General features: G+C 72.7%; 177 protein-coding genes, 2 tRNA genes and 13 pseudogenes (2 of these 192 running past the window's edge). 109 read left to right on the top strand and 83 right to left on the bottom strand.

The genetic code is table 11. From position 1 onward, the window contains the following. The 9 genes and pseudogenes from OV079_RS17510 to OV079_RS17475 form a co-directional block, all read left to right on the top strand. Positions 1–10 carry the 3' end of a TonB-dependent receptor domain-containing protein gene (locus tag OV079_RS17510; RefSeq protein WP_267769928.1) on the top strand. Its footprint begins 1,115 nt before the window's first position, so 10 of the gene's 1,125 nt are visible here — the last part of the coding sequence; its start codon lies off the left edge, out of view; the stop codon is at positions 8–10. 40 nt (positions 11–50) lie between these two features. After that, positions 51–533 carry a PepSY-associated TM helix domain-containing protein gene (locus OV079_RS17505; protein WP_267769927.1) on the top strand — a complete coding sequence of 161 codons (483 nt, stop codon included), beginning with the start codon at positions 51–53 and terminating at the stop codon, positions 531–533. 18 nt (positions 534–551) lie between these two features. Beyond that, a pseudogene (locus OV079_RS58085) lies at positions 552–890 on the top strand (spermine/spermidine synthase domain-containing protein); the annotation flags it as partial. 23 nt (positions 891–913) lie between these two features. Then, complete coding sequence (locus OV079_RS55995) at positions 914–1,471, top strand: spermine/spermidine synthase domain-containing protein (RefSeq protein ID WP_267769925.1); 558 nt, start codon at positions 914–916, stop codon at positions 1,469–1,471. A 263-nt stretch (positions 1,472–1,734) separates the two neighbouring features. Further along, positions 1,735–2,640: a hypothetical protein gene (locus OV079_RS17495; protein ID WP_267769924.1), complete on the top strand. Its 906-nt coding sequence runs from the start codon at positions 1,735–1,737 to the stop codon at positions 2,638–2,640. Between the two features lie 22 nt (positions 2,641–2,662). Further along, positions 2,663–3,499 carry a hypothetical protein gene (locus OV079_RS17490; protein WP_267769922.1) on the top strand — a complete coding sequence of 279 codons (837 nt, stop codon included), beginning with the start codon at positions 2,663–2,665 and terminating at the stop codon, positions 3,497–3,499. A 321-nt stretch (positions 3,500–3,820) separates the two neighbouring features. Then, entirely contained in the window at positions 3,821–4,432 is a 612-nt protein-coding gene (locus OV079_RS17485) for a hypothetical protein (RefSeq protein ID WP_267769921.1), read from the top strand. 645 nt (positions 4,433–5,077) lie between these two features. Continuing rightward, entirely contained in the window at positions 5,078–5,791 is a 714-nt protein-coding gene (locus OV079_RS17480) for an aminotransferase class V-fold PLP-dependent enzyme (RefSeq protein ID WP_267769919.1), read from the top strand. Beyond that, on the top strand, positions 5,731–6,132 hold the full coding sequence (locus tag OV079_RS17475; protein WP_267778882.1) for a hypothetical protein: 402 nt from the start codon (positions 5,731–5,733) through the stop codon (positions 6,130–6,132). Before OV079_RS17480 ends, OV079_RS17475 begins: the two co-directional genes overlap by 61 nt. A 91-nt stretch (positions 6,133–6,223) precedes the next feature. Here the strand turns inward: OV079_RS17475 and OV079_RS17470 are convergent, their stop codons facing one another. Both OV079_RS17470 and OV079_RS17465 read right to left on the bottom strand, forming a co-directional pair. After that, entirely contained in the window at positions 6,224–6,817 is a 594-nt protein-coding gene (locus OV079_RS17470) for a hypothetical protein (RefSeq protein ID WP_267769917.1), read from the bottom strand. An 83-nt stretch (positions 6,818–6,900) separates the two neighbouring features. After that, positions 6,901–7,266, bottom strand: coding sequence for a Spx/MgsR family RNA polymerase-binding regulatory protein (locus OV079_RS17465; protein WP_267769916.1), 366 nt, complete (start codon positions 7,264–7,266; stop codon positions 6,901–6,903). A 205-nt stretch (positions 7,267–7,471) separates the two neighbouring features. Between OV079_RS17465 and OV079_RS17460 the strand changes: the two genes are divergently transcribed. The 7 genes from OV079_RS17460 (at position 7,472) to OV079_RS58080 (ending at position 13,586) form a co-directional block, all read left to right on the top strand. After that, on the top strand, positions 7,472–7,984 hold the full coding sequence (locus OV079_RS17460) for a hypothetical protein (protein WP_267769915.1): 513 nt from the start codon (positions 7,472–7,474) through the stop codon (positions 7,982–7,984). Then, a complete protein-coding gene (locus OV079_RS17455; protein WP_267769914.1) occupies positions 7,918–8,934 on the top strand; it encodes an OmpA family protein in 1,017 nt (338 codons plus the stop codon). Before OV079_RS17460 ends, OV079_RS17455 begins: the two co-directional genes overlap by 67 nt. Positions 8,935–9,013: 79 nt before the next feature. Then, entirely contained in the window at positions 9,014–9,397 is a 384-nt protein-coding gene (locus tag OV079_RS17450; protein ID WP_267769913.1) for an acyl carrier protein, read from the top strand. A gap of 20 nt (positions 9,398–9,417) precedes the next feature. Then, on the top strand, positions 9,418–11,286 hold the full coding sequence (locus OV079_RS17445) for a fatty acyl-AMP ligase (protein ID WP_267769912.1): 1,869 nt from the start codon (positions 9,418–9,420) through the stop codon (positions 11,284–11,286). Next, complete coding sequence (locus OV079_RS17440; protein ID WP_267769910.1) at positions 11,268–11,903, top strand: lysophospholipid acyltransferase family protein; 636 nt, start codon at positions 11,268–11,270, stop codon at positions 11,901–11,903. Before OV079_RS17445 ends, OV079_RS17440 begins: the two co-directional genes overlap by 19 nt. A 547-nt stretch (positions 11,904–12,450) precedes the next feature. Next, complete coding sequence (locus tag OV079_RS17435) at positions 12,451–13,329, top strand: pirin family protein (RefSeq protein WP_267769909.1); 879 nt, start codon at positions 12,451–12,453, stop codon at positions 13,327–13,329. Then, positions 13,275–13,586: a hypothetical protein gene (locus OV079_RS58080; RefSeq protein WP_420829526.1), complete on the top strand. Its 312-nt coding sequence runs from the start codon at positions 13,275–13,277 to the stop codon at positions 13,584–13,586. The genes OV079_RS17435 and OV079_RS58080 overlap by 55 nt, the downstream gene beginning before the upstream one ends. Here OV079_RS58080 and OV079_RS17430 read toward each other — a convergent pair. From OV079_RS17430 to OV079_RS58075, 3 genes and pseudogenes are all read right to left on the bottom strand, one after another. After that, positions 13,475–15,430, bottom strand: coding sequence for an ATP-binding protein (locus OV079_RS17430; RefSeq protein WP_267769908.1), 1,956 nt, complete (start codon positions 15,428–15,430; stop codon positions 13,475–13,477). The genes OV079_RS58080 and OV079_RS17430 overlap by 112 nt on opposite strands. Positions 15,431–15,556: 126 nt before the next feature. Beyond that, positions 15,557–16,084, bottom strand: a complete 528-nt coding sequence (locus OV079_RS17425; protein ID WP_267778567.1) for a protein kinase domain-containing protein — start codon at positions 16,082–16,084, stop codon at positions 15,557–15,559. A gap of 76 nt (positions 16,085–16,160) precedes the next feature. Beyond that, a pseudogene (locus tag OV079_RS58075) lies at positions 16,161–16,346 on the bottom strand (serine/threonine-protein kinase); the annotation flags it as partial. A 503-nt stretch (positions 16,347–16,849) separates the two neighbouring features. On the opposite strand from OV079_RS58075, the gene OV079_RS17415 reads away from it, so the two are divergent. Together OV079_RS17415 and OV079_RS17410 are read left to right on the top strand one after the other, a co-directional pair. Continuing rightward, positions 16,850–19,519 carry a serine/threonine-protein kinase gene (locus OV079_RS17415; protein ID WP_267769906.1) on the top strand — a complete coding sequence of 890 codons (2,670 nt, stop codon included), beginning with the start codon at positions 16,850–16,852 and terminating at the stop codon, positions 19,517–19,519. Between the two features lie 872 nt (positions 19,520–20,391). Next, the gene (locus OV079_RS17410) at positions 20,392–20,628 is read left to right on the top strand and encodes a hypothetical protein (protein ID WP_267769905.1); all 237 of its coding nucleotides are present in this window, start codon (positions 20,392–20,394) and stop codon (positions 20,626–20,628) included. A gap of 362 nt (positions 20,629–20,990) precedes the next feature. On the opposite strand, the gene OV079_RS17405 is transcribed toward OV079_RS17410, so the two are convergent. Further along, positions 20,991–21,064: transfer RNA gene (locus OV079_RS17405), tRNA-Met, on the bottom strand. A 271-nt stretch (positions 21,065–21,335) separates the two neighbouring features. Here OV079_RS17405 and OV079_RS17400 point away from each other — a divergent pair. The 6 genes and pseudogenes from OV079_RS17400 (at position 21,336) to OV079_RS17375 (ending at position 27,312) form a co-directional block, all read left to right on the top strand. Continuing rightward, positions 21,336–22,515, top strand: a pseudogene (locus OV079_RS17400) (thiolase family protein). Between the two features lie 38 nt (positions 22,516–22,553). After that, entirely contained in the window at positions 22,554–23,552 is a 999-nt protein-coding gene (locus OV079_RS17395) for a 3-hydroxybutyryl-CoA dehydrogenase (protein ID WP_267769904.1), read from the top strand. Next, positions 23,453–24,127 (top strand): annotated as a pseudogene (locus OV079_RS58070) (enoyl-CoA hydratase/isomerase family protein); the annotation flags it as partial. The gene OV079_RS17395 and the pseudogene OV079_RS58070, both read left to right, overlap by 100 nt. A 141-nt stretch (positions 24,128–24,268) precedes the next feature. Beyond that, positions 24,269–25,414: an acyl-CoA dehydrogenase gene (locus tag OV079_RS58065; RefSeq protein WP_267778566.1), complete on the top strand. Its 1,146-nt coding sequence runs from the start codon at positions 24,269–24,271 to the stop codon at positions 25,412–25,414. A 164-nt stretch (positions 25,415–25,578) separates the two neighbouring features. Beyond that, positions 25,579–26,049 (top strand): hypothetical protein, encoded by a 471-nt coding sequence (locus OV079_RS17380; RefSeq protein ID WP_267769903.1) that lies wholly within the window; start codon positions 25,579–25,581, stop codon positions 26,047–26,049. Between the two features lie 96 nt (positions 26,050–26,145). Beyond that, positions 26,146–27,312 (top strand): acyl-CoA dehydrogenase family protein, encoded by a 1,167-nt coding sequence (locus tag OV079_RS17375; protein WP_267778565.1) that lies wholly within the window; start codon positions 26,146–26,148, stop codon positions 27,310–27,312. Positions 27,313–27,317: 5 nt separating this feature from the next. Here the strand turns inward: OV079_RS17375 and OV079_RS17370 are convergent, their stop codons facing one another. After that, entirely contained in the window at positions 27,318–28,025 is a 708-nt protein-coding gene (locus OV079_RS17370; protein WP_267769901.1) for a hypothetical protein, read from the bottom strand. Between the two features lie 770 nt (positions 28,026–28,795). Here OV079_RS17370 and OV079_RS17365 point away from each other — a divergent pair. The 5 genes and pseudogenes from OV079_RS17365 to OV079_RS17345 all read left to right on the top strand — a co-directional run bounded on the left by OV079_RS17365 (position 28,796) and on the right by OV079_RS17345 (position 31,606). Further along, complete coding sequence (locus OV079_RS17365) at positions 28,796–29,371, top strand: RsmD family RNA methyltransferase (RefSeq protein WP_267769900.1); 576 nt, start codon at positions 28,796–28,798, stop codon at positions 29,369–29,371. 72 nt (positions 29,372–29,443) lie between these two features. Next, on the top strand, positions 29,444–29,866 hold the full coding sequence (locus OV079_RS17360; RefSeq protein ID WP_267769898.1) for a DNA polymerase III subunit delta: 423 nt from the start codon (positions 29,444–29,446) through the stop codon (positions 29,864–29,866). After that, positions 29,812–30,267, top strand: a pseudogene (gene holA / locus OV079_RS58060) (DNA polymerase III subunit delta); the annotation flags it as partial. The gene OV079_RS17360 and the pseudogene holA, both read left to right, overlap by 55 nt. 85 nt (positions 30,268–30,352) lie before the next feature. Beyond that, positions 30,353–30,559: a hypothetical protein gene (locus tag OV079_RS17350; protein WP_267769896.1), complete on the top strand. Its 207-nt coding sequence runs from the start codon at positions 30,353–30,355 to the stop codon at positions 30,557–30,559. 411 nt (positions 30,560–30,970) lie between these two features. Next, positions 30,971–31,606 (top strand): hypothetical protein, encoded by a 636-nt coding sequence (locus OV079_RS17345; protein ID WP_267769894.1) that lies wholly within the window; start codon positions 30,971–30,973, stop codon positions 31,604–31,606. A 388-nt stretch (positions 31,607–31,994) separates the two neighbouring features. On the opposite strand, the gene OV079_RS17340 is transcribed toward OV079_RS17345, so the two are convergent. Then, complete coding sequence (locus OV079_RS17340; protein ID WP_267769892.1) at positions 31,995–32,459, bottom strand: hypothetical protein; 465 nt, start codon at positions 32,457–32,459, stop codon at positions 31,995–31,997. 291 nt (positions 32,460–32,750) lie between these two features. Between OV079_RS17340 and OV079_RS17335 the strand changes: the two genes are divergently transcribed. The 6 genes from OV079_RS17335 (at position 32,751) to OV079_RS17310 (ending at position 39,132) form a co-directional block, all read left to right on the top strand. Then, positions 32,751–33,071, top strand: coding sequence for a PilZ domain-containing protein (locus tag OV079_RS17335; RefSeq protein WP_267769891.1), 321 nt, complete (start codon positions 32,751–32,753; stop codon positions 33,069–33,071). Between the two features lie 28 nt (positions 33,072–33,099). Continuing rightward, positions 33,100–33,831, top strand: coding sequence for a sigma-70 family RNA polymerase sigma factor (locus OV079_RS17330; protein WP_267769890.1), 732 nt, complete (start codon positions 33,100–33,102; stop codon positions 33,829–33,831). Positions 33,832–34,123: 292 nt separating this feature from the next. Then, positions 34,124–34,606, top strand: coding sequence for a hypothetical protein (locus OV079_RS17325; RefSeq protein WP_267769889.1), 483 nt, complete (start codon positions 34,124–34,126; stop codon positions 34,604–34,606). 25 nt (positions 34,607–34,631) lie between these two features. Then, complete coding sequence (locus OV079_RS17320; RefSeq protein WP_267769888.1) at positions 34,632–37,091, top strand: Hsp70 family protein; 2,460 nt, start codon at positions 34,632–34,634, stop codon at positions 37,089–37,091. Between the two features lie 38 nt (positions 37,092–37,129). Further along, complete coding sequence (locus OV079_RS17315) at positions 37,130–37,498, top strand: hypothetical protein (protein ID WP_267769887.1); 369 nt, start codon at positions 37,130–37,132, stop codon at positions 37,496–37,498. A 149-nt stretch (positions 37,499–37,647) separates the two neighbouring features. Then, positions 37,648–39,132 (top strand): hypothetical protein, encoded by a 1,485-nt coding sequence (locus OV079_RS17310; RefSeq protein ID WP_267769886.1) that lies wholly within the window; start codon positions 37,648–37,650, stop codon positions 39,130–39,132. A 325-nt stretch (positions 39,133–39,457) separates the two neighbouring features. On the opposite strand, the gene OV079_RS17305 is transcribed toward OV079_RS17310, so the two are convergent. The 3 genes from OV079_RS17305 to OV079_RS17295 form a co-directional block, all read right to left on the bottom strand. Next, a complete protein-coding gene (locus tag OV079_RS17305; RefSeq protein ID WP_267769884.1) occupies positions 39,458–40,087 on the bottom strand; it encodes a terpene synthase family protein in 630 nt (209 codons plus the stop codon). Between the two features lie 848 nt (positions 40,088–40,935). After that, positions 40,936–42,072, bottom strand: a complete 1,137-nt coding sequence (locus OV079_RS17300; protein ID WP_267769883.1) for a mechanosensitive ion channel family protein — start codon at positions 42,070–42,072, stop codon at positions 40,936–40,938. Beyond that, on the bottom strand, positions 42,069–43,034 hold the full coding sequence (locus OV079_RS17295) for a prepilin peptidase (RefSeq protein WP_267769882.1): 966 nt from the start codon (positions 43,032–43,034) through the stop codon (positions 42,069–42,071). Before OV079_RS17295 ends, OV079_RS17300 begins: the two co-directional genes overlap by 4 nt. Before the next feature lie 57 nt (positions 43,035–43,091). Here OV079_RS17295 and OV079_RS17290 point away from each other — a divergent pair, with 57 nt between their 5' ends. From OV079_RS17290 to OV079_RS17265, 6 genes are all read left to right on the top strand, one after another. Continuing rightward, positions 43,092–44,063, top strand: a complete 972-nt coding sequence (locus tag OV079_RS17290) for a hypothetical protein (protein ID WP_267769881.1) — start codon at positions 43,092–43,094, stop codon at positions 44,061–44,063. A 296-nt stretch (positions 44,064–44,359) separates the two neighbouring features. Further along, positions 44,360–45,076 (top strand): ribosome silencing factor, encoded by a 717-nt coding sequence (gene rsfS / locus OV079_RS17285; RefSeq protein WP_267769880.1) that lies wholly within the window; start codon positions 44,360–44,362, stop codon positions 45,074–45,076. 10 nt (positions 45,077–45,086) lie between these two features. After that, the gene (locus tag OV079_RS17280; RefSeq protein ID WP_267708466.1) at positions 45,087–45,512 is read left to right on the top strand and encodes a 23S rRNA (pseudouridine(1915)-N(3))-methyltransferase RlmH; all 426 of its coding nucleotides are present in this window, start codon (positions 45,087–45,089) and stop codon (positions 45,510–45,512) included. A 381-nt stretch (positions 45,513–45,893) separates the two neighbouring features. Continuing rightward, positions 45,894–46,817, top strand: coding sequence for an AraC family transcriptional regulator (locus OV079_RS17275; protein ID WP_267769879.1), 924 nt, complete (start codon positions 45,894–45,896; stop codon positions 46,815–46,817). A 359-nt stretch (positions 46,818–47,176) separates the two neighbouring features. Continuing rightward, positions 47,177–48,163 carry an aldo/keto reductase gene (locus OV079_RS17270; protein WP_267769877.1) on the top strand — a complete coding sequence of 329 codons (987 nt, stop codon included), beginning with the start codon at positions 47,177–47,179 and terminating at the stop codon, positions 48,161–48,163. A 568-nt stretch (positions 48,164–48,731) separates the two neighbouring features. Beyond that, the gene (locus tag OV079_RS17265) at positions 48,732–49,616 is read left to right on the top strand and encodes a nuclease A inhibitor family protein (RefSeq protein WP_267769875.1); all 885 of its coding nucleotides are present in this window, start codon (positions 48,732–48,734) and stop codon (positions 49,614–49,616) included. A 162-nt stretch (positions 49,617–49,778) separates the two neighbouring features. Here OV079_RS17265 and OV079_RS17260 read toward each other — a convergent pair whose 3' ends face one another. Together OV079_RS17260 and OV079_RS17255 are read right to left on the bottom strand one after the other, a co-directional pair. Continuing rightward, positions 49,779–50,219, bottom strand: a complete 441-nt coding sequence (locus OV079_RS17260) for a hypothetical protein (RefSeq protein ID WP_267743637.1) — start codon at positions 50,217–50,219, stop codon at positions 49,779–49,781. A 34-nt stretch (positions 50,220–50,253) separates the two neighbouring features. Then, entirely contained in the window at positions 50,254–50,730 is a 477-nt protein-coding gene (locus OV079_RS17255) for a hypothetical protein (RefSeq protein WP_267769873.1), read from the bottom strand. A 326-nt stretch (positions 50,731–51,056) separates the two neighbouring features. On the opposite strand from OV079_RS17255, the gene OV079_RS17250 reads away from it, so the two are divergent. After that, positions 51,057–51,416 (top strand): hypothetical protein, encoded by a 360-nt coding sequence (locus OV079_RS17250; RefSeq protein WP_267769872.1) that lies wholly within the window; start codon positions 51,057–51,059, stop codon positions 51,414–51,416. Positions 51,417–51,422: 6 nt separating this feature from the next. Here the strand turns inward: OV079_RS17250 and OV079_RS17245 are convergent, their stop codons facing one another. The 4 genes and pseudogenes from OV079_RS17245 to OV079_RS58055 all read right to left on the bottom strand — a co-directional run. Beyond that, positions 51,423–52,340 (bottom strand): hypothetical protein, encoded by a 918-nt coding sequence (locus tag OV079_RS17245; protein WP_267769871.1) that lies wholly within the window; start codon positions 52,338–52,340, stop codon positions 51,423–51,425. A 122-nt stretch (positions 52,341–52,462) separates the two neighbouring features. After that, positions 52,463–53,572, bottom strand: coding sequence for a hypothetical protein (locus OV079_RS17240; protein WP_267769870.1), 1,110 nt, complete (start codon positions 53,570–53,572; stop codon positions 52,463–52,465). Next, the gene (locus OV079_RS55990) at positions 53,559–53,894 is read right to left on the bottom strand and encodes an RNA polymerase sigma factor (protein ID WP_267769869.1); all 336 of its coding nucleotides are present in this window, start codon (positions 53,892–53,894) and stop codon (positions 53,559–53,561) included. The genes OV079_RS17240 and OV079_RS55990 overlap by 14 nt, the downstream gene beginning before the upstream one ends. A gap of 10 nt (positions 53,895–53,904) precedes the next feature. Further along, positions 53,905–54,360 (bottom strand): annotated as a pseudogene (locus OV079_RS58055) (RNA polymerase sigma factor); the annotation flags it as partial. Here OV079_RS58055 and OV079_RS17230 point away from each other — a divergent pair. After that, positions 54,359–55,141, top strand: coding sequence for a hypothetical protein (locus OV079_RS17230; protein WP_267769868.1), 783 nt, complete (start codon positions 54,359–54,361; stop codon positions 55,139–55,141). The pseudogene OV079_RS58055 and the gene OV079_RS17230 sit on opposite strands and share 2 nt — an antisense overlap. A gap of 289 nt (positions 55,142–55,430) precedes the next feature. Here OV079_RS17230 and OV079_RS17225 read toward each other — a convergent pair whose 3' ends face one another. Continuing rightward, positions 55,431–55,673 carry a hypothetical protein gene (locus OV079_RS17225; protein WP_267769867.1) on the bottom strand — a complete coding sequence of 81 codons (243 nt, stop codon included), beginning with the start codon at positions 55,671–55,673 and terminating at the stop codon, positions 55,431–55,433. 292 nt (positions 55,674–55,965) lie between these two features. Beyond that, a complete protein-coding gene (locus tag OV079_RS17220) occupies positions 55,966–56,493 on the bottom strand; it encodes an MBOAT family protein (RefSeq protein ID WP_267769866.1) in 528 nt (175 codons plus the stop codon). Between the two features lie 107 nt (positions 56,494–56,600). On the opposite strand from OV079_RS17220, the gene OV079_RS17215 reads away from it, so the two are divergent. Next, complete coding sequence (locus OV079_RS17215) at positions 56,601–57,113, top strand: hypothetical protein (protein ID WP_267769863.1); 513 nt, start codon at positions 56,601–56,603, stop codon at positions 57,111–57,113. Between the two features lie 133 nt (positions 57,114–57,246). Here the strand turns inward: OV079_RS17215 and OV079_RS55985 are convergent, their stop codons facing one another. After that, complete coding sequence (locus tag OV079_RS55985; RefSeq protein ID WP_267769862.1) at positions 57,247–59,049, bottom strand: M23 family metallopeptidase; 1,803 nt, start codon at positions 59,047–59,049, stop codon at positions 57,247–57,249. A 75-nt stretch (positions 59,050–59,124) separates the two neighbouring features. On the opposite strand from OV079_RS55985, the gene OV079_RS17205 reads away from it, so the two are divergent. The 4 genes from OV079_RS17205 (at position 59,125) to OV079_RS58050 (ending at position 64,399) form a co-directional block, all read left to right on the top strand. Continuing rightward, positions 59,125–60,021, top strand: coding sequence for a choice-of-anchor L domain-containing protein (locus OV079_RS17205; RefSeq protein WP_267769861.1), 897 nt, complete (start codon positions 59,125–59,127; stop codon positions 60,019–60,021). Between the two features lie 445 nt (positions 60,022–60,466). Then, entirely contained in the window at positions 60,467–62,011 is a 1,545-nt protein-coding gene (locus OV079_RS17200; protein ID WP_267769859.1) for an eCIS core domain-containing protein, read from the top strand. Positions 62,012–62,233: 222 nt separating this feature from the next. Next, positions 62,234–62,608 (top strand): hypothetical protein, encoded by a 375-nt coding sequence (locus tag OV079_RS17195; RefSeq protein WP_267769857.1) that lies wholly within the window; start codon positions 62,234–62,236, stop codon positions 62,606–62,608. Between the two features lie 375 nt (positions 62,609–62,983). Then, positions 62,984–64,399 (top strand): thrombospondin type 3 repeat-containing protein, encoded by a 1,416-nt coding sequence (locus OV079_RS58050; RefSeq protein ID WP_267769856.1) that lies wholly within the window; start codon positions 62,984–62,986, stop codon positions 64,397–64,399. On the opposite strand, the gene OV079_RS17185 is transcribed toward OV079_RS58050, so the two are convergent. The 10 genes and pseudogenes from OV079_RS17185 to OV079_RS17135 form a co-directional block, all read right to left on the bottom strand. Further along, positions 64,356–64,694, bottom strand: coding sequence for an MYXO-CTERM sorting domain-containing protein (locus OV079_RS17185; RefSeq protein WP_267769855.1), 339 nt, complete (start codon positions 64,692–64,694; stop codon positions 64,356–64,358). The genes OV079_RS58050 and OV079_RS17185 overlap by 44 nt on opposite strands. Positions 64,695–65,101: 407 nt before the next feature. Then, the gene (locus OV079_RS17180; RefSeq protein WP_267769854.1) at positions 65,102–66,046 is read right to left on the bottom strand and encodes a hypothetical protein; all 945 of its coding nucleotides are present in this window, start codon (positions 66,044–66,046) and stop codon (positions 65,102–65,104) included. A gap of 275 nt (positions 66,047–66,321) precedes the next feature. Continuing rightward, positions 66,322–67,244, bottom strand: a pseudogene (locus OV079_RS17175) (DUF1684 domain-containing protein). 140 nt (positions 67,245–67,384) lie between these two features. Further along, positions 67,385–71,512 (bottom strand): BamA/TamA family outer membrane protein, encoded by a 4,128-nt coding sequence (locus OV079_RS17170; protein ID WP_267769852.1) that lies wholly within the window; start codon positions 71,510–71,512, stop codon positions 67,385–67,387. Positions 71,513–72,841: 1,329 nt separating this feature from the next. Continuing rightward, positions 72,842–77,323 carry a translocation/assembly module TamB domain-containing protein gene (locus OV079_RS55980; protein WP_267769851.1) on the bottom strand — a complete coding sequence of 1,494 codons (4,482 nt, stop codon included), beginning with the start codon at positions 77,321–77,323 and terminating at the stop codon, positions 72,842–72,844. A gap of 69 nt (positions 77,324–77,392) precedes the next feature. After that, entirely contained in the window at positions 77,393–77,788 is a 396-nt protein-coding gene (locus tag OV079_RS55975; RefSeq protein ID WP_267769850.1) for a 2Fe-2S iron-sulfur cluster binding domain-containing protein, read from the bottom strand. A 264-nt stretch (positions 77,789–78,052) separates the two neighbouring features. Then, a tRNA-Met gene (locus tag OV079_RS17150) sits at positions 78,053–78,126 on the bottom strand. Positions 78,127–78,269: 143 nt separating this feature from the next. Further along, on the bottom strand, positions 78,270–78,833 hold the full coding sequence (locus OV079_RS17145) for a YkgJ family cysteine cluster protein (protein WP_267769848.1): 564 nt from the start codon (positions 78,831–78,833) through the stop codon (positions 78,270–78,272). A gap of 30 nt (positions 78,834–78,863) precedes the next feature. Beyond that, the gene (locus OV079_RS17140) at positions 78,864–79,868 is read right to left on the bottom strand and encodes a DHH family phosphoesterase (protein ID WP_267769847.1); all 1,005 of its coding nucleotides are present in this window, start codon (positions 79,866–79,868) and stop codon (positions 78,864–78,866) included. Positions 79,869–79,915: 47 nt separating this feature from the next. Then, entirely contained in the window at positions 79,916–80,788 is an 873-nt protein-coding gene (locus OV079_RS17135; RefSeq protein WP_267769845.1) for a hypothetical protein, read from the bottom strand. Positions 80,789–81,375: 587 nt separating this feature from the next. Here OV079_RS17135 and OV079_RS17130 point away from each other — a divergent pair. The 7 genes and pseudogenes from OV079_RS17130 to OV079_RS17100 all read left to right on the top strand — a co-directional run. After that, positions 81,376–81,879: pseudogene (locus OV079_RS17130) on the top strand (helix-turn-helix domain-containing protein); the annotation flags it as partial. 226 nt (positions 81,880–82,105) lie between these two features. Then, on the top strand, positions 82,106–83,437 hold the full coding sequence (gene mgtE / locus OV079_RS17125) for a magnesium transporter (protein WP_338089086.1): 1,332 nt from the start codon (positions 82,106–82,108) through the stop codon (positions 83,435–83,437). 32 nt (positions 83,438–83,469) lie between these two features. Then, positions 83,470–83,730, top strand: a complete 261-nt coding sequence (gene recO, locus OV079_RS17120) for a DNA repair protein RecO (RefSeq protein ID WP_267769844.1) — start codon at positions 83,470–83,472, stop codon at positions 83,728–83,730. Between the two features lie 14 nt (positions 83,731–83,744). Beyond that, the gene (gene recO / locus OV079_RS17115) at positions 83,745–84,248 is read left to right on the top strand and encodes a DNA repair protein RecO (protein WP_267769843.1); all 504 of its coding nucleotides are present in this window, start codon (positions 83,745–83,747) and stop codon (positions 84,246–84,248) included. Positions 84,249–84,258: 10 nt separating this feature from the next. After that, positions 84,259–86,232 carry a YncE family protein gene (locus OV079_RS17110; protein ID WP_267769841.1) on the top strand — a complete coding sequence of 658 codons (1,974 nt, stop codon included), beginning with the start codon at positions 84,259–84,261 and terminating at the stop codon, positions 86,230–86,232. Between the two features lie 4 nt (positions 86,233–86,236). Next, complete coding sequence (locus OV079_RS17105; RefSeq protein ID WP_267769840.1) at positions 86,237–89,479, top strand: hypothetical protein; 3,243 nt, start codon at positions 86,237–86,239, stop codon at positions 89,477–89,479. A 436-nt stretch (positions 89,480–89,915) separates the two neighbouring features. Then, positions 89,916–90,722, top strand: a complete 807-nt coding sequence (locus OV079_RS17100) for an FHA domain-containing protein (protein ID WP_338088909.1) — start codon at positions 89,916–89,918, stop codon at positions 90,720–90,722. A gap of 829 nt (positions 90,723–91,551) precedes the next feature. Here OV079_RS17100 and OV079_RS17095 read toward each other — a convergent pair. Continuing rightward, the gene (locus tag OV079_RS17095) at positions 91,552–92,010 is read right to left on the bottom strand and encodes a metallopeptidase family protein (RefSeq protein ID WP_267769838.1); all 459 of its coding nucleotides are present in this window, start codon (positions 92,008–92,010) and stop codon (positions 91,552–91,554) included. After that, the gene (locus OV079_RS17090; RefSeq protein ID WP_267769836.1) at positions 91,995–93,047 is read right to left on the bottom strand and encodes a tetratricopeptide repeat protein; all 1,053 of its coding nucleotides are present in this window, start codon (positions 93,045–93,047) and stop codon (positions 91,995–91,997) included. Before OV079_RS17090 ends, OV079_RS17095 begins: the two co-directional genes overlap by 16 nt. An 801-nt stretch (positions 93,048–93,848) precedes the next feature. On the opposite strand from OV079_RS17090, the gene OV079_RS17085 reads away from it, so the two are divergent. The 8 genes and pseudogenes from OV079_RS17085 to OV079_RS17050 all read left to right on the top strand — a co-directional run bounded on the left by OV079_RS17085 (position 93,849) and on the right by OV079_RS17050 (position 114,372). Beyond that, entirely contained in the window at positions 93,849–94,985 is a 1,137-nt protein-coding gene (locus tag OV079_RS17085; protein WP_267769835.1) for an ABC transporter substrate-binding protein, read from the top strand. A 267-nt stretch (positions 94,986–95,252) separates the two neighbouring features. After that, positions 95,253–95,989, top strand: a pseudogene (gene rlmB / locus OV079_RS17080) (23S rRNA (guanosine(2251)-2'-O)-methyltransferase RlmB). Between the two features lie 150 nt (positions 95,990–96,139). Next, complete coding sequence (locus OV079_RS17075; protein WP_267769831.1) at positions 96,140–99,289, top strand: tetratricopeptide repeat protein; 3,150 nt, start codon at positions 96,140–96,142, stop codon at positions 99,287–99,289. A gap of 116 nt (positions 99,290–99,405) precedes the next feature. Next, positions 99,406–106,830 carry a tetratricopeptide repeat protein gene (locus OV079_RS17070; protein ID WP_267769830.1) on the top strand — a complete coding sequence of 2,475 codons (7,425 nt, stop codon included), beginning with the start codon at positions 99,406–99,408 and terminating at the stop codon, positions 106,828–106,830. 91 nt (positions 106,831–106,921) lie between these two features. Further along, a pseudogene (locus tag OV079_RS17065) lies at positions 106,922–108,357 on the top strand (YcaO-like family protein). Between the two features lie 402 nt (positions 108,358–108,759). Then, a complete protein-coding gene (locus OV079_RS17060) occupies positions 108,760–109,392 on the top strand; it encodes an RNA polymerase sigma factor (protein ID WP_267769829.1) in 633 nt (210 codons plus the stop codon). 61 nt (positions 109,393–109,453) lie between these two features. Then, positions 109,454–113,023 carry a serine/threonine-protein kinase gene (locus OV079_RS17055; protein WP_267769828.1) on the top strand — a complete coding sequence of 1,190 codons (3,570 nt, stop codon included), beginning with the start codon at positions 109,454–109,456 and terminating at the stop codon, positions 113,021–113,023. A 47-nt stretch (positions 113,024–113,070) separates the two neighbouring features. After that, positions 113,071–114,372, top strand: a complete 1,302-nt coding sequence (locus OV079_RS17050; RefSeq protein WP_267769827.1) for a TfuA-like protein — start codon at positions 113,071–113,073, stop codon at positions 114,370–114,372. 155 nt (positions 114,373–114,527) lie between these two features. Here OV079_RS17050 and OV079_RS17045 read toward each other — a convergent pair whose 3' ends face one another. From OV079_RS17045 to OV079_RS17035, 3 genes are all read right to left on the bottom strand, one after another. Further along, complete coding sequence (locus OV079_RS17045) at positions 114,528–114,986, bottom strand: GatB/YqeY domain-containing protein (protein WP_267769826.1); 459 nt, start codon at positions 114,984–114,986, stop codon at positions 114,528–114,530. 39 nt (positions 114,987–115,025) lie between these two features. Then, the gene (locus OV079_RS17040) at positions 115,026–115,811 is read right to left on the bottom strand and encodes an enoyl-CoA hydratase/isomerase family protein (RefSeq protein ID WP_267769825.1); all 786 of its coding nucleotides are present in this window, start codon (positions 115,809–115,811) and stop codon (positions 115,026–115,028) included. Positions 115,812–116,300: 489 nt separating this feature from the next. Further along, positions 116,301–116,759 carry a hypothetical protein gene (locus OV079_RS17035; protein ID WP_267769824.1) on the bottom strand — a complete coding sequence of 153 codons (459 nt, stop codon included), beginning with the start codon at positions 116,757–116,759 and terminating at the stop codon, positions 116,301–116,303. 307 nt (positions 116,760–117,066) lie between these two features. Here OV079_RS17035 and OV079_RS17030 point away from each other — a divergent pair, with 307 nt between their 5' ends. Genes OV079_RS17030 through OV079_RS17020 form a run of 3 tightly spaced genes read left to right on the top strand, consistent with a single transcriptional unit; the run spans position 117,067 to position 120,045 of the window. Then, entirely contained in the window at positions 117,067–118,032 is a 966-nt protein-coding gene (locus tag OV079_RS17030) for an ABC transporter ATP-binding protein (protein WP_267769823.1), read from the top strand. 13 nt (positions 118,033–118,045) lie between these two features. After that, positions 118,046–118,798 (top strand): hypothetical protein, encoded by a 753-nt coding sequence (locus OV079_RS17025; RefSeq protein WP_267769822.1) that lies wholly within the window; start codon positions 118,046–118,048, stop codon positions 118,796–118,798. Continuing rightward, a complete protein-coding gene (locus OV079_RS17020) occupies positions 118,699–120,045 on the top strand; it encodes a hypothetical protein (protein ID WP_267769821.1) in 1,347 nt (448 codons plus the stop codon). Before OV079_RS17025 ends, OV079_RS17020 begins: the two co-directional genes overlap by 100 nt. Here the strand turns inward: OV079_RS17020 and OV079_RS17015 are convergent. After that, the gene (locus tag OV079_RS17015) at positions 120,011–120,760 is read right to left on the bottom strand and encodes a ferredoxin reductase domain-containing protein (RefSeq protein ID WP_267769820.1); all 750 of its coding nucleotides are present in this window, start codon (positions 120,758–120,760) and stop codon (positions 120,011–120,013) included. The two genes, OV079_RS17020 and OV079_RS17015, sit on opposite strands and share 35 nt — an antisense overlap. Further along, a complete protein-coding gene (locus OV079_RS17010) occupies positions 120,673–122,499 on the bottom strand; it encodes a DUF4215 domain-containing protein (protein WP_267769818.1) in 1,827 nt (608 codons plus the stop codon). The genes OV079_RS17015 and OV079_RS17010 overlap by 88 nt, the downstream gene beginning before the upstream one ends. Before the next feature lie 369 nt (positions 122,500–122,868). On the opposite strand from OV079_RS17010, the gene OV079_RS55965 reads away from it, so the two are divergent. Then, complete coding sequence (locus OV079_RS55965; RefSeq protein ID WP_267769817.1) at positions 122,869–124,995, top strand: OmpA family protein; 2,127 nt, start codon at positions 122,869–122,871, stop codon at positions 124,993–124,995. A gap of 497 nt (positions 124,996–125,492) precedes the next feature. Here the strand turns inward: OV079_RS55965 and OV079_RS17000 are convergent, their stop codons facing one another. From OV079_RS17000 to OV079_RS16955, 10 genes are all read right to left on the bottom strand, one after another. Next, complete coding sequence (locus OV079_RS17000; protein ID WP_267769816.1) at positions 125,493–125,957, bottom strand: hypothetical protein; 465 nt, start codon at positions 125,955–125,957, stop codon at positions 125,493–125,495. Between the two features lie 233 nt (positions 125,958–126,190). Beyond that, on the bottom strand, positions 126,191–126,721 hold the full coding sequence (locus OV079_RS16995; protein ID WP_267769814.1) for a hypothetical protein: 531 nt from the start codon (positions 126,719–126,721) through the stop codon (positions 126,191–126,193). Between the two features lie 55 nt (positions 126,722–126,776). Beyond that, the gene (locus OV079_RS16990) at positions 126,777–127,310 is read right to left on the bottom strand and encodes an HPP family protein (RefSeq protein WP_420829415.1); all 534 of its coding nucleotides are present in this window, start codon (positions 127,308–127,310) and stop codon (positions 126,777–126,779) included. A 255-nt stretch (positions 127,311–127,565) separates the two neighbouring features. After that, entirely contained in the window at positions 127,566–128,384 is an 819-nt protein-coding gene (locus OV079_RS16985) for a hypothetical protein (RefSeq protein WP_267769812.1), read from the bottom strand. Between the two features lie 58 nt (positions 128,385–128,442). Beyond that, entirely contained in the window at positions 128,443–129,009 is a 567-nt protein-coding gene (locus OV079_RS16980; protein ID WP_267769811.1) for a winged helix-turn-helix transcriptional regulator, read from the bottom strand. 223 nt (positions 129,010–129,232) lie between these two features. Continuing rightward, positions 129,233–129,964 (bottom strand): hypothetical protein, encoded by a 732-nt coding sequence (locus tag OV079_RS16975; RefSeq protein ID WP_267769810.1) that lies wholly within the window; start codon positions 129,962–129,964, stop codon positions 129,233–129,235. A 120-nt stretch (positions 129,965–130,084) separates the two neighbouring features. After that, positions 130,085–131,296: an HTTM domain-containing protein gene (locus tag OV079_RS16970; protein WP_420829414.1), complete on the bottom strand. Its 1,212-nt coding sequence runs from the start codon at positions 131,294–131,296 to the stop codon at positions 130,085–130,087. Between the two features lie 597 nt (positions 131,297–131,893). After that, positions 131,894–132,796 carry an imelysin family protein gene (locus OV079_RS16965; protein WP_267769809.1) on the bottom strand — a complete coding sequence of 301 codons (903 nt, stop codon included), beginning with the start codon at positions 132,794–132,796 and terminating at the stop codon, positions 131,894–131,896. A gap of 482 nt (positions 132,797–133,278) precedes the next feature. Beyond that, positions 133,279–134,655 (bottom strand): di-heme oxidoreductase family protein, encoded by a 1,377-nt coding sequence (locus OV079_RS16960; protein ID WP_267769808.1) that lies wholly within the window; start codon positions 134,653–134,655, stop codon positions 133,279–133,281. 8 nt (positions 134,656–134,663) lie between these two features. Next, a complete protein-coding gene (locus OV079_RS16955) occupies positions 134,664–135,827 on the bottom strand; it encodes an imelysin family protein (RefSeq protein ID WP_267769807.1) in 1,164 nt (387 codons plus the stop codon). Between the two features lie 139 nt (positions 135,828–135,966). On the opposite strand from OV079_RS16955, the gene OV079_RS16950 reads away from it, so the two are divergent. Continuing rightward, the gene (locus OV079_RS16950) at positions 135,967–136,692 is read left to right on the top strand and encodes a class I SAM-dependent methyltransferase (protein WP_267769806.1); all 726 of its coding nucleotides are present in this window, start codon (positions 135,967–135,969) and stop codon (positions 136,690–136,692) included. On the opposite strand, the gene OV079_RS16945 is transcribed toward OV079_RS16950, so the two are convergent. Beyond that, complete coding sequence (locus OV079_RS16945; protein WP_267769805.1) at positions 136,665–137,219, bottom strand: hypothetical protein; 555 nt, start codon at positions 137,217–137,219, stop codon at positions 136,665–136,667. The two genes, OV079_RS16950 and OV079_RS16945, sit on opposite strands and share 28 nt — an antisense overlap. On the opposite strand from OV079_RS16945, the gene OV079_RS16940 reads away from it, so the two are divergent. Next, a complete protein-coding gene (locus OV079_RS16940) occupies positions 137,188–137,775 on the top strand; it encodes a glycosyltransferase (protein ID WP_267769804.1) in 588 nt (195 codons plus the stop codon). The two genes, OV079_RS16945 and OV079_RS16940, sit on opposite strands and share 32 nt — an antisense overlap. Positions 137,776–137,923: 148 nt before the next feature. Continuing rightward, positions 137,924–139,027 carry a DUF3089 domain-containing protein gene (locus tag OV079_RS16935; protein WP_267769803.1) on the top strand — a complete coding sequence of 368 codons (1,104 nt, stop codon included), beginning with the start codon at positions 137,924–137,926 and terminating at the stop codon, positions 139,025–139,027. 262 nt (positions 139,028–139,289) lie between these two features. Here the strand turns inward: OV079_RS16935 and lspA are convergent, their stop codons facing one another. Further along, the gene (lspA, locus tag OV079_RS16930; RefSeq protein ID WP_267769802.1) at positions 139,290–139,817 is read right to left on the bottom strand and encodes a signal peptidase II; all 528 of its coding nucleotides are present in this window, start codon (positions 139,815–139,817) and stop codon (positions 139,290–139,292) included. A 24-nt stretch (positions 139,818–139,841) separates the two neighbouring features. Between lspA and OV079_RS16925 the strand changes: the two genes are divergently transcribed. The 3 genes from OV079_RS16925 (at position 139,842) to OV079_RS16915 (ending at position 142,108) form a co-directional block, all read left to right on the top strand. Continuing rightward, positions 139,842–140,237, top strand: coding sequence for a BlaI/MecI/CopY family transcriptional regulator (locus tag OV079_RS16925; RefSeq protein ID WP_267769801.1), 396 nt, complete (start codon positions 139,842–139,844; stop codon positions 140,235–140,237). 371 nt (positions 140,238–140,608) lie between these two features. Then, entirely contained in the window at positions 140,609–141,214 is a 606-nt protein-coding gene (locus OV079_RS16920) for a M56 family metallopeptidase (protein WP_267769799.1), read from the top strand. A 306-nt stretch (positions 141,215–141,520) separates the two neighbouring features. Further along, entirely contained in the window at positions 141,521–142,108 is a 588-nt protein-coding gene (locus OV079_RS16915; protein ID WP_267769798.1) for a hypothetical protein, read from the top strand. A 265-nt stretch (positions 142,109–142,373) separates the two neighbouring features. Here OV079_RS16915 and OV079_RS16910 read toward each other — a convergent pair whose 3' ends face one another. Then, positions 142,374–143,375, bottom strand: a complete 1,002-nt coding sequence (locus OV079_RS16910) for a WD40 repeat domain-containing protein (protein WP_267769797.1) — start codon at positions 143,373–143,375, stop codon at positions 142,374–142,376. 799 nt (positions 143,376–144,174) lie between these two features. Between OV079_RS16910 and OV079_RS16905 the strand changes: the two genes are divergently transcribed. Then, a complete protein-coding gene (locus tag OV079_RS16905; protein ID WP_267769796.1) occupies positions 144,175–144,735 on the top strand; it encodes a hypothetical protein in 561 nt (186 codons plus the stop codon). Positions 144,736–145,032: 297 nt separating this feature from the next. Here the strand turns inward: OV079_RS16905 and OV079_RS16900 are convergent, their stop codons facing one another. From OV079_RS16900 to OV079_RS16875, 6 genes are all read right to left on the bottom strand, one after another. Beyond that, on the bottom strand, positions 145,033–145,476 hold the full coding sequence (locus OV079_RS16900; protein WP_267769795.1) for a zinc-binding dehydrogenase: 444 nt from the start codon (positions 145,474–145,476) through the stop codon (positions 145,033–145,035). Then, positions 145,473–146,009, bottom strand: a complete 537-nt coding sequence (locus OV079_RS16895) for an alcohol dehydrogenase catalytic domain-containing protein (protein ID WP_267769794.1) — start codon at positions 146,007–146,009, stop codon at positions 145,473–145,475. Before OV079_RS16895 ends, OV079_RS16900 begins: the two co-directional genes overlap by 4 nt. Positions 146,010–146,620: 611 nt before the next feature. After that, positions 146,621–147,520 (bottom strand): hypothetical protein, encoded by a 900-nt coding sequence (locus tag OV079_RS16890; RefSeq protein WP_267769793.1) that lies wholly within the window; start codon positions 147,518–147,520, stop codon positions 146,621–146,623. A 205-nt stretch (positions 147,521–147,725) separates the two neighbouring features. Continuing rightward, entirely contained in the window at positions 147,726–148,952 is a 1,227-nt protein-coding gene (locus OV079_RS16885; protein WP_267769792.1) for an aminotransferase family protein, read from the bottom strand. Then, positions 148,949–150,106 (bottom strand): C45 family autoproteolytic acyltransferase/hydrolase, encoded by a 1,158-nt coding sequence (locus tag OV079_RS16880; protein WP_267769791.1) that lies wholly within the window; start codon positions 150,104–150,106, stop codon positions 148,949–148,951. The genes OV079_RS16885 and OV079_RS16880 overlap by 4 nt, the downstream gene beginning before the upstream one ends. Further along, positions 150,103–153,123: an aminotransferase class III-fold pyridoxal phosphate-dependent enzyme gene (locus tag OV079_RS16875; protein WP_267769789.1), complete on the bottom strand. Its 3,021-nt coding sequence runs from the start codon at positions 153,121–153,123 to the stop codon at positions 150,103–150,105. The genes OV079_RS16880 and OV079_RS16875 overlap by 4 nt, the downstream gene beginning before the upstream one ends. A 155-nt stretch (positions 153,124–153,278) precedes the next feature. On the opposite strand from OV079_RS16875, the gene OV079_RS16870 reads away from it, so the two are divergent. Both OV079_RS16870 and OV079_RS16865 read left to right on the top strand, forming a co-directional pair. Beyond that, positions 153,279–154,100: an AraC family transcriptional regulator gene (locus OV079_RS16870; protein ID WP_267769788.1), complete on the top strand. Its 822-nt coding sequence runs from the start codon at positions 153,279–153,281 to the stop codon at positions 154,098–154,100. Between the two features lie 204 nt (positions 154,101–154,304). Next, positions 154,305–155,384 (top strand): hypothetical protein, encoded by a 1,080-nt coding sequence (locus OV079_RS16865; RefSeq protein WP_267769787.1) that lies wholly within the window; start codon positions 154,305–154,307, stop codon positions 155,382–155,384. A gap of 511 nt (positions 155,385–155,895) precedes the next feature. On the opposite strand, the gene OV079_RS16860 is transcribed toward OV079_RS16865, so the two are convergent. The 5 genes from OV079_RS16860 to OV079_RS16840 all read right to left on the bottom strand — a co-directional run bounded on the left by OV079_RS16860 (position 155,896) and on the right by OV079_RS16840 (position 165,865). Beyond that, complete coding sequence (locus OV079_RS16860; RefSeq protein WP_267769786.1) at positions 155,896–157,239, bottom strand: hypothetical protein; 1,344 nt, start codon at positions 157,237–157,239, stop codon at positions 155,896–155,898. After that, positions 157,236–158,261, bottom strand: coding sequence for a multiheme c-type cytochrome (locus OV079_RS16855; RefSeq protein WP_267769785.1), 1,026 nt, complete (start codon positions 158,259–158,261; stop codon positions 157,236–157,238). Before OV079_RS16855 ends, OV079_RS16860 begins: the two co-directional genes overlap by 4 nt. 478 nt (positions 158,262–158,739) lie before the next feature. Next, positions 158,740–159,126 (bottom strand): sensor histidine kinase, encoded by a 387-nt coding sequence (locus OV079_RS16850; protein WP_267769784.1) that lies wholly within the window; start codon positions 159,124–159,126, stop codon positions 158,740–158,742. Next, a complete protein-coding gene (locus tag OV079_RS16845; protein WP_267769782.1) occupies positions 159,066–164,645 on the bottom strand; it encodes an AAA family ATPase in 5,580 nt (1,859 codons plus the stop codon). The genes OV079_RS16850 and OV079_RS16845 overlap by 61 nt, the downstream gene beginning before the upstream one ends. Before the next feature lie 230 nt (positions 164,646–164,875). Beyond that, the gene (locus OV079_RS16840) at positions 164,876–165,865 is read right to left on the bottom strand and encodes a CE1 family esterase (RefSeq protein WP_267769781.1); all 990 of its coding nucleotides are present in this window, start codon (positions 165,863–165,865) and stop codon (positions 164,876–164,878) included. A gap of 524 nt (positions 165,866–166,389) precedes the next feature. Here OV079_RS16840 and OV079_RS16835 point away from each other — a divergent pair. From OV079_RS16835 to OV079_RS58045, 4 genes and pseudogenes are all read left to right on the top strand, one after another. Continuing rightward, positions 166,390–166,722 (top strand): hypothetical protein, encoded by a 333-nt coding sequence (locus tag OV079_RS16835; protein ID WP_267769780.1) that lies wholly within the window; start codon positions 166,390–166,392, stop codon positions 166,720–166,722. 340 nt (positions 166,723–167,062) lie between these two features. Next, positions 167,063–167,776: a siderophore-interacting protein gene (locus OV079_RS16830; protein WP_267769779.1), complete on the top strand. Its 714-nt coding sequence runs from the start codon at positions 167,063–167,065 to the stop codon at positions 167,774–167,776. A gap of 31 nt (positions 167,777–167,807) precedes the next feature. Continuing rightward, positions 167,808–169,047: pseudogene (locus OV079_RS16825) on the top strand (cytochrome P450 family protein). Between the two features lie 140 nt (positions 169,048–169,187). Next, positions 169,188–169,400, top strand: coding sequence for an amphi-Trp domain-containing protein (locus OV079_RS58045; protein WP_420829413.1), 213 nt, complete (start codon positions 169,188–169,190; stop codon positions 169,398–169,400). Between the two features lie 85 nt (positions 169,401–169,485). Here OV079_RS58045 and OV079_RS16820 read toward each other — a convergent pair whose 3' ends face one another. The 3 genes from OV079_RS16820 to OV079_RS16810 form a co-directional block, all read right to left on the bottom strand. Further along, positions 169,486–170,217 (bottom strand): TylF/MycF/NovP-related O-methyltransferase, encoded by a 732-nt coding sequence (locus OV079_RS16820; protein WP_267769777.1) that lies wholly within the window; start codon positions 170,215–170,217, stop codon positions 169,486–169,488. A 185-nt stretch (positions 170,218–170,402) separates the two neighbouring features. After that, complete coding sequence (locus tag OV079_RS16815) at positions 170,403–170,816, bottom strand: hypothetical protein (protein ID WP_267708383.1); 414 nt, start codon at positions 170,814–170,816, stop codon at positions 170,403–170,405. A gap of 85 nt (positions 170,817–170,901) precedes the next feature. Continuing rightward, positions 170,902–171,741, bottom strand: coding sequence for a metallophosphoesterase family protein (locus OV079_RS16810; protein ID WP_267769776.1), 840 nt, complete (start codon positions 171,739–171,741; stop codon positions 170,902–170,904). Positions 171,742–171,883: 142 nt separating this feature from the next. Here OV079_RS16810 and OV079_RS16805 point away from each other — a divergent pair, with 142 nt between their 5' ends. The 4 genes from OV079_RS16805 (at position 171,884) to OV079_RS16790 (ending at position 175,482) form a co-directional block, all read left to right on the top strand. Then, complete coding sequence (locus OV079_RS16805) at positions 171,884–172,990, top strand: IS630 family transposase (protein WP_267769327.1); 1,107 nt, start codon at positions 171,884–171,886, stop codon at positions 172,988–172,990. Further along, a complete protein-coding gene (locus OV079_RS16800) occupies positions 172,987–173,310 on the top strand; it encodes a hypothetical protein (RefSeq protein WP_267768255.1) in 324 nt (107 codons plus the stop codon). The genes OV079_RS16805 and OV079_RS16800 overlap by 4 nt, the downstream gene beginning before the upstream one ends. 214 nt (positions 173,311–173,524) lie before the next feature. After that, entirely contained in the window at positions 173,525–175,192 is a 1,668-nt protein-coding gene (locus OV079_RS16795) for an FAD-dependent oxidoreductase (RefSeq protein ID WP_267769775.1), read from the top strand. 20 nt (positions 175,193–175,212) lie between these two features. Continuing rightward, positions 175,213–175,482 carry a UBP-type zinc finger domain-containing protein gene (locus OV079_RS16790; RefSeq protein WP_267769774.1) on the top strand — a complete coding sequence of 90 codons (270 nt, stop codon included), beginning with the start codon at positions 175,213–175,215 and terminating at the stop codon, positions 175,480–175,482. An 89-nt stretch (positions 175,483–175,571) separates the two neighbouring features. On the opposite strand, the gene OV079_RS16785 is transcribed toward OV079_RS16790, so the two are convergent. From OV079_RS16785 to OV079_RS16770, 4 genes are all read right to left on the bottom strand, one after another. Beyond that, on the bottom strand, positions 175,572–175,898 hold the full coding sequence (locus OV079_RS16785) for a hypothetical protein (RefSeq protein WP_267769772.1): 327 nt from the start codon (positions 175,896–175,898) through the stop codon (positions 175,572–175,574). A gap of 589 nt (positions 175,899–176,487) precedes the next feature. Continuing rightward, positions 176,488–177,117 carry a DUF6250 domain-containing protein gene (locus OV079_RS16780; RefSeq protein ID WP_267769771.1) on the bottom strand — a complete coding sequence of 210 codons (630 nt, stop codon included), beginning with the start codon at positions 177,115–177,117 and terminating at the stop codon, positions 176,488–176,490. Positions 177,118–177,174: 57 nt separating this feature from the next. Further along, a complete protein-coding gene (locus OV079_RS16775) occupies positions 177,175–178,521 on the bottom strand; it encodes a serine/threonine-protein kinase (protein WP_267769770.1) in 1,347 nt (448 codons plus the stop codon). Between the two features lie 233 nt (positions 178,522–178,754). Next, the gene (locus OV079_RS16770) at positions 178,755–180,077 is read right to left on the bottom strand and encodes an FHA domain-containing protein (protein ID WP_267769769.1); all 1,323 of its coding nucleotides are present in this window, start codon (positions 180,075–180,077) and stop codon (positions 178,755–178,757) included. Positions 180,078–180,661: 584 nt separating this feature from the next. Between OV079_RS16770 and OV079_RS16765 the strand changes: the two genes are divergently transcribed. From OV079_RS16765 to OV079_RS16750, 4 genes are read left to right on the top strand one after another with little or no spacing between them, the layout of a single operon-like run. Next, on the top strand, positions 180,662–182,269 hold the full coding sequence (locus tag OV079_RS16765) for a hypothetical protein (protein WP_267769767.1): 1,608 nt from the start codon (positions 180,662–180,664) through the stop codon (positions 182,267–182,269). Then, positions 182,266–183,462 carry a hypothetical protein gene (locus OV079_RS16760; protein WP_267769765.1) on the top strand — a complete coding sequence of 399 codons (1,197 nt, stop codon included), beginning with the start codon at positions 182,266–182,268 and terminating at the stop codon, positions 183,460–183,462. Before OV079_RS16765 ends, OV079_RS16760 begins: the two co-directional genes overlap by 4 nt. A 2-nt stretch (positions 183,463–183,464) precedes the next feature. Beyond that, the gene (locus tag OV079_RS16755) at positions 183,465–184,652 is read left to right on the top strand and encodes an AAA family ATPase (RefSeq protein ID WP_267769763.1); all 1,188 of its coding nucleotides are present in this window, start codon (positions 183,465–183,467) and stop codon (positions 184,650–184,652) included. A gap of 3 nt (positions 184,653–184,655) precedes the next feature. Then, positions 184,656–186,269: a hypothetical protein gene (locus OV079_RS16750; RefSeq protein ID WP_267769762.1), complete on the top strand. Its 1,614-nt coding sequence runs from the start codon at positions 184,656–184,658 to the stop codon at positions 186,267–186,269. 817 nt (positions 186,270–187,086) lie between these two features. Here OV079_RS16750 and OV079_RS16745 read toward each other — a convergent pair. Next, positions 187,087–187,287 (bottom strand): hypothetical protein, encoded by a 201-nt coding sequence (locus tag OV079_RS16745; protein WP_267769761.1) that lies wholly within the window; start codon positions 187,285–187,287, stop codon positions 187,087–187,089. A gap of 179 nt (positions 187,288–187,466) precedes the next feature. Here OV079_RS16745 and OV079_RS16740 point away from each other — a divergent pair, with 179 nt between their 5' ends. Together OV079_RS16740 and OV079_RS16735 are read left to right on the top strand one after the other, a co-directional pair. Further along, positions 187,467–188,096, top strand: a complete 630-nt coding sequence (locus OV079_RS16740) for a HEAT repeat domain-containing protein (RefSeq protein ID WP_267769760.1) — start codon at positions 187,467–187,469, stop codon at positions 188,094–188,096. A 381-nt stretch (positions 188,097–188,477) separates the two neighbouring features. Continuing rightward, positions 188,478–189,062, top strand: a complete 585-nt coding sequence (locus tag OV079_RS16735; protein ID WP_267769759.1) for a hypothetical protein — start codon at positions 188,478–188,480, stop codon at positions 189,060–189,062. A gap of 92 nt (positions 189,063–189,154) precedes the next feature. Here OV079_RS16735 and OV079_RS16730 read toward each other — a convergent pair whose 3' ends face one another. Together OV079_RS16730 and OV079_RS16725 are read right to left on the bottom strand one after the other, a co-directional pair. Continuing rightward, positions 189,155–191,257, bottom strand: coding sequence for a S9 family peptidase (locus OV079_RS16730; protein WP_267769757.1), 2,103 nt, complete (start codon positions 191,255–191,257; stop codon positions 189,155–189,157). Positions 191,258–191,402: 145 nt separating this feature from the next. Continuing rightward, positions 191,403–192,431, bottom strand: coding sequence for an alpha/beta hydrolase (locus OV079_RS16725; RefSeq protein ID WP_267769756.1), 1,029 nt, complete (start codon positions 192,429–192,431; stop codon positions 191,403–191,405). A 1,052-nt stretch (positions 192,432–193,483) separates the two neighbouring features. Here OV079_RS16725 and OV079_RS16720 point away from each other — a divergent pair. Beyond that, positions 193,484–194,209, top strand: a complete 726-nt coding sequence (locus OV079_RS16720; RefSeq protein WP_267769755.1) for a hypothetical protein — start codon at positions 193,484–193,486, stop codon at positions 194,207–194,209. A gap of 20 nt (positions 194,210–194,229) precedes the next feature. On the opposite strand, the gene OV079_RS16715 is transcribed toward OV079_RS16720, so the two are convergent. The 3 genes from OV079_RS16715 to OV079_RS16705 form a co-directional block, all read right to left on the bottom strand. Continuing rightward, positions 194,230–195,390, bottom strand: coding sequence for a tetratricopeptide repeat protein (locus tag OV079_RS16715; RefSeq protein ID WP_267769754.1), 1,161 nt, complete (start codon positions 195,388–195,390; stop codon positions 194,230–194,232). Continuing rightward, positions 195,348–196,283 (bottom strand): tetratricopeptide repeat protein, encoded by a 936-nt coding sequence (locus tag OV079_RS16710; RefSeq protein WP_267769753.1) that lies wholly within the window; start codon positions 196,281–196,283, stop codon positions 195,348–195,350. Before OV079_RS16710 ends, OV079_RS16715 begins: the two co-directional genes overlap by 43 nt. 83 nt (positions 196,284–196,366) lie before the next feature. Further along, positions 196,367–198,292 carry a radical SAM protein gene (locus OV079_RS16705; RefSeq protein ID WP_267769752.1) on the bottom strand — a complete coding sequence of 642 codons (1,926 nt, stop codon included), beginning with the start codon at positions 198,290–198,292 and terminating at the stop codon, positions 196,367–196,369. 58 nt (positions 198,293–198,350) lie between these two features. On the opposite strand from OV079_RS16705, the gene OV079_RS16700 reads away from it, so the two are divergent. The 6 genes and pseudogenes from OV079_RS16700 to OV079_RS16675 all read left to right on the top strand — a co-directional run bounded on the left by OV079_RS16700 (position 198,351) and on the right by OV079_RS16675 (position 207,949). Further along, entirely contained in the window at positions 198,351–200,816 is a 2,466-nt protein-coding gene (locus tag OV079_RS16700) for a radical SAM protein (protein WP_267769751.1), read from the top strand. Beyond that, positions 200,813–201,013, top strand: a complete 201-nt coding sequence (locus OV079_RS16695) for a hypothetical protein (protein ID WP_267769750.1) — start codon at positions 200,813–200,815, stop codon at positions 201,011–201,013. Before OV079_RS16700 ends, OV079_RS16695 begins: the two co-directional genes overlap by 4 nt. A 1,451-nt stretch (positions 201,014–202,464) precedes the next feature. Further along, on the top strand, positions 202,465–203,709 hold the full coding sequence (locus tag OV079_RS16690; protein ID WP_267769749.1) for a hypothetical protein: 1,245 nt from the start codon (positions 202,465–202,467) through the stop codon (positions 203,707–203,709). A gap of 582 nt (positions 203,710–204,291) precedes the next feature. After that, positions 204,292–205,549: pseudogene (locus tag OV079_RS16685) on the top strand (hypothetical protein). A 345-nt stretch (positions 205,550–205,894) separates the two neighbouring features. Further along, positions 205,895–207,022 (top strand): hypothetical protein, encoded by a 1,128-nt coding sequence (locus tag OV079_RS16680; protein WP_267769748.1) that lies wholly within the window; start codon positions 205,895–205,897, stop codon positions 207,020–207,022. Between the two features lie 282 nt (positions 207,023–207,304). Further along, positions 207,305–207,949: a class I SAM-dependent methyltransferase gene (locus OV079_RS16675; protein WP_267769747.1), complete on the top strand. Its 645-nt coding sequence runs from the start codon at positions 207,305–207,307 to the stop codon at positions 207,947–207,949. A gap of 100 nt (positions 207,950–208,049) precedes the next feature. Here the strand turns inward: OV079_RS16675 and OV079_RS16670 are convergent, their stop codons facing one another. Beyond that, positions 208,050–208,670 (bottom strand): TetR/AcrR family transcriptional regulator, encoded by a 621-nt coding sequence (locus OV079_RS16670; RefSeq protein ID WP_267769746.1) that lies wholly within the window; start codon positions 208,668–208,670, stop codon positions 208,050–208,052. Positions 208,671–208,858: 188 nt separating this feature from the next. On the opposite strand from OV079_RS16670, the gene OV079_RS16665 reads away from it, so the two are divergent. Further along, positions 208,859–209,536 (top strand): Coq4 family protein, encoded by a 678-nt coding sequence (locus OV079_RS16665; protein ID WP_267769745.1) that lies wholly within the window; start codon positions 208,859–208,861, stop codon positions 209,534–209,536. 143 nt (positions 209,537–209,679) lie between these two features. On the opposite strand, the gene OV079_RS16660 is transcribed toward OV079_RS16665, so the two are convergent. Further along, the gene (locus OV079_RS16660; protein WP_267769744.1) at positions 209,680–210,357 is read right to left on the bottom strand and encodes a Dph6-related ATP pyrophosphatase; all 678 of its coding nucleotides are present in this window, start codon (positions 210,355–210,357) and stop codon (positions 209,680–209,682) included. Positions 210,358–210,535: 178 nt separating this feature from the next. Here OV079_RS16660 and OV079_RS16655 point away from each other — a divergent pair, with 178 nt between their 5' ends. From OV079_RS16655 to OV079_RS16645, 3 genes are all read left to right on the top strand, one after another. Then, entirely contained in the window at positions 210,536–211,522 is a 987-nt protein-coding gene (locus OV079_RS16655; RefSeq protein ID WP_267769742.1) for an RING finger family 4 domain-containing protein, read from the top strand. Beyond that, on the top strand, positions 211,414–213,144 hold the full coding sequence (locus tag OV079_RS16650; protein ID WP_267769741.1) for an MXAN_6230/SCO0854 family RING domain-containing protein: 1,731 nt from the start codon (positions 211,414–211,416) through the stop codon (positions 213,142–213,144). Before OV079_RS16655 ends, OV079_RS16650 begins: the two co-directional genes overlap by 109 nt. 75 nt (positions 213,145–213,219) lie before the next feature. After that, a complete protein-coding gene (locus tag OV079_RS16645) occupies positions 213,220–213,852 on the top strand; it encodes a hypothetical protein (protein WP_267769739.1) in 633 nt (210 codons plus the stop codon). A gap of 27 nt (positions 213,853–213,879) precedes the next feature. Here OV079_RS16645 and OV079_RS16640 read toward each other — a convergent pair whose 3' ends face one another. Both OV079_RS16640 and OV079_RS16635 read right to left on the bottom strand, forming a co-directional pair. Beyond that, on the bottom strand, positions 213,880–214,992 hold the full coding sequence (locus OV079_RS16640) for an NAD-dependent epimerase/dehydratase family protein (RefSeq protein WP_267769738.1): 1,113 nt from the start codon (positions 214,990–214,992) through the stop codon (positions 213,880–213,882). Positions 214,993–215,175: 183 nt separating this feature from the next. Then, positions 215,176–216,141: a hypothetical protein gene (locus OV079_RS16635; RefSeq protein ID WP_267769737.1), complete on the bottom strand. Its 966-nt coding sequence runs from the start codon at positions 216,139–216,141 to the stop codon at positions 215,176–215,178. Between the two features lie 159 nt (positions 216,142–216,300). Here OV079_RS16635 and OV079_RS16630 point away from each other — a divergent pair, with 159 nt between their 5' ends. After that, positions 216,301–217,023 (top strand): hypothetical protein, encoded by a 723-nt coding sequence (locus OV079_RS16630; protein WP_267769736.1) that lies wholly within the window; start codon positions 216,301–216,303, stop codon positions 217,021–217,023. An 80-nt stretch (positions 217,024–217,103) separates the two neighbouring features. Here OV079_RS16630 and OV079_RS16625 read toward each other — a convergent pair whose 3' ends face one another. Beyond that, positions 217,104–217,850: a glutathione S-transferase gene (locus tag OV079_RS16625; RefSeq protein ID WP_267769735.1), complete on the bottom strand. Its 747-nt coding sequence runs from the start codon at positions 217,848–217,850 to the stop codon at positions 217,104–217,106. A gap of 491 nt (positions 217,851–218,341) precedes the next feature. Here OV079_RS16625 and ltrA point away from each other — a divergent pair, with 491 nt between their 5' ends. Next, positions 218,342–219,769, top strand: a complete 1,428-nt coding sequence (gene ltrA / locus OV079_RS16620) for a group II intron reverse transcriptase/maturase (RefSeq protein WP_267769734.1) — start codon at positions 218,342–218,344, stop codon at positions 219,767–219,769. 110 nt (positions 219,770–219,879) lie between these two features. Here the strand turns inward: ltrA and OV079_RS16615 are convergent, their stop codons facing one another. Continuing rightward, positions 219,880–220,878: an LLM class flavin-dependent oxidoreductase gene (locus OV079_RS16615; RefSeq protein ID WP_267769733.1), complete on the bottom strand. Its 999-nt coding sequence runs from the start codon at positions 220,876–220,878 to the stop codon at positions 219,880–219,882. Positions 220,879–220,989: 111 nt separating this feature from the next. Between OV079_RS16615 and OV079_RS16610 the strand changes: the two genes are divergently transcribed. From OV079_RS16610 to OV079_RS16600, 3 genes are all read left to right on the top strand, one after another. After that, positions 220,990–222,033 (top strand): NAD(P)H-dependent flavin oxidoreductase, encoded by a 1,044-nt coding sequence (locus OV079_RS16610; RefSeq protein WP_267769732.1) that lies wholly within the window; start codon positions 220,990–220,992, stop codon positions 222,031–222,033. 531 nt (positions 222,034–222,564) lie between these two features. Further along, positions 222,565–223,083, top strand: coding sequence for a hypothetical protein (locus OV079_RS16605; RefSeq protein WP_267769731.1), 519 nt, complete (start codon positions 222,565–222,567; stop codon positions 223,081–223,083). A 13-nt stretch (positions 223,084–223,096) separates the two neighbouring features. Further along, on the top strand, positions 223,097–223,975 hold the full coding sequence (locus tag OV079_RS16600) for an STAS domain-containing protein (protein WP_267769730.1): 879 nt from the start codon (positions 223,097–223,099) through the stop codon (positions 223,973–223,975). Positions 223,976–224,018: 43 nt separating this feature from the next. On the opposite strand, the pseudogene OV079_RS58040 reads toward OV079_RS16600, so the two are convergent. The 3 genes and pseudogenes from OV079_RS58040 to OV079_RS16585 all read right to left on the bottom strand — a co-directional run bounded on the left by OV079_RS58040 (position 224,019) and on the right by OV079_RS16585 (position 226,781). Next, positions 224,019–225,297, bottom strand: a pseudogene (locus OV079_RS58040) (RNA polymerase sigma factor). Positions 225,298–225,432: 135 nt separating this feature from the next. Continuing rightward, a complete protein-coding gene (locus OV079_RS16590) occupies positions 225,433–226,362 on the bottom strand; it encodes a hypothetical protein (protein ID WP_267769729.1) in 930 nt (309 codons plus the stop codon). Between the two features lie 29 nt (positions 226,363–226,391). After that, positions 226,392–226,781, bottom strand: coding sequence for an alpha/beta hydrolase family protein (locus OV079_RS16585; protein ID WP_267769728.1), 390 nt, complete (start codon positions 226,779–226,781; stop codon positions 226,392–226,394). Positions 226,782–227,230: 449 nt separating this feature from the next. Between OV079_RS16585 and OV079_RS16580 the strand changes: the two genes are divergently transcribed. The 3 genes from OV079_RS16580 to OV079_RS16570 form a co-directional block, all read left to right on the top strand. After that, positions 227,231–227,494, top strand: coding sequence for a hypothetical protein (locus OV079_RS16580; RefSeq protein ID WP_267769727.1), 264 nt, complete (start codon positions 227,231–227,233; stop codon positions 227,492–227,494). Positions 227,495–227,776: 282 nt separating this feature from the next. Next, the gene (locus tag OV079_RS16575; protein WP_267769726.1) at positions 227,777–228,886 is read left to right on the top strand and encodes a M28 family metallopeptidase; all 1,110 of its coding nucleotides are present in this window, start codon (positions 227,777–227,779) and stop codon (positions 228,884–228,886) included. Positions 228,887–229,271: 385 nt separating this feature from the next. Continuing rightward, positions 229,272–230,686, top strand: the 5' portion of a protein-coding gene (locus OV079_RS16570; protein WP_267769723.1) for a hypothetical protein. The gene runs 91 nt beyond the window's last position; only the first 1,415 of its 1,506 coding nucleotides appear in the window; its start codon is at positions 229,272–229,274; its stop codon lies off the right edge, out of view.

The raw sequence follows: 230,686 nt of genomic DNA, 5'->3' as shown, positions 1-230,686 counted from the left end.
CTTGATGTGATGACATTGTTTAAAGAGCATGTCCGAAGGAGCATGTCCTCATGAGCATGCGACGCGGCCTGTTCAAGTGGCACCAGGCGATCGGCGCGACGCTGTCGGCGGTGTTCGCGGTGATCGCGTTGACGGGGGCGATCCTGGTGTTCCGCGGCTGCATGAAGACGCCGGCCCCGAGCGCGCCGGTGGTCGAGCAGCCGCTGCCGCTCATGGAGCTCCTGGCGCGCGCGCAGCGCGAGGCCGGCGACGAGGCGATCACCGACATCGGCCTGGCCACCGAGCCCGACGAGCCGTGGGTGTTCTGGGTCGACGACGACGACGAGACGGTGCTCTACTTCGCCGGCGACGGGGCGCTGATCGAGCGCCGGCGCACCGCTGGCGGCCTGACGCAGCTGCTCTTCAAGCTGCACACCGGCGAGATCGTCGGTCTGCCGGGGCAGGCCCTCGCGCTCGCCGCGGGCCTCGGGATGCTCGCGCTGGTCGCCACCGGCCTCGGTATGATCGTCAGCCGCCGCCGCCCGCGCGGCTGAGCGAAAGGACAGACGCGAATGCACCTGGTGCTGCAAGAGCCCGAGATCGAGGGCGTGTCGATCCTCTACAGCGTCGAGCGCCTGGTCGCGCACATCAAGACGCGGTACCAGGAGGCGATCGTCGCCGACACGAGCGCGTACGGGCGGATCCTGTTCCTCGACGGCCTGGTCCAGTCGGCCGAGGCCGACGAGGCGCTCTACCACGAGGCGCTGGTCCACCCGGCGCTGGTGCTGCACGGCCGGCCGCGGCGGGTGCTGGTCGGCGGGACCGGCGAGGGCGCGGCACTGCGGGAGATCCTCCGCCACCGCTCGGTCGAGACGATCGTTTCGGTCGACCTCGACGCGGAGGTGGTGGCGCTGTGCAAGGAGCACCTGCCGTCGTGGCACGCCGGCAGCCTCGACGACCCGCGGGTCGAGCGCGCACCGAGGACATCTTCGACACGCTGCGCCAGGCGGCGCCCGGCAGCTTCGACGTCATCGTCCTCGACGTCACCGACCCGACCGACGAGGGGCCGTCGGCGGCGCTGTTCTCGACCCGCTTCTTCGAGCTGGTCCTGCGCGCGCTGGCCGACGACGGGGTGTGCGTGCTGCAGGCCGGCGAGCTCGACCCGCTCGACCTCAAGCTGGCCCGCACGGTCCGCAGCACGCTGCAGGCGGTGTTCCCCCACGTCCGCTTCGCCCACGGCTTCGTGCCGTCGTTCCACTGCCTGTGGGGCTTCGCCTTGATGTCGCGCCGGCCGCTGGAGGCCGAGCCGGCCGACCTGGCCGCCCGGATCGCCGCGCTCGGCGAGCTGCAGTGGTACACGCCGGTCAGCCACCGCGCGGCGCTGGAGCTGCCGCCGATCCTGCGCCGCCGCATCGAGCAGCCCGGCGACGTGATCACCGGCGACGGCGAGCTGCTGTCCTATACGACAGGCTCCCGGGGACAGGGCGATTAGGCCAGGGCTGAAGGGACATGTCCGTATGGTCTGGAGCCGGACGAACCAGCTGATCGCGGCGGCGGCGGCGAGCCTCGGGGCCCGCGCCGAGCCGCTCGGGCGCGAGCACACCGATTACTTCATGCGCCTGTCGCTCGGGGAGCGGCAGGCGATCGTCAGCAAGACGCGCTCGCCGTTCCTGACGCAGGTGGCCCAGGGGCTGGCCAACAACAAGCACCTGAGCCGCGAGCTGCTGCGCGCGGGGGCTGCCGTGCGCCGAGGGGGTGCTGGTCGACGAGGCCGGCGACATCCACGGGCCCGCCGTGCGGGGGCTGCTGGCGCGCCACGGGCGGCTGGTGGTCAAGCCCAACTGGGGGAACCGCGGGGTCGGGGTGGCGACCGACGTGCGCGACCTGGCGACGCTGTCGCGCGCGCGCGACCGGGCCCGCGCGATCGACCTCGACGAGGAGGTGCTGATCGAGCCGTTCATCCCGGGGACCAACTTGCGGGTGGCGGTGATCGGCGGCCAGCCGATCGCGGCGGTCGAGGTGGTGCGGCCGAAGCTCGCGGCCGGCAGCAGCGCCGAGGCGCAGGTGGCGGCGCTGAACGGCGACGCGCGGCGCGGGACGTGGGCGGCGCCGAGCCTCTGTCCCATGGACCAGATCGAGATCGAGGAGGATCTCGAGGGCCACCTCGAGGTGTACGGCTTGGAGCTCGATGCGCCGATCCCCGCAGGGCGCGAGGTCGAGATCACGGGCGAGGAGCTGGCGGTGATCGATCGGACCGACGAGGTCGATCCGCAGTGGCTGGCGGTCGCGGCGTCGGCGTGCGATCTGCTGGGGGTCGACGTCGGCGGGGTCGATCTTCGCGGGCCCATGGCCGCGTTCACGCGCCCTCCGGCGGAGGCCGCGGGGGCGGCGCTGTTGCTCGAGGTCAACGTGGTGCCGGCGCTGCACCTGCACGCGCTGCCGACGGAGGGGCGCGCGCGGCCGGTGTTCGCGGCGTTCGTCGCCTACTGCCTGCAGCGCCGGGTGCGCCGCCGCCCTGCGCCGTGGTGCGCGTGTAGGGCCGAGCGGCGCGCTCTTGCGGCCCTGCGGCTGCAAAGACCCTGGTGCGGCCGCAAGCGGCGCGCCGCGTCGCTTGTCGGGTCTCGCGGGGTCGGCTATGCCCGCGACGAGGAGTGCTTCTAAAAATAAAAATATGATGACGTACATGCAACATGGATGGGCGCGTGCAGCGAGCTGTGCAGCGCTGTGGCTGGTGAGCGGCTGCGGTCAGAGCGGCGGCACGACCGAGGCCGGCGAGACCGGCGAGACGACCGCGAGCACGGCGGCGACCGCCGACACGAGCTCCGGCAGCGCGGCGACGACCGGGTCGGGCGGGCCGACGGAGGGCGGGAACACCGGCGGGGAGACGGAGGCGACGTCGACCGGCGGGGAGACGACGACGACGACCGGGGAGACGACGACGACCGGGACCACGACCACGGGCGAGACGACGACCACGAGCACGACGGGCGAGACGACGGCCGGGACGACCGCGGAGACGACCGGCGAGACGAGCACCGGCGGCAACGTGTGCGACGGCTTCGAGCCGCCGGGCTGTTTCGATAAGGGCTGTCCCGAAGGACAGGAGTGCAACACGGAGGTCGAGTGCGTGCCGTCGGCGTGCCTGTGCGACGAGGAGACGCAGCAGATCGTCTGCACCCCGGACTGCGGCGGCGGCACGTGCGTCGACGCGGCCCTGTGCGATCCGGTCGCCTGCGACCTGTTCTGCGAGTTCGGGTTCCAGAAGGACGAGATGGGCTGTGAGATCTGCGCCTGCAACCCGCCGCCGGGCTGCGGCTGCCAGGTCGACGCCGACTGCGTCAAGGCCAGCCCGGGCTGCTGCTCGTGCAACATGGGCGGCAGCGAGGTCGCGGTCGCCGCGGCCTGCCTCGATCAGCTCGAGCCGTGCCCGCTGCCCCCCGACCAGGTGGCGTGCCCGGCGGTCTACCTGTGCACCGACGCGCAGGCGGTGTGCCTGCAGGGGCAGTGCGTGCTGCAGTAGCGCGGCGAGCCGGGGCGGGCGTCCGCGGGGAGAGCTCCTGCCGCGGTTCGTCCCGGACGCGACGCCGATGCCCGAGGACATGTCCTTCGAGGAATGTTCTCGAGGACATGTCCTTTCGAGCATGGACTTCCGGATCGCAGGCTCGGGCCGCTGAGCGGGCGGACCGCCGCGGCAGAGGGGCCGCAGGCGAGCAGCGGGCCGAGCGGAGGCGTCGGGGCGGCGGGCCGGCGACGGGCGGCGGGCGGCTCGCGGGCTTGCGCGCGCGGAGGGCCGGGCCACGCTGCGTCGAAGGAGTCCGAAGATGCGATCTCGCCATGGTCGGTGGTCCTGTCGGCGGCGGCGCTGGCGTGCGACGTCCTGCCGTCCGGCGTGGTGGTGCAGGCGGCGGCGGAGGCGGTGCCGGTGGCGGCCCAGCCGACCGAGGTCGATACGGCGCCCGCCGGAGGGCCGTGCGAGGGGTTTCAGCAGCCGGGGTGCGTGCAGTCGGGGTGTCCTGAAGGACAGGTGTGTCAGAAGGGCCCGCAGTGCGTGCCGTCGCTGTGCGCCTGCGACCCGCAGACGGGCCAGACGACGTGCAGCCTCGACTGCGGCGGCGGGGTCTGCGTCGACGCGGCCGCGCAGTGCCAGCCGGTGCTGTGCAAGCTGCTGTGCCCGTTCGGGTTCGACACCGACGAGCGCGGCTGCGAGGTGTGCCAGTGCAAGCAACCGCCGCGCTGCGCCTGCGTCGACGACGGGGACTGCACCAAGGTGGTCGGAGGTTGCTGCCCGTGCGACCTGGGAGGCCGCGAGCTGGCGATCGCCACCGACTGCGTCGACCGGCTGGTGCAGTGCCCGGTGCCGCCCGACGAGGTGCCGTGCGTGGCGATCGACCAATGCACGGCCAAGGTCGCGCGCTGCGTCGCCGGCGAGTGCGTGCTGCAGAACTCGTTGTGAGGGGCGGCCGCAGGTGCGGTGAGGTTGTCCCGGGAGGGCGCTCGTGCGGAGGGAGGGCTGCTCGACGCTTCGGGGGCGCACGCGGGCGGCTGCGGGTACCGTGAGGCTCCGGGGGGCTCGCGGAGCGCCGTAGGTCGATGCGGTCGTGATGAATCGCGGCGCTCGACGAGCTGCGGCGTCGAGCGCCGGTCGACGCGAGGTTGGTGCCGTCGCGGAATCAGGGGGCCGTCGCATGGGGGCGGCGCGACCCGCTGCCGCGGACGGCCCGCGCCGCGGGGACGAGGCCGGTGTTCACCCGGCGAAGGCATATTGCCGAAAGGGCATGTTTGAAAGGACATGTCGTGAGGATCGGCTGCGGCGTCGCGGGTGCGCGCGGGCGCGCGTGATCGCGGACGCGCGGATCGGCGCGGTGAAACGAGCTCCCGCGAGCGCGCGGGGCGGTCTACTCTGGTGAGGTGGCGGAGGGCGTCCGGTGACGGAGGCGAGCGGGCGGCGGTCGGCCGGCGAGTCGGTGCTCGGCGCGCTGCGTGAGCGGCCCGAAGACCAGGACCTCTGGGACAGGTTGCGCGTGCGCCATTCCCCGGGGCGCGCATCAACCTCGATCCCGGCTCGATCGCCACCCCGGCGCAGGCCGTGCGGGCGGCGATGCAGGGCTTCTGGGACGACGAGCTGTTCGCCTATCCCGAAGGACAGGTGCAGCGCGGGCGGGCAGAGCATCGACGGGCCCGGGCGCTGGCGGCTGCGCTGTGGGGCGGCGATCCGCCGGCGCTGACGGCCGGGACCAGCGAGGCGCTGCGGACGATCGCGTATGCGTTGCGCGAGCGGCTGGGGGGCGGCGAGGCGCCGCTGGTGCTGATGAGCGAGCACGAGCACCCGTCGGCGACGGCGGCGTTCGAGCGAGGATTTCGCGCGGCGACCCTGCCGGACGCGGCGCTGCGCGACCCGACGGCCGCGGGGGCGATCGCGGCGGGGCAGCGGCCGGCGGTGCTGTTGCTGTCGCAAGTGACATGTACGATCGGCCAGGTCGTCCCGGCGCGGGAGATCGCGGCGGCGGTGCGCGCGGCGGCGCCGGAGATCTTTGTAATTGTCGACGCGGCGCAGGCGGTCGGCCTGGTGCCGCCGGCGCTGACGGGGGCCGACGTGGTGGTGGCGAGCGGGCACAAGTGGCTGTTCGGGCCGCCGGGCGTCGGCTTCGCGTGGACGTCCCCGCGAGCGCGCGCCGAGCTGCCGCTGCTGGCCGGCGACGGCGAAGAGGGGGAGCGACCGGGCTCGAGCGGCGTGGGGCGCACGACTTCTCGGTGTACGCAGGGCTGGCTGCGGCGCTCGATCTGCACGCGGCGCTCGGGCACGTCGCGCTGAGGCGGAGCCGCACTCTGGCGGCCTGGTCGGCGCGCGAGCTCCACGAGCGGCTACTCGCGGCCGGGGTGGCGCACCGATTCTTCGATGCGAACACCGGTGAGGAGCGCGAGGCGCCACCGACCGCCGAACAACTGCTGGCGACGGTGAGCGTGGCGCTGCCGGGGATCGACGTCGAGGCGGTGTGCATGGCGCTGCACCCGGCGGGGATCCACCTGCGCTGCGTGATCGATCGCCGGGCGGGCAAGCGAACGCCGCTGCTGCGGCTCGGCACCCCCTGCTACGAGAGCACGGCGCGGGTGCGGCGAGCGATCGAGGCACTGGTGACTCTCATGCGAACATGAGTGAGCGACCGAAGGCGAAGATGGCGGGACTTCGCGGAGCGTCGGCGCTCGGGGTCTCGGACGAACAGCAGAGGCCGGGGCGCGGCGGGCTTCAGCCGAACATGAACGAGAGGCCGAGGACGAAGATGCCGCGGCGGCGCTTGTCGGGGAGGATCCGGAGGTCGTAGTCGGCGCCGAGAGCGAGCGCGGCGCCGGGGCCCTTGCCCTTGTCCTTGCCGAGGCGGAAGGCGTAGCCGAGGCCGACCTGGCCGCCGTAGCCGGGGGTGCGCGTGGTGACCTCGCGGGCGATGGGGACGTGGCTGATCGCGCCGACGCCGGTGCGGAGATAGAAGCCGCGAGTGACGTTGACCTGGATCATCGCGTCGAGGCCGGCGCCGACCTTCTGATCCTTGTCGAAGTAGAGCGTCACGTGGGCCATGGTGCCGAGCACGACCGCGGGTGACAGGCGGGCGCCGAGGAGCATGTGCGTGCGCGCGGCCGGCATGGCGTCGTTGCGCAGGGGCACGAGGGCGGGGCGCCAGGCGAACTCGGCGAACGGGCCGCGCTTGAAGTCGGTCGCGACCTCGCCCTCACTGGCGCGCGCGGGCCGGGGCGTGATCACGGCGAGGGCGGCGAGGAGGGCGAGGAGGGCGAGCTTGACGGAGACCGGAAGGCGGACGGGGTGGGGATAGGCGAGGGCGGTCATGGCGAACCTGTGGACCGGCGCACCGCGGAGCGATGGTCGCAGTGCGTGCCGGCGGTCCCCCAACGACCGGCCCGCGCGGGCTCTTACAGGGCGCTCAGGCGAGCGCGCGCGTAGGCGTCCGCCGAGAAGCCGACCAGGGCGAGGGCGTCGCGCGTGAAGATCGGGCGCTTGACGAGCAGACCGTCGGCCGCCAGCGCGGCGATCATGGCGTCGTCGTCCATGGTCTTGAGCCGCTCGCCGAAGCCGCCGGCCCGGTAGGCCTGGCCGGAGGTGTTGAACAGCTTGCGCGCGGGCAGACCGGAGTTCTGCTGGATCGCGCGCAGCTCGGCGGAGGTCGGCGCGCGGACGGTGAGGTCGACGACGTCGTAGGCGACGTGGTGCGCGTCGAGCCAGCGCCGGGCGTTGCGGCAGGTGTCGCAGCGAGGATGGGCGAAGAGGACGGCCGTCATGGCGCGCGGGACCGTACCACATGGGCGCTGGCGCGCGCGGTGTGGAGAGGTCGTCTCGCCTGTCCGCAGGACCATGCGCGGCGGTCCGGGCGAGCTTCGCGGCGGGCGTCGGGGGCTGGCGCTGCCTAGGCAGCGCCGACGAACGCATGTACAAGAGTTTTTGCCGCGCGTCGCCGGCGCGGTGCCTCCTTCACGAGTCCGCGTCATGTCCAAGCTCTCGCTCCCCGTCGCTGCTGCTGTGGTCCTCTCGTCGCTCTCGCTGCCGGCGGCGGCGCAGGAGCCGGAGGGCGCGAAGGCGGAAGGGTCGATCTCGCTGTCGCCGGCCGGCGCCGAGGCCACGGGCGACGCCAAGGCCGGCAAAAAGAAGCGCGAGAAGAAGGCGAAGGATCGCAGCGGGGTGCCGTGGATCAAGCGCTACCGGCCGACGGCGATGTCGGGCGAGTTCGGGATCTTCGCCGGCATGATGTTCCCGGCCCGCGACCACGAGCTGTACCTGCCGCCGCTGCCGGGCGAGCCGCCCAACTGGCAGAAGTACGCGAAGATCGCGCCCGACGTCGGCCTGCGCGCGGGCTTCTATCCGCTGTCGTTCCTCGGGCTCGAGCTCGAGGGCGCGATCATGCCGACGAAGACGGAGAGCGACGGCAAGGGGCGGTGCTCGGCGGCTTCCGCGGCTACGCGCTGGCCCAGTTGCCGTACCGGATCTCGCCGTTCGTCTTGATCGGCGCGGGGCTCCTGGGCACGTCGGGGCTCGGCGGCGACGTCGACCCGGTGATCCACTTCGGCGGCGGTGTGAAGTTCTACATCAACAACTATCTCGCGCTGCGCCTCGACGTCCGCGACAACGCGACGGGCCAGTACGGGGTCGAGGGCGGCCGCACGCACCACCTCGAGGTGCTGCTCGGGCTGTCGTTCGTGCTGCGCAAGAAGCAGCCGGCCGCCAAGGACGATCCGGACAGCGACGGCGACGGCTTCAAGGACTCGGTCGACAAGTGCCCGTCGACCCCGGGCGTGGCGCCCGACGGCTGTCCGGTGGCGGTCGAGGGCGACGCCGACGGCGACGGCTTCCTCGACTCGGTCGACGCCTGCCCGCAAGAGCCGGGCATCGCGCCCGACGGCTGCCCGGAGAAGGACCGCGACGGCGACGGCTTCGTCGACAGCAAGGACAAGTGCCCCGACGACAAGGGCATCGCGCCCGACGGCTGCCCGCTGCCCGACAAGGACAAGGACGGGATCCCCGACCGCGACGACAAGTGCCCGGCGATCCCGGAGACCCGCAACAACTACCAGGACGACGACGGCTGCGCCGACGAGATCCCGCGCGCGGTCACCAAGTTCACCGGCGTCATCAAGGGCATCTTCTTCGACAGCGACAAGGACTCGATCAAGAAGACGTCGAAGTCGACGCTCGACAACGCGGTCAAGGTGCTGAAGGACTTCCCGTCGGTGAAGGTCGAGATCAGCGGCCACACCGACAGCTCCGGCGACCGCGACCACAACGTCGACCTGTCGAAGCGGCGCGCCGACGCGGTCAAGAAGTACCTGACCGACAAGGGGATCGACTCCGCGCGGATCACGACCCGCGGCGCCGGCCCCGACGAGCCGATCGCCGACAACAACACCAAGGCCGGCAAGGCCAAGAACCGCCGCATCGAGTTCAAGCTGCAGTGAGCCGCGGCCGCCCGCGCGTGCGCTTGGGCCCGCCGCGCGCGTGACTGCGCGGGGCCGCGGATCGGGTATCGTCCCCGGCATGGAAGGCACGCCCTCCGCCCCGGGCCCGATCGAGGAGGCCACGGTCCTCGCCGTCGTCGGCGAGCTCATCTCGGCCGTCGGCGACGGACGCGGCCTCGGCCACCTCAACCTCGACGCGTCGCTCGAGCGCGAGCTCGGCCTCGGCAGCCTCGAGCGCGTCGAGCTGCTCGGCCGCCTCGAGGCCCGCCTCGGCGTGGTGTTCCCCGAGGAGGCGCTCAGCGTCGCGGACACGCCGCGCCAGCTGGTGGCGCTGGCCCGCAAGGCGCGCGGAGATGGTGCTTCGGACATGCCCCAGAGCACAGGTCCGAAAGCGCATGTCCCCGAGGACCTGTCCTCCCGACCGACGCGCCGACGCCGGCGCCCGCGGCCGCGCAGACGCTGATCGAGGCGCTCGAGCACCACGTGGCGCACACGCCGGGACGGGTCCACGTGATGCTGCTGCGCGAGGACGGGCGCGAGGAGGCGATCACCTACGCGGCGCTGCGGCGCGACGCCGGGCGGGTGGCGGCGGCGCTGCGGCGGCGCGGGCTGCGGCCGGGCGGCAAGGTGGCGATCATGCTGCCGACGTCGCGCGGCTACTTCGCGGCGTTCATGGGCGCGCTGCTGGCCGGCGGGGTGCCGGTGCCGCTGTATCCGCCGTTCCGCCTCGACCGGATCGCCGAGTACATCCAGCGCGAGGCGAAGATCCTGGCCAACGCCGAGGCCGAGGTGCTGATCACGTTCGCCCGCGCGGCCAGGGTCGCCGAGCTGGTGCGCGACCAGGTGCCGGCGCTCGGGCAGGTGGTCGACGTCGACGAGGCGCTGGCCGACGCCAGCCTCGACACCGCGGTGGCGGCCGACCTGCGCGGCGAGGACACCGCGCTGCTGCAGTACACGTCGGGCAGCACCGGCGATCCCAAGGGCGTCGAGCTCACGCACGCGAACGTGCTCGCCAACATCCGCGCGGCGGCCGAGGGCTGCGCGCTGCGGGCCGGCGACGTGATGGTCAGCTGGCTGCCGCTCTACCACGACATGGGGCTGGTCGGCGGGTGGCTGATGAACCTGTACTTCGGGACACCCACGGTGATCCTGTCGCCGGTGACGTTCCTGGCCCGCCCGGAGCGGTGGCTGCAGGCGTTCTCGCACTACAAGGGCACGATCTCGTGCGCGCCCAACTTCGCGTTCGACCTGTGCGTCAAGCGCGTGGCGCCCGAGGCGATCGCGCCGCTGCAGCTGGGCCCGATCCGGGCGCTGCTCAACGGCTCCGAGCCGATCCTGGCGAGCACGCTCGACCGCTTCGCGGAGCACCTGGCCCCGGCGGGGTTTCGCCGCGAGGCGCTGTTCTGCGCCTACGGCCTGGCCGAGAACATGGTGGCGGTGACGTTCCCGCCGCCGGGCCGCGGACCGCGGGTCGACCGGGTCGAGCGCGCGACGTTCGAGTCCAGCGGCGAGGCGCGACCGGCCGACGAGGGCACGCCCGAGAGCGAGGTGCTGCACTTCGTCGGCTGCGGCTCGGCGGTGCCGAACCACGAGGTGCGGGTCGCCGACGAGGCCGGGGCGCCGCTGCCGGACCGCCGCCAGGGCCGGATCCTGTTCCGCGGGCCGTCGGCGTTCAAGGGCTACTACCGCAACCCGGAGGCGACCGCGAAGGTGAAGCTGGCGGATGGCTGGGTCGACTCGGGCGACCTCGGCTACCTCGTCGACGGGGAGCTGTTCATCTCCGGCCGCGTGAAGGACCTGATCATCAAGGGCGGCCGCAACTACTACCCGCACGAGCTCGAGGCCGCGGCCGGGGCGGTGCCGGGGGTGCGCCAGGGCTGCGTGGCGGCGTTCGCCGTGCGCGACGAGGGCAGCGGCACCGAGTCGATCGTGGTGGTCGCGGAGACGAAGGAGGAGCGGCCCACGGCCCGCGCGGCGCTGCAACAGAAGATCGGCGAGGCGATCGCTAGCACCGTGGGGATCCCGCCCGACCGTGTGGTGCTGACGGGGCCCGGAGCGGTGCCGAAGACGTCGAGCGGGAAGATCCGCCGCGGCGACACGCGTCGGCTCTACCTCGCCGGCGAGCTCGGCCGCGGTCACGGGTCGTTCGCTCGCCAGGCCGCGGGGCTGTACCTGCGCGGGTTGCCGCGCCGCGCGAAGGCGCTGGCCGGTCGCGCGGGCGAGGTCGCGTACGGGAGCTTCGCCCTCGGCACGTTCGGCGGGATGCTCGCGGCCTCGACCGCGGCCGGTCGGCTGATCCGTCGGGCGCGCCGCTGCGCAAGTTCTCGCGCAACGTGGCGCGCGCGACGCTGACGACCATCGGCCTGCGCCCGGAGGTGACTGGCCTCGAGAACATGCCCGAAGGGCCATGTGTCCTGGCGCCCAACCACTGCAGCTACCTCGATCCGTTCGTGCTGCTGGCCGCGCTGCCGGACACGATCCGCTTCGTGGTCAAGGGCGAGTGCCGCGACAACCGGGCCTTCGGGCCGCTGATCCGCCGGGCCGGTCACGTGCTGATCGAGCGCCTGCAGGCGGAGCGGGCGCTGGCGGGGCTCGAGGCGGTGGCGGAGGTGCTGCGCGCGGGGGCGCCGGTGGTGGTGTTCCCGGAGGGCACGTTCAGCCGCGAGGCGGGGCTGCGGCCGTTCAAGCTCGGGGCGTTCCGCCTGGCCGCCGAGCTCGGCGTGCCGGTGGTGCCGATCGCGCTGCGCGGCACTCGCAGCGCCCTGCACGATGGGACATGGCTCCCGCGACATGTCCCGATCGAGGTGCAGGTGCTGCCGGCCCTCACGCCCGAGGGCAAGACGCTGGTCGACATCGTCCGCCTGCGCGACCGCACCGCCGACGCGATCGCGGCTCACATCGACGAGCCGCGCCTGCACGCGGTGATGGTGGCGGGCATCCAGGGCCTCGACCCCAGCGAGCGCGGCTGAGGCGAGCGCCGACGAGGTCGCCGGGCCGGCTCGCCGGCTTGGATCCGCCGAGCTCCACGCGCGTCGAGCGAGCCGAGCGCTGCGCCTCCAGTCGAGGCGCGGCGACGGATGAGAGGGCCGCGCGGAGATCTCGAACGCTCCGCGAGGGGCAGCTCGGCGGCGCTGGATGAGGTGTCAAGGTCGGGCAGTGTCCGGGGAGGGCGCCGCGTCGCGTGAGTCAGGTTTTGCGCAAGCCGCTGCACGCGACGCGCGAGGTCTCGTGAGCGCCGCGGACAGGACCGCAAGGACGAGGACGCGGACCCGACTCGACAGGATGACGGTTGGTCAAAGTCGAAGAAGGTCGGTCACTGCAGCGATGACAGGAGGTGGCTCGTGTCTTGCTGTCGCTTCGCGCTGCATCATTCGGGCCGCGGGGCTGGTGCGTGGATCCATGGGGCCGCGTGTTCGGCGGACTCGCCGCCGCCGGACACATGACCGTTGGGCCACGTGACATGAAGCGCATCGTCGAGTTGTTGAAACGCTGTGCGCGCGGGCTTAGCGTGGGGGCGTGTCCATCACGACGCGCCGCTCGCTGTTGAAGGCCGCTCCTGCTCTGGTGTTCGCCGGCTGTACGCCCCCGGCCATCACCACGCCGCTGGTGAAGAAGAGCGCGACGGTGCGGGACGTGACTGCGGTGCACGAGTTTCAGCCGTCGCGCGACGGCGCCGGCGTCACGATCCGGCGCGCGCTCGGGCACCGCGGCTTGCCGGCGCTGGACCCGTTCCTGATGCTCGACGAGATCCGCAGCGATCGGCCCGACGAGTACCAGGCCGGCTTCCCCGAGCATCCGCACCGCGGCTTCGAGACGGTCTCGTACGTGCTCGCGGGGGCGTTCGAGCACCGCGACAGCGTCGGCAACCACGGGCGGATCGGGGCCGGGGCGGCGCAGTGGATGACCGCGGGCCGCGGGATCGTGCACGAGGAGATGCCGCGCCCGCAGGACGGCGGGCAGCTGTGGGCCTTTCAGCTATGGGTCAACTTGCCGGCGGCGGAGAAGATGACGAAGCCCCGCTACCAGGAGCTCGGGCCGGAGACGATCCCGTCGCTGACCGTCGACGACGCGCAGGTGCGGCTGGTCGCCGGCGAGCTGGCCGGCCAGCGCGGGCCGGTCGACGGCGTGACGGTGAAGCCGATGCTGATGGACGTGAGCCTCGCGGCCGGCGCGGCCATGCGTCAGCACATCGCCTGCGACCTGTGCTCGTCGTTCGCCTACGTGCTCGAGGGGGCGGCGCGGCTCGGCAGCGACGGCCGTGAACTGCGCAAGGGCCAGGTCGGCGTGCTCGGCCACGGCGACACGCTGGCGATCTCGAGCGACGCGGGGGCGCGCTCTTGGTGCTCGCCGGCCGGCCGCTGCGCGAGCCGATGGCCCGCCGCGGGCCGTTCGTGATGAACACCGACGAGGCTGCGGCAGGCGTTCGCCGACTACCGCTCCGGGCGCCTGCTCGGCTGAGCGCGAGGGTGGCCCGAGGGGCATGTCCGTCCGGGCATGTCTCGGCGCATGCCCAAGCGGGCATGTGCGAAGGGACAGGCGTTCACTCGGCGGCTTCGACGCCGTGGAAGGCGATCGGCAGGGTCACGGTGAAGGTCGAGCCCTGGCCGGGGGCGCTGCGGGCCTCGATGCCGCCGCGCATCATCTCGGCGTAGTGGCGGCTGATCGACAGGCCGAGGCCGGTGCCGCCGTACTTGCGGGTGGTCGACTCGTCGGCCTGGCGGAACGGCTGGAACAGCTCCTCGAGGCGGGCGGGGTCGATGCCGATGCCGGTGTCTTGCACGGCGACGACGAGCTGCTCGCCGCGCGGGCCGGCCTCGCGCGAGACCTCGAGGCCGACGACGCCGCGGTGGGTGAACTTGCAGGCGTTGCTGAGCAGGTTGATGATGATCTGCTTGACCTTGGTGCGGTCGAGGGCGACGGCGCCGAGGCCGGGGCGAGCGGCGATCTCGAGCCGGTTGTCGTTCTTGCGCGCGAGCGGCTCGATGGTGGCGACGACCTCCTGGATCAGCTCGCCGACCGCGAAGTCCTCGACGAACAGCTCCATCTTGCCGGCCTCGATCTTGGAGACGTCGAGGATGTCGTTGATGAGGTCGAGGAGGTGGCGGGCGGCGCCGCGGATCTTGCCGAGATCGCCGAGGTCGAGCGCGAGGCCGTCGCCGCTGCTCTCGTCCTCGAGCAGCTCGCTGTAGCCGATGATGGCGTTGAGCGGGGTCCGCAGCTCGTGGCTCATGTTGGCCAGAAAGGCGCTCTTGGCCCGGCTGGCGTCGATCGCCGAGTCGCGCGCCGAGACCAGCTGGCTGTTCAGGAGGTGCAGCTGCTGGTTCAACCGCTCGAGCTCGGCGGTGCGCTCGCGGACCCGCTGCTCGAGCTCGTCGTGGGCCTCGAGCAGCGCCAGCTGGGCCCGCTTCTGCTCGGTGATGTCGGTCAGGACGGCCAGCAGGTGGTCGCGGTTCTGCAGGCGGAAGCGGGCGCCCCGCAGCTCCACGACGTAGGACCGGCCGTCGCGGGCGGTGGCTGTCCCTTCGGACAGGAAGTGACCGTGGCCGTGGACGGCCGCGCGCATGCGGGCGAACAGGTCGGGGCCGCCCGAGGCCGCGACCAGGTCGGCGAAGCGGCGGCCGGCGAGGTCGTCGCGCGAGCAGCGGAACAGCCGCGAGGCGGCCGGGTTGGCCTGCACGACCACGCCGGTCGCGTCGTCGAGGATGAGCAGGGCGTTGGTGCCGGCCTCGAAGATCCCGCGGTACTGCTCCTCGCGGCTGCGCAGCTCGTCCTCCTGCTGCTTGCGCGAGAAGAAGCCGGGGATCTCGTAGCGCGTGATGCGACCGGCGAGGTGCGGCTGGCCGTGGAGGTAGGCGTCGATGCAGCCCTCGATCCGCGACGGATGGGCCATGATGAAGCGGCAGTGCTCGTCGCCCTTGGCCCGGCAGAGGATCTCCGTCGCCACCAGCGGCACGCCGAAGCTGGCCTCGCACCAGCCCGAGGAGTAACCCGCGTTCATCACGCACACCGGAAAGTCGGTGCGCTTGCCGGCGTCGATCCACGAGTCCGACTCGAACGAGTAGGGGTGGTCGTAAAGGAGGTAGAAGCTCTCGTCCGGGACCGGACGACTGTCGGGCGAGATGTCCACGAAGGCCCAGCCCGAGTGCGAGAAGTGGATCGGCCCCGCGGACAGCCGGGCGATCGGATCTTGCAAATGCATGCGGTCGGCGAAGTCGTTGGCGTCCGACAACCCCATGGCGTGAGCGATGTCGAACAAGAGGCTACGGGCGACCCCCAGGGCCTCGTCCTGTCCCTTGTCGCGGTACAACCGCTGGACCATCTCGAAGAACTCGACCGACATGGCCCGAGCCCGCACGAGCATGTAGCGCTGGCCGAAGACCTCGATCCGGCCCTTGTCGGGGATGTCGCTCCGCTCGGCGAAGATCCTCCCCACGAACTCCTGCGCCTGCTCGAACAGCGGCTCGAAGTGCGGCGGGACGCGAACGGTCTTGAGCACGCTGCGCGCGATCATACGCATCGGCGATCGACGTCGGCAAGCGAGGCTCCCAGGCCGCACCGGATCCACGATCGGGGGCAACTGGCCGCGAACCGGGGTCCGCCGGAGCCCCGACTCAATCGGTGTTCAGCGCGGCCTGCATCGCCCGCGCGCTCGGGTAGCGACGCGCGGGATCCTTCGCGCAGGCGCGGCTGAAGATCCAGTCGAGCCTGTCCGCAAGTTCAGGCGGCGTGCCGGGGGCAGGCGCGAGCTGGGCGGCGGCGGCGTCTGGTCGCGCTGGGCGATCAGGAGCTCGTGCAGCGGGGCGGTGGTCAGCTCCTCGAACGGGAGCACGCCGGTGGCCAGCTCGTAGAGGCTGACGCCGATGGCATAGATGTCCGTGCGCGGATCGATGACGCCGCCGTGCATGGTCTGCTCGAGGGCGATGTAGTTGGGGTCGCCACAGAGCGGCTCGGTCGGGCCAGGGCGCGGGCCGTCGAGGTCGTAGGCGATGCCGAGGTCGAGCAGCTTGGTCGTAAGGAAGCGCGTGTTCGGATCGCGGGTCACGAACATGTTGGCCGGCTTCACATCGCAGTGGACCACCCGGCAGTCGTGCAGGTACTGCAGCGCCATCAGCACCTGCGTCAGGCCGCGCACCAGCGCCGGCCACGGCAGCGCCTGCCGGCGCGCGGGTGGCGTCGAGCAGCTGCAGCATGTCGGTGCCGGGCAGGTACTCCATCGCCATCCACTCGGTCTGGCCGCGCGCGTCGACCCCCATGTCGTACACGCGCACGAGGCAGGGGTGCAGGAGGCGCGCGCCGAGGATCGCCTCGCGGCGGAACCGTCGCTGCTCGCGCGGCGGGATGTCGGCGTGCATGACCTTGAGCGCCACGTTGCGCTCGAGCAGCTTGTCGTAGGCCTGGTAGATCTTGCCCATCCCGCCGGCGCCGACCTGGCGCAGGACGGTGTAGCGCTCGAGGTGCTCGAGCGGGCTGTCGATCTCGATCGGCAGCTCGATCACCTCGCCGCCCGGCACGTGATCGCCGAGGTCGGACAGGGTCGGACGCTGCGCGGTTGCGAGTTCCACGGTGTGGGAGCGTAGACCGGCCGCGGAGGCGGACCAAAAAACCGACGAAAGCGCGCCGCGGGGTCACGTGGGGGCTTCACGACGCGGGTCCTCCGGCGAGCCCCGCTGCGACCGACGCGGGCTCGGGCGGAACCGCCCGGTGCGCGGCGCAGGTGGCAGGCGAGCGTCGTTCGCCACGCCTGAGGCCGCTGGCGCGGGCGGACGCGGCGGCGAACGCGGCTCCGCGGGGCCCAGCGGGCTGACTGCGGCGCGTACACCCCAGCATGCTTGACACCTCGCGCCCTGAGTCGTGATCCTGGGCCCGCTTGGTCGGGGGCAGCAGCACGAGATTTCTGTCGGAGGCCCAAAGTCGCGTGGGCCGGTGGCTGCGAAACAAGTGGCACCTCGACAACCTGATCGCCATCGGCGGGATGGCGTCGGTGTACGCGGCCACGCATCGCAACGGCAACCGCGCGGCGCTCAAGGTGCTGCACACGCTCTTCCTCCGCAACGAGCAGGCGCGCCGCCGCTTCCTGCGCGAAGGTTACGCGGCCAACAGCGTCGGCCATCGCAACGCGGTCCACGTCCTCGACGACGACATCACCGAAGAGGGCGACGTGTACCTGGTGATGGAGCTGCTCGAAGGCGAGTCGCTCGAAGGGCGCCTGGAGCGATTGGGCCAGCTCCCCCCGGTGGCGGTGCTCGAGATGACGGACGCGCTGCTCGAGGTGCTCGCGGCCGCCCACTCGAAGGGCATCCTCCACCGCGACATCAAGCCGGCCAACATCTTCCTGTGCCGCGACGGCAGCGTGAAGCTGCTGGACTTCGGGCTCGCCCGCGTGCGCGAGCTGTCGGCCGAGGCACTCGACCAGAGCGACGGCATCGTGTTCGGCACGGTCTCGTACATCGCGCCGGAGCAGGCCCGCGCCGACAACGACAACCTCGACGCGCGCAGCGACCTGTGGTCGATCGCGGCGACCATGTTCCGGGCGATGTCGGGCGAGACGGTCTTCCCGGCCATCGGTCCGGTGATCGAGCGCCTGCTCGCGGTGGCCCGCACGCCGGCGCGATCGCTGGCGACGCTGCGGCCCGACCTGCCGCGCCCGCTGATCGAGCTCATCGACCGGGCGCTGGCGTTCGAGCCGCAAGCGCGCTGGCCGAGCGCCAACGTGATGCGCGTGGTGGTCCAGGATGTCCTGAACCAGCTGTGCGAGGAGGACGACTGGGAGGAGCCGCAGCGGCCGCCGCAGCGCCCCTCGGCCGCGCCGACCCTCAGCGGCGCCGGGCCGCGGCCGAAGACCGACCCGATGGCCGGCTCGGTGCGGCCGCGCAGCCTGCCGGCCGCGCCGGCGCCCCAGAAGCCGCCGCCGCGGGTCAGCGGGCCGTTCGCCAACCTGTCCGATGGGCCAGCCGCTGAGGACTTCGAGATCAACGTCGACGAGACGCTGCGGACGAAGGCGCTCGCGGCGGGCAGCGGCGCCGGAGCGAGCGTCGGCGAGGGGCCCAAGGCGCGCTCGCGCACGCTGCTGACCCGCGAGGGCCGGGCCGAGCTGCGCCGCATCCTCGAGGAGCGGCGGGAGTCGCTCGGGATCCCGACGCGCGCCGACGGGCGGCCGGAGTCGAAGCCGGTCAAGGCCGCCGGGCCGAGCTCGCATTCCGTGGAGATCGCTGTCGAGGCCGACGAGCCGGCCGCGAGCCCGGCGGCGCCCGAAGCCGAGCTCGACGAGGCCGCGCAGGCCGACCACGACGCGACCGCGGCGGAGACGATCGCGGCGGCGGCGGCCGAGGAAGAGCCGCTGAACGAGAGCGGGACGTACGAGGGCCAGTACGGCGAGGGCCAGTACGGCGAGGGCCAGTACGGCGAGGGCGAGGCGGCCGAGAGCGACGGCGAGGCCGAGCAGGGCTACGCGGACGCGGGCGAGGAGGAGTTCGCCGAGGTCGACGCCGACGAGGTCGACGAGCTCGAGGACGGCGAGCCCGATCCCAACGAAGACACGGTCCAGATGATGATGCCGGCCGAGCTGCCGGTGCCGGAGAGCGTGCGGGCGGCCCAGGCGCAACAGACAGGTGCGTCGGGACAGGTCCCAGGGGGCATGTCGTCCGGGGCAGGTGCTTCGGGACCTGTCCCTTCGGGCATGCGCGCCGGGACAGGCGTCTCGGGGCCGACGCCGACCGCCGGCAAGCCGGCGGCGCAGACGGTCGTTGGGCCGGCGCCCACGCGGCCGTCGTCGCTCGGGACGCCGCCCGTGTTCGGGAGCCGGCCGACGCCCGTGATGGGGCAGCCCGCGGCGACGCCTCCGCCGGGGCTGGTGAGCCGGCCGACGCCCGTGATGGGGCAGCCCGCAGCGACGCCTCCGCCGGGGCTGGCGAGCCGGCCGACGCCCGTGATGGGGCAGCCCGCGGCGACGCCTCCGCTGGGGCTGGCGAGCCGGCCGACGCCCGTGATGGGGCAGCCCGCAGCGACGCCTCCGCCGGGGCTGGCGAGCCGGCCGACGCCCGTGATGGGGCAGCCCGCAGCGGGGCTCGGCAGCAAGCCCGCGGCGCCGGGTCCGGTGGCTTCGGGGGCTGCGCCCGCGAGCGGGCCGACGCAGGCGCCGCTCGGAGGGCTGCCGAGCAGGCCGGCGACGCCGGCGCACGGGCAACCGGCCGTGTCCTCGGGGCCAGGTACTTCGGGACCTGTCCCAATGAGCAGGCCGGCGACGCCGGCGCAGGGGCAGCCGGCAGTGTCCCCGGGGACAGGTGCGTCGGGTCCTGGACCGACGCGGCCGTTCGCGCCGGGTGGGACGCTGCCGACGCGGCCGGTCACGACCTCGGAGACGAACGTGGGCAAGCCGCCCGAGGCGCCGCGGTGGTCGACGCCGACGTCGGCGCGCCCGCCCGCGGGGTCGGTGCGACCGTTTCGGCCGCGGCGGGACGCGCGGGCTCCGGTCCGGCGCCGGCCGCGGCGAGCGAGCCGAACGCGGCGAGCGCCGGCGCGACGAAGACGACGGGCGTGGCCAGCGGACCGGCGAAGGCCGCCGAAGCGGGCGCGCTCGGGCCGGTGAAGGCGAGCGCTCCTGCCGAGCCGGTGAAGCCCGCGGCGACGAAGATCGGCGGGGCGAGCGGGCCGGTGAAGGCGGCGAGCAGCGCGCCGGCGAAGCCCGCGAGCACGGCGGGTGTGCAGCCGGCCGCAAGCGGCGCGACGCAAGCGACGACTCGGCCGGCGAGCGGGCCGGTGAAGGCGGCGAGCAGCACGGCCACGCCCGGAGCGAGCGGCCCCGCGAAGGCCGCGGGAGCGACGGGCGCGGGGCAGGGGACGAGTCGCCCCATGAGCGGGCCGACGAAGGCCGCGACGAGCAGCGCAGCAGCGCCAGGAGTGAGCGGGCCGGCGAAGGCGGCGACGAGCAGCGCAGCAGCGCCAGGAGCGAGCGGGCCGGCGAAGGCCGCGGGAGCGCCGGGCGCGGGGCAGGCGACGAGTCGGCCGGCGAGCGGACCGGTGAAGGCGGCGACGCCAGGCGTGAGCGGACCGGCGAAGGCCGCGGCGACGCCCGGACCGAGCGGACCGGCGAAGGCCGCGACCACGGCCGGACCGAGCGGAGCGGCCACGGCTGCGAGCGGTGCGAGCGGTGCGAAGCCGGGTGATGCTGCGTCGCTGTCGGCGGGGCCGGCCAAGACGAGCACGACGGCGGCCTCGAAGCCGCCGGGGGCGGCTGGTGGATCGGACAGGTCCTTCGGGACAGCCCCGGCGAAGACCGCGACGGACGCGGCCAAACCTGCTGGCGGGCCGTTCGCGGCGACGCCTGCGCCGAGCAGCGCGGGCGTGGCGAGCGGCGCCAGGCCGGGCGCTGCGGCCACCCCGGCGGGGGGTCTGTCTTCCGGGCCAGGTGCGAAGCCGACGGCTCAACCGGCGCGTCCGGGAGCGGCTGGCGCTCCGAACATGTCCGCGGGGGCAGGTCCGAAGCCCGCCGAGCCGGCTCCGACGCCCCCCGCGCAGGAGGCACCGGCGCCCGCGGAGCCGACGCCCGCTCCGAAGCCGTTCGAGCCGCTCGGCGCGGGCGGCCTGAGCAACTCGCGGTCGCAGGGCAAGTCGGGTCTGTTCGACATCCCGGGGCCGGGCGGCCTGGGCGGCTTGCTGCCGGGCGCGAAGCCCAACCCTCGCGACAAGAAGCCGTGAGCTCCCTCGGCCTGGCGCGGTCGCCGAGGCTCGCCGTCACGCAGGGCAGGGGCGCCGTGTCCCTGCACGGCTTGGCGGTGCGTCACTTGCGGTCTGCCTGAAGGCCGTCCGCGCGGCGCGTCTCCGGCGCTCCGGAGCACCTGTCCGAAAGGCCATCTTGCGCGCCACGCGAGCAGGAGGACGCTCGACGTGAGCGGCCACATGTCCCAAAGGCCACCCAGGCGCGCCTGCGACGACTGCCCGCACCTGCGGCCGCTGCCTCGGCGCAGCCCGCACCGAGGTCCGCGCCGCGCCTGTCCCTGGGGCCAGGTCATCCCGCGATCGATTAAAAAAACAAGCCCGCCGGGAGGGGCGGGCTTGGGTGCCGAAGGGCGGAATCGAACCGCCGACCTAGGGGTTATGAATCCCTCGCTCTAACCATCTGAGCTACCCCGGCATCGAGGGCGCACGTGGGTACCCGATTTGAACGGTCATCGTCAACCGCAAGCTTCGCCCTCGACGCTCCCGCGGAAATTTTCGCGGCACGCCGCAGATGCGCCAGCGCAGTGAGTCAGCGCAAAGGTCGCGTCGCGGGCCCTGCCGGCTCCAGGGCTTCAGATCTTGCGTCCCCGCGTGCTAAGCCGACCTGGCGAACCATCCGGCGCCGCGACGACGATTCCGCCGCCGCGCGCCCCGCCGGTTCGCAGGCTGCGCAAAGGAGTTTCGTGATGGCCCGGGAAGTCGTGATCGCCAGCGCTGCTCGCACCCCCATCGGCGCGTTTCAGGGGCGCTCGCGCCGCTCGCCGCCCACCAGCTCGGCAGTGTCGCCGTCCGCGCGGCGCTCCAGCGGGCCGGCGTCGACGGCAAGGACGTCGAGGACGTGATCCTCGGCTGCGTGCTGCCGGCCGGCCAGGGCCAGGCGCCCGCCCGCCAGGCCAGCCGCGGCGCCGGTGTGCCCGACCACGTCGGCTGCATCACCATCAACAAGGTCTGCGGCTCCGGCCTCAAGGCCGTCATGCTCGCGGCCCAGGCGATCCGCGCCGGCGACGCCGAGATCGTGGTCGCCGGCGGCATCGAGAGCATGTCCAACGTGCCGTACCTGCTGCCGCAGGCCCGCGCCGGCTACCGCCTCGGCAACGGCACCCTCGTCGACGGCATGATCCACGACGGCCTGTGGGACCCGTACAAGAACTTCCACATGGGCATGGCCGGCGAGCTGTGCGCCCGTGAGTGCGCGATCCCGCGGGAGCGCCAGGACAGCTACGCGGCGGAGAGCTCCGCCGGGCCCAGGCGGCCGTGAAGGCCGGCCTGTTCCGCGAGGAGATCGCGCCCGTCGAGGTGCCCGGCAAGAAGGGCGCCGTCACCGTCAGCGAGGACGAGCAGCCGTTCAAGGGCGACATCGAGAAGCTGCCCGGCCTGCGCCCCGCGTTCGACAAGAACGGCACGATCACGGCCGGCAACGCCTCGACCATCAACGACGGCGCGGCCGCCCTGGTCGTCATGTCGCGCGCCGAGGCCGACAAGCGCGGCATCACCCCGCTGGCCACCATCGTCGGCGACGCCGGCTTCGCCCAGGCGCCCGAGTGGTTCACCACGGCCCCGACCGGCGCGATCGAGCGGCTGCTGGCGAAGACCGGCAAGAAGGTCGAAGAGGTCGACCTGTGGGAGATCAACGAGGCCTTCGCGGTGGTCGCCCTGGCCAACGGCGACAAGCTCGGCATCCCGCACGAGCGCCTCAACGTCCGCGGCGGCGCCATCGCCCTCGGCCACCCGATCGGCTGCTCCGGCGCCCGCGTGCTCGTCACGCTGGTCCACGCGCTCAAGCAGGAGGGCAAGCGCCGCGGCGTCGCGTCGCTGTGCCTCGGCGGCGGCGAGGCCGTGGCGCTGATGGTCGAGCGGACCGCCTGAACTTTCGGACATGAAAGCAAGCACACCGGAGATCGGACATGACCCAAGGGACTAGCGCAGACGAGATCCTCGCGAGCGTCCGCACGATCGGCGTGCTGGGCGCAGGACAGATGGGGGCGGGCATCGCTCAGGTGGCGGCCCAGGCCGGCTACCGGGTGCTCCTGGCCGACGTCGACCAGGCCCGCGCCGACGCCGGCAAGGCCGGGATCGCAAAGCAGCTCGGCCGCCTGGTCGAGAAGGGCAAGCTGCAGGAGGCCGAGCGGGCCGCGATCGTCGAGCGGATCACCGCGGTGGTCGGCGCGGCGGGCCTGGCCCCGTCGGACTTCGCGGTCGAGGCGGCCACCGAGAACATCGAGCTCAAGAAGAAGCTGTTCCGCGAGCTCGACGCGGCCCTCGGCGACAACGCGGTGCTGGCGACCAACACCAGCTCGATCAGCATCACCCTGCTGGCGGCCCAGACCAAGCGGCCGGGCCGCGTGGTCGGCATGCACTTCATGAACCCGGTCCCGCTGATGAAGCTGGTCGAGATCATCCGCGGCCTGCAGACGTCCGACGCGATCTACGGCGCGACGGTCACGCTGGCGCAGAAGCTCGGCAAGACGACGATCACCAGCAAGGACTGCCCGGGCTTCCTCGTCAACCGCGTGCTGATCCCGCTGATCAACGAGGCCTGCTTCGCGCTGCAGGAGGGCCTCGGCACGCCCGAGGACATCGACACCGGCGCCAAGCTGGGCCTCAATCACCCGATGGGCCCGCTCGAGCTGGCCGACCTGATCGGCCTCGACACCTGCCTGGCGATCGCCGACGTGCTCCACCGCGAGCTCGGCGACGACAAGTACCGCGCGGCCAACATCCTGCGCATGCACGTGGCGGCCGGCTGGCACGGGCGCAAGACCGGGCGCGGCTTCTACGACTACTCGAGCAAGGAAGTAAGCCGATGCTCGGCACCGACACCCTGCTCGTCAGCGACGACGCCCGCGTCCGCGTCGTCACCATCAGCCGGCCCAAGGCGCTCAACGCCCTCAACCCCGAGGTGATCGCCGGGCTGGCGCAGGTGCTCGACGACACCGCCGCCGCGGCCCGCGCGGGCCAGGTGCGGGCGCTGGTGCTGACCGGCGCCGGCGAGAAGTCGTTCGTCGCCGGGGCCGACATCGCGGCCATGGCCGACATGTCCGAAGGGACAGCCCGCGAGTTCGCCCGCGCCGGCCACGGCGTCGGCGAGGCGCTGGCGGGCCTGCCGATCCCGACGATCGCGGCCGTGGGCGGCTTCGCGCTCGGCGGCGGCTGCGAGCTGGCGCTCGCCTGCGACTTCATCTACGCGGCCGAGAACGCCAAGTTCGGCCAGCCCGAGGTCAAGCTCGGCGTGATCCCCGGCTTCGGCGGGACCCAGCGGCTGGCGCGGCGCGTCGGCCTGGCCCGCGCGCTCGAGCTGTGCCTCACCGGCGACACCATCGACGCCGCCGAGGCGCTGCGGATCGGCCTCGCCAACCGCGTGCTGCCGGCCGCCAAGCTGCTGCCGGCGACGATCGCCACCGCCAGGAAGATCGCCGACATGGGCCCCGTGGCGGTCGCCGAGGCCAAGCGGGTGCTGCACGCCGGCGCCGGCCTGCCGCTCGCGCAGGCCAACGCGCTCGAGATCGAGGCGTTCGCCGGCCTGTTCGCCACCGCCGACCAAGGAGGGCATGGCGGCCTTCCTCGGCAAGCGCAAGCCCGAGTTCAAGGGCGAGTGAACGAGAAGGAATCGGAGACCGCGATGGACCTGTCGTTGACCGAAGACCAAGAAGCGCTGCAGAAGATGGTCCGCGAGTTCGCGGCCCGCGAGGTCAAGCCGCTGGCGGCCGAGCTCGACCGCGAGGCGCGGTTCCCCAAGGAGCTCGTGCGGCGGATGGCCGAGCTCGGGCTGCTCGGCATCGAGGTCCCGGAGGCCTACGGCGGCTCCGGGCTCGACCCGATCTCGTACGTGATCGCGATGGAGGAGGTCTCGGCCGCCTGCGCGTCGACCGGCGTGATCATGAGCGTCAACAACTCGCTCGTGTGCGACCCGCTGCTCAAGTTCGCGACCGACGCGCAGAAGCAGAAGTGGCTCACGCCGCTGGCCCGCGGCGAGAAGCTCGGCTGCTTCATGCTGTCCGAGCCCAACGCCGGCAGCGACGCCGCGGCGCAGAAGACCACCGCGGTGCGCGACGGCGACGGCTGGGTCATCAACGGCGTGAAGAACTGGATCACCAACGGCCCGCAGGCCGACACCGGGATCCTGTTCACCATGACCGACCCGGAGCGCGGCAACTCGGGCATCACCGCGTTCGTGGTCGACATGCACGGCGAGGGCGTGACGCGCGGGCCGAAGGACGACAAGCTCGGGATCCGGGCCAGCCACTCGTGCCAGATCTTCTTCACCGACCACCGCGTGTCGGACGACCAGATCCTGGGCCAGGTCGGCGGCGGGTTCAAAGTCGCGATGGCCACCCTCGACTGCGGGCGGATCGGCATCGCCGCCCAGGCCCTCGGGATCGCCCGCGGCGCCTTCGAGGCCGCGGCCGAGTACGCGCTCGACCGCAAGACCTTCGGCCGCCGGATCATCGACCACCAGGCGATCGCGTTCATGCTCGCGGACATGCAGGTCGGCATCGACGCCGCGCGCCTGCTGACCTATCGGGCGGCGAGCCTCAAGGCGCGGGGGCAGCGGCACTCGGTCGAGAGCTCGATGGCCAAGCTGTTCGCCTCCGAGACCGCCAACAAGGTCGCCAAGGACGCCATTCAGGTGTTCGGCGGCAACGGCTACGTGACCGAGTACCCGGTCGAGCGCCACTTCCGCGACGCCAAGATCACCGAGATTTACGAGGGGACGAGCGAGATCCAGCGCGTCGTCATCTCCGCCGGCCTGCTGCGCCGCAAGTGACGGTGACCGCCGGCCGCGGGCGCGCTATCATGCCCCGGATGCCCAGGCTGGCCGGGCGCAGCGCCGGCACGAGCCCTCCAGAGGAACCATCATGCGAACCACGACCGTGATCCTGCTCGCCGCCGCCGTCGCCGTCCGGGTGCGCCAAGCGCCACCTCAACAAGATGGACAACAACGAGGACGCCATGTACGCGGAGTACACCAAGACGGAGTACGACAAGGACATGGTGAAGTCCGAGGAGGGCCTCGACGAGTACGACCGCACCACGCAGGCGTCCGTCTCGCCGAAGACCCTGGCGTCGATCCAGGACACCATGGAGAGCGTGTACGAGCGCGACTTCGGCCGCTGCCTGCAGAAGGACATGGAGGCCTACGAGAACCGCTGGATCGCCGGCACCTTCTCGGCCGAGGTCACCATCGCCACCAGCGGCAAGGTCACCAAGGTCAACATCCCGACGATCGACATCAAGGAGCGCCGGCCGCCCAAGGGCGTGCCGAAGGACAAGTTCAAGCCGCGCGAGGCCAAGCTGTTCGCCCCCTGCGTCGAGGAGTCGGCCTTCAAGTGGGAGTTCGACCCGGCGCCCGAGGTCGAGTACGTCTACACGTACACCGGCAAGGTCGGCGAGGCCTACTGAGCGCGTCTGCCTGAAGGGGCAGGCCCGAAGGGACATGTACGTTCGGTAATGTCCCTTCAGCCATGCCCCTGGGGGCATGTTCTTCTCTGCGACACCATGTACGACTTCACCCCGACCGAGGATCAGGAGCTCATCGTCAGCACGGCGCGGCAGTTCGCGGCGCGCACGCTGGCGCCGCGGGCGGCCGAGCTCGACGTCGCCGGCGGGTTCCCGCGCGACAGCCTGGCCGAGGCGGCGTCGCTGGGCCTCCTCGGCATCAACGTGCCGGAGCGGCTGGGCGGGGTCGAGGCCGGGGCGGTGGCCTACGCGCTGGCGGTGATCAAGCTGGCCAAGGCGTGCGCCGGCACGACGGTGGCGATGACCGTCAGCAACATGGTCGCCGAGGTCGTCACCAAGTTCGGCACGCCCGAGCAGCAGCAGGAGCACGTGCCGCGGCTGTGCTCCGGCGAGTACGTGGTCGGCGGCTTCGCCCTGTCCGAGGCCGGCGCCGGCAGCGACCCGGCCGGGATGCGCACGCGCGCCGTGGCGAACGGCCGCGGCGGCTATGTCCTGAGCGGGCAGAAGCTGTGGATCACGAGCGGTACCGACGCCGGCCTGTTCGTGGTGTGGGCGCGCACCAGCGACGCCCCGGGCTCGCAGGGCATCTCGGCGTTCGTGGTCCGCGGCGACGCGCCGGGCCTGGTCCGCGGCAAGCCGGAGCACAAGACCGGCCAGCACGCGAGCACCACCACGCCGCTCGAGTTCAACGACGTCGAGCTCGGCCCCGAGGCGCTGCTCGGCGAGGAGGGCAAGGGCTTCCGCGTGGCGATGATGGCGCTCGACGGCGGGCGGATCGGCATCGCCGGGCTGGCGCTCGGCTGCGGCCTGGCCGCCACCGACTTCGCCCGCGGCTACGCGCTCGAGCGCCAGCAGTTCGGCCACCCGATCGCCGACTACCAGGCGATCCAGTGGATGCTCGCCGACAGCGCCACCGAGCTCGAGGCGGCCCGGCTCCTCACTTTGCGGGCCGCCTGGCTCAAAGAGCAGGGTCGGCCGTTCACGCAGGAGGCGTCGATGGCCAAGCTGGCGGCCAGCGAGCGCGGCTGGGCGGCGTGCGACCGGGCCGTGCAGGTGCTCGGCGGCTTCGGCTACACCCGCGAGTTCCCGGTCGAGCGCTACCTCCGCGACGTCCGCGTGACTCGCATCTTCGAGGGCACCAGCGAGATCCAGCGCATCGTCATCAGCCGTGAGATCGCTCGCCGCTTCGCTCGCACCGCCGGCTAGCGCTGCTACGCTGAGGACGCAGCCAGAAGGCCGCCGCAACCCGCCGCCGTAACCCGCTGCTGCAAACCGCTGCTGCACCCCCGCACACGACCATGGCTCAAGTCCCGCCCCAGATGCCCTTCGACCTCAGCAAGCTCCCGCCCGACGCGATGAGCCTGATGAAGAAGGAGATGCAGCGGCGCTTCTCGCTGTTCCTCGTCGGCGCGGTGGTCACCATCGTCGGCCTGTTCCTCAACGGCCCGCCGCCGTACCTGCCCACGCTGGTGATGGTGGGCGGCGGCGCGGTGGCGATCCTCGGCCTGTTCGGCCTGGCTCGCGGGGCCGGCTGCTTCGCCATCGTGCTGTTCTTCTTCTGGCTCGGCGCGGTGGCCTGCGGCGTGTCCCGCGGGTCCGACCCGACGGTCTACATCCTCGGCCTCGGGGCCCTCGGGTTCGCGCTGCTGGCCCAGTTCGCGCCCAAGCCCAAGGCGACCGGGCCGCTGGCCAACCTGCAGGCGGCGATGCAGGCGATGCAGCAGGCCCAGCAGGCGGCGCAGCAGCAGGGCCGCGGCGGTCCGGGCGGGCCTCCGGCAGGCGGCGGCAGCGGGCTTCGGCAGCTTCCCGTTCGCGCAGGTGGGCGACGGCAAGCAGCGTCCGGCCCGCGACCGCGTCATCGACGTCAACGCCGAAGAGACCAAAGAAGAAGTGATGAAGACGGAAGCGACCGAGGCCACGGAGGCCGCGGCCGGCGAGCGCGTCGAGGTCCGCGGGATCGCCCACGGCGGCGAGGGCGTGGGCCGGGCCGTCGGCGACGGCGCCGACACGCGCACATGGCTGGTCGAAGGGGCATTGCCCGGAGAACATGTCCTCGCGGTCAGGTCGGAGGAGCGCCGGCGGATGATCCGCGGGCGGACCTTGCAGGTGCTGACCGCCAGCCCCGACCGCGTGAGCCCGCCGTGCCCGGTCGAGGGCGTGTGCGGCGGCTGCGGCCTGCAGCACGCGCGGGCGGCCGCGCAGGCCGAGCTCAAGCGCCAGATCGCCGAGGGCGCGCTGCGCCGGCTCGGGATCGCGGTGCCGCACGCGCTGGCCAGCCCGCGCGCGCTCGGCTACCGCCGGCGGGCCCGCCTGCACGTCGAGCGGGTCGGCGACGAGCTGCGGCTCGGGCTGCACCGCCGGCACTCGCACGAGGTGCTGGCGCTGGCGCACTGCCCGGTGTTCGACGCCCCGCTGAACCACGCGCTGGCGCGGCTGTCCGCGCTGGCCGGCGGCGCCGGAGGTTTCGCGCAGGTGCTGCGGCAGCTGCGGCGCGGCGAGGTCCACCTGCTGTCCGACGGGGCCGCGGTGGTGGTCGGGATCCCCGGGCTCGCGCCGCGCGAGGGCGACGCCGACGAGGCCGGCCTGCGGGCGGCGCTCGCGGAGGCGCTCGACAACGTGATCGTCGGCGTGGTCGCGCGCGGCGGCCGGCGCGAGCTGGTGGTCGGGCGCGGGCGCCTGGCCCTGGCCGATGCTGGCCCCGAGGACATGGCCATTCCGACAGGTCCCTTCGAGTTCGCGCAGGCCCAGGCGGCCCAGAACCGGGCCCTGGTCGAGCGCGTGGTGGCGCTGGCCGACGCGCGCGGCGGCCAGGTGCTCGAGCTGTTCGCCGGCGGCGGCAACTTCACCCGCGCTGGCCCGCGAGGCGGCCGAGGTGGTGGCGGTCGAGGAGGACCGCGGCTCGGCGTCGGCGCTGCTGCGCCTGGCCAAGAAGGCCCTGGCGAGCCGGCAGGCGAAGGTCGAGGTGCGCCGGCTCGACGCGACGCGGGCGCTGAACCGCTACGCCGCCGAGGGCCGCAGCTTCGATCGGGTGGTGCTCGACCCGCCGCGCTCCGGCCTCGGCCTGCACGGGGCGCGGGCGCTGGCGCGGGTGGCCAGCGGGCGCACCGTGTTCGTCGCCTGCGACCCGGCGACCCTGGCCCGCGACCTCGAGCCGATGCTCGAGGCGGGCCACCGCGCCGCCTCGGCCCTGGCGATCGACATGATGCCGATGACCCCGGAGGTCGAGGTGATCGTCGCGCTGGACGCCCCGCGGGAGCGGTCGTGAACGAGCTGTCCGCAGGGACAGGTGGCGACGAGCGATGGCCGCGTCGCTGCGGGCTGTCCGGAGGGACAGGTCATGAGCGAGCCTCGGCAGAGTGGGCTGTCCGAAGGTCAGGCCATGAGCGACGAGGTCCGCGCGCTCGAGCGGGCGATCGCCGCCGGCAAGCTCGACCCGGTGTACGTGCTCTACGGCGACGAACCGGCGGCGATCCGCGCCGTCGTCACGGCGCTGCGCAAGGTCGTGGTCCCGCCCGACGATCCCACCGCGCAGGCGATGGCGGCCTTCAACCACGAGCGCTTCGACGGCGTCGACCTCACCGGGGCGGGGCCGGTGCTGTCGGCCTGCGCGCAGATCCCGATGATGAGCAAGTGGCGGCTGGTCGAGCTCGCCAACCCCGACGACCTCGGCAAGGGGCCCGAGGCCGAGGCACCAACGCGGCGGCCATGGACGCGCTCGCGGCCTACATCAAGGCGCCGAGCCCGAGCACCGTGCTGGTGATCAGCGGCGGCGGCATCGACGGCCGCTCGAAGCTCGTGACCGCCTGCAAGACGGGCGGCTGGGCCCACAAGTTCGAGGCCTACAAGCGCGACGACGACGCCGTCGGCTTCGTGATCGGCGAGGCGCAGGCGCAGGGCCGCAAGATCTCCCGCGACGCCGCCGCGGCGCTGGTCGCCAGCGTCGGCACCGGGCGCAGCGAATTGCTGGGCGCGCTCGACCAGGCGCTGATGCACGCGGGCGACGCCCCGGTCGGGCTCGCCGACGTCGAGGCGATCGTCGCCCACACCCGCGAGGCGAAGATCTTCGACCTCACCGACGCCGTCGGCCGCGGCGAGGCCGACACCGCGCTCGCAGTGCTGGCGCGCATGTTCGCCGCGGGCGAGAAGGACGCGGGCGTGTCGATGCAGGTGCTGGCGATGCTGACCCGGCAGATCCGCCTGATCTTCACGGCCAAGGTCAACCCGGGCCGCGTGGCCGAGGCGACCGATGCCGCCGTTCCTCGTGCGCGGGCTCGAGGCGCAGGCGCGCGGGTTCAGCGAGCCGCGCCTGCGCTCGGCCTACGCGGCGCTGGTGCGCCTCGACCAGGACCTCAAGGGCGGCTCGCACGTCGCCTACGCGTCGCCGTACCTGGCCCTGCAGCGGTGGATCCTCGACACCTGCCGCGCGCTGCCGGGCGTCGACGCGCGCACGTGAGGGCGTCGACGAGTTGCCGGCCCGGTGAGCGGCCGGAGACCGCGCCGAGCCGGTGGAAGTCACTCCGGCATGGCGACGGCGATTCGGGGCCGTTTGAGTCACACCGGAATCGCAACGGCTGCCCGACGGGCCGCACAGATGCGCGGGACCGCGGGGGTCGACGAGCATCGCGGTCGCACGGCGGCGGGGCCGGTGGACCACGGAGCTCGACGGGTACGTCGCGCAGAACTGCGTGGACGAGGCGTCGAGGCGGTGGATGTCCGGCGTCGATTTGGAGTGATCCCCGGTCGGTCCTGGCCGTGGAGGCCACGGTCGAACTCGCTGCGACGGCCTGTCCCGAGGGACAGGAAACCGCTTGCCCGCGAGCGCCGCGCCCGGCGTGGTAGGGTCGCGCTCACAGGAGTGCAAGTGATGCGCGCATATTCGTTTCTCGCCGCGATCGTGGCGGTGTCCGGGATGGGCTGCGATTCAGAGCCCGCCGCCGAGGCCGAGCAGAAGGCCGCCGCTCCGGCGACCGCAGCGCCGGCCACGACTGCAGCGCCCCCGGCCGTCGTGGACGTGAAGCATGGCGAGGTCGACATCAAGGCGGGTCCCATCGGCGTGGCCGTCAAGCCGGGCGAGGTCAGCGTCAGCGGCACCGAGGTCGGCGACGTCAAGGTCTCGGCCGCGGGCGTGAAGGCGGGCGAGGTCGAGGTCGGCGCCGACGGGACGATCAAGCTGCCGGGCGGCGGGGTGATCGTGGCCCCGACCAACCTCGACGACGACGCCGAGCCCGCGGCGGCCGGCGGCAAGGACTGCGACGACGGCGCCTGCCGCCAGACTTGCAGCACGGGCAACTGCGAGTACACCTGCGGCGGCGGCAACTGCACGCAGGTCTGCGAGAAGGGCGCGACCTGCAAGTTCACCTGCAGCGGGGCCAGCACGCAGACCTGCAAGGCCGGCTCCGACTGCGACCTGACATGCTCGGGCGGCGCGTGCACCCGCGGCTGCGAGGGCGACGCGAAGTGCAAGAAGAGCTGCTCGGGCGGCGGCTGCAGCGGCGGCTGACGTCGCGTCGAGTTCGCCGGGCTCGCAGCAGGGCGCCGGCTGCGAGCGGCGGAGGCGACGGCAGTGGCGGCTGACGACGCGCTGTCTCCTCGCCTGCGCGCTCGCAGCAGGGCGCCGGGTGAGTGCGAAGCGAAGGCCGAGAAGAGCCGGTGGGCAGTGGCCGCAGCGGGGCCGCTCCTCGCCTGCATGCTCGCAGCAGGACGCCGGGTGAGTGCGCAGCGAAGGCCGAGAAGAGCCGGTGGGCAGCGGCCGCAGCGGGGCCGCGCCGAGCGGCCGCTCGAGCGCCGAGTCGGCACCGGTCCTCGCGGCCATGTCCCACCGGACATGCCTCAGCGGACATGCGCGAACGGGCAGGTCCTCGGGGACCTGCCCGCGCGGACAGCCGGGCTCAGATGCCCTTCGTGATCAGCCAGGAGTCGCCCTCGCGGATCAGCTCGAACTTGGCGTAGTCCTGCTTGGGGACCACGCGCGGGGGGAAGCGGGGCATGCCGTCGTCGCCGAGGATCGGCTTGAGGCGGAAGGTCGCGTCGATCCACACGTTCACGGTGGCGCGGTCGCGGCGCATGTAGACGTCGAGGTACTCGATGGTGAAGCGGACCGACTCGAGCTGGGCGATCCGGCGGCGGAGGATCGGGCCGAGCTCCTCGTAGACGATGTCGTCGCTGGGGTCGTCGGTGCCGGACTCGTCGTAGTAGGTCGGGTGCGCGGTGGCGAGGATGCCGGCCGGGTCCTGACGGACGAAGCTGGTCCGGAAGCGTTCGATGACCTGCAGGATCTCGCGGTTGTCGGGGGTGTCCGGGATCTCGGTCCCGGGGATGATCGCGGTGTTCTTGCAGCCGGCGACGGTGGGCACGGCGAGCACGGCAGCGAGTGCGAGAGCGAGGGAACGTCCGAGCATGGGTCGAGCGAGGCGCATTGTGCAAGCACGCGGCCACGGGCGCCAGTTCGTAAAACTCGCTTCTGCGAACAAGGACTTAGCGCACGCGTCGGGAGCGCGGCCGGGGGGCCTTCCGTGCCAATTGGCACAGGGCGCGAGAGGGGCGTGCCAGCGCGTCGCATGCGAGTGACGGGCCGTCCGCGCCGCGCGTCGGCGTGTCGCGGCGGGCGACGAGGTCGCTCGCGCGCGCGCGGCTATCATCGCAGGGTGACGGACGCCCGCTTCCACCCCCGCCTGCGGATCCACGCCCACGCCGACATCATCGGCTCCGAGGTCGTGCTGGCCCGCCCCCTCGACGACCTCAGCCTCGGCGGCTGCAAGTTCGTCGGCCCGGCGTGGGAGGAGGCGGGGCAGCAGGTCGCGCTGGTGCTGAGTTTCCCGACGCTCTCGGCCAGCCTGCCGCTCACCGGCATGGTCGTGCGCGGCGGCGAGGAGGACATGGCGATCCGCTTCGTCCACATCACCGACGAGCAGAAGGGCGCGCTGCGCAAGCACATCCTCGACAGCCAGGAGGCCGCCGGCGCCTGAGCCGGCCCTGTCCGCGAAGACATGTCCCATGAACCAGCCTCACGACGAGGTCTCGAACGTCACGGACGACGACGGCGAGCCGGCCGCCCGCGAACCCGCGCGGGGGCCCGGCCTCAGCCCCGAGCAGCGGGCGCGGGTCGAGGCGTTCGCGCCGCGGGTGCCCGGCATCGCGCGCAGCCTGCGGCGCGTCGTCGGGATCGCGCCCGACGAGTGTGAGAGCGCCGGCTACGAGGCGCTGGCGCGCGCGGCGCTGCGCTACGACCCGGCCTCGGGCGTGCCGTTCGCGGCGTTCGCGTTCTACCGGGTCCGCGGGGCGATGATCGACGCCGCCCGCAACGCCTTCCCCGACCACAAGCGGGCGCGGCGGATCCTCAACACCCTCGAGGTGACGCAGGAGCTGTCGGAGATCCGCCTGCGCCCCGGCGACGATCCGCGGCGGATCGGCGAGCGCTTCGGCGACGCGGCCGAGCTGGTCCGCGAGGTCACCGCGGCGGCGGTGCTGTCGCGCCTGTTCGCCAGCGACGACGACGACGCGTTCGGCCCCGAGGTCCGGCTGACGCTGCGCGCGCTGGTCGAGCGCTGCGACCCCGACGAGCGGGCGCTGATCGACGCGGTCTACGTGCGCGGCCTGACGCTCACCGAGGTCGCGGCCGACCTCGCCACCAGCGTCAGCACGATCTCCCGCCGACACCAGCGGCTGCTGCGACGACTGGCCGATCTGCTGGCGGCCGAGGCGCGACCGCCGGAGGCGGGGCCGTGAGCGGACGGTGTGGGGCAGACGGGCGAAGGACGGCGCGCCGCGATGCGATGACGCGCCTCCAGGCGCGGCTCGCCGTTCGCGGCGATACGGACGATCGGATGCTGGTCCCGAGCGTGGCCCGCCGCTGCCGGTCCGGGGCGCGCTCGCGGAGTGCAGCCCAGGTGCGTGGGGGAACGCGCTTCGCGGGGGCCGGGCCGTGAGCGCTGCGCGGAGGATCGCCGCCTGGCGGAAAAGACATGGTCTCCTGGGCATGTTCGGAAGGACAGGTTCACGGAGACATGTCGTCTGGAGCATGTCCTTGTGGGCAGCTCTGTCCGCCTGCGAGCCGGCGCGGGCGCCCGAGGTCCGCGGGGTCCGCGGCAAGCGCGAGCTGTTCGGCGATCCGGCGCTGGTGCCCACGCGCGCGGGCGAGCGCGCGCGAGAGGAGCTGGCGCTGGCGGACGCGGTGGTCGCGGCCCTGCGGGCGCTCGGGGCCGAGGGGCTGGCGGTCGAGGTGCGCCTGCCGCGGGTCGACGATCCGGGCGCGGTGGTGGTGAGCGGGCAGGGACCGCCGGACTGGGACGAGGCCGCTGCGGCGGCGCTGGTCGGCGAGCTCTGCGGGGCGTGGAGCGCCGGGCGGGTGCGGGTCGCCTGGCGTGGCGCGGCCCCGAGCCCGCCTGCGGGGCGCCCCGGCGATCTGCCGCTGCTGTTCGCGCTGGTCGGGCTCGGCGCGGCCGGCGGGGTGACGGTCGACCGAGTTCTGCGCCGGCGCGCTCGCTCGCCGCTGCGAGGCTGAGAGCGCCCGGGTACACTTGCCCGCGATGACCAGCGCGCCCCTCTACGTCGGGATCGATCTCGGGACCACGAACTCCACCGCGGCCGTGTTCGACGGCGAGAAGGTGACGCTGGTCCGCAACGCCCAGGGCTCGCCGATCACCCCGTCGGTGGTCCGCATCGACGCCCGCGGCAACGTGACCGTCGGCGCGAAGGCGCGGCGCTTCCTCGACACCGACGCCGACAACACCCGCAGCGAGTTCAAGCGGCTGATGGGCACGGCGCAGGGCATCCGCTTCGGGGCGGCGGGCCTCGAGCGCCGGCCCGAGGAGCTGGCGGCCGAGGTGCTGCGCTCGCTGCGGGCCGACGTGCGCGACCAGATCGGCGTGCTGCCGGCGCGCGCGGTGATCTCGGTGCCGGCGCTGTTCGAGCTGCCGCAGACCAGCGCGACCTCGGAGGCCGCGCGCCTGGCCGGGTTCGAACGGGTCGAGCTGCTGCAGGAGCCGATCGCGTCGGCGCTGGCGGCCGGCTGGACGGTCGAGGACCAGGGCGGCGCGTGGCTGGTCTACGACCTCGGCGGCGGCACCTTCGACGTGTCGCTGCTCGAGACGCGCGACGGCCTCCTGCGCGTGGTCGGTCACGACGGCGACAACTTCCTCGGCGGCCGCGACTTCGACTGGGCGATCGTCGACTGGGCGATCGCCCAGGCCGCGCGCGACGGCGTCGTCATCCGCCGCGGCGACCCGACCCACGCGGCCGCGGTGCGCAAGATCAAGCTCGCGGCCGAGGAGGCGAAGATCGAGCTGTCGCGGGCCGAGTCGGCCAGCATCACGGTGCCCGGGCTCGACGTCGGCGGCGCCAGCCACGACCTCGACGTCACGCTCGACCGCGAGACGCTGGAGCGCCTGTGCGCGCCGGCGATCGACCGCTCGATCGCGGTGTGCCGGCGCCTGCTGCAGGCCCACGGCGTGGCAGAGGGCGGGCTGACGCGGGTGGTGCTGGTCGGCGGGCCGTCGGTGATGCCGGTGGTGCGGCGCCTGGTCAGCCAGCAGCTGGCGGTGCCGCCGGCGGAGGGCCTCGACCCGATGACGCTGGTCGCCCAGGGCGCGGCGATCTTCGCCGCGACGGCCGGGCTCGAGGCGCGCCCCAGCGCGATCGAGCAGGTCCGCGGGGCCAAGGTGTGGCTGCAGTACCCGGCGATGTCGTCGGACCTGACGCCGCACGTGGTCGGTCGCCTGGTCGAACGGACAGGTCCGGTCAACTCGATGCCGACCGAGATCCAGCTCGCCCGCGCGGATGGCCTGTGGGACAGCCCGTGGACGCCGCTCGACGAGGAGGGCGCGTTCGTCCTGCCGGTCTCGCTGGTGCCGCGCAAGCCCAACGTGTTCCGCCTGACCGGCAAGAACATCCAGGGCAACGCGGTGACGATCGACCCGCCGACGCTGACGATCGTCCAGGGCCTCACCATCAGCGACCCGCCGCTGTCGCGCACGATCGGGGTGGCGCTGGCGAGCAACGACGTCCGCGTCTACTTCGAGCGCGGCGCGCCGCTGCCGGCCCGGCGCACCTTCACGCTGCACACCGTCGACAGCGTGGCGCGCGGGGCCGAGAAGGCGGTGATCAAGATCCCGATCGTGCAGGGCGAGTACGAGCAGGCCCACCTGTGCCGCCTGGTCGGCGCGCTCGAGATCGGCGGCAAGGAGCTCAAGCAGACGCTGGCGTCCGGGGCCGAGGTCGAGCTGACGATCGAGCTCGACCGCGGCGGGCGGATGTCGGCGCGCGCTGATCCCCGCGATCGGCCAGGTGTTCGAGCACGTGGCGCACCTGCTGGTGCCGGAGGCCGACCCCGAGGTGCTCGCGTCGACGGTGACCGCCACGCGGGCCCGGCTCGGCGAGCTGCGCACCGACGCGTTCCGCCGCCAGGCCCGCGACTCGATCGAGCGCCTCGGTCAGGTCGAGAGCGCGCTCGACGACGTCGGCCGCGACATCGACGCGGCCCGCGGCGGCGACACCGACGCGGCGCAGAAGGCCCGACGCACGCTGATCGAGGTCGACGCGCAGATCGAGGCGGTCGAGCTCGACCGCCGCTGGCCGGAGCTCGACCGCGAGGCCCGCGAGGCGCTGATCTGGACCACCGGGTGGGTCCAGGACTACGGCCAGCCGCACGAGCAGACGCTGTACCAGGAGACCGCCAAGGCGGTCGACAAGGCCCGCCAGGCCCGCGACCCGCTCGAGCTGCAGCGCCAGCGGCTGCTCCGCCGCCTCGGCTCGTCGGCCTACGGGCGCCACCCCGAGGCGTGGAAGCACCGCTTCGAGGACGCGGCCGCCGACGCCGGCAACGCGACCGACGTCGCCCGCGCCCAGGCGCTGGTCAAGGAGGGCCGCGAGGCCCTGGCCAAGGGCGACAACGAGGCGCTGCGGCGGGTGACGCAGAAGCTGTGGCAGCTGCTGCCGAGCGCGGCCGAGGACCGGCGCAAGGGCCACGAGTCGGGCGTGCGCTGAGCTGACCTTTCGCTCATGTCTTGAAGGACCTGTCGAGAGCACCATGTCGCAAAAGCCAGACGACTTTCAGGCGTTGGCCGACAACCCGTTCTACGTGCTCGGCCTGCGGCCCGACTGCGGCCGGCTCGACGTCGAGCGCGAGGGCCAGAAGCTGCTCGGGATGCTCGGCCTCAAGCTCAAGTCGGCCGCCACGTACATGAGCCCGCTCGGGCCGCGCCCGCGCACCGAGGACAAGGTGCGCGCCGCCATGGCGGTCCTGCGCGACCACGAGAAGCGGCTGGCGCACGAGTTCTGGGCCAGCCTGCCGGCGCCCGCGGCCCCGCCGAAGCCGCCGCCGGCGCCCGAGACGAAGGGCCCCGGGCCGGCCCCGTTCGCCGAGGCGTTCGCCGCGCTCGGCTGGAGGCGGTCATGACGGAGCGCGTCACGAATGGGGGGAGCGCGCGGCGCGAGGCCGTGATGTTCGGGTGGCCGCGCGCGCGCGTGGGCGAGGGGCGTCGCGTCGCGTCGGGTCGCCGCGTCAGCCCTCGCCGGCGAGGGGCGCGTCGTCCCGGGCCGTGGCCGGTGTTCGCCCTGCTCGCGCTGGGGATCGTCGTCGGCGGCCCCGACTTCGTGGCCCAGTCGTACGCGATCGGCAGCGTGCTCGGCGGCCTCATCCTCCTCATCGCGCTCGGCAACTGGGTGATGGCGCTGCTCGACCTGGTCGGCGGGGTGATGTGGCCGGTCCTGCGGCACACCGTGATCGCGGCCGGACTCGTGCGCACCAGCTACTGGCTGGCGCTGCTGGCCCGCCCCGGCTGGGAGCGCGAGCGCGAGGGCGGGCAGGTCGTCGCGGCCGCGCTGGCGCTGCTGCACCGCTCGCACGACGTCGCGCTGGCGAGCTGGCTCGAGGGCAAGATCCAGGCGCGGGCCAAGTCCGGGCTCGGCGGCATCGTCGCGACCGGGCTGCTCGCGGCCAGCCGCGGCGACCGCGACGGGGCGCGCGACATCCTCCTCGGCGTCGACGGCTTCGACCCCGACTTCGCGCCGAAGGCTGCGCGGCGGGCCGCCAACGACTGGCTGGTGGCCGACGCCGCCGCGCGCGGCGACTGGATCACGGTCATGCGCCGCGGCGTGCAGCCGGGCCAGGCCACCGCGTACACCCGCTTCCTCGCCCGCGCGGCCGCGCGGATCCGCGGCGAGGCGCTGGCTGGCGAGCCCAACCCGACCGACTTCGGCCTGTGGGTCTCGTGGCTGCTCGCACCTGGCCGAAAGGCCATGCGACCGCTGCTCGACCAGGCCCGCGCGGCGCCGCGGGTGCTGCATCAGCGCAAGCCGCCGCCCCCCGCGCCGGCGCCGGCGACCGTGCCCTTGATCGATCCGTCGATCCACGCCGACGACCCGGTGGCCCACGCCCAGGCGCTGCACGCCACCTGGCTGGCGCTGCGGCCGAGGACCGCGGGGCAGCCGGCGACGGAGCTCGAGCAGCGGCTGTCGGCCACGCGCATGCAGGAGCTCTGTCGCGCGTGGGAGGCCGCGTGGGCGCCCGCGGAGCGGCGCATGCGTCAGCGGGCCGCGGCGCTGACCGCCCAGACGCGCGCCGAGGAGGCGCTGGCGGCGATCCGCCGCGTCGTCGCGCGCGAGCTGGCCGAGCTGGCGCGCGCGGCGAAGCTGCCGCTCGACAGCTTCGAGGTCGAGGTGCCCACGGCCGCGCTGGCGGCGGAGGAGCTGCGGGCCGAGCTGCTCGGCGGGGTCGAGACCGGCTCGGAGGAGCTGCGCGCGCGCACGGCCGCCGACCGCCGCCTGCCGCCGGCCGAGGAGTCGCGCGCGTGGAACCAGTTCCGCCGCCGCTACGAGGAGGCGGTCCTGCTCGGCGGGATGGCGCTGCGCTACCTGATGTTCCCGCAGGTCCACCGCGACGTGTGCGGCTACGCGGTGTGGCTGTGGAACGACCGCAAGGAGTACGGCCTGTCGGGGCCGATGTTCCAGTGGCTGCTGGCCGAGGCCGAGGCGGTCGGCGACCTCGAGGCGATCGAGCTCCAGCGCAAGAACGTCGGCGCGAAGCGGTGAGCCCGCCCGGCGGCTGTCTCTCGGGACAGCCGACCGGCCGAGGCGGTCGGCGACCTCGAGGCGATCGCGCTCCCCCGACGACGTGGCTGTCTCGGGGGCAGCCGCTCAGCCGAGGCGGAGCGGGCTCGGGCGCCCGGCTGCGGGCGCCGACGCCGGGGCTGTCTTTCGAGTCAGCCGGGGCTCGCAGGAGCCGGGCGCTCGCCGCCGGCCGAGCAGGCGCGGCGGTTCGAGGACGCGACGCGCTCCAGGACATGCCCCTCGATTCATGCTCGATCGGACATGCCCCCAAAAGCATGCCCGATCGGGCATGTCCGAACGCGCGGCCCTACACGTACTCGATCTCGATCGCCAGCCCCGGTCCGGACGGCAGGTGGGTAGTCCGGCGCTCGTGCGGGGTCATCGAGTGCCAGCGGGCGAAGCCGTGGCAGAGGGTCTGGACCGCGCGGAGCCAGCGGGTCACCGCCTCGACGCGCGGGAACTCGGCGCGCAACAATTGAGACGCGCCGGTGAGGCCGCACAGGCTCTCGTCGTGCAGCGCCTCGACCTCGGCGGCGGCCGCGGCAGGGCTCAGGCCCTCGTTGTGGAGCATGCAGCCGAGCAGGTTGGGGCGGTGCGAGGCGAGGTCTTCGGCCACGCCGACGAGGTCGTCCTGGACGGCGACCAGGCGGGCGGCGTAGCGGCGGACCGCGGCGTGGGCCGGGTGGCTGCGCACGGCCAGCGGCAGCGGACAGTCGCCCACGTACTCGAGGAAGTCGATCGCCGGGGCCACGCCGACGCTGGCGACCCGGATCGGCAGCAGGTCCTGGCGCGCGGGGTAGGGCGCGTCGGCCTCGATCTTGGCGCGCCAGTGCGCCTCGCAGCGGTTGGCGTCGAGCCAGTCGGCGAAGTCTTCGGCCAGGCGGCCGCACCAGGCCGGGCCCATCGCCGCGCGGCAGCGCGGGCCACGTCCCACCACGCGCGCAGGGCCGGCGGGATGTTGTCCGGCAGGCCGTCGCTGCCGCGCACGGCGGCCAGCAGCTCGGCCTCGGGGAAGCTGCCCTCCTCGCCGAGCAGCGCCCAGAAGGTCAGAAATCGCAGGGCCGTGGCGGCGCGCTGCGGGTCGACTGCGATCGTGGGCCAGCCGCCGAGGCGGGCCACTGCCAGCCCGCGAAAACCGACGCCCCCGAGCAGGCGCGGGCTCGGGCTCAGGACCTCTTGCAGGCCGAGGTCCCCAGGTGAGAACCAGGGCAGCGGATAACGCAGCGTCACCTCGATCGCCAGCTCGGCCGTCATCCGTGATCGATCGTCGCGTGGGAACTTCATGCGAGGAGGAGGGGAGGAGAGGTCCGCCCCGGGCGTCGGACCGGCGGTCTACGGCCCGACGCCCGAGACCGGTGACTCCGGGCCCGGAGCACCGGCGACTTGTCTACGGTTGGTCGATGGCCAGGAGGAGGTCGATCCCGTGTACGAGTCTGGGTCTCGACACGAGTCATCCTCCCGGTCGTCCAGTGAGCGGCGCCACTGGGTCGAACGGATCACGACGATCGTGCGCCCGTGACACGCAGGCGTGCACGAACAAATGTCGCTCGGAGACCCCGATTTCAGGTGCAGAGGGGCGTGCGTCCATTTTGACTCGAAGGGATCGCGAAGCAAGTCAGGCCGTCGCGCGCCGTGTTGCAGATCAGGTCCGCGACCGCCGTGCAGCGGATCGCAGCGCCGGCGCCGTCGCCGATGAGCAGGGCGCGCTGCCGACGGGTGCGAATTGGATCGCGTCGCGGCGGACGGCTGTCCTCTCGAGCAAGCGTAAAGACTGCGCCGCCGAGATCAGGGGCGCGACGTCGGGGACCCCGAGGACGTCACGGAGGTGTCGGCGCTCGCGGAGGGTACGTGGATCACCCGCTGCGGCAGCGGGATCACCAGGCCCTCGTGGCGCAGGCGGATCAGCAGGCGCTTCAGCATCGCCGTGGTCAGCGGGTTGCGGTCGACGAAGTTCTGGATCTGCACGAACACGCGGACCTCGAGCGACCACTCGCCGACCCGCATGCGAATGGCGGGCGGCGTCTCGCGGACCCCGGGCAAGGCCTCGCGGGCCCGCCGGACCTCGTCGACCAGGATCGCCTCGAGCGCCTCGGGGTCGACGTCGAGCCCGACGCGGATCGGGACCTCGATCCACATGGTCGGGTCGGGCCGGCTGAAGTTCGTCATGATCGCCTCGCCGAGGCGCTTGTTCGGGATGTAGATCAGGAGGTCGTCGAGCGTGCGCAGGGTGGTGGTGCGCCAGCCGATGTCGGTGACGAAGCCCTCGAGCTTGGTGTCGACGCTGACGAAGTCACCCACGCGGATCTGTCGCGACGCGCTGAGGTTGACGCCGGCGAACACGTTGGCCAGCGTGTCCTGGAAGGCCAGCGCGACCGCGAGGCCGCCGACGCCGAGGGCGGTCAGGGCCGGGAATACCGACACCCCGAACAGGCCGAGGATCGCGCCGACCCCGAGCAGCAGCAGCAGCCCGTTGATGATGTACTTGATGAGGGTCGTGCCGCCGCCGGCCGGCGATTGATTGCGGCCGACGATCTCCGACACGATCCGCATCAGCGTCAGCGTCACCGACAGCGCCAGCACCGCCGAGGCGATCTTGTCAGCGACGGCGATCGATCGCGCCTTCCACGGCAGGTCGGGCACCGCCGCGACCACGCCGGCGAGCATCGCCCAGAGCAGGGCCCGGTCGCGCAGGCGCGCGGCGATGATGTCGTCGATCACCCACTCGTTCCTGGCGCTGGCGCGGACCATCAGCGGGAACAGCACGAACCGCAGCAGGAGCCCGAGCAGCAGCGCGAACACCAGCTCGGCGGCGACGTCGGCGTAGCCGCGCGCGGCCTTGGGCAAGATCTCGAGCGCCAACCATTGCAGCTGCGGCAACGGAAAGACGGCGTCGTCCATCGGGGCTGACAAGAATTCGATCACGGCGAAACGAGCGCGGCCCACAGGGCCTCGATGTGCTCGCGGAGGAACATATACTCGAAGGCCGCGAGCGCCAGGAAGGGCCCGAACGGGACGCGCGCTCCCATCACGCCGGCGTCCGGATCTTCCTCACCGAGTTCGGGGTCCTCGCCGTGCACCTCTTCGAGCGCGGTGTTGGCGACGCGGCGGCCGAGGAGGAGCATCGGCACCGCGACGAGCAGGCCCTGGATCGCGCCGGCCGCGAGGGTCCACATCAGGCCGCGCGCGCCGGTGAAGGCGCCGATCATGCACAGCAGCTTGCCGTCGCCCAGGCCGAGCGCCTCGATGCCGCGGTAGCGCAGGTAGACCCAGCGCAGGCCCGCGATCAGTAAGTAGCCGCAGGCGGCCGCGAGCGCCGCCTCGATCACGCCGACGCCGAGAGTGGCCGGGCTGACCGCCGCGACGACCAGGCCGAGGCCGGCGATCGGCAACACCACCTCGTCGGGGATGAGCCAGAGGTCGAGGTCGGTGTACGTGGCGATGAGCAGGCCGAGGCCGAAGCAGAACCACAAGAGCCACTCGAGCAGGCCGGGCGGCCCGCCCTGGACCATCGGCCGCAGCACGTATTGCAGGTAGAGCGTGAAGCTCAGCACGCCGCCGAGCAGCTCGACGACGAGGTAGCGCAGGGCGAACGGCTCGCCGCAGCGGCGGCAGCGGCCGCGCAGCAGCAGGTACGAGAGGACCGGGATGTTGTCGTACCAGGCGATCGGCGTCTCGCACGCGGGGCAGGCCGAGCCCGGACGGACGACCGACAGCCCGCGCGGCAGGCGCCAGATCGCCACGTTGGCGAAGCTGCCCCACAGCGTGCCGAAGAAGAAGGCCATCCACGGGGCCCAGGGGGCCATCAGGGCCTTCACCAGGACCGGATTGGTCTCGACCAATTCGAGGGCTTCGGGGCCCTGGAGCGTCAGCAGCGGCTCGAGCATCGGGTCGCCGAGATCCTACGCGATCCGGCGCGCGCTTGTTCCTGTTATCCTCCGCGCGTGCCAGCGCCCTCGATCCGGCCGGTCTGCGGCCTCGCCCTCGCGCTCGTGCTCGCGGGCGGACCCGCCTGCGGCGGCGACGACGACGCCAACGTGCCGGTCGCCGAGGCCGCCAGCCTGCCGCCGCGCCCCGGGGCCGCGCGCCAGAGCCAGGAAGAGGTGGCGCGCGCCGGCGTCGACGCCCTGCTGGCGTCCCCCAGCCCCGCGACCCTGCTGGCGGTGCTCGGCCAGAGCCACCTCGTCGCCCGCGCGCTGCTCGGCCGCCACACCCTCAAGTACACCGCCGAGTTCAGCCTCGCGCCGGTCGAGCCGGTGCGGCCGGCGGTCGACACGCCGGTGCTCTTGACGCAGAAGGTCGTCGACGAGCTCGAGCTGCAGTGGGCCGCCGGTCCCGAAGAACCTGTCCGTTTCTACCTGTCCCAACATACCGATCAGCACCGCGGCCGCGAGGTCATGGTGCTCGACGAGAAGGCCTACACCCGGCTGCTGCACCGCGGCTGGCACGTGCGCCCGCTCGACGCCGACCTCCACCAGCGCTGGCTCGACGAGGCTCAGCGCAGCGTCCACGACGTGGTCGAGCTGGCCGCGCCGGCGCTGGCCGTGGCCGCGGCGGAGGAGGGCGACACGGTGCGCGTGACGCTGTCGCTGGCCGAGCCGGGCGCGCGCGTGCCGGTGCCGCAGGCCGCCGCGCCGGGACGGGAGTGGCGCGAGAAGGCCGAGATCACGGCCATCGAGGGCACGCTGACCCTGGAGCGCGCCACGGGCCTGTGGCAGACCGCGGAGGTCCGGGTCGGCTACGGCGTCCGCGACGAGCAAGAGCGATCGCTGGTCGGCGAGACCCACCTCACCGGTACTGCGGCGCGGACCCCCGAGCTCCAGATCCAGGCGCCGGAGCACGTGCTGCCGCTGCCCGAGCGGGTCCGCTACGAGAGCGAGCGGCGGCGCCTGCTGGACGGCCTCGCGGGCACCTGAGGCGATCGCGGCGTCGCTGTCGGCGGTGAGGCAGCGACGCCGGCGATCGTGGCCTCCGCTCACGAAGGTCGTGTCGGGTGGTGGCGAGGTCGGCCCGGCGAGCGAAGGCTCCGGCGTCGAACACGGCGAGGCGTCGGGCGAGGGAGCGAGCGAACTCAGGGGGTCCTGCAGGCGCGTGAGCGGGCGCCCCCTCCCGCGCGCCGGCGCGGCGAACGGGCGCCTCGGCGTGAGCTGACGCGCCGGGGCGGGGGCCGGGACCCTTTGCGGCGCCGCTCGCCCGCGCTAAAAGGCCACGCGTGACGAAGCCTGCCCTTACGCGCGCGGCCCTGCCGCCCGCCCTCCAGCGTGCCCTCGACCTCGCGGTCGACGCCAAGGCCGCTGCGCCCGTCGTCCTCCAGCTCACCGACGTGGCCGGTTACACCGACTGGGCCCTGGTCGTGTCGGGCCGCTCCGATCGCCACGTCGGCGGCATCACCGAGGCGATCATGGCGGGTCTGAAGGACATGCAGACCACGCCGATCGGCACCGACGGCCTCGGGGAGCACCTGTGGGACCTCCTCGATTACGACGACTTCCTGGTCCACGTGTTCTACCACCCGGTGCGCAAGCACTACGACCTCGAGTCGATGTGGCGCGACGCCCCGCGCGCGGAGCTCGGGCTGCCCGCCGAGGTCATGGACACCTCGACGCTCGAGGGCCTGACCCCGCCGGTCGACATGCCTCCGTTCCGCGGCGGCAGCTTCGGCGCGTTCCCGGGCGAGCTCGAGAACGAGGAGGAGCTCGCGGGGGCGCCGGGTGAGCTGCCCGAGGGCGAGGACGAGAGCGAGGACCTCGACGAGGGCGAGGAGGGCGACGTCGCCGAGTACGACGAGCCCGACGACTTCGCCGACGACGAAGAGGGCGACTACGCCTACGGCGACGAGGACGGCGAGGACGAAGAGGACCTCGCGGCCGACGACGGCGCCGAGGAAGCGGCCCCGGCCGAGGCGCCGCCGCCGTCGCGACGCAAGTGAGCGTGCGCCCGTGAAGGTCAGCGTCGTCGCCGCCGGCAAGCTCAAGGACACCGCGCTCGTCGCGTTGTGCGCCGACTATTTGCGGCGCGTGCAGCCGTTCGTCACCGTCGAGATGCTCGAGGTGCGCGACCTGGCGGCGATCCGCGCCCACTGGACCCGCTACGAGGGCGCCCGCGTGCTCCTCGACGAGCGCGGCGAGCAGATCGCCACCCGCGAGCTGGCGCAGTGGATCGACCGCTGGCGCCGCGACGCCCGCGACGTCGCGCTCTACATCGGCGACGCCGACGGCTTCACGGTCACCGACCGCACCCAGGCCGATCGCCTGCTGGCCGTGTCCCACCTGACCCTGCCGCACCGCCTGGTCCGCCTGATCCTGCTCGAGCAGCTCTACCGCGCCGGCAGCCTGCTCGCCGGGCATCCATACCACCACGGGTGAGGCTGTCCGGACGGGCATGCTCGTTGGAGCATGTTCGAACGGACATGTTCATTCGGGCCTGTCTGTTCGGGCATGTCTGTTTGTTCATATGGGAGCGGGCGGGGGCGAGGTTCATCTCGAAGACTCGCCGCCTGAGATCCATTCACGCCGTGGCGGGCGGGTTACTGCCTCCGGGAGGACCAGCCTCCGCCGCTGCGCGTCCGAGCGGAGAGGTTCGAACGAGCATGCCGGTGCTGGCCGTGCGTGGCCGCTGCTCCCGCCGCCGGCGGCCTCGCCATCCGTCGCCCTGCCGCTCCCGCCTCTCTTGCCCCTCGTCCGCGCGCGCGCGGACGACTCCGCCGCCCCGTCAGGAGCCGTCGCGGCTGGGTTATCCTCGGCCTCGTGGACGGGCTTCCGCGCGAACACGCCGACCTGCTCGCCCTCGTCGCCCGGCACGCGACGGGCGAGGGCCGGATCGACTCGTCATACCCGGGCGTGTGGTTCTGGCGCGCCGACCGGCCGGTGGCGAAGCGCAAGTCGCAGGCGTTGACCCTGTCGCTGGTCACGGTGGTGCAGGGGCGCAAGGAGGCGAGCTTCGGCGAGCACGCGCTGACCTACGACCCGGGCCGCTACCTCGTGCTGACCGGCGAGACCGAGTTCGACAGCAGCGTGCTCGAGGCCAGTCCGGAGCGGCCCTACCTCTCGGTGTGCGTCGCCATGCCGCCGGAGGTGGTCGCGCGCACTTTGATCGCGCTGGCCGACAGCGACCTGGGCCCGGTCGACGAGCCGGTGCCCGCGTTCGTCTCGCGCCTCGACCCGTCGGTCCTCGGCGCGCTGTGCCGGCTGCTCGCGGCGCTGGACGAACCGGCCGAGCGGGCCGTGCTGGCGCCGCTGATCGTCGAGGAGATCGTGTTCCGCCTGCTGCGCTCGGAGGCGGCCGCGGTGCTGCGCCGCGCGGTCCGCCGCGGCGACGAGACGCGGATCCAGGAGTCGATGGCGTTCATCCGCGCCCACGCGACGGATCGCCTGACGGTCGAGGGCCTGGCCCGCCGCGCCGCGATGAGCCCGTCGCACTTCGCCCACCGCTTCCGCGCGGTCGCCCGCGTCAGCCCGATGCGCTACGTCAAGCACGTCCGCCTGCACGAGGCCCGCACGCTGCTGCTCCGCGGCGCGCGAGCCAGCGAGGTCGCGGGTCAGGTCGGCTACGCCAGCGCGTCGCACTTCACCCGCGATTTCAAGAGCTACTTCGGCGTCCCGCCGGCCGAGTACGCGCGCCGCCTGCACGCCGCGGGGGACCGGCCCGTCGAGGCGCAGCAGACCGCCTGAGGCCGACCGCGACGGCCTCGCAGGAGCGGGCAAGCGAAGCGCGGCGGCCCGCCGGGGCGAGAGCGGAAGAGCAGCGCGGCGGCCCTGCGAGGCCGACCGCGACGGCCTCGCAGGAGCGGGCAAGCGAAGCGCAGCGGCCCGCCGGGGCGAGAGCGGCAGAGCAGCGCGGCGGCCCGCCGAGGCCGATAGCGACGGTCTCGCAGGATCGGGCAAGCGAAGCGCGGGGGCCCGCCGGGGCAAGAGCGGCAGAGCAGCGCAGCGGCCCGCCGAGGCTGACAGCGACGGTCTCGCAGGATCGGGCAAGAGAAGCGCAGCGGCCGGCGTGGCGGCCGGCGGGGCCCTCGCTTACAGATGGGGCCATGAAGACACGCAAGCTCGGTACCTCCGGCATCGACCTGTCCGCCATCGGCCTCGGCTGCATGGGCATGTCCGACTTCTACGGCCCCGCCGACGAGCAGCGCTCGCTCGCGGTCATTCACCGCGCGCTGGACGAGGGCGTCAACTTCCTCGACACCGCCGACATGTACGGCTCGGGTCGCAACGAGCAGCTGGTCGGCCGGGCGATCCAGGGCCGCCGCGACGCCGTCGTCCTCGCCACCAAGTTCGCCATCCGCCGCGGCCCGAACGGCGAGTTCCTCGGCGTGTCGGGCAAGCCCGAGTACGTCAAGGAGGCCTGCGACGCCAGCCTCAAGCGCCTCGGCGTCGACGTCATCGACCTCTATTACCAACACCGCGTCGATCCGGAGGTCCCGATCGAAGACACCGTCGGGGCGATGGCCGACCTGGTCAAGGCGGGCAAGGTGCGTCACCTCGGCCTCAGCGAGGCGGCGCCGGCGACGATCCGCCGCGCCTACAAGGTCCACCCGATCGCCGCGCTGCAGACCGAGTACTCGCTGTGGAGCCGCGACCCCGAGGACGAGCTGCTCGGCCTGTGCGCCGAGCTCGGCATCACGTTCGTCGCCTACAGCCCGCTCGGGCGCGGCTTCCTCACCGGCCAGATCAAGTCGATCGACGACCTCGCGGCCGACGACTTCCGCCGCCACTCGCCGCGCTTCCAGGGCGAGAACTTCCAGCGCAACCTCGACCTCGTCCGTCAGGTCGAGCGGCTCGCCGCGGCCCGCAAGGTCACCGCGGCCCAGCTCGCGCTCGCCTGGCTGCTGGCCCGCGCGCCCCACGTGGTCCCGATCCCCGGCACCCGCAGCGAGGCGCGCCTGGCCGAGAACATCGGCGCGGTCGACCTCGAGCTGACCGCCGAGGAGCTGCGAGCGATCGACGCCGTGGCGCCGCGCGGGGCCGCGGCCGGCGAGCGCTACCCCGCCGCGAGCATGCGCCAGGTCAACGGCTGAGCGGCCGGCGAACAGCGGCGGTCGAGCTCGTGCCGGCGACCGCGGAGCTGCAGACGAGAGGCCGTGGCGCGCGAACGCGGCCGGGGCGCGCGAACGCGGCCGTGGCGCGCGAGCGCGGCCGGCGAGCGCGGCTCGGAGGCGAATAGGCGCCGGTCGAGCGCCACGGCGAGAGGCGCCCGGCCGAGAACCTCGACGCGTGGTTCTCGGCCGGGCGCCCGAGAGCGTCGCCTTCGAGACATGTTTTTAAACACATGCGCGAAAGAGCATGTTCGATAAAACATGTCCCGAAGCGTCTCCGGCGCTCCGCGGGCCGGCGCTCCTGCAGATCCGGACGCCGCCCGTCGCGGCGCTCGCGCGACCGCGAGTGACGGCAGCGTCACCGCACCGTCGCTCGCGCGACGTCTGCGCGCGGCGCGTGGGCGCGAGTCTCGACGCGAGGCGGACGATGACGAGCGGAAGGGCGGACGCGACCGGCGCGTGATCGCGTGGGGCGCGGCGCGGGCGCGCGTGGCTGCAGCAAATGCGACGCGGCCTTTTCGGGCGCCGAAGGACGCGCTAGACGACCCGCATGTCCGCACGCCTTCGCCCCTCCACGCACCTCCTGCTGTCCTTCGCCGCGCTCCTCGCCTGCAGCCCGAGCGAGCCCGGCACCACCGACGGTACGACGGACGGCGCGAGCACCGGCGAGACCGACGCGACGACGTCGACCACCGCGAGCGAACCGACCACCGGCGACGCGCCCACCGGCAGCACGAGCGAGCCGACCACGGGCGAGGCGACCACCGAGGCGACCACGACGAGCAGCACGACCGAGGGGAGCACCTCGCCCGTCGACACGACGACGACGGGCGACGACACGACGACGACGACGACGGGCGACGACACGACGTCGACGACTGGCGACGACACGACGACGACGACGACCGGCGACGACACCAGCGACACGACGGACACGACCACCGGCTCGACCACCGACGAGACGACCGGCGGCGAGGGCCTCGGCCCCGACGCGCAGGCGGCGATCGACGCGCTCGAGCTGGTCGTCGACGGCGTGCTGTGGCCGAGCGAGTCGGACTACCCGTGGACTGTGTTCGGCCTGCCCGACGCGGCGCCGGTCACGGTCGACAACCTCAAGGAGCGGGTCGGCCCGCTGATCGTGGTCGACAACGGCGAGGCGCCGCTGGAGGAGCAGACGATCGAGGAGAAGCCGTGGGAGCAGATCTTCCTGCAGATGACGACGCCGCAGGACTGGTGGACGGACTACGAGATCATGCGCGCCGAGCAGTACGAGGCGATCCGCGACGTCCTCGACGCCCACCTGGTGAACCTGAAGATGTTCCGGATCGGCGAGCAGTCGGGCAACTGGCTGTCGGGCGCGATCGACATGTTCGTGATCGGCGAGACCGCCGACGGCGACCTGGTAGGGATCCAGACCGTCACCGTCGAGACCTGAAGGCCGAGCGCGGAGCCGGACGGGCCCGTCCGGCTCGCGGCCTGCCACGGACGGCGGGCCTCGCCGCGAGGACGATGAACATGCCCTTGAGAGCATGTTTTGACGGTCATGTCGAACGAGACATGTCGCCGAGGACATGCCCGAATCGACAGGTCGCGCGGCTCACTGCTTGTGGACCACGCCCTGGTCGTCGACCGTGAACGTCAGCTCCTCGCGCAGCAGCTGATTGCTGTCCTGCGAGCGCGACAGCATCACCGTGGCGGTGGCCTCTTCGAAGCCCTCGGCGACGGACAGCAGCACGCGGAAGGTCTGGGGCGTGCGGGGCGGGACGAAGCCGTCCCAGCGGGTCGTGCCGCCCTCGACGTTGAAGCCCTTGATGTAGACCTCGGCGACCAGCTTGTTGGTCTCGACGATGCCGGCGACCCGCATCTTGAGCACGAGCTCGACCTGGCGCGGGCCCTTGGGCTCGTAGGTGAGGTCGAGCTGGAGGTCGGCGGAGTCCTCCTTGACCGACTCGCTGCGCAGCGAGACCGGGCCGCCGGTGGGTTTGTGCGCGCAACCGAGGAGGACCGCCGCGAGGGCCACGGAGACGAGGGGGCGCATGGCACCGTCGGTTTACACCCGCGTCGCCGCGGCGTCAGCGGGGCTTCAGCCCGAACTGCAGCGCGAGCTCCAGGCCGAGGGACAGCTCCATGCCGCCGACGCGGAAGCGCGGGGTGCCGACCGCGTCGGCCAGGCCGACCACCTGGGCGCCGTCGTGGTCGTCGATCGCGAAGCTGCCGCCGAGCTCGATCCGCGGGCCGACGCGCAGGCCGAGGCGCGGCGACGGCTGGGCTCGCCAGCCGGGCGACAGCCGGAGGAAACCGCCCAGCAGCGGCGGACGGGCCAGGACGTCGTCGTCGCCGACGGCCAGCAGCGGCGCCCGCTCGCCCGCGCGCGTGATCCACCACGGCTCGATCGCCAGGCCGACCAGGATCGGCACCTCGAAGCTCTTGAGGCGCAGGGCGTAGCCGGCCGCGATCGCCACGCGCAGGCGGCCGAGGCCGGAGCCCGCCTCGGTCTGGCCGATCGCGCGGGCCTCGAGCGCGGCGGCGAAGCCCCGGGGGCTCCGCACCTCCAGGCCCAGCCCGCCGCCGCCGCCGGCCAGGGGCCCGCCGTACGCCGGCGGACCGACGCCGAGGACGGCCGCCGCGTGCAGGCCGAGGCCGAGCTCCCAGTGTGGCCTTTAAACATGTCTTCGGGGACAGGCTCTTTGGGACCTGTCGCTTCGGTCTGGACGGGCGGCGGCTCGGGCTCTGGCTCTGGCTCTGGCTCTGGCGCGGGCGGCTCGGGGGCGATCGCGGGCGGCGGGATCGCCACGTCCTCCGCGTCGGGGGCGACCGCGCCCTGCTCGACGGCGAAGATCAGGTTCGCCGCGGTGCTGGCGGCGACGCGGACTTCTTGCCCGATCTCGACGGCGAAGCTGCGCTCGTAGGCGCGGCCGTCCGAGGTGATCACGCGGATCGTCCCGCGCTCATCGGCGGCGCGGGTGAGCTGGAGATAGAGGTGCGGCGTCTCGGTCGGGGCCGCGCCGCCGTGGCGCTCGATCTGCAGCCGTGGCAGGCGCAGGCGCAGGGCCGCCAGCACCGCGGCCTCGTCGAAGCCGCGGATGTCGGCGCGCGCGGCCCGGAACTCCTGCGGCTCGCCGGCGGGGTCGCCTGTCTCCGGGGACATGCCCGATCCGGCAGCCGACCCGGCCGCGGGGGCGACCAGCAGGGCGACGAGCGTGCATGTCGGGGCGAGGAGCACGGGCCAGCCTAGCGCGTTTTAGCCGCAGCCGTTCTCGACGCACACCGCCGCGCCCAGGTAGGCGGAGTCGCAGCAGACGTCGAGGTCGCCGGTGCAGGCGGAGGGGCACGGGCAGGTGAGGCACTCGCCCGCGTACGTGTAGAGGCGGCAGTCGCCCGCGAGGCACACCTGGTCGCCGGGGCAGGGGCTGCCGCAGGCGTCGCAGTGCAGCGGATCCTCGCCGAGCACGACGCACGAACCGTCGCAGTCGGTGCGGCCGTCGCCGCAGCCCTCGAGGCACTTGCTGGCGTTGCACACCCCCTGATCGCCGCAGTCCTCGTCGCACTCGCCGCAGTGGTTCGGGTCGCTGCGGGTGTCGACGCAGACGCTGCCGCAGCGGACCAGGCCGTCGCGGCAGCGGCAGGTGCCGTCGTCGCAGCGCTCTCGCACCGGGTCGCAGGCGCCGTCGCAGCAGTTGCCCGCGGCGACGCAGTCGCTCCCGCACGGCTCCAGGCCTTCGGGGCAGCTCGGGTCTTCGCAGGCGGTGTCGCAGGTGGTGCCGCCGTCGCACCCTTCCTGTCCCTCGAGACACGTGGTACCGCCGTCGCACCCGGTCTGTCCTTCGGAGCAGGTCTCGGACTCGTGCGAGTCGTCGCTGTCCTCGCTGGCGTGGCTGGTGTCGTCGGTGGTGTGGCTGGTGTCGTCGGTCGAGCTCGCGCGGCCGATCGTGTACTCCTTGAGGCACGCGGAGGCGCTCGCCAGCGCCAGGACGGCGGCCAGGCCGAGGCGACGCGCGACCCTCGTGGCGGCGGGTGCGGCGAATTGCATGCGCGTCGCACCGGTCGCCGCGGGGTGCTCGGGGCTCGGGGTCCTCGGCGTGGCGCGCTTCGCCACGCGGGTCGGGGCGGTGCGCCCGGCGAGGCCCGGCTCGTCGATGCCGCTTGTCGCGAGCTCCACCGACGGAGAAGCGACCCGTGCCGGACCTCGCGCGGCAGCTTCGTCGCGCGGGGCGGCGAGGGCCGGGCTTGCCGGCGCTGCGAGCTGCGGGCGGCCAGAGGCGGCTCGGGTCACCGCGACGATCACGGCGCCTCCGCGCCGCCGGCGAGGGCGGCCTCGGCCTGCTTGCGGTGGGCGCCGGTCGGGTGGTGCTCGAGGTAGTCCTGCCAGCAGGCGGCGCGGGCGTCGGCCGGGCTGCGGCGGCACAGGCCCGCGCGCGCGTCGTCGGCGAAGCGGCCGCCGGGGAAGCGCCCCAGGTACTCGCGCCACACGGCGGCCTGACCGTCGCCGCCGCGGAGCTGGCGGGCCAGCGCGAACAGGTCGCCGTAGGCCAGCTCGGCGCGGGCACCCGCGCCGGGGAGGGCCAAGATCTCCCGGTACTTGCGCTCGGCGGCCGCGAGCTCGCCCTTCTGCCACAGCTGCTGCGCCTCGTCCTCGAGCGAGAGGCCGGCGGGCGCGGGTGCGGCGTCGTCGACCGGCTTGCGCCGGCGCGGGCCGTCCTTGGCGACCGCCTTGCGCGGTCGCGCCTCGGCCGGCTCCTCGGCCGCGGCAGAAGCTGCCCCTTCGAGCATGTCCTCGGGGACACTTGAAGATGTCGCTTCGGGCATGTCCTCGGGGACATCGGATCCTGGTGCTTCGGGCATGTCCTCACGGACAGCCGCGCGCCGCTCGCCGTCGACGTGGACCTCGGTGGTGCCGCCGACGCGCGTCTCGTCGTGGCGGCCGCCGGCGCCGTCGAGGGCCGCCGCGGTGCCGCGCTGGTCGGTCTGCCGGGCCACGAGGTCGGGGCCGACGACGGCCAGCAGGACGGCCGCGGCGAGGGCCGCGGCGACGCCGAGGATCACGCCGACGCGGCGGCGCCGGGGCACCTGCGGCGGCGGGATGCTGGCCAGGCGGCGCTCGGCGAGCTTGCCGTCGAGCTCGGCCTTGAGCGCGCGGGTGAACGGGGTCAGCGCCTCGGCGTCGTCCTTGCCGTCGCCGGGCGCGAGCGGAGCCACGGGCGGCAGGGCTTCGGCGCGCGCGACCGCGTCGGCCGGCACTGCGGCGGGGTCGAGCTCGCGGGCGCGAGCCAACATGGCCGCAAAGTCAGGTGTGGGCCGGGCCCTGGCGACCTGCCGATCGAGGTGGTCGGCGGCGTCGCGGGCGAACGGCGCGAGCTCGGGCGGGAGGCCGTCGTCCTCATGCGTCGCCATGGTCGCGCTCCTTGTCGTGAGAGTCTTCGGTGAGCCAGCCGAGGCGCACGAGCTCGCTGCGGATCCGGGCGCGGGCCCGGGTGGCACGCACGCGCAGGTTGCCGGGCGAGATGCCGAGCTCGGCCGCGGCCGCGGGCACCGGCATGTCCTGCAGGTCGCACAGCACGAACGCCTCGCGCAGCTGCGGCGGCAGGGTCTCGAGCACCGCCATCAGGACCTCGGCGCGGCGCTGCCGGAGGTGCGCGCTCTCCGGGGTCGGCGTCGGTGCCGGAGCTGCGCTGGGCGCTGACGACCTCGAGACGATCCATGGCCTGGTCGCCACGGTAGCGCGAGCGCCAATGCTTGCGCACGATGTTGACGGCGATCCCCCGCAGCCAGCCGGCGAACGAGCCCCGACCCTCGAACTGGGCCAGGCCGACGAAGGCCCGCGCGAAGGTCTCCTGGACCAGGTCCTCGGCCGCGGCGGTGTCGCCGGTGAGATAGGCGAGGTGGCGGAACACGCGGTCGAAGTGCTCTTGATAGAGGCGCGACCAGGCTTCGATGTCGCCGCCGCGGGCGCGTTGCAGGAGCTCGGCCTCGCGGTCCTCCGCTTCGGAGGCGCTCGGCGTCGAGCCCGGACGTAGAAGTTGTAGGAGCGAACCCACTCGACCCTCAGGTACCCGATCCCGCCGCGGTGTTACAGGCGAGCGCGTCGCGCGGAAACGCTCGCGCGGGGCGGTGAAAATCTTTCCCACACCCTGTAACAACCTCGCAGGTCCGGGGACTCGGAGGCGGAGACCCACACTCATGCGCATCTTCGGCACTTCGATCCTTTCCCTGTCCACGTTCTTCTTCCTGGTCGGCTGTGACATCGAGATCAACGGCAAGCTCGCGGACGACCAGGCCGACGACGACAAGGACGGCGAGGGCGACTCGCAGGGTGAGGGCGAGGGTGACTCGCAGGGTGACGGCGAGGGCGACGGCGAGGGTGAATCACAAGGCGATGGCGACGGCGAGTCGCAGGGCGACGGCGACGGCGACGGCGATGGCGACGGCGACGGCGATGGTGACACGCAAGGCGATTCGCAGGGCGAGGGCGACACGCAGGGCGACGGCGGCGAGGGCGACACGCAGGGCGACACGCAGGGCGACGGCGGCGAAGGCGACACGCAGGGCGATTCGCAGGGCGACGGCGGCGAGGGCGACACGCAGGGCGACTCGCAAGGCGACGGCGGCGAGGGCGACACGCAGGGCGATTCGCAGGGCGACGGCGGCGAGGGCGACACGCAGGGCGACGGCGGCGAAGGCGACACGCAGGGCGACGGCGGCGAAGGCGACACGCAGGGCGACGGCGGCGAGGGCGATTCGCAGGGCGACGGCGGCGAGGGCGACACGCAGGGCGACGGCGGCGAGGGCGATTCGCAGGGCGACGGCGGCGAAGGCGACACGCAGGGCGACGGCGGCGAGGGCGACACGCAGGGCGACGGCGGCGAAGGCGACACGCAGGGCGACGGCGGCGAGGGCGACACGCAGGGCGACGGCGAGGGCGACACGCAGGGCGAGGGCGAGAGCGAGGGCGACACGCTCTGATCGGGCCGCTCACTCACGACAGCGAGCCGATCTCGCTGCGGCTGCCTGCGCCTCGGGGCGCATGCAGCCGATTCGTCCGCGAGGGCGACGGCGTAAAAAATCGCGCGAACGTGTGGCCGAGGCGCTGCGCATTTCGAGCCGAGGTCGCGGCACCTGCGGGTGATCGGATCGCGTCGATCGAGCGAGAGTCGAGCGCGAGCCTCGGAGTGCGACGCCGATCGCGACGACGCGCCGGAGCCGACCACCATCGGTCGGCCCGGCGCGTTGCACCGTCACGCGACTGCAGGGCTCAACGATCCTGCTGGCCCTTGTCGTCGACGTCCGTGCGATCGCCCATGTCGGTGCGATTGCGGTTCGGGTAGTCCTGCTGCTGGACGTCGCGGTCGGTGCGCGGCGTGCTGGCCGGCGAGTCGGTCTGCTGGCGGCCGCCCTGCTGCGGGTTGCGCTGACGCTCGTCCTGGGTCTGGCCGGTGCCGCGATCCTGGCGGGTGCCCTGCTGCTGCTGCGGATTCTTCTGGTTCGGAGTGGTCATGGTCGTTTCTCCTGATCTGTCCTTCGGGCCAGGCGTTCGTTCGCCCGTCCGAGGCTCGGCGTCGGGAGCATGGTCGGCGCAGGGGATCGAGCAACTGGCGAATTCGAGCGGCAGCGCGGCGAAACGAGTCAGGTATGCGAGGAGGACGCGGTCCGGGGGCGCGACCGTCGTTTGACCGTGGCAGGGCCCGCTCTTCGATTCCTCGGCGAGGATCGACAACGCGCTCTCGAGGCCGCTGCGCCCTGGCTCGGTCGCGCGAGCTGCGTGGCGTGCTCGACTGCCGCGAGCGGGCTCAGGTCACCAGCTCGGCGAACATTCGCAGCATGGGCTCGGTGAACAGCGGCGACGGCAGAATGGTGCCGCCGAGCGCCCACGCCCGGGCCAGCGGCAGCGGCCAGCGGCGCACCCGCAGGGGGCCCTCGACCGCCAGCAACACACCCTGCAGCGAGAAGAACGCGGCTGTCCGCAAGACCATGTCGAGGTCGAGCGAGGCGGCGACGATCCACGTGTGAAGGGCGACGCTGACGGCGAACGCGAGCGCGAGGCCGGCGCCGGCGTGACCGCGGCGGGCCAGCGGGACGAAGCAGTGCTGGCGCAGCCAGCGGTTGACGACCAGGTTCCAGCGCTCGCCCCAGAAGTCGCGCAGGCTGCGGGCGAGGATCGGGTGGCGCTGGACCGGCGGCACGCGGGCGCCGAGCAGCCGGCCGATGCCCTCGAGCAGGCCGGCGGCGGTCTCGGCGAAGGCGTAGATGAAGGCGCACCCGGCCAGCCAGCGCAGCGGAGCCCGCCGTGGTGCGGCGCCAGGACCACGCCTGTCCACAAGGACATGTACATGAAGGCAGCCGCGATCGCGGTCCGCGACCACACCGCGAGGTCGAAGCGCGGAGGGGCCCACTCGCAGCGGCGGCTGTCGACGATCGCCAGCACGTGCACGACCCGGCGCACCGGCCCGAACTCGCGCGGCTCGCGGGCGAGGTCGATCAGGCGGGCGAAGCCCCAGAACGCCGCGGCGGCCAGGAGCGCGCGGAGGAACGGGGAGCCGGCGCCGAACGGGGCGAGGAAGGCCGGCAGGGCGACGAGCAGCCCGAGCGCGCGCCGCAGCGGAGAGCCGGCGGTGACGAGGGCGGCGAGGACGAGGAGCGCGAGCATCGTCGCGCGCAGTGTACCCGGCCGGCGCCGCGCTCGACCAGCTGGCTCGTGGGACAGGTCACAAGTCGGGCGCGCCGCCGCGCCGCGGCGACGATCCCGCGGCGCGCACGCGCGAGCGCACCCGGCGTGAGCCCGACAATGATCCGACGCGACCGGCACGTCGAGGGCGTGGACTCGCGGAGAGTCGCAGGTCGGTCCCGCCGAGTTGCTCGTCGCCGAGAGGTCGCGAGCGCGGATACCCGACAGAAGGGTCTCGCGGCGGTTCGCAGCGAAGCAGGCTGGGCCCGCTGAGCTGCTCGTCTCCGAGAGGGTCGAAAGCACGGACCGACGACAGGGCTCGCCCGAGGTTCGCAGCGAAGCAGGCTGGGCTCGCTGGGAGGCTCGTCGTGCGGGCACGCGAGCGCGGACACGCGAGGGGCGGCGCTCACGGGCAGAAGTCGCCGAGCGGGTTCTCCGAGCTGCAGGTGTTGAGGCTCGCGTTCTGGCCCTTGGGCACGCTGACGGTCTCGAGGTGGATGTGCGGGCCCGAAGAGCAGCCGGAGTTGCCGCTGTAGGCGACGAGCTGGCCCTGATCGACGTGGCTGCCGTTCTGGATCGCGGGCCCGAGGCCGTCGATGTGGAGGTAGTAGACGAACAGATCGTTGGCCGGGTTGTTCGGGTCGCCGCAGTCGGACTTCAGCTTGACGTAGTTGAAGGCGTTCCAGCACTGCATGCTGCAGCCGTTGTCGTAGCAGTTGGGCAGGCCGGTCTGCTGGCCGACCACGGTGCCGGCGATGCCGGCGTAGATCGGGGTGCCGAGCGCGACGCCGTAGTCGATGCCGTAGTGCGAGCCGCCGTTGCCGCAGGCCGAGAAGGCCTGCGTCACCACGCCGGGCGGGACCTGCAGGCAGCACTCGCCGCCGTTCGGCACCGCCTTGCACGCGTCGGCCACGCCCGGCGGATTCACCTGGCAGCCGTCGGGGCACACCGTCTTGCTCGCAGTCTGGCCGCCTGCACAATCGTACAGGTCGTTCGGGTCACCTTGGGGCAGGCTCTGGCCGCAGTAGAGGCCGTCGCCGCTCATCGCTCCCTGGCACGGATCGCCCTCGGGGTTGCAGGCGTCGGCGACTCCCGGCGGGTTGACCTTGCAGCCGGCGCTGCACGACGTCTGCCCCGCGGTCGCGCCGTTCTGACAATTGTAGAGGACCGTGGCGTCGCCGCCCATCAGCGTGCCGCCGCAGTAGAGGCCGTTGCCGCTCATCGCCGAGGCGCACGGATCTTGCGCGATCGGTTTGCACGCGCCGGCCTCGCAGCCGCCGGGGCAGGGGGTCGCCGACTGCGTCGAGCCGCCGGCGCACTGGTAGAGGCTGCTGTGATCGGCGAGACCGCCGAGCTCGCCGCCGCAGTGCGGACCGTCGCCGACGCCGTCACACGGATCCGCGGGCATGCTCGGATCGGTGGTGCTCGTGGTGAGCGGACCCTGCGTGGTGCCGTCGCCGGTGCTCGTGCCGGTGGACGGGTCGGGTGCGGTGGTCGTCGGACACAGCGTGAGCTGCTCGCACGGCACAGCGGTGCTCGCGCTGTCGCTGCCGGTGGGACCGCCGCTGCTGCCGGAATCGCTCGCGTCGGTGGTGGCGCCGGCGGTCACGGCGGACGCGCTCGTGATCGTCCCCGCCGACAACCCCGAAGGTCCTGCGGACTCGCCGCAACCGAGCGTGATCGTGACAGCGAGGACAGCCGACGTGAGCGGGTGCGAGCGAACCATCGCCTCCGACGATACTCGCGCGCTGCGCCGTGCGACAAGGCAGGGCTGGGCGAGCCGCGATGAATCGCGAAACTTGGCCATGCGCCTAACATTATCGCTCGCTCGCGTGTTCGCCGTGTCGCTCGTCGCCGCCGGATCGGGGGCGTGCGGCGACGACGAGAAGGGCGGTGCCTCGGGGTTCGCGACGGGGACCGGGTCGACGATGGCGACGACCGACGCCTCGACGACCGCGCCGACCACCAGCGAGCCGACGACCCACTCGACCTCGACATCGGCGACCTCGACCTCCACCACGGCGCCGACGACGACCGAGCCGGTGCTGCCGACCGAGGCCACGAGCACGAGCACGTCGACGAGCGAGGCGACCACCGACGAGACGACGTCCACGGCGACGACGACCACCGACGACAGCACGGGCACGACCGGCACCGAGGAGTGCGGGGCGCCCGGCATCTTGCTGGTGTGCGACAAGGACGACGACACCGATCCGTTCCACGCGATCGGGGTCGGCTGTCCGGGGCCGAGGAGAACACCATCCCGATCAGCGACCCGGTGTTCATGTCGCAGCCGATCGCGTGGCGGGCCGCGCGGGGCTTCGGCACCGCCGAAGATCCGAACGCGCCCGGCGAGCTGCTGTTCCGCCCGCGCGAGGGCGAGAAGTTCCTGGTCCTCAGTACAGGTCGCGTCGCCAACCTCGACGGCGACGGCGTCCTGGTCGAGACGATGTCGCAGTTCGACAACGACAACAACTTCAACCCCGACATGCCGAACGCCCTGCCGGCGCCGATGAGCCCGTTGATCGGGTCGAACGCCGGCCAGGGCGGGACGCCGTTCGCCGGGTGCGACGGGGTCAACGACTGCTCGGACAGCATCGAGCCCAACTGGACGCTCGGCAACGGCGACCCGAACGACCTGCTGTTCGGCTCGTTCACCGTCGAGGTCCCGCCCGGGGTCGACGGCTTCCTGTTCGACGCGGTGTTCTTCTCGTCGGAGTACCCCGACTTCGTCGGCGGCACCTATAACGACATGTTCATCGGCTGGTCGACCAGCGAGGCGTACACCGGCAACGTGACGTTCTTCGCCGGGCAGCCGTTCACGGTCACGTCGCTGGCCGAGGCGATGGTTAACGCCGGCTACGTCGACGACGCGCCCGAGCTGGCCGGCACCGGCTTCGAGTCGCACGGCACCACCGGCTGGGTGACGATCCAGGCCCAGGTGGTCCCGGGCGAGACGTTCACGTTCGCGTTCGCGATGATGGACATGGGCGACAGCAGCAAGGCCACGGTGACGGTGGTCGACCACTGGCGCTGGGACTGCAAGGGCTGCGTGCCGCTCGAGGTCGACCCGCTGTGCGGCACCGAGGGCCACCCGAAGTGCTGCGGCCTGTGCGTCGACCCGCTCGACGATCCGATGTGCGGGACCGAAGGTCACCCGGCCTGCTGCACGGCGGGGTGAGCCCGAGGCGGTGACGAGCGGCGCCGTGACGCGCGCGAGCGCGGCCTCGTGAGCGACCGGCCGACCGGATTGTGCCAGTCCGCGCGATTCGGCGACGGCGTCCTCTCGTCGTTGCCGCGTCCGCAGCCTTGAACTACGCTGCTCGACGATGGCCGATCATGCCCCGCTGCAACGGCGTGCTCCCGCTCCTGTGCCGCGAGGTCGCCATGGTGGCCGCATGTCCGATAGAACATGTGCATCGGACAATGTTCTTAAGGACACTCCGACGACCCTCCGCGTGGCTCGGCCGGAGCATCCGCACGAGATCGAGGCGGAGCGAGTCGTCCGTGACGATGAAGGATCGGCGAAGCGACGCCTGGTTCTGTCCCAAATCGGTCCGCGATCGGGGCAGGGGGAGCCGTCTTCCCGGTTCGGTGGAGGCGGGACAGAGCCCGTCGATCCGGAGGTGGCACGCTCGATCGCCGCGTTGCGCGAGGAGGTCGGTCTGCCGCTCGACCGCAGAGTCCGCGAGCGGATCGAGCCGCGATTCGGGCGCTCGCTCGGGCATGTCCGGGTCCACACGTCGACTGCGGGAGAAGCGGCCGCACGGGCGATGGGTGCGTCGGCGTTCACGCTGGGGCGCGACATCTTCCTCCCCCGCGCGAACGAGCGCGGGCGAGAGCGCCTGCTCGTGCACGAAGTGAGTCACACGCTCCAGCGGGGCGAGCCGCACACGATCTTTCGGAGCCCGGCCCGGTCCGTGAACGAGCCGACCGCCGCGCCGGACATGGAAAAGCGCGCGTGTTCCGAGGACGAACAGCGCGCGCTCCAGCGGTCGCTCGTGCGCTCACGAGAGCTGGTGCTCCGGGCCCGTCGCCGGCTGTTCACGCTCCGCGGCGGGCGGGCGCGCAAGGCGATGTTCGGCGACCGCTCGCTCGCCAACCTCGTCACGATGCACGCCCAGCTGACGCAGCTCGCGGACAGCCTGCGCGACGCGGCCATGGGCGAAGGGACAGCGAGCCCGTCGCGGCCGCGGCTGCTCTGCTCCGACGTGACCTCCGCCGCCGCTTACAACCAGGAGCACACCATCGTGTTCCGCAGTCCGCTCCCGACTGCCGAGCGAGCGCTCGACGAGATCGTGATCCACGAGTTCGCCCACAGCCTGCTCGGTCTGGTCGCTGTCGATATCTACACCCAGGATCAACTGTTCTACCGGCTGCGCGAGCTGCCCGCGTTCGCCCGCGGCGAGAGCATCCATCAGCGCAACGCCGAGAGCTACGCGGCCTTCGTCCTGTTCCTGGCCTCCGATGATCCCGATCTGGAAAAATACCTCGATCAGACGAGGCAAGAGGCCGGCGTGCAGTTCGCCGACGTGCGCTGGCAAGAGGGTCCCGGCGCGCCGGAGGAGGATGAGCGAGAGCGAGGGGAATCCTCGGTGCTGAACGCGCTGGCGATCGTGCAGTACGCGTTGCGGAGCATCGAGCGGTCCAGCACGCATCTGATGCACGCGCTCGGGAATCTCACCCCGGAGAGGGAGATGCAGCTCTACCATACGCATCCCTTCGCGGCCCATATCCCCTGGGGGAAGGGACGTCCTTCGGCCGATGAAGTCGGCCTTGTGGAGCGTCTGATAGCGAAAGCCAAGGTGTTGGCTGCGATCATGCAGAAGCTCGTCTTCGTCGAGATGATCGGGGCGCCCAACACCAGCGCGGAGCCCCGGCAGAGCCGTCAGATAGGCTGGATCGGCGACCGGGAGTCGCAGTCGGGTGAGGAGGTCCGATTTGACTTGCCCCGCAGAACGCTTCTGGTCACACGGCAATTCTTCACCAAGGCCCGAGCCAGTCAGATCCGGTGGATCGTCACGGCGCTGGTCGAGCGCGCGCTGGGGCCGGTCCCGCTCAACATCTCGCTCGGCGAGTCTCCGACCGCCGCGCAGAGCGAGTCTTTGCGTGAATGGGGGGCCGTCCAGAGCATGGTGGCGGGCTGGGGCAACACCTTGAGCGGTGGTTAGCCGCGAGGCTCGTCGTCTCTCGCCATTGTGAGTGACAGGGGGCAGCTTACGCAGGTAATCTCCTCGACGGGATCATGTCGAGCTCCGCGAGCACAGCGACGCGAGCCCTCGGGCGAGCGGGGGCGGGTTTGCTGCTGTGCTCGGCGCTCGGCGCTTGCCCGCGGCCGGCGCCGCCGCGTTCGATTCCGTCGGGGAGGAAATTCGCGGCCGAGGCCGCCGGACGTGTTCTACAACACCCGAGTGTGCTGTGCAGTCGCGCTGCCGAACACGGAGCGGACGATGGTTCATTTTTTCTGCAAGACCGCGGTGGCTCAGCCTCCCGTGGTCGGATTCTTCATTCCGTACCGCTTCGTGGACAGCGATTTCGACGGCTACGCCGATGACAGCGACTGCTGCCCTGACTTGCCCGAAGATTTCGATGGTCACGCGGACGAGGACGGCTGCCCGGATTGCGACAACGACGGTGATGGAATCCCGGAGATCGGGCTGCTCGCGGTCAGCCCGGCCAGCGTGAATACCGCTGGCTCGCGGGGCCCGGCTGCGAGGCGGACCCGTCGATCGCGGGCGAGATCGAGTTCCCGCCGCGGCGCTAGCTAGCAGCGGGGCCGTGGCGAGAGTCTTTCGGGCGTGCCCTTCTCGTCGTCCCACGAGCTGCTCGACCGGGACGCGGTGTTGGTCGCCCGACCCGTCGCTCGCAGGCGAGGTCGAGTCCCGCCGCGGTAGCCGGCTCGGCCGGGGCAAAGACGGTGGCTCGACCGGGCCCTTCTAGAAGACATGTCTTTCGGGACATGTCACCCGCTGCGGTCGTCCCGGGGACCGGCGCACGTGGGGCTGCGGACGCGGAGATCTACCCAGGCGCCGGGGCCCGTCCGGGGCTCGCGGCGGCGAGAGAGCGCGGACGCGCGGAGGTCTTCATGGTCGGCGTCGCCGGCGACAGTGGTTCTCACGTCGGCGATGGGATAGGGTGGCGCCATGGCTCTGCGCTCTGGCTTTCGTCATGTGTCCCTTGGTTCATGTTCCCTCGTAATCGCGCTGGCTGGCTGTTCGACGGCCGCGAGCGGCACCGGCGGGTCGACGGACAGCCTGTCCGACGGCCAGACGTCGGGGAACTCGACCGGCTCGCCCAGCTCCGACACCGAGGCCCCGCCGACGACCTCGAGCGCCTCGACCGACACCTTCCCGGGCACGTCGACCGACGACGGCACCACGCTGGCGACCGGCGAGGCGACCAACACGATGGGCGTGGACACGACCACCGGCGACGCGACCACCGGGCCGGCGACGACCACGAACGACTCTCTCGGGACCACCACCGGCATCGACAGCACGGGCACCGAGACCAGCGACGCGTCGACGGATGGGACTACCACCGAGGGGACGTCGACGACCGACCCGGTCGACGACGACGACGACGACGACGACATGGTGCCGGACGCGGACGACAACTGCCCGGCCGACGCCAACCCGATGCAGGAGGACACCGACGGCGACGGTCAGGGCGACGCCTGCGACGAGGACGACGACAACGACACGGTCCCCGACCCCATGGACAACTGCCCGCTGGTGCCCAACCAGGACCAGAAGAACACCGACGGCGACGTGTTCGGCGACGTCTGCGACGACGACCTCGACGGCGACGGGATCCCCAACGCCGAGGACCCGTTCGCCAACGACGGCAACCTGCCCGGCGTGACGACGCCGTTCAAGATCTACGCCCACTCGTCCGGCAACCTGTACACCGTCGACGTCACCGACCCCTACGCGGTGGCGATGGTCAGCAACTTCAAGTTCTCCAACGACGGCTGCGACCACTCGGTGACCGACGTGGCGATCGATCGCTGGGGCGTGCTCTACGCGGTCACGTTCGGCTGCGGCTACGTGGTCAACCCGCAGACGGCCCAGGCGTACAAGCTCGGCACGCTGCCGCAGAGCTTCAACGGCCTGACGATGATCCCGAAGGGCGTCCTCGACCCCAACAAGGACACGCTGGTCGGCATCGCCAACTCGGGCCAGTGGTACAAGCTGACGCTGCAGAACGGGATGTTCAACATCCAGCAGATCGGCCAGTACGGCGCGGGCTACACCTCGGCCGGCGACGCGTTCTCGATCGAGGGCGTCGGCACCTACGGCGCGGTCAACAAGCAGGGGGTCGGCGGCACGGTGATCGTCCAGGTCGACCCTGCCACCGGCGCGGTCCAGAGCGAACTGGCGACGCTGGCCCAGAACCCGGCGGTCTACGGCCTGGCCGGCTGGGAGGGGCTGATCCTGGCGTTCGACTCGAGCGGGCAGATGTTCCGCATCGACCCGCAGACGAAGGTGGTCACGCCGCTCGGCAACAAGGGCGTCAGCTGGTGGGGCGCCGGCGTCGGCACCGTGATCCCGCAGTGAGCAAGAGGGCGAGGGCGGCCCAGCCGCCGGCCTCGCCCCCGCTGCTGCAGCCGCACGCCTCGTAGACCGGCGGCATCGTGGCGGTGTCGCCGGTGGTGTCGCCGGCGGAGTCGCTCGCGGTGGCGCCGGTCGTGCCGGTGCCCGTGTCGTCGGTGGTGCTCGCTGCGGTGGTGTCGGTGACGGGTCCCATGGTCGGCGAGGTGCCCCAGGCCGGCTCGTCCTCGGCCTGGATGACCCCCGTGGTGGTGGCGGCGGGGGCGAAGAGGGCGAGAGCGAGGCCGAGTGCGTGGACCATGCCGGGAGGATAGGCGGGTCCGCGGCCGGCTGTCCACTCGCCGGCCGCGGGCGAGCAAGATGTCCTGAGGGACAGGCCGACCGGAGGTCACGCCGCGGCCGGCGAGCGACGCCCGACCTCGCAGGCGAGCCGAGGCGGGCCTGCGAGGCGCCGGGTCGGCAGGGACTTCTCAGGATGGCGACATGGACATGTCTGAAAGGTCATGTCCATGAGGGGCGCGGGTGCGACGCGCGACCTCGCCGGCGCGGGCAGGCCGGGACCGGCGAGCGAGGGGCGCGGGCCGGCGACATGGACATGTCTTAATGGTCATGTCCGTGAGACGGGCGCGCGAGCTCGCCGGTACGGGTGCGCCTCATGAGATGTCACATGGGACATGTCGAAAAGGAAATGTCCTGTGGGTCATGAACTCAGGCGGGCTTGCGGATCGCCCAGTGCACGTCGAGCGGGGCGTCGCACAGGCCGATGTGGTGCGACTCGAAGTTGATGGCGTTGCGCTGACCCAGCGGGGCGCTCTCGCCCTCGGTCAAGGTTACGTCGGCGCCGCCGAGCGTGAACTGCAGGTCCCACAGCTCCGCGGGCTGGCAGCAGCCCATGCAGTCGCAGGTCTCGACGCTGTGCGGCGTGACGGTGAGCTCGGCCGCGCCGGCCTGGGTGGGCGAGAGGCCGTGGCCGGCGTGGTAGACGGCGGGCTCGCCGGGGGCCTGGAGGTCCCACACGGAGATGGCGGCGAACTGACAGCCGCCAAAGCCCTCGACGCGGTCGACGACGATCCGCGGGCAGGCCGGCATGAGCGGCAACCAGGCGGCGGGGGCCGAGACGCTGAGGGTCCACGGGTCGGGGATCAGGCAGTTGTCGCCGCAGGCGCAGCCGTCGAGCTGCCACACGGGGCCTTTTTGCGGGCTGATACGGGTGCCCGTGAACTCGAGCGGGCCGCACGGGACGGGCTTGCCCGTCTGCGCCAGCTCGGCGCTGACGGTGTCGCCCTCGACGCCGCACACGCCGCCGCCGGTGGTGGTCTCGGGGTCGGTGGTGCTGACGGTCGCAGGCTCGGTGGTGCTCGGGGTGGTCGGATCGGTGGTGGTCGCGGTGGTCGGATCGGTGATGGTGCCCGGGTCCGTGGTGGTGGCGGGCTCGGTGGTGCTGGCAGTGGTGATCGTGGTGATCGTGCTCGCGCCGGTCGGCTCGGAGGTGGTCGTCTGCGCGTCGGTGGTGGTGGGGCCGGTGGTGGTGTCGGGCCCGGCCGTGGAGGTCGTGGTCGTGGCTTCGCTGCCGGAGGTCATCGCGGTGGTGTCGTCGGCGCAGGCCACCGCCACCACGGCGAACATGGATAGGGCGAGTTCAAGGCGAGGCATGCCCCAAGGGTAGCGAGTCCGGACGCAGCGCGCCCGTGACGTCCGCGGCCTGCCGGGGGCAGTGCTGCAGCGGGCTCGGCGAGGACGGTCGCAAGGCTCGCGCGAACGACGAGCTGCGCCGGGATGGCCAGCGGCCAGCGGTTCCGTCGCGCGGCCGCAGGAGCTTCGGCACGGATGCTGGAGGTTGCGCGGCCGACAGGGCGTGCGCGAGCGCGACGGGTGAGGTGCGAGCGCGAGGACGGAGGGACGCGCGAGCGCGGTGCGTGAGAGGTCGCCTAGGGCGTCTTTTCGCCGGCCGGGACGGGGAAGGGCAGGCGGTTCTCGGCCAGGGGGACGGGGCAGGTCGCGTAGGCCGTGAAGGCGCACGGGGGTTGTGCGCGCGGTTGAAGTCGAGCAGGACGGTGCCGTCCTGCGGCAGCTCGGCGAGCAGGAAGCGACCGCCGTGGTAGGTCTCGCGGCCGCTGGTGCGATCGCTGAAGACGAACAGGAGAGAGTCGCCGCCGGGGCCGTGCTCGAGGATCGGGGTCAGGCGGTGCTCCTGGCCGTCGACGGTGAAGACGGCGGTGCCGGGGACCTGAGCCGGCTGGACGGTGCCGAGCACGGTGGGATGCTCGATGGTCCGCGGGGTCGCGAGCGGCTCGAAGCGGGCGCGGATCAGCCACGCCGGGTCGAGGGCGAAGGTGGCGATGCCGGTGAACTCGCGCCGCTCCTCGGCCTGGTGGTCGTAGAGGCGCAGGCCCAGGCGATCGCCGCGGGCGATGACGAGGAAGGTGAAGCGGTCGCCGAGCTCGACGCGATCGGCGGGCTGGGCGGGATCGACGTCGGAGCGCAGGACGACGTCATGGATCGCTTCGCCGCGGATCGTGGCGTCGACGCCGGGCGCGAGGCGCAGGCGGACGCGCCCGTCGGCGAGCGCGAGGACGCCGACCTCGGCCGGCGCGCCGGCGGGGAAGACGATGTCGGCGCTCGGATCGGCGCCGAGGCGGTATTCGCCCGGCTGCAGCCAGTAGAGCCCGGCGAGGGCGAGCCAGCCCTGCGGGGCCCGCAGCGCCTCGATCCGCGCGGCGTGCCAGCGGGCGTGCTCGGCGGCGTAGGCCGGCTCGACGGCCGGGGGCGGCGGCGCCTGCGGATGGCAGGCGGGGAGAGTCACGGCGAGCAGGAGCGCGGCGCGCAGTCCCTCGGAGAGCAGGTGACGCATGGGTCGGGCGAGGCGGCGAGAAGGTGTCCCGGGGGACATGTCACGGGCGTGGGTCGAGATGTCCCGAGGGACATGTGATGTGGCTGTCCTTCAGGACATGGAGCGCGGTCTGAGATGTCCCGGAGGACATGTCGCAGCGCTCAGAAGGTGATGCCGACGTCGAAGATGAAGCGGCCGTTGCGGTCGTCGATCGGCTTGACGTTGCCGGGGGCGATCGAGTTGGGCAGCAAGATCGCGTAGCCGAGGGCGAGGGTGACCAGCTTGATGTCCCACTTGAGGAAGTTGATGCCGACGCTGCGGCGGAAGTCGCGGGCGAACTGCACCTGCGACCAGCGCTGGGTCAGGATCCCGAAGTCGAAGAACAGTGAGTGGTGGATCTTGCCGCCGAGGAAGTCGTTGAGCGAGGTGACCTGCAGGGCGATGCTGGCGAGGGCGCGGATGTGGCCGCCCTGGGCGGTGTAGTGCAGGCGCTTGAAGCCGTCGCCGGTGTCGATCTCCTCGATGTCGACGAGCATCGTCTCGGGGAAGATGCCGCGCAGACCGAGGTCGGCCGTGCCGCCGCCCCAGTAGCGCCAGATCTCCGGCACGCCCGCCGCGCCCGAGCCGCCCGGCAGGGTCGGCAGCGGGATGGCGTGGCCGTAGCGCAGGGCGTAGCGGAAGTTGAGGCGGCCCGCGGTGCGCGGGATCGGGATGAAGTGCTGGAAGGCGAGGTCGGTGCGGATGAACCAATCCTGGCCGCCGAAGTAGGGCGAGGCGAAGCGGAGGTCGCCCTGGACGATGATGCCCTTGTCGGGGTTCGAGGGGTTCTCGGTGTTGTTGTAGGTGAAGCCGGCCGTGAGCGCGCCGGTGCGGTCGGAGACGATGGCGTCGCGGCGGTTGACGACCGAGGGCAGGCCGAGCTCGGTCTCGGGGGTGAAGGCCGGCTTGGCGACGTCCTGCGAGATGTTGCTCTTCTGGATCAGGTAGCCGACGTAGAGCTGGAGCGAGCGGCTGCGGCTGTAGCTGAGGGTGATGTTGCCGACGGCGAGCTCGATCGGGCCGCGCGCCGGGGTGACGCGCCGCTGGTACTGGCCGTTGATCTCGAGCGTCAGCGGGGTGGCGAAGATCCGCGGGCGCGCCAGGCGGCCGCGGACGCTGCGCTCGTAGCAGGGCTGGCCGGCGCAGTCGCCGAGGAAGGGGACGTTGCTCGAGAACTGGCTGGTGTTGAAGCCGTAGTGGCCGAGGACGTCGAGGTCCCACGCGGTGCCGAACAGGTTGGGGAAGATCGGGTGGAGGAACACGTAGAACGGGTCGAGCGTGGCCAGGCCGACGCCGCCCTGCAGCTTGACCGAGACGTCCTTCGACTCGCGCATCTCGAGCACCTGGTGGACGGTGCAGCGCTCGCCCGGGGCGTCGTCGAGGTCGCAGCCGGTCGGGTAGGCGGTGAGCTCGGTGCTCTCGGCGACGTCGAGGCCGTCGACGTTGGCCCGCGACTCGTCGGCCCTGGCCCGCGAGTACACGCCGCCCGGCTTGTGGGCGAACTGCCGCCGCAAGATCCAGCTGCGCGTCTTGAAGTTGCCGCGGATGACGGTGTCGCCGAACACGCCGGGGCGGCCCTCGTAGACGCTGATCTCGCTGTCGACCTCGACCGCGCTGCCGCTGGCGTAGGCCTGGCACAGGCCGACCTCGGGGTCGACGAGGCGCCTGGCGTTCGGGACAGGTTTGACCTCTTTGGTCTTCGGGTCGGTGTAGAGCCAGCGCAGCTCGGCGTCGGCGACCGGGAAGCCGTCGTTGCGGTAGTTGTCGACGATGCCCTGCTCGACGTCGCGGTCGAGCGAGGTCGCCAGCGGGATGCCGCCGGGGCGGTCGTCGCCCTTGTGGCGCAGGGCGGTGCCGCGGAGCATGCGGGTCGCGCCCCACTCGCCGCGCTCGTGGTGCGGCTGGCCCTCGATCTCGCGGTCGCCGGGGACGGGGCCGTCGAGGTAGCGGACGACCTCGGGCTTGCGCGAGGTGAACACGCGCGGGCCCGGCTCGACGCTGACGCGCACGTAGAGCTCGGCCCGCGACTGCTTGCGCAGGGCGGCGAGGCCCTTCGGGTCGAGGTCGCGGGCGGCCCAGGCGGCGAAGGAGTCGCGGCGCAGGATGGTCTCGACGTCGACGTCGGCGTACTCGCCCTTCTTGTCGAGGCCGTCGGGCCAGAAGGCGACGCGCACGCCGGCCTGGGCGCACAGGTAGCCGGCGTCGGCGAACTTGGCGAGGAGGGCCGAGAGGTGGTCGACGACGGCGGCCTCGGTGAAGGTGCCGGGGGCCCGCAGCACGCGCTCGTCGGCGAAGTCGCGCTCGAGCCGCTCGCGCACGCCGCGGGGGACGCCGCGGCCGACCACGAGGTCGAGCTTCTTCATGCGCACGACCGGGCCCTCCTTGATCTGGAAGGTGAGGGCGCCGGGGGCGTTGCCGTAGTCGTCGAAGCGGCCTTCGACCTCGGCGAGGAGGAAGCCCTTGCTCTGGTAGAAGGAGCGCAGGTTGGCGGCCTCGCGCTGGGCCGTCTGCGCGCTCGGGGCCTCGCGGCGGGAGAACAGCTGCAGCTCGTTGCGCAGGCGCTGCTCGGAGTAGCTGCGGCGGCCGATGAAGGCGGTCTTGACGCCCGGGCCCAGGTCGACGTTGACGGTCAGCGGCAGCTTGCCGGTCTTCGGGATGTCCTCGGGCTTGAGGTCGTCGTAGCTGGTCTCGACGCGGACCTGCGGGTAGGGCAGGGCGAGCCGCGAGGTGGCGGTGCGGCGGATGAGGGCGTCGCGCGGCTCGGCGAACTGCCGCTCGACGCGCTCGCGGCTCTCCTCGACGCGCTCGCGGGTGATGCGGGCGGGGAACGGCGTGGCCTTGACGCGCGGCCAGAAGGCGCGCCGGATCCACCCCTTGTCGTCCTCGGAGACCTTGCCCACGACCTTCACCTGGCGGAGCGGGACGCGGTACGCGGGGCCCTTCTCGAGGAACACCCACAGGTCGACCTCGTCGCTGGCGCGCCCGCAGGTGAGGCCGAGCGAGGCATCGCCGCGCAAGTAGCCCTTGTCGTAGAGGTAGCGCTTGAGACGGTCGACCTCGTCGGCCTCCCACTTGGTGCAGGCGGCGTCGCCGGGCTCGCACACCTGCGGCCGCTCCTTGCGCAGCTTGCGGGGCGAGACGCACACGCCGCGAGACAGCGAGCCGGGCCGCGAGTTGATGCTGAGCTCGCGCTGGACCTCGGTCTTCGACAGCGGCAGGTGGCCGCGGATCCGCACGCGGCGGATGCTCTGGCCCGGCTCGACGCGGATCGTCAATTCGTTGGCGCCGGCGGGCTCGAACTGGGCGCGGTAGCCGAGCTGCTGCAGCTGGGCGGAGATGGCGGCGGGGATGAGGTAGCCGGTGCCGAGGTCGAGGATCTTGCGCAGGCGGACGCCGTCGTCGCCGGGCAAGAACTTGTCGCCGACGACGCGGGCGCGCTCGATGCGGGCGAACACGACGCCGGGGTCCTCGCCCTCGAGGACGGGGCGGACGCTGAGCTCGACCTCGCCGGCGCCCTTGGGCTCGAGGGCGATGACATAGGCGCCCTCCTCGGCGGTGAGGTCGAGCTGGTAGTAGAGGAGGGCGAAGTCCTTGCCGCTGAGGCTGACGACGCAGGCGGTGCCGCGCAGGGTGGTGCCGCGCTCGCGCGCGCCGACCTCGAAGCCGCCGCGGTCGCGCAGGCTGTCGAGCGCGCGGTCGATGAGGCCGAACGGGTCGGCGCCGGCGTCGACGCGGGCGCAGGTCGGGCCGCTGGTGACGACGCTCGGGGCCGGCATCTCGGGCCCCTCCTCGGTGGTGGTCGGCGCCGCCAGCTCGCTGCCCTCGCCCGGCGGCTCCTCGCTCGGCGGCTCGGCGGCCGCGCCGGGCACGTCGGTGATGCCGGCAGGCGCGGCCGGCGGGGCCGGCTGGTCGGGCTTGGCCGGCGGCTTGGTCGTCGGATCGGCGGGCTTGCCGGCCGGGGTCTGGGTGTCCTTGGGGGCAGGTCCTTCGGGACCTGGCGCTTCGGTACTGTCCTGAGGGGCAGGTCCTTTGGTACCTGTCTCTTTGTTTTCGCTCGTCGGGGCGGGCGTCGTGGTGATCGGCGCCTGCGAGCCGGGCGGCGGGCTCGTCGTCGGAGCGGCCCACGCTGGCGCCGCGGCCCCCGCAGCAGCAGCGCTCGTACACGCGAGCGCGACGACGGCGAGCAGTCGCGTCAGGGTCCGGCGCCGGGCGAGGCGGCGGTCAGCGCAGGCTGGGAAGCTGGTATTCAAGGCGCAGCTCGAGCGAACGCTGGCGGAGAGGGTCGAAGATGATGCGCTCGTTGAAGTAAGAGCGGCGGTTGTCGCGGAACTCGAGGACGGCGGAGTCGAGCAGGCGGAAGCGGACGCGCCAGTCGTAGCTGTTGCGCAGGAGCAGGCCGGGGTAGCCGCGGGTGTAGCCGGCGCCGATGGTCAGGTTGCCCCAGTCGGTGCGGAACCACGGGCGCGGGGTCTCGGCGTTGACCTCGACGCCGAGCTGGCCGAGCTGGGCGCCGACCTGCGGCAGGTACGGGGCGAGCCGCGGGACCGACTTCTCGACGTAGCGGTTGAGGTTGATCTCGGTGAGGTTGCCGACCAGGCCGAGCGGGCGCCCGAGCAGGCCGCCGGAGCCGTAGCGGCGCACGTTGGCGTCGGCGACCTCGCGGTTGCCGCTGCCGAGGATGGCGTAGTCGACGCACTCGCGCTGGGTCCGGCTGCGCGCCCGCGTGTCGCCGAGGACGCTGCAGCGGAAGGTGATGGCGTCGAGGGTGCCGCCGAGGATCAGCGACATCTGCCGCGGCTGGTTGTCGATGTAGACCGGCTCCTGCCGCTGGGCGCGGACGTCGACCTTGCTCGACGACAGGTTGTTCTCGAGCAAGACGCGGCCGAAGGTGATGTCGTAGGCGCCGTTGAGGATCGCGACGTCGAGCACGCCGGCGGTGACGTCGACGCGGCCCGACATCTCGAGGTCGGCGATCGTGCCGCCGATCGCCAGCGAGACCGAACCCTCGACGCCCTTCATGATGTTGTTGTCGACCCGGAAGGGCGTGGTCGTGCGGAGCCGGAGGTCGAGGTTCATGTCGCGCAAGATCTCGGGCGGCGGGGCGGACGGCGCGGAGGTCGGATCGGCGAAGGATAACACCTTGACGCCCTGCTGCGCGTCGCGCACCCAGCGGCCTCGGGCGACCTGCACGTCGCCGCGCAGGGTCTGGACGTCGCGCCCCTCGAGGACGATGCCCTTGCCCGAGATCGCGGCGTAGAGCTGCGGCCGGCCCGAGTTGTCGAACATCTTGTACTGCACGTCGTCGACGTCGACGCGCAGGCTGCTGCTCTCGAGGCGCGAGAAGTCGGGCGCGAGCACGACGTTGCCCCACGCCACGAGCGAGCCGCGGTCGCCGACGCGGGCCCGCAGGTGGCCCTCGGGCGCGGCGAGGTCGTCGATCGCGGCAGCGCGGCCGCCGACGAACACGCCGAAGCCGTCCTTGTTGGCCGGGCACGGGTCGGCCTCGCTGCAGCGCTGGATCTCGATGACGCCCTGGTCGACGTCGATCCCCTCGATGCCGAGGCCGTCGAGCTCGACCATCACGCCGCCGGGCGCCGGCGTGACGCGGGCGCGCACCGTCTTGAGGTCGAGGCTGTCGCCCATGCGGCCGGCGACGTGGGCGTCGGCGATCTGCAGGCCGCCGGAGCTGGCGGAGAAGGTGCTCGGCAGGAACTCGCGGAACAGTCGGCCGTCGAGGCGGCCGCGCGCGGCGGCGGAGAAGCTGCCGCCGCACTCGCCCCCGAGCACGTAGAAAGTGCGGTGGCCGTTGAGGTCGCCGAACTGGACGGTCTGGCCGCGCACCGACAGCTCGCCGGAGGCGAGGAGGGCGTCCTGGGCCCACTGCAGCGACAGCTTCGGCACGGCGAAGGTGGTGCCCGCGGCCTTGGCGGTGACGGGCTGGCGCGGGTCGGGGACGCTGAAGCTGCCGGTGATGATCGGGTCGGAGACGTGGCCGTCGAGCTCGACGTCGAGGCCGATCTTGCCGGCGATGCCGGACACCGCGGTGCCGGCGACGAAGGGGTGCAGGCCCGCGAGGTCGAGCTCGCCGGCGACGCGCGCGCTGGCGCCGGTGGCCGGGGCGTGCGCGCGGCGGTCGGCGGCTCGCTGCAGTCGCGCGTGGTGTCCTTGGCCTTGGCCTCGGGCGAGGCCGACAGCTCGACGTCGCCGGACACGGTGAGGGTCTTGCCGCTGGCGCTGCCGCCCGAGCGCAGCTCCCAGCCGTCGCGCAGGCTGAGGCGCGTGCCCTGCAAGGTCGCGACCAGGCGGTTGGCGGTGCACAGCGAGTCGGACTCGCGGCAGGGGTCGCCGGGCAGGTTGCTGCCGGCGCCGACGCCCGAGCTCGGCGGGCGGCCGGCGGCCCACAGACGATCGAGCTCGACGAGGATCTTGAGGTCGCGGTCGCCCTGGCCGTCGCGCCACAGGCAGGAGGTGATCATCGGCTGTCCCGGAGGACAGGTGCGCGCGCTGACGGTGAGGCCCTCGGCCTGGCCGTGCAGACCCTCGCCCGGCTCGATGCCGGCGGCGCCGAGCAGGTTGCGCAGCGGGAGGTTGGCGAAGTGGACCGCGAGGTCGGCGGCGTACGAGGGGCTCTTGCTGCCGCGCGGCTTCTCGCCGATGGCGATGACGGCGTCGACGTCCCACTCGTAGGGGGCGCGGCGCCGGCGGCCGCCGTCGTCGCCGAAGCGGCCCTTGACGACGATCTCGCGCCGCGCGGCCAGGCCGTCGCCGGCGGGGCGGTCGATGCTGTCGAGCTGCAGCTCGCCGGAGCCGAGCGGGATGCCGACGGCGTTGATGGCGGTCAGCTCGACGGTGCCGTGGACGCTCGGGCGCGCCAGAGTGCCGGTGATCTTGAGGTCGGTGCCGCGATCGATCTGGGCGCCGGCGGGCAGGTCGGTGAGGCCGGCGATCGCGGCGAAGGTGCTGATCGGCAGGCGACGGCCGGTGATCTGCAGGTCGAGCTGCGGGTCGCTGTCGAAGCTGACCGAGCCCTTGCCGCTGACGTCGCCAACCGGGACGGTGAGGTCGGGCGCGGCCGAGGGGCTGGGGCGGCGGTGCTGGCGGGCGACGAACTCGTCGATGCTGATGCCGTCGCGGGTGAGGCTGAAGCGGGCCTCGGTGTCGCGCAGCTGGCCGTGGGCGACCTTGAGCTCGGGCACCGAGACCGCGCCGCGGGCCTGGAACTTCGACAGCGGGACCGGGCGCTTGGCGTCGTCGCCGATGTCGAGGCGGATGTCGGCCTTGCCGCCGATGTTGTCGCCGCCGACGCGGTCGAGCTCGACGCCGGTGAGGTCGATGCTGGCGCGCAGCGTGGGATCGCTGCTGACGCCCTTGCCGTCGAACAGGCCGACGTCGACGTCGAGCGCCCCGGCGCCGCCGAGCACCGTGGCCCGCTGGCTCTTCAGGCTGAGCACGCCGTCGTGCAGGCCGAGCGAGACGTCGCGGATGTTCTGCACCGCGAACTGACCCTGGCCGACGTCCGACAGCTGCAGCGAGCCGTTGCGGCCGCTGGGGCGCCCGATCGGGCCGTAGACGGTGAGGCCGGCCTGCAGGCGCTCGACGAACGGGCTCTGGCCGATGCTGGCGAAGAAGGCCTTGCCGTCGCTGATCTTGAGCTTGATGTCGGTGGGCTTGAGGGTGGAGAACTTGGCGTCGAGGCCGCCGTCGACGCTGAGGGTGGCGCCGTCGACGGTGACGAGCAGGTCGGCGAGGTCGAGGCCGTCGTCGCGGTCGAGGACGACGCCGCCGTCGAGGCGGATCCGTCGCGGCAGGCCGTCGTTGCCGCGCCGTCGCTCGATCTTGAGGCCGCCGATCTCGAGCACGATGCGATCGAGCGGCGACTTCTCCTCGACCGGCGCGGCACCTTCGGCGGCGTTCGCCAGGGCGTCGGCGACCGGCTCGGCGGCCTCGCCCCGGGTCTTCGGCCGGGTCTTGCCGGTCTTCTTCGGCGGCGGGGACTCGGGCGCGAGCGCGTAGGTGACGTCGGCGGGGGTGGCAGCGGGGCCAGTTCCCTCCTCGCTGGTGGTCGGCGCGGGGGCGCCGAGGTCGAGGGCGAACTCGCGGACGTCGAGCTTGCCGGAGGCGGTGCCGGCGAGCATGGCCCGGGTGCCGCCGGCGGCCACGAGCTCGCCGGGGTCGATGTCCCGCAGCTCGGTCTGCGCGGCCAGCAGCATGCGCCGCTCGGGGCCGACGCCGAGGACGAGGTGGTTCCGGGCCTCGTGCTCGCGCAGGCTGAGGCTGCCCCCGAGGACATGTCCTTCGAAGCGGGCGATGTCGAGGATCCACCGCTCCTCGCCGGCCGGGATGTACTGCGTCCAGGTGTCGGGGACGGGGTCGCGGGCGAGGGTGGCGTCGATGGCGGCGTCCTTGATCGCCCAGTCGACGTTCGGGTCGGTGAAGAAATTGAGGCCGACGCCGGAGGCGGCGAGGCCGATCCGGATGTCGTCGAAGGGGCCGCGGAAGGCCAGCTGCGCGGGGGCGCCGAAGGCGTCGATCATCGGATCGGCGAGGCCGTGGACGCGGGTGATCAGGCGACCGATCGGGCCGGCGTCGGTGAACAGGGCGGTGACGTCGACGCTGCGCTTGCCGGCGGTGAAGATGTCGCGCAACCACCCGCGCAAGAGGCCGTGCGAGCCGCCGATGTTGCCCTCGGCGCGGATCCGGATGTCGCCCAGCGGGCCGTCGCCGCCGGACGCGAAGTGCTCGAGCTTGAGGTTCTCGATCGGGAGCTCGTAGCCCAGGGCGGTGATGCGGGCGATGCCGGTGGTGGCGAGCGCGTTGAGGTCGAACTGCAGCGGCTTCTTGAGCGGCGGCGGCTTCTTGGGGTGGAGGCCCTCGAACACGAGGAGGGCGCCGACGTCGACGAGCGCGAGCTGGGTCTGCCAGCCGGTCTGGCCGCGGAAGTCGAGGTCGAGCGCGAGCTCGGCGAGGTCGGTGTGGTCGATGCGGATGCTCAGTGCGCGCGTGCTGAGCTCGGGGTAGGGGCCGACGCCGGGCCCGAAGGCCTCGACGAGGTCGACGATCCAGGCCTCGGTGCCGTCGGCGTAGCGGGTCTTGACCTCGGACACGTCGAGCCGCATCGGCGCTTCTGTCCAGATGTCGGTGAAGTGCAGGACCCACGGGACCTCGAGCACCGCCGGCACGAGGAAGCGGTTCCACGGGATGATCTCGTGCAGGATGATCTCGGCGTCGACCGGGCCGTCGCACGCGGCGATCAGGCTGTCCGGCTCGGGCTTGTCCTGCTTCATGTAGCCGCCCCACAGCTTGATGCCGGTGACGGTGGCGTGGTGCGGCTGGCCGGTGATGAGGTCGATGATGAGGTCGGGCCGCCAGTGGACGCTGCCGAGCTCGAGGCGGCCGTTGATCTGCTTGTCGATGACGACGGTCAGGATCCGGCCGAGCGTGGCGTCGTTGACGAAGAAGTAGGCGACGACGTAGACGACGCTGAAGAGGCCGAGGAAGCCGAGGACGAACGAGATCGGCAGCTTGACGAGGAGGAACCGCAGCAGCGGGTTCTGGCGCCGGATCGGCTGCGGCGAGGCGGCAAAGCGCAGGACCTGCGGGTGCAGGGCGCCGATCTCGTCGGGGTTGGCGAGCGCGTGGAAGACCAGGGCCTCGCGCAGCTGACCGAAGCCGTGGTGCAGCCGCGGATCGACGTCGGCGCCGGGGACGTCGCCGTCGACCCGCCCGAGGACGTAATCGCGGACCCGCGGCTCGACGTCGTCGTCGACGGCCTCGAGCGCCTTGACGACGATCGGCGGCAGCTCGGCGCGGAACGGCCGCGGCCGGGCGAGGGGGATCCGGTAGGCGAGGCGCAGGGAGCGCTCGACGGCCTCTTCCCGCACGCGTCGCCGCAGTTGCTTGCGCAGGTAACGGCGCGCCCCGCGCAGGTCGGCGGGGGCGATCCGCCCGACCAGGCGCTGGCGCTGCAGGTCCTGGTAGGCGTCGAGGAGGAGGGCGAGGTTCGGCCCGCCGGGGAAGAGGTGGCGGAAGCGACGGCTGTTGCACAGCCGTTCGAGGCGCACCCGGCCGTCAGCGAGGAGATCGGCCTCCCGCTGCCATGCACTGCCCGTTCCGCCGCCGCTGGCCACGTTTCAGGGCTCTAGCCTATCATTTGCGGCCCCACCAGGGCCGGACGACGGCGCAGAAGTTGAACCCCCGGACGACGCGGGCGGACGGCCCCAGGCGGGATGATGGAGCCGGACGAGCTCGTGTGCCGCAGGAAGCGCGACCTGACACGCGAGCCGGCGCGGGCCGGTGAAGCCGAATCGCGCCTCGAGGGCGGTCGGCTGCGGGAGGGCCGCGAGCCCGAGCTCGACGTCGACGGCGCAGCTGCGACAGACCCCCTCGCCGCGGCAGCTCTGACCGATGGGCAACCGGGCCGCCCGAACCGCGTCGAGCAGGGTGGGCGGCAGCTCGTCGTCGTCGGCGACGATGTCCGCCACCTCGAGGACGATCCGCCGCGCCGCGGTGAGGAACTCGATCGCCACGCCCGATCGAGTGTGGCCGAACCTCGTGGCGCGAGCGCTGCGAATTCTACGGCCGCGAGCGCGCGAGCGAGGTGCGCCGCGTGCTGCGGAGCCGGTGAGGCGTGGCGCAGTTTCACGGTTGCGAGCGCCTGAGCGGGCTGTGCCGCGACGAGCCTTGTGGTCCGGGCTCGCAGACGTGGGCCGAGGGTCTGGCACGGGCCGCGACGCGTCGTTCTCGCGGCGCAAAAAAAGAAGGCCCGTTCTTGCGAACGGGCCCTTCTTGAGTAGCGGGGACGGGATTTGAACCCATGACCTCCGGGTTATGAGCCCGGCGAGCTACCTGGCTGCTCCACCCCGCAGCGAGGGACTGGGTTTTACTGCTCGCCGGGACGCAGGTCAACGATTTTTTAGAGGGCCGCGAACCATTGTTGTCGGGCGGCGGGGCAGAGACGAGGCGGCGCGCCGCCCGGCCGGACGGTAGAGCCGGGCTCCCGGCGCCGGATCAGCGGTTTTGGGGCGAATCGGGCTCGCGGGCGAGGTCGGCCAGGTCGACGCGGACGGGGGAGCGATCTCCTTCGCCGCCCGCGCGGTCCCACAGCGAGGCCAGGACGGCCAGCGGCTGGTTGACGGCGTCGAGGCGCAGCACGCTCTCGCGGGGCGGGGGCCCGGCGGTGAAATTCAGCGGGCAGTGATCGACGCGCGGCGTGGGGTCGGCGACGGCGACCGGCAGGCCGTGCGAGCGGCAGATCATCGGCCGCTCGGCGTAGACGGCGCAGGCGCCGTCGACGAGGAGGGCGCAGTGGTGCTGGTGCGCCGGATCGTCGGCTTGCTCTCGGATCCTGTTGCGAAGGACAGGTGTCCGGACGGACAGGTCGGCCAGGGCGCGGCGGATCGGCTCGGCCTCGGCGGCGTACACGCCGAAACGGTGGTGGCAGCAGCTGTCGCAGCCCGCCCGACAGGCGAAGGCCTCGGGCGTGCGCGCCTGGGCCGCGGCGAAGTGCGCGTCGACGCGGCCGCGGAGCTGGACGAGGATGGCCGCGAGGGCAGGTCGGTCAGGGTCGCTCACGCAGGCGACGGGATACCAGAGGCCGAAGGCTCAGGCGTCGGAATGCGTGCGACGGGCGGCGGAGGGTGCTGCAGCCCGGCCGCCGCGGAGGACGGCGGTGAGGGCGCGCTGGACGGCCACGGCGCGGTCCTCGTCCTCGGCGCCGAAGGTGCAACCGGCGACGTACGGGTGACCGCCGCCGCCGTGCGGCTCGAGCAGCGCGGCCATGCTGTGCTCGCGAGCGTCGCGCGGGAGCCAGGGGTTGTAGCCGGCGGTCAGCTTGATCCGACGGTCGGGCCCGCGGGTGAGCGCGACGACGTAGCGGATCTTGGGGTGGTGATAGTAGGGGATGAACTTGTTGTAAGCGCGGACCGGCTGGTCGAGCAGGCTGTAATGAAGGACGTCGCCGTCGACCACCGCGGTCTCGCCGATCAGGCGGATGTCGTGGCGGTTCTGCTCGAGCCGCGGCCGCAGGAGCCGCTGGACGTAGTCGGCGGCGGCCAGCTCGGCGAGCGAGCGGCCGAGGAGGTCGTGGATGAAGCGCTCGCCGAGCTCGCGGTCGTGGTTGTTCTCGACGAAGGTCATGAGGAGCAGCGCCGGTTCGCTGAGCTCGACCGGCATGCGCGGGTCGGGGAAGGCGGCGCTGTCGATGATCTCGGCCCAGCGGATCAGCTCCCCGTGGGCCGAGAGGTCGCAGGCGAAGCGGTCGCGCAGGATCCGGGCGAGGTAGCCGGCGCAGCTGCTGGCGGTCGGGTCGTGGAACTTCTGGCCGCTGCTGTCGGCGAGGAAATGTTCGCGGTCGCCGGGGAGCTGGAAGGCGCTGGCGTGGTGGTCGAAGTACCAGGCCAGCCGCGGGTCCTGGCTGTAGCGGAAGTCGACGCTGGCCACCTCGTCGGCCTCGAAGTCCTCGGGGTCGTAGGGGTCGCCGGGGCGGTGGTCCTTGGGGATCAGCCGGCACGGCCGGGCCCCGTGCCGCTGGCGGTCGAAGGCGGCGAACAGGGCGGCGGAGGCGGCCCCGTCGAAGCACCAGCCGTGATGGAGGATATGGACCGCCATGCGGACGCTCCTTATACCGGGGGCGTCCGGCGCCGTCTCCAAAGCGGCTATTCGTCGCGCTCGACCTGGCCGGGCTGGCGCGCGTGGAGCGTGAAGATCCCCTCGGGCAGGCGGCGCAGCTCGGCGCCTTCGGGGGCGGGCGGGAGATCCGCCGGGCCGTCGTCGTGGATCAGCAAGGAGGCCTGGATCCGCGACTCGGGGCCGTGGGCCATGGTCCGCCGCGAGCCGGACGGGGCAGGAGCGTCGGCCACGAGCAGGCGGCCGCCGCGGTGGATGACGCCCAGGGTCCGGCCGTCGCAGACGAACAGGTTGAGCCGGGCAGGGTGGCCGAGCAGCTCGTCGAGGCCGGCCAGGGCGCGGCGGATCTGCGGCGGGGCGACGTAGGGCTTGTTGAGGTCGCCGCCCGCGTGGAGGGCGGCGAGGAAGCCGAATACGACCAATTCGCGGTCGCCCGAGTGGCTGAGGGCCCGCTGCAGGAAGTCGGGCAGGCTGGCCTTGAGGCGCTCGCGGACGGCGTCGTCGCGGTCGTCCGCGGTCAGGGCGCCCTCGGCCCGCACGCCGAGCCAGCGCTGGAACCGGGCCAGGCCGAGGCGCGGCACGGGGATGTCGTCCGCGCCGTGCCCCGCAGGCGCGACGGCGTGGGCGGCGAGGGTGGTCTGGCTCGGCGCACGCAAGAAATCGGCGATGAAGTCGGCGCGTAGCTCGCGGACGACGGGACGCGACTGCACGAGGGTCTCGCTGCCCTGCACGCCGCCGACGCTCCACGCCCGCACGAGCGCCGAGTCGACCCGAGCCCCGTCGTCGGCCAAAAAGCCGTGGCCTTCGCAGCAGCGCGACAGCACTCCGGTCAGCCAATTCGCAGTGACGCCACGACCGTCCGGATTGCCGTGCACAAGCGCAAACAGGGCTACGTTATCCACGTTCTGATCATAGCGAGGGGGCGAGGAGGGACCAGTGCGACGGCGACGTGTCCGCGTCACAGCGGGACCACGAGCACATCGCCGGGCGCGGAGTTGAATCGGCGCAGAGGCCGATCGCGGGCGCACGGGCGATCGTGCGGGGGTTTGCAGAGGTCGCCGCGGGAGCTCTCGCAGCGTCGGCTCGGTCGCTGCCGGGGTGACGCACGCCAAGTGCGAGATCGCCTGTGTGGAGCAGGAAAAACACCCTGGAGGGCCGCGAGAATTGCCCGGAGCGGCCACGTACAGGCACGAATTCGCCTGTTGGGGCCGTTGGCGACGATTGCGCCGATCTCGCGTTGAGGTAGGTCTCGGTGTGAAAATGCTTGCCCGGGGGTTGCCGCCGAACGCGGCTTGATCTCAGAATGTGCGCGCATGCGAGTTCCCACGGGCCGCCTCCGGATCGTCAGCACCCAACCCACCGAGGGCGCCGAGGTGCATGAGGGACCGCCGTCGCCGGGCCGTTACATCCGGGAAGCGCGACAGCGCCGCGGGATAAGCGTCGAGCAGCTGGCGCTCGAGACCAAGATCCCCGCCCCAGCCTCGAGGCCCTCGAGGAAGATCAGTTCAGCGCGTTGCCCGGGCCAGTGTTCGTCCGCGGTTTCTTCCGCTGCTGCGCGCGCTCGCTGAGCCTCGATCCGGACACCGTCGCGGGGTTGCTCCACGACCACCTGAACGCCCAGAAGGCCGCCGCGCAGCGGCCGACGCGTCGTCCCCATGCGGCGGCGCAGGCCAGCTACCGGGCGGTCCAGGCCGTCGGCGGGCCGCGCAAGCCGGCTCGCGCCGAGGGTGCGAAGTCGAAGCCGGCCACCGAGTCCGTCAACCGTCCGGCGGCGCTGGCGGCTGCCCCGGCGGCGGCTGCGGAGCCTCTCCCCAACGCGGCGTTGGAGGCGGTCTATCGCGTCGGCGCCCAGTCGCTCGACATGCTGCGCGCGCTCAACCGGATCCCGCAGAGCCGCACTCTGATGTGGATCGCGGTGTGCCTGGTGATCGCCGTGATCGCGGTGACGGCCTTCGCGCTGTCCGGCGGACAGGTGACCCCGCCGCACTCCTGAAGCTCGCGGCTCGCGTCTCTCCTTCGGCGTCGTCGGCCTCCTGGCCTCCCTCCTTATTAAAGGAAAGGGAAGACGATCGCGGTTCGAGGGGGCACGCGAACTCCGGCGTAGGGCGGTGGAATCGATGCAATGGGCCGCGAAGCGCTGTTTGGGCACGGATTGGCGCCTGCTCGCGGTGGGGCGCGTATAGTGGCCCCCGCATGACGCCGGCGCTGAACCAAACGATCTGGCGCGGCTGGTCCACGCGGGCGATCCGCGGCGGGTCGCACGGGCGCTCGCGCGGCTCGATGCAGTGCACATCGCGGGGTACCTGGACAACTTCGAGCCGCACGAGCAGGACCTGGTGTTCCAGGCGTTGCCGGCGGAGCGGCGGCCGCATGTGCTGGCTGCGATGCGCTACGAGGTGGCGGCGGACCTCATCGGCCGGCGGGCGCCGGAAGAGGCGGCGGGGCTGCTCGGCGACCTTCAGGAGGATGACGCGGCCGACATCCTCGGGCGCGTCGACGAGGCCAGGTTGCGCGAGATCCTGGCGCACTACGACGTCGAGGACGCGCACGCGCTCGAGGAGCTGATGGCGTACGGCGAGCGCACCGCGGGCGGCATCATGTCGCCCGACGTCTTCTCGATCCACCACGACGTGACGATCGCGGAGGCCACCCGGATGGTGCAGACGGCGGACGACCTGCCGCAGCACGTCCACTACCTCTATGTCGTCGACGAGCACGACCGCCTGGTCGGGGTGATCGGGCTGCGACAGCTGGTGCGCAGCAAGCCGGACATGCCGATCCACGCGGTCATGACGACCGAGCTGGTGTCGGTGACGGCCGAGACAGATCAGGAGAAGGTCGCCGAGCTGGCGAGTCGCTACGACCTGGTCGGCATCCCGGTGGTCGACGATCAGCGGCGGCTGCTCGGGGTGGTCACCATCGACGACATCCTCGACGTCGTCCGCGAAGAGGCGACGGAGGACATCCTGAAGATGGCGGGCGCCGGACAGATGCTCGTCGAGACCCGCAACTTCAGCGCCAGCTTCCGCGCGCGCATGCCCTGGCTGCTGGCGGCGGCGGCGGGCGGTCTGCTGGTGGCGGCGTCGCTGCAGGGGTTCGAGGGGGCGCTGCAGGCGGTGCCGGCCCTGGCGCTGTTCATGCCGGTGGTCGCGGGGATGGGCGGCAACGTCGGCACGCAGAGCTCGACGATCGTCGTTCGCGGCCTGGCCGTCGGCTACGTCGAGACCAATCGCCTCGGTCGACTGGTGCTCCGCGAGGTGGCGCTCGGCGCGTCGCTCGGCGCGCTCTACGGCGTCGGGATCGCGGTCGCGGCGCCGTTCCTCGGCGCGACCAGCAGCGACCCCGTCCACCTCGGCGCGGTCATCACCCTCGGGATGATGGGCAGCATGATGATCGCCGCGGCGGTGGGCACCAGCGTGCCCCTGCTCATGAACCGGCTGAACATCGATCCGGCGGTGGCGACGGGGCCGTTCGTGACCACGTCCGTCGACATCCTGGGGCTCCTCTTCTACTTCTGGCTGGCGACGGTGCTGCTCGGAATCTCCGGCTGAGCGAAGCGGTAGTCACAGGTCCAACCGCGCGCATGCAGTCGCAGTCCACGCCCGCCGTCATCCTCCGCACGCGCCCGCTCGGCGAGGCGGACCTGATCGCGATCGTGCTGACGCCGGAGCAAGGAAAGCTCGAGACGGCGGCGGCGCGGGCCCGCAACTCGAAGAAGCGGTTCGCCGGCGGGCTGTCCCCGGGGATGCGCGGGGTGGCGGCGGTCGCCCGCGGGCGCGGGCGCTGCTGCGGCTGGAGAGCTTCGACGCGACCGCCGCGCACGCGCCGGTCGGCGCCGACCTGACGCGCTTCGCCTACGTGGCCTATCTGTGCGAGCTGACCGACGAATTGGTGCTCGCGCGGCACCCGGACCCGGAGCTGTTCGCGGCCCTGTGCCTCGCGCTCGAGCAGGTCATCGGCGGGGCGCCGCAGGCGCTGCACCTGCGCCAGTACGAGCTGGCGGTGCTGCGGTGCCTCGGGTTGTCGCCGGCCCTGACGAGCTGCTGCGTGTGCGGCTCGGAGATCGGGGGTGAGGACAGCGCGGCGTTCGACGGGCCGCGCGGCGGGGTGCTGTGCCTGGAGCACGAGCGCGGGGCGCCGCGGCTGCCGGCGGCCGCGCTCGCGGCGATCCAGCACCTCGAGGCCGGCGGCGATCCTGCGGCGCTGGCTTCGGCGCCGGCCGGGCTGCGCCGGGCGGTGCGCGACGCGATCCAGTCGATCGTCCGCTCACACTTGCGGCGTCCGCTGCACGCGCAGGCGTTCTTCGCGGCGCTGCCGCGTGACGCCGGCGCGGAGGGTGTAGGTGCCGCGCGGCTGTGTTAGGGTCCCGCCGATGTCGCGCCCCAAGTCTGCGTTCGCGTGTGCGCTGGCGGTGCTCGCCGCGCTGAGCGCTTGTGAGCGGCGCAATCAAGGTATCTCGGCCGAGGACGCCGGGATCTACTTCCCGGCGGCGCTGACGCTCGACCCGCGGGTCCCCGAAGACGAGACGTCGCGCTGGCTGTTCGTCGCCAACGCCAACAGCAACCTGGCCTACAACGCCGGCTCGCTGGTCGCCGTCGATCTCGACCGCTTCTTCCACGCGTGGATGAACTGCCCGCAGCTGTGCCTGCACAAGATCGACGACGGCACCTGCAGCGCCGCCGCCAAGATTGATCCTTGCGGGATCCGTGAGACCGTCCAGGACATCGGCGCGCCGATCGACGCCGAGACCCTGTGTCGCCACGCGGCCTTCCGCCCGCAGGTGATCGAGTGCGAGGACACGGAGGTCGTCGCCCGCATCGGCGACGAGGACGGCGACGGCGTGGCCGACCGGCCGCTGTCGGTGCGCATGGGCAGCTTCATCACGGCGCTCGCCGGGTGGAGCCGCAACGCCAAGGAGGCGCTGCTGCTGGCGACGGTGAAGGCCGACCCGAGCGTGACGTGGGTCGAGCTGTCGGGCGGCATGAAGCCGTTCGACCCGCAGCGACCGCTGGCGCCGACCGACCTGAAGTTCGAGTGCGGGCAGGGCACCACCGACCTGTTCGACGAGGGCCGCTGCGCCCGCTCGGGGCAGGACGCGCACGCGCTGCGCTACCCGTTCGACGACGGCGACAACCGTCGCATCGGCCCCGAGCCGTCGAACATCCTGGTGTCGAAGCTGCGCAACTGGGCGCTCGTGACGTTCGCGACCACGCCCGAGGTGGTGCTGATCGACCTGGCGTACCCGGTGGGCGGGCAGCTGCCGGCCAACCCGGACGACACCACCGGTGGCGAGCCCGACACGACGTCGAGCACGTCGGACGCGTCGAGCACGACGGACGCGTCGAGCACGACGGACGCGACGAGCACGACGGACGCGACGAGCACGACGGACGCGACGAGCACGACGGACGCGACGAGCACGACGGACGCGACGAGCACGACGACCGGCAGCGCGCCCGAGCCCGAGCCGGTGCCGCCGGGGACCAAGCCGATGATCGTCGACGCGCGGTCGGTGTTCTTGATCGGCGAGTCGCTCGGCGGCGGCGGGTGGGGGATGGCCGAAAGGCCATGTGTGCCCGGCAGCTCGCAGGTGCCGAACGTGACGAAGGTGCCGACCGACGCCGAGGGCGAGCCGGTCGACTGCGGGCGCCCGCTGATCTACAGCAGCTTCCGCACCGGCCTGTTCTTCGCCCGCTTGACCCCGGACGAGGCGCTGCCGACGGCGTCGCAGGTGTGCATCGGCGCGCCGCGGCTCGACGACGAGGGCTTCCCGATCGACCAGGAGGGCGAGCGGATCGACGCGCCCGAGCCGGTGCAGGCGGGCGAGCCGGGGGCGCTGCTGTGCACGCCGCAGATCTTCTCGGCCGGGTTCACGTCGGCGGTCGGCTTCACCGTGCCGCAAGGTTCGGGGCAGATGGGCGACATCGCCTTCTCGCGCGACGGCCGGCGCCTGTTCGCGGTGCAGAGCAGCCCGGGCGCGCTGCTGTTCGTCGACACCAGCGTCGACGAGCGCGGGGAGACGCGCGACGAGTCGGCCGGCCTGGTCGAGCTGTGCACCGGGCCGAGCCGCATGGCGCTGTTCGAGGACGGCGCCAACGAGTACGCGGCGGTGTCGTGCCCGACGCCCGGCGAGGTGTTCATCATCGACCTGTCCGGCTTCCGCGTGGTCGCCAACGTGGCCACCGGCGCCGGTCCGCACCCGATCGTGGTCGACCGGGCGCGCCAGCTGCTCTACGTCGGCAACACCCTCGACGCGACCGTCAGCGTCATCGACATCGCCCGCGACCGCCCGACGCGCTTCGCCGAGATCGCCCGCGTCGGCCTGCAAACGCCCTACAAGCGCTAGCCCGATGACCCGCCGCTTCGTCACCACGCGTCTACACCTCCCGGCCATCGCCACGCTCGTCGTGCTCGCCGCCGGCGGGACGAGCTGCGGCAACCGTCAGAACCAGGTCATCCCCAACCGCGTGCTCGACCGCCCGCTGGACGTCGCGCTCGCGTGCGTGCGCCAGGAGGCGAACGGCGACCTGACGCCGCAGTCGCTCGAGCTGTGCTCCGACGCGGTGTCCGAGTCGGTGTGCGGCGACCTGCGGCTGGTCGGCTTCGTCGCCAACTCGGAGCGCAACGACATCGCGATGTTCAGCCGCTGCGCCGGCTCGGTCATCGACATGAACATCGGCGCGCCCGGGCCCCAGCTCATCAGCGCGGGCGAGGTGCCGTCGAGCATGACGGTCACGACCGGCCTGCAGGCGGGCTGCTTCGCGGTGTCGGGCAACCTCGGGAGCTGCGACCTCAGCGTGCTCGACGTGAGCGGCCTGGCGTCGTACGCGTTCGAGGAGCCGCCCGAGGACGACCCGGCGGCGTACGTGTCGACGGTGGTGCCGCGCCGCGCCGACGGCACGCCGCTCGGCGCCCGACCCGGCCAGGTGCTGGCGGTGCCGCCGGATCTGAGCAACACCGGCGACCCGCGCCAGGGCTGCGACCCGGCCAACCCGGGCAGCGTGTACGTCACGTTCCCGTCGTGCCAGCTGATCGCGGAGGTCGACCTGCGGACGCAGCGGATCCTCCAGAGCCGTCAGTTCGTGCGCGACCCGAACAACGACGCGATCACCGTGGTCGACACCGGCGCCGATCCGGTGTGCCCGATCGACTGCGCCGAGCAGTTCGAAGATCCCGACTACGGCGGCGCGCTGGCCAGCGCGCCGCCGGGCGACCCCGACGGCATGTACCCGCTGGCGATGGCCCTCGTGACGCCGCCGGCCGATCCGACCGCCTGCGTCGACTTCGCCGACCTCGAGGTCCAGGACGTGTCGCTGTACGTCGGCGGCCTCGGGTCCGACAACATCTACGAGCTCCGCTACGACGGCAAGACGTGGACCGACGATCCGCTCGAGTTCGAGTTGACGGCGGCGCAGGGCATCTCGGCGATCCGCCCGACGCCGCCGATGTTGATGGCGAGCGGGCCCGATCCCGATCCGGAGCCGTACCAGTTCCTCTACGTGATCGCGGGCGACGGCTCGACCCGCGTGGTGCGGCGCGAGTTCAGCCCGAACCGCACGGAGCTCGGCAGCGAGTGCGACACGCAGGTCGATCCCACGGTGGTGACGGCCGCGGCCTGCCACCCGGCGGAGTTCCCGGGCGAGAACCCGCCGGACCGGCGACCGTTCGCGCGCGGGCCGGGCATCCGCGGGCCGAACGGCTCGCTCATCACCGACTGGACGTTCCAGAAGTGGTACAGCTCGGCCGAGGTCTCGGCCGCCGGCGGTAGCTACGATCGCTGCCCGTCGGCGACGGCCGACACGGCCGAGGCGTCGGCCGAGGGCCGCGCCATCTCGTCGCCATTCACCGGGCCCGGCGTGGTCGGCGTGGCGTCGACCAGCTTCGGTCGCCTGGTCTTCGGCGTGTTCGACCAGTTCCAGGACGATCGCCGGATCAGCACCGCGTACGACTACCTCGGGATCATGGACGCCCAGATCCCGCCGCACTCGCTGTGGCCGAACGTCGACCCGACGCTGGCGACCACGACGATCGAGGCGCTGCCGCGGATGGAGGACAAGGTCCCCGATCGCCTGCTGCCCAACGGGATCGCCGATCCGACGGTGACGCGCACGCTGTCGCCGAGCCTGCGGCGGATCGATCGCGCCTACGAGACGCGCGTCGCCTGCAACGACGACAACGACTGCGACGACGTCCGCTGCCTTTTGGGCGAGGGCGAGTCGACGGGCTACTGCGAGCAGATCGGGCCGGCTCTGTCGCCGCCGGTGTCGGAGCGCGAGCAAGACCGCCTGGCCAAGACCGAAGAGGACGACGACGTGATGGCGTCCGGCCTCTACGAGAACGACGTCGTCCGCGCCGTGGTGCGCGACTACTCGGCGTGGGCGAGCGGGACCTGGAACCTGTTCTGGGAGGGCGAGATCCCCGGCACCACCAGCACGAGCGGACAGCTCCTGTGCGACGAGCCAGGCTGGGCCGGCGGCACCTGCCTCAGCACCAGCGCGGGCGACACTCGCCTGGTCGACAAGACCGCGCAGTTCTGCGAGCGCGGCGTGCTCGGCGGCGACAAGCTGTTCATCCTCGGCTGCAACCAAGACCCCGACTGCGGCGCCGGGCAGTACTGCTTGCTCGACCCGCAGGCGCCCGCGGGCTCGCCCGGCCTGTGCGTGTCCGAGGTCGCTTACGGGGCCTCGCGCGAGGATCTGCTGCAGATGTGCCGGCCGTTCCTGCGCGACGACTGCGGCGCGGCGCGGCGCGAGTGGGCGATCACCCGCGCGTTCCAGCAGGAGCTGTGGCTGCAGGTGCTCGACCGGCCGGTCGACTCGTACGTGATGATGCGGCAGGAGAAGACGAGCGCGTCGACGCCGGTCACCGACGAGGAGCGCGAGGCGCTGTGCCGCGGCGACTTCGTCGTCGGTCGGACCATCGACGGCGAGCCGACCTGCGCCCGCAGCACTGACGAGCCGAACTGCGGCCAGGAGGGCGCGCTGCCGTGCTGCGCTTCGGACTACGGCTTCATCGGCGACCCCGGCTACATCGAGTGCGAGAGCCGGCTGTCGTGCGCGCCGGAGCAGCCCGACAACGGCTGCAACACGCACGCCGACTGCGCCGCGCAGGCGCCCGACTACCCGCTGTGCATCGACGGCGCGTGCAAGCGTCCGTGCGGGCCCGACGAGGACTGCGCCCTGACGCCGCTCCCCGGTCCGGAGTGCTTCCGTGAGCTCATCCGCTACCAGGTGCTCGCGCGCAACAGCTTCATCGTCCGCGGCCCGTACGACTTCCTGCCGCAGAAGGTGAAGGCCGACCCGGAGTCGAGCGAGTGCTACGAAGATCCCGAGGTCTCCAACCTGCTCACGAGCCGGATCCGCCTCGGCGAGGACGAGGCCGACACGCGGCAGAACGCGCTGTGGCCGATCCCCAGCTGCCCCGCGGGCGACGAGCGGCCTGACGGGGGGCGCCGAACCCCTGCTTCATCGACGTGGAGCGACCGGCGGCGCTGGACAGCAACACGCCCAACGCGATCTACCACTTCTTCAAGTACGGCCCGCCCGACGACGGCCAGCGCCCGGTCCCGGCGATCCGCTACAGCAACCCGATGATGAGCATCGTGCTCGACCTGACGAGCCTGCTCGACCTCGCCGCGCCGATCCCGGGCACCGAGGACGCGCTGTGGCCGGCCGAGTTCGCCGAGTTCAAGCGCTCGCGGATCCCCGGCCGGGCCCGCGAGGCGTTCGGGACCAAGGCGGGGTATGCGCCTTACGACGCGAACGTGGTCACGGCCAGCGTAACGCTGACCGGGCCGACGCGGATCGTAAACGCGCCCGAGCTGTCGACCGTGTTCGTGGTCGACAGCGCGGGTGGGACGACCCGCGGCCAGGTCGTCCGTGTGACCCTCGCGGGTGGCCAGGTGGAGCCCGACGTCCGCTTCTTGGTCCGCTAGGAACGCCGGCCTCGGCGGGTTCCGCGAGCAGGGCAGGGCGGGAGTCCCGCCATCCGGCCGGCGGGGTCTGGGGGCGCGGAGCAGCGCGGTGAGGCTTGGGGGCGCCCCGGCACTTGCGTTACCATGGGCGCCGCGGTGCCGCAGTTCAAGATCAAGTTCGGGGGCGCACCTTGTCCCTCCCCACTGGGTCCCACCTGGTCGGGCGCATGAGCGACTGCTTCTTCACGCTCGACGACGACCTGACCTCGCGCTACCACGCGCGCCTGCACGTGTCCGCCAGCGAGCTGCAAGTCGAGGATCTCGACAGCAGCAACGGCACGTTCCTCAACGGCCAGCGTCTGCCGGGCCGCGTCAAGACGCAGCTCGTCCACGGCGACAACCTGAAGATCGGTCGCGAGGTCATCGCCATCATCAGCGACGCCAGCCAGGCGCCCGTCGACGATCCGATGGACAGCCTGCGCAAGACCATCGGCCCCCACGAGGAGACCCAGTTCCCCTCGCTGATCAGCCAGCTGGTCCAGAAGAGCCTCAACATGGGCAAGATCAAGGAGGCCGAGCGTTACGCGCTCGCGCTGACCAATCAGCTCATGGGCTCGAGCGTGCCGGTCGATCACCCCACCGCGAAGTCGTGCGTGGTGTGCCTGATCGCCCTGGCCCAAAAGTCATCCTCGGGCGTGTGGCTCGACCGCGTGTTCCGCCTGCACGCCGTGCACGGCTGGCTGATGCCCGACGAGATCATCGAGCAGCTCCGCGGCGCGCTCGACCGCATCACGCGGATCCCCGGCACCGGCCTCGAAGACTACGAGCGAACGCTGCGAGAGATGGCCCGCGACGGCGTCGACGTGCCCCGCGGCCTGATGTCGACCATCGCCGAGTTCTCCGACGCGTTCGGCGGGCCCTGAGCCCGACGCTCGCGCGGTGAGCCGCCGCGACGGGTTGGACGTGTCCTCGAGGACAGGCGATCGCGGGCCGTCCGCCGTCATCGCAGCGGAGCGAGCGAGGTCTGCTCGCGGTCGTCGATGACCTCGTCATGTCGCCGGTCGCGATGTCGGATGTCGACGAGCGTCGGATGTCGACGAGCGCAGGCGGGGCGAATGCGGCGACGAGCCCGTGACTCTGACGAGCGCAGTCCGCGGAGAGCGACGCGCATGAGGGACGAGGGCGACGCCGAGATGGTGACGTCGAGCTGACGCGAGCGACGTCGATGTTGACGAGGGTCGATGAGCGCAGTCGGCCGGCCGAGGCGAAGGTCGACGCGGATGAGGGACGAGGGCGATGTCGAGGCGATGACGGCGAGGCGCCGCGGTCGACGTCGACGTCGACGAGGTGACGAGGGCGGTGTCGACGAGAAGCTGCGAGGCCGATGAGCGCAGTCGGCCGGCGAGGCGACGACGAGAGTCGAGAACGACGATGCTGCGACCTCGACGAGCGACGCAGCAGATCGCTAGCGACCTGGCCGGCGAGGCGGCGACGAGAGTCGAGAACGACGATGCTGCGACCTCGACGAGCGACGCAGCAGATCGCGAGCGACCTGGCCGGCGAGGCGGCGACGAGAGTCGAGAACGACGATGCTGCGACCTCGACGAGCGACTTGGCCGACGAGGCGACCTGGCCGATGCCGCCGCCGAGGCGGAGGCGAAGAGCGGCGGTGCAGTGGTCACCGGCTCGCCATGACGCGAGGCCGCGAGGTCGGAGCGTCCTCTTGCGCAGCCGAGTCTCGCGCTGCGCGCCTCAGGAGTGCATGCGCTTCTTCTTGCGGCGGCGGCGGCGAGGCGCCGCGGGCTCGTCTTCTTCGACGGCGGGCGGGGGCGGCGGGAGCGGCTCGTCGTCGACGTAGTCGAGGTCGGCGGCGAGCGGCGGCAGGCCGAGGCGTTCGCGGCGGGCGTCGCTGAGCTGGAAGAAGTTGGCCAGCTCCTCGAGCACGGCGAAGCGGAGCTCGTGGTCGAACTGCTCGGCCGAGCGGGCCAGGCGGACCAGGTTGCGGCGGTAGATCGCCAGGCCCGTGAGCTCGGGCGGTTCGTCGTCGGAGCCGCCGCGGGTCGCCAGGCTCAGCGCGCTGATCCGCGGATCGACGCCCTCCAGCACCAGCTCGAGCGAGGGGACCTCGTGGACCAGCAGCACCAGCGCGGCGCGGCGCTGGCCCAGCTCGCGCAGGGTCTCGTCGGGGCAGGCGCTCAAAATCTGCACCACCTTGCGGTGCAGCTGCGCGGGCTCGGCAACCACTTCGGCGGCGCGTGCTGCTGATCGAGCCGATACACGCGCAGGGCGGCGTGGCAGGCGGCGCGCGCGTCGCCGCGGGCGTACTCGGCCTCGCTCAGGAGGTGCCAGGCGTCACCGTTGTTGGGGAAGCGCTCGGCCGCGGCGCGCAGGGCCGGCAGCGCCGACTCGGGGGCGCCGAGGTCGAGCCACAGCCGGCACATGCGCAGGATGAACTGCAGCACGCGCTGGACCTGGGCGCTGCGCTCCTCCTCGTCGAGCGGCTCGCCGTCCTCGTCCTCGTCGAGCTCGGCCACCGCCGCTTCGGCGGCTTCGGCGGCCTCGGCGGCCTCGGCAGCCTCGGCCGCGTCCTCGGCGTCCTCGTCCTCGCCGTTCTGCTCCTCGACCTCCTCGCGGACGACCGGGCGGCGGCGACGTCGCTTGACCGAGCCGTCGAGCTCGAGGTCCGATTCCGATGAGGATGAACTCGAGGACATGTCCTCTTCGCCCTGCTCGGCGTCGGCGGCCTCGAACGAGGCGCGCAGGATCGCGGCGAACAGCGGGTGCTCGCGCAGGGCGTCGAGGCGGGCGCGGGCCTCCTCGTCGCGGCCGAGCGAGACGAGGCACTCGGTCCCGAGCAGCTCGAGGTCGAGGGCGTCGATGGCGCTGACCGCCTCGACGCCGAGGCCGTCGTCGCAGAACTGCAGGGCGCGCGCGGCGTCGCCGAGGTCGAACAGGGCGATCTGCGCGGCCGCGGCGTACGGCTCGAAGTAGTCGGGATCGAGCTCGATCGCCTGGTCGTACCAGCGCAGGCTCTCGACCGGATCGCCCTCCGCGAGGGCGATCGCGCCGAGCAGCACCGCGGCGTCCGGCGCGTCGGGGCGGATCCGCTGGGCCTGCAGCGCCGACTGCCGCGCCGACTCGTAGTCGGCGCGATCGAGCAGCGACCAGCCGCGATCGAGGTGGGCCGCGTAACGGCTGGTCTCGCCGAAGCCGGAGTCGTCGAGGTCTTCCCCGTCGCCGATCGACATGGTCCGCTTCGTATAGCACGGCGTGCGAGGGTTCGGACGGCGCTCGCGCGGACGAGGTCGCCGCGGACGCATGGCCGATTGCTTGGGCCCGTCGACGCGGCCGGCGTATGCTCGCCAGCCATGAGCCGTTTGCCCGCACGATTGCGACCGGGAGCGCCGGGCCCCACAAGTTGCTCGGAGGTCCGCTCGGACGAGCGCTCCTTCACACCGCGGTCATGGTCGCCGTGCTCGGCGCCTGTCGAGGATCGCAGGCCGTCGGTCCGGCGGGACAGGCGACGCGCACCGTCGATCCCGGTCGCGTCGACCCGGCCTTCCAGGGCGAGTGGGACGCGGTGCAGGCCGCTCACGAGAAGGACCCGACCGGCCCTGCGGTGGTCGAAGCCGCCGATCGTCTGCTCGCCCGCGATCCGCCGCTCAACCTCCGCCTGGCCGCGCATCAGTTGAAGGCCAACGCGAACCTCGAGCGCGGTGACTACGCGGCGGCGCTGGCGTCGGCGCGCGCCGGCCTCGACGACGCGGCCAAGGTCCGCGCGCAGGGGATCGATCTCGCCCCGCCGGAGCGCGAACTGACCGAGGACCTCGGCCGCACGCGTGCGCTCGCCGAAGCCGAGGTCGGGGATCCGCAAGCAGCCCTGCAGGCCATCGCCGCCGCGACCCGTGGCGACCGCGGTCCAGATCTCCTCGCCGCCACGGCGCGAGCGCGCGAGCGACTCGGCGATCGAGCGGGCGCGGCGCTGGCCTACGCGCAGTGGCGCGAGCTCGTGCCCGAGGGCAGCGCCGCGGCCGCTCGCCGAGGCTCGCATGCGCGAGCAGTGGCGCGGCCTCGACGCGACCGCGCTCGAGGACGCCGCGCGCAAGGCCGCCGGGACCGCCGCCGCGCAGTGCCTGCTGGTGCGCGCGGGTCGGAGCGCGCCCGCGGACGCGCCGGCGTGGGTCCGCGGGTGCCAGGTCGCGAGCACGGGCGGGCCGCCGCGGATCGGGCTGCTCTTGCCCCGCTCCGGCAAGTTCGCCGGGCTCGCCGACGTGCAACTGGCGGCCGCGACCGCGGCGGTGCGCGTGCTCGCCGGACCGGCCGGCAGCAACCTGCAGGTGGCCTGGGAAGACGCCGGCTCGAGCCCCGCCGAGGCCAAGCAGGCGGCGGCCACCCTGCTCGCGTCCGGGGCCTCGGTGCTGGTCGGGCCGGTCGGCCCCGGCAACGTCGAGGCCGCCGCCGAGGTCGCCGCCGCCAGCGGCGGCCGGGCCCGGCTGGTCGTCCCGGGCGAGGGCGCAGGCCAGGTCGTCGGGGTGGCGCCCACGCTCGAGGCCCGCGCCGCCGCGCTCGCCCAGGCGGTGGGCCGCGCGAACCGCACCACCGCGGTCATCCTCGCGCCCGACAACGCGTACGGCAAACGCGCCGTGGCCGCATTCGAGAAATCACTTCCGAAAATGGGTGTGAAGTCTCTGAAATCCATCTATTATCCGCCCAATACGACGAGCTTCAGCAAGGTCCTCGAACCGGTCCGCTCGAGCCTCAAGTCGGCGGCGGTGCTGATCCCCGACCAACTCGGGCGGGTGGAACTGGTGGTGCGGCAGATGGTCCGCGACGGCGTCGTCATCGATCGGCCCAAGCAGCCCGGCGTGCCGGTGCTGTCGACCGCCGAGGGTTGCTCGCCGGAGGCGATCGGGGCCGGTCACGAGGTGCTGGAGGGCGTCCTGGTCGCGCCGGTCGGCTGGGAAACTCCCGAGGCGGCCGGTTTCACCGAGGCGTACACGGCGATGGAAGGCTCGGGCCCGCCGGACCAGGCGTGGCTGGTCTACCGTGCGGTGGCCCAGGCGTGGGCCGGCGCCGAGGCAGCGCCCCCTCCCGCGGCGGCCGTGCTCAGGGTAGAAAGCGGTCGCTTTGTCGCGACCGAATCGGCCGTCTCGCTCAATCCCGCGGAGCGCCCCCAGGGCCGCTGACGCGTCGTCTTCAGGCCGCCACGGGTCCCCCGCGTCGGCGACTCTCGAGGCCGCCAGGGCGGTCCGGCCGAGCCCGGTCGAGACCGGCCTCGCACGACGCACGGCGGCGGTCCTCGTCCCGAAGGCGCCGGCGGGCGACCGGACAAGTCGGGCCCGCGACGGCCGCAGGGCGCTGGCCCCGGACCGCGAGCGGGCGAGGCTCCGGGCGCCGACCGGCGAGCGCCGCAGGTCGGGCGCGACGACTACCTCGTCCCCGGCGAGCGGGCGGTGGTCGAACTGCTGCGGGGTGCCCCGGGGCGGGTGCGACGGATCCTCGCGCTGCCGGGGCACGAGCTCGAGCTGCGGCGTCACGCTCCGCCCGGCGTGGCGATCGATGTCTGTACACCGGACGCGATCGCCGCGGTGATCTCGCCCGAGCTGGCGCGCGGGGTGGTGGCGATCGCCCGGCCGCCGCGCGACTGGGACCTCGAGGAACTACTTGAACTCGAGCCACCCAAAGATCGGAAACTTCTTCTGGTTGCGCTCGACGGCGTGCAGGATCCGCACAACCTCGGGGCGATCGTGCGGAGCGCCGAATTCTTCGGGGCGAGCGGGGTGTTCTGGGCGCGCGACCGGTCGGTGGCGGTGACGCCGACGGTGGTGCGCGCGTCGGCGGGGGCGACCGAGAGGTTGCCGCTGTGTCAGGTGACGAACCTGGCGCGCGCGCTGGCGCGGGCGAAGGAGGTCGGCTTCTGGGTGGTCGGCACGGTTGCCGAGGCCGGCGCGGACCTGCGCCGGCTCGCCGCGGACGGCATGCCGGACGCGCTGGTGCTGGTGCTCGGCAGCGAGGGTCAGGCCTGCGCCGGTTGACTCGCGACTCCTGTGATTTTCTTGCGACCATCCCGGGCGCGGGCGGAGTCGCGTCGCTCAACGTCTCCGCTGCGGCCGCGGTGGCGCTCGCGACCCTCTGCACGCCGGCTCCGGCCGAGTCCCCGACTGCCCCAAACGAGCGGGACGGCGGGTGAATCCGGGGGCGTCCGAGTCGCCCCGCGATTTCGCGGCCGGGCTGCATTAGGACCTAGCGGAGGCCGCAAATCTTCGCCACCCTATGGCAGCCTTCGCATGCCGCTCGCACGGCGGACGCCCCTTCGGGGCGTCGCCCCTTGAGGCTTTCTATGTCCGAACTCCGCTCCGTCCTGTTTCAGTTCCTGACCCAACCGTCTGACCCGGCACGGCGCAGTGAACTCGCTGCGTCGCTGGGATCGGTCGACCTGGCGGCGGCGCGCGCCGAGGCCAAGCAGGACCCCGGCTCCGGGGACGCCGCCGCGAAGGTCGTCGGCCGCATGCTCCTCGACGGCGCCAGCAACGAGGAGGTCGTCGAGTTCGCCAAGCTGGCGGCGCAGAAAGCCCCGCGCGAGGGCGCCGGCAACGACGTGGCCCTGCTCGCGGGCGTGGTGGTGTGGCGGCTGTCGGGCCAGTCGACCCAGGCCGAGCCCTACTTCCGCCGGGTCCGCCGCAACGAGCCCGCCAATCCTCAGATCCTCGCCTTTTATCGCGAGATGTTCTCGTCCGATGCGGACGCGAGCCAGCTCATGCAGGTGCTGGTGCAGGCGCGGCGCTCGCTGAAGAAGGAAGACACCGACCAGCGCTTCGCCCTCGCCCACGAGATGGCCGACCTCGCCGAGAAGAAGCTCGGCAGCATCGACCGCGCGATCGAGGTGTGGCGCTCGGTGCTGCGTGAGGACGGCTACGACCCGCGCGCCGCCAAGGCGCTCGAGCGGCTGTACCGCGAGGGGCAGAAGTGGACGGCGCTGGTCGAACTGCTCAAGGAAGAGTTCGACCGCGTGGCCGACCGGCCCGAGAACCGCGACGAGCGGATCGGGCGGCTGCTCGAGATCGCCGAGCTGTACCGCGACCATCTGCGCCTCGACGCGATGGCGCTGGCCACCTTGCAGCGGATCCTCGACATCAACCCGCGCCACGCCGCCACCATCAAGGCGCTGGCCGACACCTACGGCGCGTCGGGCCGCTGGAACGACCTGCTGACCGTCTACGGCCGCCTGCTGGACGCCGCGCGGACCGAGAAGGACGTCCCGCGCCAGGTCGACATGCTGCGCCGGATCTCCAGCATCTGGGTCGACCAGCTCGACAACACCAGCAAGGGAATGGAGCCGCTGCACGAGGCGCTGCGCCTCCAGCCCGACGACCGCGAGACCCGCGACGCGCTGGCCCGGATCCACGAGCTGCGCAAGGACTGGCGCGCCCTCATCGACCTGCGCAAGGACGAGCTGGCCAGCGCCAGCGGCGAGCGGGCCTGCGAGCTGCGGATCGCCCTGGCCCGGATCGCCGAGGAGAAGCTCAACGACCGCGCAGAGGCGATCACGGCCTGGCGCGAGGTGCTCGCGCAGCACGGCGACGTCGAGGAGGCCTTCGTCGCCCTGATCGACCTCTACGAGCGCGAGGGTCGGTGGGCCGAGGCGGTCGACGTCCTCCGCCGCCAGATCGACGCCGCCGCGGCGCCGGTGCGCAAGGTCGAGCTGCTCGGGCGTCTGGCTCACCTCCAGGCCGATCGGCTCGGCGAGCCGGGCGCTGCGATCGAGACCTGGGCAGCGGTCGCTCGCCTCGACCCGACCCATCACGAGGCCAGCCACGCCCTGCGCGAGGCCTACGTGACCGCCGGTCGCTGGGACGACCTGGTCGCCCTCTACGAGGCGCAAGGTCGCCTCGGCGAGGTGCTCGACGTGCTCTACGCCGCGGCCGAGCAGATGGCCGACGAGGACCAGCAGATCGCGCTGTACCAGCGGATCGCCGGCCTCGCGCGCGACCGCCTGAACGCGCCCGAGCGCGGGCTGACGGCGCTCGAGCGGGTGCTGGCGCTGCGCCCGACCGACCTCGCGGTGGCCCGCGAGCTGCTGCCGATCTACCGCGAGCAGGGCAACTGGACCCGCATGCTGGCGACCTACGAGGTGCTGCTGGCCGGCGCGGCCGACGACGACGACCGCCTCGAGCTGATCGCGGTCATGCGCGACATCGCCCTGCAGAAGCTGAACGACCCCAAGCAGGCGATGCTGTGGGCGGCGCGGGCCTACGAGCTGCGGCCGACCGACGGGGTGCTGCGCGCCGGGCTCGAGGCGGCGGCCGGGCGGGCCGACGGCTGGGCCGAGCTGAGCGCGATCTACGAGCGCCGGATCGCCGCGGCCGACTGTGACAACGGCGAGCGGCTCGAGCTGCTCGACAAGCTGGCGACGATCGCCCGCGAGCGGCTCGGCGAGCCGCTCGAGGCGCAGCGGTTCTTCCGCCAGATCCTCGACCTCGACCCGGCCAACAAGGTGGCCCACGCGGCGCTCGAGGAGATCTACACCGCCACGTCGCGCTGGGCCGACCTCGCCGGCGTGTTCCTCACGCGGCTGTCGGTCACCAAGGAGAACAACGTGCGCCTGCCGCTGCTGCGCCGCGTCGGCGCGCTGCAGGAGCACAAGGTCGGCGACCTCGACGCCGCCATCGAGACCTACCGCGAGATCCTCGGCCTCGCCCCCGGCGACCACGAGGCCCTCGACGCGCTGACCCGGCTCTACCGCGCCCGCGCCCGCTGGGCCGAGCTGGCCGAGGTGCTGCAGCGCCGGCTCGACAGCGGCGACCTCGGCAACGACCACATCCCGGCGTTGTTCGAGCTGTCGCAGCTGCACGCGACGCGCCTGCTCAACTCGCAGAAGGCGATCGCCGGCTTCCTGCAGATCCTCGACGTCGAGCCCGACCACCTGCCGACGATCGACGCGCTCGAGGTGCTGCGCCGCTTCGACCCGTCGAGCGCGCTCGCCATCATGCGCGGGCTGTTGCCGTACTACCGCAGCATCCACGACCACGGCCGCGAGGCCGAGGCGATGGAGGTCATCACCATGGCCGAGCCCGACGCCGCGACGCGCGCGAACGGCCTGGCCAGCCTGGCCGCGCTGTACAGCCAGATGGAGGGCCGCCGCGCCGACGCGCTCCGGGTCCGCCGCGAGCTGTTCGTGATGAACCCCGAGGACGCGGCGCTGCGCGGCGAGGTCGAGCGGACCGGCCGCGAGCTGCAGCGCATGGACCTGGTCGCGGGCGCCTACGGGCAGATCTTGCAGAACATGCGCCGCGCCGAGGAGGCCGCCGAGGCCGAGGGGCGGGCGGTGTCCAGGAGCAGCAGGCGCTCTACAAGGACCTGCTGCTGGCCCGCGCCGTCGCGCTGCGCGACGACCTCCAGCAGTACGACGAGGCCGAGGCCGCGTTCGCCGAGCTGCTCGACCGCGACGAGACCCACGAGGTCGCTTACCACGCGCTCGACGAGCTGCTGACCCGCCGCGGCGCCCACGAGGAGCTGCTCAAGATCTACCGCCGGCGCGCCGATATCGTCCTCGACGCCGGCGAGCAGAAGCGCCTGCTCGAGAAGATCATCGCCATCGCCCGCGACGTGCTGAACAACCGCGAGGTCGCGACCCGCACCGCCGAGGAGCTGCTCGACCTGGTGCCCGAGGACCTCGGCGCCATGGCCACGCTGGCCGGCATGTACGAGCACAGCGAGCGCCAGGACGACCACTACGCGCTCGAGGAGCTGCTCGGTCGCTGGGCCGAGCGGGTCGACAGCGACGCCGAGCGCCACGACCTGGCCAGCCGCCGCGCCGGCCTGCGCATGGACAAGCTGGGCGACGCCTACGGGGCCGTCGACCTGCTGCAGGGCATCATCGCCGCCGACCCGAACCACGAGCACGCGCGCAAGCTGCTCGAGCGGCTGCTCGACAACCGCGACGTCCAGCTGCAGGTCGCCAACCTGCTCGAGCCGATCTACCACGCGCTGCGCGACTTCGGCGCGCAGGTGAGGGTGCTGCGCGTGCGCCGGGCCCAGGCCGAGGCGCTCGGCTCGACCGACGCCGCGACCGCGCACCTCCTCGAGATCGCCCGCATCGAAGAGAACGAGCTCGGCGACGCCGAGGCCGCGTTCGCGGCGGTGCGCGAGGCCTACCTGCTCGACCCGCGCCGCGCCGACGCCCGCACCGAGCTGCAGCGCCTCGGCGTCGAGCTCGAGAAGCAGCGCGAGCTGGTCGAGGTGTGGCAGCAGGCGCTGGCCAAGCTCCCCGACAACAACTCGAAGATCGAGCTGCTGTCGCGGATCGCGGTCGTGCTCGACGCGCACCTCGACGACCGCGACGGCGCGCGCAAGGCCTACGCCGACCTGCTTGCGCTCGAGCCGTCGGACGTCGACCTGGCCAAGCGGGCGACCCTGGCGCTGACGCGGCTGCACCGCGCCGCCGGCGACGCGAAGGCGCTGGTCGAGGGGCTGCGCGGCCTGCTGCGCTACATCGACAAGGACGCCGAGCAGGTCCGGATCCTGCTCGAGATCGCCGAGCTGCACGCCGACAAGCTCGAGGACCTCAAGGGCGCCGCGGCGACCTACGTCGAGGTCCTCGACATCGACCCCGGCAACTTCCAGGCGCTCGACGCCCTCGAGCGGATCTACGTCGAGGGCGGCGAGTGGGAGGCCCTGTGTCGCGTGCTCCGCCAGCGGGTGATGAGCACCGACGACCCGTTCGAGCAGGCCCGCCTGTGGCGCAAGGTCGGCGAGATCCAGCGCGACCACCTGAGCGATCCGCACCAGGCGATCGAGGCGTTCCAGTGGATCGTCGACCTCGCCGTCGCGCCCAAGGAGACGCAGGCCGCGCTCGACGCGATCGTCCGCCTCAACATCGACCTCGAGCGCTGGCCCGACGCGGAGGAGGGCCTGCGCCGCCTGATCGCGCTCGCCACCGACGACGAGCGCAAGGCCGAGCTGCTCGGCCGCGCCGCCGAGGTCGTCGGCGACAAGCTCGGCCGCTACGCCGACGCGACCGAGCTGCTCGAGGAGGTGCTGCGCCTCGACCCGCGCGACCAGCGGGCCCGCGCCACCCTCACCGAGTACCTCTCGCGCGACGAGATCCGCGACCGCGTGATCGAGGTGCTGTATCCGCTCTACGAGTCGGAGCAGAACTGGCGCGCGCTGCTCGACCTCGAGGAGCGGCAGGCGCGGCACCAGGAGGCCGGGCGCAACCGCATGCTCGCGCTGCTGCAGGTCGCGCGCACCCACGAGGAGCGGCTCAGCGATCCGGGCCGCTCGTTCGAGGTGTTGGTCGACTCGCTGGCCGAGGCCGGTGAGCAGGAGGAGATCGTCGAGGTGCTCGATCGCATCGATCGCCTCGGCAACGAGCTCGGCCGCCACGAGGCGGTCCACGACGCCTACCTGGCCCACGTCGACAACGTCAGCAGCTCGACGGTCGCCCACCGCATGCTCGGCTCGATCGGCCGCATCGCGCGGGTGCTCGGCCGCAACGACTCGGCTCGCCGCGCCTACGAGCGCCTGTTCGAGGCCAGCCCCGCCGACATCGCCGCCGCCGAGGCGCTCGAGCAGGTGCTGGTCGAGGAGAACGACTACGCCGCGCTGGCCGAGCTGCTGGTCCGCCGGGCCCAGCGCAGCGACAGCGACCTGGTGCGCGACGCGTTCCTCATCCGCGCCGCCGAGCTTTACCGCACCAAGCTCGATCGCCTCGAGGACGCGATCGACCTGTACCAAAAGACATCCACGTCGGCGCAGCGCGGCGACGAGGTGCAGGCGGTGCTCGGGCCGCTGTACGAGAAGACCGAGCGCTGGGGCGACCTGGCCGAGTTCCTGCGCCGGCGGCTCGAGGGCCTGTCGGGGCGCGAGCTCGTCGACACCCACCTGCGCCTGGCGCAGCTGTACCGCGAGCAGCTCGGCGACCTCAGCGAGGGCCTGGGGCAGTTCGCCGAGGCGCTCAAGGCCGACCCCGAGTACGTGGCCGGCACCGACCTGCTGGAGCGCTACCTGACCGACGAGGATCTGCGGCCGCAGGTCATCGCTCAGCTCGAGCCCGTGTTCACGGCCGTCGGTGACTGGCCGCGCCTGGTCCACATCCAGGAGCTGCGCCTGCTCGAGGCCGGCGACGACGTGCGGGCCCGGATCCCGATCCTCCTGAAGATCGCGCGGATCCACGAGGACCAGATCGAGAACCTCGAGGGCGCCTTCACCACGGCGGTGCGCGCGTTCGCCGAGGACCCGACCGAGCCGAGCGTGCGCGAGCTGCTGAACCGCCTGGCCCACGCGCTCGGCCGCGTCGAAGACCTCGCGCAGCTGTACACCAAGTACGCCGAGGACAATCCGAGCGACGAGGGCGACGACACCCTGGCGATCGTGCGCGAGGCCGCGGAGCTGTGGTCGGTCGCGCTCGGCCAGCCGCGCCGCGCGGTGCCGCTGTACCAGCGGCTCATCGAGGCCCGCCCCGACGACCGCACGGTGTTCCCGGCGCTCGAGGTGGCGCTGACGCAGGCCGAGATGTACTCGGAGCTGGCGGCTGCGTACTGGCACGAGGCCGACACCTCGCTCGACGAGGAGCGGCAGCTCGAGGTGCTGCAGCGCCTGGCCGAGCTGTCGCTCGGGATCCTCGACGACCCCGACCAGGCGATCCGCGCCTACCGCCGCGTGCTCGAGGCGCAGCCCGATCACGAGGCGGCGCGCTCGCGGCTCGAGCGGGTCTACGCCCAGCGCGAGCGCTGGGACGACCTCATCGAGCTGCTGCGCGAGCGGCTGGTCCGCACCGAGTCGTTCGGCGAGCGCGAGGTGGTGCTGCTCAACATCGCCGACCTGCAAGAGGGGCGGCTCGGCAACGCCGACGCGGCGCTCGACACCGTCGAGCTGCTGCTCAGCGAGCAGCCGGGCAACGCCGGCGCGGTCGGGACGCTCGAGCGGATGGCCGAGGCCCACGAGGCCCAGCGCGTGCGGATCTTCGCGGTGCTGCGGCCGATCTACGAGGCCACCGGCAACACGATGCGCCTCATCGCGGTCGACGAGTGGCAGCTGACGCAGACCGAAGATCCGGCGCAGCGCCACCAGATCTACCGCGAGATCGCGGCCTACTACGCCGGCCTCGATCAAGGCCAGGCGTACGCGTTCCGCACGCTGGCCCGCGCGCTCGCGGAGCCCGGCCCGGCCGGGGTGCTCGAGTCGCTCGACGCCGAGATCCAGCAGATCGCCCGCACCCACGGCTGGCTCGACGAGCTGCGCCAGGCGCTGCTGATGGCGGCCGAGGCCGAGACGCTGCAGTCCGACGCCGACCGCCGGGTCGCGCTCGAGCTGCAGGCCGCGCAGATCGCCATCGACATCGGCGACAACGACGGCGCCGCCCGCGTGTTGCGACATGCCCTCGAGGTCATGCCCGATCAGCCAGAAGTGCTCGCGCTCCTCGACGAGGCGCTGGCCGGCCTGGCCGACTTCGAAGGCCTGCGCGGGGTGCTCGAGCGGCGGGTCGCCGTCGCCGAGGACGACGAGGACCGGATCGTCCTGCTGCGCCGCCTGGCCCGCCTGGTCGAGGAGGGCCTCGGCCAGCCGGAGGCCGCCGAGGGCGTGTGGCAGCGGATCCTCGACATCGAGCCCAACAGCACCGACGCGATGAACCGCCTGCGCCGGCTGTACGCCGCCCGCGGCGCGTACGACCTGCTGATCGAGGTCATCGGCCGGCAGATCGACGCCGCCGACGATCCGGCGGTCCGCACCGCGCTGCGCAAGGAGCTGGCCAAGATCCACCGCGAGGCCCGCTCCGACCGCGAGGCGGAGATCGAGACGCTGCGCCAGCTGCTGCTCGACGCGCCCGAGGACGACGAGGCGCTGGGGATGCTGGCCCAGGCCCTGCTGGCGCAGGACCGTCACCGCGAGGCCGGCGACGTGATGCTCGAGCGCGCCGCGATCGCGCCGAGCCGCGAGCGGCGGGTGAACCTGCTGCTCGAGGTGGCGCGGCTGAACATCGGCCCGCTCGGCGACGCCGTCGGGGCGATGGCGCACTACGAGTCGGTGTTCCAGGTGACGCCGGGCCACCCGGAGGCGATCGGCGATCTGATGCGGCTCGTCCGCGACAAGGCCAGCTCGGACGCGGCGGCGGCGCTGGTCATCCCGCAGCTCGAGCAGATCGGGCGCTGGGGCGACCTCGCCGAGGTCTACAAGGCCCGCGCCGAGCTGACCGAGGATCCGTCCGAGGCCGCCGAGGCGCTGCGCCAGCTGGCGCGGATCCGCTACGAGCGGCTCAACGATCCGCGCGGCAGCCTCGAGGCCTCGAACCGGCTGCTCGACCGCGTCGCCGCCGACGAGATGCGACCTGTCCTCGAGTACACGGCGCGCCTGTCTGTCCTTTTGGACAGGGCCGAGGAGCACGTCGAGTCGCTGGCGCGGCGGTCCGCGGTCGAGACGCTCGACCCGGCGGCGCGCCTGCTGATCGCCCAGTCGGCGGCCGGCATGGCCGAGGAGATCCTCGGCGACCGCGCCCGCGCGCTCGGGCTGCTGGCGGCGATGCTCGACGCCGGGATCGCCGACGAGGCGACCGCGCGGCACATCGAGCGTTTGGCCCGCGCCGGCGGCGAGAAGCGCCTGCTGGCCCGGGCCCTGCGCGAGTCGGCCAAGCTGGCGCTCGGCCAGTCCGGCCGCGCCGACATCCTGGTGCGGCTCGGCGACGCCGAGTTCGACACCGGCGAGCTGACCGGCGCGACCGAGGCCTACCGCGACGCGCTCGACGAGCGACCGGGCTTCGCCGGCGCGGTGGCCGGGCTCGAGCGGGTGCTCGACCGCCTGCAGAAGACCGGCGGCGAGGTCGGCCCGACGCTCATCGAGCCGCTCGAGAACTCGTACCACCTGGCCGGCAACCGGCCGGGCCTGGCCAAGCTGGCGCGGCTGCGCCTGCAGAGCGCGACCGGGGCCGACCGCGCCCCCGCGCTCGAGAACCTCGGCCGCCTGGTCGACGAGGGCGGCGGCTCGCCGGACGAGGCGCTCGAGGCGTGGGGCAACCTGCTGCAGCTCGACGCGGCGCACCCGCTGGCGATCGAGCGGGTGGTCGCGCTGTCCGGCAACAAGCAGCTGTTGATCAAGGCGGTGCAGTTCATGGCGGGGGCGATCGACGCCGCCCGCGAGGACCAGCGCTCGTGCAGCCAGCTGTGCATCGAGACGACGAAGATCCTGCTCCGCGATCTTCGCCAGTACAACGCGGCCCTGCGCGCGCTGGCGCCGGTGCTGGCCGAGAACCCCGACAACCTCGAGGCGCTCGAGCTGCAGATCATGGCCTCGCGCGCGGCCGGCGAGCTGCCGACGCTGCACGACTCGCTGGTCCGCTACGCGCGGCTGGCGAGCAACCCCGACCTGTCGATCCCGCTGCTGCAAGAGGCGGCGGTCGTCGCCGAGACGCAGGCCGAGCCGATCACCGCGATCGCCGACCTGCGGGCGCTGCTCGAGTTCGACCAGAGCCACGAGCAGGCGTGGACGCGGCTGCTGCAGCTGCTCGAGGCGACGCAGGACACCGACGGCCTGATCGCCGCCCTCGATCAGCGGATCACGATCACCGCCGACGAGAACGAGCGCCGCAACCTGCGGCTCAAGCTGGCCCACCTGCAGGTCGAGGTCGGCAAGGTCGACGACGCGATCACGATCTACAACGACATGCTCGGGGCCCGGCCCGACGACCTGCAGGCGATGCAGGAGCTCGAGAACCTGCAGCGCCGGCTCGGCAACTGGCGTGAGGTCCGCGACGTGCTCGAGCGCAAGCTCGACCTGCTGCAGGCCGGCCAGCGCGTGCCGGTGCTCGAGGAGATGGCGGTGCTGTCGGAGGAGAAGCTCGACGACGTCGACGAGGCGATCGAGCGTCACCGCCGGCTGCTCCTGGAGGCGCCGCGGCACACGCCGAGCCTGGTCGCGCTGTGGCGGCTCTACGAGGGCGCCGAGAAGTGGGAGGACCTCTCGGAGCTGCTCGAGCAGTTCCTCGCGGTCCTGCGCGAGGTCGGCGGCGTCGATCAGCGGCGCGAGGTCGGCCTGCGGCTGGCCGAGCTGTACTCGGAGCGCCTCGGCGAGGCCGAGAAGGCGCGCGAGCTGCTGAACGAGCTGCTGCAGACCGACCCGAACTCGGTGCCGGCGCTGATGGCCCTGGCGGCGGTCGAGGAGCAGCAGGGCAACGACGAGGCGATGCAGGAGCTGCTGCAGCGCGCCGCGGCGCTTCAGCCGCAAGGCACGGTCGGCGCCGACCTGCAGCTGCGCCTGGCGCGGCTGGCCGAGACGCCGGAGAAGACGCGCGAGCACCTCGAGATGGCGCTCCACCTCCACCCGGCCAACATCGAGGCGGCCCGCACGCTGCTCGAGCTCAGCCGCAAGGAGGGCTACTGGGAGCAGGTCGCCTACCTGCTGGCGCTGCTCGCCAGCTACGCCACCGGGGACGAGCAGCGCAAGCTGATCATCGAGCGCGTCGACCTCCTGGTCGAGAAGGTCGGCGACGTCGAGGAGGCCCTGCGCGCGCTGGCGCCGGTCTACGAGGTCGTCCAGGACGACGTCGAGATCAACCGCCGGATCGCCGACGCGCTGTTCGTCAGCGGCCGCTTCGAGGACGCCGGCGGCATGTACGCCTGGCTGGTGCAGGTCGCCTCGGCCCAGCCGAAGAAGACCAAGCTGCTCGCGCACTACCTGACGCGCATGGCCCGGATCGCGCTCGCCAGCGAGACGCCGGACATGAAGGCGGCCCTCGACAAGCTCAAGGACGCCTACAAGATCGACACCACCAACGCCGAGACGATGGTGCTCCTCACCGACGTCTACGCCCACCAGAACGCGTGGGACGACTCGCTCAAGCTGGCCCGCGCGATGCTGCTGCAGAACGTCGACCAGTCGGGCATGGTCCGCCGCGGCGACATCTACCTCCGCCTCGCCAACGCGCACCTGGGGCTGAAGGAGACGTCGAAGGCGCTGTCGATGCTGCGCCGGGGCCTCGAGGAGGACCCGGAGCACCCGGAGCTGGGCAACAAGATCCGGGAGATCCAGGCGTCCTCCTGAGCCGGTGCGGGCGACGGGCCGCGCGCCCGTCGCCCGTGTCCGTTCGGACAGGTCTCGAAGTACAGGGCGCGAGGGACAGGAACTCAGGGACATGCCCGTACGGATCGGCGACCGCGACCTCGCCGCGCCCAAGGGCCACACGGCCGGGACGCACCGCACGCGCAGCCCGGCCGCGACCCTGGCGGCCTTCCGCCCGCTGATGCCGCGCCTCGGCATCACCCGCCTCGCCGACGTCACCGGCCTCGACGTCGTCGGCGTGCCGGTGGTCCAGGCGGTGCGCCCGAACGCGCGCTCGGTCAGCGTGTCGCAGGGCAAGGGCGCGGACCGGGACGCCGCGGCCGCGTCGGCGCTGATGGAGGCGATCGAGGGCTGGCACGGCGAGCGCGTGGCGGCGCCGCTGCGGTGGGAGCGGGCGGCGGCGCTGCGGCGCGAGGGCGAGGCGGTGGTCGACCTGCACGGGCTGCCGCGCCGCGCCGATGCCGAGGTGCGCGAGGACCTGCCGCTGCTAGGTGCCTCGGCTGGGACCTGCTGGCGGCGCGGCCGACGTGGGTGCCGCACGCGTGCGTGAGCGTCGACTTCGTCCGCGATCCTCGCGAGCCGCTGCCGCCGTTCATCGAGAGCACCAGCGGGCTGGCCTCCGGCAATCATCTGCTCGAGGCGAGCGTGCACGCGCTGTGCGAGCTCATCGAGCGCGACGCGACCGCGCTGGCGCCGCTCGACGTCGCCGACGCGCAGCGGGTCGACCTCGCCGGCGTGACCGACCTGAGCTGCCGCGAGGTGCTCGCGCGCCTGCAGGCGGCGGAGATCGAGGTCGGCGTGGTCGACATCACCTCCGACCTCGGCGTGCCGACCTACGCGTGCCGGATCGTCGACCGCCCGGGAGCGCCGCGCTGGGCCGCCCGCGGGGCCTGCGGCGGCTACGGGGCCCACCTCGACCCGGCGGTCGCCCTGCTGCGCGCGCTGACCGAGGCGGTGCAGAGCCGGCTGACGCTGATCGCCGGCAGCCGCGACGACCTGTCCCCGAAGACATACGAGGCGTTCACCGATCCGCAGGCCGGCGCCGACGAGGCCGCGGCGCTGGCGAGCGCGCGGCCCCAGCGGGCGCTCGGCCCCAGCCTGGCGACCGACAGCTTCGACGGCGACCTCGAGCTGCTGCTGACGCGGGTGCGCGCGGCGGGGTGCAGCAGCGCGGTGGTGGTCGACCTCACCCGCGCGGACGTCGGCGTGCCGGTGGCGCGCATGGTCGTACCAGGCCTCGAGGGCAGGTTCGCCGGCATGGCCCCGGGCCGCGGGCGCGGGCGCGAGCGGCCGGGTGAGCCGCGACGCAGGTGCGGGTCCGGCGAGGCGTCGGGCGCGGGCTGGGTGAGATGTCCTGCAGGACATGTCCGTGCACGGCCGTGGGGCAGCCGGGGAGCACGTGAGATGTCCTTCAGGACATGTCCGTGGCCGTGGGGCAGTTGGGGAGCACGTGAGATGTCCTTCAGGACATGTCCGTGCACGGCCGTGGGGCATTTGGGGAGCACGTGAGATGTCCTTCAGGACATGTCCGTGCACGGCCGTGGGGCCGCTGGGGAGCACGTGAGATGTCCTGGAGGACATGTCCATGCACGACCGCGGACGCAGCTTTGGAGCACGTGAGATGTCCTGGAGGACATGTCCGTGCCCGGCCGCGGCGCAGCTGCGGAGCACGTGGGATGTCCGGGAGGACATGTCGAGACGCTTTGTCGGTGTGAGCCGCCCGCGGTCGCGTGACTTCTTGACATGTCCTTTGGGTCATATGGTCGCGATGCCGGCGACATCCCTGCGAAGGATCGTCCGCGGACGAAGGGTCGGGCGATGGTCAGGCCTGTGCCCGTCGCCGGCCGTCGAGCGGGCGTGGGGGTCGCTTCGGGCGTGCGCGCGGGCGGCGGAGCGGGTACCTTGTCGGTCGTGACCTCGACGCGCAGCGACGAGCAGCTGCTGGCGGCCTGGCGCGCGGGGGAGCGCCGGGCCGGGGAGCAGCTGTTCGAGCGCTACTACGAGCCGGTGGCGCGCTTCTTCTTCAACAAGACCGACGCCGGGGCGGAGCTGATCCAGCAGACGTTTTTGGCGTGCGTCGAGGCGGCCGGCAAGTTCCGCGGCGAGGGCAGCTTCCGCAGCTTCCTGTTCGCCATCGCCTATCGCCAGTTGTGCCGCCACTACCGCGATCGCAAGGGCGAGCGCATCGACCTCACCGAGGTCTCGGTCGCGGCGATGGAGCCGTCGCCGAGCCAGGTCATGGTCGAGGGCGAGGAGCTCAAGCTGCTGCTCGCCGGGTTGCGGCGGATCCCCGTCGACTGCCAGGTCGCGCTCGAGCTCCTTTATTGGGAGCAGCTGACCACCGCGGAGATGGCGGCGGCGCTCGAGATCCCCGAGGGCACGGTGAAGTCGCGCCTGCGCCGCGGGCGCGCGCTGCTGCGCGAGGCGATCGAGGCGCTGGCGCGCAGCCCCGAGCTGGCGACCAGCACGCTGATGGGGATCGAGACGTGGGCGGGCGCGCTGCGGGCCCGGGCAGGCCTCCCGGCGGGCTCGGGCGAGAAGTGACGATTTCAGTGATCCGGATCGGACCGGTTGGAACCACTGCGGGCAGGAGCGAGGCGCCCGCATGTCCCACGCGCAGATCCAGGAGTCCGTCATGAAGCTCGTCGACGTCGACGAGACCCACCCCGACCCGAGCCAGGCCGACCTGTCGCCCGACGCCGACACCCAGGCGACGCCGCGGCTGCGCCCGGAGGTGCTCGGCGACGCGGCGCAGCGGCGCACCAAGGCGATGGTCCACGCGTCGCTGTTCAAGGGCGCGAACGAGGCGCCGACGATCGGGCCGTACCAGGTGCTGAAGCTGCTCGGCGAGGGCGGGATGGGGGTCGTGTACGCGGCCTACGACGACAAGCTCGAGCGCAAGGTGGCGCTGAAGCTCATCCGCGGGGCGGCGCTGCAGCGGCCGCAGGGGCGAGCCCGGACGCTCCGCGAGGCGCGGGCGCTGGCCCGGCTGTCGCATCCCAACGTGGTCCACGTGTACCAGGTCGGCGAGGTCGACGACGAGGTGTTCGTGGCGATGGAGTTCCTCACCGGACCGACGCTGCGCGCGTGGTTGGCGGCGCAGCCACGCTCGTGGCGCGAGGTGCTGGCGGTGTTCCGTCAGGCGGGCGAGGGGCTGGCTGCGGCCCACCGCCAGGGGGTGGTGCATCGCGACTTCAAGCCGGCCAACGTGATCGTCGGCGACGACGGCCGCGTGCGCGTGGTCGACTTCGGCCTGGCCCACTTCGGCGACAGCGAGGCGCTGCCGGAGCTGCCGGCCGCGGGCGAGCCGACCGACGTGCTGCTGACGCAGACCGGCGCGGTGCTGGGGACGCCGGCGTACATGGCGGCCGAACAATTCGCGGGCGCGCGCGGCGACGCGAAGACGGATCAGTACAGCTTTTGCGCGGCGCTGTACGAGGCGCTGTACGGGCAGCGACCGTTCGTCGGCGCCGACGTGCAAGCGCTGGCGACGGCGGTGGCCGGGGGCCGGGTGCGGTCGCCGAAGTCGGGGCAGGAGGTGCCGGCGTGGCTGCATCGGGTGGTGCTGCGCGGCCTGCAGCCCGACCCCGCGGCGCGCTGGCCGTCGATGGACGCGCTGCTGCAGGCGCTGCAGGCGACGGACACGCAGACCCGCGCGCGGCGAGTCTTCGCCGCGATCGCCTCGGGGTTCGGGCTTCTGGCCGGCCTCGGTTACATGGCGTCGAGCGACGCGCCGCCCCCGGCCGCGCCGCAAGACGAGGTGGCCGCGGCGCGGGCCGAGCTGACGCGCACCCGGGACGCGAAGCTGCTGACGGAGGCGCGGGCCGCGTTGACGCGCGACCCGGTGGGGGCGATTCGCGCGCTGACGCAGCTGGCCGGCGAGGATCCGGGGCTGTGGAACGGGGCGCGCTTCTTCGCCGCGGCCGCGACGGCGCGCGGGCTGCCGGCGCAGGTGCTGCAGGCCCAGCGAGCGCTGGCCGAGGCGCTGCCGCTGGCCGACGGCGGCGTCGTCGGCCGCGACGAGCTCGGCGCGGTGTGGCGATGGAAGCTGTCCGATGGGACAGGCGAGCAGGTGCTCGATCCGGGCGCGGCGAAGCAGCTGCTGGTGGCCCGCGACGCGCCGGTGTGGGCGGTCGTCGGCGAGACGTCGGTGACCGTGTTCGGCGCGGGCGAGCCGCGCACGATCGACCTCCGCGAAGAGGCCGAGAGCGGCCACAGGATGTGGGCGCTGGCGGCCGACGGGCGGACCCTGACCGTTCAGACGTGGTCGCGCGCGAGCGGCCCGCAGGGCCCCGTCTCGCTGCGTCTGTGGGACCTGACGGCCCCCGAAGCGCCGCCGCGGTCGATCCCGCTGCCGCCCGGTGTGTGGCCCGCGGTCGCGGACGACGCGTCGAGGGTGGCCTTCGCCGACGGCGACGGGACACGGGTGGTCGGGCCGCGCGACGGCAGCGAGGCGAGGTTGAAGTATGTCGGGCGACCGTTCGCGCTGACGGGCGACGCGCGGTTCGCCATCGCCTCGCCGAACGACGACGACGACGGGTGGCTCGACGTCGTCGATCTCCAGACGGGCACGTCGCGCCGGGTCGAGGCCGGCTGGGGCACGCCTGTCGGAGAGGGCGACGCGCTGTTCATGCGGCCGGAGTACGGGCGTCAGGCGTTGTGGCGCGAGTCGCTGGCCACCGGAGCGGTGGTGTGGCGGATGCAGGTGCCCTCGCACGGCGGGCGGGTCGATCAGCGCGTGCTCGTCGAGCCCGCCGGCGATCACTTTGCGGTGGCGATCGGCGAGGACTGGGCCGTCGGCGACCTGCGGAGAGGAGGGCTGCGCTCGTTCGTGACTGTCCCGAAGGACAGGCTTCCGCAGTGGGGGCGCGAGGGGGCGCTGCTGGTGGTGCATCGCAACGAGGTGCGGATCCACCGGCCACAGGCGGCGGCGGTGACGGTGCACAAGCGCGGGCCCGGCTGCGCGCTGGCGCCGGGGGCTCGCTGGGCCGCGGCGACGCCGTGGGACCGGAGCCGCGGGGAGTTCACGCGGGTCGAGCTGGCGACCGGCGCGACGGCGACGTTCCGCTGCCCGAACCCGCCCGCCGCAGGGTCCGACATGGGCGCGATGTACGGTCTGAACGCGTTCGTCGACGACGCGGGGCAGGTCACCGTGATCGGCGAGGAGGGCTGGAACTGCTGGTGGGACGAGCAGCAGGGCGCCCGCGTCGGCGCGCAGCCGCTGACGGGCTGGGTCTTCGAGCTGCCGCGCGGGGTGGCGCGGGTGGTCGAGGCCGAGGTCGAGGTGTGGACCGGGCCGGATCAGCGGGCGCAGCGCTTCACCGCCGCGGCCAAGGTGGTCGACCTGCAGGCGAGCCCGTCGGGGCGACTGCTGGCGGTGCGCAGCGAGAAGGGCGTCGAGCTGCTGACGGTCGACAGCGGCGCGGTGACGCCGGTGGTCACGGAGACGAGCCCCCTGGGAGCCGGCGAGCTGACGGCGGGGGCGCTGGCGTGGAGCGCCGACAGCGCGCAGTTGGCGGTGCTGAAGCCGCTGGCGGGCTCGCTCGAGCTGACGCGCTGGGACGTGAGCGGGGCGCCGCGCGAGCTCGAGCGACGTGTCCTGAAGGACAGCCCGGGGCGGCCGCGCAACCGCGTGGCGTTCTCGCCGGCGGGCACGACGCTGGCGGTGACCCATCGCCACGAGTCATTGATGCTGGTCATACCGGGCGCGACGCTCGAGACGCCGACGCCCGAGCTCGCGGCGTTCACGATGCGCAGCGAGACCGAGGCGGTCGGGGTCGACTTCCAGGGCGGCCCCTTCATGATCGACGTCGCGGCGGGGGGTGTCGCCGCTGACGCCGAACCCGGACCTCGGCTCGTCGACGAACCCGCCGATCCGCCGCGCCGCCGACGGCACGGTGTGGGCCTGCGACGCGCTCGGGCCGGGGACGCTGCTGCGAGCGGCGCCGTTCGCCGCCGAGACGCCGGAGGCGGTGCGCGATCGGATCGCGGGGCTCGCGGCGCTGTGACGGCCGGCCGCCGGTCCGCGCGCCGCGGCGCCGGGCGTCCCGTTCCCGGCGGTTTTGCGGTAGCTTGCGCGCGTGACGGCGAGGACATGGTTCCCCCGGAGCTGTCTGTGGGCGCGGCTCGTCTCCGCGAGGCAGGCTGTCTTGAGTACTTCGAGACATGCTGCTAGGAACATGTCCAAAAGGACATGCAATCCGAGAAGAGCCGAGGTGCGGCATGAGTGACCTCGTGGTGTTCCTCGGGCCGACGCTGACGAGCGGGGAGGCGTCGCTGCACACGACGGCGAACATCCTGCCGCCGGCGCGGCTCGGCGACGTGTACGACGCGGTGACGCGACAGGGCGCGCGGGCGATCGGGCTGGTCGACGGGCTGTTCAACTCGGTGCCCGCGGTGTGGCACAAGGAGATCTTGTTCGCCCTGTCGCGCGGGGTGCGGGTGTTCGGGGCGGCCAGCATGGGGGCGCTGCGGGCCGCCGAGCTGCACCCGTTCGGCATGGAGGGCGTCGGCGCGGTGTTCGAGGCGTTCGCCCGCGGCGAGCTGACCGACGACGACGAGGTGACCGTGGCTCACGCGACGGCCGAGGCGGGCTATCGGCCGCTGTCGGAGGCGCTGGTCAACCTGCGCCACGGGCTCGACATGGCCGAAAAGGCAGGCTCGATCTCGGCGGCGACGGCCGGCCGCCTGCTCGCCCATGCCAAGGCGACCTTCTACGCCGACCGCTCGTGGCCGGCGCTGTTCCGGGCCGCGCCGGGGCTCGGCGTCGGCGAGGACGAGCTCGCGGGGCTGCGGGCGTTCGTCGGCCGGGTGCGGCCGAACCGCAAGCGCGACGACGCGATCGCGCTGCTGCGGGCGATGACCGACGCCGGCGGCGAGGCGATGCCGCCGCACGCGGCGAACTTCGAGTTCGAGGCGACGAGCTTCTGGGAGGCGATGATCGCCACGACCGCGCGCGCCGATGCGACCGCGCCGCGCGACGAGGCGCTGGCCTTGCACGCGCTCCTGTCGCCCGGCGGCGAGGAGCGCGGGCGCGGGGCGCTGCTGCTGGCGCTGGCGCTGGCCGAGGCCGAGCGGCGCGGGCTCGAGGTCGACGGGGCGGCGATGAGCGCGGCGGCCGAGCGGATCCGCCGCGCCCTCGGGCTGCGCGACAAGCTGGCCATGAGTACATGGCTCAAAGAACAGGGGCTCGATCTGGCGGGCTCGCAGGCGCTGCTGCGGGCGGAGGCGATCGTCGACGCGCTCGGGCGCGAGCACGCGCTGGCGGTGCGCAGCCTGGTGACGCTCGAGCTGCAGCGCCGCGGCGAGCTCGGACGGGCGCGCGAGCAGCTGGCGGCGGCCGGGGAAGTCGCGTGGTCGGAGGCGGGGCTGTCGCGCGAGGCGCTGCTGCAGTGGTACGAGCGCGAGGTGCGGTGGCTCGGGGCCGACCTGCCGGCGGCGCTGCGCACGTTGGGGCTGGGGACGCTCGATCAGCTGCTGACTGCGATCGCGCGGGTCAAGGCGACGATGCCGACGGCGCCTTGAGCTGCCGGGGGGACGCTCGATCGGCTGCTGACTGCGATCGCGCGGGTCAAGGCGACGATGCCGACGGCGTCTTGAGCTGCCGGGTCAGGCCCGGTCATCCGTACACGTGCTTCGGCGCGCGGGCTCGATCGACGGAGCCCGCGCTTCGGCCTGCATTACCCGCCCGCGAGCACGCGGGTGGCGACTTGCTTGAGCAGGTCGGAGTCGACCTGGTCCTTGTGCGTCTTCATCACCGCGCCGACGAGCTTGCCGACCTGCTTGGGGTCGGTGATGTTGTTGGCGGCCGCGGCCTCGCGGACGAGCGCCTCGGTGGCGGCCTCGTCGAGGCGGGTCGGCATGAACTGCTCGCAGAAGCGGAGCTCGAACTGGGACTCGGACAGCAGCTGCTGGCCGCGGTCGCCCAGCTTCTCGTACTCGCCGATCGTCTTCTTGAGCTGCTTGACGTACGACTTGATGGTGTCGAGCCACAGCGCGTCGTTGTCCTCGGCGCCGGAGCCCGACTTGAGCTCGAGCAAGACCTTGCTCTTGAGCATGCCGATGACGTTCTTGGTCGCCTCGTCGCGGGCGAGGCGGGCCTCGCGCAGCTTGGCTTCGATCTGGTCTTTGACGGACATGAGGCCGCGGAAGATAACAAACAATTGTCCCGGGGCGCGTCAGCCGCCGCGAAAGCGCGGAGAACGGCGCTCGCGCGCGGCCGCCCGGCCCTCGCGGAAGTCCTCGCTGGCGTAGGCGACGCGGCGGGCTTGCTCGTGCGCGGCGAGCTCTTCACCGGACGGACCGCCGCGGCCCACCGCGCGCAGCAGGTCGCGGTGGGCCCGGAGGCTCTGCGGGGCGCCCTGTCGCAGCCGCGTGGCGAACGCCTCGCTGGCTCGGTTCAGGTCGTCGGGCGCGTGCAGGCTGACCAGAGCGCCGGCGCGGTGGGCCTCGTCGGCGCCGATCGTCTCGGCCGCGAGCAAGAGGCGGGGCGCCAGCGCCGGGCCGAACACGCGGCGCAGCAGGGCCACGCCGGCCGCGTGATAGACGACGCCGAGGCGCGCGGCCGGGACGGTGAAGCGCGCGTCGTGGGCGGCGAGGCGCAGGTCGCAGGCCGCGATCAGCTCGACGCCGGCGCCGAACACCTCGTCGCGGACGACGGCGACGAGGAGGCCGTCGCAGGTCTGCAGCGCGGCGGAGGCGGCGATCAGCGGCGCGTCGGGGGCGCTGGCGGCCGGGGCGTCGACCTGTCCTTCGGGCAAGGCGTCGAGGTCGAAGCCGGCGCAGAAGCAGGGGCCGGGGGCCGCGTCGAGCAGCACGACCTCGCCGCGGAGCGCCCGCGCGCCGGCCTCGAGGGTCGCCAGCATGGCGGGGGTGAGGGCGTTGCGCTTGCGCGGGTGGCTGATGGTCCAGCGCAGCAGGCCCGGCGCCAGGACGGTCTCGATCACGCGGGCTTCGTCGCTCATCGGCGGCCTCCGACGGGACGAGCGGCCTGAAGGCGCGGGTCGGAGGCGAGGAGGCGAGCGGAGCGAGGCGAGCGATCGGTCATGTGTGGAGTCGGCTGGTCGAAGGGACAGGTGGGCGCCGGAGCAGCGGCGGGTCGAGGAGACAGTCGCGCGTTATGGCGGCGCTGGTCGAAGGGACAGTCGCGCGCCGTCGTGGAGGTCGAAGGGACCGCCGAGGTCGGGCGGAGCGGGGGCCTGGTCGAAGGGACAGCCGCGAGCCGTCGCGGCGCCCGAACGAAGAACCAGCCGCACCCTGACAGAGCGGGGGCCTGGTCGAAGGGACAGCCGCGAGCCGGGAAGAGTGGCACCTGGTCGAAGGGACAGTCGGGCTCGGCGAGCTCGGGCGCCGGCTCGGGGCGCGGCTCGCGGCGTACGCATATGGCCGAAAGGACAGGCGCGGGCGCCGTCCCGCGAGCGAAGGCGGAGGCCGCGGGTCGGCGCCGAGACGGCTCACGGCGCGGGTGCGGGCGCGGGCGCGGGGTTGCTGGGGCCGGGGGCGTGGAGCGTGAGGCCCTTGCCGGAGTCGGCGGACTTGGGCGGGAGCTCCGGCTTGACCACGCCGGCCTCGACGTCGCGGCGGAGCTTCTCGAGCTGCTGCGCCTGCGGGCTGTCGGGGTTCTGCAAGATCTTGCGGCGGAGCGCGTGGGCCCGCGCGCGGCGCTGCTCGGGCTCGAGGGTCTTCGGGTCGGCCTCGATCAGCGCGATCTCTTCGGGCGTGAGCGGCGGCTCCTTCGGTATCTCCAGCTTCTCGCCCTGCGCGGGGGTGGCGGCGGGCGCGGGCGCGGGCGGCGGGCTCGGCGGGGCGGCCTTGGCGGCCTCGGCAGGAGCGCTCTTGGCGACCTCGGTGGGCGCGGGGGCCGTGGGACCGCAGGCGGCGAAGAGGAGCGCGGCGATGAGCGGACGTCGCATGCGGCGCAGCATACCAGGCCGTCCGCGGACCGCAGCAGCGTGTGACGCAAGTCCGCGCAGCGGGCGGTCTGGCGGGCTGGGCCGGGCACGGGCGGGGACGCGGCCGCCGATCCGGCCTGACGCCGGCTCGCGCCTCGGGACGCGCCGGGGGCCCGAGGGCGGCGCGGGGGGAGGCGCCAGCCGCTCGGCCGCGGCCTGGAGGTAACATGGCCCGAAGGACAGGTTGCTGCGGTCGCGGGCGCTCGACGCCCGGGAGCGGATGCGGTGAAATATCCGCGGGCGTGGCGGCGTTCGTCGCGCGGACGGCATGCGGATCGACCTGCGGAACCTCGGCAAGACCTACGACGGCGACCGCTGGGCCATCCGCGGGCTCGACCTGACGGTCCCCAGCGGCTCGATCTGCGGGCTCATCGGCCCGAACGGCGCCGGCAAGTCGACGACGCTGCGGATGCTGGCCACGGTGATGCGGCCGACCGAGGGCGAGATCCGCTTCGACGGCCGGGAGCCGGAGATCGACGACGCCGAGCTGCGGCGCTCGATCGGTTTCCTCGGCGACGGCAACCCGCTCTACAAGCACATGAGCCCGAGCGAGTACCTGCGCTTCTTCGGCGAGTGCTTCCGGATCCCCGACAAGGAGCTGGGCGCGGCGGTCGAGGACATGCTGGTGACCTTCGACCTGGTCGACAAGCGCGACGCGCCGGCGGGCTCGCTGTCGAAGGGCATGCGTCAGCGGCTGCTCATCGCCCGCTGCCTGCTGCACCGGCCCAAGCTGCTGATCCTCGACGAGCCGGCCGACGGGCTCGATCCGCGCGGACGCAGCGACCTGCGGGCGATCCTGCAGCGCACGCGCGAGCGCGGGACGACGGTGCTGATCTCGTCGCACATCCTCCGCGAGCTCGACGACCTGTGCGATCAGCTGGCGATCCTGCAGCAGGGCAAGCTGGTGGTCGCGGGCGACGTCGCCGACATCATCGAGCGCTACGAGGTCCGCCGGTTCGTCTACGAGCTGCGGCTGCTGCCGCCGACGAGCGAGGGCGGGGCCGGCAGCGAGCGCGCGCGCGAGGTGCTGGTGCAGCACCGGGCGCTGGTCGAGGCCAGCGGGTTCGAAGACGGCTGCGAGACCATCACCGTCCAGATCCCCGGCGGCGAGGACCGCATGGCCGACGCCCTCGCCGCGCTGGTGGCCGCCGGGGTCCGCGTGGTCACCTGCAGCCGCGTCCGCAGCCGCCTCGAAGACGTTTACAACCGCCTGTCCGAAGATCGCGTCAACTAGCCAGGAGCCCGCCATGTCTCGCGTCCTCTCGATCCGCTCCGCCGCCCGGCCGTTCGTCGCCCGGGCCCTCCGCGGCCCTCGTGGCCGCCGCCTGCTCGGGCTGTCCGTGCTGCTCGCCGCGCTCTCGGCGGTGCTCGGCACCTGGCTGGCTCTCGGGACAGGTGCGTTCGAGCGCGATCTGCGGGTCGGCTTCGACCTCGAACAGAGCCGCCACGTGCAGGAGGAGCGCCGCTTCGCCCTGATCGCCGACTCGGCCGAGGAGGCGGCGGCGCTGCGGGCCGAGGTGGGGCGCCGGTTCGCCGGGCAACCGATGGCGTACGACGACGCCGGCTACCGGGTCACAGGCGCGCTCGAGGCCGCGGAGTCGCGGCTGCGCCGGGCCGCCTACGGCGAGGCGCCGCGGCCCCACCGCGCGCTCCAGCGCGACGCGATCCTGGCCTTTGAGGCATGGACGAAGGGACATGTCGATGCGGACAGCATCTACGGCGTGCCCGACTACAACTGGTACGACCCCGGCGAGGTCGCGGCGCTGCGGGCGGTGGTCGAGCGCACGATGTCGCCGCAGGTCGAGGCGTACGCCTCGCCGCTGTCGCCGGTCGACGCGCTGCGGATGACGGGGGTGCTGGCCGGCGGGCGCTGCTGCTGCTGCTGCTGCTGGCCGCGCCGGTGCTGGCGGGCACGCAGATGGCCCAGGAGACCCACGAGAACACGCTGCAACCGCTGGCCGGCAGCGCGCTGCGGGCCCAGGAGCTCGCGCTCGGGCTGACCGCCGGGCCGCTGGCGGTCATCGGCGTGCTGGCGGCGCCGCAGCTGCTCATCCTGCTGGCGGCGGCGGCGGTGGTCGGTCACCTCGGGGCCGCGCTGGCCCTGGTCGCGGTGGTGCTGGCCGGCGGGGCGTTCCTGGTCATGCTCGGGCAGCTGGCCGGCCTGGCGCTCGGCAAGGTCCGCTCGCCGGGGCTGGTCGGCGGCGGGCTCGCGGCGATCCTCGGGGTGCTCGGCGGGGTCGGGGTCGCGCTCGCGGCCGAGCTGTCTCATCGGACAGCCGGTACTCTGGCCCTGCTGCCGCAGGCGGCCGCCAGTCACTCGCTGGCGCAGGCGTTCGGCCTCGGCGACGCCGACCGGGGCTTCGGCGCCGAGCTCGACACGACGGTGCCGGTGGTGGTCGGCGCGGTCGGCATGCTGACGCTGGCGTACCTCGGGCTGCGGGCGCTGGCGCGTCGGGTCGGCAACACCTCGCTGGTGTCGCTGCGCCGCGGCGAGGCGCTGGTCGGCGCGGTCGTGGCGATGGTGCTCGTCACCACCGCCAACCCGCCGCACGAGTGGCGCGCCGAGGAGTTCTACCTGCTCAACCTCGGGCTGCTGTCGATCCCGCTGGCGATCCTGCTGATGATGCGGGCGCCGACCGGAGATGTCCCTCCGGCCATGCGGCGCACGCCGGTCGGCTCGCTCGTCGGCGAGTACGTCGGCTGGGCCGGCCTCTACCTGCTGCTGGCCGCGATGCTGATCGGCGAACCGACCATGTGGCTGTTCTGGAGCCCGCTGGCGCTGCTGTTCGCCGGCTGGTTCCTGGTGGTCGCCGCGCTCCTGGCCCTGCGCGTGGCCGTCGCGCCGATGACGTTCGCGTCGCGCCTGTGGGCCGGCGTGTCGGCGGCGATGCTGGCGATCGCGTTCGGCCAGATGGTCATGTGGGCCCACCCGGCCGAGGACCTGTTCTACAGCGACCCGCACCTGTTCGTGTTCTCCGCGCTGAGCCCGCTGCTCGGCCTGGTCCAGGCCGTCCTCACCGTCGCGGTCCCGTGGACGCTGCTGCGCGCTCCGGCGCCCGGCCTCGATCGCGCCCGTGACCGGCGAATAGCAGGTCGCGGCGAGGTTCATCCAATGGCCCGGAGGACATGTCCTTCGGGCCATTGGTGTATTCGCACGGCGCAAGAGAGCCCGAAGGAACCTGTCCTTCGGGCCATTGTCGGGACCGGCGCGATCAGCCGCGGCCGGCGCCGTGGAAGGTGGTCTTGAGCTCGGCGACGCGCGCGGTGTCGTTGAGGTCGATCGGCGGGACGGTGTCGTAGGCCTCGTAGAAGGTGTGCGCGACGACGTCCTCGGGGATCTCGAGGGCGCGGCGGATCTTGCGGTTGTCGGGCACGAAGCCGCGGTGTAGCAGGCGCTCGATGGTGGCGCCGATGGTGCCCTGGAGGCCGCAGATCAGGATGCCGACGCGGTCGGGGCGGAAGGTGTTGCGGTCGATGCCGAGGCTGTCCTCGAGGCCAGGCAGGCGGTCGGCCAGGAAGAAATCCTCGGCGCGGCCGACGTGGCCGCTCCAGTGGGCCTCCTCGCGCGGGCGGCTGACCGTCGGCAGGTAGCGCAGGCCGTGGTGCCTGGCCAGGTGCTCGAGCTCGTCGCGGTAGCCGAGGTCCTTGCTGTAGCTGGCGCCGTGGATGATGGCCCAGTCGTCGAGCCGCGTGCTCGGGTCGCGGTTGACCTTGCTGCGCACCATCGACAAAAACGGCGCCAGGCCGGTGCCGGCGGCCACGCACACCTTGATGCGCGCGTCGTGGCCCATGGTGTCCTCGACGGTGAACTTGCCGACCGGCTGCGAGCGCAAGAACATGCGGTCGCCGACGCGGGTCTTCCACAGCAGGTGGGTCAGCGGGTTGTCCGACTCCGGCTTGTCGACGAAGCGGATGTAGAACTCGACCAGGTCGCGCCGCTCGGGGGCCGAAGCGATCGACATCGGGCGTCGCACGCCGCCGAGTTCAGGCTTCTCGGTGTTGTTGAGGCCGATCGTGAGGTACTGCCCGGGCACGAACCACGAACCCTCACCGGGCAGCGCTTCGTCGGGGCGGATCCGGAACACCGCGAGGGCGGGGGTGAGGTCCTCGCGCTCGACGAGGGTGGCGTTGTACACGAGCTCTTTGGCCATGGTGTGACTTTACCCGGGTCGCGACCGGCGGAACAGGCGCCGGCGGGCCGGCCGGAATTCGGTCCGCCGGACGGGGCTGCCGAGATTATACGGCAGGCGACGGGGTCAGCCCGCCTTGAAGGCGCGCACCCAGATGTTGCCATCCTCGCCGAGGACCACCGACTGGCCGGAGAGGACCAGGAAATCCGGGCCCCAGGCCGCGTCGGCGCCCTCGTCGTAGAGGTCGATGTCGTCGTTGTTGTAGGTGTGCGTCCACTGCCGGGCGCCGTCGCCGGCGTAGAGGGCGCCGAATACGTCGTCGAACTTCGCCGGCGCGACGTGGAAGCCGGAGGCGAAGATCCGCTCGTCCGGGCCGACGGCGACGCCGTTGCCGGTGCCGTAGAGAATTCGTAGTCGTAGATGTCGGTCCACTGCTCCGCGAGGTCGGGGCCGACGCGCCGCACCGCGAAGTCGTAGCCGGTGACGCCCTCCGGCATCCGGCGACCGACGAGGGCGATGTCGCCGCCCGCGCCGATCGCCTCGGCATCGAACCAGGCGCCGCCGGGGTGCTCCTCGACCTCGGTGCTGACGATCGTGCCGGCGTCATCGACGACGACGAGCAGCGGCTGGCTCAGGTTCTGCTCGCCGAACACGGCGCCGGCCACCAAGAGGCCGTCCGCGGTCCGGGCGAGGCCGTAGCCGAGAGCGCGCGGGAAGTCGGCCTGCGTCACGGCCTGCCACGCGGCCTCGCCGGTGGCGGGGTCGTGGCGGCGCGCGACGAGCTGCGTCTCGTCCTCGTTGAGATCCTCGGAGCCGACCGAGTAGAGCGCGCCGTCGACGAGCAGGAGGCCCGAAATGTTGGCCCCGAGCATGTGGACGGACGGTTCGACGAAGGCCCAGCCCTCGTCGCCATCCGGGCTGAACGAGCGCACGACGGGCGTGGGTACGCCCTTCACCTGCTCCTCGGCGCCGCCGGCGTAGATGGTGCCGTCGTCGCCGAGCGCCAACGCGTTGAAGTAGTTGGGCAGCCCGTTCATGTCCGGGTAGGTCTTCTTCCACAGCTCGGTGCCGTCGGGGTTGAGGGCGATGAGCAGCATGTCGCTGTCGGCCGGCGTGATGCCCTCGCGGCCGGCGATGATGATCTTGCCGGTCGGGTCGACGGCGACGGCAGTGCCGGCGTCGAACTCGTCGGCGGCGCCGTTGTGGGTGTAGGTCCAGAGCACCGCGCCGGTCTTCTCGCAGTTCTTGTCGCAGCCGTCGTCGGGCTCGTCGTTGCCGTCGTCGCAGACTTCGCTGCCGGCGACGACGCCGTCGCCGCAGACCGCGGGGACAGGGCCGGTCGACGTCGACGTGGTCGCGTCGGTGGTCGGGTCCGTGGTGGTCGGGGTGCCCGTGGTCGTCGTGACGTCCGGTCCGCTCGTATCCGAGGTCGTGGTCGTCGAGGTCGGATCGGGGTCCGTGCTGGAATCGGTCGTCGCTGTCCCGTCCGAGGGGCAGGCGATCAGGAGCCAGGGTCCAAGAGACAGGGCCGTGAGCCGCGTTGCGCGGCCGGTGAGATAGGCGTTCGACATGACTGCATGATCGCACGCCGAGGGCACGCGGTCTGCGATCGCCGCATTTGTCGCGTTCCGTCGCAGTTTGGCGGGGTGGTCGAAAAATAGTTGGTGGTGCACCGGCCAAACTGCCGTGCTCGCGTCCGCACGCCCGGGGGCGGATCGCCACAAAGGTTTGACAGGTGTGCCGCGTTTGGAGGACGCTTCTCTCGTATGCGACGCGCCTCGCTGTTTGCGCTCTCGGGGATCTTCCTGGGCCTGCCCCTCCGCGCCGCCGCGGCGGAGCCGCCTCCGCTCCCCGCGGACGCGACGACGCCACCCGCCAGCGAGACAGCGCCGGCCACCGGTGACGCGCCGCCGACGTTGCCGAGCGGCGATCCAGGCGCCGTGGCACCGCCCGCAGGCGCCGAGGGGACCGCCGGCGGCGAGGTGAGCGGAGCTGTCTCCGGGGACCTGTCCGGAAGTACCAACACGACGACCGAGGCGCCGACGCCCGGGCCCGAGGTCGAGGTGCCGGCCCCGGCGCCGCCGAAGCCGAGAAGCGACAAGCAGCCGGGGATGGTCCAGGGGCGGCGCGAGCCGGCGATCAACAGCCTGCGCGGCGGCCTCGGCCTCTATCACACGACGCTGGCCGACGTCGGCGGGCGCCACACGGTCCGCGTCCGCCTGCACACCGACTTCTTCCGCAAGGAAGGGTTCATCTACAACAGCGACGAGCACGGGCCCGACCAGCAGGGCCGCGTGCGCGGCACGGTCAACATCGGCTACAGCCCGTTCAAGTGGGGCGAGTTGTTCCTGGCCGTGCACAGCCAGGCGTCGCGCAACGCTCGCGCGCAGCCGGGCCGCCAGGACCAGACCAACCAGTTCGCGCTCGGCGACCTCGACTTCGGCATCAAGGGCGCGCACCGGTTCGTCAAGGGCGGCGCGATCGGCCTCGGCGGTCAGCTCGGCATCGGCCTTTTGTCGGGCACGAGCCGCCTGCTCACCGACAAGGTCAACTTCAACATCGACTTCCTGTTCACTGTCGATGTCCGCTACCTGACGAAGAAGCAGGTGCCGGTGCGGTTCACGACCAACATCGGCTGGATCCTCGACAACTCGGGCAAGCTGATCGACTTCGAGAAGTTCACCGACCCGACCAGCCGCGAGGTGTCGCGCTTCGCCCTCGGCGTGGCGCCGAGCCGCGTGCGCATGCGCTACGGCCTCGACTTCCCGGTCCGCCTCGGCAAGGAGGGCAAGTTCGGCCTCGACCCGATCGTCGAGCTCGCGTGGGACGTCGCCACCGCCGAGATGCCGGCGTTCTTCCAGGCCGGCGCGTCGCCGTCGCCGCTGCCGCGCTCCTCCCTGTGGGGCACCGTCGGCCTGCGCGCCAACGTGATCGCGGGTCTGCACCTCGACGCCGCGGTCGACATCGGCATGGTGTCGCCCAACTTCGAGTACGGCCCGCCGGTGGCCCCGTGGCAGGTGATCCTCGGCCTCGGCTGGTCGATCGATCCCAACCCGGTGGTCAAGGAAGTGCCCGCTCCGGTGACGAGCGAGCCGCTGCCCGCGCCCGCGGTGGTCGAGGGTCGCGTGGTCGGCCAGGTGCTCGACAACACCGGCGCGCCGGTCGCGGGGGCCAAGGTGCGGTTCCCCGGCGCGGCGAGCAACGCGATCCTCACCGACGACCAGGGCAACTTCACCAGCTACCGGTTCCCCGAGGGCCAGGTGGCGATCCAGGTCGAGCTGGCCAACAAGGCGACCAAGGACGCGACGGCCGACATCAAGGCCGGCGAGGACACCCAGCTCACGATCACGATGGACGTGGCCAACACGCCGCCGGTCGGGATCCTCGACGGCGCGTTCACGGACGAGGCGGGGGCGCCGGTGCTGGTCACCCTGTCGGTGTCCGGCAACGGCGTCGACGAGCCGTTCACCAGCACCGAGGGCGGCCTCATCCGCCTCGAGCTGCCGGCCGGCGACTACTTCGGCATCGCCCGCGCGCCCGGCTTCGAGGACAAGTCGCTGCGCTTCACGGTGACGCCGGGCGAGCAGTTCACGACGGTCAAGGAGTCGCTGCGCCGGGCGACGCCGGTCGAGACGCCGCTCGTCAGCGGCAAGGGCAAGAAGCTGCGCCTCAAGAAGGCGATCCGGTACACCTCGGCCAACGGGGTCGACGACAAGAGCGCGGCGCTGGTCGAGCAGCTGGCCGCGTTCCTGAACACGCACCCCGAGTACGAGGAGATCGAGATCGGGGTCCACACCGACGACCGCGGCAACCCGAAGCAGCGCAGCAGCGAGCGCGCCGACGCGGTCCGCAGCGCGCTGCTGGCCAAGGGCGTGAGCCCCGATCGCGTGACCGCCAACGGCTACGGCGACAACAGCCCGGTCGCGGTCAACCTGACCGCCGCCGGCCGGGCCAAGAACAACCGCACCGTCATCAAGGTGACCCGCTACAAGGGCGAGACGACCGCCCCGGCCAAGGCCCCGAAGGCGGGCAAGAAGGCGGCGGAGCCGGCCGCGCCGTCGCCCTGATTCCGGGCGAGGGGAGGTGCGAAGGACATGTCGTTCGCGACATGTCCTTTTGCACATCCGAAGATACGACGGCATGGTTGCAGAGTTGGACATGTCCTCGCGGACATGCGGCCACACAGCGGCGCAGATGCGGGACCGGCCTGCCGGTGGGCGCGCAGGTCGGGACATGTCCTCGCGGACATGGGGTCACGCGGCGGCGCAGCGGGCCTCGCGGGTCGCTTGGCGCGCGGGTCGGACATGTCCTCGCGGACATGGGGGCACGCAGCGGCGCACTCATGCTCGCGGGTTGCTGGGCGCGCGGGCCGGGATATGTCCTCGCGGACATGGGGTCACGCGGCGGCGCAGCGGGCCTCGCGGGTCGCTGGACGCGCGGGACATGTCCTCGCGGACACGCGGTCACGAGCAGGCGCAGCTGCACTCGGGCGGGGCGTCGTCGCCGGCGCACAGCGACCAGCCCGCGGGCGTGCCGCACAGGCCCTCGCTCGGGCCGGCCATGATCAGCTCGACGGCGTCGTCGCAGCCGCGGCGGCCGAACACGCCGAGGCCGATCTGGTCGCACGAGGTCGGGACCGGGCACTGGGCCTCGTCGGGCACGAACACGCAGGTGCGGAACAGCGGGTGATGTCGCAGGTGCCGGGGTAGACCGGGACGACGTCGAGCCAGCGGCACACGCCGCCGCCGTGGACGACGCCGTCGCAGGCCGGCGCGGAGGTCAGGGCGGCGCAGAAGGCTTCGCCTTCGGACATGTCCTCGGGGACCTGTCCGGAAGTGCCGGTGGGATCGGCGCCGGTCGAGTCGGTGGCGCCGCCGGTGGTCCCGTCCGTGGTGCCCCCGCACTCGGGCGGGTCGCCGAATTCGGTCGGCGAGGTGTCCGAGACGACCACGAGGCCGCCCGTGTTGGCGCCCGTGGGCTCCTTGCAGGCGCACAAAACGAGGCCGAGGACGAGCGCGGCGCGGGTCATCGCTCCGAAGGTGTAGACAAGCCCGCGGCTGCGCGGCAAGCGACGAGGCGAGCGCTTGCGCACGCGCGCAGGAGCCAGGCTTCGGGCTCGGAGCCCCGAGGCGTCAGGGCCGCTGGCGCGCGTCGCAGCGCTCGCCGGCAGGGAGAGAGTTCTTCGGCCGCGGCTTCGCCGAGGTGAAGGCACGTCGACCGACGGTGAGGCCGCGCGCAGGCGAGATGCTGGCCGGCCCGTGCTCAGGGGGAGCAGCCCTGCGCGATCCACTGAGAGATGGTGTCGAGGTCGTCGGTGGACAGCGCGTCGGCGAAGGCCGGCGGCATGGAGACGCCGCTGCCGCCGGCTTCGATGTGCGTGCCGTTGACCTTGTGCCAGAGGTAACTGCCGTCGAGGTCGCCGGGCGCGACCCGCATCATCTGGGGGAGCTCGAGCGCCGGGCGCTCGACGAGCGAGGCGAAGGCGTTGTCCGAGAGGACCACCCAGGCGGCGCTGGTGCCGCCGGGCGTGTGGCAGCCGACGACGCAATGGGCGTCCCAGATCGGCTGGATGTGGGCGGCGTAGCCGAGCTCCGGCGGGTTCGGCCCGGGGATCGAGCCGGTGGGGGGCTCGTCGGTGGTGGACGGCGGCGTGGTGCCGTGGTCGGTGCTGGCGCCTGTCCCTTCGGACATGCTGGTGGCGTCGGTGACGGAGTCGGAGTCGAGCGGGTCGCGCTCGGCGCAGGCCGCGAGCGCGGCGAGGAGGACGAGGGGGCGAACGGGTAAGCCAGGCATAACCGCGTCAGTATGCGCAGGCGCGTCGGACTCCGACAAGCTGGCGCAAGATGACCTATGGGACATGTCCCGGAGGACGGGTCGGGGCCGGCGGCTGCTGGCCGAGGCCGAGGCGGCGCAGGGCCGCGCACACCAGCACGAGCACCAGCACTGCGGCCTCGACGAGGGCGAGGTCGCGCGGGTCGCGGATCAGGCCGAGGGCGACGATCAGGGTGGTGGCGCCCGCCGGGGCGTGCTCGGCGTCGAGGAGGACGGTGAGACCGCCGGTCGCGGCGAGGGCGAAGGTGACTGCGCCGAGGTGGGCGAGGTCGATGCGCGTGAGCTCGGCCGGGACGTCGGCGACGCCGAACAGGTGGACCGCCGCGGCGCCGCACAGGACGGCGACGCCGTGGCCGACGAGGACGCGGCGCGGATGGTTGGCCGGGGCCGCGGGGGCGACGAAGGCGAGGAAGGCGGTCGGGCCGAGCGAGGGGAACACCCACGGCAAGGCTGTCCAAAAGGCCATGGCCGAACAGACAGCGATGGCGAGGCCGGCGCCGAGGCTCACGTGGGCGGCGCGGACGAGGCGCGAGGAGAGCGGGTCGGGCACCGCGAGAGGATGGCGCGTCGGCGGCGGCGGCGGAAGTGGGAGGACACGGCGAGCGCGAGCTGCCCCGGGCGACTGGGGCTGCGCCGACGCATGGAAGACAGGTCAGAGCAGGACCCGGTGATACGCCTCCAGTCGCTTCGGTCGTGGCTGCCGTCAGCGCCGGGGAGCCCCGCGGCGCCGGCCCGCGACCGTGCGGGGCGTGAACCGTTTTTCATCCGCGGCGCTCACGGGCACGCGGCTTCGTCGGCCTCTTCGTCACGGGCACGCGGCTTCGTCGGTCTTGTCGGCGCAGTCGAGGTTGCCGTCGCAGACCCAGGTCTTGGGGATCTCGAGGCCCTCGTCGCACGAGAAGTAGCACAGGGCGATGGCCTCGTCGGACATGTCGTCGCAGTCGGGGGCGCCGTCGCACTTGTTGAAGGCGAGGATCTGCTGGCCGTCGGCGCACACGAAGGTGCAGAGCGCGGGGGCCTCGTCGGACATGTCCTTGCAGTCAGGTTCGCCGTCGCACACGTAGTGGGTCGAGATCGTGCCGCCGGCGCCGCAGGTGAACGCGGGGGTGCCGTCGCACAGGATCGACACGGCGCCGACGCTGGCCTTGGCGGGCTCGTCGCACGCGGCGACGGCGTCAGCGTAGGTGCCGTTGCAGGTGTAGAAGGCGTCCTCGTCGCTGCACATCAGCGGCGCGAGGCAGTCCTGGTACCGGACCGCGGCGTCGGCCAGGCAGGCGACGTAGGGCGCGTGGGCCGGGTCGGCCTCGAGGTCGCACAGGCACGGGTCGTTGGCGGCGGCCACGAAGTCGGCGATGCAGCCGTCGACGTCGGCGTAGTTCCCCTCCGTGACCTCGCACGGGCAGCGCAGGCCGGCGGTCGCCTGGGTCGCCAGAGCCTTCTTCTCGCAGGCGGTGAGAGTCGCGCTGCCCGAGGTGGTGGTCGCGCTGGTCGTCGGCACGTCGGGGACGTTCGCGTCGGTGGTGGTGGTCGCGTCGGTCGCCGAGACCGTCGCGCCCCCGCTCATCGGTTCGTTCGGACAGGCGCACAGCAGGAGCGCGCCCGCGAGGAGCGTACGAGGGGTCATCCCTCCAAGGTAGCGCCGGGGCTCGCGTGCTCGATCTGGAACACGGCGGCGAACGTGATCAGCAGCGCCGGGCCGCCGTGGATCCGGATCGCTCCGCCGGCAATCGCATCGGCGGGGGCCAGCTCACCGGCCAGCAGCGGGCGCGGGGCCCGATCTGTCTCGAGGACCAGGTCGGCGTCGGGGAGCGGGCCCGCGGCCGCAGCGAGCGAGCCGTCGTCGATGCGCGCGTGGACCACGAGCTCGCCGGCTCGCAGCGCGTAGCCGAAGTGGAGGCCGCGCGCGGCCTCGGGGTGGAAGTGGTGCGGCTCGCCGTCACCCGCGGATCGGCGGTGACGATCTCGTCGGCGCCGGGCTCGCCGAGGAGCGGCGCGCCCCGGGGGCCGAGAGCCAGCACCGCGGGCTCGAGCGCGCGGCCGCGCTCGGTGAGCTCGTAGACGATCGCGCCGCCGGGCCGCGGCAAGAGGCGCCGCCGCACCGCGTCGGCCTGCTCGAGCTCCTCGAGCCGGGGGGACAGGGCGTGGGTGGGGATCCGCGGGAGGCCGCGCAGGAGGTCGGTGAAGTTGTTGTTTGCAAGCCGCTTCGTGCGTTTCTGCGCGTCGGGCGTGCCGGGGCTCGCAGCGGGCACGAGCGCGCGGATTGCCGGATCGGCCGAGGGACCGGACGGCAATGCGCGGGCAGCGGCGGGGTCGTGGGGCGAGGCGCGGGAGCTGTCCTGGGAGACAGGTCGGGCGCCGGTCGGGAGCTGGCCTCGTCGCGCAAGCTGGCGGACGGCGGTTCGAGTGACCTTCAGGACATGAACGTCAGGGCATGTCCTCGGGGACATGTCGCCGCTGCGCTCGCCGGGCGGCTCACGGGGTCGGGGCGGTGGTGCAGCTGAGGGTGCGGTCGCGGAGGTCGACCGTGTTGACGATGGTCGGCTGGCCGCGGACGACGTCGACGATCACGCCCTCGAACTGGTTGGTGCACTGGGGGTGGCTGCGCTTGGTGATCACGCGGAAGCCGCCGTCGATGGTGCGCACGCTGTCGTCGCCGCACAGCGGCTGGACGCCGAGGGTGGCGGCGAGCAGGCGGGCCTCGCCGGGGGTGTCGATGGCGCCGAGCAGCGTGAGCAGCTGGGAGCGGGTGGCGACGGGGCGCACGTTGGCGCCGGACTGCAGGACGAGGTAGCGGACCGCGAGCGGGTTGTCGCCGGCGAACAGCGAGGTGCTGGCGACGGTGCTGGCCAGCAGGCGAGCGCACGCGGGCACGTCGGTGACGGTCTGGCAGGCGAGGCCGACGCTGGCCAGGGTCTGCGATTGCTGGGGGCGCACGCCGGTGTCGGTCTGCTTCAGCACCGTCTCGCGCAGCAGGGCGTGCTCGAAGCGGGTGTTGACGTGGGTCGGCTCGAGGCCGGCGAGGAGTTGGTCGTTGTTGCACAGCGGGGCGCTGTAGGCGGGGCTGCCGGGCGGTAGCGCGGGGTCGTCCGAGACGGGCGCGGGCTCGCCCGTGACCGGCGCAGTGGGCGGGGGGCGGTGACACGCGGACGCGGACCCGGCGGCGACGGCGACGGTGAGGACGGCGCGGAGACGAACGGCTGGCACGGCGGCGAGGATACTACGCGGGCCGAAGGCGGCGGAAGAAGAGCCCGAATCGCGGCGGTCGTCGTGGCGAGCGCCGTTCCGGGGTCGGTGATGGTGGGTGCGGGCGAGGCCGACTCGCGCTCACGGGCGCGGCGGTACAGGCAAGATCCACGGCTTCGGGCGCAGGCCGTCGCGTTCGCGCGCGAGATCGACGTCGGGGTCGACGAGGCGGGCCGCGGGGCGGCCGTTGAAAGTGACGAAGACGTCGGCCCGGACCTCGGCGCCGGGGCTCCGGGCCGCGAGGTGGTGCGCGTACTCGAGGATCATGTCGGGCTGGAAAGCCATCTGCTTGGCCTGCTGGGCGGTCAGCGCCGGCTCGGGGTCGACCAGGCGCTCGCGGCCGCCGCCGGGGTCGCGCACGCGGTAGACGACGCTGCCGACCTTCTCGACCAGCATGACCTGCCAGGCGAAGCGGAAGCCCTCCTCGGTCCAGGCGGTGTCGCCCGGGTAGGCGAAGCGGCGCAGGGGCAGCGCCAGCTGGACGGCGAAGTGGAGGGCGAGGGCGGCGAGCAGCAGCGGGCGGGCGGGAAATGACGTGTTCGAGAGGACAGGTGCCGGAGGGCATGTCCTCGGGGACAGGCGACGCCACAGCCGTCGCGGCCAGTCGGGCGGGAAGAACACCAGGGCGGCGGCGGCCATCAGCCACGGGAACATGCCGATCGCGGGGAACAGGGCGCCGGTGAGGCCGTGGAACACGAGCACGCCGGCGTAGGCGAGCGGGCGCGTGCGCGGGTGCAGCAGCAGGAACGGGACCGAGAGGTCGAACAAGGCGCCGCCCCAGCTCATGAGGTGCGCGGTCTCGGGCCGCCGCAAGAGGCCGCCGATCAGCGGGAAGTCGGCGCGCGCGGCCAGCCACAGCTTGAGCGGCTGCGCGTGCAGCAGCCAGTCGGGGCGCAGCTTGGCGAGGCCGGCGAAGAAGTAGACCAGCCCGACCTGCAAGCGCACGGCCCACAGGGCCCAGGTCGGGGCGACGGTGGTGCGGCGGTCCAGCGGTAGGGCGACCATCAGCAGGGCGACGACGCTGACGAAGTAGTAGTGGTTGAGGTAGGTCGCCTTGTCGAGCAGCTCGACGTAGGTGAAGAGGAGGAAGAACAGGGCGATCGCGGGCCGGTAGGCCACGCCCGCGGCGACCAGGAGGGCGAGCAGGCCCTGGGCGACGAATACCGCGATCATGCCGGCCTCGGGCAGCGGCGCCAGCCACTCGAAGCCCCAGTAGTGGAAGTGGAAGGTCGGGTCGACGTAGAGCTGGTGGATCCACCCGCGCGCGGCGAAGCGGAGCGTGCCGGCGAACATCAGCAGGCCGAAGCCGATCCGGAAGGCGTGCAGGCCGGCGGCGTCGACCGGGGCGAGGAGGGCGCGGAGGAGGGGGAAGACGGGGCGGGCGGGGTTGATGTCCCGGAGGACATGTCGCTCGCGGGCGTGGCGGGGCGCGGCGCGGGTGTCCCGGAGGACATGTCGCTCGCGGGCTCGGGCGCGGGCGAGGCGGGGGCGGGGGGCGCGGATGTCCCGGAGGACATGTCGCCCGGGGGCGTGGTGGCGGGGGCGTGCGGTGCGGATGTCTCGGAGGACGTGTCGCTCGCGGGCGCGGGCGAGGCGGGGGCGTGGGGCGCGGATGTCCCGGAGGACATGTCGCCCGGGGGCGTGGTGGCGGGGGCGTGCGGTGCGGATGTCTCGGAGGACATGTCGCCCGAGGGCTTGCCGGGGGCGTGTGGCGCGGATGTCCCGGAGGACATGGTGTTCGGAGCAGGTGGCTCGGGTTGCCCCAGGGCGACGAGCGAGCTGCCGGGTGCGCGAGCGGATGGCCCGGGGGACATGGCGTTCGGGACATGTGTTTGCGGCCCCGGGACCGGAGCGGGCGGGCTGCGGTCGGGGTCGGACATGGCCTTCGGGTCAGTCGCCGTCGTTGTCGCTGAGGGCGAGGGTGACGCCGAGGGTGCTGGCGACGTCGAGCTTGAGCAGGCGGCGCAAGGTGTCGAGCTCGTCGCGCGCGAGCTGGACGGCGGTGCGGTGGGCGAGGAGGGAGCTCGTCATCGGCTCGGGGACGGCGGCCAGGACCTCGCCCGCGCGGGCGTACTGGGCGCGCACGCGGTCGTCGAGCGCGGGGTCGAGCTCGCGGACCAGGACCGAGATGCCGGCCGCGGGGGCGCCGTCATCGGCGCCGTGATAGACGGCCCACACGCCCTCGAGGTTGGCCTGCAGGTCGGCGCGGGTGCGGCCGGAGAAGCGCGACTCCATCAGCGACGGGTCCTCGGCGGCGCCGGTGAGGTTGCCGAGCGGGTTGTCGAGCTTGCCCTTGACCATCGTCAGGCAGGCGTCGATCGACTTGTTGACGATCTCGTCGAGGCCGGCCTTGAGCGATGCGTAGGTGGTGCTGCCGCTGCCCGCGGTGGCGAGGGCGTCGGCGTACTCGCCGGACCAGGCGGTCGCCAGGGCGTCGGTGCGGGCGGCGATGTCTGCCGCCAGCAGCCTGGCGTAGCCGCAGCGGCGCGCGCCGTCCCCGGCCTGCAGGGCGACGAGGGCCGGGGCCTCTTCGGTGCCCCACAACAGGTACTCGAGCGCCGGCATGCCCTTGGCGCTGACGCCGAGGCCGCCGAGGTAAGCCGCGTCGGGCGCGTCGGGGGCGCCGGCGACCGCGTCCTCGACGGTGTCGACGCGCACGGGCCAGAAGTCGAGGGCGTTGAGCTCGGGCGGCAGCGGGCCGAAGCCGAACGGGAGCACGCGCGACCAGGCGTCGCGCTCGGCCGACCAGGCGTTCTGCGCGGTAGCGAGGGCGCCGGGATCGGGGCGGCGCACAGGAAGTCCATGGCCGCGACCATCTCCTCGGCCCGCTCGTGCAAGGCAGTGAAGGCCGGGACCGCGACCTCGCGAGCGACGTGCTCGAGCACGGCCGGGCGCGAGTCGTCGCCGCCGTCGCCGCAGGCGAAGCCGAGGAGCGCGCCGGCGCCTGCCCCGAAGAGCATGACCGAGAGGACATGGCGAGAGAGACCGGTGCGGATCATCGAGACCTCGAGAGGCGGGCGGCGAGGGGCGCGGCAGAGCCGGCCAGAGGACATGGCCCGGAGAGGCGGCGGGCGGCGAGGGCGGCCCGGGGACAGGAACGAGCGGCGGCCGCGTCGTCCGGGCGGCGGGCCGCGACGGAGACGCGCGAAGGGGGGCCGCGGTCGCGTCGGCCGGGCGGCGGACGGTAGTCCTTCGGGGCATGCCCTGAAGAACATGTCCTTTCGCACCGGGCGGGATGGACATGTCCGGAGGGGCAGGCTGCGCGCCCGCGGCGGTCACAGCGACTCCAGGAAGGCGACGAGGGCGGCGCGCTCCTCGCGGGGGAGGGCGCGGACGGCCTCGCGGGCGGCCTCGGCCTCGCCGCCGTGCCACAGCACGGCCTCCATCAGCGAGCGGGCGCGGCCGTCGTGGAGGAAGGTGGTGTGGCCGTTGACGGTCTCGACCAGGCCGATGCCCCACAGCGGCGGGGTGCGCCACTCGTTGCCGTCGGCGAGGTAGTCGCGGCGGCCGTCGCCGAGCGCGTCGCCCATGTCGTGCAGGAGCAGGTCGGTGTACGGCCAGATCGTCTGGCCGCGGACCTCCTCGATCGCCGCGTCGTCGGCGGTGCGGTGGCGCGGGACGTGGCAGTCGGCGCAGCCGGCGTCGAGGAACACCTGCTTGCCGCGCAGGACCTCGGGGGCGCCGGCGTCGCGGCGGGCCGGCACCGCGAGCGTGGCGCTGTAGAAGACGACGTCGTCGAGCAGGTCGGGCGCGACCTCGGGGGCGCCGCCGTGCGGGGCCTCGGCGCACTCGAGCTGGCCTTCGGGACAGTTCTCCAGCGGGAACATGTCGGTGGTCAGGCCCATGTCGCCGAGGAAGGCGCCGGCCGTCTGCTGGGCGACGGTCGGCTGGTTGGCCTTCCAGCCGAAGCGGCCGAGCGCCGCGGCGTCCGCCGCCAGATCCCACACGTAGTTGGCGCGGCCGGAGATGCCGTCGCCGTCGGCGTCGCCCGGGTCCTCGCGGGCGAGGATGTCGGCCGCCGGGATGGCCTCGAGCAGGCCCATGCCGATCATCACCGGGGCGACCCGCGGCGAGATCCGCAGGTCGGCGGGGAGCGGGCCGTAGGCCGGGTCCTCGAGGGTGTAGGTCGGGGCGCGCAGGCTGTACGGCTCGCCGTCGGCGAACGCGCCCGGCTGCAGGACCCACGTGACCTTCGGGACAGCCTCGCCGGCGACCCCCTCGATGCCGTTCGGCTGCAGCTGGTCGCCGTAGCCGGGGACGTCGCGCGGGCCGCCGTGCAGGCCCTCGCCGGGGACCGAGATGCGCAGCAGCATGCTGGCGAACGCCTCGTCGGCCTCGGGCGGGCGGCCGCGGCCGTCCTTGAAGTGGCAGGCCGAGCACGAGCGGGCGTTGAAGGTCGGGCCGAGGCCGTCGCGGCCGGTGGTCGAGGCCGGGGCGACGACCCAGTTCTTGTTGAAGAACGAGTTGCCGACCACGAACCGCTGGCGCCGCTCGAAGGTCATGTTGCGGGCGCTGTACGAGAACGCGTTGGGGCTCTCGTCGCGGATCGTGGTGTCGCCGCCGGCCAGCTCCTCGCCGGGCTCGAGCGCCGGCGCGGGGGCCTCGCAAGATGCCCCCAAGAACAGGACCCAAAGGACAGGCAGGCGGCGCACGACCCAGTCTACTCCAGGTTGAGCTCGATCTCGAGCGCGTCGGCGACCGCGACCAGCGCGTCGGTCGCCTCCTTGAGGCTGTCGATGGCGGCCTTGACGGCGGCGCGCTCCGGGCTGCCGTCGGCGGCCTGGATCGCGCTGTCGAACGGCGCCGGGATGGCCTTCACCGCGGCGACCGCGGCCTGCAGCTTGGCGGTCGCGACGGCGTCGACGTCGGCGTCGATGCGGGCGACCAGGCTCGACAGGCTCGGCCCGGCCTGGCCGTCGATGCGGCCGAGGTACACGTCCTCGATGCCCTGGATGTTGGCCAGCAGGTCCTTGTGGGTGTTGTCGCTGAAGCAGGAGTGCTCGTCCTCCTGCTCGCGCGTGTCGTAGGCCACGGTCATGCGCTCGCCGGCGAGCTCGGCGCCGCTGAGGCTGGCCATGCCGAGGAGGATCTTGGTGACCGCCTCCTTGGGGTCCTGGGCGACGAACTCGGCGCGGTAGTTGGCCTGGCCTTCGGACCAGGCGTCGGCGACGCGCGCGAGGTCGTCGAGCAGCAGCTCGCTCGCCAGCGTGAGGTACTGGCGCCGGCGATCCTGGTTGGCGGCGGTGCCGTCGGCGCCGTCGACGTAGTCGGTCCACGGGCGCGCGCCCGGGCCGTCGGCGCTCAGGTCCTGGCCCCACAGCAGGAACTCGATCGCGTGCCAGCCGGTCGAGATGCTGTCCTCGCCCTTGGCGCCGTTGCGCTCGATCAGCACGTCGCGCGTGAGCTCCGGGTAGCCGGCGAGGTCGTTGATGAGGCCGACGTCGGGCTCGCCCTCGACGTAGTCGATGTACGCCTCGTCCATCGGCCAGGCGTTGATGCGGCCCTCGAGCTCGTCCGGCGCGGCGTCGATAGGTCCGTTGTAGAAGCGGAACACCTCGGTGAGGCCGTAGTCGTCGCGCGCGCCGAGCCACGCGGTCTTGGTGGCCTCGAGCATGTCGGCCGACGGGGCGGCGACGAACGCCTGCAGCGCGCTGTCCATCTGCTCGGCGCCGCGGCTCGACTTCTCGTAGGCGGCGGAGACGAGCTCGGCGTAGCGGTCGACCACGCTCTGCGCCTCGGTGCGGAACGACTCGTCGTCCCAGCCCGTGGCGGAGGTGTTGGTGCAGGCGGGGAGGAGGCAGAGGGCGAGGAGCGAGCGGCGCATGCGTGGGCTTCCAGTCCGTGAGGCGCGCCAGCGCGAGGGGCGGTGGCGATTGGTTTTGGGATACTGAAAGTCGTTTTCAATGTCAACGTCGCCAGAGGGTGCCTGGACGCACGCCAGGGCCGCGGCTATGGTGCCGGCCATGGCGGCGACCGCCGATACTTCACAGAACCGTAACTATTACGATGCTTTCTCGGCCGGGTACGACGACGGCCGCGATCGCGGGTACCACAAGCTCATCGACGACCAGGCGGCGGCGATCGTCAGCCGCTACGCCGCCGGGAAGGACGCGCTCGAGGTCGGCTGCGGGACGGGGCTCATCCTTCAGCGGGTGGCCACGGTCGCTCGCAGCGCCAAGGGCGTCGACCTGTCGCCCGGGATGCTGGAGCACGCCCGCAGCCGCGGCCTCGACGTGCAGGAGGGCAGCGCGACCGAGCTGCCGTTCGCCGACGCGAGCTTCGACGTGACCTACTCCTTCAAGGTGCTGGCCCACGTGCCGGGCTGGGAGCGCGCTCTGCAGGAGATGACGCGGGTGACCCGGCCGGGCGGCCACATCATCTTCGACATCTACAACCGCAACTCGCTGCGCTACCTCATCAAGCGCCTGTGGGGCCCGCGGAAGACGTCGCACAGCTTCGACGAGGCGGCGATCTCGACCCGCTTCCTCAGCCCGGCCGAGGCCGCGGACGTGCTGCCGCCCGGCACCCGCGTGGTCGCTCGCGCCGGGATCCGCATCACCACGCCGCACCCGGTGGTCTGCCGCCTGCCCGTGATCGGGAAGGTGCACGACCGCGTGGAGTGGGCGCTGATGGAGAGCCCGCTGGCCGCGCTGGCCGGGTTCTACGTGTTCGTGGCGGAGAAGCTGTGAGGGTCCTGGTCGTCACGACGACCTTCCCGCAGTGGTCCGGCGACCCGCGCGGTCGCTTCATCCTCCGCCACTGGGAGGCGCGCGCGGCCGCCGGCGATACGGTGCGGTTCCTGGTCCCGCGGACCGCCTGGGTCCGCGGGGCGCTGCCGTCGCCGTGCGAGGTGGTCCGCTTCGCCTACGCGCCGACCGGCATGTCGTCGCTGACGGGGCAGTTCGGCATCCTCGAGAACATCCGCGACCGGCCGTGGCGCGCGCTGCTGGTGCTCCCGTTCATGGCCGCGCTGCAGCGGGCCCTGCAGCGCGAGATCCGGAAGTTTCGCCCCGACAAGATCGCCGCCCACATGCTGCTGCCGTGCGGCTGGCTGGCGGCCGAGGCGGCCCGCGCGGCCCGGGTGCCGTGCGAGCTGTACGGCCACGGGACCGACGTCGACCTGCTGTTGCGCCTGCCCGGGCCGCTGCGCGAGGCGGCCCTCGGCGCGCTGGCCCAGGCCGAGCGTGGCGCTGCCGTCGGCCGAGAAGCTGGCCAAGGTCGCCGCGGCCTGGCCTGGCCCGCCGCCGCTGCGGGTCGAGACGATGGTCGACAGCGTGGCCGATGGGCCAGGTCCGATCGAGCAGGTCGTATCGGACATGTCCGAGCGAGCAGGCGACGAGGTGCTGTTCCTCGGGCGCCTGATCAAGCAGAAGGGGGTCGACGACCTGCTGCGCGCGGCGGCGCTGATGCCCCGGCGGCCGCGCCTGGCGATCGCCGGCGACGGGCCGGAGCGGCGCCGCCTGCAAGGCCTGGCCGAGGGGCTGCGGCTCGACGCGCGCTTCCACGGGTTCGTCGAGGGCGCGGAGAAAGAGGCGCTGTACCGCCGGGCGGCGCTGCTGTGCGTGCCGTCGCGCGAGATCGGCGGGCTGTCCGAGGGGGCGCCGCTGGTGATCGCGGAGGCGAAGCGCTACGGGCTGCCGGTGGTGGCCACCGCGGTCGGCGGGATCCCGGAGATGATGCGCGACCTCTACCCGGAGACCGCGCTGGTGCGGCCCGGGGCGCCGATGGCGTTGGCGCAGGCGCTGTCGCAGGCGCTGGCGCAGGGGGCCTGAGTGGAGCGGTCGGCGCGGCGGCGCTGCGTCGTCGGGGAGCGCGAGCGGCCTGGGTCGTCCGCAAGTTCGAAGCGAGCGCGGATGAAATGGGTGGTGCATCGCGCCGTGGTGATGGGGCCGGGCTGATGGCGCGCGGGAGGCCGGGGCGGTGAAGTGGTTGCGGCGGGTGCTGGTGGGGCTGGCGGCGCTGCTGCTGCTGGTGCTGGTGATCGGCTGGGCGTACCTCGGCGACATCGTGCTGGCGGTGGCGGCCCCGGGGGTGCCGTTCGATCGCGCGAACACCCCGCCGCCGCCGGACTACGCGGCGCCAGCGACGTGGAGCGCGCGGCCGGAGACTGCGGACGCCGCGGACGCGGAGGTCGAGGGCGTGGCGATCGCCGCCGACCCCGCGGTCGACGTGTTCTATCTGCACCCGACGTCGTTCCTCGGCGACGCGTGGAACGCTCGCCTCGACGACGCGACGGTCAACGAGGCGACCGACGTCGGGTCGACGCGGATCCAGGCCAGCGCGTTCAACGGCTGCTGCCGGGTGTTCGCGCCGCGTTATCGCCAGGCCAACATGACGGCCTTCACGACGGCGAGCGCCGACGGGGCGGCGGCGATCGGGCTGGCCGGGGACGACGCGATCGCGGCGTTCCGCCACTACCTCGAGCACGACAACCACGGGCGGCCGTTCATCCTCGCGGCGCACAGTCAGGGGTCGTTCATCGGGCTCCGGCTGCTGCGCGAGGTGATCGCGCCCGGGCCGCTGCGGGCCCGGCTGGTGGCGGCGTACCTGATCGGCGGGCCGATCACGCACGAGGCGCTGGGCGAGCTGCCGGTGTGCGAATCGGCGGAGCAGACGGGCTGCGTGGTGGGCTTCAACGCGCGCGGGCCGGACTACGCCGGCGGCATCGAGTTCGTCGAGAACCCGCAGCCGCCGGCCGATGCGCCGCCGCGCCGGCGAGTGTGCGTCAATCCGCTGACGTGGCGGGCCGACGAGGCGCCGGCGCGCGGAGGGCTCGGGGCTGTCTTTTGGGACAGCAGCGGAGCGCGGCCCGAGCCGCGGCCCGGCTTCGTCAGCGCGCGCTGTGAGGCGGGAACGCTGCGGGTGGAGCTGTCCGGGACGGTGCCCCGCGACTTCATGAGCCGCCTGCTCGACCACGCGCTCGGGCCGGGCAACTACCACGCGATCGAGTACGGGCTGTTCTGGCTCGACCTGCGCGCGAACGCGGCGACGCGGGTGGCGGCGTTCTTGGCGGAGCAGGGCTGAGGAGAGCGGGGCTGGTCGAAGGGACAGCTTTGTGCCGAGTGCGACCGGCAGATGCGCGGGGCTGGTCGAAGGGACAGCTTCGTGCCTGGGCAGGTCGGGCGATCGGGGCTGGTCGAAGGGACAGCTTTATGCCCGGGCGCGGGGGTGGTCGAAGGGACAGCTTCGTGTCCGGGCAGGCCGGGCGAGCGAGGCTGGTCGAAGGGACAGCTTCTTGCCCGGGCAGGTCGAGGGCGAGCGGGGCTGGTCGAAGGGACAGCTGCGCTCAGGCTTCGGCGGGAGCCTTGCGGGTGCGCAGGTCCCAGACCAGCAGGACGACGCCGACCACCAGCGCGGCGTCGGCGACGTTGAAGCTCGGCCAGCTGCCGCCCCAGGGGTAGTTGAGCTTGATGAAGTCGACGACGCCGCTCTGGCCGAGGCCGTCGACGCGGAACAGGCGATCGTAGAGGTTGCCGAGCGCGCCGCCGGCGATGAGGCCGCCGGCGACGAAGCGCAGGCGGGTGCCGTGCGGGGCGCGAGCGGTGAGGACGATCCAGCCGATCATCAGCACGGTGACGGCGAGCAGGACGTAGGGGTAGTCGAGCCGGCGCACGAGGCCGAAGGCGCTGCCCTGGTTGTAGGCGAAGGCGAGCTCGAGCAGCGGATCGATGACGACGAGGGCCCGCCCGGTCGGCCGCAAGTGGTCCCACACCCACTGCTTGGTCCACAGGTCGAGCGCGAGGGCGCCGGCGCCGGAGAGGGCGAGCAGGGCCCATAGACGCGGGCTGGCAGGGACTTGCTGGTTTTTTAGCATCGTGCTAGAAAAACAGCACACGGGATGACGCGACGCAAGCCCGACCTCGATCCGCTGAGCCGGCGTGAGCGGCAGATCATGGACATCGTGTACCGCCGCGGGCAGGCGACCATCCGCGAGGTGCTCGACGAGCTGCCCGACCCGCCGACGTACTCCGCGGTGCGAGCGCTGGTGCGGGTGCTGGAGGAGAAAGGCCACCTGCAGCACACGCAGGACGGGCCGACGTACGTGTACGCGCCGACGCGCCCGCGCGACCGGGTGGCGACGTCGGCGCTGGCCCACGTGGTCGATACGTTCTTCGGCGGCTCGGCCAGCGACGCAGTGGCGGCCCTGCTGGACCTCGACGGCCGCGAGCTGTCGCGCGCGGAGCTCGACGAGCTCGGGGCGATGATCGAGCAGGCGCGCAAGGAGGGCCGCTGAGGTGGCGACGAGGGCGGCGCGAGGAGGGCGGCGGGCGTGACGGACGCGTCGGCGGCGGCGATGTGGCTCGGCTCGCTCGAGCTGGTGGGGGCGCTGGTGTTCGCGTCGGCTGGCCTTTTGGACATGTGCGCGCAGCGGCGCAGCGCGGCGGTGCGCCGGCAGATCTGGGCGCTGGCGATCGCGGTGGCGCTGGTGCTGCCGCTGCCGCGGCTGGCGCTGGCGGCGGCGGGGGGCCGGTTGCCGGATCCGCTGGCGGTCGGGCTGCTGGCGGCGTGGGCGTTCGGGGCGGCGTCGCTGCTGGTGCGGCTGGTCCGCGGACACGTGCTGGCGCGCCGGCAGGCGCTGCAGGGGGCGCCGATCGTGGCAGGTCCGTGGCACGAGACGGCGCAGGAGTTCACGGGGGGCCGCGGGTGGCGCTGCGGGCGTGCCGGTCGGCGCGCACGCCGATGGTGGTGGGGATCGTGCAGCCGATCGTGGTGGTGCCGACGGCGATGCTGGACGCGCCGCCGGCCGAGCGCCGGGCGCTGCTGGCCCACGAGCTGGCCCACGTGGCCCGCGGCGATTGTCTGCTGGCGCTGGCGGGCGGGCTGGCGCGTGCGATTTACTGGCCCGATCCGCTGGCCTGGTGGGCGCTGCGGCGGCTGCGAGCGCACGCGGAGGACGCGGCGGACGACGCGGCCCTGCACACGGGGATCCCGTCGTCGAGCTACGCGGCGCAGCTGCTGGCCGTGGCCCGCGCGCAGCTCGAGCGGGCCGGCCGGGTCGCCGCCGACGGCCTGCGGGCACGCGTGCGGGGCGTGCTCGATGTCCGCCGGATCCGCAGCCGCGAGCCCGACGGGGCGCGCTGGGGGGTGCCGCGGCTGATCGGGGCGGCGCTGGTCCTGGCGACGATGGTGACCGCCTGCGAGGCGCGCTCGTCCGAGGGGTCGGAGGTCGTGGGCAGCGCGCAGCAGGCGAGCGGCGCGCCGGGTGAATGAGCGGAGCTGGCTGAAGAGTCAGGTTCATTCGCCGGCGCCGTGGCTGGGCGATGGGTCGGCAAGCGGCCGGACGATGTCGCGAGCGACGCCGACGTTCGAGCTCGCCGATCTCTCGGGCGATTGCATCGAGCTGGCCGGAGGGACAGGCGGGAGGCGCGCCCGGGCGAACGCAGGGACGCGGGATGGTGCCGCGGGTCACAGCGTCTGCGCGGAGAACGGCGCGAAACCGGGCGCAGGGCCGGCGTTCGCGGCGCGGGCGAGGCCGGCCGGCTGCGGGCGCGGCGGATCGGGCAACTTCTCGCGCCCATGAACCGACGAGAATTCCGCCGCGCTGCGATGCCGCGCGCCCCACAATGGCTCCTGCTGCTCCTGGTGTCCGCCTGCTCCCGCGGGAGCTTCGGCGGCGAGGTGACGAACCCCGACACGGCCGCGCCCGAGAAGGGCGGCAAGACCACCGGCGCCGAGGCCGGGGCGGCGGCGCCGAAGATCAAACACGAGCGAGTGGTGTTCCACTGGACGTCCGGCGACGATTCGCTGTCGGGCCGGCTCAAGACGAAGCTGCCCGACGGCGAGTCGTTCGAGGGCCGCTACCACGAGATCACGAAGACGGCGTCGGTGGCCGAGTACGGCGATTTCTACAACGCGTGGTACGCCGACCCGTGGGTCGGGCCGACCTGGTACTGGGGCGGCGCCTGGCCGTACTACGACACGGTCGAGGAGTTCATCACGCGCAACACCGGCAAGGTGGTGGCGACGCTCGACGGCGACCGCGGCGACAAGATGCGCTGCCACTTCACGCTCGACGACCCGGACCGCGGGATCAAGGGCGGCGGCACCGGCGAGTGCCAGCTGTCGAACGGCGAGCGCATCACGTCGCGCTTCGAGCCGCAGTGAGCCGGCCGCGAGGCGCGGATGCGGCGAAACGGGCATGTCCGATCGGGCATGTCCGTCTCGCCAGGTTGAAATCGCGGCGAGCGGGCGAGCGCGTGGCGGGCGGTCGGAGACATGTTTTGAGGGACATGTCCGTTCCGCCAGGCTTGGCGCGGCCGCGAGTGGCTAGGAGCATCGCGCCAGGCGAGCGGGCGAGCGCGTGGCGGGCGGCCGGCGACATGTTTGAGGGACATGTCCGTTCCGCCAGGCTGGGCGCGGCCGCGAGCGGCTAGGAGCCGAAGCGGACGATCGCGTAGATGATGACGACGGCGACGGCGGCGAAGCCGAGGAGCGAGCCGAGCGAGGCCTTCGGCTTGGCGGCGGCCGGGGGCTCGGCGGCAGGCTGGGGCCGGGCGGGCGCGGCGGCGGGCTCGGGCGGGTGCACGGAGACCTGGACCATCCAGCGCCGGTGCTCGCGGCCGGGGTGGGTGTCGGTGCGGTTGAGGTTGCCGTTGCTGAGGTCGAACTTGTTGCCGTCGCCGCCGTCGAGGCCGACCGCCAGCCACGGCTCGGGCCCGAACTGCACGCCGTCGACGACGCGGTCGAGGTAGCGCAGCTGGCCGATGTTGTCGCGCCCCGGCCACGACAGGACGATGGTGAGGTTGTCGCCGAGGACCATGGCGATCGCGTCGCCGCCGAGCGAGCAGGCGACGGCGCGGATCGGGATGTCGGCCGGGCCGCCGGTGAGGTGGTGGACCGCGCCGCCCTCGATGCGCAGGAGCTTGCGGGCGGTGGCGACGACCCAGAAGCCGCGGGAGTTCCAGGTGGCCGCCACCGGCGGGGCGTCGAGCTGGTGCTCCTCCACGAGGCCGGCGGGGCCGAACACGCCGAGCTTGCCGTTCTCGTCGCCGACGAGGAGCCGGCCGCCGACGCCCCACGCGACCACGGTCGCGCCCGGCCAGTCGTGCCGCCGGCCCGGGCCGCTCGGCGTCAGCTCGACGGCGCCGTCGGAGGTGGCCACGAGGACATGTCCCGAAGGCGAGATGGCGGCGGCGCGCGCGAGGTCGCCGGCCTCGGCGGTGGCTCGCTGCTCGTCGCGCAGCGGGTCGTGCCACACGGCCTGGCCGTCCTCGTCGACGCTGATGACGGCGTCGGGAGTGGCCCCGACCGCGATCAGCGGGGACTTGCAGTCCCGGCGCCAGCGCGGGCCCTCGCTCGGACCGTCGTGGACGAGGAGCTCGGCATCGTCGGCGAGCACGAGGTTGCGACCGGTACTATCGAAGGCGATCATGCGCATGCCGCGTAACACGGCGCGCGACGGCGCGCAACGGGGATTCAGGGGGACCTGCGGCCGCTTCGGGAGGGCCCGGCGGGGTCGGGGCGGCGGCCTGGCTGGCGGAGCCGTCACGTCGGGTGCGAAGGGCGACGCGGGAGCGTAGTGAGTGGGGCGTGCAGGGCTTGGCGGGGCGCGTCGACCCGACCCATCGCTCGCAGGTCACCGCAGGGACGAGACGTGGCACGCTCCAATCATGGGACCCGGGGCAGTCGGCGCCGCGGCGTCGGCGAATCGTGCGAGGAGGGTCGATCGCGTTCGGGCGCTGGAATCTCGGCTTTCACGGCGCTCCGGACACGGGTCGGCTGCGGTCGTGGTTGCACCTTTCCTGGCAGTCGCACGGGAATGGCGAGAGAGCGAACCCTGCGAAGGATGAAAAGCAGCCGGGACGGTGGTGGGCCGGTGGCATCACCCATTTCTTGAAAGGCCGCGCGGCTCGACTTCGGCGCCTGGTCGCATGACAGTCCCACTCGAATAGCGACAGTGAACGCTCGCATGCTCGTAGGCGGTCATTGGAAAAGAGTGTCCGCGTGGTGTCGGGGACGAATGAGGCGAACGCGGGGCTCGCCGTGCTGCGGGCGGGCGCGAGGCTTCGCAAAGTCCGACGGGCGCGGGATCGAGAGCGTGTCGCAGCGCGCAGGCCCCGATGTCTCTTCGGACAGAGATTCGAGGCGCGGTGGCGAACGCGAGGGGCCGCTCGCGCGCCGCGGAGTTCGCGGCGCGAGCCAGGGCGGCACGGTCGTGGTATTCGGATCCGGTGAACCCCGCGAATCCGCCGACCTCGCCGCGCTCGTCCGCTCCTGCGCTCGCCATCGAGACGCTCACGGACATGAACTGGTCGCGCTTCGTACAGGTGTCGGCCGTGGGGATCTTGATTCCGGCGGCGATCCTGGCGCCGGTGCTGCTCTGGGCGCTCCACTTCCCCGAGATGACCCTGTGGCGCTCGTTCGTCGGGTTGGTGAAGATCTTCTTCGTCCTGGTGCCGATGGCGGTCGTCGTGCATGGCAGCCGGTCCGGGGTGGAGTATCTCAAGCGCACGATCTGCCGCATCGAGGTGTTCGAGCACGGCGTCGAGATCCGCGACGGCCAGGGCGTTCTCCTCGGCGAAACCGTGGATGGCTCCGCGCGGGTCTCAAGGGCCAACTTGAAGACGAATCGGGGGATGTATGGCGCGGTGGCCCTCGAGTACCGCGGCGGGAAGGTGCTGCTGACGCCCCCGCAGTTCGTGGGGGCCTACCCGGGCATGCCAGCCACCCACGGCACCTGGCGCCCGGTCCCCGAGGCGACGTATGAGCTGCTGCTGCGCTTCGCGGCCTGATGGCGCCCGGCGGGCGCGGCGAGCTCGCGGGCGCCGAGCGTGACGGGCGCTGAGAGATGACTTATCGGACATGTCGAATGGGGCATGTCCGATGAAGATGAGGATCAGGGGGCGGGCTCGCGGGCGCCCGAGCGTGACGGGCGCGGCGAGGCTGACTTATCGGACATGTCGAATGAGGCATGTCCGATGAAGCCTGAGGAGCAGGGCGGCGAGCTCGCGGGCGCCCGAGGGTGACGGCCGCAGCGAGGCTGACTCGTCGGACATGTCGAATGGGACATGTCCGAAGAGGCATGATGCTCAGGATTCGGCGACTAGCAGGACCTTGCCGCCGCGGGCCTGCTTCTCGGCGTGGCGCAGGGCGTCGCGCACCCGGGCGAGCGGGTAGGTGGCCTCGATCGGGGTGGTCAGCTCGCCGGCGGCGAGCAGGGCGATGAGCTCGCCGAAGGCCTTGGCGACGCCCTCGCGCGGGGTGTGCTGGAACCAGTTGACCAGCCAGAAGCCGCGCAGGACGACGCCGCGGAACACCAGGTCGACGCCGGAGATGTGGCACGCCTCGCCCGAGAGCAGGCCGTAGTTGACGACGACGCCGCCGGGGCTGACCGCGGCGCCGAGGCGGGCGGTGGCGCTGCCGCCGACGGCGTCGACGGCGTAGCGCAGGCTGCCGTCGCCGACGACCGCCTTGACCCGCTCGGCGAGGTCGGGGCCGTCGACGAGCACGACCTCGGCGCCCCAGCTCTTCAATGTGTCCTCGAGGCCAGGTCGGCGCACGACCGCGATCCGCGCGCGCCGGCCTTCTTGGCCAGCGTGAAGAAGGCCCGGCCGACGCCCGAGTTGGCGGCGTTCTTGATGACCCACTGGGCCGGCTGCAGCTGGGCGTCGTGGATCAGCGCGCGAGCGGTCAGCGGGTTGACGGTGAGCATGGCCAGCTGCTCGCTGGGCAGGCCGGGCGGCAGCGCGAACAGGCCGGCGGCCGAGAGGATCTGACGCTCGCGCCAGGTGCCGCCGCCGAGCAGGACGCGGTCGCCGACGCGGATGTGGTCGACGCCGGGGCCCACCGCGGTGACGAGCCCGACGCCCTCGAAGCCGGCGTTGGCCGGCAAGGCGGGGACGATGCCGTACTGGCCGCGCAGGTTGAGCAGGTCGGCCGGGTTGATCGGCGCGGCCAGGAAATCGACCGCGGCCTGCCCGGGCCCGGGCGGCGGCGGTGCGGGGAGGTCGACGACCTCGGCGACCTCGTCGGGGGCGCCGAAACGGGAGAACTGAACGGCTCGCATGACCGGGAACGTAGCACCACGGCCGGGCGGATCCTCGGCCGAACGGCGGGGGCAGGCCACCGCGATCGCGGCCGCGGGTCGACCACGACGTCCTCGCAATACGAGGTCGGATTGCCGCGCTCGCAAGCTCCCGTGAGGACGGGCGGCGGGACGAAGCTTTAAAAAGGGGGGCGCGAGCTGCAGGAGTCGAATTTGCGGGCAGTGCCGCTGCGAGGACGTGGGACCGGGAGGGTGCGACGAAGATCGGCAGCGTGAGCGAAGCTGGCGGGCGGCTGGAGCCGGCTCCGGACGCGAGGCGACGAGCAGCGGGGCGGGCTGCGAAGGGCGTCGGCATGTGCGAGCGGGCGACCGTCGGAGTGATTCGGGACCTCGAGGCGACGGGCGGGGCTCTCGGCGGTCGTCGGTACCTGCGAGCGGGCGACCGTCGGAGTGATTCGGAACTTCGAGGTGACGAAGAGCGGGGCTCTCGGCGGTCGTCGGGACCTGCGAGCGGGCGACCGTCGGAGTGATTCGGGACTTCGAGGTGACGACGCGCGGGCGGGCTGTCGTGATGGTCGGCGACGTATGCGGAGCGGGCGGCGCGGTGTTCGTCAGCCCGCTCGGCGGGTCGCTCAGAAGCGGCCGGAGAGGGTCAGGCCGGCATAATTGAAAGTCAGCGTCGGCTGCAGGCGGAGCTGGTTGTGGGTGATGTAGCGCATCAGCTTGAGGTTGCGGTTGTAGGCGGCGCCGTGGGTGAGCAGGCCGACGCCGACGACGCCCATGGCCTGGCCGATGCCGATGCCCGCGAGGTAGCCGCTCATGCGCCTTCCCATGCACTGGCGGAACTCGGGGACGTTGCCCTCGACGACCTCGGGGCCGCCGAGGTCACCGCCGGCCATGTCGACGATCGGGCTGCGCTCGTTGCAGGTGGAGAAGCCGAGGACGTCGGCGAACGAGGCGATCCGGACGCCGATGTAGGTGACGATGCCGGCGGTCATGATGCCGGCGCCGAGGCCGATCTGCAGGCCCGCGTTCTGCTGGCGCTCGCCCCCGAAGGCGGTGCGGTGGGCGGCCCAGCGGCCGCGCATCGAGCCGCCGCCGGCGGCGAAGGCGAAGGCGGCGGTGTTGGAGAGGAGGCCGATGGGGGCGAGGATCCCGAGCGCCGCGCTGCCGAAGGCGCACTGGTCGAAGCCGGAGACGCTCTGGGCCTCGTTGTCGTAGCTCAGGTTCTGGCACAGGCGGCTGGCGGCGATCACTCGCCCGAGGTTGGCGCCGAAGCCGATGCCGCCGAGGACGCCGGCGGTGGCGAGGAGGCCGGTGCCGCGCCAGCGCGGCTCGGGCGGGCGGGCGGAGGACGGGGCCGGGACGGAGGCGGTGTCGGCGGCGGGCGCAGGCGCGGGCCCCTCGGGCTGCGAAGCGGGCGCCGCGGGCTGGGCGGCGAGGAGGACGGAGAGGGCGAGGGAGACGGTGGCGGCCATGGGAGTGGTGACCTTTAAAAGATGTCCGAAGGGACATGTGTTGCGATTCGCCACGGCGAGGCGCGAACACGTCGCGGTGCGGCCGGGGGAGCTCGCGGGGCGGTCACCGCGGTGCGGGCGCGAGCTCGGCGCGCCGCGCGGTCCGTACGATGACCACGATCGGGTAGCGCCGATCCGGGGGGCGACGGATCAGTGCGACCGGATCGGCGAGCTCACCCGGTTTTGACGCTGTTTGCCGAAACCGGGCCCTGGACGGGGCTCAGGCGCGCGCAGAGCTGCTGTTTTCTGCAACAGCGTCGGCGATGAGGTCGGCGACGATGTGGGCCTGCTCCGCAGTGATGCACAGCGGCGGGCAGATGAATAAAAGGTCGTCGCGGTACGGGACGTAGGCGCCGCGCTCGAGCAGGCGGGCGGCGACGGGCGCGGCCGGGCGGTCGAGCTCGAGGCAGCGCATCAGGCCGAGGCCGCGGGCGTCGCGGACGGCGCCGTGAAGGTCTGGCCTTTGGGACATGTCCTGAAAGCGCTGGGCGAACACTGCGCCGACCTGGTCGGCGCGCTCGATCAGGCGCTCCTCGGCGTAGACCTCGAGGGCGCCGAGGGCCGCGGCGCAGCCGACCGGGTGGGCGTAGTGGGTGACGCCGCACCACAGCTTGTGGTCGTCGAAGTGGGCGGCGACGGCGGCCGAGACCATGACGGCCGACAGCGGGGCGTAGCCGCTGGTGAGGCCCTTGCCGAGGACCATCATGTCGGGCTTGACGCCCCAGTGCTCGCGCGCGAACCACCGGCCCGTGCGGCCGAAGCCGCTGAAGATCTCGTCGTCGACGAGGAGGATGCCGTGGCGGTCGCACACGGCCCGCACCGCCGGCCAGAAGTCGGGCGGCGGGTGCTGCATGCCGTTGGTGCCGGTGAAGCCCTCGAGCACGATCGCGGCGATGGTCTCGGGGCCCTCGCGCTCGACGACCTCGTGCAGGCTCTGGACCCACGCCGAGGGCTCGCCGGCGGGTACGGGGTAGGGGTCGTCGATGTGGATCGCGGGCGGCAGGTCGGCGGCGAACGGGGCGCGGCGCGGGTCGCCGCCGATGCCGAGGGTCGCCAGAGTGGCGCCGTGGTAGCTGCGGCGGCGGGTGACGATCTTGCTGCGGCCGGTGACGAGGCGGGCGATCTTGATCGCGTTCTCGACCGCCTCGGCGCCGCCGGAGGCGAGGAAGGCCCGCTCGAGGCCGGTGCGCTCGGCCAGGACCGCGGTGAGCTGCTCGCGGACGCCTATGCGCATGTTGGGGCCGGCGACCGGGAGCTCGCGGATCTGGGCGATCATCCGCTCCTGGATGTGCTTGTTCCCGTGGCCGGCGTTGACGTTGTAGGTCTGGCTCTCGAGGTCCCACAGCCAGCCGTGCTCGCGGGTGTGGAAGCGGGCGCCCTCGGCGGCGTCGACGGTGAGCGGGTGGGCGTGGCGCTGGGCGCTCCAGGTGTAGAAGATATGGCTCATGGGACAGGTCCTCCGCGCCAGCGGTCGAGCTTGACGACGGTGAACGGCTCGGTCTGGCCGCAGCCGCGGCCGACCAGGACCTCGCCGCGGGTGAGGTCGACGACCATGCGGCCGCAGGTCTTCGAGGCCGATGGGTCGCCGCCGGCGTCGTCGATGTGCGAGCAGACCGAGCGCGGCCAGCCGTCGTGGCTCGACAGCATGGTCCACAGGGCGCGCGCGTCCTGCGGGCGCTGCTGGACGTAGAGGGTGGTCGCCAGCTCCATGCGGCGGAACGAGGTGCTGGCCTTCGGGACAGCTTCGTGGCGGCGCAGGACCGGGTCGAAGCAGTGGTTGGTGTGCAGGTGGGCCGCGCGGGCGCCGGTCTGGGTGACGACCTTGAGCTTGCCGGAGGTCTCGACGCCGTAGAACTCGCGGCCGTCGGCGATCATGTAGTGGTGGCCGGACGACAGGCGGGTGCGCAGCAGCAGGTCGCGGGCCTCGCGGGCGCTGGCGCAGGCGAGCATGGCGCGCACGAGCGCGGGCCAGACGACGCCGACCTGGCCGTCGGTGCTCGTCAGGTTGTTGATGGTGACCGCGAGGCCGCGGGCGCTGACGCCGGTCATGCCGAGGCAGCCGGTGAGGGTGAAGCAGACGAACTCGTCGTCGCCGCTCCTCGGCTTGATGCGGATGGCCCGCACGTACGGCTCGGCGGTGCCGTGCATGTCCCAGGTCTGGCCGAGCACCGGGGCGTCACGGCCGGGCAGGTAGACGGCCGTGCAGCCGCCAGGGTCGTCGGCGTTGAGGTTGAGGGCGCGGAAGGTGTCCTCAGAGACAGGGTCTTCGGGACATGTCCCTTCGAGCACGCTCGGCGGGACGTCGCGCAGGTCGGTGTAGTGGTTGAGGATGATCACCGCCTCGGGGGCGAGGTCGGCGCCGCGGGCGATGCCCCGCAGCTCGGCGGACAGCGGCGCGGAGAAGTTGTCGAGCAGCGGCAGGTGCAGCCGGGCGACGGCGTCGAGCTGGGCGCGATCGGCGAACGAGCCCTTCTTGAGCGCGAGCGCGGCCCGGATCTCGGCGAGCTCGCGGATCTCGGCCCGCCACTGCTCGCCGTGGGCCTCGCCGCGCGAAGCCGGGTCGTCTTGATCGAACAGGAACGGTGCGAAGGAGTCGGTCACGCGGGGCTCCGGGCCTCGTCGATCGCGGCCAGCACGCGGCGGCGCAGGTCGCCGGTGATGGTCGCGGGCGAGATGGTGAGCGGCGGGGCGAACACGAGGGTGTCGGGCAGGCCGTTGCCGAGGTAGAGGCCGCGGTGGAGGCAAGCCTGGTCGACGGCCTCGGCCAGGGCGACGCTGGGGAAGGTGATGGTGCGGTAGAGGCCGACGCCGCCGAGCCGCGCGCCGGGGCAGGCGGGCAGGACGTCGCGCTGCAGCAGCTCGTCGAGGGCGGCGATGGCCTCGCCGAGGTCGAGCCGCCGGGCGGCCCGCAGGTGCTCGTGGGCGCGGACTGCCGACAGCTCGTCGCCGTCCCAGGTGGAGATGAGCACGAGCGGCTTCTTGATGAAGTAGCGGTCGCCGACGAAGATGTGGCCGATCTGGCCGCCGGGGTACCAGAGCACCATGTCGGGCACGACGTCGGCCGGCAAGGCGTCGACGCCCCACGCCGACGTGCCGCCGCGGTAGCAGCCGCTGGCGGTCTCGACGAGCACGAGCGGGATGTCGTGGGCCTTGCAAGCGGCAGCCAGCGCCCGCGCGGTCTCGCCGGCGAGGACCCGGCCCGAGCGCTCGCCGACGACCTCGACGAACAGGCCGAGGAGCTTGTCGGCGCCTTGCTTTTCGACCAGGTCCTTCAGGCCAGCTTCGAACCCGGCCAGGTCGGCCTCGGGGTGCGGCAGGCGCGGGAACTCGAACAGCGCCAGGCCGTCGCCGAAGCCGGCCGGGTCGGACAGGCTGCGCGCGGCGGCGGTGACGTGGCCGAGGTAGCCGCCCTCGAGGCCGACGGCGAGCTGGCCCTGCGGGCGGCTGAGGCGGAGGCAGCGGAGCGCCTTGTCGACGGTCTCGTCGCGCGAGGTGGTGAAGTACATGTGCCCGGTGCCGCGCGGGGCGACGAGGCGCAGGTGCTCGGTGTAATGGACGGTGTCGATGGTGGCGTAGTTGCTGAGGTTGATCTTGCTGGCGGTCGGGCCGACGAGCTCGTGGCTGGCCATGAACGCCGGCGCGGGCCCGAACGGCTGCTGCAGGCCGCTGGCGAGGTCGAGGATGCCCTCGTCGGGCGGGGTCTTCGGGGCCGGCGGCGGGACCAGCGGGATCCGGTAGTAGTCGGCGAGCGCGTTGCCCTCGTACTGGTGCGTCAGGCGGGCCACCGGGAAGGCGCCGTACGAGCGGTTGAGCGAGGCCATGGCGTCGGTGGTGCCGACGCGGTTGCGGCCGGACACGAAGGAGAAGCCGTGGACCTTGGCCCACTGGACCTGGGCGCGCTTGAGCAGGCGACCGACGCCGCGCGACCGCGCGGCCTCGGCGACGGTGACGTCGGCCGAGTAGAAGGTGTCGCCGAGGCCGAGGCGCTCGTCCTGGCTGGCCCCCGAGACGCCGCGGAAGCCCTCGAGCGGGCCGCCGAAGCAGAAGCCGAGGATGGCGCCGGTGGCGGTGTCGACGGCGCACAGGCCGAGGCCGGTGGTCGCGGCGCGGCGCAGGTAGGCCTCGCTGTCGCGCCGCGCGGGCTCGTAGCTGGCGTTCTCGATGACCATGATCTGCGGCCAGTCGCGCTCCTCGATCGGGCGCACGATCACCGCGGGGTCGCTGTCGGGCGACTGACCCTCGGGGGCCCAGTCCTTGGCTGTCTTGTCGGACAGGCGCGCGAGCGACTCGTGGATCCGCTTGAACAGGTCGTCGACGACGCGCTCGTCCCAGGCGGCGCTGAAGCGGAAGCGGATCGTGCGCTCGCCGGCCGGGTAGGTCATGAGGCCCCGCTGGTAGCGCTGGTCGATGAAGGCGGTCTGGGCGGCGCTGTCGGGCAGGTCGAAGGCGAGGGCGGTGCCGGCGAGGCGGACGTCGCCGACGAGGCCGGGGAAGGCCTCCGCGAGGGCCTCGGCGCGCGGGCGCAGCAGCTGCTCGAGGTAGGCCTGGTCGCGCGAGGTCTCGAGCTGGATGAGGCCGCGCAGCGCCGAGGCGACGTGGACCTGGTTGCTCTCGGGGTCGGGCCAGCGCGACAGGACGACGCCGAGGCAGGCCTTCTTGGCGCAGGTCAGGATGTCGGGCGCGGTGGCCTCGTCGCCGCCGAGGCCGAGCCGCGTCCACCAGAAGAACGGGCCGCCGGTGGCGAAGCCGGTCTGCACCTCGTCGACGACGAGCGGCAGCTTGCGCGCGCGGGCCAGCTGGCACAGTCCGAGCAAGAACTCGCGGCGCAGGTAGACGTCGCCGCCCTCGGCCTGCATCGGCTCGACGACGATGGCGTAGATCTCGTGGCCGCGCGCGTCGAGCAGGCGCTCGACCTCGCCGAGGTCGGCGCGGCTGAACACGGCCTCGTAGCCGGCGAACTCGAAGGGCGCGCGCTTCTCGGGGTTCCAGGTGGCGCCCAGGGTGGCGAGCGTGCGGCCGTGGAAGCCGTCGCGGAAGGCGAGCACGCGGCGGCGCGGGCCGTTCACCGGCGGCGGCGCGTGCAGGCGAGCGATCCGCAGCGCCTTCTCGTTGGCCTCGGCGCCCCCGGCGCAGACGAAGCTGACGTGGTCGAGCGCGGGCGGGGCCAGCCGCTCGAGCGCCTCCTCGTAGGCGGCGAGCTCGGGCACGTGGTGCACGGTGGTGTCCGGGTTGCTCCACAAGCAGTGCTCGAAGCGGCCGGTGTAGAGCGCCTTGACGATGCCCGGGTGATAAAAGCCGTGCGTCTGGGTGGCGATCTGTGAGCAGGCGTCGAGCAAGGTGAGCGGCCGGGCGTCGACCGAGACCATGTAGGGGCCGGAGCTGCGGCGGGTGTCGACGACCATCGGCTTCTTCTCGCGGACGGTGAAGCCGCCGCCGTAGAAGCGCTCGAGCAGCGCCGCCGACTCCGGCAGCTCGCCGCCCGGCGGGATCCGGACGCGCCTCGTCTCGCGTTCGAAGATCGCCCGCGGGCGCGGCGCCTCGGCCCGTTGGCTGGCCTCGAGCGCGTCGAGCCGGGCGTTGAGGTCGAGGTCACGGCCTGAATTCGGTTCAATAGACACGTCTCGAAGTGTATCGCCGAGGTCGCACGATCGCTGTGCTGTCCCTGCGGCGGGCGGTGAGGCCGCCCTCACGCGTGGGCCGATTCACGCGCGCGCGCCGGCCGGCGGAGCCCCGGGTGGTGGACCGCACGCGGCGGCGGGAGTAGGCTCGCGCCATGGCCCGGGCCGATCTTCACACGGCGTTTTTCGGCGGGCGGGGCTTCACGCTCTACCACGCCTCCGGCGCGCACGGCAGTCGCCCGCTCACGCCGCACTTCCACGACGAGTACCTGATCTGCGCCCAGCTGGCGGGCCACGAGGAGTGCCACGTGGCGGGTCGGCTGTTCAGCTTCGACCCGGGCGACGTGGTGCTGATGAACCCGCAGCAGGTCCACACCGGCAACGCCCGCGGCAGCAGCGACGTCGATTACATCACGCTCTACGTCGACCGCCGGCTGGCGCTCGGGCTGGTCGAAGACGCGGCAGGGCCCCGCTGCGCGCCCGAATTCACCAGCGTGCGCGTGACCGGCCGCGTCGAGCTGGTGTCGGCGATCACGGCGCTGCACGACCTGGTCCGCAGCGACAACGCGCCCGGGCGCACGCTCGAGGTCGAGGCCGCGCTGCAACACGTGGTCAGCCACGCGTTCACCGAGTTCTCCAACCTGCGCGAGCCGCTGCGCCGCTCGACCAACCGCATCGCCCACCGCAAGATCGCCCGCGTGGTCGATTACATCCGCAGCCTCGACCCGCGCATCGACCCGACCACGCTGTCGCTCGACGAGCTGGCGAGCGTCGCCGAGCTGTCGAAGTACCACTTCCTGCGCCAGTTCGCGCAGGTGGTCGGGATGACCCCCGGCGCCTATCTGCGCACGCTCCGGCTGTGCCAGGCGGCCCGCGAGCTGCGGACGTCGCGGCGCTCTATCCTCGAGATCGCGCTGGGCGCCGGCTTTGCCGACCACCCGAGCTTTCGCGGGCTTTCGCCCGCCATATGGGGATGACGCCGAGCCAGTACCAGGCGTTAGGTCCGCTTTAGCCGGCGGCTCGGGCCTGGCGTGGGCGGCCACCCGCTCGGCGTCGTCGTCGAGCAGGGCGGGGTCCATGTCGGCGTCCGGGTCGTCCTCGTCGTCGACCTCGTCGTCCTCGCTGTCGGCGGCGCGCGCCTTCAGCTCGGCCAGGGCCGGGCGCAGGGCGAGCAGGCCGAGGTGGCCGGGCACGACCGCGAGGCCGAGGGTGAGCTGCTCTTCGGCCGCGGCCGCGTCCTCGCGCTCCAGGGCGTCGCGCACGGCGGCCTCCTGGGCGGCGGCGAACATCGGGTTGGCGGCCAGGGCGGCGGCGGCCAGGGCGGCCCGCTCGGCGCCGGCCTTGGCCGCAGCGCCTGTCTTCTCGGACATGGCCTTGGCGCCATGCCCCGAAGGACCTGGCTTGTCGGGCATGTCCTCCGAGCCCTGCGCCGAAGCGCCTGGCTTTTCGGACATGCCCGCGAGCGCGAGGCAGGCCAGCGCCAGGCAGTGGGCGCGCAGGCCCGGCTCGGCGGCCAGCTCGGCGGCCTTGCGGAAGGCGGCGACCGCGTCGCCGGGCTTGCCGTCGCCGAGGCGGACGCGGCCGAGCTCGAGGTGGCCCCACACGAAGTCGGGGGCGCGGCGCAGCAGCTGGCGCAGCTCCTGGGCCGCGCCGCGCAGCTCGCCGGCGCGGCGCAGCGACTGGGCCAGGCGGAAGCGGGCCAGCGGGGCGTCGGGGTCGAGGTCGAGGTGGCGCCGCAGCATCCGGCGCTCGGCCGCGGGGCTGAGCTCGCCGTCGTCGCCGAACAGGTCGGCCTGGTACTCGCCGTCCTCGTCGAACAGGACCGAGAACTCGCCGAGGAGGGCCAGGACCATGCGGTCGACCGAGGAGGCGCACGGCAGGCGCTCGCCGTCCTCCTCGACGAGGACGACGTCGGCGCCCTCGGCGTGCGGGTCGGCGGCGAGGACGAGGAGGTCGCGCCCGCGCTCGCCGATGACGCGGTCACCCGGGTGCAGCCGGCCGTCGGCGGCGGCGGCCTCGGTGGCCCCGGCGTGCTCGGCCAGCGGGTAGACCCGCGCCTCGCCGCCGCCGAGGTCGATGCCGTCGTAGGTGGCCCACAGCAGGGCGATGTCGGGCGCGAGGCCGGAGGCGGCGAGGGCCCGCGCGTCGGCCGGTCCTCCGGCGTCGTGAAGGCCCTCGGGGGCGTCGCGCAGGCGGTCCTCGATGCGGTCGAGGTTGTTCAGGACGCGCCGGCGCTCCTCGCTCATGGCGGGGCCTCCTAGCACGGCGGGCGGGCGCGCGCCAGATGGGGCCAGGGACGGCGCAGACGGCGGTGCAGGGCGCCCGGCGAGGGCGTGAGGGCCGACACGGAGGGCGGTGGTGCGAGCACCGGCGTGCAAGCGCTGGTGCGATGTCGGCGCCGGCGGTGCGAGGTCCTCGCGGACATCGCTGAAGCGCAGGTCATGACTCGGCGGCGCGGAGGGCGGGGATGGGTACGCGGATCGATCGAGGCGACCACGAGGGACCGCGCGGGGGTCGAACGGGAATCGGGGTCCTGTCATTCGTGCGCCGGGCCAATCGAGGAGGGACGGTCCGCGGGAAATCGGGTGCGGTGAGCGAGGCGGTGCCAGGTCGCGCGTCGAGGACCTGGAAGAGCCTCGTCCTCGTATTGTCGGAGGTTCTCATCGGTCGCGCCGGCGGAGTGTCCCGTGACCACGCCGCGGTTCGCATCCGTGTGCGTGCATGGAATCCAGGCTGTCGAGCGGCGACCTCGACGAGCGCGCGTGCCCGCGATCAGCCGGCGGCCTGCGCCTTGGCGGCGGTGGCGAGCACGACCTGGCCGCCGTCGCGGGCGCCGACGATCACGAGCTCGCCGAGGTTGCCGGTCATGGCCGCGAACACCGGGCCGCTGGGCTGGAAGCCGGCGGGGAGAGCGACGCTGCGCCACGCGCCGGCGGGATCGCGGTGCAGCAGGCCGGTCTCGGTCTGGGCCCACATGCCGCCGTCGCTGGTCGGCCAGAGCGCGGCGAGGCGAGCGCCCGCAGGCAGGGCCTCGAGCTTCCAGCCGCCGGTCTCGTAGTGCAGGACGTGGTTGGTGACGTTGTGGGTGGCGTCGTGCAGGGCGATCGACACGCTGTGCTTCTGCCGCGGGATGGTGTGCTCCCATTCCCAGGCGCCCGGGGGCAGCGGGGTGCTGTTCGTCTGCACGCAGGTCTCGTCGGCGCAGGCGAGCTGGACGTAAGACGTGACGTCGTCGGTCGAGAGGACGTAGAGGTCGCCGGCCTTGCTCTCGACGAAGTCGCGGATCGATCCGCGCACCACCGGCATGGCGGGATCGGGGGCGCCGTTGCCGGCGATGCGCACGAGGCTGTCGCGGTGGACGGCGAGGAAGCCGACGTTCCAGCTCTTGCGCACGGGGCCGAGGTCGTCGGCCATGACCCATTGATCGACGCCGATCGCCTGCGGGACCCACCGGCTCTGGCCGCGCAATCGATGCAGTCGCAGCCGCGAGAGGACGGCGCGATCGTTGGTGTGGCCGATCTCGACGGCCCAGGCCTCGTCGGGCCAGTGGCCGCTGAGCCGGCCCGGCCTGGTCGAGACGGCGGCCGGGTTCCAGGCGCCGGTGGCGTCGAGGGTGAAGAAATTCGGGGGCTCGCCGGCGAGCACGCCGGTGGCGAAGTATTGAAACCCCTTGGGCACGGTGTCGGCGGCGAGGGTGACGACGTCGCGCCATTGGACGGTGTGCTCGGTGGAGGCGATCGAGGCGGCGACCAGGGCGATCGGGGCAGCCGGCGCGGCGGGGTCGGCGGCCGGATCGGCGGCGGGATCGGTCGCGGGGGCGTCCGAATCGGCGTCGGCGAGCGAGGGCAATGCGGGCGGGTCCGGCGGGGTCGGTGCATTGGCAGGAGCCGGCGGGGCGGCGGGCGCGGGCGGGGCCGCAGGCGCGGGCGGAGCCGCAGGCGCGGCCGCGACGGGGGCCGCGGGCGGGGCTTCGGGGGCAGCAGGGGCGGCGGGCGTCGGCGCGGCCTCGGCGGTCGGCTTGGCGTCGCGGGGCGGGGGATTGGCGGTACAGGCGGCGCCGAGGCAGACGGCGGCGATCGACGCGAAGAGGATGGTGGCACGATCGGTCGTCGTCATGGCGAGCTCGCAGGTGTGATTGGAGGCAGGCGCCCCTCGGCGAGGCGAATCGTATCAGCGATCGTCGAGGTTTCGGGGCGGTCGGGATCGCGCGCGTCGACGCGCTCGAGGTCGATCCGCCACACCAGCTCGGCGGCGCCGCCCGGGCCGGCGGGCCGCAGCTCGAGGCGGACCCGGGCGGCTCCGTGGATCCGATCGTCGGCGACGGGGAGGTCGGCGTCGTGGCGCAGGCGGCCGTCGGGATGGTGCCGGGGGACGAAGTGACGCGCGAGGTAGCGGACGTCGCGGGCGAGCTCGCGGCCGTCGGCGTCGACGAGGGCGGCGTGGACCGCGAGGCGGCGGAACAGGTCGCCGGTGGGGAAGGCGTGGCCGACGTCGCGCGTGCGCAGGTCGAGCGCGAGGGCGTCGCCGTCGCGCCGGGCGAGGACTTCGAGCGCGCGCTGCATGGCCGCGGGATCGCGCGTGGAGGCGAATCCGTGGTCGGCGCCCGGCATGTGACAGTCGGCGCAGCTGCGATCGGCGTGCGCCGAGGCGCGGTGCTCTCGCATGGTGGTCTGCATCATGGTGCCGGGGGCGCGACCGCTGCCCTCGGGGAAGTCGAACTCGTGGCAGCGGGCGCAGGTGTGCGTGGCGAACGAGGGATCGCGGCGCAGGCCGTGCGGGGCGTCGCTGCCGGTGCGCGCGGCCCCGGTGACGATCGTCGCGGGACCGCCGTGACAGGCGAGGCAGCCGACGCCGAGCGCGTCGGCCTCGCTCGCGGGCAAGCGCGCGTGCTCGGGGGCGTGACACTCGCGGCAGAACGGGGTCGGCTCGCGGGCGTAGGCGCGCTGGAAGTCGGCGTTGGTGAAGGCGGCGTGGTGCCGCGAGCGCGCCCAGGCGTCGGCGATCTCGCCGTGACAGGCGGCGCACTCGTCCTCGCGCGGGAGCCAGGTGGCGGCGGCCTCGCGCGCGCTCGGGGCACGGCGCTCGTCGCAGGCCGGCAACAGCGCGGCGAGCAGGACGAGGAGGCGGCGCGGGCCCACGGCGAGGACGATAGCGAAGCTGGCGGCGGGGTTTCAAGGCGTCCGCGGGGCGGCCCGGAGCGGCGCGAGGCGAGCACGCGCGCCGGCGCGAGCGAGGGCGCGACGGTCGTCGAGCGGGGCGCGGAACACCGCCATGGGGCCGTCGAGGTGGCGCTCCGGGTACGCGCGACCGAGGTCGAGGCGGGGCGGCGGGTCGCTGGCGCGTGCGCGGATGCACGAGACATCCGGGCGAGTCCGATTGGATGGAGAGGACAGGGTATCACCGTCGCGATTCGTCGCGGCGATCGTCGGAGCGCCGGCCTTTGCGGGTCCACGCGGCGCCGGTGTCCGCGACCGGTCGGGCGCGGCCGGGGCGAGTGCGATTCGATGGAGGAGCGTAGAGGCAGCGGATCGGTCACGATATTGTGATCGTGGACAGCGGCGGCAATCGTCAGAGTGGCGGCCGCTGCGGCCGCGGCGAATGCCTCGAGGAGGCGCGCTACGATTGGCCGGCCGTCGCGCTCGCGGGCGAGAGCGGCAGGTCGACGCAGAACGTCGAGCCCTGGCCGGCCTCGCTGACCAGGCGGATGCGCCCGCCGTGCGCCTCGACGATGGTGCGCGTGATGTAGAGGCCGAGGCCGAGGCCGCCGTAGTGCCGCGACGAGACGCCGCGGCGGAACCGCTCGAACAGCTGCGTCTGCACCTCGGCCGGGATGCCGATGCCGTGGTCCGTGACGCACAGCCGCGCGAACCCGTCCTCGGAGGTCACGGCGATCTCGATCGGCGCGTTCTCGCCGAACTTGATCGCGTTGGCGATCAGGTTGGTCACGACCTGCTCGAGGCGGTACGGGTCCCACTGGCCGACGACCGGCTGCTCCGCGTGCATCGTGAGGGTGCTGCCCGACTGCGCCGCTGGTCGTCGAACTGGGCGACGGTCTCGATGACCAGCGCGCGCAGGTCGACGGGCTCCCGGTTCAGCTCGAGCCGCCCGGCCTGGATCCGCGAGACGTCGAGGAGCATGTCGACGAGGTCGGCGAGGCGCTGGACCTGGCGGCTCGACACCGCGACCACCGAGCGCGCGCGCTCGACGTCGACGCCCCGCGCGAGCCGCTTCTCCAGCGACTGGACGGCGAGCTGCAGGCTGGTGAGCGGGGTGCGGAGCTCGTGCGAGGCGATCGAGATGAACTCGTCGCGCTGACGCACCGCCTCCTCCGCGGCGGCCCGCGCGTGCCGCTCGTCCATGAGGAGCCGGTCGCGCTGCCGCTCGGCGTGGACGCGCGCGGTGACGTCGCGGAAGCTCCAGACGCGCCCGACCACGCGCTCGCCGAGGCGCTGCGGCTGCGAGTAGCGCTCGAACACCCGCCCGTCGGCGAGCGTGATGATGGCGACCGCGCTGTCCTCGGGCGTGGCGTAGAGGGCGTCGATGCCGCGCAGGAACTCCTCGGGATCGGCGAGCTGGTCGCGGACGAACATCCGGAACGCGCGGTCGGACTCGGTGGCGAGGACGTGATCGGGGATCCGCCACATCTCGACGAACCTGCGGTTGTGACGCACGACGCGCTGCGCGGCGTCGACGACGAGGATGCCGTCGGCGGTCGACTCCAGGGTCGCCTCGAGCAAGGAGTGAGAGCGGCGCAGGACGTCCTCGGCCCGCTTGCGGGCGGTGACGTCGGTCGAGATGCCGCACACGCCGCCGGGCTTGCCGTCGGGATCGCGGAGCGGGAACTTGAGGGACAGGTAGGTGCGCGGGCCGTCGCGGCGCGGCGCGACCTCCTCGATCTCCATCAGCCGATCCTGCTCGACCACCAGGAGATCGTTGGCGCGGTAGACGTCGGCCTGGTCGCCCGGGAAGAGGTCGTGGTCGGTCTTGCCGATCACCTGGGTGCGGTTCAGGTGGAACAGCTCCTCGAAGCCGCGGTTGACGAGCATGTAGCGGCCCGCGTGATCCTTGGCGAACACGACGGCGGTGGTGTTGTCGACGATCGATTGCAGGAGCAGCTGGTTGTCGCGCAAGAACGCCTCGGCGCGCCGGCGCTCGGCGTTCTCCTGCTGCAGGTCGGCGTAGAGGCGGGCGTTCTCGATCGAGATGGCGGCCTGGGCCGACAGCAGGCGCAGCAGCTCGACGCGGTCGGGGGTGAAGGCGGAGCGGGTGAGGTCGTTCTCGAGGTAGAGGATGCCGGCCAGGCGGCCCTTGCAGACGATCGGAGCGGCGAGCGAGGAGTAGGGCGCGGCGCGGGCGAAGCAAGGGTCGCGGCCGAAGGGGCCGTCGAGCGCGCGGTCGTCGAGGAGGATGGTCTCGCGGGTGCGCGCCACGTAGGTGATGACGCTGTGCGGCAGGTCGGTGCGGCCCTCGAGCGGCGCCGCGCCGAGCACGTGGACCGCAGCGTCGCCGATCCGGTGCTCGGCCTCGACGACGAGCCGGCCGTCGCGCAGCAGCAGCAGCACCCCGCGCCGGGCCCCGGCGTTCTCGACGAGGATCCGCATGAGCGCGTCGAGCAGGCGGTCGAGGACGATCTCGCCGGAGATGGCCTGGGTGGCCTTGAGCACCGAGCCGATGTCGAGGGTGGCGCCGGCGGGCGCGGCGAGCAGCTCGCCGGGCACGAGGTCGGGGTACGCGCGTTCGAGGCGTCGCATCGCTGCGGTCGCGCCCCAGCGTCCGTAGGCGCGGTGGGCCTCGGCGAGGTAGGCGCGGGCGATGGTGGCCTTGCCGCGCGCGCGGAAGGCCAGGCCGGCGAGCTCGTTGGCGAGGGCCTCGTCGTGGAGGTAGCCGCCGCGCTGCGCGAGGGCGATGGCCTCGTCGTAGCGGTCGCCGGCGGCGCGTGCGTCCCCGCGGGCGCGCCTCAGCTCGGCGTCGAGGAGGACGCTGCGGTGGGCGAGGTTGTCGGGGCAGAGGGCCGTCCAGCGCGACAGCTTGGCGGCGAAGTCCTGCGCGCGGGCGAGGAAGCGGGCGCGCTCGTCGGGTTCGACGACCTCCGCCGCCTGCGTGAGGGCGATGCCGCCGTAGAAGTGGAACGCAGGGTTGCCGTGCCAGGCCGCCACGGCCGGGATCTCGAGGTTCAGCGCCAGGGCGATGCGGGCCGCGGCCTCGAACGCGCCCTGGAACACGTCGAGGAGCACGATGTAGAAGTGGGCGAAGAAGAGGGACGCCCGGTTGTCGATCCGGCGCGACGCGGCCACGACCTCGTCGATGTCGATCCACTCGCCCTTGAGTTTGGCCGGGTTCGCGGTCTCGACCGAGAGCTGGTGCGCGAGCTGGCCGACCGCGCCGACCATCCAGGTGATGGTGTCGAACTTGTCGAGCTTGCGGATCGGCTGGAGGCTCGCTGCCTCGGCGAGCAGGTCGGACAGCGGCAGGCCGCGCAGGAGGCTGTTGGTGATGAGGTTGACCGTGTTGTAGAACGACCAGATGTATTGACCGGTCTCGAGGCCGGTGCGCATGCCGACGAGCAGCGGCTCCCTGCAGGCGGCGTAGGGCTCCTTCCACGGCTGGATGAAGGCGCCCCACATGTTGCAGACGATCGACTCCGTCTTCTTGTCGGGGTCGCGCTCGGCGAGCGCCACGGCCGCGCGCCCGAGGCGGTAGCCGAGCTCGATGTCCCCGCGCGCGCACAGGAACATGGCGAACAACACGCAGCCGTAGGACGCGGTGGTCGACAGGCCGTGGCGGAAGGTGTTCTCGACGGCCTTGGCGACGGTGATGCCGAGGTTGTTGGTGGCGAGGAAATAGCAGGGGACGAACAGCTCCTGCAGGGTGTCCTGTAGGGCGCAGATCTCGGGGTCCCGCAGCGGCGGCAGGTCCGGCAGCGCCGCCAGCGTCTTCTCGCGGACGAGCGCCATGGTCGCGTCGATCTGGGCGTCGACCATGGCCTGATCGGGGAAGGGCGGCAGGTCGATGCCGAACGGACGCAAGGCGGCGAGCCCCTCCGCGAGCGCGGCGGGCAGGTCGTTCTTCAGCACCTGCACCTTCATCTTGAGCCGCAGCACCTCGCTGCGCTCGATCCGGCTCGCGGCGCGCTGCAGGCAGTCGGAGAGGAGCGCGAGGGCCTCGTCGTGCCGACCGCACAGCGAGAGCATGAGGGCGGTCTTCTTGGCGTACTCGGCCCGCAGCGCGTAGTGCGAGGTCCAGGCGTCGTCCGGGAGGCGCAGGACGCCCGAATGCAGGTAGCGCAGCGCGGCGCCGAAGGCCGCCGAGTCCTCGGCCCGGCGCGCGGCCTCGAGGCTCAGGCGGGCGAGGTTCAGCCGCTCGGCGGGGTCCGACACGAGGTCGCCGGCGCTGTTCAGGTGGCCGACGACGTCGAACAGGCTCTGGCTGTCCGTGAGGTCGAGCTTGGCCGCGAGCAGGCGACCGATCCGGAGGTGGAAGCCGGGCCGGTCCGCCTCCGGCACCATGGCGTAGGCGCCCTCCTGGACCTTGTCGTGGGCGAAGCGGTAGCCGTCGCGCCCGGCGATCACGAGCCCCTCGCTCACGGCGGGGTCGAGGCGGGCGTAGGCGTCCTCGGGCGAGCACTCGCTGACCGCGGCGAGGACGTCGAGGTCGAAGCGGTGGCCGATCGCGGCGGCGAGCTCGAGCGCCTGCACGGTGGCCGCGGGCAGGCGCGCGATGGTGCGGACCATGAGGTCGACGACGTTGTCGGTGTAGCCGAGCGCGTCGATGGCGGCGAGGTCCCAGCGCCAGCCCGAGCCCGCGGCGTAGGCGAGGACGCCGTGGTCGTGCAGCGAGCGGATGAACTCCTGCACGAAGAAAGGGTTGCCGCCGGTCTTGGTGAGCACGGCGTCGGCGAGCGGCCCGCAGTCGTGGCGTCGCAGGCTGTCGGAGAGCATCTCGATCAGGTGCGGGCGCGCGAGCGGAGTGAGGACGATGTCTCGCACGACGACGCCGGCGTCCGCGAGCATCAGGAGGAGCGGGTGCCCGGGCGCGACCTCGTTGTCGCGGTAGGCGCCGCAGAAGAACAGCGCCTCGAGCGAGTCGTCGGTGAGGAGGGCGCGCAGCAGCGAGAGGCTGGCGGCGTCGATCCACTGCAGGTCGTCGAGGAACACGACGAGCGGGTGGGCGCCGCGCGCGAGCACCGAGACGAAGCGCAAGAAGCACCACTTCAGCCGGTTCTGCGCCTCGATCGGGCCGAGCACCGGGACCGCCGGCTGAGGGCCCACCACGTGGGCGAGCGAGGGGATGACGTCGCAGACGACCTGCGCGCTCGGGCCGAGCGCCTCGAGGATGGCGCTCCGCCAGCGGAGGATGCGGGCCTCGCTCTCGGCGAGGAGCTGGCGCACGAGGTCGTCGAAGGCCTGGATCACCGCGCTGTAGGGCACGTCGCGGTGGTACTGGTCGTACTTGCCGCTGGTGAAGTAGCCGCTGCGGCGCGCCAGCGGCTTCAAGATCTCGTGGACCAATGAGGACTTGCCGATGCCCGAATAGCCGGAGACGAGGACGATCTCGCGGCTGCCCGCGCAGGCGCGCTCGAACGCGGCGGTGAGCGCCTCGATGTCGTGCTCGCGGCCGTAGAGCTTCTGGTGGATCCGGAACAGGTCCTGGCGATCGCGCTCGCCGAGGACGAACGGCTCGATCGCGCCGGTGCGGCGCAGGGCGTCGCGGCAGCGATCGAGGTCGGCGAGCAGGCCCTCGGCGCTCTGGTAGCGGTCCTCGGCGTTTTTGGCCAGCAGCTTGAGGACGATGGCGGAGACGGGCGCGGGGATCGTCGGATCGACGCGGTCGGGCGGGACGGGGGCGAGGGCGAGGTGGGCGTGGACGAGCTCCATCGGGTCCTGGGCCGTGAACGGGCGCAGTCCGGTGAGCGCCTGGTAGACGATGACGCCGAGCGCGTAGAAGTCGGTGCGGTAGTCGACGCCGCGGTTCATGCGGCCGGTCTGCTCGGGCGAGACGTAGGGCAGGACGTCGACGAGGACCGTCGCGGCGTAGGGCTGCTCGTGGGCGTGGGTGAGCTCGGCGTCGACGCCGAAGCCCTTGATCTTGATCGCGCCCGAGGCGCCGACGAGCACGTTGGGCGGGCGCAGGTCGCGGTGGATGAGCCCCGCCGCGTGCATGGCCGCGAGGCCCTCGGCGAGCGCGGCCGCGAGGTCGAGCGCCTCGGCCAGCGGCAAGCGGTGGGACGGGCGCGCGGCCAGGACCTGCGCGAGGTCGTGGCCCGGGAAGTCCTCGAGCACGACGATCAAGGCGCCGGCGAACTCCTCGACGCCGTGCACCGCGACGAGGCGCGGCGAGGCGAGGCGAGCGATGCGCTCGTACTGGTGCTTGAAGCGCGCGACCTCGGCGCCAGTGGATCCCTCGGCGCGCAAGATCTTCAGCAAGACCGGGGCGCCGTCGGCCTCGCGGCGCGCGCGGTGGATGCTGAAGTCGGCGGTTTCCTCGATCTTCTCGCGGAGCGCGTAGCCTCGCACGGCGATCATCGAAGACCCTGCTCGCTCGCCCGTGATCATGCCTCCGGGGGAGGAGGCTCGGCCCGCAGCTCCCGCCGTCCGCTGGAGATGGCCCCTTCCCAGCCCACCTAGCGTAGGCAGGCCGCCGCGCCTGGCAGCTCAAGATCTAGACAATTTGCGCGGCGCACCGCGACGCGCGGGAGACGACGAGGCGATGGAGGCCCGTCGTCGCAGCGCGCGGCGGCGATGCGGCAGGGACGTCACAGCGCGGCGAAGAAGCTCCAGATCGCGGGGCCGGCCCACGCGGGCCAGCCGTGGCCGCCGAGGTCGGGCTCGTCGTGCTGGCACCAATGCACGGGGAAGCCGGACTCGCAATCGTCATAGGCGACGCACGGGGCCGGGTCGACCGCGGCGGTCGTGTCGCCGCACGAATTGGCGGACAGCCAGTGGTCGCGCGCGCCCTCGCCTTGCGAGAGCGGGACGGTGGTGTCACCGGTGCCGTGCGCGAGCCAGGCGGCGACCTGGCCGGTGCAGGCGCTGAACGGGCCGCCGCCGGCGACGGGGGCGATCGCGCGGACGATGCCGCCGCGGGCGCAGCCGAGGGTGTTGGACATGTAGCCGCCGAAGCTGTGGCCGGTGCTGAAGACGCGGCCGGCGTCGATGCACAGGCGCGCGCCGACGTCGGCGAGGATGGCGTCGAAGAGGGCGACGTCTTCGTTGGCGGGGTCGAGGTCCCAGCCGGTCTGGTTGTCCATGTCGGCGAGCGGGAGGCCGTCGGGGTAGATGAAGATCGCCTGGCCCGCCGCGGCCTCCTCGACCTTGAAGTACAGGCGCGCGAGCTCGCCGTTGCCGCCGCGGCCGTGCCAGGCGAACACGAGCGGGTAGGCGTGGTCGGGGTCGTAGTCGGCGGGGATGACGAGGTCGTAGTCGCGCTCGATGCCGGCCGCCTCGATCTTCTGGGCCATGACGCCGGTGAACGGCGGGGGCTGACCGCAGGGCCCGGCGGGCGGGCTGGTGGTGACGGGCGGCTCGTCGGTGGTGGTGCCGGGCGTGAGGCCGGTGGTGACGGGCGGCTCGTCGCCGGTGGTCGGCGCGGTGGTCGGGACGGGGGCCGTCGGGTCTTCGGTTCCTGTCCCCTGGGACATGTTCCCGGAGACATCCGTGGCGGTGGGGTCGGTGAGGGCGCCGCCGTCGGCGGCGGTGGAGCAGGCGAGGAGGGGCAGGACGGCGAGCGCGAGGCGGTGGCGCATGGCGCACGGTAACGCGAGGGCCGAGGCGGGCGCCATGGGGCCGCGCAGGGCGCGAGCGCGGTCGCCGGACCGCAGGATGGGTGCCGCGAACCTGTCGCATGCGCGGCGCGGAGGAGAGAGTTCGCGCGAGCTGGCTGAAAGGTCAGGTGGGTCTCCAGGGGTGTGTCGCGCAGCTCGAGCGGGATCGCCCGACGGGACCCAGGGCGCCCGCCGCTCGCGCTTCGCCGAATTCACGCGGTCGCCAGCAACTCGATGTCGATTCGTACGTGACCCCCGACCTGGCGTTCATCCGTGACCTCGAATCGGAGGTGAAGCATGCCGGAGCTTCCGAGTGCAGCGCACCGTCGGACGCAAAACACCGGCCGAGCTCGCTCGCCCGGGACTTCGAGGCCCTCTGGCGCGCGAGCTCGGCGAGGCGCGCGTGATCGATCGGCGCGTCGGCGACCTTTACCCTCTCCCGATTGACACGCGAATGTCGATGAGGCCCCATCGTGCCGGGCGTATTACGCCCAGAACGAGGAGCCATGGGAATCATCGCGTTTTACGAGGGCAACAATGGCACGCAGAACCTCATCCAGACGGTCGAGGATACGCCGGGTCAAGACTTCCGGCCGGTCCAGAACGACGAGATCCGCTCGCTCAAGCTGTACGGTGTGCGAGCGGGAGCGGAGATCCGACTGTACGACGATCCGAACGGAGCGACGACCGACGATTTCTGCATCATCCAGGTGAAACAGGTGGTCCCCGAGTACACCGTCAATACGCTCGAGCGCTCGTACGAGGATGACACCGTGATGGTCGCCTTCATCCGGAATAACGGTCTGGACGGCAAGGTATCCAGGATCCGGATCAACTAGCGCGGTAAGAGAGGTCGCCGAGGGCATCACGTGCCGAGGGCAGACCTGTGCTCTCGGCCCGCCTCTCGGCCCACCTCGCGGCCTGCCTGCGAATCCCGGTCGGGGTCCGCCGGACCGAGATGCGTCGATGCACCCTCCGACGCGCTGCGGCGGTGCGCCCGGGTCGAGCAAGCGCCCGAGGGGCGTGCGGAAAGTTCGATTGCGTCGGCCGGGCCGGTCTTTCATATTGCAACTCGCCGTTGCGAGTTTGCTGTGATGTCGCCCTTCGCCACGAATCGCCGGAAGCTCCGCGCGAGGGCGGGTCGACGTCAGGCCGTCGCGGGCCGGGAGGACGTGAGTCATGGCGTCGGTGAAGGCGATGCTCGGCGACGCGGTCGCCAGGTTGTTCTTCCACGAATGGACGATCACCGCGGTGCGCGAGGTGTCGCCGCACTTCCGCCGCATCGAGCTGACCGGCGAGGACCTGCGCGAGGCCCACGGCGCGGGCGACAAGGTGCAGGTGATGATCCCCGGCACGGGGCCGCGCACGTACACGCCGTTCGCGGCGGACCGCGAGCGCGGGGCGGTGTCGCTGCTGGTGTATCTGCACGGCGAGGAGCCGGGGGCGCAGTGGGGCCGCGCGGCGCAGGCGGGCGAGCGCGTGCGCGTGTTCGGGCCGCGGGGGTCGCTGCCGTTCTCGACGCTGGCGCCGGCGGTGGTGCTGTTCGGCGACGAGACGTCGTTCGCCGCGGCGCGGGCGCTCCGGGAGCTGCGCGGGCCGGAGGCGCCGTTGTCGTTCGTGTTCGAGGTGACGCACGCGGACGAGGCGGAGGCGGTGCTGGCGGCGCTCGACGTCGGGCCGCGGACGCTGGTGCCGCGCGGGCCGGACCACTTGCTGGCGGTCGAGCGCGGGCTGCGGGCCGCGCTGGCTCGCCACGCCGGCGCCGATCTGGTGCTGTGCGGGAACGCCAAGTCGATCCAGACGTTGCGCGCGGCGCTCAAGGCGAGCCCCGCGCCGCACGCCCGGCAGAAGGTGAAGGCCTACTGGTCGCCGGGCAAGCGCGGGCTCGATTGATACGAGCGCGATTGCGAGGAGAGGAGCCGTCATGCGCCTGCCGTGGAGAGCGAAGCCGTCCGAGATCGAGGTCGACCTGAGGTCGCCGGAGATGCGCGCCGATCCGTATCCGACGTACGCGCGGCTGCGCCGCGAGCGGCCGCTGGCGCTGGCGGTCGACGGGTTCGGCGGCGAGGTGTGGGCGGTGTCGCGGTACGCGGACGTGCAGGAGGCGCTCCGCGACCCACGGCTGGGCTGCAATCAACGCAGCGCGACCGGCAAGTCGGACATGGATCGCTGGTACGTGCCGAAGATCATGCGCGCGTTCGGCGAGACGATGCTGAGCCAGGACGACGAGGGCCACCGCCGGCTGCGCGGGCTGGTCCACAAGGCGTTCACGCCGCGCATGATCGAGAACCTGACCCGCCGCGTCGAGGACCTGGTCGACGAGCTGCTGGCCCGCGCGGCGAGCCGCGGGCAGTTCGACCTGATCGCCGACTTCGCGCTGCCGCTGCCGCTGACGATCATCTCGGAGATGATGGGGGTGCCCGACGACCGCGATCGCCTGCGCTTCCACGGGTGGATCGCGGGGATCCTCGAGGGCGGGGACCCGTCGCCGATGAACGTGCTCAAGCAGCTGCCCGACATGGTCCAGCTGGCGCGCTTCTTCAGCAAGCTGGTGGCGGCGCACAAGCTGGCGCCGCGCGAGGACCTGACGTCGGCGCTGATCGAGGCGCGCGAGAAGGACGACAAGCTCAGCGACGCGGAGCTGACCGCGATGCTGTTCGTGCTGCTGCTGGCCGGCCACGAGACGACGGTGAACCTGATCGGCAACGGGACGCTGGCGCTGCTCGAGCACCCGGAGCAGCTGGCGCTGCTGCGCGCAGCCGGAGCTGGCGGCGGCGGCGGTCGAGGAGCTGCTGCGCTTCACCAACCCGGTGCAGATGCCGAGCCCGCGGTTCGCCCGCGAAGACATCACGCTGCACGGGCGGACGATCCCCCGCGGGGCCCGCGTGACCGCCCTGATCGGCTCGGCCAACCGCGACGAGGAGGCGTTCCCCCGCGCCGACGCGCTCGACCTGCAGCGCGCGCCCAACCGCCACGTGGCGTTCGGCCACGGGGTCCACTACTGCGTGGGGGCGCCGCTGGCCCGGCTGGAGGGGCGGATCGCGCTGGAGACGCTGGTCTCGCGGTTCCCGCGGCTGCGCCTGGCGGTGCCGCGCGAGCAGCTGCGGTGGCGCAAGACGACGGTGCTGCGCGGGCTCGAGGCGCTGCCGGTGCGCGTCGATTGACGGCGGACGAGGAGCGGGCGAGCGCGGCGGGTGGCGACGGCCGAGCAGAGAACGGTGAGCCGCGATTCGTCGGCCGGGGATCGCCAGGGTGTACGCGACTGCGGGGACCGCGGGCCGCGAGATGGTCTAGGGTGGCGGGGATGGCCGACCGCGACGTCGAACGCAACTGCAGCCCCGAGACCTTCGTCGAGACCCTGCGCCGCCTGGCCGACGCGATCGAGCGCGGCGAGGCGTTCCGGATCCAGGTCGCAGGGGCGCGCTTCAACGTGCCGCGCGACGCGGCGCTGTCGATCGAGCACGAGGTGGCCGGCGACGAGGAAGAGCTCGAGCTCCAGCTGCGCTGGCGGCGGTGACGGCGAGCGCTAGCTGGCCGAGAGGGCATGCCCGTGAGGACATGGCCTCCGCGGCATGTCTTCGGGGACATGCCCCGAGAGGCAGCTACGGCTTGACGGCGATCCGGCCGGTGTAGTCGATGCGGTGCAGCAGCGGGGCGCCGCCGTGCTCGGCGAAGTAGCCGTCGACGGCCTCGCGAGCGCCGCGCCAGTGGCCGTAGTCGTCGACGATGAGGACGCCGCCGCGGGCGAGGCGGGGGTAGAGGTGGACGAGCTCGTGGCGGGTGGACTCGTACCAGTCGGTGTCGAGGCGGAGGATGGCGATCGCGTGGGGCAGGGTGTTCGGGATGGTGTCCTCGACCTTGCCCATGACGAAGTGAACGTGCTCGCGCGGGTAGCCGGTGGTGCCGAGGCTGGCGGTGGCGTCGGCGAGGCTGTTGGCGCAGAAGACCTTGTGGTCGGTGCCCTTGATCTTGTCCCACTGGCCGAGCGGGGCCTGGTCCTTGAACGAGACGTCGCGCGCGGTCGGCTCGCTCATGCCCTCGTAGGTGTCGTAGAGGAAGAGGTCGCGGTCGCGGTCGCCGAGCTCCTGGAAGGTGAGGGCGGCGACCATGGCGCTGCCGCCCTTCCACACGCCGCACTCGACGAAGGCGCCGCCGATGCCGGCGCGGTGGACGTGACGCACGGCCTGGTACAGCGCGTACATCCGCTCGGTCGAGGTCATGGTGTACGGCCGGGCGCGGTCGTGGATGGCCCGAAAGCCAGGTTCGAAGTCGGGGTACTGCTGGCGCCAGCGGCGGTCGTCGCGGAGGCGGCGGAGGCGGTCGAAGAGCGTCACGGGTGGCGCCGAGGGTACCAGGACGAGCGGCGAGGCGCGCGAGGTCGCGGGCGGGCGCGAGGCGAAGAACACCCTCCCTGCTCGCGCGGCGCGAGCGGCCTCGGCGGGGCGCCGGGTCGGCGCGAGCGCTTCGTGGGCGGCAGCGTGGGGCGTGGTCGAGGGCGCCGTGCGCGGCGAGGGATGCGTTATGTCTCTTCGACCAGGCGCAGCCTCGGGCCGCGCTCCATCAGCTCGCAGAAGCGGCGGACCGCGCCCTGGAGGGCGGCGATGCAGCGCTCGAACACGAGGCGGAAGTCGCCCTCGGCGGCGAGGAACAGCTCGGTGGCGGCCTGCATGTCGTCGTGCTGCGGGTAGACCTTGACGACCTTGAACTCGGCGGTCACCTCGGCGGCGGCGATCCGCGCCCAGTGGCGCTCCGCCTCGCTCTCGAGGCCCCAGAAGTTGGGGAACACGAGGCGAAAGTACAGCGGGTCGTCGTCGTCGACGGTGACGCAGTAGTAGCGGCCCTCGCACTTGAACACGAGGTCGCCGGCGTCGTCGACGACGGGCCGGAAGCCCTCGGCGCGCAGGAACTCGGCGTAGACCTCCGCCTGGCTCATGCGCGCAGGATACCTCGCGCCGCGCGGCCGCGGCAACGCTCGCAGGGAAGCGAGAGGATGCGGGCGCTCATACGCGTGCGACGGTTCAGCGCTGCTCGGTAGTGCAAGCCGTCGGCTCGGGCAAGATCTGGCGCAGATAGGCGTCGGCGAGCATGCCGGGCCGTTGCTCGCGCGGATACCCGAGCGAGACCTCCTCGAAGCGCACGCCGTCGATCCAGTCGGTGCGCCGCGTGTGCAGGTGGCCGCTGACGACCACGCGCGCGCCGTAGCGGCGGTGCCAGTCGTCCGTCGCTCGCGTGCCGCACCACGGGCGGTACCGCGGCACGCGCGGGATGAAGATGAGGTCGTCGCGCAGCGGCCAGTGGTTGACGAGGACCGTCGGGTGCGCCCGCGCGAGCTCGAGGCGCGCCGCGGCGGTGCGCACGCGCTCGGCGGACCAGGCGACGATGTCGGCGAACGGGTGCGGATCGAGGCGCGCCTCGTCGGCGGCGAGGACGCCGTCGTCGGCGGCCCAGGCGATCGCGGCGGCCCGATCCATGCCGCGGGGGGCGAAGGTGTAGTCGTAGAGGAGGGCGAGCAGCGCGAGGGTGTGCGGGCCTCCGTCGCCGGGCCACACCGGCCACGGATCGTCGACGCTGACGACGCCGCGGCCGCGGCACAGCTCGCACATTGCGGCCAGCTTGTCGGCGCCGCCGAGGCGGACGCCCCGCTCCTCGGTGGTCCACAGCTCGTGGTTGCCGGGCACCCACAAGAGCCTGGCGAAGCGCGGCTGCAGCAGGTCGAAGGTCCACTGCATGTGATCGCCGGTCTCGCCGACGTCGCCGCCGACGATGAGCCAATCATCTGGCCGCGGGGACAGGTTCTCGAGGAGCTCGCGGTTGCGGCGGTGACCGACGTGGAGATCGCTGAGGGCCCAGAGCTTCATGCCGGCGTCGGCAGGCTAGTACAGCCGCTCCGAAGTTCTCCAGGGGTTTATCGACGGCGGCGGTTCATGGATCCACCTGGATCCATCGCTGAAGGGGCCGTAGGCCTTGAAATAGAGAGCGCGCGAAAACGATCTCATTGGTGTGCCGGGACCGAGAGCGCAGCGACTCCGCCTGGCGCCGTCCGTCCGCAAGGAGCTGGAGGCGCTGGCGCGGAGTCGTTGCATCGAGGCGCGCCTGGTTCAGCGAGCCAGGATCGTGCTGCTGGCGGCCCAAGGGCTCCCGAACGCCGAGATTGCTCGGCGAGTGGGCTGCCACGTCGACACCGTGAGGCAGTGGCGCCAGCGCTTCGCCGAGGACGGCCGGGTGAGCACGCTCGCAGATCTGCCGCGCAGCGGCCGTCCAGCGCGGGTCTCCGCGGCAACGCGGTGCGAGCTCATCAAGCTCGCATGCGACAAGCCGGAAAACCACGGTGTCAAGCACCAGACCACGTGGACCTACGGGGCCCTGGCGAAGGTGCTGCTGCGCGAGACGGGCGTGAAGCTCAGCGTGTCCGAGGTGGGCAGGATCCTCCGCAACGAGGACTTCAGACCTCACAAGATGAGGTTGTGGCTGCACAGCCCCGATCCTGAGTTCTGTCCCAAAGTACAGCATATCTGCGACCTCTATCATCACCCGCCGGACGAGGCTCATGTCATCTGCGTCGACGAGAAGACCGGCATGCAAGCACTCGGACGCCGGTTTCCGACCAAGCTTCCGGCCCCTGGACGGGCCGGTCGCTTCGAGTTCGAGTACATCCGACGTGGTACGTGGTGCCTGTTCGGCGCCTTCGATGTTCGCACCGGCGAGCTGTTCGGCGAGTGCAAGGCAGGGCGCGAAGCCAAGGACCTCGTCGCATTCATGGAGGGCCTGGCGCGCAAGTACCCGACCGGCGACGTGTACGTCGTCTGGGACAACCTCAACATCCACTACGATGGTCGAGAGGAGCGCTGGGCCCGCTTCAACAAGCGTCACGGCGGCCGGTTCCACTTCGTCTACACGCCGCTGCACGCGTCGTGGGTCAACCAGATCGAGATCTGGTTCTCGCTGCTCCAGCGTCGCGTCCTGCGCCACGCCGACTTCCCCGACGCCGACGCGTTGCTTCGCGCCGTGAGGGGCTTCATCCGGCACTGGAACCGCAAGGAGGCCCACCCGTTCAACTGGACCTTCCGCGGCCACTTCGTCCAGAATGAGCGGCGACTCGCCTCATGAGCCGCCCTCGAACCACCGCCCGCCGCGCCGTCCCCGACACGGACGACGACCTTCGCGCCGTCGAACAGTTCTTTCGCCGTCGTCCAAACCTCGCGCACATCCGCGTCCGCCACCGCGGGGCGCTCATCACCCTCGAGTCCGGTCCCTCAAACGACCCTATCCCGCACGCTCGCCTGCGCCGCGTGGCCGGCCAGATCTGGCAGCTTGAGATGGCCACCCACACGGGCCGCTGGCAACCGACTCCCCTCCGCGCCCCCCGCGACGCACTGCTCGAGGCGCTCGTCGCGGACTTCGGGTGGGTCCTCACGCCTCAGGCCTAACAACCCTCGAAGAACTTCGGGGCGGCTGTACTAGTGCGGTGAGGGCGGGCTTTCAATCAGGGGGCAGCGCTCCGCCTGCGAGGTCCGCGGGTGCGGCCGGGGCCCGAGCGCGGGCCGGGCGCCCGAACCCGACCAAGGTCGGGTCCGGCGTGCGGGTGCAACGATCGCGCGCGGCCCGGGCGAGCCCGCGCGTTCGCGGTAGACTGCGCGGCGCATGACGACCCTCCCGAACGATCCGTCGGCCCAGCGACGCGAGGCGACCTTCCCGCGGCTCACGCCGGCGCAGCAGTCCCGGCTGTGCCGCTACGGCCGCCGCCGCCCGACGCGGGCCGGCGAGATCGTGTTCGAACACGGCGAGGTCGGCACCAACTTCTTCGTGGTCCTCTCGGGCACGCTCGAGGTGGTGCAGCCGGGCTTCGACGGGGTCGAGCACCCGGTGGTGATCCACGAGCCGGGGCAGTTCACCGGCGAGATCAACATGCTGAGCGGCCGCCCGAGCCTGGTGCGCGCGCGGGTCGGCGAGCCGGGCGAGCTGCTGGAGGTCGACCGCGAGGGGCTGCGCCACATCGTCCAGGTCGAGGCCGAGGTCGGCGAGCTGCTGATGCGCGCGTTCATCCTCCGCCGCGTCAGCCTGATCGCCCACAACGCGAGCGACGCGGTCCTGGTCGGCTCGGTCCACTCGCCGGCGACGCTGCGCCTGAAGGAGTTCTTGACCCGCAACGGCCACCCGTTCTCGTACATCGACGTCGAGCGCGACGCCGACGTCGCCGGGCTGCTCGAGCAGTTCCAGGTCGGGGTCGACGAGGTGCCGGTGATCATCTGCCGCGGCAACATGGTGCTGCGCAACCCGACCACGGAGGAGGTCGCCCGCTGCCTCGGCTTCAACGCCGACGTCGACCGCAGCGTGCTGCGCGACGTGGTGGTGATCGGCGCGGGGCCGGCGGGGCTGGCGGCGGCGGTCTACGCGGCGTCGGAGGGGCTCGACGTGCTGGTGATCGAGCGCAACGCGCCGGGCGGGCAGGCGGGCTCGTCGTCGAAGATCGAGAACTACCTGGGCTTTCCGACAGGTATCTCGGGACAGGCGCTGGCCGGCCGCGCGCTGACGCAGGCGCAGAAGTTCGGGGCCCACGTGGCGGTGGCGATGGCGGCGGTCCGGCTCGACTGCTCGCGCACGCCGTACGTGGTCGAGCTCGGGGCGCAAGGCTCGGTGCAGGCGCGCTCGATCATCCTCGCCACGGGCGCGGAGTACCGCCGGCTCGGGGTGCCCGACCTGCACCGCTTCGAAGGCGACGGGGTCTACTACGGGGCGACGCAGATGGAGGCGCAGCTGTGCTCGGGCGAGGAGGTGATCGTGGTCGGCGGCGGCAACTCGGCCGGGCAGGCGGCGGTGTTCCTGGCCGAGTCGGTGCGCCACGTGCACATCCTGGTGCGCGCGAGCGGGCTGGCCGACAGCATGTCGCGCTACCTGATCCGCCGCATCGAGGAGCACCAGAAGATCACGCTGCGACCGTACACGGAGATCGTGGAGATGTTCGGCGAGACGAGCCTCGAGCAGGTCCGGTGGGTCAACCGCAAGGACGGATCGAGCGAGACGCGGCCGATCCGCCACGTGTTCTCGATGGCCGGGGCGCGCCCGAACACGGGCTGGCTCGAGGGCTGCGTGGCGCTCGACCCGGCCGGCTTCGTCAAGACGGGCCCCGACCTGACGCCGGCAGAGCTGGCCCAGCGGCCGTGGCGACGCGCGCCGTACCTGCTCGAGACGAGCCTGCCCAACGTGTTCGCGGTCGGCGATGTCCGCTCGGGCAACGTGAAGCGCGTGGCCTCGGCCGTCGGCGAGGGCTCGATCTGCGTGCAGATGATCCACCGCGCGCTGGCCGAGTGAGGACCAGCAAGGGAGCTGTCATGGCGAAAGAGATTTGTGACCACCTCGACCAGATCCACGACGTCCGCCCGCACACCCGCGGCTGCGAGGAGTGCCTGAAGCTCGGCGACGAATGGGTCCACCTGCGGCTGTGCATGACGTGCGGCAAGGTCGGCTGCTGCGACTCGTCGAAGAACAAGCACGCGACGGCGCACTTCCACGAGACGCAGCACGCGATCGTCCGCTCGCTCGAGCCGGGCGAGCGGTGGTTCTGGTGCTACGTCGACGAGGTCGGCTTCGAAGCAGGGTGAGCGGCGGGGCTTCGGCGATGGCGCGAGGCCGGCTGCGGTCGGCGGGCTGCTCCGCGCGAGCGTGAGGGGCGGGCCGTCGCGCCGCGCGATCACGGCGCTTCGGGCGAGACGAGGTTGGCGCAGCGGGCGTAGTATCGCGGCAGTCGCTTGTCGGCGTAGAGGTCGAGGTACGAGCCCCACCTGGGCCGATGTACGCGCATTCGGTGGACATCGCCGGCTTTGAAGCGGCGCAGGCCCTCGCCCGGCAGTTTCCGGCAGGGGTCCGCGCCCATCTCCGGGCAGCTGTGCGCGACGTACAGGTCGCGCTCGGTATAGGTCCCCTCGATCACTTCGAGGACCTCGTAGCGCATCACGAGCTTGATGTGCAGGTCGCCACAACCCGGGGCGCTTTTGCGATCGACGAGCCGGGCGAGCACCGTGAGCTCCTTCGAAGGTTCGGGCGCCGCGCTCGCCGGTGCGGGCTCATCTGGCGGGAGGAGGGCGGGGGGCGACGGCTCGCCGTCGGGGGGCGTCGGTGTGGCATCGACGGCGTCGGGAGGCACTGGTTCGACGGTGTCGGGAGGCACTGGTTCGACGGCGTCGGGAGGTCGGGCGGATTCGGGGGGCGCCGGCGCGGTCTCGGAGGTGGCGCCGGTCGGGCGGGGGGCGTCGGCGTGGGCGTCGATTCGCTCGCCGGCGTACACCCGACCGCGGTGAGACAAGCCGAGAAAGTCACGAACAGGGCAACGAGCGCGCGAGGAGGACGCATGTGGACCGGACAGCGGTGATCGGTCGGAGTTCCGGAGCCGCGAGGCCGGGCGTGGTCGCTCGCGGTCCAATGGCGGCGCTTGGATCCGACGCGGTGATGTCCCTGCGCTCCCATCGAGTGACTGCCTGGCGCCTCGACGCGCTGACTCGGGGACGTCGCCGTCCGCGGTGAGGTCGGCTGGCGACTGTGATGGGCGGAGCCTGGGTCGTCGTCGCGCCGGCTCGGTGCTTCACGTCCCGAAGTGAAGGCCGGGCCGTTCACAGCGCGAACACCTCGAGGTTGTCGAAGGCGACGCGGGCCTCCCAGCCGCCGAAGGCGAAGTGGCGCTGGGCGGGGCCGGTCAGCGGCTCGGGGTCGTCGTAGGCGAGGACCTCCTGACCGTCGAGCTCCCACCGGATCGCGCCGTCGCGGCGGGTGATGGCGAAGTGGTAGCGCTTGCCGGCCTCGACCTTGAGCGACTGGGTGGTCTTGCGTTCGCCGCCGTGCTCGTCGCGGCGGACGATCGCGCTGGTGGTGTTGTTCCAGCCGCCGAAGATGACGACGTAGCCGGTGGCGGTGTAGCTGGCGCTGCGCGCGAAGCTCTTGCCGTCGCCCGCGAGCTCGACCTTGATGTCGCCCTCGTCGGTGGCGGCGCGGGCGTCGAACTCGACGCGCACGTTGTCAGGCAGCGGCAGGGTCAGCCACAGGGGGTGGTTGCGCAGGCCCTCGGTGACGAGCTCGCCGCTCTCGAGGCGCGCGCCCGGGCCGGTCGATTTCCACGAGGGGCCGAGCTCGGGGCCGTCGAAGCGGTCGGCGAACAGCAGCTGGGCCGGGCCGGCGCTGCTGTAGGTGCGCGGCAGCTCCTCGCAGGCGAGGAGGAGCGCGAGGAGCGGGGCGAGGCGGCGCATGGTGCGAGGGACAGGTCCGAAGGGAAAGGTCGGAGAGGACATGTGCGAAGGGCCACGTCAGCCGCGGGCGGCGGGGTCGGGGCCGAGCATGCGGACGAGGCGGTCGGTCCAGCCTTCGGGCAGGTCCTTCGGGACATGTTCTTCGGGGTCGAAGGCGGCGGCGCCGATCTGGTCGAACACGGCGGGGAGCGGTTGCGGGTGGAGGGCGAGCTCGAGCAGGACGACGCCGGCGCTGAAGAGGTCGGAGGCCGGGGTGGCGCGGGCGGCCGGGCCGGGGCTGCGCAGCTCGGGGGCGAGGTAGCGGAGGGTGCCGGCGTGGCCGCTGCCGGAGCGCGGGTCGGCGAGGGCGAGGCCGAAGTCGGCGAGGGCGACGGGCGAGCCTTCGCGGGCCTCGCGGACGAGGATGTTGGCCGGCTTGATGTCGCGGTGGACGGCGCCGGCGGCGTGCACGGCCCGCAGGGCGCTGACGATCTGGGCGCCGACCCGCGGGAGGTCGGCGGGGCCGAGCAGGCGCTTGCGCACGGCGACGCGCAGGTTGCCGCCGCGGCACAGGCCGAGCGCGACGAAGCGGTGCGCGGGCTGGACGTCGAGGAGGGCGATGACGTGCGGGCTGCGGACGCGCGCGAGGGTGCGGGCCTCGGCGAAGAAGCGGGCGCTGACGAGCCGGCCGTCGCTGCCCTCGGCGACGAGGCGCTTGATGGCGACGTCGCGGCCGACGCGGCGGTCGAAGGCCTGATAGACGACGGCGTGGCGACCGCGACCGAGCGGGCGGCCGAGCTCGTAGCGGTCGACGCCGAGGCCGGCGACGAGCTCGGTGGCGTCGAGACCCTCGAGGAGGGCGAGGCCGCGGCTGGCGTGGGCGCCCCCGCGACCGAGGCGGCGCTGGGCGGTGCTCCAGCCGCGCAGGGCGCGGGCGTGGTCGATGTCGACGGCGAGCAGGGCCTCGAAGTGACGCAGGGCGCCGAGCGGGTCGCCGCGGTCGAGGAGGGTGTCGCCGAGGAGCAGGTTGGCGGCCGCGTAGGCGCCGGTCGGCTGCCAGCGGCTGTCCTCGACCTCGGGCAAGGCGAGAGCGGCGCGCGCGAGCTCGACGCCGAGGTCGGGCGCGAGGGCGTCGCACAGCTCGCGCGCGAGGACGAGGACGAGGTCAGGCCGCGGGCGCAGGCGCAGGTGGGCGGCGAGGCTGACGAGCGCGCCGCGGACGTAGCCGGCGTGGCTGAGGTCACGCAGCTGACGATCGATCTCGGGGGCCGGGGCGCCCTCGACGAGCCGGCGCGCGAGGGCGGCGATGCCCGGCAGCTCGCGCGGCAGCTCGGCCCCCTCGGAGAGGCGCGCGAGGACGGCCCGCAGCTGGTGGTCGAGGGCTGGATCGGCGCGGATGTCGCCGCGGAGGGGCTCGATCGGCATGATGGTCGAAGAGACAGGTGAGGCGCGAGGGCGGAGAGACGATTCGGAGGATGAGCGCGAGGGCGGAGAGAGGGCGGAGAGAGAGGCGGGCGAGCAGTGCCGGGAGGTCGAGGAAAGGCCGAGAGGACAGGTGCGAAGGGACAGGTCCGAGGGGACAGGCGCGAAAGGGAAGGTCTGAAAGGACAGGTCTCGGGGGGCAGGTCCGAAGGGTCAGGTCATCGAGATCTCGAGCGTCAGGCGGCCGTCGGGCAGCTCGAGGTGGAGGCGGTCGCCGTGGAGGAGCTCGACGCTGGCGCCGGTGCCGAGCGGCTCCTGGCCGAGCTGGGCGCGCACGCCGGCGGCGATCCGCACGGCGATGAAAGGCGGACGCAGCTCGAGGACGGCGGGGATCGGGCGGTCGGGGGCGAGCCACAGGGGCCGCCGCCGGGGAGGTAGAGGGTCCACGGGGCGGCAGAGCCCTGGCCCTGCGGGCGCAGGAGGGCGCCGAGCTCGCCGCGCTCGCGCGGGAGCGGGTGGACCTCGAGGCGGGCAGCGGACAGGCCGAGGGCGAGCTCGCCGGGGCCCTCGAGGGCGACGGGCTCGCCGGGCGCGAGGGTCTCGCCGCGCCAGAAGGTGCCGGCGCGCGAGCCGAGGTCGACGAGGGCGACGGCCAGCTCGACCTCGTCGAGGCCGGAGGCGCCGCTGCCCGCGGCGGCGGCGATGGCCTCGAGCCGCAAGGCGGCGTGCTCGCGCGAGAGGCCGGCGCCGCCGAGGCTGAGCTCGACGTCGGGCGAGCGCCCGAGCCGCAGGTCGGCCCGCAAGACGACGCGCGTGACCTGACCTGTCCCCCAGCGCAGGTCGACCCGCTGGCCGCGCGGGAGGGCGACGCCGAGGTCGGCCTGGACGCGGGCGAGGGCGGCGCGCAAGAGCGGAGCGCCGCTGTGGGCGAGCGGGCCGCGGGTGGTCCGCGAATCCTGCAGGTGCTCCTGCAGCAGGCCGTGGGCGAAGAACCGCCGACCCTCGCGCAGGGCGGCGTCGATCTCGTCGCTGGCGCGCTGGAGGACGGCCTCGGCGTGCTCGATGCGGTCGATGAGGCCGAGCACGTACTCGAGCTGGGTGACGGCGCCGGCCCGCTCGTAGGCGACGGCGGCGCGCCGGAGCATGTGCAGGCGCTCGTAGATCTCGCCGGCGATGGCGCCCTGATCGGCCTCCTCGAGCGCACGCGCGGCTTCCATGAGGATCGCGCGCCGCGGGGCGCCGTCTTCCATGAATTCGGCGTGGCGCAGGAGGGTCTCGGCGAGCGCCTGGTGGAGGCTGCGGCCCTCCTCGGTGGCGCCGGAGTGCCGCGCTGCCCCCTCGCGCAGGAGGGCGATCCGCTGGGCCGTGCCGCACAAGGTGTGGGCGTACTCGAGGCGCAGGGCGGCGGCGCGGGCGTGGTCGCCGGTGTGCTCGAGGGCCCGGGCGCGGGCGAGGCCGTCGCCAGGGCCAGGGCGCGCCGGCGTGTCGAGCGCGGCTGCCGGCGGACGCAAGGCAGGCGGAGGCGGCGGCGGCGGACGCGGCTTGCTCGGGCGGGACAAGCAACTGCCATGCTAACACGCCCGGAGGCCGCGCGCGGGCTGCTGCGGGCCTCAGGGGCGAAGATGGCGAGGTTTCGCGGGGCCGGGCGGAAGGCCGCGAGGGCCCGGACGCCGAGGCGGCCCGGGCGTCGGGGCGAGCCGCGCACGGCTTTCGGAGCGCGTCGGCGGAGGGTCGGGTGCGCGAGCGATCGACCGGCACCCGGAAGCCGAGGCGGACCGAAGCGTCGCGAGCTGCGCAGGGCCTCGAGGGGCGCGTCGGTCCGATCGGTCGCGCGGCATCGGGGCCGAGGATCCGTCGGGTGGGCGCGCATGTCCGAGGGCGAGGCGGGGAATCTCCGGCCAGCGCGGGACGATGCGAGGCTCGAGGTCTCGGCGAGGCTGGTGAGGTGGATGCGTCGGGCGACGCCGATGTCGGGGACCGCGGGGGCTCGCTCGGCCCCGCGGAGACGGGCGCGGGGTGGCGGTCGCGGTCCCGGCTGTCGTCGCGGTCACGGCGGCGAGCGCGATCCCGCTGTACGCGCGGGCTGGCGGCCGAAACGACGCCGTAGATGGTCCCGAGGGGAGCGGCTACACTCCCGGTCCCGATGCCCGCCCTGCTCGAGCCGATCGCCGCCGGACAGACGCGCTTTCATCTCCAGGGTCTGGCGCCGGACGCTCGCGGGGTGGCGTGCGGGCGCGAGACGCTGGTGACGTTCCCGTCGCTCGATCGCCTGGTGGCGTTCCTCGGCGCGTACAGCGAGGAGTGCAGCCTCGACGAGCTGATCCCGACGATGACGATCGAGCGGGCCCGTCGCGACGGCGGCGGTCATGCGCTGCTGATGCGCTGCGCCGGGGCCGACAGCTACGTGCTCGACCGCCTGGCCCGGCTGTCGCTGGCGGTCCACGGGCAGCTGTTCAGCGGCAGCGGCACCGTGTTCGTCCGCTACCGCGACCGCATGGCCCCGTTCGGCTACGACCTCGCCGGCGGGACGACCACCGCCGCGAGCCCCGAGGAGGTCGTGGTGGTCGATCACGACGTGACGGCGCGCTACCGCGCGCTCGACCGCCTCGACCCGGTCGAGCTGATCCAGCGGCTGTCGCTGCGCCAGATCCCGCTGCCGCTCGCCGGCATCGCCTCCGACCCGCAACTGTGCGGGCTCCACGAGATCGCGCTGGTGCTGGTGGCACCTGGCCTTTCGGACAGGATCCTGAGCTACTTGTGGGGCAACCAGGTAGCGCTGGCGGGGGTCCGCGTGGCGCTGGCCGGCGAACGGCGGGCCAGCCTGCTGCTGCGGCTGCGCCAGCCGAGCGGGCAGGTGCTCGACGTGCTGCACGGGATCCCGGGGGTCGAGCTGCTGGCGCCGGTGTCGCAGCGCGCGGCGGTCGAGATCGGGTATCGCCACCCGATTCATTTGGCGTCGGCGTCGTCGTGCCTGCCGGGCGACGAGATGTACCTGTTCCGTGGCCGCGTCGGCCGGGTCGAGCGCCTCGACGGGGCGCCGCAGTTCATCGACGGGGCCCACCTCGTGCGCAGCGACGTGGCCGCGCGGGCTCACGAGCCGGGCGACGCCCGCGGCACCGCGGTGCAGGCGCTGAAGGTCGAGCTGCGGCTGCGGCCGACGGCGTCAATCCGCGAGCCGCGCGGGGCGCTGATCCGCTGGGAGCAGGCGGGCCTGCTGCGGCGCTTGATTTATCTGATCCCGCCGATGGCGCTGGCGGCGGCGCGGCTGGCGGTGCTGCCGCAAGGGATGCTGGTGCTGACCGGGTCGTCGCTCGGCGGCACGGCCGGGCTGGCGGCGGGGGTCGGCGCGGCGGCGATCATCCCGCTGGGGATGCGCATCGTCGAGGTCGCGCCCGGGGTGCTGGTGCCCGACGGGTTCGAGCTGTGGCCGCACGTGCGCCCGCAGCTGGTGCGCGAGCTGCTGGGGCTCGAGGCGGCCGATCACGCCCTGTTCCTCGGGACAGATCAGAGCCCGCTGCGCCTGCGGCCCGACCACCTGGCGCCGCTCGACGCGGCGATGATGAGCCGGCTCGAGCTGGCGGTAATCGAGGCGAGCCCGTCGGACTCGCCGACGTCGGGGCCGGCGACGCTGCTCAACGAGCGGCTCGGCCGGTTCGCGCTGTGGGGCTTCGGCGAGGCGGGGCGCGGAGGTCGGCCCGCGGTCGAGGAGACCAGCGGGACGCCGGAGCTGCCGCCGGGACGAGAGTCGTGACCCGGGACCTCGGCGAGTTCTGCGCGCGCTTCGTGGCGCCCCTGCTCGGGGGCGGGACGGTCCACGTGGCCGCGCCGGTGCGGCCGGCGGACTTCCGGGCGATGTGCGGAGCGCTGGCGACGCTGCGCACCAGCGAGGTCGCGGCGCTCCGCCTGCAGCGCGCGCAACAGCTGGTGGCCGAGCCCGACCTGCACGAGCCCGGGGCCGAGGAGCTGGCGCTGTGGGTGGCGCTCTACAACCTGCTCGTGCTCGACCACCCCGACCGCAGCCGCGTGTGGGCCCGCCAGGCGACGTGGCGGCGGGTCGAGTCGGCCGCCCGCTACTGGCTGCTGTTCAGCCGGCCCGAGGGCTTCTCGGCGGCGCTAGCCAACCACGCGGCGGTGGGGGCGTTCCTGGAGCTGTCGCGCCGCGACCAGATCCTGAGCGGCGCCGAGGGCGAGCTGCGCTTCGTCGGCCAGGAGATCCCGCGCCGGCGCCTGCGCTGGACGGTGCCGGGGGCGCTGTCGGTGCGCGAGGAGACGGTCAACTGGTGGTCGACCGCGCACGTGGCCGAGGTCTCGGCGCTGCTGCAAGATGTCCTTTGGGCCAGCCCGGTGACCTGCCTCCTGCGCCCGTTGATGGCCCCGCCGGGCTACAGCCCGCTCGAGGGGGCGAGCTTCCTGCGCCACCGGGCGTTCGCCCGCGCGGTCTGCCACGCGTGGGCGTCGTCGCGGCACTGGATCGAGATCGGCGGCACCGTCCTCGGCTCGCTGCTGTTCTCGCTGACCGGCCGCCCGCTGTCGGGTCCGACGCCGACCTCGGGAGCGACGGGCGCGCAGACCGCCGGCGCCCGGCCGATGCTGGCCCTGCCGGCCCCCGTCGACAGCGCCGGGCCCGAGGACGTCGCGGCCCTGGTCGCGGCCCTCATCCACGTCCACTTCCTCCGCGTGCTCGAGCTCGGCGCCCGGCTCGGCGTCGCGCCCACCAGCCGCGACCGGCCGGTGCAGATGTTCCTGGCGCTGCCGCTCCTGCTGCCCGCGCTGGGGGACGTGCTGGGCTCGCCGCTCGGCGGGGCCGCCAGCCTCGGCTTCGACGCGCAAGTGGAGCGGCGCTGGATCGAGTATATCGATCACCTCGGCGAGCTCATCCCGCGCTCGGTCGTCGAAAATCTCCTGGCGACGCTCGTCCCGCGCGTCGTAAAAGCCGAAACATAGCCATGAGCACCACCCCGGCCACCTTCTCGATCAGCGACCTCGCCCGCCGCCTGCAGGACGGGGCGCGCCAGCTCGAGCAGCAGTTCCTCGGCAAGGAGGAGATCATCCGCCTCCTCTTCATCTCGGCCCTGGCCGGCGAACACATGGTGATGGTCGGGCCGCCCGGCACCGCCAAGAGCGCGATCGTCCGCGCGTTCGCGCAGGTGATCGACGCCCGCTTCTTCGACTACCTGCTGACCCGCTTCACCGAGCCCAACGAGATCTTCGGGCCGGTCGACATCCAGGCGTTCCGCCAGGGCACGTACCGCCGGCGCATCGAGAAGATGCTGCCCGAGGCCGAGGTCGTGTTCCTCGACGAGATCTTCAAGGCCAACAACGCCATCTTGAACAGCCTGCTCACGCTGGTCAACGCGCGCCGCTTCACCCACGGCACGAGCACGGTGCGGGTGCCGCTCATCAGCCTCTTCGCGGCGAGCAACGAGGTGCCGACCGACGAGGCGCTGTCGGCCATCTTCGACCGCTTCCTGCTGCGCGTGCGCTGCGACTACCTCGACAGCTATCACTTCCGCGGCCTGCTGCAGAAGGGCATCCAGCTCGAGGTGCAGCAGATGGCCGACCAGCAGGTCGGGCGCAAGGTGGCGACCGCGGCCGAGCTGCTGACGATCCAGCGCGACTTCGGCTCGCACGTGAAGATGAGCGAGGAGTTCCTCACCACCTTCAAGGGCATGGTGTTCCAGATCCGCTCGGAGGGCATCGGCCTGTCCGACCGCCGCGTGGTCAAGCTGCTCAAGGTGTTCGCCAACTCGGCGCTGTTCGACGGCCGCGACCACGTGACCGACGCCGACCTGTTCATCCTCCGCCACGTGTGGAACACGCCGGAGCAGGAGGAGATTCTCCAGGAGATCGTCGGCCCGGTGCTCGACCGCTGGTACGAGTCGCACCCGGACCACGGCCGGATCGGCGCGACGCCGACGAGCCTGCAGGACCTGCTCGAGGAGCTGCGGGTCATCCGCGAGACGCTCACCGGCAGCCAGGTGCTGTCGGACATGCAGCTGTTCAGCCAGCTGCGCAACCTCGGCGACATCAAGGCGGCGCTGCTGCGCATGCAGGACAGCCCGACGGCCCAGCGCATGGTCGGCGAGGTCGACAAGCTGCTGGAGACGATGTTCGCGTCGAGCCGCTTCGCGTAAGAGGTGCCCGCCTCCATGGCCGACGTCCGCAAGCCCCCGCCGCCGCGCGCGGCCCCGCCTCAGCCACCGGCGCCGCGGACGTCGCGGCCCGCCGCGGGCGGCCAGGCCCAGGCGCCGCGGGTGACGCCCAACGTGGCCGAGCTCGAGCGCCAGGTCGGCAGCCTGGCGCTGTCGCAGATCGACGGCGCCGGCGCGCTGGCGATGATGCGCGCGCTGGTGTGGCAGGGGATCCTGGCGCGCCTCGGCGTGGCCGTGCCGCTGGTGATCCTGCACGACCTCGGCTGTCTCATCACGGGCCTGGGCGGCCCCGGCCCGGTGGTCAAGGGCATCGCCGAGTCGGAGCTGTGCGAGGCCTGGCGTGGGCTGCTCGTCGAGCTCGGCGAGAGCGACCTGGTGCGCGCGCAGGCCGGCTGGAAGCACCGCGACCAGATGATCGGCGTGGTCCTGGCGCGGGTGTTCGCGCCGGTGGTCCCGCAGCTGCCCGACGACGTGCGGGTGCTGCGGCCGATCGAGCTGCCGGTCGACGCGGTCCACTACGCGAAGGTCGAGCCGAGCTCGGCGTACACCCGCTACGACCAGCGGCAGACGATCGCGTGGCTGCAGACGCTGACGACGCATCGGCTCCTGCCGCTGCTGGCGGTCGAGCAGATCGACGTCGACGCGCTGCGCCTGTTCGGCCTGTTCCGCGGCGGGCCCGGCGAGGCGGCCGCGGGCGTCGACCTGGCCGACCTCTACAACGTGATGGTCAGCCCGGCGCTGGCCGACGTGATCGACTTCTCGATGGAGCTGCTGCCGTCGATCCTCGAGGTCAAGCGCGAGGCCGGCCAGCAGGTGTTCTCGATCGACGGCTACGCGTCGATCGAGCGCTTCGGCGGGGTCGACGACCTCGAGCTGTCGCAGCTCGCCTACGACGAAGACATCTTCGAACAGAAGTTCATCGACGACGAGCTGTTCTACTTTACCCACGAGAAGCAGGTCGAGAACGAGCACCGCACCCACTACGTGCTGGTCGACGGCTCGGCGTCGATGCGCGGGGTGCGGGAGGTGTTCGCCCGCGGCCTGGCGCTGGCGCTGTGCAAGCGGCTGGCGCTGCTCGGCGAGCACGTGATCCTGCGCTTCTTCGACAGCCGCCTGTACGAGGGCGTCAAGGTCGGCGCGCAGGGCCACGCCGAGGTGCCCTACGTGCTGCAGTTCCGCGCCGAGCACGGCCGCAACTACGCCCGCGTGATCCGCCAGATCAACGCCGAGCTGTCGGCCCCGCGCCGCTCGGGCGGGGGCGGCGGCGGCAAGGTGCTGGTCTACCTGCTGACCCACGGCGAGTGCCAGCTGCCGCCCGACGACGTCGCCGCCCTGGCCGCGCGCGCGCCGATCTACGGGGTGTTCATCCTGCCGAGCTCGGGCGTGCTCGACCTCGGCTACCTCGACCTGTTCTACCGCGTGCACGTGATCGACGACCAGGCGATAAGCCACGGCCGCCGGGCCCAGCGCGCCCGCCAGATCATCAGCGACGTCGAGGCCGGCCATCGCCAGGCCCAGCCGACCCGGCGCAAGACGGGTGCCCCGAAGACCATGTCCGTCGGGACAGGGTTGAAGGGACAGGGGCGGAGGCGGCGGTGATCGACACCAACGTGCTGTGGATCCGCGCCGAGGGGGCGCTGCGGGCCGGCCGCCACGCCGACGCCCAGATCTACCTGCGCCAACTGGTCCAGGTGGTCGACCGCATCGACTTCGAGTACGAGGAGTGGCTGCGCGCCTACGTCGACTCGCTGCGCGCGACCGGCAACTGGGGCGAGGGCATGGCCTGCCTGTCGTACCTCGGCGCGCGCGAGATGCCGGGGCCCGACATCATGCGGCTGTACGCGCAGCGGGCCCAGGCCGGCGACGCCGACGCGATCCGCACGGTGCGCCTGTACGCGATCTATCTGTCGCGCGCGGGCCAGCACCGCCCGGCGGCCTCGTGGTTCGAGCTCGGCGGGATGCCGGTGCACCGGGCGATCGCGCTCGAGCGCGCGGGCGACGACGCGGCCGCGTCGCAGCTGTGGGCCCGCATGCTGGCCGGCGACGCGCTGGTCGACCGCGACTACGAGCGCGCGCTGATGAAGATCAACTACGCGCTGTGCCTGCGCCGCCTCGGCCACGAGCGCGCGCGGCAGGCGATCGCCGACGCGACCACCAGCGTCGAGGAGGTCGCCGACGCGTTCGAGAGCGAGGGCCTGCGCGAGCGCGCGTTCGACTGCTACCAGCTGATCGCCCGCCTCGGCTCGGAGACGCGGGCGTTCGAGAACGTGGCCGAGGGCTACCTCAACAGCGTCCGGATCCTCCGCGACGACGGGCTCAAGCTCGACGCGCTGCGCCTGTACGAGACGTTCATCGCCATGGCCCGCGAGGCCGGCGAGTTCCACGCGGTGGCGTCGATCCTGCGCGAGGCCGCCGACTACTGCACCCGCTCGGGCCTGCCGTACGCCGACGACCTGCGCTGGCGCAGCGCGGAGGCGTGGATCAAGGCGGCGACCGAGGCGCTGGCCGCCGGCCACCCGCCGCAGATCATCGAGAACGCGTGCCTGGCCGCGGCCGAGGCGTTCGCGTCGGTGCGGGCGTTCCGCCAGGTCGCCGAGTCGTACCGCAAGATCACCACGCTCGACCTGCCGGCCAAGAACCGCGAGCGCGCGCTGCGGCTGATCCGTCGCCTCGGCGACGGGCCCCAGGACGCGCCGCGGCCGATGCCGGTACCCGAGTTCCTGCGCCAGCGCCGACTACGAGGAGGTCTGGTACGTCGACCTGGCCGAGTGGGAGCTCGGCGGCGACCCGGCCCTGGTGGCCGCCGGCGTGATGGCCGACCGCCGCTTCCCCGACTACGTGCGCCGCCACGCGCTGCTGCTGGTGCTCGAGCTCGAGCGCCGCGGGCAGGCGGTGCCGCCGCTCGAGATCGTGAAGAGCCTGGCGGTGGTCCGCGCCTACCCGGTGATCGCCGGCCTCGAGGCGATGTACCGCCACGGCGACGCGTCGCTGCGCGAGTCGGTGGCGGCGGCGATGGGGGCGCTCCGCTTCAAGCGCAGCTTCGGCCTGGTGTCGCAGGCGTTGCGCGACCCGAGCGCGCCGGTCCGCAAGGCCGCGGCGGCCTCGGTCGAGCGGCTGGTGTTCCCCCACGCGTTCGAGCCGCTGCGCCGGATCTTCGAGGCCCGCGACCTGCCCGACCCGGAGGCGGCCCGCAAGGCTGCGCTGACTGCGATCGGCAAGATCGGCAGCGTCGAGGCGCTCGACTTCCTGTGCGACCGCCTCCGCGAGGGCGAGCAGCCGTTCGTCAAGGTCGCCAGCACCGCCATCAGCGAGCTGCCCAACTCGGAGCTCCTGCCGTACCTGCGCCGCCAGATCGAGTTCGTGCCGGCCGAGCACCGCGCGGTCCTCGAGGACACCGCGCAGCGGCTCGAGCACCGCCTGCGCTGAGCGCGGTCAAGACGGAGCCGCGGGCCTGGCGGTCGGGTGCGGAGCGGCCGGCGTCATCCAAGATGCGCGAAAGGACATGTCCGTCGCCTCGGGCCTCGCTCGCCGCCAGCCCGCGTCGCGCTCGCCGAGCCGGGCGGCGCGCCCGTGAGCGAAGGAATGCGCCGACGGGGCGGCGGCGGCGAGTGCATGCATTGACCGCGAATGTGGGCACGGACCGTGGTCGCGATCACGGCGCGCCGCCGCTCGCCGCCGCGGCCGATTTTTCCCGAAATCACGCACGGATGCTGGTTTGGCGGGCTTTGCCAGGCGAACGTCGTTCGAGTCACATCAATGGAAATTGAGGTGCCGCCCGGCCGACCGTCGCCATCTTTCCGATCGATCATGCGTGCCAACGTCGTCCTGTACCTCGCCGTGGCGCTCACGGCGTCCTGCGGTGAGAAGGAGAAACAAGGGGTGGCCGTCACCGACGGCGACACCGAGCAGGGGCCGATGGTGCCGATCATGGAGACCGGCACGACCACGTCCACGAGCACGTCCACGACCACGGGGACCAGCAGCGCGGTGCCGACGACGTCGACGACCGGCGAGGGCACGACGGCGCCGGCGACGACCACCGGCGAGATGACCACCGGCGTGCCGCCCGCGGAGACCGAGGGACAGAGCTGTCAATTCATCGCCGACTGCCCGGAGTCCGCGCAGTTCTGCGTGTTCGGCGAGTGCCACGACGGCAGCGAGGGCGACCCGTGCGAGTTCCACGAGGAGTGCAGCGCCGCGGCCCCGCGCTGCATCATGGGCGTCTGCTACGACGGCAGCGAGGGCGACCCCTGCAAGACCGACACCGACTGCGCCGAGGGCTCGAAGCACTGCGTGTACGGGGCGTGCTACGACGGCAGCGAGTTCGACCCGTGCGAGTTTGTCAAGGACTGCATGGACCTGATGAGCTGCGAGAACAACCAGTGCGTCTGACGATCGGCGAGACATGTCCGGGCGGACATGTCTCGACAATGATCAGGCCTGCGCGCCGATGATCCTGTCGGCGTTCATCTGCGGCTCTCCGCTCACTCGGTCACTCCGTCGAGCAGGAACTTCTTCATGAACAGGATCGTGGCGTACATCTGGTAGTCCTGGTTGCGCTTCTTCTGGAAGCCGTGGCCCTCGTCCTTGCCCTCGAGGTACCACACCGGCGTGCCGCCCTGCTTGAGGGTGGCGACGATCTGGTGCGCCTCGCTGGCCGGCACGCGCGGGTCGTTCTTGCCCTGGATGACGAACAGCGGCTTCTTGATCTCGGCGGCGCGGGTGAGCGGCGAGATCTCGAGCAGCTTCTTGCGCATCTCCGGGTCGCGCTCGTCGCCGTACTCGACGCGGCGGAGGTCGCGGCGGTAGGCCTCGGTGTTCTCGAGGAAGGTGACGAAGTTGCTGATGCCGACGATGTCGACGGCGCAGCGGATCCGGTCGGCGAAGTGGACCGAGGCGGCGAGGGTCATGTAGCCGCCGTACGAGCCGCCCATGACCATGATGCGATCGGCGTCGAGCTCGGGCCGGCTGGCGATCCAGTCGAGCGCGGCCCCGAGGTCCTTGACCGAGTCCTCGCGCTGGGCGCCGTTGTCGAGCCGCACGAAGGTCTTGCCGTAGCCGGTCGAGCCGCGCACGTTGGGGTAGAGCAGGGCGACGCCGAGCTCGTCGAGGTAGTAGTTGTTGCGGGCGATGAAGCCGGGCTGCGACTGGCCCTCGGGCCCGCCGTGGACGATGACGACGACCGGGCGCTTGCCGGCGAACCGCGCCGGGGGCTTGTAGTAGAAGCCGGAGATCTCGCGGTCGTCGAAGCTCTTCCACGTCACGAGCTCGGGCTCGCTGAAGGTGCCGGGGTTGAGGGTGCCGACCTCGCTCTCGGTCCAGCGCTCGATGACGCCGCTCTGGACGTCGAGCACGTAGGTGTCGGCGGGCGAGCGCGCCGACGACAGGCTGAAGGCCAGCAGCTTGCCGTCGGGGTGGAAATTGAGGCCGCCGATCGTGCCGGCCGGCAGGCGGGTCTTGATCGGCCGCTCGCGCCCGCTCGGGAGGTCGTGCAGCCGCAGGCGGTCGACGCCGGCCTCGTTGACGATCGAGGCCAGCTTCTTGCGGTCGTGGCTGACGGCGAAGCTCTCGACGTCCCACTGCACCGGCGGGCCGAGCGGGCTCACCTGCTTGGTGGCGAGGTCGAGGGTGACGAGCTCGCGGAACTCGCCCTGGCCGTCGGTGGTGGTGATGACGCCCTTGCCGTCGGCGGTGAAGCTGGCGCCCGACCAGACGACCGGGACATCGCCGGTCTTTTCGGTCAGCTTGGTGCGCTGGCCGGTGGCCAGGTCGAACAGCCACAGGTAGCTCTCGTTGACCGAGACGTACTCCTCCGCGAGGAGCTGGTTGCCGTCGGCCGAGAAGTCCGAGGGCGACCAACCGCCGCCCTCGACCTCGGCGACCAGCTTGTCGGTGGTCGGGTCGCGCGGGTCGACGACGTAGAAGTCGGTGTCCTTCTTGTTGCGTCGGGTCGAGGTGTAGGCGAACTTTTCGCCGCCGCGGGTCCACGGGCCGAGGCTGTTCTTCGACGCGCCGTCGGTGAGGAGGGTGAGCTTGCCGTCGGCGCGATCGAAGCGCCAGTTCTGCGCGAACTCGTTGCCGCCGATGTCCTTCGACAACACGAAGAAGCTGCCGTCGCCGACCGGCGGATAAATGGCCCCGCCGACGCTGTCGTTGAAGAAGGTGAGCTGGCGACGGTCGCCGCCCGCCATCTTGACCTCGTGGATCTGGGGGGCTTCGGCGAAACGGGTGCGGATCAGCAGCGAATGCTCCTTGGGGTGCCACTCGAGCGCGGCGGCCGAGCGCGCCTCGGAGTAGGTGCCGACGCCGTCGGCGATGGCCCGCGGGATCGGCGGGATGTTCTCCGCGGTCAAGCTGTCGGGCATGTTGACGATGTCGTCGGAGACGGGCGGGCCCGGGACGATGACGGGCGGGGCGTCGGACTTGCCGTCGCGCGCCTTGTCGGTGGCGGGCGGGGCGTCGGCCTGGTCGGTCGGCTCGACGCGCTTGGCCTGGATCGTGGCGACCTTCGGCGCGTCCTTCGACGGCGGAGCGTCACAGGCAGCAGCGGCGAGGAGGAGGAGACAGACGCGGTGCGAGGTCGGCATGGTGACGCGCGCGACTATAACCGACGGCCGGCCGCCCGCGCTGGAGGCTGCAGCGGAATGCGCAATTTGCCGCGAGGTCGGTCGCAGAGCGAGAATTTGCGGGTGGTGACGGCGGGGCGGACGCTCCGCCGAATGTGACAGCGGGCTAGCGGACCTCGCCCAGCCACTCGACGAGCCCGTCGAGCAGCTCCGGCACCACGGGCAGGCTCGGATCGAAGTAAGCCTGCCACTGCGACGCCTCCTCGAGCTCCGCCGCCTTGAGCACGTGATTCATCCCCTCGATGATCCGCACCTGCGAGGCCGGGGCCGCCGAGGCCAGTCGCTCCGCGTCGATGATGCCGACCTGGATGTCCGTCGTGCCCTGGACGATCGCGCTCGGCACGTCGAGCTGCGCGAGGATCGCCGCCGGATCGTACGCGAACCACGACAGGAGGTACGGCTGCACGCTGGGCCGGAAGAGGTCGTAGAGCTCGGGCGAGACCTCGGCCACTTCCTCTCCGACCGCGAGCGAGTCGAGGATCGCGTCGGCCTCGGCGAGCAGCGGCCCCGTCAGGCGGACTGCCAGCTGCTCGCGCAGCAGCTCTTCCGCGGGCCGTCCCGGGCCGGCGAGCGACACGAACGCGTCCGCGGGGCTCCGCTGCGCCGCCAACATCCCGATCAGCGCGCCCTCGCTGTGACCCGCGATCGTGACCCCGCGGAAGCGCTCGTCCTCGGCGAGCAGCTCCACCCACGCCGCGGCGTCGTCGACGTAGGTGTCGAGGCGAAGGTCGCGCTCCGACGCCGGCCCGGCGGCGGTGCTGGCCGCCACCCCGCGCTTGTCGAAGCGCACCGTCGCCACGCCGCGCTCGGCCAGCCCCTCGGCCAGCAGTTTCAGGGCGTCGTTGACCATCTTGACGGAGTTGCCGTCGCGATCCGTGGGACCGGAGCCGGCGTGGATCAACACCACTTCGAATGGACTGCAACCGGCCGGCAGCAGCAGCGAACCGTCGATGTCGCCGGTCGGCGTCGCCAGCACGATGGGCTCGCTCTTGGCCCCCGGACACCGCGCCGCCAGCTCGTCGACGACGCCGTCGCCCACGCCGACCGGCTCGCTCGTGCTCCCGTCTCCGCCCGGTTCCCCGTCGCAGGCCCCCGCCGCGGACAGCGTCAGGGCCGCGCCGACGAAGCGCACCATTGTCGCACGCATGAATCGCCAGGGCCCGCGAAAATCGTTGTTGCGCATGAATCCCACCACCCCGAAGACCCGCCCATCGGCGAGGCCTCGCACGCGAAATACAGATGTGCCCCCGAAACTCGGGGCACGTCAAGGCGGACAGGTGACACGCGTCTCAACAGCCGCTGTTGCGGCGAAGCTCGCGCCCCGGCGCCCGATTCGCACGTCACCTTATGCGCAATGTGTCCTGCAATCGCGGTTGTCCGGGCGCGGACATTCGTACTACATCCTCGGTCGTCGACTGGGCGGAATACCGACACCACGCGCTAAAGGTGCCTTCACGCTCTTCCGCCGCAGGCGGCGCCGTCAGCGAATCGAGCCATGGTGACGCCGCCCACGGCGCGACGAGAGCACCTCGATCGCGACTTGATGCGCTCGCGCCGCCGGCTCGAAGCGGCGCACCGAGCCCGCCAATGCGACGTCGATTCAGACCGTCCACGCCGGCGGAGGCAGTCGTTCGACGGCATTCCGGGCTGCTCACGGCCGGTTGGGCAAAAGCGATGACGCGATCGACACCATGCGCGCGCCGTCGGCGAATGCGTCGACTTCGACCGCGCGCCGGAGCGTGGCGGCTCCGCAGCGGCCCGCGGGACGTCGATCGTCCGATGCAAAAGGAGCGCGTCGCTCGACAGGGCGGCGCACCTACGTGTGGCCACGTCGGCGGCCTGGGCGAGGGTCCGGGCTCGCGGCTCTTGCTGGCGTTCGCAGCGGCCGCGGGCAGGTTCGAAGGCGAGGTCCGGAGCCTCCGCGTGGCCGAGCGATCGCACGACGTCGAGTGCGCCTCAGGGGCTCCGAGCGTCCTACACCCCATGCGCGGCCGCTGCCGCGGCGGAAGTCCGGCCTCGTCTGGCCCGTGCCGCAGGTCCGCTGCGCTCGATGAACCTGCTACCTTGTCTCGAAGGGACCGTCGAGGACGTCGACGGAGCGCCGTGGCCTCATACTCGTCGACCCATCCGTTCGCCTATCACGTCTTTCCATTGACGGCAGCCCGGTCCATTTGGCGCCTCGGCGCGTTGCACGGAAAGGACGACCTCGGCGCGCTCGGACATATTCGTCGCACCACCGGCGACCTCGATCGCAAGCTGGGGTTCTCGCGGTTCGTCCACTTCTATCTCCCGCGCAGAGGGGCCTCCCCGGAGGACCTGCCGATCCTCGGCGCGCAGCTCCAGCCGGCCCGCGCGCCGGCCTGTCCGCACGCGATGCTCGTGGTGCCGACGGGGCCGCTGAGCGACGAGGCGTCGACGATCTGCAACTGGAACATCGCCGTCAGCCGGCCCGGCGTCGCCGGCGTGTGTCAGGGCGGCAACTGGACCCGCGGCACCCATGCGCCGCGGATCCTCGAGGTCTGGCGCGCTCTCCGGGACACGAACCCGGACGCCGAGACGGCTCGCGGGTTCTGGGGAGAGCCGGAGGTGCCCATCGTCGCAGGTCCGCAGATCGCGGGGAACCTCAAGCTCCTGGCTCGCGCGCCGCGCAAGATGCCCGAGCTGCTGCTCCCGTCGCCCGCGCGCGTGTTCGCGGGCGCGAAGATCGTCGCGTTCTCTCGCGCCGACCTGGCCTCGTTGCAGCTGCTCGGTTCGCCGCCCGACGGGGCCGCCCTCGAACTCGGCTCGTTCTCCGGCTACGACCTCGACGCCGATCCGCTGGGACCGAGGCGCGCGCTCCTCGACGACTATCTCGCCGGTCGTCGGGAGGTCGCCCCCGCGATCGACTTCGACGCCATTCGCCATCGCGCGTGAGCGGCTGATGACGACGGGCCTCAGCTCGCGCCGAGCGAGCGGAGCAGCATGGTGCGGATGCCGGTGAGGTCGGCGTCGATGCGCGTCATCGGGTGAGCCGCGGCGGGGCCGTGGGGGACCGTGCGGAGCTGGCCCGCGCGGGTGACGTAGGTGACGCAGGTCGAGGAGCGGTTGCCGCGGACCATGGCCAGCGCCTCGGCGAGGATCGTCGCCTGGTCTTCGGAGCATGGCGTGAAGGACATGTCTCCCCAGGCAGGTCGTTGCACGGCCGCGGCGGCGTCGGACACCAGGCCGGGGGCGTGGGCGCGGAGGTGGTCGAAGGCGCGGACGAGGCCGGCCTGGTCGTCGGCGGCCGCGTAGGTCAGGCCGAGCTCGACCCATGCGCCGATCCGGGCCGGGTGGCTGACGACGGCGTGCTCGAGGTCCGCGAGGGCGCCCGCGAGGTCGCCGGTGGCCGCCCTGGCGCCGGCGCGGTGGGCGTAGACGGCCGGGCCGACGGTGCCGCGCATCTGGGCGATGCCGGCGGCCGAAACGGCGAGGGCGCCGGCGGGGTCGCCTGTCCTCTGGGCCAGGAGGGTGAGGCCGACGTAGGCCCAGCGGGTGCGCGGGTTGATGGCGATGGCGGCCTCGAGGTCGGCGCGGGCGCCGGCGTCGTCGCCGAGCCACATCCGCAGCTCGCCGCGGTGCGCCAGCGGCAGCGAGGAGCGCGGCCAGCGGGCGCAGGCGGCGTCCAGCAGGGCGAGGGCGCGGGCCGGGTCGGCGCTGCGGATGGTCTGCAGCGCCTGGCGCGAGGCGTGGCGAACACCTGTCCTCGTGGACAGGCGCCGAAGGACATGTCCGTCGTGATAGGTGGCGAAGGCGGAGCGGTTGCAGCCCATGCGCGCGAGGGCGTCGCGGGTGGCGTCGACCAGCGGGCCCTGGCGGTCGGCGGCCAGCGCGGCCGGGCCGTGCGGGGAGACCTCGGCGAGGGCCTCGGCGAACTCCTCGATCTGGCGCGGATTGACGGGGGCGTCGGGGGCCGGGCGCTCGCCGGCGGCGGCGAGGAAGCGCAGCATCCAGGCGGCGAACAGGTAGCCGTCGCCGATCGCGGTCGCGCGGGTGAGCGCGGCGTGGGCGGGCTCCCACGCGCCCAGGCGGATCAGGGCCTCGGCGCGCGACAGCTCGGCGGCGGGGTCGGGCACCGAGCAGGCGAGCTCGAGCTCACGGAGGGCGGCGTCGACGTCGCCCTCCGCGAGCAGAGCTGGCCGCGGATCCGGCAGGCCCCGGCGCGGCCGCGCGAACCGGGGACGGCCTCGGCGCGGGCCAGGGCGCCGGCGCGATCGCCTGTCCACAGGGACATGTCCGCGAGGGCGAGGGCGAGCGCAGGATCGTCGGGTCGCAGGCGCAGGCCGGCCTCGCCGTGGCGGGCGGCGCCGGCGAGGTCGCCGGTCTCGAGCAGGGCGAACGCTGCGGCGCGGTGGTAGAAGGCGGCGTCGTCGGCGGGGGCGAGGCGGACCGCGGCGGCGACCTCGATGGCGCAGTCGTGATCGTGGCCGGCGCGGGCCAGCGCGGCCGCCAGCTCCATGCGCAGCTTGGCCGACTCGGGGGCGCGCTGCAGGCCGCGGCGGGCTGCGGCGATGGCGAGCTCGAGGTCGCCGCTGCGCAGGTGCAGCTGGGCCTCGAAGGCGTCCCAGGTCGGGTCGGTGGGGTCGGCGGCGCGGCCGAGGGCGATCGCGGCCGCGACCTCGCGCTCCCAGCCGAGGGCGCTGGCGTAGCCGACAAGGCGGGTGGCCGCGGCGCGGGTGGCCGCGGGGGCGGCCCGGGCGGCGGCGGCGAGGGCGTCGAGGCAGCGCTGATAGTCGTGGGTGGCGCGCAAGACGGCGGCGGCGGCGAGGGCGACCGCGGCGTCGTCGGGTCTGTCCTTCAGGGCAGCTTCGGCCGCCGCGCGGGCCTGGGCCAGGCGGCCGTGGCGAGCGAGAGCGACGGCGCGCAGCAGGGAGCCGCGGGCGCCGAGGCGCGGGTCGTGAGCGTCGAGGTCGCCGGCGTCGAGCGCCGCTTGCAGGCGCCGAGCCGGAGGTGGCAACGCGCGCGTCACGAGCTCCTGCGGGCCGGGCGGCGCGGTGAACGGGCCTGGCCTGGCCGAGCGGCGAGCGTGGCGGCGGCGGGCGAGCGCATGGCTCAGGGGACAGGTCGCATGGCGGCGAAGCCGTGGGCGCGCACGTAGTTGATGTGCATGCCCTTGCAGCCATGGTCGTACGAACATGTCTTGCAGCGCAGGCTCTTGACGTGGAAGCCGTCGTCGATGAAGCGGCGGGCGTAGCGGAAGATCTCGAGGCCGCCGTCGGGGCCGAGCTGGGCGGCGTCGAACACCGAGGGGCGCTCGCGCGGCGGGCGGCCGAGGACGCAGGCGGGCACGGCCTCGACGGGGACGGGGTGGCGGAAGGCGGCGAAGAAGGGCACGAGGTCGAGGTCGAGCTCGGCGGACTCGGTCAGACGCTCGCGCGCGGGCTGGCGCAGGACCAGGCGCGGGGGGGCGCGGTCCAGCGCGAGCAGCCACGGCTCGGCGGCGCGCGAGAGCAGGAGGACGACGTCGAGGTCGAGGTTCAGGTCGAGGAGGGCGGCCGCGGCGGCCGGGTCGGCGACGACGACGCGGGCGAGGCGCTTGCCGGCGATCGTGATCGGCTGGCCTTCGGGACATGATGTGGCGGACATGTCCGAAAGGCGGGCGAGGAGGGCGGCCGGGTCGGCCAGCTCGAGCTCGAGCTCGGGGACGTCGGGGAACTCGGCGGCGAGCGCCTCGGCGGCCGCGAGGTCGGGCGCGAGCAGCCACAGCGCGCGGGGCTTGGCGGCGGCCGCGAGGGCGCGGGCGTCGAGGCGCGGGCGCGCGGGGGCGGCCGGGAGCGAGGGGCCGGCGCCGAGCAGCGGCAGGCGGATTCGGCGCGGCGGGGCGAGCGGCGCTGCCGCGCGGGCCTCGGCCATCGCGGCGGCGGCCTCGTCGGCGGTGCCGGCCCACGCGTCTTCGCTGTCCTCGGGGACATGTCCCGAGGGACCGGCGGCGAGGGCCCGCTCGGCGAGGACGCGGCGCAGGCGGGCAGCGGCGTGCTGGCGGCTGGCCGGGTCCCCGCCGTAGGCGACGGGGGCGTGCCGGTCGGCGCCGGCGTCGACGCGCAGGACCGCGAAGGCCTGGCCGGCGAGGTCGGCCCGGACGTCGTCGAGGCGGTCGCACAGCGGCTGCAAGTAGCAGTGCTTGCAGCGCTCGGGGGCGCGGCAGTCGAGCGGGATGTCGTGCTCGAGCAGCAGCGCGTACTCCTCCTTGCGCCCGCGGACCTCCTCGATCAGCTTGTGCGGGTCCTGGATCAGGTCCTCGAAGCCCTCGAGGTGCTGCGGCGGGAACCGGTTGAGCCAGACGTGGATGCCGGGCTTGCGCGCGTAGGCGAAGGCCTCCAGCAGGTAGGGCCGCATGGCCTCGAGGTCGTAGAAGAGGATCTCGCGGCCCTCGCTGTAGGCGCGCCCGAACGGGATGACGTGCAGCAGGTCGAACTCGCGCACGCCCATGGCGGTGAAGGTGGCCATGAGCTCGGGCAGCTGCTTGACGTTGCCGCGGTTGACGCAGACGTCGATGTTGACGACCGGCCGACCGTCGGCGAGCGCGCCCTGCAGGCCCTTGACCTCCTCGTCGAAGGCGCCCTTGGTGCCGACGAGGGCGTCGTGGATCCGGGCGTTGGGGCCGTGGATCGAGAACGTGATCTCGCTGAGGCCGGCGTCGAGGGCGGCCCGCAGGAAGGCCGGATAGGCGAACATGCGGCCGTTGGTGACGGTCTGGATCTTGCGATAGCCGGCGCGCCGCCCGAGACGCACGAAGTCGACGAAGTTGGGGTGAATGGTGGGCTCGCCGCCGGAGAGGATGAGGCGGGTGGCGCCGCGCCGGCGACCGTCGAGGATCTGGGCCTTGATCTCGTCGCGGTCGCGGTTGGTGCCGTCGTGCGTGTGGGCGTCGAGGCAGAACACGCAGCGGTCGTTGCAGTCGAACGTCAGCCGGACCCAGTTGCGCCGCTCGTGCGCCGCCTCTTCGTGCTGCACCGCGGTGGCGGGGAGAGCGTCCATTCCGGGGCAATGTACCCGGCGCCCCGCGCAGGCCGCAAGCGTGCTAACGTCGCCGGCCGTGCGCCCCGGCCGCGTCCTCGTCGTCCATCCGCCCGTGTCGGTGGCGCGGGACTTCATCGACTACCCGTACTTCGTCGACCTCGGGGCGGTGCAGCTGGCAGCGGTGCTCGAGGCGCGAGGGATCGAGTGCGACCTGGTCGACGCGTACGCGCTGCCGGCGAGGCTGACGACGCCGCGGGGCGTAGACGCGGCGGACGGGCGGGCGAGCGGGCTGCGAGGCGCGAACGAGGCGGACGACTCGCCGGGCGAGGTGCGTCACGCGGCGTCGGGAATGACGTGGCGCAGCGACGGGCGGGCGCACCTGGGGGCGACGGTCGCGGCGACTCTGGCGGCGTGCCCAGGCTCGGCCGTGGCGATCGTGGTGGCGGTCACGCCGTTCCACCGGCCGCCGGCGCGCGACGACCTCCTCGCCGACCTCCTCGCCGGGCTGCGGGCGCGCCACGGGGCGGCGGTGCCGATCGTGCTGGCCGACTGCTACCAGTCGGGGCAGCACTACGTGGCGGCGCCGCAGCTGCTCGCCAGCTACCCGGAGGCCGACGCGTACGTGCAGTTCGAGGCCGAGGTGACGGTGCCGGCGCTGCTGCAGGCGTACTTGACCGGCGGGCCGGCGCCGCGCGGGCTCCACCGCGGGGAGCAACCTGTCCTCGAGGACCTGCCCGTTCCGGCATGGTCCAAAGTCGACCTCGAGGCGCACCACGAGTTCCGCGCGGCGGTGGTCCGCGGGCTCGGCCGCGGCGGCTGGGCGTTCCCGATCGACGGCCGCACGCTGCCGGCGGTGACGAGCCGCGGGTGCCCGTTCCAGTGCGCGCACTGCAGCTCGAACCCGGACGTGGCGGCGGGCCGGCCGAAGACGCAGCGGCGGCACTCGCGGACGTCGCTGGCGCAGCTGTTGACGGCGCTGGCGCGCGAGCACGGGGCCGAGCGGGTGTTCGTGCTCGACGAGCTGATCAACGTCCACCCGGCGCACTTCGATCATGTCCTGGGGGACATCCAGGCGCTGGGCCTGCGCTTCGAGCTGCCGAACGGGCTGCGCGCCGATTACCTCGAGCCGCGGCACCTGCAGGCGATGCGCGGGCGGATCACGACGCTCAGCGTCAGCGCCGAGAGCGGATCGCAGCGGGTGGTCGACGAGGTGGTCGGCAAGCGGCTCGACCTGGCGGCGATCGTGCGCGCGGCGGAGTCGGCGGCGGCGGCCGGCGTGCCGCTGATGATCCACTACATCATCGGTCAGCCGGGCGAGTCGGCGGCGGAGATCAATCAGACGCTGAGCTTCGCGCTGGATCTGTGGGACAGGTTCAAGGCGTGGCCGGCGGTGCAGTTCGCGACGCCGCTGCCGGGCACGCGGCTGGCCCGGTCGCTGCCGCTGGCGCCGCCGCCGGAGGACGGCGACTGGGGGCCGCGGTTCCAGCGGGCGCCGACCGGGGCGACGGTGCCGGCCGAGCTGCTGGAGAAGTTCCGCTGGACGTTCGAGCAGCGGGTGCGCGCGTCGCAGGGGCCGCGCAAGCTGGTGATGAACGCGACCTACGCGTGCAACAACCACTGCAGCTTCTGCGCGGTGGGCACGCGCACGCAGCTCCACGGCGACGGCGAGCGCCTGCGCGAGCAGCTGGCGCACTACCGCAAGCAAGGGGTGGAGCTGCTCGACATCGACGGCGGCGAGCCGACGCTGCACCCGGACCTGCTGGGCTTGATTCGCCACGCGCGCGCTCGGCTACCGGGCGATCAACGTGACGACGAACGGCCGGCTGTGCGCGTACGAGGCGTTCGCGGCCCGCCTGGTCAACTCGGGGCTGTCGTCGCTGCTGTTCAGCGTGCACGGGGCCGACGCCCGCACGCACGCGCAGAACGTCGGGGTCGCGGAGGCCTTCGAGCAGACGCTGGCGGGGGTGCGCAACGCGGTCCGCCTGGCCCCGCGCGGGGTCGAGCTCGGCCTCAACGTGACGATCACGAAGCACAACGAGGGGCAGCTGGCGGACATCACGGCGCTGGCGTGGTCGCTCGGGCTGCGCTGGGTGAACTATCAATTCTGACGCCGTTCGGGCGGGCGACCGCGATGCTGGCACCCGACACGGCCCGCGCGGCGGCGGCCCTGAGCGCGGTGATCGACGCCTGGCAGGCGCGGATGAAGCTGCAGATCATCAACCTGCCGTTCTGCTTCATGCCGGGCCACGAGGCGCTGATGCAGGGCGACCTCGGCAAGCTCGAGCGCCACATGGCGTTCGTCAACAACGAGACGGTCAACCTGGCGCAGTACCTGGCCGAGCGCCGGGTCCGCAAGCCGGTGTGCGCGTCGTGCCCGCACGCGTGCTTCTGCGGCGGGTTCTACGAGCTCGACGAGGTGCCCGAGCCGCCGTGGCTGATCGCGCCGGAGGACCTGGTGCGCCCGCTGTCCGACCCACGGCGCCACGAGTCGGTGCCGGCCGAGCTGCGCGAGCGCCTGCGCAAGCGCTCGGGGTCGCCGTGAGCGAGGCGCCGAGGTGCCCGCGGTGCGGCTGTCCCGAAGTGCAGGTGACCGCCGGCCGCGGCAGCGCGTGCGCGCCGATGCCGACGCCGGAGGCGCTGCGCTGCCCGCAATGCGAGAACCGCGGGACGCGCCTGCCGCTGCACGGGCGGCCGATCGTGCGCTGGGAGCATGAAGGGCCGGGCGCGGCGGAGGGCTGAGCGAGAGGGCAGGTCGGCCGATGGCGCGCCGGCGGGCTCGCTCGTCCGCGCAGGGGACGCTGGCTCATGGGACAGGTCTGACGTGCATGGTCGCGTCCGAGGGCGGCAGAGCGCGCCGGTAGGATGCGAGGGGAGACGTCCCAGGATGAATCGCGGCGGTCGGGGATGGCGGGGCGGCGGGTGGAGCGATTGTCGGCAGTACGGAGTGATGAATCGCCGTCATGGACGATGCGGACCTGCGCGGGGGCGGAGCCGGGCGGTCGCGGCGATTGTCGCTACCGGCGACGATGCAGACTCACAGCAGGATGACGGCGCGGGCGGGCTGCTGCTGGCGTTGCCGTGGCTCGTGCGAGCGCGACGCTCGCGGCGCGGGCGCTAGCGCGGTCCGCTGCGTCCGTGAGCGCTGCTCGCATCGGCGTGGGCGCTCGGTCGGCCGCGGGCGTATGAATGTCCGGAAGGACATGTGCATAAGGTCATGTTGATTGGACGTGTCCCGGGCGACATCTTCGCTGCGAGGGGTGGCTGCGGCGCTGCGCGCCGCGACCCGGGCCGGCGGATGTCGAAGCGGTACGCGGCTCATCGGTAGCGCGCGGCGAGGTAGCGAGCGCGTCGGGCTCGGCGTGACGACGCCGGACGACCGGCGCCGTCGCGCTCGCAGGCGTTCGCTCGCGGGTGCGCGGTCGGGCGGGACGCGCCGGCGACGTCGGCTGCCGCGCACGGCTCCTCCCGGCGGCTGGCCGGTGGGAGCGGCGACGAGGCGGCCGGCGTGACGCGAGCAGGGCTCGGGTTCACGCGCACGACCCTGGACGGGCAGCTGCAGGCTTGCGACGGACGACGGTCGCGCGAGGCGAGCCCCAGCGAGGTGACGACCAGGCGGATATCGAGAGTCCGCCGCGCGAGCGCACGACGGGCATGGGGCGCGCGGCATGAGGCGAAGGACAAGACGGGCCGCGGGCAGGGCGGGCCGCTGCGATGTTTGATAAACCGTTCGTGATATCGTCGCCCGGTCGCGGCAATGTCGGGTGCGCTGTCAGATACATCGCCGGGGCGATGTACTGTCATATTCGCGCGATCGATCGCTCGCGGCATTCGATATCGCGCAGGCGCGGACGACTCCGGCGCGGCGGACGGCCGCGGCAGGCGGACGACATTGATAGCAGTGGGCGAGGCGGCCGCGGCGGCGGAAATCGTGCCTGTTCGAGCGGTTCCTCGCGCGCCCCGCCGGGTCCGCGGGACCCCGGCAATTCCCTGAATTCGCGGCTGCAAGGCCTCGTAGAGGGGGGTATCGCGGAATGGGACGTCTTCGTCGTTTGCGCTTCACCACACCGTAGCTTTGCCTACCCGGGACTACCAACCAATAGTTCGTCCGGAAGAGCTCAGGCGGGATTGACCCGCCGGCTGCTTTCGAGACAGAGAAAGGAAACCCTCCCATGTTGCGTACCATTCTTGTGTTGTTCCCCGCGCTCGCGTTCTCGATGCCCGTCACCGCGACGGCGTCGGACGAAGCTCGATGGGGAGGTAGCCAACAGGGCTACGGTCAGAACGAACTGCTCGAGCTCGAGACCTGCCTGGCCGAGGTGGAGCAGCTGACGCAGAACCGTTCGTGCACGATCCTCGACGCCGAGGAGTGCCTCGCCGCGTGCGACGTGGCCGCGGACTCCGGCGACGCCAACCGCTGCCGCAGCGCGTGCTCCGACGCCGGCGTGGCGATCTGTGACCGCTGGGGCGGCAATCAGGGCATCGGCCAGGATGTCGGCCAGGGCATCGGCAAAGACATCGGCAAGCACGTCTATCCCGATCAGGGCGTGATGCCGGGCAAACCGACCGGTCAGGGCGTGGACCTCGGCCAGGGCTTCGGCAAGGGCGACATGGGCCAGGGCTTCGGCAAGGGCGACATGGGCCAGGGCATCGGCAAGGAGGTCGGCAAGGTCGAGGAGGAGCTGCTGCAGGAGCTCGACCAGACCATCGGCAAGGACGTCGGCAAGAACATCGGCAAGAACGTCGGCAAGCTCGAGCAGGAGCTGGAGCAGGACATCATGCAGCAGCTCGAGCAGGGCCTCGAGCAGAACATCGGCAAGACGGTCGAGCAGGAGCTCGTGCAGGAGCTCGTGCAGGACCTCGACCAGAACATCGGCCAGGACCTCGAGCAGGACCTGCTGCAGGACATCGAGCAGGAGCTCGATCAGACGATCGGCAAGCACGTCGGCAAGAACATCGACCAGGATCTCGAGCAGGAGATCCTGCAGGAGCTCGACCAGACGATCGGCAAGCCGGGCTTCACCAAGCGCTGGGGTAATCAGCAGGGCTACGGCCAGCAGGGCTACGGCCAGCAGGGCTTCGGCAAGGACTACGACCAGGGCTTCGGCAAGGAGCACCAGCAGGGCTTCGGCAAGGAGCACCAGCAGGGCTTCGGCAAGGACGTCGACCAGGGCTTCGGCAAGGACGTCGACCAGCACTTCGGCAAGGACTACGGCCAGGGCTTCGGCAAGGACCAGACCATCGGCAAGCCGGGGTTCGGCAAGCGCTGGGGCAAGCCGGGCTTCGATCAGGGCTTCGGCAAGGAGCCCACGCCGGTCACCCCGGGCCAGTTCGAGCAGGAGCTGGTGTACGTGGTCGGCTCGGAGTGCGCGATGCTCGTGACGCAGGGCGTCGGCAAGGGCGTCGGCAAGGGCGTCGGCAAGAACGTCGGCAAGTGAGCCGACCACGGCGGACCGGCAGGACGATCGCGCCCGCCGGCCCCGCCTGAAGCGGAGCGCTCGAGGTCCCTCGAGCGCTCCGCTGCGAGCGGCGAGGCTCGCCTCGCCGCCGCACCTCGGACTTATTCACCGAGTCCACGCGCCCAGGCGCAGCGCTCGAGCGGCAGATCGAGCGCGCTTCGACGACTCGGCGACGACCCCCGCGAGGGCAGGGCCCCGCGACTCGTCGAACCTTCACCGGCGACCGTCACGCTGACCTCGACGGGATGGAACCCCCGCCGGTCTCCTCCGTGCGACCCATGTCCCGCCGTCCTCGCCTGTCGTCTCGGCGAGCCGACGCGGAAGCCGTCGCACTGCCGTCATTGTCCGGATCGACGCGTCGGTCCTGTGAATCGCGCTCACGCAGGGGACCGCTTCGGCGGGCTCTCGCCACGAGACGAGAGGAGAATCATGCGAGGCTGTCGTTCGACGCTGCGTGACGACCGCTCCGCCTCGATGTCCCTCCCGAGGACCCAGCGGCGATCCTGCCGCTGACGACGACGGAGAACGTGCGAATCGGTCAGACCATTTTCGAGGTGTCTCATGTCATTCACGATTCCATCCTCATCCTCCGCGAGCCGTCTCGCGGGCCGTCTCACCTTCCGCGCCGCGCTGGCGCTCGGCATGCTCTGCTCGGGGCTGTCCGCCTGTGACGAGCCGGTCGACGCGACCGACGAGCTCGCCGCCGCCGAGGAAGACGAGCCGGCGCTCTCCGAGGAGCAGGAGGAGGCGTTGCTCTACCGCGAGGGTTGGACGAAGGCGGACGACCCCCGCCTCCTCAGCAAGGACTTCAACTTCGAGCTCGACGAGCTGCCGGCCTCGGGCTGGGCCAAGCGCGTGCCGTGGCCCGGCTACTACTGGCCGACCTACAACGACTCGATCAACTACCGCTGGGCGGGCTCGAAGATCCGCTCGCCGGCCGAGAAGTACGGGGCCGCGTTCGGCCGCAAGGGGGTCGGGACGGTCATCTCCAACCGCTTCGGCGTCGGCAGCATCGGCGGCACCAAGGCGTGCAGGTACGACTCCGACTGCTCCAACGTGGGCGGCCGCGTGCGGCCGCCGGCGCGGCGAGTCGCGCGGGCGCTGCATCGAGACGTGGATGGGCATCTGCCACGCGTGGGCGCCGGCGGCCATCATGGAGCGCGAGCCCAAGCAGGGCGTCACCTTCAACGGGGTGCGGTTCGAGATCTCCGACCTCAAGGCGCTCATCAGCCTGGCGTACACCGAGGGCCTGTCGGTCCGCTTCATGTCGCTGCGCTGCAACTCGTCGGGCAGCATCAAGAGCCAGGCGTGCCAGGACACCAACGCCGGCAGCTTCCACGTGGCGCTGACCAACATGCTCGGGCTCCGCGGCGAGTCGTTCGTGTTCGACCGCACCTACGACCGCGAGGTCTGGAACCACCCGGTGGTCGGCTACAAGGTGACGCGCAACGAGCAGGTCTCGGGCGCGACCGCGAACGACATGATCAGCAGCGGCGGCTCGCAGTACCGCTTCAACCCGAACGCCGTCGAGCTGCGGCGCGTCCGCACCGAGGTGTACTGGATCAACGAGGCGGGCCCCGGCTATAACCAGCAGCTGGTCGACAACGTGGCGACCTTCACGTTCACCGAGGTCTACGACTACATCGTCGAACTCGATGGCGTCGGCCGCGTCATCGGCGGCGAGTGGGTCGGCAAGTCGAAGCGCCGCCACCCCGACTTCGTGTGGCGGCCGATGGCGAAGAAGGACACGACCGTGGCCGGCGTGGTCCGCTACTCCGAGGTGGAGCAGCTCATGCAAGCGGCCGGCGGCGGGATGTGACCCGCGACGGCGCGCGTGACCGCGGTCGCGCGCGCTGCGACGGCCGCCCGAGCCGCGGCCTGGCGGCCTGACCGCAAGGTGGCGCGTCGGACCGATTCGCACTACTGCGAATCGGTCCCTCGCGCTTTTCGCGGCCAGGCGACCGGCGCCTTCGTCTTCGCGTCGGCAGACCCGTGGATGTCCCCGCGAGCGTCCTTCGGCCAGGCGGACCGCGGAGCCGGGGGACGCCCGAATCAGGGCGAATCGGAGGTGTTCGCGCCGGCCGGCGCGATCGTGACCGCGCGACGCGGGCGCGAGCGACGAGGAGCGGGCGCCGGCGTGCGCCCTTTCGGGTATCGTGGCGTCATGTTGAGAATCTGCTCCTTGAAAGTAGTTCAATCGTCGCTCCCGATCGCCGTGATGTCGCTGCTGTCGAGCGGGTGTCCGGACTCCGGCGATCCGAGCAGCGGGTCGGCGACCGAGACGTCGACGATGACGGGCGCCGCGACCGATCCGACGACCGGCAACGTGAACCCGACGACGACGACGCAGTCGACCGACGATCCGACCGGCGGGACCAGCACGGTCGGCACCGAGGGCACCGGTCTGACGACCACCGACGCGACTTCGACGACGACGCAGGGCGTCGACACGACGACCTCGGACACGACGACCACCAGCACCAGCGAGCCCGGGACGACGACGAGCACGACGGACGCGACGACGACGACGACGACGGGCGAGACGACGACGACGACGACGGGCGAGACCACGGACACGACCGGGGAGCCGGAGCCGGCCAGCGACATCGAGATCGTGATCACCGCCGACAACGCCTACGGGTTCGCCTACGGCACCGACGACAACATCTCGATGTACTGGGGCGGGATCGAGAACACCACCGCGGGGCAGATCTTCAACTGCGGCGAGGGGCCGGAGAAGTACGTGGTGCCGTACGAGGAGGCCGACAACGCCAGCTTCCTCTACGTCATCGCCTGGGCCGACTCGTCGACGACGCAGGGCGTGCTGGCCCGGTTCCGCCGCAAGGACGGCGGCGGCAACTTCGGCGAGGACGTGTTCACCGGCACCGAGGGCTGGGAGGTGTGCGCGACCGGGGTCGACTACCAGCCCGGCAGCGGCGGGCCGTCCTTGCAGGTCATCAACGACCACATCGTCAAGTGCAACCAGGGCGCGCTCGACCCGAACACCACCAGCGTGGGCTGGGTCGACGAGGTCGGCACGCAGTACGGCGCGGTCGCGTTCGGCGAGCCCAACACGACGCCGTACAACGGCGGGCCGATGGCCGGCAACGAGTTCCCGCTGGTGTGCCCGATGGACATGCCGGAGGAGGCGAAGTGGATGTGGTTCAACTGGGATCCGCCCAACGTGAAGCCGCCGCAGAGCCCGTTCCTGTGGCCGGGCGGCGGCGGCAACCCCGACCACCAGTACCTCATCTTCCGCTTCGCGGCCGACCTGGTGCCGATCCCCATGTGAGGCCGACGCCGGGCGCGGCTCGCGGATGTCCGCGGGGACAGGTTGCGAGCCGCGCCCGCGCCGACGGGCGCCGCGCTATCCGATGAGCTGGCCGAAGAGACATGCCTCGCCGGCCGGCGATTCGCGCGCGCTGCGGCGTGACGCGGCGCACGGGCGGACGGGCGACCGTTCGCTGCGGCGCGTTGCGAGGGCGGCGCGGATTGACTATACCGCGAGCACGTCTGGCGGACGCAAAGTGCCCCCAATCGCGCGACGCGACCGGGTAACCCCGAGGGAGGACACATGAGGACCACCGACGTCGTTCAAGGCTATGATCTGTGGGCGTCCACGTACGACCGCATCGACAACCCGCTGGTGGCGATGACGGCAGTGGCGATGCGGCGCTGGCACCCGGAGGGGCGGCGCGTGCTCGAGCTGGGGTGCGGGACGGGCCGCAACGCGCCGTTCCTGCTGGCGCGCGGGTTTTCGGAGTACGTCGGCGTCGACGTGTCGCCGGGGATGCTGGCGCAGGCGGCCCGCAACGTGCCCGATCCGCGGGCCCGCTTCGTCCGCAGCGACGCCGCCGAGGCGCTGGAGCTGGCCGAATTCGACGGCGCGCTGCTGAGCCTGGTGCTCGAGCACGCGGAGGACGTGGCGCCGCTGCTGGCCGCGGCGGCGCGAGCGGTGCGGCCCGGCGGCTGGCTGCACATCTTCGAGATCCACCCGCGCTGGCGGGCCGACGGCGGCCGCGCCCACTTCGCCCACGAGGGCGAAGACCTGTACCTGCCGAGCTACCTTCACGACTCGGCGGAGCTCCAGGCGGCGATGGGCGCGGCGTGGACGCTGGTGTCGGCGACCGACTGGTACGCGGACCCGTCGGCCAGCGCCAAGCTGGCCCGCCGCCGCGGCCAGCCGGTGCTGCTCGAGCTGGCGGCGGTGCGCGCGTAGGCGCGCCGCGGCAGATGTCCCGAGAGACAGGCCAGGCGACGGCCGGGGCTGTCTCGAAGGACAGATGCGAGCGCGGGCGCCGGCGCGTCGCGCTCGCGCCTCAGGCGCGCGCGCGATCGGGGACGCGCATGCCGTCGACGAACACGTCGGCGAGGGTCTCGGCGAACTGCTCGATGCTCAGGCCCTGGCGCAGCGGGTCGTCGCCGACCAGCGGGGCGAAGCGCGTCAGCGCCTGCAGGACGATGGCGCGGGCGTGGCGCTCGTCATCGGTCCACTGCGCCGGCGCGACGGCGGCGTCGAGCAGGTGACCGATGAAGCTGTTGGCGTCGGCCATGGCCGCGCCGACGCGCTCGGGCATGGCCTCGATCAGGGCGGCCAGCATGTCGGGGTCGCCGGCGGACGCGCGGGTGAGCAGCGGCGAGGCGGCGACCATGAGGATCGAGGCGCGCACCCACTGGCGCAGGCGATCGCGCGCGTCGAGGGTGGGGGCCTCGATGCCGTCGAGCACGGCGAACAGCCGCAGCTTCTCGTAGGCGCAGGCCACGTAGAGGACGTCGAGCTTGGTCGCGAAGTAGAGGTAGACGGTGCCCTTGGCGATGCCGGCGGCGCGCGCGATGTCGTCGATGCTGGTCTTGCGGTAGCCGTGCGCGACGAACAGCCCGATCGCGGCCTCGAGGATCTTCAGCCGCTTCTTGCCCTTGCTGCTCCGGGTCGACGTCACCCACCGCCTCCGCGAGGAGAGCGCGCATCTCGGCGAGGGTCTCGAAATTCATGTGCTGACCAGTTTGACTTAGTCGGTCAGTTAGTCAATATTGTTCTGGAGCCCGCCGGGGAGACCGTTTGGAGCCGATGTCGGCGCGAAAACGCGCGCCCGCTCCGACGCCCGCGCGGGCCCCAGGAGACATGAAGATGAAGTGGAGTGACATCCGCGAGCTCAGCCGCATGCAGCGCGAGGGCCGCTCGATCGGCGACATCGCGGCGCTGAAGTTCTCCGTTTTGGCGGGGCCGGAGCACACCGGCAACGACCGCCTGCACACGCTGCCGACGCCCTGCCTCGAGGTCGACCTGGCCGAGCTGCGGGCGCTGCCCGAGGGCACCGTCGGCCGCGCGTTCGCCCACCAGCTCGATCGCAACAAGCTCGAGCCGCTGGTGATCAGCGACGACATGAAGCAGCGCCTGGCCCAAAACCCGCTGGCGCTGCGCTACACGACCACGCACGACCTGGTCCACGTGCTGACCGGCTTCCCGACCACGCCGGCCGGCGAGATCGGGGTGTTCGCGTTCATGATCGGCCAGGGCTTCGGCGCGTCACGGGCGATGCTGTGGTCGAGCACCGTGATCTACTCGCTGCTGATGCCGCTGCACGTGCCCGGGGTGTGGCACAACGTGCGCGTCGGCCTGCGCATGGCGAAGGAGGCCGAGCCGATGCTCGAGGCGCGGCTCGAGGACCTGCTGACCGTCCCGCTGGCGGAGGCGCGCCGGCGGCTCGGCGTGCGCCCCGAGACGGTCGCCGCGATCGCGCCCGGGCACGAGAGCTGGCTGGCCAGCTGGATCCTCGCCAAGTCGCCGACCAAGGCGATGGCGTGAGCGCCGGGCGGGACCGCGACGTGTCCTGCGGGACAGGTCGAGGCGGTGGTGGGGTGTCCCGACCCGACAGGTGCGTGAGCGTGACGCCGTGAGGGCGCGCGCGGTGGGGTGATACTCGGGACATGTCCAGGAGGACATGTGGCCTAGGCGTCGAGCTGGACGTCGAGGTAGGCGTGGCCGTCGCGTTCGAACACGGCGCCGGGGCGGAGCGCGAGCGGGCGGGCGAAGCCGGGCAGGTCGGTGACGAGGGTGTGGAACTCTCCGCGCTCGCCGCAGGGGTCGACGTCGGGCGGCAGCGCGGCCAGGAGATCGCGGTCGAAGCTGCGGCCGAGCCAGGCGGCGGACAGGCGCGCGAGGTCGACGGCGACCACGGTGGCCCGCAAGCCGCCGGCGATCATCGCCTGCGCGAGCGCGGCGGTGTCCTCGCCCCACAGCGGGAAGACGGCGCGCAGACCTGTCCCTCGGAGCATGTCCTCGCGGTAAGCCCGGATGTCGGCCAGGAACAGGTCGCCGAACGCGATCGCCTCGACCTGCTCGGCGCGGGCGCGGGCGATCACTGCGGACATCCTGGCCTCGTAGATCGCGTTAGGGCACGGGTCGGGCAGGGCGACCTCCCACAGCGGCAGGCCGAGCGCGTCGGCCTGGGCCTGCAAAGCCGCGTGCGGGGTGCGGTGCATGACGACCCGCGCGTCGTCCTCGCGCGTGGTGGTGAGCAGGCCGACGAGCTCGACCGCAGGGTCGCGGGCGAGCGCGACGCCGGCCCACGCAGAGTCCTTGCCGCCGCTCCAGGCGAGGATCGTTCGGGCGCGCTTTCGCAGCATCGTCGCCCTTCGTAGCAAAAGATCGCGCGAGGGTGCACGCGCGCAGCGAGCGGCCGCGCGGCTTGACGTCGCCGTCGCGGCCGCTCTATGTTGGCCGCGGAGGCTCAGTCCGGGCTTCCTTCTCACTCTTTTCAGAAAAACAGCTCGGACGCTTACCTCCACCTTTTCTCGAGCCGCCATGGACGCCACGTACACCGCCACCCGCGAGGTGCTGCTGCGCCGCCAGGGGCTGGTGTTCGTGGCGCCGGGCGGGGCGACCGCGAGCGAGCGGCACCTGCAGGCGATCGAGCTCGAGCTGGCGCAGCTCGGCTACGTGGTGTCGAGGCGGCTGCGACAGCGCCTGGCGACCCTGACCCCCGACCAGCTCGCGCTGCAGCCGCGCTCCGTGGCGACCGCGCTGGCGGCCCAGGTCGGCGGCAACGTCCGCTACACGCCGCTGTTCCGGAAGTTCCCGGAGGATGTCCCGAAGGACACGTCGGAGCTGTACCTGCGCAAGGTGCTGTGCCACTTCCTGCAGACCGAGGGCCAGGCGTGCGTGTTCTGCCGGCGGGTCGGCACGACCCACGTGCTGAGCCCGTGCATGCACGTGGTCTGCGACCACTGCTTCGACGGCGCCAACTACAGCGCGTGCCCGGTGTGCGAGCGCCACGTCGACCGCGAGTCGCCGTTCTTCAAGCCGGGGCGGTTCCTCGAGCGCAGCCTGCCGCGCGAGAAGGTCCGCTTCAAGCTGCTCGACCTCGGCGAGGACCTGCCGACCGCGGCGCGGGCGCTGTTCGAGTCGTTCTGCGCGGGCAAGCAGGTGATGTCGCCGATCGACGCCGGCGACCTCGGGACGCTGGTGAACGAGTTCGGCGAGCAGGTGCTGGCGTGGCTGCCGGACACGATCGCGGTGCGCGAGAACGTGGCGCGGATCTTCGGCGTGCTGCTGCGCAAGTGCAACGCGCCGGCGACCTTCGCGGTGGCGCGGGCCCACCTGGCGACCGCGACCGACGTGCTGCGCACGCTGGCGGTCTACTCCGACGCCGACCCGTCGCTGCAGGGGACGAGCGAGAAGCGGTGGGTCGAGCAGCCGCCCGGGGGAGCCTCGCCGGCGGGTTCGCGGCCAAGCTCAAGCAGGTGTTCGGCGGCGCGAGCACGCTGCCGAAGGCCAAGATGGTGGCGCTGACGATCCACAAGTATCGCTTCAAGGTGGCGCCGCTGCGCCGGCCGCTGCGCCGGGCGGTGCTGGCCCACCTCGAGTCGATGCACCCCGACGGACTCGTCGAGGACATGCTGCGCCACCGCTCGTACTGGCAGTGGCTGGGGCAGTTCCTCCATCCGCACGAGTTCGCCGAGCGGTTCCCCAACGTCGCGCGGGCGTTCGCGGTGGTCCGCAAGAAGGCGCCCGACGGCACGCCGGCGCCGCGGTTCGTCGGCTTCCACGCGGCGATCGAGGCGGCGGCGCGGGCCGGCGACGCGGCGGCGATGATCGAGCGGCTGCGGGCGCGGCCGGGCGAGCTGGGCCGGCGCTTCGACCACGCGCTGCGGGTCGCGGGCGCCGACGCGGGCGCGCAGGACGTGGTGATCTCGGCGTTCGTCGCGGCGGCGCCGCGGCTGCAGAACCCGCTGCTGCTGACGCTGCACGGCCACCTGCCGACCCGCGGGCGGCCGGCGGCGGTGCGTGTGTTCTGGCCCAAGGGACAGGTCACGAAGGGCACGTCGACCCCGGACCGGCGGGCCCCGCTGGCCCCGCGGGCGATCGCGGCGGCGAGCGAGGCGGCCCTGCGCGAGCTGCTGCGCCGGCTGGAAGGCAAGCCCGGGTTCGACGTCTGCGTGCTCGACGAGGGCCTGCGCGACGTCGTCGTGCCGTTCAACGAGCGCACGGCCAGCCGCGCCGCGGTGTCGCTGCCGCGCGGCTCGCGGGTGGCGCTCCCGGCCGGCGAGGTGGTGCGGCTGTTCCTGCACTGGTGCCAGCCGCAGGACGGCCACACCACCGACATCGACCTGTCGGTCGCCTTCTACGATGAAAAGTGGGAGTACCTCGGTGTGTGCTCCTATTATCAATTGCGGTTCGACGGGCCCGACGGTCAGCCGATCGCGCAGAGCTCGGGCGACCTGCGCAGCGGGCCGTTCCCCGACGGCGCGGCCGAGTTCGTCGACGTCCACCGCGAGCGCGCCCGGGCCCGCGGGATCCGCTACGCGGTGATGGTCGTCAACAACTACGCGGGCATGCCGTTCTCGCGGCTCGAGCGGGCGTGGGCCGGGATGATGCTGCGCGCCGACCTCGGGGGGAAGCAATTCGACCCGCGCAAGGTCGAGCTCAAGTTCGACCTGCAGGGCGACAACGGGGTGTTCATGCCGCTGGTGCTCGACGTCGCCGAATCGACGATGCACTGGCTCGACGTCTATTCGACGGGGCAGTTCGCCATGAACAACGTGGCGACGTCGAACGGGGCGATCACGAAGATCTGTCCGGAGATGATCGATTACTTCGCCAGCGGCGTGCGGATCTCGATGTACGAGCTGGCGCTGCTGCACGCGGCGGCGCGCGGTCGGCAGGTGATCGTGCGCGGGGCGGGCGGGGCGCGCGGGTTCGTCCGTACGGCCAATGAATCGGCGGAGGCGTTCTTGCGGCGGATCCGCGCCGGCGAGGGGGCGAGCCCGGCGGTGTTGCCCGCGGCCGCGGGGCCGCCGGTGTTCGCGGCGCTGGTCCGCGGCGACCTCGAGCTGCCGGCGGGCAGCGTGTGCTATGCGCTGTTCCGCGAGCAGGTCATCGCACCGATCGCGGCCAGTGATTTGTTGTCGTGACCGGCCGCTCCGGCCGCGCCTCGCTTCGGCGCGCGTGCGCGGCCCGGGGGTGGCTGCTAGCCTTGGAGCGGCTCGATGCGTGCGCTCGAAGGACAGCCCCCCGTCGCCCGCGAGCCGTATCGCAGCTTCGTCGAGACCGCGCTCGAGCGGGCGCTGCGGGAGGGGCTGCCGGCCTGGGCCGAGCCTGGGCCGCCGCACGAGTTCTGGGGCGCCGCGCGCGTGGCGGGGGTGTTCACCGCGGTCGTGTTCGGCGTGGCCATGGTGCCGCAGCTGTTCGCGGCGTTCCTGCTGTGGAACGTGGTCGCGCTGGCCCGCAGCGCGGTCGCCCGCGAGGTCGCGGCCGACGTCTGGCTGCGGCGCCGGATCGCCCGCTATCCCGTGCCGGTCGGCGATCTGAAGCCGTGGCTGCTGCACGGGGCGGTGTGGTTCGGCAAGGTCGAGCTGGTGCTGCGCCAGCCGAGCGAGCTCGCGGTGGCGGCGGTGCGATTGGTCGAGCCCGACGCGCGGCTGGCGTGGACGGGGCCGGCGACGCTGCGGGTCGACGTGCCGTGGTCGCGGCAGGGCGGCGATCACCGCCGCTTCGACCGCCTGGTCCGCTTCCTCGCGGCGCACCGCGGCGAGCTGCAGCTGGTGCGCGTCGCGCTGGTGCCGCGGGATGAACCTGGCCTGAAGGACATGTCCGGAGCGCCGCGCCGGCGGCCGACCTGAACCCCGAGGCGGAGGCGCCGCGGGCGGTCAGCTCCGCGCGCGCCAGTCGGCCAGCGCCTTCGCCTCCTGCTCGGGGGTGATGGCGAACTGCGCCGCGTCGCGCCGCTCGGCGGGGACGGTGGGCCACCAGGCGAGGGTGTCGCGCACCGTGTCGGCCAGCGGGCGGAACCGCAGGCCGGCGGCGACTGCCCTGGCGTTGCGCGTCGACATGTGGCCGAGGTCGTTGCCCTTCAACATGACCCATGGGACAGCATCGCTGATGCCGTGGGCCTCGAGGAAGGCGTAGTCGTCGACCCATACCAGGCGCGCCTCGGGGTTGACCGCGGCCCGCGCGGCCTCGAGGAATTGCGGCATGGTGATCGGCTCGCGCGGGCCGACCGCGTTGTAGATGCCGCTGCGGCCGTCCTCGAGCAGCCGCAGCATGAACTCGGCGAGGTCGCGGACGTCGATGAGCTGGACCGGGTCGCCCTTGCGCCCGGGGGCGAGCACGTCACCGCCGCGCTGCAGGCGGACGGGCCAGTAGGGGAACCTGTCGGTGGTATCGCCGGGGCCGACGATGTAGGTCGGCCGGACGACGAGGCCGCGCTCGCCGAAGGTCTGCAGGACCTCGCGCTCGCAGCGGGCCTTGGCCACGCCGTAGGCCTCGGAGCCGTCCTCGGGATCGGTGACCTCGGTGCGCACCGGCCAGGTCTCGTCGGCGCCGGGCTTCAAATAGGGGTAGTAGACGCCGGTCGAGGAGGTGTAGAGATAGCGGCCGACCTGGTCCTTCAATAACTGCGTCGATTGCTGGACCCACTCGGGGCGGGTCGCGGAGTCGTCGACGACGACGTCCCAGCGCCGGCCTTCGAGGACGCCGAGCTGACCGTCGCGGTCGCCGAGCAGCCGCTCGACGCTGTCGGGCAGGTCGACCTTGCGCCGGCCGCGGGTGAAGATCGTGACGCTGTGGCCGCGGGCGACGGCGTGGCGCACGAGGTGCGGGCCGATGAAGCCGGTGCCGCCGAAGACCAGCATGGACAGCGGGCGCGGGGGAGGCTCGGGCGGGCGAGGCGGCTCCTCGGGCGGGGCGGCCGTGGCTCGCGGTCTGCAAGCTGCTGCCGGGAGGGCGGCGGTGAGCGCGAGGAAGCGCCGGCGGGTGGTCATGCGCCGCGAATGATACGAGGCGGAGCGGGGTGGGAGAAAGCGAGGTGCAGTCGGCGGGCGGACCGGTGTTCGCGGTCGCGGAGACGACGCGCTCGCGGGTCGGTGGCGATTCATCAGCCGCGCGCGCGGGCCGTGATATGGCGAATGGGACATGTCCGTGAAGACATGTCGCAGCGCTGCGCCTCAGCGGTAGGCGCCGCGCGGCAGGATGCCGCTGGTGGCGTGAATGACGGGAGGGGCGCCCTGCGGCGCCGAGGCCCACTGCAGCTCGTACACTGCGCCGGGCTCGAGGATGGCCTCGAACAGGTCGAAGCGGCCGTCGAGGAGGAAGAGGCCGCGCTGGCGGAGGAACCGCTGGCGGGCGCTCTCGGTCATGAACGGCAGGGCGACAGGGGTGATGGGCAGGGCGAGGGTGACGGCGTCGGCCTCGACGTGGCGGTCGTGGACGTCGAAGGCGCACGAACGCATCTCGCGGAGGACCCAGATCGGCGGCCAGGCGTCGCCGGGCGCGTCGAACAGGACGCCGAGCTCGTAGCCGAGGCAGGGGCGGCCGGAGAACGGGGCGGTGAGCAGGGCGCCGCGCGGCTGCGGCTGGCCGACGACGCGCGCGGCGACGACGGCGTCCTCGGCGACCAGCGGCAGCGGCATGTGCCAGCGGGTCGGGCGAGCGCCTCCGCGGAGCATCAAGCTGCGACCGATCCGGCGCCGGCCGAGGCGGTGGGTGAGCGCCGTGGCGCCGCCGCCCAGACCGAGCAGCGAGGGCCAGCCGAGCGCGGCGACGCCGGCGAGCGCGAGGCCGGCGGCACAGCCGACGCCGATCGCCGCGCCGGCGGCCAGGGAGGCGAGCCGGATCTGCCACTTCAGGCGATCGGGCGGGTGTCGCCGCTCCTCCTCTTCACGGGCGCGCAGCGCCTCCGCGAGGCCCCAATAGTCGAGGTCGATCCAGGCCTGGCGACCGCACGAGGGACAGGGCGGATCGGTGTCGCTGAGGTAACCGCAGACGTCGCACAGGAACATGCAGTCGAACGATTCCTTCTTCGGACTCGCGCCCAGTGCGTGCGGGCGGATCGAGCTGCGCTTGCTGGCGAGGGCGCTCTGCTCCCGCTTCAGGCGCGCGATGGCGTCGAACGTGGCTCCGCCCCAGACCATGGCGACAGAATAACCGATGTACGGCCACTGCGAGGGTGAAGGGGCGCGAGCAGTTCCGACCCGACGCCGATCGGACCCACAGGAATGGCCTGCGGGGGCGCGCGGTTTCGGGGGTCGCCGCGCGCCGGGTTGCCAGGCCGCGGGCCAGCGAGAACCGACATGCTTCATCACAGACACGGACTCATCCTCACGGCCCTGCTGCTCGGGGCCTGTCCCGGCGAGAAGAACGACACCGACGGCGCCACGGAGCCGTCGACGAGCGGCGGCGACACTGCGTCGGCGACCGAGTCGGGGACGTCGACCGACGGCGCCACGGAGCCGACCACGACGATGTCACCGACGACGCCGGCGACCACCGGCGAGTCCGAGTCGACGGACCCCGGCGAGACCAGCACGAGCGCCGGCGAGCCACCGGCGACGACCTGTCAGAAGTACTGCGTGATGCTGGCCAAGTGCGTCGGCCTCACGCCCGAAGAGGCGATGACCTGTCCGGAGGATTGTGAGGCGGACCTGGCCGAGCTCGAGGGCGAGTGCCAGGCGGCCGCGACGGCGACGATGGACTGTCAGGCGGGCCTGACGTGCCAGCAGATCGACGACATGGAGCAGGGCAAGGAGGGGCCCTGCACCGACGAGGCCATCGCCCAGGAGGACGTGTGCGGCTTCGGCAACTCGTGCTCGATCGGCGGCGGCGGCAGCGGGTCGATGTGCGAGTGGTCGCGCGAGTGCGCCGGCGAGCCGACGCTGACGATGCGCTGCACCGAGGCGGCCTGCGAGTGCTTCGAGGACGACGTCAAGTTCGGCGAGTGCGCGTCGGAGCCGATCTGCGACTCCTTCGAGCAGCTCGAGGCCAAGGCGCTGTCGTGCTGCGGGATCGGGGCGTAGCGAGCGCGGCGGGACGCTCGGATCGATGGACATGTCTCTCAGGACATGTCCTCAAGAACATGCACGCGAGCCGACTGCGTTCAGGCCGGGTCGAGCTCGGGGTAGCGGCGGAAGATGCCGTTCTCGTTGAAGGCCAGCCGGCGCGGCGAGGCCAGGTAGGCGGCGATCCGCGGGCGCTCGGCGACGCGGTCGCGCAGGCGCAGCAGCTCGGGGACGCGGCGGGCCTGGCGGGCGAACGCGCGGGGGAACGCGTACTCGAGGCCGAGCAGGGCCTGCAGCAGCGACAGGTCGGCGTGGCTGCAGGCGTCGCCGAGCAGCCAGGGGCCGCCGCTGCGCTGCAGGACGCGCTCGAAGTAGGCGAGGAACTTGGGCAGCCGCTGGTCGCGGAAGGCGGCGGACCGCAGCGCGGCGGCGTCGCGCTGCTCCTCGTAGTACTGGGCGGTGGAGATCGGGTGGTGCGTGTCGTGGACCTCGGCGACGAGGTCGGAGACGGTGAGCTGCAGCTGCATGGCCTCGGCGCGGCCGCCTTCTGTCCCCGGGGACAGGTCGTGGCGATCGCCGAGGAAGCCGCAGATGTTGGCGGTCTGGGCGATCACCAGCTCGCCGGCGCGGAGGAGCGGCGGGGCGAAGGCGGGCAGGCCAGGCAGCGACTCGAGCGCGCGGACCACCGCCGCCTCGCCGCCGCCCTCGGAGGCGGGCCGACGGGCGACGTCGAGGTAGGGGGCGCCGGCGTCCTCGCACACGAGGCGCACGAACTCGCCGCGGCCGGGGATGCCCGGCCAGTAGTACAGCTCGTAGTGATCGGCGGCGACGTTGGCGGTGGACATGTGGATCACCTGGCGGCGTGGTGCGTCCTGAAGACGAGGGCGAGCAGGACCCCGAAGGGGGCGGCTCGGCCGCGTCATGCTGCACCGTTCCAGCGGGTGAGAGTCCCGCCCGGGTAGGCGCCGGAGCGCCCGGTAGCAGGCCCCAGGCGCGAGGAGAGATTCTCGCGGCCCGAGCGGGGCGTCAAAAGCCTCTACGGAGGGAGCAAGAACGCGGGCCGCAACATGAAGTGAAGCCTGCAGCCTCGACAGAGAAACAATGGAGGAGCCGAGCCGCTCATGTCACGGCGAAGGCCACGTCCACCGCGCAGTCATCCGGATCAGAAAGCGCGGTGGGTCCTCCCGGGGTACGGGGCGCAGCACGCGTTCAAGGAGCGATGCGGAACAGGAGAGGCCCGTCTGCACGGCCCGTGTCGGGGCGAGGCGACTCGTATAAGCCGAAGGCGAAGTCGAGCGCTGTGCAGCGGGAGTCCGAGGGGGTCGTAGTACCGGCGATGGCGGCGCAGAACAACGCCGCCGGAGGGAAGGGCCCCTGGGGTGGTCGTGTCGGAGAAGAAGGTAAGCGCGAGGGCATGGCCTGCAGGACAGGTCCCAACAACCCCACGCGGCGCAGGCCGCGTGACAAAGTGCGAGAACTTCGACGCCGACTGTGGGCCGCGGCCAAGCGGCATCCGGGTCGCCGCTTCCATGCGCTGTACGACCGCATCTTCAGGCGTGACGTCCTGAGGGAAGCATGGAGGCGGGTGAAGAGGAACAGGGGCTCGGCGGGCGTCGACAGACAGACGCTGGCCGAGGTGGAGGAGTACGGCGTCGATCGCTTCCTCGAAGAGATCGCCGACGAACTCAAGGGCGGGACGTACCGGCCGAGCGCGGTCATGCGGCGGTACATCCCGAAGGCGGACGGGAAGAAGCGGCCGCTGGGGATCCCGACAGTCCGGGACCGAGTGGTGCAGATGGCGGCGAAGCTGGTGCTGGAGCCGATATTCGAGGCGGACTTCCTTCCGTGCTCGTACGGCTTCCGGCCGAAGCGCAGTGCGACGCAGGCGCTCGAGCGCTTGCGCGTGCTGGGAGCGCGCGGTGGGAACCACGTGCTCGACGCCGACATCCGCGACTACTTCGGCAGCATCGATCACGAGCGACTGATGAAGCTCGTGGCGATGCGAATCTCGGATCGCAGGGTCCTCAAGCTGGTGCGGCAGTGGCTCGAAGCCGGTGTGATGGAGGACAGCGAAGTGACGGCGATGCTCTCGGGGACACCCCAGGGCGGCGTCATCTCACCGCTGCTGTCGAACATCTACCTCGGCGTCCTCGACAAGCTGTGGCAGCGACGACACGCCCACCTGGGCGAGCTTGTGCGCTACTGCGACGACTTCGTGATCCTGTGCAGGACCGCGAAGGCGTGCGAGGAGGCCGAGGTCAGGGTCCGCGAGATCCTGCGACGGCTCAAGCTGGAGCTGCATCCCGAAAAGACGAGGCGCGTCGAGCTGAGCCGGGGACGGCAAGGCTTCGACTTCCTCGGCTGTCACCTGCGCAAGCGCATGTCCGGGCCGATCTGGGAGAAGGAGCATCGCAGGGTGTACTTCCTCCAGCGCTGGCCTTCGCAGCGCAGCATGACGCGGGTTCGGCACCGCGTGAAGGAGCTAACTGGCTCGAACCGCAACGGGGTCAAAGATGTCCGGGTGCTCATCCGCGACATCAACCCCGTGCTGCACGGCTGGGGTAACTACTTCCGCACCGGGAACGCCGCCGCGAAATTCAATCAGATCGACACGTACGTATGGCGCCGGCTCACGCACTTCATGGTGCGGCGCCATGGCCGACACCTGCGAGCCAACGACGTCGAAGGTTGGACAAGCGACTTCTTCCATGACCACGGGCTCCACCGACTACGTGGGACCGTGCAGTACCCGGAGGCCGCGTAATGCGACGGCCCGAGAGACCACCGGTAAGCCGTGTGCGGGAAATTCGCATGCACGGTTTGAACGGGGGTCTTGCCCAACTTCTCCGCCTCATGCGGAAAGGAAAGTAGGATCTACCAATGGTGGAGGCGGTCGCGGACGTCGGCGGCGATCTCGTAGGAGCGCAGGCGGGCGGCCGGGTCGAAGATCTGCGCGGTGATGATGAGCTCATCGGCGCCGGTGCGGGCCAAGAAGCCCTGCAGGCCGGCGTGGACCGTGTCGGGCGCGCCGATGAACGAGCACGACAGGACCTCGTCGAGGATCGCGCGCTCGTGCGGGGCCAGGCGGGCGTCGTAGCCCTCGATCGGCGGCGGCAACAGACCGGGCCGACCGGTCCGCAGCGAGACGAACATCTGCTGCAGCGAGCTGAGCAAGCGCCGCGCCTCGGCGTCGGTGTCGGCGGCGATGACGTTGGCGGCGACCATGAGGTGCGGCCGGTCGAGCCGCTCGCTCGGGCGGAAGTGATGGCGATAGACTTCGATGGCCCGCATCAGCGCCGCCGGGGCGAAGTGCGAGGCGAAGGCGTACGGCAGGCCGAGCATGCCGGCGAGCTGGGCCCCGTAGAGGCTCGAGCCGAGCAGCCACACCTCGATGTCGGCGCCGGCCCCCGGGACCGCCTGGACGGCCTGACCGGGCGCGACCGGGCGGAAGTAGCCGAGCAGCTCGCCGACGTCTTCGGGGAAGTTGTCGACGTCGCCGGCGAGGTTGCGCCGCAAGGCGCGGGTGGTCCGCATGTCGGTGCCGGGGGCGCGGCCGAGGCCGAGGTCGATGCGGCCGGGGAACAATGCGTCGAGGGTGCCGAACTGCTCGGCGATGACGAGCGGCGCGTGGTTGGGCAACATGATGCCGCCGGCGCCGACGCGGATCTTGCTGGTGCCGCCGGCGACGTGGGCGATGACGACGGCGGTCGCGGCGCTGGCGATGCCCGGCATGTTGTGGTGCTCGGCCAGCCAGAAGCGGTGAAAGCCGAGCTTCTCGGCGTGCCGGGCGAGTTCGAGCGTGCTGCGCAGGGCCGTGCCGGCGTCGGTGCCCTGGGCGATCGGTGCGAGGTCGAGGACGGAGAACGGGACCACGGGCTCACCTTACGCGATGCGACGGCCGCAGGCCCGAATCGCACGGGTCACGAAGAAGACGGAAGAGTTCGTCGTGGGCGGACGCCCGAGGGTGATGCATGCTCGTCGGCGATGACCGACCGACGAACGACGCCCGCGTTGCCGACGAGATGGCCGATCGTACAGGCGCCGATGGCGGGCGGGCCCGACACGCCCGCGCTCGCGGCCGCGGTGTCGAACGCGGGCGGGCTGGGCTCGCTGGGCTGCGCTTACATGATGCCGCAGGAGATCGAGGCGACGGCGGCGAAGTTGCGCTCGCTGACGTCGCAGCCGTTCGCGCTCAACCTGTTCGTCCGCGCCGACGCGCCCGACGATCCGGCGGCGACGGCGCGCGTGTCGCCCGTCCTGGCCGAGTTCCGCCGCGAGCTCGGCTTGCCCTCGCCGGCGCCGCCCGGCCGCGCGGCGCCGGAGTTCGAGGCGCAGCTCGAGGCGGTGCTGCAGATCCGGCCGGCGGTGTTCAGCTTCACGTTCGGGGCGCCGACGCGGGCCCAGATCGAGGCCCTGCACGCGCGCTCGATCGCGGTGATCGGGACGGCGACGACGGTCGAGGAGGCGGTGGTGCTGGCGGCGCTCGGGGTCGACGCCGTGTGTGCGCAGGGGGCCGAGGCGGGCGGGCATCGCGGGACCTTCCTCGGCGCGTTCGAGGACGGGCTGGTCGGGACCATCACTCTGGTGCCCCAGATCGCGGCGCGCGTGCAGGTGCCGGTGATCGCGGCCGGCGGGATCATGGAGGGTCGCGCGATCCGGGCGATGCTCGACATCGGCGCGGCGGGGGTGCAGCTCGGCACCGCGTTCATGACCTGCCCCGAAGCCGGCACGAGCGAGGCGCACCGCGCCGCGCTGGCGACGGCGTGGCGCACGGTGGTGACGCGGGCGTTCAGCGGCCGGCCGGCGCGAGGCGTTCGCAATCGCTTCAGCGAGGCGTTCGCGGCGGTCGAGGCGGCCCCGTTCCCGCAGCAGCAAGGCCTCACCCGGGACGTCCGCGCGGCCGCGGCGGCGCAGGGGCGGGCCGACCTCATGCAGCTGTGGGCCGGGCAGGGCGCGCCGATGGGTCGGGCGCTGCCGGCGGAGGAGCTGGTGGCGCTGCTGGTGCGCGAGGCAGGGCTGGCGACGTAGCGGGCGGACGATCGCGCCAGCGATGATTCGCGGCGGAGCGAAATGGCGGGACCGGCGAATCGTGGGTTCGCCGGCGGCGCGGACGCCTCATGATTGTGGTGCGAGCGACTTCCATGAGTCATTGTTCATTCGCGGCACGATGGGTCGCGCCGGTGCGGGCGCCGGTCCGCGGCGGCGGCGGGTGCGCCGCTTCGGCACACCCGACCACGCGGCGCCGGCAGCGGCGATAGAACGCGTTCCGAGGCGAGATTCGCCCGTCGGGTGAAGCTTCGCGGCGAAGTCGCTCCGCAAGCGCCAACGAAGCGACCGCGGGGCGGCCCGGCCGCCTCATCGGGGGACGTCCCGCGGCCCGCGTCGACGGGTCCCGCCAATTGAAGAGGCCGACGAAGACGCGGCGCAATCCAGCGCAGCCCGTGCAGCGAGCTGGACATTGAGGCGGGGTTCGCGGTACACGGGGAAGGGTCGTGCGCGGCGCTTTCGATGCTTCGAGGCGTCGGGTCGCGCGCGGAGGCGCCAGCGGTCGGAGGATTCATGCGAACCAGCAAGTCGGGCGGACAATACAACGGCGCGGCGCTCTATTCTTTCTTGCTCGGCTTGGGTCATTCGGAGGCGCTCGTGCAGAAGGTGCTGCGCGACGCCGGCGTCGATCGCATCGATCCGACGCGCTGGTACGACATCAACTGGGCGATGGAAATCTACTACGCCATCTACGAGAAGATCGGCCGCGGGGCGATGATCGCCGTCGGCAAGAAGATGATCGAGACGGCCCCGTTCCCGCCCGGCCTCGACGACGTGAAGAGCCTGCTGATGGGCCTCGACGCGGCCTATCGCATGAACGCCCGCGCCGCCGACATGGGCACCATCACCTGCGAATTCGACGACGACAACAGCGCGACTCTGGTGTGGACCACGCTCGGGCCGTGCCCGCTCAACGTCGGCATCATCGAGGGCTGCTGCTCTCGCGTGGGCGCGCCGGCGCTGGTCGAGCACGGCGCGGGCGGCTGCATGGACGAGGGCGGCTCGTCCTGCACGTACCTGGTGAGCTTCTGACGGCGGACCGACGATGCAGACGTCTTTCAGCTGGATCGAGGGCGCGCGGGCGGGCCTCGTCGCGGAGCTGGCCGAGCGCCTCGGTCGTCGCGCGGGCAGCGTGTTCCGCAGCGCCGGCGCGGCCACCTGCGAGGCGATCGCCGACAGCGTGATCGCGGCGCTGGTCGCCGACGCGGCGAGCGGCAAGGACACCGCCGGGCGCGAGGCGATGCTGGCGCTGGTGCAGCGATTCTCGGGGTCGCTCGGCTACGCCGACCTGCGCCACCTGTCGACCACGCTGCGACAGCTGGTGCTGGCCGCGGCGACCGAGGCCGAGCCGGCGGAGCGCCAGCGCGTCGAGGACTGGCTGTTCCAGCTGGTGCTCGTCGGGGCGATGCGGTTCGTGGCCCAGCGCGAGCAGACGTTCCAGGAGCAGGCGGCCCAGCTCGAGGTGCGCCAGCTGGAGTCGCAGCTCGAGGAGCTCAAGGCGGCCTTCGAAGAGAAGACGCGCCTGCTCGACGTCATCCGCCAGGCGTCGACCCCGATCGCGCCGGTCCACGAGGGCATCGTGGTGGTGCCGCTGGTCGGGATGTTCGACGCCCAGCGCGCGCAGCTGCTGACCGAGCGGCTGCTGCACGCGATCGGCGAGGCGCGCGCGAGCGTGGTGATCGTCGACATCTCGGGGGTGCCGCTGTTCGACAGCGACGCGGCGCAGCTGATCGTCCGCACCAGCCAGGCGGTGCGCCTGCTCGGGGCGCAGCTGCTGCTGGTTGGTCTGTCGCCGGGCGTGGCCCAGACGATCGTCGACCTCGGCGTGGACCTGGCGAGCCTCAAGACGCTGAGCTCGCTGCAGCACGGGATCGCCCACGCGCTGGCGCTGCGCAAGCTGCGGATCGCGCCCGTCGGCCGCTGAACGGCGGTGCTCTCATTCGCCGCGCGCTGCGGTGATTGGCGGCTCAGGTCGATTCGCCGGCGAGGGCGCGGTCGCAGGCGGCGACGCGCTCGCGCAGGAGGTCGCGCTCGCGGGCGTTGCGGGTCAGCGAGGCGGCGCGCTCGAGGTCGACGCGGGCCTCGGCGAAGCGGCCGAGCTTGAACAGGAAGTCGCCGCGCACGCCCGGCAGCAAGTGATAGCGGGCGAGGGCGGGCTCGCCGGTGAGGCGGTCGACGATCGCCAGGCCGGCCGCGGGGCCCTCGGCCATGGCGACCGCGACCGCGCGGTTGAGCTCGATGACCGGCGATGGCAACAGCTGATAGAGGGCGGCGTAGAGGGCGGCGATGGTGGCCCAGTCGGTGGCCTCGGGGGTGAGGGCGCGGGCGTGGCAGGCGGCGATGGCGGCCTGCAGGGCGTAGGGGCCGCGCGCGCCGCCGAGAGCGTCGATGCGCTCGAGCGCGGCCAGGCCGCGGCGGATCAACAGGCGGTCCCACAGCGCACGGTTCTGATCGTTGAGGAGGACCGGCTGGCCGCCGGGGCCGACCCGCGCCCGCGCGCGAGGCCTGGATCTCCATCAGCGCGACCAGGCCGTGGACCTCGGGCTCGTTCGGCATCAGCTGGGCGACGATCCGGCCGAGGCGCAGGGCCTCCTCGCACAGGGCCGGGCGCATCCAGTCGTCGCCGGAGGTGGCCGAGTAACCCTCGTTGAAGATGAGATAGATGACCTCGAGCACGGAGGCCAGGCGCGCGGCCAGCTCGGGGCCGCGGGGGACCTCGAAGGGCACGTTCTCCTCGGCGAGGGTCCGCTTGGCCCGCACGATCCGCTGGGCGATCGTCGGCTCGGGCACGAGGTAGGCGCGGGCGATCTCCTGGGTCGTGAGGCCGCCGAGCAGGCGCAGCGTCAGCGCGACGCGGGCCTCGCTCGACAGCGCGGGGTGACACGAGGTGAACACCAGGCGCAGCAGGTCGTCGCCGACGTCGTCGTCGAGCGCCGCGTCGAGCACGGCCGCGGGCGAGTCCTGGCGGGCGTCGATGGCGTGGCCGAGCTCGACGTGCTTGCGGCCGTGCCGCTCGACGCGCCGCAGGTGATCGATGGCGCGGTGCTTGGCGGTGGTCATGAGCCACGCGCCGGGGTTGTTCGGCACGCCCGCGGTCGGCCACTGCTCGAGCGCGGCGACCAGCGCGTCCTGGGCCAGCTCCTCGGCGATGCCGAGGTCGCGGACGAATCGCGTGAGCCCGGCGATCAGCCTGGCCGACTCGAGGCGCCAGACGGCGTGAATGGCGCGATGGGTGTCGGGGGGCATGCGAGAGGGACTAGACCAACTCCGCGGGCGGGCGCAAGGCCGGGGCCGTCAATTGCGGCCGCTTCGGGGCGAGCAGGCGACTGCAGGTTTGCGAGTGGACCCCGGCGGCGAATGATAGGAGTCGGGCGACGGGATTCAAGAGGCAGGCGGCAGGTCGTCGACGACCCATTGGGCCAGGCGGTGCTCGACGCGGAAGTAGAGGTCGCGGCGATCGAGCGGCGCGGCCAGGACGTGGCGCTTGAAGTAGACGTAGAACAGGTTGCCGGGGACGCCGACGAGGGCGCGGTGGCGCAGGGCGGGCGGCCCGTCGCCCGCGAGGTCGTAGAACGCGCGCAGGTCGATGCCCGGCTCGACGACGGCGCTGCGGAACACGCTGGCGCGGAGGGCCGGGCGGCGCGGGGCGGCGGCGAGGCGGGCCAGGACGGCGCGCAGCTCGGCGAGGCCGGCGTCGTCGCCGGGGAAGCCGAGGATGAGCTCGTCGTGCGAGAGGACGGCGATCCGGCGCTCGTCGAGGCCGCCCTTGCGGAGGTCGTCGGCGAGGGCGGCGGTCAGGCCGAGCTGCACGCGCTGGACCTTCTTCGGCTCGAGGTAGCCGAACAGCGCCTGGCGGAAGGCCTTGGAGCTGGCGAGCACCGGGTCGACCCCGCGGGCGGCGCAGAACTCGGCCCACGGGCCGTCGCCGAGGACGCCCTCGTCGTCGTACAGCTTGAGGACGCTGAAGTTGGCCTCGCGCAGGTCGAGCGAGACGAACCACGCACCTGTCTGTTCGGACAGGCGATTGCGGGTCGCCGGCGCCGGCCCGACGGCGGCGGCGCACAGGCGGGAGAGCGCGGGGACGGCGGCGAGCTCGTCGCGCAGGGCGAGGAGCTGCTGCTGGCGGTAGTCGGCGACCGTCAGGCCCTGCGCGGCGAGCCGCTGCTCGAAGGCGGCGAAGCGCCCGGCGAGGGCCGGCAGGTCGGCGTATTGGGGCGAGCGCGCGAGGGTCTCGAGGTAGTACGCGAGGTGCTCGGCCGCGGGGATGTGGAGGCGGAACAGCCGGCGAAACTCTTCGAGGTCGCGGATCACGGGGCGACGGTAGCACGCCGCCCGGGGGCTCAGAACGAGCGGAAGAAGGCCATGGTGGCCGCGGCGAAGTAGTCGCCGGGGATCTGGTGGCCGTACTGCGCGCCGTAGAGGCAGAAGCGGGTGGTGGCCGAGCAACCCTGATATTCGACGCACTCGTCGGGGGCGTCGCCGAGGTCGAGGCCGACGGCCCCGTCGACGCCGTCGCAGCCGCGCTCGTCGAGCCAGAAATCGCGGCACTCGAGGCCGGGGTCCTGGCTGCCGAAGTGCTCGTCGGCCTGGCCGAACATGGTCCACACGGCGGTGTCGCCGACGCAATCGATGAAGCCGCCGCGGTCCTCGAACCAATAGGGGGAGTTGGCGGCGACCGGGACGGTGGCGCGGAACCTGTCGCCGAGGAAGCAGGCGACGACCTGGGCCATGTCGCCGCCCTAGCTGACCGGTGGCGAACACGCGCTCGCGGTCGATGCAATAGTTCGCCTCCATGTAGGCGATCACCGCCTCGACGAACACGAGGTCCTGCTCGCCGTCGGCGGGCGCGGCGTACGGGCCGAGCACCCAGCCGCCGAGGTTGCCCCAGCCGTCGAAGTCGCGCCACAGCGGATCGGGGTAGACGAAGATCTCGTCGGGCCGCGGCTCGACCTCGTCGCCCTGCAGCCCGAAATAGGGCTCGATCATGTCGCCGACCCAGTTGGTGCCGGCGAAGCCGAAGATCAGGCGGTGCGGGACGTCCGGGTCGTAGTCGGGCGAACGGCGGAGATAAAACCGACGCAGGCCGTCGCCCTCGGGCCCGACGTCGATCGTGACGTTGACGCCGTCGGGCGCATCGGGCGGAGCGAGGCCACAACCAGGGGAGCCGAGTGGATCGCCGGTGGTGCCGGTGGTGCCGGTGGTGGGGTTGGAATGGGTGGTGCCGGTGCTCGCGTCGGTGGTGCCGATATCGGTGGTGGCGGTCGTCGTGGTGCCCGGATCGGCCGGCTCGGTCGGGGCTTCTGGGTCGGTGGTGCTGGTCGTGGTCTCGCCGGCGCTGCCGGTGCTTGCAGCGGTGGTGCTCGCCTCGCTGGCGCTGCCGTCGTCGCTGCAACCGGCGAGGGCGAGCAGGGCGGCGTGCGAGGCGGCGCGGACGAGCGAATGATAGGAGCGCGGGACGGCGAGCATCGGCGGCCAGGATAGCCCGATGCCGCGGGCGAGTCGCGCGGACGGGCGTTCGCAGCCCGATGACGAGGGCGGTGCGTCGTCGGTGACGACGAGGATGGGCAGCGCGTGAGCACGCGGCCGCTGCGACGTCGGCCCTGCACCCGGGCGCGAGGCCGTGCAGGGCGCGGCTGCGACGTCTGCCTCGCGCTGCGCCGGCGCGTTCGCGCGGCGTCAGGTCACGCGCTTGCGCGGAGGGGGGCGTGGTAGGATCCGCGCCGCGATGACGAACGATTTGCGGCGGATCTCCTGGCTCGTGCTCGTGTGTGGCCTCGGTTGCGGGCAGACGGGCGGGAGCGCGACGGCGCCGACGGGATCGACGACCGAAGGCGAGGCGACGACGACGACCACCACCACCGGCGGCACGACGGTCACGCCGACCGGTAGCAGCACGACGGCGGAGCCGACCACCGGCGAGCCCGACCCGTGCGCCGCGTCGCCGCAGGCGCTGGCCGATTGCATCGACCCGGCGGCGTACGCCGAGGACCTGCAATTCATCGCCGACGTGCGCACGCCCGGGACGCCGCACTGGAAGGCGGTGCAGGACCTGTGCGCCGATCGGCTGAGCGAGCTCGGGTACCAGGTCGTGTTGATGGACTACGGCACCGGGGTGAACGTGGTCGGGCGGCGGCTCGGCAAGGCCACGCCGGAGCAGATCGTGGTGGTCGCGGCGCACTACGATCACATCGCCGATTGTCGCGGCGCCGACGACAACGCCAGCGGGGTGGCGGCGACCCTCGAGATCGCGCGGCTGCTCGCCAAGACGGAGTTCGACCGCACGGTCCACGTGGCCTGCTGGGACGAGGAGGAGGACGGGCTCATCGGCTCCGAGGCGTACGTGGCGGCGGCCAAGGCGGCCGGCGACGACATCGTCGTCGACTTCAACTTCGACATGATCGCCTTCACGTCGGCCGCCGAGAACAGCCAGACGGTGCCGGTCGGGTTCGAGCTGGTGTTCCCCGAGGCCTACGCCGAGCTCGAGGCCAACGGGTTCCGCGGCGACTTCGTCGCCGTGATGAGCAGCGCCAAGGCGAACGCGCACGCGGCCGCCTACGCGGCGGCGGCCGACCGCATCGGCCTGCGCCGGGCGCTGATCGAGCTGCCCGGAGGCCAGGAGACGTCGGACCTGTTCGCCGACCTGCGGCGCTCCGATCACGCGCCGTTCTGGGACGCGGGCTATCCGGCGGTGTTCCTGACGGACACCAGCGAGTTCCGCTACGCCAATTATCATTGCATGGCCGGCCCCGACGAGGTCGCCAACCTGGACCTCGAGTTCGCGGCCGCGGTCACGCGCGCGACGGTCGAGGCCAGCGCGGTGGCCCTCGGGATGTGAGCGACCGGCCGCCCTGCGGGCGATCCCGCGGTCACTCGTCGCATTGCGCCGAGGTACGCATGAGGTCGGCGCCGGCCCGTGCGGGAACTCCGGCCAATGGCCGGGGTCGACCGCAACGCCGGCGCAGCGGCGGCACGGCGAGGGCGCACGCCCATGCTGGTGCTCGGGGTATCGCCCTGTCGCGCGCCGGGTCGGGCGCCGAGCACATTGTCGATTCGCCGCCCCGGCGCGCGCGAGCGGGCAGGGCGGGCCCGCGCAAATGCGACGATTCAGCCGGCGATCGGGCCAAAGCGCGGGTGCTTGCATTCGCGCGCGCGCCCTCCGGCGAAATTCCCGAGGGCCGCCATTGCCAATTCGCGGCGCTTGACGGATATGGACCGCCCACATGATTAAATCCATCTCCGCATACGCCCTGCCGCGCCTCTCGGCCGGCGTCTTGTTTACATTGAGCGGCGCGCTGCTGTCGGCGGGTTGCCCCGCGGACTCCGGTGATACGACGATGACCGGGACCGAGACCGACAGCGACACCGGCACCGACACCGCCGGCCCGACGACGTCGAGCGTCGACCCGACCGAGACCGGCGAGACGACGACGACGACCACCACCACCACCACGACCACCGAGCCCGAGACCACCACCGGTCCGACGTCGACGACGACCACGACGTCCGAGACGACGACGACGACGGACGGCGAGACGACGGCGGTCGAGACGACGACGAACGGCGAGACGACGACGACGACGACGGACGGCGAGACCACGACCACCACCGGCGTGGTCGAGGAGACCACGACCACCGGGACCGAGACCGAGACCGGCGAGACCGAGACCGGCGAGACGACGGACACCGGCGGCCCCATCAAGCCCGAGGACTGCGAGGAGCTGCCGATCCTCGGCATCGAGCTGCTCAGCCAGCAGGAGTTCCAGCTCGAGAGCGCCGCCCCGGTGCCGCTAATCCGCACGCCGGCGACGCAGACGAGCATCACCGCCGACGAGGCGCTGTTCGACCTGCTGCGCATCATGTTCGACGGCGACGTCGCCGTCGGCGTGCATCCGCTGGACCCGGACCCGAACCACGCGATCCCCAACTTCGTCAACCAGTACGTGACGGTCAGCAGCGCGACGGTCACGTACCAGGAGGACCTCGAGGGCCAGACCTACAAGAAGACGTTCGTCGCGGTGGCCGGCGAGCTCGAGGTCTTCGACATGCTGTCGTCGCACCAGACGCACGGCCGCGTGCGCCACGTCGAGCTGCGCGAGATGGTGAAGAACGGCGACCTGCTCGAGCCGGTGGATGGCGGGACCTGCTACTGGATTCAGGAGGCGGAGTACGACGTGCGGCGGCCGAACGGCTGCACGCCGTACACGGACGACGCCTGCCCCGCGGAGCAGTTCTGCATGCCGGTCAACGCGATCGGCACCGACGGCGTGTGCGTCGCCGGCGGCGAGAAGGCGGAGGGCGAGGCCTGCGCGCTGGTCGACCCGAACGGCTGGGACTCGGACTGCGCGCTCGGCCTGCGCTGCGTCGACTTCGGCGACGGGCACGAGTGCGGCAAGGTCTGCGACGTGCTGTCGGACGCGCCCGGCTGCGCCGAGGACACCCACTGCGGCGGCGGCTACAACCTGTGCCTGCCGCACGAGCTGCTGCAGATGAGCGGCGTCGACCCGGCGCCGCTCGGCGAGCCGTGCGTCGACAACCCGACCGCGCTCTACTGCGGCGGCGACGGCCGCCCGGGCCACTGCTACGACGACGACGCCGAGGGCCCGCTGGCCTCGACGTGCCTGCCGTTCCTGCCGGC

It is taken from the genome of Nannocystis pusilla (genome assembly GCF_026626665.1).
Taxonomy (GTDB): Bacteria; Myxococcota_A; Polyangia; order Nannocystales; family Nannocystaceae; genus Nannocystis; species Nannocystis pusilla.
Note: the sequence above shows the minus strand (reverse complement) of the source record. Positions and strands in the feature narration are given on the sequence as shown.

Excerpts from the sequence above, each read along its gene's own strand:
- OV079_RS16830 (WP_267769779.1), top strand. The coding sequence starts at position 167,063 with ATGGCGTCGGTGAAGGCGATGCTCGGCGACGCGGTCGCCAGGTTGTTC.
- OV079_RS16610 (WP_267769732.1), top strand. The coding sequence starts at position 220,990 with ATGACCGACCGACGAACGACGCCCGCGTTGCCGACGAGATGGCCGATC.
- OV079_RS17050 (WP_267769827.1), top strand. The coding sequence starts at position 113,071 with ATGAGTGACCTCGTGGTGTTCCTCGGGCCGACGCTGACGAGCGGGGAG.
- OV079_RS17480 (WP_267769919.1), top strand. The coding sequence starts at position 5,078 with ATGCAGGGCTTCTGGGACGACGAGCTGTTCGCCTATCCCGAAGGACAG.
- OV079_RS17365 (WP_267769900.1), top strand. The coding sequence starts at position 28,796 with ATGCTGGCCCCGAGGACATGGCCATTCCGACAGGTCCCTTCGAGTTCG.
- OV079_RS17230 (WP_267769868.1), top strand. The coding sequence starts at position 54,359 with ATGCGCATCTTCGGCACTTCGATCCTTTCCCTGTCCACGTTCTTCTTC.
- OV079_RS16765 (WP_267769767.1), top strand. The coding sequence starts at position 180,662 with ATGCCCGCCCTGCTCGAGCCGATCGCCGCCGGACAGACGCGCTTTCAT.
- OV079_RS17470 (WP_267769917.1), bottom strand. The coding sequence starts at position 6,817 with ATGACCGCCCTCGCCTATCCCCACCCCGTCCGCCTTCCGGTCTCCGTC.
- OV079_RS17270 (WP_267769877.1), top strand. The coding sequence starts at position 47,177 with ATGAAGACACGCAAGCTCGGTACCTCCGGCATCGACCTGTCCGCCATC.
- OV079_RS16730 (WP_267769757.1), bottom strand. The coding sequence starts at position 191,257 with ATGCCGACCTCGCACCGCGTCTGTCTCCTCCTCCTCGCCGCTGCTGCC.
- OV079_RS17180 (WP_267769854.1), bottom strand. The coding sequence starts at position 66,046 with ATGCCTCGCCTTGAACTCGCCCTATCCATGTTCGCCGTGGTGGCGGTG.
- OV079_RS58065 (WP_267778566.1), top strand. The coding sequence starts at position 24,269 with ATGGACCTGTCGTTGACCGAAGACCAAGAAGCGCTGCAGAAGATGGTC.
- OV079_RS16895 (WP_267769794.1), bottom strand. The coding sequence starts at position 146,009 with ATGCGAGCCGTTCAGTTCTCCCGTTTCGGCGCCCCCGACGAGGTCGCC.
- OV079_RS17465 (WP_267769916.1), bottom strand. The coding sequence starts at position 7,266 with ATGACGGCCGTCCTCTTCGCCCATCCTCGCTGCGACACCTGCCGCAAC.
- OV079_RS16780 (WP_267769771.1), bottom strand. The coding sequence starts at position 177,117 with ATGCGCCGCCTCGCCCCGCTCCTCGCGCTCCTCCTCGCCTGCGAGGAG.
- OV079_RS17265 (WP_267769875.1), top strand. The coding sequence starts at position 48,732 with ATGTCCGCACGCCTTCGCCCCTCCACGCACCTCCTGCTGTCCTTCGCC.
- OV079_RS16885 (WP_267769792.1), bottom strand. The coding sequence starts at position 148,952 with ATGAGCCATATCTTCTACACCTGGAGCGCCCAGCGCCACGCCCACCCG.
- OV079_RS16600 (WP_267769730.1), top strand. The coding sequence starts at position 223,097 with ATGCAGACGTCTTTCAGCTGGATCGAGGGCGCGCGGGCGGGCCTCGTC.
- OV079_RS17225 (WP_267769867.1), bottom strand. The coding sequence starts at position 55,673 with ATGACCACTCCGAACCAGAAGAATCCGCAGCAGCAGCAGGGCACCCGC.
- OV079_RS16645 (WP_267769739.1), top strand. The coding sequence starts at position 213,220 with ATGCGTGCGCTCGAAGGACAGCCCCCCGTCGCCCGCGAGCCGTATCGC.
- OV079_RS58050 (WP_267769856.1), top strand. The coding sequence starts at position 62,984 with ATGGCTCTGCGCTCTGGCTTTCGTCATGTGTCCCTTGGTTCATGTTCC.
- OV079_RS16870 (WP_267769788.1), top strand. The coding sequence starts at position 153,279 with ATGGCCCGGGCCGATCTTCACACGGCGTTTTTCGGCGGGCGGGGCTTC.
- OV079_RS17030 (WP_267769823.1), top strand. The coding sequence starts at position 117,067 with ATGCGGATCGACCTGCGGAACCTCGGCAAGACCTACGACGGCGACCGC.
- OV079_RS17090 (WP_267769836.1), bottom strand. The coding sequence starts at position 93,047 with ATGTCGATCGGCGACGGGGAAGACCTCGACGACTCCGGCTTCGGCGAG.
- OV079_RS16735 (WP_267769759.1), top strand. The coding sequence starts at position 188,478 with ATGCGTGCCAACGTCGTCCTGTACCTCGCCGTGGCGCTCACGGCGTCC.
- OV079_RS16725 (WP_267769756.1), bottom strand. The coding sequence starts at position 192,431 with ATGGTGCGCTTCGTCGGCGCGGCCCTGACGCTGTCCGCGGCGGGGGCC.
- OV079_RS17360 (WP_267769898.1), top strand. The coding sequence starts at position 29,444 with ATGAGCGAGCCTCGGCAGAGTGGGCTGTCCGAAGGTCAGGCCATGAGC.
- OV079_RS16625 (WP_267769735.1), bottom strand. The coding sequence starts at position 217,850 with ATGTCCACCGCCAACGTCGCCGCCGATCACTACGAGCTGTACTACTGG.
- OV079_RS17315 (WP_267769887.1), top strand. The coding sequence starts at position 37,130 with ATGTCGCAAAAGCCAGACGACTTTCAGGCGTTGGCCGACAACCCGTTC.
- OV079_RS16655 (WP_267769742.1), top strand. The coding sequence starts at position 210,536 with ATGGACGCCACGTACACCGCCACCCGCGAGGTGCTGCTGCGCCGCCAG.
- OV079_RS16910 (WP_267769797.1), bottom strand. The coding sequence starts at position 143,375 with ATGATCGCCTTCGATAGTACCGGTCGCAACCTCGTGCTCGCCGACGAT.
- OV079_RS17015 (WP_267769820.1), bottom strand. The coding sequence starts at position 120,760 with ATGTCGATCGCTTCGGCCCCCGAGCGGCGCGACCTGGTCGAGTTCTAC.
- OV079_RS17320 (WP_267769888.1), top strand. The coding sequence starts at position 34,632 with ATGACCAGCGCGCCCCTCTACGTCGGGATCGATCTCGGGACCACGAAC.
- OV079_RS17505 (WP_267769927.1), top strand. The coding sequence starts at position 51 with ATGAGCATGCGACGCGGCCTGTTCAAGTGGCACCAGGCGATCGGCGCG.
- OV079_RS17330 (WP_267769890.1), top strand. The coding sequence starts at position 33,100 with ATGAACCAGCCTCACGACGAGGTCTCGAACGTCACGGACGACGACGGC.
- OV079_RS17035 (WP_267769824.1), bottom strand. The coding sequence starts at position 116,759 with ATGCGACGTCCGCTCATCGCCGCGCTCCTCTTCGCCGCCTGCGGTCCC.
- OV079_RS16775 (WP_267769770.1), bottom strand. The coding sequence starts at position 178,521 with ATGCCGATCGAGCCCCTCCGCGGCGACATCCGCGCCGATCCAGCCCTC.
- OV079_RS17010 (WP_267769818.1), bottom strand. The coding sequence starts at position 122,499 with ATGTCGAACGCCTATCTCACCGGCCGCGCAACGCGGCTCACGGCCCTG.
- OV079_RS17025 (WP_267769822.1), top strand. The coding sequence starts at position 118,046 with ATGTCTCGCGTCCTCTCGATCCGCTCCGCCGCCCGGCCGTTCGTCGCC.
- OV079_RS16630 (WP_267769736.1), top strand. The coding sequence starts at position 216,301 with ATGCTTCATCACAGACACGGACTCATCCTCACGGCCCTGCTGCTCGGG.
- OV079_RS17395 (WP_267769904.1), top strand. The coding sequence starts at position 22,554 with ATGACCCAAGGGACTAGCGCAGACGAGATCCTCGCGAGCGTCCGCACG.
- OV079_RS17185 (WP_267769855.1), bottom strand. The coding sequence starts at position 64,694 with ATGGTCCACGCACTCGGCCTCGCTCTCGCCCTCTTCGCCCCCGCCGCC.
- OV079_RS16950 (WP_267769806.1), top strand. The coding sequence starts at position 135,967 with ATGGCGGCGACCGCCGATACTTCACAGAACCGTAACTATTACGATGCT.
- lspA (WP_267769802.1), bottom strand. The coding sequence starts at position 139,817 with ATGCTAAAAAACCAGCAAGTCCCTGCCAGCCCGCGTCTATGGGCCCTG.
- OV079_RS16840 (WP_267769781.1), bottom strand. The coding sequence starts at position 165,865 with ATGCGCCACCGCCTCGCGCTCGCCGTCCTGCCCCTCCTCGCCTGCTCC.
- OV079_RS17110 (WP_267769841.1), top strand. The coding sequence starts at position 84,259 with ATGTCGCGCCCCAAGTCTGCGTTCGCGTGTGCGCTGGCGGTGCTCGCC.
- OV079_RS16915 (WP_267769798.1), top strand. The coding sequence starts at position 141,521 with ATGAACCGACGAGAATTCCGCCGCGCTGCGATGCCGCGCGCCCCACAA.
- OV079_RS17295 (WP_267769882.1), bottom strand. The coding sequence starts at position 43,034 with ATGCTCGAGCCGCTGCTGACGCTCCAGGGCCCCGAAGCCCTCGAATTG.
- OV079_RS17350 (WP_267769896.1), top strand. The coding sequence starts at position 30,353 with ATGCCGCCGTTCCTCGTGCGCGGGCTCGAGGCGCAGGCGCGCGGGTTC.
- recO (WP_267769844.1), top strand. The coding sequence starts at position 83,470 with ATGCAGTCGCAGTCCACGCCCGCCGTCATCCTCCGCACGCGCCCGCTC.
- OV079_RS16810 (WP_267769776.1), bottom strand. The coding sequence starts at position 171,741 with ATGAAGCTCTGGGCCCTCAGCGATCTCCACGTCGGTCACCGCCGCAAC.
- OV079_RS17460 (WP_267769915.1), top strand. The coding sequence starts at position 7,472 with ATGTCCAAGCTCTCGCTCCCCGTCGCTGCTGCTGTGGTCCTCTCGTCG.
- OV079_RS17085 (WP_267769835.1), top strand. The coding sequence starts at position 93,849 with ATGCGCGAGCAGTGGCGCGGCCTCGACGCGACCGCGCTCGAGGACGCC.
- OV079_RS17380 (WP_267769903.1), top strand. The coding sequence starts at position 25,579 with ATGGACAACAACGAGGACGCCATGTACGCGGAGTACACCAAGACGGAG.
- OV079_RS17105 (WP_267769840.1), top strand. The coding sequence starts at position 86,237 with ATGACCCGCCGCTTCGTCACCACGCGTCTACACCTCCCGGCCATCGCC.
- OV079_RS58045 (WP_420829413.1), top strand. The coding sequence starts at position 169,188 with ATGGCCGACCGCGACGTCGAACGCAACTGCAGCCCCGAGACCTTCGTC.
- OV079_RS17450 (WP_267769913.1), top strand. The coding sequence starts at position 9,014 with ATGGAAGGCACGCCCTCCGCCCCGGGCCCGATCGAGGAGGCCACGGTC.
- OV079_RS16790 (WP_267769774.1), top strand. The coding sequence starts at position 175,213 with ATGGCGAAAGAGATTTGTGACCACCTCGACCAGATCCACGACGTCCGC.
- OV079_RS16675 (WP_267769747.1), top strand. The coding sequence starts at position 207,305 with ATGAGGACCACCGACGTCGTTCAAGGCTATGATCTGTGGGCGTCCACG.
- OV079_RS17490 (WP_267769922.1), top strand. The coding sequence starts at position 2,663 with ATGCAACATGGATGGGCGCGTGCAGCGAGCTGTGCAGCGCTGTGGCTG.
- OV079_RS17260 (WP_267743637.1), bottom strand. The coding sequence starts at position 50,219 with ATGCGCCCCCTCGTCTCCGTGGCCCTCGCGGCGGTCCTCCTCGGTTGC.
- OV079_RS17345 (WP_267769894.1), top strand. The coding sequence starts at position 30,971 with ATGCGCGCATATTCGTTTCTCGCCGCGATCGTGGCGGTGTCCGGGATG.
- OV079_RS16835 (WP_267769780.1), top strand. The coding sequence starts at position 166,390 with ATGGGAATCATCGCGTTTTACGAGGGCAACAATGGCACGCAGAACCTC.
- OV079_RS16995 (WP_267769814.1), bottom strand. The coding sequence starts at position 126,721 with ATGCCTGGCTTACCCGTTCGCCCCCTCGTCCTCCTCGCCGCGCTCGCG.
- OV079_RS17075 (WP_267769831.1), top strand. The coding sequence starts at position 96,140 with ATGTCCGAACTCCGCTCCGTCCTGTTTCAGTTCCTGACCCAACCGTCT.
- OV079_RS17325 (WP_267769889.1), top strand. The coding sequence starts at position 34,124 with ATGTCCTTGTGGGCAGCTCTGTCCGCCTGCGAGCCGGCGCGGGCGCCC.
- OV079_RS16985 (WP_267769812.1), bottom strand. The coding sequence starts at position 128,384 with ATGACCCCTCGTACGCTCCTCGCGGGCGCGCTCCTGCTGTGCGCCTGT.
- OV079_RS16585 (WP_267769728.1), bottom strand. The coding sequence starts at position 226,781 with ATGGCCCAGGTCGTCGCCTGCTTCCTCGGCGACAGGTTCCGCGCCACC.
- OV079_RS16640 (WP_267769738.1), bottom strand. The coding sequence starts at position 214,992 with ATGACCACCCGCCGGCGCTTCCTCGCGCTCACCGCCGCCCTCCCGGCA.
- OV079_RS16605 (WP_267769731.1), top strand. The coding sequence starts at position 222,565 with ATGCGAACCAGCAAGTCGGGCGGACAATACAACGGCGCGGCGCTCTAT.
- OV079_RS16815 (WP_267708383.1), bottom strand. The coding sequence starts at position 170,816 with ATGAGCCAGGCGGAGGTCTACGCCGAGTTCCTGCGCGCCGAGGGCTTC.
- OV079_RS16850 (WP_267769784.1), bottom strand. The coding sequence starts at position 159,126 with ATGCACGCGGAGCAGCCGGTCGTCGGCCAGTGGGACCCGTACCGCCTC.
- OV079_RS16800 (WP_267768255.1), top strand. The coding sequence starts at position 172,987 with ATGAGCCGCCCTCGAACCACCGCCCGCCGCGCCGTCCCCGACACGGAC.
- OV079_RS17140 (WP_267769847.1), bottom strand. The coding sequence starts at position 79,868 with ATGGCGGTCCATATCCTCCATCACGGCTGGTGCTTCGACGGGGCCGCC.
- OV079_RS16680 (WP_267769748.1), top strand. The coding sequence starts at position 205,895 with ATGTTGAGAATCTGCTCCTTGAAAGTAGTTCAATCGTCGCTCCCGATC.
- OV079_RS16635 (WP_267769737.1), bottom strand. The coding sequence starts at position 216,141 with ATGGTCTGGGGCGGAGCCACGTTCGACGCCATCGCGCGCCTGAAGCGG.
- OV079_RS17000 (WP_267769816.1), bottom strand. The coding sequence starts at position 125,957 with ATGACCCGCGCCGCGCTCGTCCTCGGCCTCGTTTTGTGCGCCTGCAAG.
- OV079_RS17205 (WP_267769861.1), top strand. The coding sequence starts at position 59,125 with ATGTCGCAGCCGATCGCGTGGCGGGCCGCGCGGGGCTTCGGCACCGCC.
- OV079_RS16925 (WP_267769801.1), top strand. The coding sequence starts at position 139,842 with ATGACGCGACGCAAGCCCGACCTCGATCCGCTGAGCCGGCGTGAGCGG.
- OV079_RS16665 (WP_267769745.1), top strand. The coding sequence starts at position 208,859 with ATGAAGTGGAGTGACATCCGCGAGCTCAGCCGCATGCAGCGCGAGGGC.
- OV079_RS16795 (WP_267769775.1), top strand. The coding sequence starts at position 173,525 with ATGACGACCCTCCCGAACGATCCGTCGGCCCAGCGACGCGAGGCGACC.
- OV079_RS17045 (WP_267769826.1), bottom strand. The coding sequence starts at position 114,986 with ATGTCCGTCAAAGACCAGATCGAAGCCAAGCTGCGCGAGGCCCGCCTC.
- OV079_RS16845 (WP_267769782.1), bottom strand. The coding sequence starts at position 164,645 with ATGATCGCCGTGCGAGGCTACGCGCTCCGCGAGAAGATCGAGGAAACC.
- OV079_RS16660 (WP_267769744.1), bottom strand. The coding sequence starts at position 210,357 with ATGCTGCGAAAGCGCGCCCGAACGATCCTCGCCTGGAGCGGCGGCAAG.
- OV079_RS16970 (WP_420829414.1), bottom strand. The coding sequence starts at position 131,296 with ATGTTCGCCGGCACGCTCCGCTTCGCCGCGCGCGGGTGGATCCACCAG.
- OV079_RS17410 (WP_267769905.1), top strand. The coding sequence starts at position 20,392 with ATGTCCGCGGGGGCAGGTCCGAAGCCCGCCGAGCCGGCTCCGACGCCC.
- OV079_RS16705 (WP_267769752.1), bottom strand. The coding sequence starts at position 198,292 with ATGGACGCTCTCCCCGCCACCGCGGTGCAGCACGAAGAGGCGGCGCAC.
- OV079_RS16860 (WP_267769786.1), bottom strand. The coding sequence starts at position 157,239 with ATGACGACGACCGATCGTGCCACCATCCTCTTCGCGTCGATCGCCGCC.
- OV079_RS17240 (WP_267769870.1), bottom strand. The coding sequence starts at position 53,572 with ATGGCGACGCATGAGGACGACGGCCTCCCGCCCGAGCTCGCGCCGTTC.
- OV079_RS16575 (WP_267769726.1), top strand. The coding sequence starts at position 227,777 with ATGACGAACGATTTGCGGCGGATCTCCTGGCTCGTGCTCGTGTGTGGC.
- OV079_RS16955 (WP_267769807.1), bottom strand. The coding sequence starts at position 135,827 with ATGCGCCGCTCGCTCCTCGCCCTCTGCCTCCTCCCCGCCTGCACCAAC.
- ltrA (WP_267769734.1), top strand. The coding sequence starts at position 218,342 with ATGGCGGCGCAGAACAACGCCGCCGGAGGGAAGGGCCCCTGGGGTGGT.
- OV079_RS17375 (WP_267778565.1), top strand. The coding sequence starts at position 26,146 with ATGTACGACTTCACCCCGACCGAGGATCAGGAGCTCATCGTCAGCACG.
- OV079_RS16755 (WP_267769763.1), top strand. The coding sequence starts at position 183,465 with ATGAGCACCACCCCGGCCACCTTCTCGATCAGCGACCTCGCCCGCCGC.
- OV079_RS17055 (WP_267769828.1), top strand. The coding sequence starts at position 109,454 with ATGTCCCACGCGCAGATCCAGGAGTCCGTCATGAAGCTCGTCGACGTC.
- OV079_RS17040 (WP_267769825.1), bottom strand. The coding sequence starts at position 115,811 with ATGAGCGACGAAGCCCGCGTGATCGAGACCGTCCTGGCGCCGGGCCTG.